Source organism: Mesorhizobium sp. B2-1-1, assembly GCF_006442975.2.
GTDB lineage: Bacteria > Pseudomonadota > Alphaproteobacteria > Rhizobiales > Rhizobiaceae > Mesorhizobium.
In genome coordinates this window covers 1-228,480 of sequence record NZ_CP083954.1, presented here as the reverse complement: position 1 = coordinate 228,480, position 228,480 = coordinate 1, and the positions used below count along the sequence as shown (strand labels likewise).

207 protein-coding genes, 1 tRNA gene, 1 other RNA gene and 1 pseudogene (1 of these 210 only partly in view) are annotated in these 228,480 nt (G+C 64.2%); 108 read left to right on the top strand and 102 right to left on the bottom strand.

Translation table 11 applies throughout. The annotated features are described in order from the left end of the window. A protein-coding gene (locus FJ972_RS01055) for a glycosyltransferase (RefSeq protein ID WP_140523562.1) crosses the window boundary here: on the top strand, positions 1-757 show its 3' portion. The gene continues 323 nt to the left of window position 1, outside the view; the window shows 757 of its 1,080 coding nt (coding positions 324-1,080); the start codon falls outside the window, past its left edge; its stop codon occupies positions 755-757. A 202-nt stretch (positions 758-959) separates the two neighbouring features. Here the strand turns inward: FJ972_RS01055 and FJ972_RS01050 are convergent, their stop codons facing one another. Further along, positions 960-1,982 carry a phosphoribosyltransferase family protein gene (locus FJ972_RS01050; RefSeq protein ID WP_140523565.1) on the bottom strand — a complete coding sequence of 341 codons (1,023 nt, stop codon included), beginning with the start codon at positions 1,980-1,982 and terminating at the stop codon, positions 960-962. Positions 1,983-2,031: 49 nt separating this feature from the next. Further along, positions 2,032-3,528, bottom strand: a complete 1,497-nt coding sequence (locus FJ972_RS01045; RefSeq protein WP_140523568.1) for a lipopolysaccharide biosynthesis protein — start codon at positions 3,526-3,528, stop codon at positions 2,032-2,034. Between the two features lie 189 nt (positions 3,529-3,717). Here FJ972_RS01045 and FJ972_RS01040 point away from each other — a divergent pair, with 189 nt between their 5' ends. The 6 genes from FJ972_RS01040 (at position 3,718) to FJ972_RS01015 (ending at position 11,393) form a co-directional block, all read left to right on the top strand. Next, the gene (locus tag FJ972_RS01040; protein WP_140523572.1) at positions 3,718-4,890 is read left to right on the top strand and encodes a glycosyltransferase; all 1,173 of its coding nucleotides are present in this window, start codon (positions 3,718-3,720) and stop codon (positions 4,888-4,890) included. Positions 4,891-4,905: 15 nt separating this feature from the next. Next, positions 4,906-5,895 (top strand): glycosyltransferase family 2 protein, encoded by a 990-nt coding sequence (locus tag FJ972_RS01035; protein ID WP_140523575.1) that lies wholly within the window; start codon positions 4,906-4,908, stop codon positions 5,893-5,895. Further along, positions 5,895-6,845 carry a glycosyltransferase gene (locus tag FJ972_RS01030; protein WP_140523578.1) on the top strand — a complete coding sequence of 317 codons (951 nt, stop codon included), beginning with the start codon at positions 5,895-5,897 and terminating at the stop codon, positions 6,843-6,845. Before FJ972_RS01035 ends, FJ972_RS01030 begins: the two co-directional genes overlap by 1 nt. Beyond that, a complete protein-coding gene (locus tag FJ972_RS01025; protein WP_140523580.1) occupies positions 6,835-7,803 on the top strand; it encodes a glycosyltransferase family 2 protein in 969 nt (322 codons plus the stop codon). The genes FJ972_RS01030 and FJ972_RS01025 overlap by 11 nt, the downstream gene beginning before the upstream one ends. Positions 7,804-7,877: 74 nt before the next feature. After that, a complete protein-coding gene (locus FJ972_RS01020) occupies positions 7,878-8,774 on the top strand; it encodes a UTP--glucose-1-phosphate uridylyltransferase (RefSeq protein ID WP_140512943.1) in 897 nt (298 codons plus the stop codon). Between the two features lie 237 nt (positions 8,775-9,011). After that, complete coding sequence (locus FJ972_RS01015) at positions 9,012-11,393, top strand: polysaccharide biosynthesis tyrosine autokinase (RefSeq protein ID WP_140497157.1); 2,382 nt, start codon at positions 9,012-9,014, stop codon at positions 11,391-11,393. Between the two features lie 92 nt (positions 11,394-11,485). Here the strand turns inward: FJ972_RS01015 and FJ972_RS01010 are convergent, their stop codons facing one another. The 5 genes from FJ972_RS01010 to FJ972_RS00990 all read right to left on the bottom strand — a co-directional run bounded on the left by FJ972_RS01010 (position 11,486) and on the right by FJ972_RS00990 (position 16,710). After that, positions 11,486-11,851: a hypothetical protein gene (locus tag FJ972_RS01010; protein ID WP_181167419.1), complete on the bottom strand. Its 366-nt coding sequence runs from the start codon at positions 11,849-11,851 to the stop codon at positions 11,486-11,488. Positions 11,852-12,197: 346 nt separating this feature from the next. Next, on the bottom strand, positions 12,198-12,518 hold the full coding sequence (locus FJ972_RS01005; RefSeq protein ID WP_140497155.1) for a putative quinol monooxygenase: 321 nt from the start codon (positions 12,516-12,518) through the stop codon (positions 12,198-12,200). A 135-nt stretch (positions 12,519-12,653) separates the two neighbouring features. Then, the gene (locus tag FJ972_RS01000; protein WP_140523583.1) at positions 12,654-13,733 is read right to left on the bottom strand and encodes an acyltransferase family protein; all 1,080 of its coding nucleotides are present in this window, start codon (positions 13,731-13,733) and stop codon (positions 12,654-12,656) included. A 137-nt stretch (positions 13,734-13,870) separates the two neighbouring features. Next, positions 13,871-15,778 carry a propionyl-CoA synthetase gene (locus FJ972_RS00995; RefSeq protein ID WP_140523585.1) on the bottom strand — a complete coding sequence of 636 codons (1,908 nt, stop codon included), beginning with the start codon at positions 15,776-15,778 and terminating at the stop codon, positions 13,871-13,873. 242 nt (positions 15,779-16,020) lie between these two features. Next, the gene (locus FJ972_RS00990) at positions 16,021-16,710 is read right to left on the bottom strand and encodes a PIG-L deacetylase family protein (RefSeq protein ID WP_140523588.1); all 690 of its coding nucleotides are present in this window, start codon (positions 16,708-16,710) and stop codon (positions 16,021-16,023) included. Between the two features lie 27 nt (positions 16,711-16,737). On the opposite strand from FJ972_RS00990, the gene FJ972_RS00985 reads away from it, so the two are divergent. From FJ972_RS00985 to nhaA, 5 genes are all read left to right on the top strand, one after another. Then, positions 16,738-17,628, top strand: a complete 891-nt coding sequence (locus FJ972_RS00985) for a DMT family transporter (RefSeq protein WP_140523591.1) — start codon at positions 16,738-16,740, stop codon at positions 17,626-17,628. A 47-nt stretch (positions 17,629-17,675) separates the two neighbouring features. Beyond that, positions 17,676-20,267: an ATP-dependent helicase HrpB gene (gene hrpB, locus FJ972_RS00980; protein ID WP_140523594.1), complete on the top strand. Its 2,592-nt coding sequence runs from the start codon at positions 17,676-17,678 to the stop codon at positions 20,265-20,267. A gap of 72 nt (positions 20,268-20,339) precedes the next feature. Beyond that, positions 20,340-21,671 carry an ActS/PrrB/RegB family redox-sensitive histidine kinase gene (locus FJ972_RS00975; protein ID WP_140497306.1) on the top strand — a complete coding sequence of 444 codons (1,332 nt, stop codon included), beginning with the start codon at positions 20,340-20,342 and terminating at the stop codon, positions 21,669-21,671. Positions 21,672-21,734: 63 nt separating this feature from the next. Then, the gene (locus FJ972_RS00970) at positions 21,735-22,298 is read left to right on the top strand and encodes an ActR/PrrA/RegA family redox response regulator transcription factor (RefSeq protein ID WP_140497143.1); all 564 of its coding nucleotides are present in this window, start codon (positions 21,735-21,737) and stop codon (positions 22,296-22,298) included. Positions 22,299-22,578: 280 nt separating this feature from the next. Continuing rightward, entirely contained in the window at positions 22,579-23,775 is a 1,197-nt protein-coding gene (nhaA, locus tag FJ972_RS00965) for a Na+/H+ antiporter NhaA (protein WP_140523596.1), read from the top strand. A 31-nt stretch (positions 23,776-23,806) separates the two neighbouring features. Here the strand turns inward: nhaA and FJ972_RS00960 are convergent, their stop codons facing one another. The 3 genes from FJ972_RS00960 to cueR form a co-directional block, all read right to left on the bottom strand. Continuing rightward, a complete protein-coding gene (locus FJ972_RS00960) occupies positions 23,807-24,307 on the bottom strand; it encodes an MmcB family DNA repair protein (RefSeq protein WP_140513550.1) in 501 nt (166 codons plus the stop codon). Between the two features lie 177 nt (positions 24,308-24,484). Further along, on the bottom strand, positions 24,485-24,904 hold the full coding sequence (locus FJ972_RS00955; RefSeq protein ID WP_140497139.1) for an OsmC family protein: 420 nt from the start codon (positions 24,902-24,904) through the stop codon (positions 24,485-24,487). A 50-nt stretch (positions 24,905-24,954) separates the two neighbouring features. Next, positions 24,955-25,374 (bottom strand): Cu(I)-responsive transcriptional regulator, encoded by a 420-nt coding sequence (cueR, locus tag FJ972_RS00950; protein WP_140497137.1) that lies wholly within the window; start codon positions 25,372-25,374, stop codon positions 24,955-24,957. 223 nt (positions 25,375-25,597) lie between these two features. Here cueR and FJ972_RS00945 point away from each other — a divergent pair, with 223 nt between their 5' ends. Further along, positions 25,598-26,215, top strand: a complete 618-nt coding sequence (locus tag FJ972_RS00945) for a L,D-transpeptidase (RefSeq protein ID WP_140497135.1) — start codon at positions 25,598-25,600, stop codon at positions 26,213-26,215. A gap of 146 nt (positions 26,216-26,361) precedes the next feature. Here FJ972_RS00945 and FJ972_RS00940 read toward each other — a convergent pair whose 3' ends face one another. The 5 genes from FJ972_RS00940 to FJ972_RS00920 form a co-directional block, all read right to left on the bottom strand. Further along, a complete protein-coding gene (locus tag FJ972_RS00940) occupies positions 26,362-26,931 on the bottom strand; it encodes a NifU family protein (protein WP_140497133.1) in 570 nt (189 codons plus the stop codon). Between the two features lie 274 nt (positions 26,932-27,205). Next, entirely contained in the window at positions 27,206-27,697 is a 492-nt protein-coding gene (locus FJ972_RS00935; RefSeq protein ID WP_140497131.1) for a universal stress protein, read from the bottom strand. A 103-nt stretch (positions 27,698-27,800) separates the two neighbouring features. Continuing rightward, entirely contained in the window at positions 27,801-28,868 is a 1,068-nt protein-coding gene (gene trpS, locus FJ972_RS00930; protein WP_140523599.1) for a tryptophan--tRNA ligase, read from the bottom strand. Positions 28,869-29,040: 172 nt separating this feature from the next. Next, positions 29,041-30,648, bottom strand: a complete 1,608-nt coding sequence (gene murJ, locus FJ972_RS00925) for a murein biosynthesis integral membrane protein MurJ (protein ID WP_140523602.1) — start codon at positions 30,646-30,648, stop codon at positions 29,041-29,043. 46 nt (positions 30,649-30,694) lie between these two features. Beyond that, positions 30,695-33,496: a [protein-PII] uridylyltransferase gene (locus tag FJ972_RS00920; RefSeq protein WP_140523604.1), complete on the bottom strand. Its 2,802-nt coding sequence runs from the start codon at positions 33,494-33,496 to the stop codon at positions 30,695-30,697. Between the two features lie 187 nt (positions 33,497-33,683). On the opposite strand from FJ972_RS00920, the gene FJ972_RS00915 reads away from it, so the two are divergent. The 3 genes from FJ972_RS00915 to FJ972_RS00905 all read left to right on the top strand — a co-directional run bounded on the left by FJ972_RS00915 (position 33,684) and on the right by FJ972_RS00905 (position 37,548). Beyond that, positions 33,684-36,188: a heavy metal translocating P-type ATPase gene (locus FJ972_RS00915; RefSeq protein WP_140523607.1), complete on the top strand. Its 2,505-nt coding sequence runs from the start codon at positions 33,684-33,686 to the stop codon at positions 36,186-36,188. 43 nt (positions 36,189-36,231) lie between these two features. Beyond that, positions 36,232-36,624: a DUF305 domain-containing protein gene (locus FJ972_RS00910; protein WP_140523609.1), complete on the top strand. Its 393-nt coding sequence runs from the start codon at positions 36,232-36,234 to the stop codon at positions 36,622-36,624. 78 nt (positions 36,625-36,702) lie between these two features. Then, positions 36,703-37,548: an aldo/keto reductase gene (locus tag FJ972_RS00905; RefSeq protein ID WP_140512968.1), complete on the top strand. Its 846-nt coding sequence runs from the start codon at positions 36,703-36,705 to the stop codon at positions 37,546-37,548. Between the two features lie 236 nt (positions 37,549-37,784). On the opposite strand, the gene mutS is transcribed toward FJ972_RS00905, so the two are convergent. Further along, complete coding sequence (mutS, locus tag FJ972_RS00900) at positions 37,785-40,547, bottom strand: DNA mismatch repair protein MutS (RefSeq protein ID WP_140523612.1); 2,763 nt, start codon at positions 40,545-40,547, stop codon at positions 37,785-37,787. Between the two features lie 217 nt (positions 40,548-40,764). On the opposite strand from mutS, the gene FJ972_RS00895 reads away from it, so the two are divergent. Beyond that, positions 40,765-43,044: an NADP-dependent malic enzyme gene (locus tag FJ972_RS00895; RefSeq protein ID WP_140497115.1), complete on the top strand. Its 2,280-nt coding sequence runs from the start codon at positions 40,765-40,767 to the stop codon at positions 43,042-43,044. Positions 43,045-43,086: 42 nt separating this feature from the next. On the opposite strand, the gene FJ972_RS00890 is transcribed toward FJ972_RS00895, so the two are convergent. Both FJ972_RS00890 and FJ972_RS00885 read right to left on the bottom strand, forming a co-directional pair. After that, positions 43,087-43,788 (bottom strand): antitoxin Xre/MbcA/ParS toxin-binding domain-containing protein, encoded by a 702-nt coding sequence (locus FJ972_RS00890; RefSeq protein ID WP_140523615.1) that lies wholly within the window; start codon positions 43,786-43,788, stop codon positions 43,087-43,089. 470 nt (positions 43,789-44,258) lie between these two features. Next, complete coding sequence (locus FJ972_RS00885) at positions 44,259-45,251, bottom strand: adenosine kinase (RefSeq protein WP_140523618.1); 993 nt, start codon at positions 45,249-45,251, stop codon at positions 44,259-44,261. Between the two features lie 217 nt (positions 45,252-45,468). Here FJ972_RS00885 and FJ972_RS00880 point away from each other — a divergent pair, with 217 nt between their 5' ends. Together FJ972_RS00880 and FJ972_RS00875 are read left to right on the top strand one after the other, a co-directional pair. Further along, positions 45,469-46,353, top strand: coding sequence for an EamA family transporter (locus FJ972_RS00880; protein ID WP_224618297.1), 885 nt, complete (start codon positions 45,469-45,471; stop codon positions 46,351-46,353). Positions 46,354-46,771: 418 nt separating this feature from the next. Continuing rightward, complete coding sequence (locus FJ972_RS00875) at positions 46,772-47,485, top strand: sulfate transporter family protein (protein ID WP_140523623.1); 714 nt, start codon at positions 46,772-46,774, stop codon at positions 47,483-47,485. Positions 47,486-47,495: 10 nt separating this feature from the next. Here FJ972_RS00875 and FJ972_RS00870 read toward each other — a convergent pair whose 3' ends face one another. The 5 genes from FJ972_RS00870 to FJ972_RS00850 form a co-directional block, all read right to left on the bottom strand. Beyond that, entirely contained in the window at positions 47,496-48,494 is a 999-nt protein-coding gene (locus FJ972_RS00870) for a proline racemase family protein (RefSeq protein WP_140523626.1), read from the bottom strand. 13 nt (positions 48,495-48,507) lie between these two features. Beyond that, positions 48,508-49,308 (bottom strand): isocitrate lyase/PEP mutase family protein, encoded by an 801-nt coding sequence (locus FJ972_RS00865; RefSeq protein WP_140523629.1) that lies wholly within the window; start codon positions 49,306-49,308, stop codon positions 48,508-48,510. A gap of 152 nt (positions 49,309-49,460) precedes the next feature. Beyond that, complete coding sequence (locus FJ972_RS00860; RefSeq protein ID WP_181165289.1) at positions 49,461-50,120, bottom strand: HAD family hydrolase; 660 nt, start codon at positions 50,118-50,120, stop codon at positions 49,461-49,463. After that, complete coding sequence (dut, locus tag FJ972_RS00855) at positions 50,120-50,605, bottom strand: dUTP diphosphatase (RefSeq protein ID WP_140523635.1); 486 nt, start codon at positions 50,603-50,605, stop codon at positions 50,120-50,122. The genes FJ972_RS00860 and dut overlap by 1 nt, the downstream gene beginning before the upstream one ends. Positions 50,606-50,702: 97 nt before the next feature. After that, complete coding sequence (locus FJ972_RS00850) at positions 50,703-51,173, bottom strand: Lrp/AsnC family transcriptional regulator (RefSeq protein WP_140523637.1); 471 nt, start codon at positions 51,171-51,173, stop codon at positions 50,703-50,705. Positions 51,174-51,289: 116 nt separating this feature from the next. Between FJ972_RS00850 and FJ972_RS00845 the strand changes: the two genes are divergently transcribed. Both FJ972_RS00845 and FJ972_RS00840 read left to right on the top strand, forming a co-directional pair. After that, positions 51,290-51,538 (top strand): DUF6356 family protein, encoded by a 249-nt coding sequence (locus tag FJ972_RS00845; protein ID WP_140523640.1) that lies wholly within the window; start codon positions 51,290-51,292, stop codon positions 51,536-51,538. A gap of 14 nt (positions 51,539-51,552) precedes the next feature. Then, a complete protein-coding gene (locus FJ972_RS00840) occupies positions 51,553-52,347 on the top strand; it encodes a class II glutamine amidotransferase (RefSeq protein ID WP_140523643.1) in 795 nt (264 codons plus the stop codon). Between the two features lie 42 nt (positions 52,348-52,389). Here FJ972_RS00840 and FJ972_RS00835 read toward each other — a convergent pair whose 3' ends face one another. Next, positions 52,390-53,457, bottom strand: coding sequence for an NAD(P)/FAD-dependent oxidoreductase (locus FJ972_RS00835; RefSeq protein ID WP_140523646.1), 1,068 nt, complete (start codon positions 53,455-53,457; stop codon positions 52,390-52,392). Positions 53,458-53,597: 140 nt separating this feature from the next. On the opposite strand from FJ972_RS00835, the gene FJ972_RS00830 reads away from it, so the two are divergent. Continuing rightward, positions 53,598-55,190 (top strand): peptide chain release factor 3, encoded by a 1,593-nt coding sequence (locus tag FJ972_RS00830; RefSeq protein ID WP_140497087.1) that lies wholly within the window; start codon positions 53,598-53,600, stop codon positions 55,188-55,190. Between the two features lie 176 nt (positions 55,191-55,366). On the opposite strand, the gene FJ972_RS00825 is transcribed toward FJ972_RS00830, so the two are convergent. Further along, a complete protein-coding gene (locus tag FJ972_RS00825) occupies positions 55,367-55,834 on the bottom strand; it encodes a VOC family protein (RefSeq protein WP_140497085.1) in 468 nt (155 codons plus the stop codon). Positions 55,835-56,104: 270 nt separating this feature from the next. Between FJ972_RS00825 and ilvD the strand changes: the two genes are divergently transcribed. The 3 genes from ilvD to FJ972_RS00810 all read left to right on the top strand — a co-directional run bounded on the left by ilvD (position 56,105) and on the right by FJ972_RS00810 (position 60,628). Then, positions 56,105-57,949: a dihydroxy-acid dehydratase gene (gene ilvD, locus FJ972_RS00820; protein WP_140523649.1), complete on the top strand. Its 1,845-nt coding sequence runs from the start codon at positions 56,105-56,107 to the stop codon at positions 57,947-57,949. Between the two features lie 272 nt (positions 57,950-58,221). Further along, entirely contained in the window at positions 58,222-59,502 is a 1,281-nt protein-coding gene (locus FJ972_RS00815) for an amidohydrolase family protein (protein WP_140523652.1), read from the top strand. Positions 59,503-59,704: 202 nt separating this feature from the next. Beyond that, complete coding sequence (locus tag FJ972_RS00810; protein ID WP_140523654.1) at positions 59,705-60,628, top strand: DMT family transporter; 924 nt, start codon at positions 59,705-59,707, stop codon at positions 60,626-60,628. Here the strand turns inward: FJ972_RS00810 and FJ972_RS00805 are convergent. Then, a complete protein-coding gene (locus FJ972_RS00805; RefSeq protein ID WP_140523657.1) occupies positions 60,625-61,527 on the bottom strand; it encodes a phosphotransferase family protein in 903 nt (300 codons plus the stop codon). The two genes, FJ972_RS00810 and FJ972_RS00805, sit on opposite strands and share 4 nt — an antisense overlap. Positions 61,528-61,632: 105 nt before the next feature. Between FJ972_RS00805 and FJ972_RS00800 the strand changes: the two genes are divergently transcribed. Further along, positions 61,633-62,265, top strand: a complete 633-nt coding sequence (locus tag FJ972_RS00800; protein WP_181165288.1) for a class I SAM-dependent DNA methyltransferase — start codon at positions 61,633-61,635, stop codon at positions 62,263-62,265. Here the strand turns inward: FJ972_RS00800 and FJ972_RS00795 are convergent, their stop codons facing one another. Then, a complete protein-coding gene (locus tag FJ972_RS00795; protein WP_140523660.1) occupies positions 62,266-64,719 on the bottom strand; it encodes a GcvT family protein in 2,454 nt (817 codons plus the stop codon). Between the two features lie 4 nt (positions 64,720-64,723). Next, the gene (locus FJ972_RS00790; protein WP_140497071.1) at positions 64,724-65,602 is read right to left on the bottom strand and encodes a phosphotransferase family protein; all 879 of its coding nucleotides are present in this window, start codon (positions 65,600-65,602) and stop codon (positions 64,724-64,726) included. A gap of 443 nt (positions 65,603-66,045) precedes the next feature. Between FJ972_RS00790 and FJ972_RS00785 the strand changes: the two genes are divergently transcribed. Further along, positions 66,046-66,816, top strand: coding sequence for a DeoR/GlpR family DNA-binding transcription regulator (locus tag FJ972_RS00785; protein WP_140497069.1), 771 nt, complete (start codon positions 66,046-66,048; stop codon positions 66,814-66,816). A 1-nt stretch (position 66,817) separates the two neighbouring features. On the opposite strand, the gene FJ972_RS00780 is transcribed toward FJ972_RS00785, so the two are convergent. Next, positions 66,818-67,717: an NAD(P)/FAD-dependent oxidoreductase gene (locus FJ972_RS00780; protein ID WP_140523662.1), complete on the bottom strand. Its 900-nt coding sequence runs from the start codon at positions 67,715-67,717 to the stop codon at positions 66,818-66,820. Further along, positions 67,707-68,156, bottom strand: coding sequence for an RrF2 family transcriptional regulator (locus FJ972_RS00775; RefSeq protein ID WP_140523665.1), 450 nt, complete (start codon positions 68,154-68,156; stop codon positions 67,707-67,709). The genes FJ972_RS00780 and FJ972_RS00775 overlap by 11 nt, the downstream gene beginning before the upstream one ends. A gap of 89 nt (positions 68,157-68,245) precedes the next feature. On the opposite strand from FJ972_RS00775, the gene FJ972_RS00770 reads away from it, so the two are divergent. The 6 genes from FJ972_RS00770 (at position 68,246) to FJ972_RS00745 (ending at position 75,249) form a co-directional block, all read left to right on the top strand. After that, positions 68,246-69,172: a LysR substrate-binding domain-containing protein gene (locus FJ972_RS00770; protein ID WP_140513010.1), complete on the top strand. Its 927-nt coding sequence runs from the start codon at positions 68,246-68,248 to the stop codon at positions 69,170-69,172. 125 nt (positions 69,173-69,297) lie between these two features. Next, a complete protein-coding gene (locus tag FJ972_RS00765; protein WP_140523667.1) occupies positions 69,298-70,452 on the top strand; it encodes an ABC transporter substrate-binding protein in 1,155 nt (384 codons plus the stop codon). A gap of 199 nt (positions 70,453-70,651) precedes the next feature. Next, positions 70,652-71,650: an ABC transporter ATP-binding protein gene (locus FJ972_RS00760; RefSeq protein ID WP_140523670.1), complete on the top strand. Its 999-nt coding sequence runs from the start codon at positions 70,652-70,654 to the stop codon at positions 71,648-71,650. A 223-nt stretch (positions 71,651-71,873) separates the two neighbouring features. Next, positions 71,874-72,839: an ABC transporter permease gene (locus FJ972_RS00755; protein ID WP_140513016.1), complete on the top strand. Its 966-nt coding sequence runs from the start codon at positions 71,874-71,876 to the stop codon at positions 72,837-72,839. Continuing rightward, positions 72,829-73,644, top strand: coding sequence for an ABC transporter permease (locus FJ972_RS00750; protein WP_140523673.1), 816 nt, complete (start codon positions 72,829-72,831; stop codon positions 73,642-73,644). Before FJ972_RS00755 ends, FJ972_RS00750 begins: the two co-directional genes overlap by 11 nt. Positions 73,645-73,821: 177 nt before the next feature. Continuing rightward, positions 73,822-75,249 (top strand): gamma-aminobutyraldehyde dehydrogenase, encoded by a 1,428-nt coding sequence (locus FJ972_RS00745; protein WP_140523675.1) that lies wholly within the window; start codon positions 73,822-73,824, stop codon positions 75,247-75,249. Between the two features lie 152 nt (positions 75,250-75,401). Here the strand turns inward: FJ972_RS00745 and FJ972_RS00740 are convergent, their stop codons facing one another. The 12 genes from FJ972_RS00740 to FJ972_RS00685 form a co-directional block, all read right to left on the bottom strand. After that, positions 75,402-76,811, bottom strand: a complete 1,410-nt coding sequence (locus FJ972_RS00740) for an FAD-binding oxidoreductase (RefSeq protein WP_140497052.1) — start codon at positions 76,809-76,811, stop codon at positions 75,402-75,404. 288 nt (positions 76,812-77,099) lie between these two features. Further along, positions 77,100-77,414, bottom strand: coding sequence for a hypothetical protein (locus FJ972_RS00735; RefSeq protein WP_140497050.1), 315 nt, complete (start codon positions 77,412-77,414; stop codon positions 77,100-77,102). Between the two features lie 33 nt (positions 77,415-77,447). Beyond that, positions 77,448-77,876 carry a nuclear transport factor 2 family protein gene (locus tag FJ972_RS00730; protein ID WP_224518980.1) on the bottom strand — a complete coding sequence of 143 codons (429 nt, stop codon included), beginning with the start codon at positions 77,874-77,876 and terminating at the stop codon, positions 77,448-77,450. Between the two features lie 18 nt (positions 77,877-77,894). Next, positions 77,895-78,374, bottom strand: coding sequence for a carboxymuconolactone decarboxylase family protein (locus FJ972_RS00725; RefSeq protein WP_140523678.1), 480 nt, complete (start codon positions 78,372-78,374; stop codon positions 77,895-77,897). A 107-nt stretch (positions 78,375-78,481) separates the two neighbouring features. Next, complete coding sequence (locus FJ972_RS00720; RefSeq protein WP_140523680.1) at positions 78,482-80,035, bottom strand: alpha/beta fold hydrolase; 1,554 nt, start codon at positions 80,033-80,035, stop codon at positions 78,482-78,484. Positions 80,036-80,164: 129 nt separating this feature from the next. Continuing rightward, positions 80,165-80,458 carry a formate dehydrogenase subunit delta gene (locus FJ972_RS00715; protein WP_140523683.1) on the bottom strand — a complete coding sequence of 98 codons (294 nt, stop codon included), beginning with the start codon at positions 80,456-80,458 and terminating at the stop codon, positions 80,165-80,167. Beyond that, complete coding sequence (fdhD, locus tag FJ972_RS00710; protein WP_263486036.1) at positions 80,448-81,248, bottom strand: formate dehydrogenase accessory sulfurtransferase FdhD; 801 nt, start codon at positions 81,246-81,248, stop codon at positions 80,448-80,450. Before fdhD ends, FJ972_RS00715 begins: the two co-directional genes overlap by 11 nt. A 158-nt stretch (positions 81,249-81,406) precedes the next feature. Next, positions 81,407-84,316 carry a formate dehydrogenase subunit alpha gene (gene fdhF / locus FJ972_RS00705; RefSeq protein WP_140523688.1) on the bottom strand — a complete coding sequence of 970 codons (2,910 nt, stop codon included), beginning with the start codon at positions 84,314-84,316 and terminating at the stop codon, positions 81,407-81,409. 10 nt (positions 84,317-84,326) lie between these two features. Next, entirely contained in the window at positions 84,327-85,883 is a 1,557-nt protein-coding gene (locus tag FJ972_RS00700) for a formate dehydrogenase beta subunit (protein ID WP_140523691.1), read from the bottom strand. Beyond that, complete coding sequence (locus FJ972_RS00695) at positions 85,880-86,359, bottom strand: formate dehydrogenase subunit gamma (RefSeq protein WP_140523707.1); 480 nt, start codon at positions 86,357-86,359, stop codon at positions 85,880-85,882. Before FJ972_RS00695 ends, FJ972_RS00700 begins: the two co-directional genes overlap by 4 nt. Positions 86,360-86,491: 132 nt before the next feature. Beyond that, positions 86,492-87,391 (bottom strand): LysR family transcriptional regulator, encoded by a 900-nt coding sequence (locus FJ972_RS00690; RefSeq protein WP_140523710.1) that lies wholly within the window; start codon positions 87,389-87,391, stop codon positions 86,492-86,494. Between the two features lie 92 nt (positions 87,392-87,483). Continuing rightward, positions 87,484-87,861: a VOC family protein gene (locus FJ972_RS00685; RefSeq protein WP_140513034.1), complete on the bottom strand. Its 378-nt coding sequence runs from the start codon at positions 87,859-87,861 to the stop codon at positions 87,484-87,486. A gap of 209 nt (positions 87,862-88,070) precedes the next feature. On the opposite strand from FJ972_RS00685, the gene FJ972_RS00680 reads away from it, so the two are divergent. From FJ972_RS00680 to FJ972_RS00670, 3 genes are all read left to right on the top strand, one after another. After that, positions 88,071-88,712: a DUF47 domain-containing protein gene (locus tag FJ972_RS00680; RefSeq protein WP_140497032.1), complete on the top strand. Its 642-nt coding sequence runs from the start codon at positions 88,071-88,073 to the stop codon at positions 88,710-88,712. Between the two features lie 3 nt (positions 88,713-88,715). After that, positions 88,716-89,720, top strand: a complete 1,005-nt coding sequence (locus tag FJ972_RS00675) for an inorganic phosphate transporter (RefSeq protein WP_140497030.1) — start codon at positions 88,716-88,718, stop codon at positions 89,718-89,720. 77 nt (positions 89,721-89,797) lie between these two features. Continuing rightward, the gene (locus tag FJ972_RS00670; protein ID WP_140497028.1) at positions 89,798-90,967 is read left to right on the top strand and encodes an Mrp/NBP35 family ATP-binding protein; all 1,170 of its coding nucleotides are present in this window, start codon (positions 89,798-89,800) and stop codon (positions 90,965-90,967) included. Positions 90,968-91,002: 35 nt separating this feature from the next. Here FJ972_RS00670 and FJ972_RS00665 read toward each other — a convergent pair whose 3' ends face one another. Next, entirely contained in the window at positions 91,003-91,455 is a 453-nt protein-coding gene (locus FJ972_RS00665) for an SRPBCC family protein (RefSeq protein WP_140497026.1), read from the bottom strand. A gap of 151 nt (positions 91,456-91,606) precedes the next feature. Between FJ972_RS00665 and FJ972_RS00660 the strand changes: the two genes are divergently transcribed. From FJ972_RS00660 to FJ972_RS00640, 5 genes are all read left to right on the top strand, one after another. Then, positions 91,607-93,412, top strand: a complete 1,806-nt coding sequence (locus tag FJ972_RS00660) for an IlvD/Edd family dehydratase (protein ID WP_140497024.1) — start codon at positions 91,607-91,609, stop codon at positions 93,410-93,412. Between the two features lie 242 nt (positions 93,413-93,654). Continuing rightward, positions 93,655-94,473, top strand: a complete 819-nt coding sequence (locus tag FJ972_RS00655; protein WP_140497022.1) for a chromate resistance protein ChrB domain-containing protein — start codon at positions 93,655-93,657, stop codon at positions 94,471-94,473. Continuing rightward, positions 94,470-95,861 (top strand): chromate efflux transporter, encoded by a 1,392-nt coding sequence (gene chrA, locus FJ972_RS00650; protein WP_140523712.1) that lies wholly within the window; start codon positions 94,470-94,472, stop codon positions 95,859-95,861. The genes FJ972_RS00655 and chrA overlap by 4 nt, the downstream gene beginning before the upstream one ends. A 19-nt stretch (positions 95,862-95,880) precedes the next feature. After that, complete coding sequence (locus FJ972_RS00645; protein ID WP_140523715.1) at positions 95,881-96,264, top strand: VOC family protein; 384 nt, start codon at positions 95,881-95,883, stop codon at positions 96,262-96,264. Positions 96,265-96,371: 107 nt separating this feature from the next. Further along, complete coding sequence (locus tag FJ972_RS00640; protein ID WP_140497299.1) at positions 96,372-96,770, top strand: hypothetical protein; 399 nt, start codon at positions 96,372-96,374, stop codon at positions 96,768-96,770. A 23-nt stretch (positions 96,771-96,793) separates the two neighbouring features. Here FJ972_RS00640 and FJ972_RS00635 read toward each other — a convergent pair whose 3' ends face one another. Both FJ972_RS00635 and FJ972_RS00630 read right to left on the bottom strand, forming a co-directional pair. Beyond that, positions 96,794-98,380 (bottom strand): trimethylamine methyltransferase family protein, encoded by a 1,587-nt coding sequence (locus tag FJ972_RS00635; RefSeq protein WP_140523717.1) that lies wholly within the window; start codon positions 98,378-98,380, stop codon positions 96,794-96,796. 193 nt (positions 98,381-98,573) lie between these two features. Then, a complete protein-coding gene (locus tag FJ972_RS00630; protein ID WP_140497014.1) occupies positions 98,574-100,067 on the bottom strand; it encodes a PLP-dependent aminotransferase family protein in 1,494 nt (497 codons plus the stop codon). Positions 100,068-100,327: 260 nt separating this feature from the next. Here FJ972_RS00630 and pgi point away from each other — a divergent pair, with 260 nt between their 5' ends. Both pgi and FJ972_RS00620 read left to right on the top strand, forming a co-directional pair. Beyond that, complete coding sequence (gene pgi / locus FJ972_RS00625) at positions 100,328-101,971, top strand: glucose-6-phosphate isomerase (RefSeq protein ID WP_140523720.1); 1,644 nt, start codon at positions 100,328-100,330, stop codon at positions 101,969-101,971. A 5-nt stretch (positions 101,972-101,976) separates the two neighbouring features. Further along, positions 101,977-102,699: an HAD family hydrolase gene (locus tag FJ972_RS00620; protein WP_140497010.1), complete on the top strand. Its 723-nt coding sequence runs from the start codon at positions 101,977-101,979 to the stop codon at positions 102,697-102,699. Here FJ972_RS00620 and FJ972_RS00615 read toward each other — a convergent pair. Both FJ972_RS00615 and FJ972_RS00610 read right to left on the bottom strand, forming a co-directional pair. Continuing rightward, positions 102,673-103,419: a class I SAM-dependent methyltransferase gene (locus tag FJ972_RS00615; protein WP_181171797.1), complete on the bottom strand. Its 747-nt coding sequence runs from the start codon at positions 103,417-103,419 to the stop codon at positions 102,673-102,675. The two genes, FJ972_RS00620 and FJ972_RS00615, sit on opposite strands and share 27 nt — an antisense overlap. An 8-nt stretch (positions 103,420-103,427) precedes the next feature. Next, positions 103,428-105,059 carry a long-chain-fatty-acid--CoA ligase gene (locus tag FJ972_RS00610; RefSeq protein WP_404928042.1) on the bottom strand — a complete coding sequence of 544 codons (1,632 nt, stop codon included), beginning with the start codon at positions 105,057-105,059 and terminating at the stop codon, positions 103,428-103,430. Between the two features lie 169 nt (positions 105,060-105,228). Here FJ972_RS00610 and FJ972_RS00605 point away from each other — a divergent pair, with 169 nt between their 5' ends. From FJ972_RS00605 to FJ972_RS00580, 6 genes are all read left to right on the top strand, one after another. Beyond that, positions 105,229-105,768 (top strand): hypothetical protein, encoded by a 540-nt coding sequence (locus tag FJ972_RS00605; protein ID WP_224684797.1) that lies wholly within the window; start codon positions 105,229-105,231, stop codon positions 105,766-105,768. 210 nt (positions 105,769-105,978) lie between these two features. Further along, complete coding sequence (locus tag FJ972_RS00600) at positions 105,979-107,571, top strand: ABC transporter substrate-binding protein (protein ID WP_140497006.1); 1,593 nt, start codon at positions 105,979-105,981, stop codon at positions 107,569-107,571. 48 nt (positions 107,572-107,619) lie between these two features. Beyond that, positions 107,620-108,627 carry an ABC transporter permease subunit gene (locus tag FJ972_RS00595; RefSeq protein WP_140523725.1) on the top strand — a complete coding sequence of 336 codons (1,008 nt, stop codon included), beginning with the start codon at positions 107,620-107,622 and terminating at the stop codon, positions 108,625-108,627. Positions 108,628-108,697: 70 nt separating this feature from the next. Next, positions 108,698-109,552, top strand: a complete 855-nt coding sequence (locus tag FJ972_RS00590; RefSeq protein ID WP_181171969.1) for an ABC transporter permease subunit — start codon at positions 108,698-108,700, stop codon at positions 109,550-109,552. Positions 109,553-109,554: 2 nt separating this feature from the next. Next, on the top strand, positions 109,555-110,412 hold the full coding sequence (locus FJ972_RS00585) for an ABC transporter ATP-binding protein (RefSeq protein WP_140497000.1): 858 nt from the start codon (positions 109,555-109,557) through the stop codon (positions 110,410-110,412). Continuing rightward, entirely contained in the window at positions 110,409-111,239 is an 831-nt protein-coding gene (locus tag FJ972_RS00580) for a dipeptide ABC transporter ATP-binding protein (RefSeq protein WP_140496998.1), read from the top strand. The genes FJ972_RS00585 and FJ972_RS00580 overlap by 4 nt, the downstream gene beginning before the upstream one ends. A gap of 234 nt (positions 111,240-111,473) precedes the next feature. Here FJ972_RS00580 and FJ972_RS00575 read toward each other — a convergent pair whose 3' ends face one another. The 4 genes from FJ972_RS00575 to FJ972_RS00560 all read right to left on the bottom strand — a co-directional run bounded on the left by FJ972_RS00575 (position 111,474) and on the right by FJ972_RS00560 (position 115,645). After that, positions 111,474-112,754 (bottom strand): cysteine desulfurase-like protein, encoded by a 1,281-nt coding sequence (locus tag FJ972_RS00575; protein ID WP_140523731.1) that lies wholly within the window; start codon positions 112,752-112,754, stop codon positions 111,474-111,476. A 47-nt stretch (positions 112,755-112,801) separates the two neighbouring features. Continuing rightward, entirely contained in the window at positions 112,802-113,476 is a 675-nt protein-coding gene (locus tag FJ972_RS00570) for an amino acid ABC transporter permease (RefSeq protein WP_140523734.1), read from the bottom strand. Between the two features lie 158 nt (positions 113,477-113,634). Next, positions 113,635-114,432 (bottom strand): ABC transporter substrate-binding protein, encoded by a 798-nt coding sequence (locus FJ972_RS00565; RefSeq protein WP_140496991.1) that lies wholly within the window; start codon positions 114,430-114,432, stop codon positions 113,635-113,637. A gap of 439 nt (positions 114,433-114,871) precedes the next feature. Next, positions 114,872-115,645, bottom strand: coding sequence for an HpcH/HpaI aldolase family protein (locus FJ972_RS00560; protein WP_140523736.1), 774 nt, complete (start codon positions 115,643-115,645; stop codon positions 114,872-114,874). 125 nt (positions 115,646-115,770) lie between these two features. Between FJ972_RS00560 and FJ972_RS00555 the strand changes: the two genes are divergently transcribed. Then, complete coding sequence (locus FJ972_RS00555) at positions 115,771-116,865, top strand: LLM class flavin-dependent oxidoreductase (RefSeq protein ID WP_140523739.1); 1,095 nt, start codon at positions 115,771-115,773, stop codon at positions 116,863-116,865. A gap of 91 nt (positions 116,866-116,956) precedes the next feature. On the opposite strand, the gene FJ972_RS00550 is transcribed toward FJ972_RS00555, so the two are convergent. From FJ972_RS00550 to FJ972_RS00490, 13 genes are all read right to left on the bottom strand, one after another. After that, positions 116,957-117,352, bottom strand: a complete 396-nt coding sequence (locus tag FJ972_RS00550; RefSeq protein ID WP_140523742.1) for a RidA family protein — start codon at positions 117,350-117,352, stop codon at positions 116,957-116,959. A 57-nt stretch (positions 117,353-117,409) separates the two neighbouring features. Next, positions 117,410-118,558, bottom strand: a complete 1,149-nt coding sequence (locus tag FJ972_RS00545) for an acyl-CoA dehydrogenase family protein (RefSeq protein ID WP_140523745.1) — start codon at positions 118,556-118,558, stop codon at positions 117,410-117,412. A gap of 231 nt (positions 118,559-118,789) precedes the next feature. Beyond that, positions 118,790-119,602 (bottom strand): enoyl-CoA hydratase family protein, encoded by an 813-nt coding sequence (locus tag FJ972_RS00540; RefSeq protein WP_140523748.1) that lies wholly within the window; start codon positions 119,600-119,602, stop codon positions 118,790-118,792. Beyond that, positions 119,599-120,069 carry a MarR family winged helix-turn-helix transcriptional regulator gene (locus FJ972_RS00535; RefSeq protein ID WP_140513060.1) on the bottom strand — a complete coding sequence of 157 codons (471 nt, stop codon included), beginning with the start codon at positions 120,067-120,069 and terminating at the stop codon, positions 119,599-119,601. The genes FJ972_RS00540 and FJ972_RS00535 overlap by 4 nt, the downstream gene beginning before the upstream one ends. Next, the gene (locus FJ972_RS00530) at positions 120,063-120,836 is read right to left on the bottom strand and encodes an SDR family NAD(P)-dependent oxidoreductase (RefSeq protein ID WP_140523750.1); all 774 of its coding nucleotides are present in this window, start codon (positions 120,834-120,836) and stop codon (positions 120,063-120,065) included. Before FJ972_RS00530 ends, FJ972_RS00535 begins: the two co-directional genes overlap by 7 nt. Beyond that, complete coding sequence (locus FJ972_RS00525; RefSeq protein ID WP_140523753.1) at positions 120,833-123,127, bottom strand: bifunctional salicylyl-CoA 5-hydroxylase/oxidoreductase; 2,295 nt, start codon at positions 123,125-123,127, stop codon at positions 120,833-120,835. The genes FJ972_RS00530 and FJ972_RS00525 overlap by 4 nt, the downstream gene beginning before the upstream one ends. A 141-nt stretch (positions 123,128-123,268) precedes the next feature. After that, a complete protein-coding gene (locus FJ972_RS00520) occupies positions 123,269-123,868 on the bottom strand; it encodes a VOC family protein (protein WP_140523755.1) in 600 nt (199 codons plus the stop codon). 80 nt (positions 123,869-123,948) lie between these two features. Continuing rightward, positions 123,949-124,785: an ATP-binding cassette domain-containing protein gene (locus tag FJ972_RS00515; protein WP_140523758.1), complete on the bottom strand. Its 837-nt coding sequence runs from the start codon at positions 124,783-124,785 to the stop codon at positions 123,949-123,951. After that, complete coding sequence (locus tag FJ972_RS00510; RefSeq protein WP_140496969.1) at positions 124,778-125,656, bottom strand: ABC transporter ATP-binding protein; 879 nt, start codon at positions 125,654-125,656, stop codon at positions 124,778-124,780. Before FJ972_RS00510 ends, FJ972_RS00515 begins: the two co-directional genes overlap by 8 nt. Next, complete coding sequence (locus FJ972_RS00505) at positions 125,653-126,501, bottom strand: ABC transporter permease (protein WP_140523761.1); 849 nt, start codon at positions 126,499-126,501, stop codon at positions 125,653-125,655. Before FJ972_RS00505 ends, FJ972_RS00510 begins: the two co-directional genes overlap by 4 nt. Next, a complete protein-coding gene (locus tag FJ972_RS00500) occupies positions 126,494-127,501 on the bottom strand; it encodes an ABC transporter permease (protein ID WP_140523763.1) in 1,008 nt (335 codons plus the stop codon). Before FJ972_RS00500 ends, FJ972_RS00505 begins: the two co-directional genes overlap by 8 nt. Positions 127,502-127,589: 88 nt before the next feature. Next, positions 127,590-129,119 carry an ABC transporter substrate-binding protein gene (locus FJ972_RS00495; protein WP_140523766.1) on the bottom strand — a complete coding sequence of 510 codons (1,530 nt, stop codon included), beginning with the start codon at positions 129,117-129,119 and terminating at the stop codon, positions 127,590-127,592. A 112-nt stretch (positions 129,120-129,231) separates the two neighbouring features. Next, positions 129,232-130,806: a phytoene desaturase family protein gene (locus tag FJ972_RS00490; RefSeq protein WP_140523768.1), complete on the bottom strand. Its 1,575-nt coding sequence runs from the start codon at positions 130,804-130,806 to the stop codon at positions 129,232-129,234. 118 nt (positions 130,807-130,924) lie between these two features. Between FJ972_RS00490 and FJ972_RS00485 the strand changes: the two genes are divergently transcribed. The 5 genes from FJ972_RS00485 (at position 130,925) to FJ972_RS00465 (ending at position 137,835) form a co-directional block, all read left to right on the top strand. After that, entirely contained in the window at positions 130,925-131,716 is a 792-nt protein-coding gene (locus tag FJ972_RS00485; RefSeq protein ID WP_140496959.1) for a cyclase family protein, read from the top strand. A 290-nt stretch (positions 131,717-132,006) separates the two neighbouring features. Then, the gene (locus tag FJ972_RS00480) at positions 132,007-133,578 is read left to right on the top strand and encodes a phytoene desaturase family protein (RefSeq protein ID WP_140523771.1); all 1,572 of its coding nucleotides are present in this window, start codon (positions 132,007-132,009) and stop codon (positions 133,576-133,578) included. Beyond that, positions 133,578-134,060 carry a MarR family winged helix-turn-helix transcriptional regulator gene (locus FJ972_RS00475; RefSeq protein WP_140496955.1) on the top strand — a complete coding sequence of 161 codons (483 nt, stop codon included), beginning with the start codon at positions 133,578-133,580 and terminating at the stop codon, positions 134,058-134,060. The genes FJ972_RS00480 and FJ972_RS00475 overlap by 1 nt, the downstream gene beginning before the upstream one ends. A 45-nt stretch (positions 134,061-134,105) precedes the next feature. After that, positions 134,106-136,259 carry an indolepyruvate ferredoxin oxidoreductase subunit alpha gene (locus FJ972_RS00470; protein ID WP_140523774.1) on the top strand — a complete coding sequence of 718 codons (2,154 nt, stop codon included), beginning with the start codon at positions 134,106-134,108 and terminating at the stop codon, positions 136,257-136,259. Then, entirely contained in the window at positions 136,252-137,835 is a 1,584-nt protein-coding gene (locus FJ972_RS00465; RefSeq protein WP_140523777.1) for an indolepyruvate oxidoreductase subunit beta family protein, read from the top strand. The genes FJ972_RS00470 and FJ972_RS00465 overlap by 8 nt, the downstream gene beginning before the upstream one ends. Before the next feature lie 15 nt (positions 137,836-137,850). On the opposite strand, the gene FJ972_RS00460 is transcribed toward FJ972_RS00465, so the two are convergent. The 8 genes and pseudogenes from FJ972_RS00460 to FJ972_RS00425 all read right to left on the bottom strand — a co-directional run bounded on the left by FJ972_RS00460 (position 137,851) and on the right by FJ972_RS00425 (position 143,043). Then, positions 137,851-139,590, bottom strand: coding sequence for a sulfatase-like hydrolase/transferase (locus FJ972_RS00460; RefSeq protein WP_226880467.1), 1,740 nt, complete (start codon positions 139,588-139,590; stop codon positions 137,851-137,853). Positions 139,591-139,685: 95 nt separating this feature from the next. After that, positions 139,686-139,919 (bottom strand): annotated as a pseudogene (locus FJ972_RS00455) (hypothetical protein); the annotation flags it as partial. 169 nt (positions 139,920-140,088) lie between these two features. Then, positions 140,089-140,385, bottom strand: a complete 297-nt coding sequence (locus tag FJ972_RS00450) for a GCG_CRPN prefix-to-repeats domain-containing protein (RefSeq protein ID WP_140496949.1) — start codon at positions 140,383-140,385, stop codon at positions 140,089-140,091. Between the two features lie 107 nt (positions 140,386-140,492). Then, positions 140,493-140,942 (bottom strand): periplasmic heavy metal sensor, encoded by a 450-nt coding sequence (locus FJ972_RS00445; protein WP_140523780.1) that lies wholly within the window; start codon positions 140,940-140,942, stop codon positions 140,493-140,495. Beyond that, on the bottom strand, positions 140,939-141,388 hold the full coding sequence (locus FJ972_RS00440; protein WP_140513086.1) for a hypothetical protein: 450 nt from the start codon (positions 141,386-141,388) through the stop codon (positions 140,939-140,941). The genes FJ972_RS00445 and FJ972_RS00440 overlap by 4 nt, the downstream gene beginning before the upstream one ends. Positions 141,389-141,519: 131 nt before the next feature. Continuing rightward, positions 141,520-142,062: an RNA polymerase sigma factor gene (locus FJ972_RS00435; protein WP_140524064.1), complete on the bottom strand. Its 543-nt coding sequence runs from the start codon at positions 142,060-142,062 to the stop codon at positions 141,520-141,522. A 44-nt stretch (positions 142,063-142,106) separates the two neighbouring features. Next, on the bottom strand, positions 142,107-142,550 hold the full coding sequence (locus tag FJ972_RS00430; protein WP_140523783.1) for an EF-hand domain-containing protein: 444 nt from the start codon (positions 142,548-142,550) through the stop codon (positions 142,107-142,109). A gap of 304 nt (positions 142,551-142,854) precedes the next feature. Further along, positions 142,855-143,043: a YodC family protein gene (locus FJ972_RS00425; protein ID WP_140496939.1), complete on the bottom strand. Its 189-nt coding sequence runs from the start codon at positions 143,041-143,043 to the stop codon at positions 142,855-142,857. Positions 143,044-143,586: 543 nt separating this feature from the next. Between FJ972_RS00425 and FJ972_RS00420 the strand changes: the two genes are divergently transcribed. The 3 genes from FJ972_RS00420 to FJ972_RS00405 all read left to right on the top strand — a co-directional run bounded on the left by FJ972_RS00420 (position 143,587) and on the right by FJ972_RS00405 (position 146,101). Further along, positions 143,587-144,408, top strand: coding sequence for a membrane-anchored protein (locus tag FJ972_RS00420; protein ID WP_224671420.1), 822 nt, complete (start codon positions 143,587-143,589; stop codon positions 144,406-144,408). Positions 144,409-144,797: 389 nt separating this feature from the next. Then, positions 144,798-145,406: a hypothetical protein gene (locus FJ972_RS00410; RefSeq protein ID WP_224684932.1), complete on the top strand. Its 609-nt coding sequence runs from the start codon at positions 144,798-144,800 to the stop codon at positions 145,404-145,406. A gap of 80 nt (positions 145,407-145,486) precedes the next feature. Continuing rightward, positions 145,487-146,101, top strand: a complete 615-nt coding sequence (locus FJ972_RS00405) for a hypothetical protein (RefSeq protein ID WP_224646608.1) — start codon at positions 145,487-145,489, stop codon at positions 146,099-146,101. Positions 146,102-146,128: 27 nt separating this feature from the next. Here the strand turns inward: FJ972_RS00405 and FJ972_RS00400 are convergent. Beyond that, positions 146,129-146,204, bottom strand: a tRNA-Thr gene (locus tag FJ972_RS00400). 363 nt (positions 146,205-146,567) lie between these two features. Between FJ972_RS00400 and FJ972_RS00395 the strand changes: the two genes are divergently transcribed. Next, positions 146,568-147,719 carry a hypothetical protein gene (locus FJ972_RS00395; protein ID WP_140496901.1) on the top strand — a complete coding sequence of 384 codons (1,152 nt, stop codon included), beginning with the start codon at positions 146,568-146,570 and terminating at the stop codon, positions 147,717-147,719. Between the two features lie 24 nt (positions 147,720-147,743). Here FJ972_RS00395 and FJ972_RS00390 read toward each other — a convergent pair whose 3' ends face one another. Together FJ972_RS00390 and FJ972_RS00385 are read right to left on the bottom strand one after the other, a co-directional pair. Next, a complete protein-coding gene (locus tag FJ972_RS00390) occupies positions 147,744-149,345 on the bottom strand; it encodes a cisplatin damage response ATP-dependent DNA ligase (protein WP_140523788.1) in 1,602 nt (533 codons plus the stop codon). A gap of 4 nt (positions 149,346-149,349) precedes the next feature. Continuing rightward, positions 149,350-150,360: a ligase-associated DNA damage response exonuclease gene (locus tag FJ972_RS00385; protein WP_140523790.1), complete on the bottom strand. Its 1,011-nt coding sequence runs from the start codon at positions 150,358-150,360 to the stop codon at positions 149,350-149,352. A 186-nt stretch (positions 150,361-150,546) separates the two neighbouring features. Here FJ972_RS00385 and FJ972_RS00380 point away from each other — a divergent pair, with 186 nt between their 5' ends. Beyond that, positions 150,547-150,906 carry a hypothetical protein gene (locus FJ972_RS00380; protein WP_140513098.1) on the top strand — a complete coding sequence of 120 codons (360 nt, stop codon included), beginning with the start codon at positions 150,547-150,549 and terminating at the stop codon, positions 150,904-150,906. A 43-nt stretch (positions 150,907-150,949) separates the two neighbouring features. On the opposite strand, the gene FJ972_RS00375 is transcribed toward FJ972_RS00380, so the two are convergent. The 7 genes from FJ972_RS00375 to FJ972_RS00345 form a co-directional block, all read right to left on the bottom strand. Then, complete coding sequence (locus FJ972_RS00375) at positions 150,950-151,891, bottom strand: 2-hydroxyacid dehydrogenase (protein ID WP_140496893.1); 942 nt, start codon at positions 151,889-151,891, stop codon at positions 150,950-150,952. A gap of 86 nt (positions 151,892-151,977) precedes the next feature. Next, entirely contained in the window at positions 151,978-153,609 is a 1,632-nt protein-coding gene (locus tag FJ972_RS00370; protein WP_140523796.1) for an ABC transporter ATP-binding protein, read from the bottom strand. Beyond that, positions 153,606-154,751: an ABC transporter permease gene (locus FJ972_RS00365; protein ID WP_140523799.1), complete on the bottom strand. Its 1,146-nt coding sequence runs from the start codon at positions 154,749-154,751 to the stop codon at positions 153,606-153,608. Before FJ972_RS00365 ends, FJ972_RS00370 begins: the two co-directional genes overlap by 4 nt. Beyond that, a complete protein-coding gene (locus tag FJ972_RS00360) occupies positions 154,751-155,845 on the bottom strand; it encodes a microcin C ABC transporter permease YejB (protein WP_140496886.1) in 1,095 nt (364 codons plus the stop codon). The genes FJ972_RS00365 and FJ972_RS00360 overlap by 1 nt, the downstream gene beginning before the upstream one ends. 168 nt (positions 155,846-156,013) lie before the next feature. Further along, positions 156,014-157,882, bottom strand: coding sequence for an extracellular solute-binding protein (locus tag FJ972_RS00355; RefSeq protein ID WP_140523801.1), 1,869 nt, complete (start codon positions 157,880-157,882; stop codon positions 156,014-156,016). Next, the gene (locus tag FJ972_RS00350) at positions 157,882-159,759 is read right to left on the bottom strand and encodes an extracellular solute-binding protein (RefSeq protein ID WP_140523803.1); all 1,878 of its coding nucleotides are present in this window, start codon (positions 159,757-159,759) and stop codon (positions 157,882-157,884) included. Before FJ972_RS00350 ends, FJ972_RS00355 begins: the two co-directional genes overlap by 1 nt. Before the next feature lie 165 nt (positions 159,760-159,924). After that, positions 159,925-160,626, bottom strand: a complete 702-nt coding sequence (locus tag FJ972_RS00345) for a c-type cytochrome (RefSeq protein WP_140496880.1) — start codon at positions 160,624-160,626, stop codon at positions 159,925-159,927. A gap of 192 nt (positions 160,627-160,818) precedes the next feature. Between FJ972_RS00345 and FJ972_RS00340 the strand changes: the two genes are divergently transcribed. Next, a complete protein-coding gene (locus FJ972_RS00340) occupies positions 160,819-161,547 on the top strand; it encodes a 3-deoxy-manno-octulosonate cytidylyltransferase (protein WP_140523806.1) in 729 nt (242 codons plus the stop codon). 35 nt (positions 161,548-161,582) lie between these two features. Beyond that, a complete protein-coding gene (locus tag FJ972_RS00335; RefSeq protein WP_140496876.1) occupies positions 161,583-162,446 on the top strand; it encodes a prephenate dehydratase in 864 nt (287 codons plus the stop codon). A gap of 1 nt (position 162,447) precedes the next feature. Here FJ972_RS00335 and FJ972_RS00330 read toward each other — a convergent pair whose 3' ends face one another. Genes FJ972_RS00330 through FJ972_RS00320 form a run of 3 tightly spaced genes read right to left on the bottom strand, consistent with a single transcriptional unit; the run spans position 162,448 to position 164,179 of the window. Beyond that, the gene (locus tag FJ972_RS00330) at positions 162,448-162,747 is read right to left on the bottom strand and encodes a Dabb family protein (RefSeq protein WP_140523808.1); all 300 of its coding nucleotides are present in this window, start codon (positions 162,745-162,747) and stop codon (positions 162,448-162,450) included. Positions 162,748-162,766: 19 nt separating this feature from the next. Next, positions 162,767-163,708, bottom strand: coding sequence for an NAD(+) diphosphatase (nudC, locus tag FJ972_RS00325; protein ID WP_140496871.1), 942 nt, complete (start codon positions 163,706-163,708; stop codon positions 162,767-162,769). Between the two features lie 51 nt (positions 163,709-163,759). Further along, positions 163,760-164,179 (bottom strand): HIT family protein, encoded by a 420-nt coding sequence (locus FJ972_RS00320; protein WP_140523811.1) that lies wholly within the window; start codon positions 164,177-164,179, stop codon positions 163,760-163,762. 145 nt (positions 164,180-164,324) lie between these two features. On the opposite strand from FJ972_RS00320, the gene ffs reads away from it, so the two are divergent. The 13 genes from ffs (at position 164,325) to FJ972_RS00255 (ending at position 176,508) form a co-directional block, all read left to right on the top strand. Next, positions 164,325-164,421, top strand: an RNA gene (gene ffs, locus FJ972_RS00315) — signal recognition particle sRNA small type. A 105-nt stretch (positions 164,422-164,526) separates the two neighbouring features. Further along, the gene (locus FJ972_RS00310) at positions 164,527-166,359 is read left to right on the top strand and encodes a DNA polymerase III subunit gamma/tau (RefSeq protein ID WP_140523814.1); all 1,833 of its coding nucleotides are present in this window, start codon (positions 164,527-164,529) and stop codon (positions 166,357-166,359) included. Positions 166,360-166,389: 30 nt separating this feature from the next. After that, complete coding sequence (locus tag FJ972_RS00305; RefSeq protein ID WP_140496865.1) at positions 166,390-166,713, top strand: YbaB/EbfC family nucleoid-associated protein; 324 nt, start codon at positions 166,390-166,392, stop codon at positions 166,711-166,713. 71 nt (positions 166,714-166,784) lie between these two features. Beyond that, positions 166,785-167,192: a hypothetical protein gene (locus FJ972_RS00300; protein ID WP_140496863.1), complete on the top strand. Its 408-nt coding sequence runs from the start codon at positions 166,785-166,787 to the stop codon at positions 167,190-167,192. 196 nt (positions 167,193-167,388) lie between these two features. After that, positions 167,389-168,348 carry a cell wall hydrolase gene (locus FJ972_RS00295; RefSeq protein ID WP_140523817.1) on the top strand — a complete coding sequence of 320 codons (960 nt, stop codon included), beginning with the start codon at positions 167,389-167,391 and terminating at the stop codon, positions 168,346-168,348. Between the two features lie 98 nt (positions 168,349-168,446). Further along, positions 168,447-169,052 carry a recombination mediator RecR gene (recR, locus tag FJ972_RS00290; protein ID WP_140513120.1) on the top strand — a complete coding sequence of 202 codons (606 nt, stop codon included), beginning with the start codon at positions 168,447-168,449 and terminating at the stop codon, positions 169,050-169,052. 197 nt (positions 169,053-169,249) lie between these two features. After that, positions 169,250-170,527, top strand: a complete 1,278-nt coding sequence (locus FJ972_RS00285; protein ID WP_140523820.1) for a lytic murein transglycosylase — start codon at positions 169,250-169,252, stop codon at positions 170,525-170,527. 252 nt (positions 170,528-170,779) lie between these two features. Continuing rightward, positions 170,780-172,423, top strand: coding sequence for an ABC transporter substrate-binding protein (locus FJ972_RS00280; protein ID WP_140496855.1), 1,644 nt, complete (start codon positions 170,780-170,782; stop codon positions 172,421-172,423). Between the two features lie 9 nt (positions 172,424-172,432). Continuing rightward, positions 172,433-173,500: an ABC transporter permease gene (locus tag FJ972_RS00275; RefSeq protein ID WP_140496853.1), complete on the top strand. Its 1,068-nt coding sequence runs from the start codon at positions 172,433-172,435 to the stop codon at positions 173,498-173,500. Positions 173,501-173,639: 139 nt separating this feature from the next. Further along, positions 173,640-174,566, top strand: coding sequence for a nickel transporter permease (gene nikC, locus FJ972_RS00270; RefSeq protein WP_140523823.1), 927 nt, complete (start codon positions 173,640-173,642; stop codon positions 174,564-174,566). Continuing rightward, entirely contained in the window at positions 174,563-175,408 is an 846-nt protein-coding gene (locus FJ972_RS00265; RefSeq protein ID WP_140523825.1) for an ABC transporter ATP-binding protein, read from the top strand. Before nikC ends, FJ972_RS00265 begins: the two co-directional genes overlap by 4 nt. After that, entirely contained in the window at positions 175,405-176,154 is a 750-nt protein-coding gene (locus FJ972_RS00260; RefSeq protein ID WP_140523828.1) for an ABC transporter ATP-binding protein, read from the top strand. Before FJ972_RS00265 ends, FJ972_RS00260 begins: the two co-directional genes overlap by 4 nt. 39 nt (positions 176,155-176,193) lie before the next feature. Beyond that, positions 176,194-176,508 (top strand): hypothetical protein, encoded by a 315-nt coding sequence (locus FJ972_RS00255; protein WP_140523831.1) that lies wholly within the window; start codon positions 176,194-176,196, stop codon positions 176,506-176,508. A 12-nt stretch (positions 176,509-176,520) separates the two neighbouring features. Here FJ972_RS00255 and FJ972_RS00250 read toward each other — a convergent pair whose 3' ends face one another. Genes FJ972_RS00250 through FJ972_RS00240 form a run of 3 tightly spaced genes read right to left on the bottom strand, consistent with a single transcriptional unit; the run spans position 176,521 to position 181,675 of the window. Further along, positions 176,521-179,619 carry an efflux RND transporter permease subunit gene (locus FJ972_RS00250; protein WP_140523834.1) on the bottom strand — a complete coding sequence of 1,033 codons (3,099 nt, stop codon included), beginning with the start codon at positions 179,617-179,619 and terminating at the stop codon, positions 176,521-176,523. Next, a complete protein-coding gene (locus FJ972_RS00245; RefSeq protein WP_140523837.1) occupies positions 179,616-180,695 on the bottom strand; it encodes an efflux RND transporter periplasmic adaptor subunit in 1,080 nt (359 codons plus the stop codon). The genes FJ972_RS00250 and FJ972_RS00245 overlap by 4 nt, the downstream gene beginning before the upstream one ends. Beyond that, positions 180,692-181,675, bottom strand: a complete 984-nt coding sequence (locus tag FJ972_RS00240; RefSeq protein WP_224655873.1) for an efflux RND transporter periplasmic adaptor subunit — start codon at positions 181,673-181,675, stop codon at positions 180,692-180,694. The genes FJ972_RS00245 and FJ972_RS00240 overlap by 4 nt, the downstream gene beginning before the upstream one ends. On the opposite strand from FJ972_RS00240, the gene FJ972_RS00235 reads away from it, so the two are divergent. Both FJ972_RS00235 and FJ972_RS00230 read left to right on the top strand, forming a co-directional pair. Continuing rightward, positions 181,674-181,892, top strand: coding sequence for a hypothetical protein (locus FJ972_RS00235; protein ID WP_224618226.1), 219 nt, complete (start codon positions 181,674-181,676; stop codon positions 181,890-181,892). The two genes, FJ972_RS00240 and FJ972_RS00235, sit on opposite strands and share 2 nt — an antisense overlap. Before the next feature lie 406 nt (positions 181,893-182,298). Beyond that, positions 182,299-183,576: a 4-aminobutyrate--2-oxoglutarate transaminase gene (locus tag FJ972_RS00230; RefSeq protein WP_140523842.1), complete on the top strand. Its 1,278-nt coding sequence runs from the start codon at positions 182,299-182,301 to the stop codon at positions 183,574-183,576. A 54-nt stretch (positions 183,577-183,630) separates the two neighbouring features. On the opposite strand, the gene FJ972_RS00225 is transcribed toward FJ972_RS00230, so the two are convergent. Genes FJ972_RS00225 through FJ972_RS00215 form a run of 3 tightly spaced genes read right to left on the bottom strand, consistent with a single transcriptional unit; the run spans position 183,631 to position 185,484 of the window. Continuing rightward, positions 183,631-183,951 (bottom strand): type II toxin-antitoxin system RelE/ParE family toxin, encoded by a 321-nt coding sequence (locus FJ972_RS00225; protein ID WP_181167355.1) that lies wholly within the window; start codon positions 183,949-183,951, stop codon positions 183,631-183,633. An 11-nt stretch (positions 183,952-183,962) separates the two neighbouring features. Further along, positions 183,963-184,193 carry a type II toxin-antitoxin system ParD family antitoxin gene (locus FJ972_RS00220; protein WP_140496834.1) on the bottom strand — a complete coding sequence of 77 codons (231 nt, stop codon included), beginning with the start codon at positions 184,191-184,193 and terminating at the stop codon, positions 183,963-183,965. Between the two features lie 37 nt (positions 184,194-184,230). Next, on the bottom strand, positions 184,231-185,484 hold the full coding sequence (locus FJ972_RS00215) for an NAD(P)/FAD-dependent oxidoreductase (RefSeq protein ID WP_140523845.1): 1,254 nt from the start codon (positions 185,482-185,484) through the stop codon (positions 184,231-184,233). 438 nt (positions 185,485-185,922) lie between these two features. On the opposite strand from FJ972_RS00215, the gene FJ972_RS00210 reads away from it, so the two are divergent. The 18 genes from FJ972_RS00210 (at position 185,923) to trmB (ending at position 203,174) form a co-directional block, all read left to right on the top strand. Further along, on the top strand, positions 185,923-187,212 hold the full coding sequence (locus FJ972_RS00210; RefSeq protein ID WP_140523847.1) for an imelysin family protein: 1,290 nt from the start codon (positions 185,923-185,925) through the stop codon (positions 187,210-187,212). 108 nt (positions 187,213-187,320) lie between these two features. Next, positions 187,321-187,632 (top strand): (2Fe-2S)-binding protein, encoded by a 312-nt coding sequence (locus FJ972_RS00205; RefSeq protein WP_140523850.1) that lies wholly within the window; start codon positions 187,321-187,323, stop codon positions 187,630-187,632. Continuing rightward, positions 187,598-188,083, top strand: a complete 486-nt coding sequence (bfr, locus tag FJ972_RS00200; protein WP_140496826.1) for a bacterioferritin — start codon at positions 187,598-187,600, stop codon at positions 188,081-188,083. The genes FJ972_RS00205 and bfr overlap by 35 nt, the downstream gene beginning before the upstream one ends. A 12-nt stretch (positions 188,084-188,095) precedes the next feature. Further along, the gene (locus tag FJ972_RS00195) at positions 188,096-189,694 is read left to right on the top strand and encodes a di-heme oxidoredictase family protein (protein ID WP_140523853.1); all 1,599 of its coding nucleotides are present in this window, start codon (positions 188,096-188,098) and stop codon (positions 189,692-189,694) included. After that, positions 189,694-190,773 carry an imelysin family protein gene (locus FJ972_RS00190; RefSeq protein WP_140523856.1) on the top strand — a complete coding sequence of 360 codons (1,080 nt, stop codon included), beginning with the start codon at positions 189,694-189,696 and terminating at the stop codon, positions 190,771-190,773. The genes FJ972_RS00195 and FJ972_RS00190 overlap by 1 nt, the downstream gene beginning before the upstream one ends. Before the next feature lie 2 nt (positions 190,774-190,775). Then, positions 190,776-191,882, top strand: coding sequence for a DUF1513 domain-containing protein (locus tag FJ972_RS00185; protein ID WP_140523858.1), 1,107 nt, complete (start codon positions 190,776-190,778; stop codon positions 191,880-191,882). A gap of 110 nt (positions 191,883-191,992) precedes the next feature. After that, complete coding sequence (gene tsaB / locus FJ972_RS00180) at positions 191,993-192,670, top strand: tRNA (adenosine(37)-N6)-threonylcarbamoyltransferase complex dimerization subunit type 1 TsaB (protein WP_140523861.1); 678 nt, start codon at positions 191,993-191,995, stop codon at positions 192,668-192,670. Beyond that, positions 192,670-193,164 carry a ribosomal protein S18-alanine N-acetyltransferase gene (rimI, locus tag FJ972_RS00175; protein WP_140496816.1) on the top strand — a complete coding sequence of 165 codons (495 nt, stop codon included), beginning with the start codon at positions 192,670-192,672 and terminating at the stop codon, positions 193,162-193,164. Before tsaB ends, rimI begins: the two co-directional genes overlap by 1 nt. A 21-nt stretch (positions 193,165-193,185) precedes the next feature. Further along, entirely contained in the window at positions 193,186-193,986 is an 801-nt protein-coding gene (locus FJ972_RS00170) for a lysophospholipid acyltransferase family protein (protein ID WP_140513156.1), read from the top strand. A gap of 62 nt (positions 193,987-194,048) precedes the next feature. Then, positions 194,049-195,458: a tRNA (N6-isopentenyl adenosine(37)-C2)-methylthiotransferase MiaB gene (gene miaB, locus FJ972_RS00165; protein WP_140496812.1), complete on the top strand. Its 1,410-nt coding sequence runs from the start codon at positions 194,049-194,051 to the stop codon at positions 195,456-195,458. A gap of 83 nt (positions 195,459-195,541) precedes the next feature. Beyond that, entirely contained in the window at positions 195,542-196,534 is a 993-nt protein-coding gene (locus FJ972_RS00160) for a PhoH family protein (RefSeq protein ID WP_226880643.1), read from the top strand. Between the two features lie 17 nt (positions 196,535-196,551). Continuing rightward, entirely contained in the window at positions 196,552-197,058 is a 507-nt protein-coding gene (ybeY, locus tag FJ972_RS00155) for an rRNA maturation RNase YbeY (protein WP_140496808.1), read from the top strand. A gap of 27 nt (positions 197,059-197,085) precedes the next feature. Beyond that, entirely contained in the window at positions 197,086-198,180 is a 1,095-nt protein-coding gene (locus FJ972_RS00150) for a hemolysin family protein (RefSeq protein WP_140513164.1), read from the top strand. Between the two features lie 10 nt (positions 198,181-198,190). Further along, positions 198,191-198,658 carry a VOC family protein gene (locus FJ972_RS00145; RefSeq protein ID WP_140523867.1) on the top strand — a complete coding sequence of 156 codons (468 nt, stop codon included), beginning with the start codon at positions 198,191-198,193 and terminating at the stop codon, positions 198,656-198,658. A gap of 200 nt (positions 198,659-198,858) precedes the next feature. Then, positions 198,859-200,451: an apolipoprotein N-acyltransferase gene (gene lnt, locus FJ972_RS00140; protein ID WP_140496802.1), complete on the top strand. Its 1,593-nt coding sequence runs from the start codon at positions 198,859-198,861 to the stop codon at positions 200,449-200,451. Positions 200,452-200,590: 139 nt separating this feature from the next. Continuing rightward, positions 200,591-201,010, top strand: coding sequence for a helix-turn-helix domain-containing protein (locus FJ972_RS00135; protein WP_140496800.1), 420 nt, complete (start codon positions 200,591-200,593; stop codon positions 201,008-201,010). Between the two features lie 169 nt (positions 201,011-201,179). After that, complete coding sequence (metK, locus tag FJ972_RS00130; protein ID WP_140496798.1) at positions 201,180-202,445, top strand: methionine adenosyltransferase; 1,266 nt, start codon at positions 201,180-201,182, stop codon at positions 202,443-202,445. Between the two features lie 27 nt (positions 202,446-202,472). Beyond that, positions 202,473-203,174: a tRNA (guanine(46)-N(7))-methyltransferase TrmB gene (gene trmB, locus FJ972_RS00125; RefSeq protein WP_140523870.1), complete on the top strand. Its 702-nt coding sequence runs from the start codon at positions 202,473-202,475 to the stop codon at positions 203,172-203,174. Between the two features lie 113 nt (positions 203,175-203,287). On the opposite strand, the gene FJ972_RS00120 is transcribed toward trmB, so the two are convergent. Further along, positions 203,288-203,452, bottom strand: a complete 165-nt coding sequence (locus tag FJ972_RS00120; protein WP_140496794.1) for a hypothetical protein — start codon at positions 203,450-203,452, stop codon at positions 203,288-203,290. Positions 203,453-203,746: 294 nt separating this feature from the next. Here FJ972_RS00120 and rimP point away from each other — a divergent pair, with 294 nt between their 5' ends. The 10 genes from rimP (at position 203,747) to FJ972_RS00070 (ending at position 216,037) form a co-directional block, all read left to right on the top strand. Next, positions 203,747-204,394, top strand: coding sequence for a ribosome maturation factor RimP (gene rimP, locus FJ972_RS00115; protein WP_140523872.1), 648 nt, complete (start codon positions 203,747-203,749; stop codon positions 204,392-204,394). A gap of 49 nt (positions 204,395-204,443) precedes the next feature. Next, complete coding sequence (gene nusA, locus FJ972_RS00110; protein ID WP_140496790.1) at positions 204,444-206,039, top strand: transcription termination factor NusA; 1,596 nt, start codon at positions 204,444-204,446, stop codon at positions 206,037-206,039. Positions 206,040-206,077: 38 nt separating this feature from the next. Further along, on the top strand, positions 206,078-206,728 hold the full coding sequence (locus FJ972_RS00105) for an RNA-binding protein (RefSeq protein WP_140497289.1): 651 nt from the start codon (positions 206,078-206,080) through the stop codon (positions 206,726-206,728). Then, positions 206,725-209,298, top strand: a complete 2,574-nt coding sequence (gene infB, locus FJ972_RS00100; protein WP_140523875.1) for a translation initiation factor IF-2 — start codon at positions 206,725-206,727, stop codon at positions 209,296-209,298. Before FJ972_RS00105 ends, infB begins: the two co-directional genes overlap by 4 nt. Before the next feature lie 114 nt (positions 209,299-209,412). Further along, positions 209,413-209,826: a 30S ribosome-binding factor RbfA gene (rbfA, locus tag FJ972_RS00095; RefSeq protein ID WP_140496786.1), complete on the top strand. Its 414-nt coding sequence runs from the start codon at positions 209,413-209,415 to the stop codon at positions 209,824-209,826. Beyond that, positions 209,826-210,797 carry a tRNA pseudouridine(55) synthase TruB gene (gene truB, locus FJ972_RS00090; RefSeq protein ID WP_140523878.1) on the top strand — a complete coding sequence of 324 codons (972 nt, stop codon included), beginning with the start codon at positions 209,826-209,828 and terminating at the stop codon, positions 210,795-210,797. Before rbfA ends, truB begins: the two co-directional genes overlap by 1 nt. Before the next feature lie 44 nt (positions 210,798-210,841). Further along, positions 210,842-211,936, top strand: coding sequence for a magnesium/cobalt transporter CorA (gene corA / locus FJ972_RS00085; RefSeq protein WP_140513174.1), 1,095 nt, complete (start codon positions 210,842-210,844; stop codon positions 211,934-211,936). Positions 211,937-212,075: 139 nt separating this feature from the next. Continuing rightward, entirely contained in the window at positions 212,076-212,387 is a 312-nt protein-coding gene (gene rpsO / locus FJ972_RS00080) for a 30S ribosomal protein S15 (protein ID WP_281405124.1), read from the top strand. A gap of 413 nt (positions 212,388-212,800) precedes the next feature. Further along, a complete protein-coding gene (pnp, locus tag FJ972_RS00075) occupies positions 212,801-214,948 on the top strand; it encodes a polyribonucleotide nucleotidyltransferase (RefSeq protein ID WP_140523880.1) in 2,148 nt (715 codons plus the stop codon). Positions 214,949-215,017: 69 nt separating this feature from the next. Further along, on the top strand, positions 215,018-216,037 hold the full coding sequence (locus tag FJ972_RS00070) for a class I SAM-dependent methyltransferase (RefSeq protein WP_140523882.1): 1,020 nt from the start codon (positions 215,018-215,020) through the stop codon (positions 216,035-216,037). 18 nt (positions 216,038-216,055) lie between these two features. Here FJ972_RS00070 and FJ972_RS00065 read toward each other — a convergent pair whose 3' ends face one another. The 4 genes from FJ972_RS00065 to fabA all read right to left on the bottom strand — a co-directional run bounded on the left by FJ972_RS00065 (position 216,056) and on the right by fabA (position 220,359). Continuing rightward, entirely contained in the window at positions 216,056-217,600 is a 1,545-nt protein-coding gene (locus tag FJ972_RS00065; protein WP_140523885.1) for a putative bifunctional diguanylate cyclase/phosphodiesterase, read from the bottom strand. A 126-nt stretch (positions 217,601-217,726) separates the two neighbouring features. Beyond that, on the bottom strand, positions 217,727-218,539 hold the full coding sequence (gene fabI / locus FJ972_RS00060) for an enoyl-ACP reductase FabI (RefSeq protein ID WP_140496772.1): 813 nt from the start codon (positions 218,537-218,539) through the stop codon (positions 217,727-217,729). A 31-nt stretch (positions 218,540-218,570) separates the two neighbouring features. After that, entirely contained in the window at positions 218,571-219,791 is a 1,221-nt protein-coding gene (gene fabB / locus FJ972_RS00055) for a beta-ketoacyl-ACP synthase I (protein WP_140496770.1), read from the bottom strand. 49 nt (positions 219,792-219,840) lie between these two features. Continuing rightward, positions 219,841-220,359, bottom strand: a complete 519-nt coding sequence (gene fabA, locus FJ972_RS00050) for a 3-hydroxyacyl-[acyl-carrier-protein] dehydratase FabA (protein WP_140496768.1) — start codon at positions 220,357-220,359, stop codon at positions 219,841-219,843. Positions 220,360-220,601: 242 nt separating this feature from the next. Between fabA and irrA the strand changes: the two genes are divergently transcribed. Both irrA and FJ972_RS00040 read left to right on the top strand, forming a co-directional pair. Then, complete coding sequence (gene irrA, locus FJ972_RS00045; RefSeq protein WP_181165297.1) at positions 220,602-221,033, top strand: iron response transcriptional regulator IrrA; 432 nt, start codon at positions 220,602-220,604, stop codon at positions 221,031-221,033. Between the two features lie 67 nt (positions 221,034-221,100). Then, positions 221,101-221,460, top strand: coding sequence for a DUF4260 domain-containing protein (locus tag FJ972_RS00040; protein WP_140496764.1), 360 nt, complete (start codon positions 221,101-221,103; stop codon positions 221,458-221,460). 44 nt (positions 221,461-221,504) lie between these two features. Here FJ972_RS00040 and FJ972_RS00035 read toward each other — a convergent pair whose 3' ends face one another. After that, positions 221,505-222,065 carry an SH3 domain-containing protein gene (locus tag FJ972_RS00035; RefSeq protein ID WP_140496762.1) on the bottom strand — a complete coding sequence of 187 codons (561 nt, stop codon included), beginning with the start codon at positions 222,063-222,065 and terminating at the stop codon, positions 221,505-221,507. Positions 222,066-222,213: 148 nt separating this feature from the next. Here FJ972_RS00035 and FJ972_RS00030 point away from each other — a divergent pair, with 148 nt between their 5' ends. Continuing rightward, positions 222,214-223,215 (top strand): 2-hydroxyacid dehydrogenase, encoded by a 1,002-nt coding sequence (locus FJ972_RS00030; protein WP_140496760.1) that lies wholly within the window; start codon positions 222,214-222,216, stop codon positions 223,213-223,215. A gap of 30 nt (positions 223,216-223,245) precedes the next feature. Here the strand turns inward: FJ972_RS00030 and FJ972_RS00025 are convergent, their stop codons facing one another. From FJ972_RS00025 to dnaA, 5 genes are all read right to left on the bottom strand, one after another. Next, a complete protein-coding gene (locus tag FJ972_RS00025; RefSeq protein WP_224680784.1) occupies positions 223,246-223,734 on the bottom strand; it encodes a GNAT family N-acetyltransferase in 489 nt (162 codons plus the stop codon). 2 nt (positions 223,735-223,736) lie between these two features. Beyond that, positions 223,737-224,495 carry a molybdopterin-synthase adenylyltransferase MoeB gene (locus FJ972_RS00020; protein ID WP_140523888.1) on the bottom strand — a complete coding sequence of 253 codons (759 nt, stop codon included), beginning with the start codon at positions 224,493-224,495 and terminating at the stop codon, positions 223,737-223,739. Between the two features lie 39 nt (positions 224,496-224,534). Further along, complete coding sequence (gene recF / locus FJ972_RS00015; RefSeq protein WP_140523890.1) at positions 224,535-225,677, bottom strand: DNA replication/repair protein RecF; 1,143 nt, start codon at positions 225,675-225,677, stop codon at positions 224,535-224,537. An 11-nt stretch (positions 225,678-225,688) separates the two neighbouring features. Beyond that, complete coding sequence (dnaN, locus tag FJ972_RS00010) at positions 225,689-226,807, bottom strand: DNA polymerase III subunit beta (RefSeq protein WP_140496751.1); 1,119 nt, start codon at positions 226,805-226,807, stop codon at positions 225,689-225,691. Positions 226,808-227,007: 200 nt separating this feature from the next. Further along, entirely contained in the window at positions 227,008-228,480 is a 1,473-nt protein-coding gene (dnaA, locus tag FJ972_RS00005; RefSeq protein WP_413466310.1) for a chromosomal replication initiator protein DnaA, read from the bottom strand.

The window sequence follows — 228,480 nt, the reverse complement described above, 5'->3', positions numbered from 1 at the left end:
GGCGCTGCAGGCCGAAGGCGTGCCGCTGGTCGTCTATCTCAGGAATGTCGAGTTCCATGAGCTGGGCGGCGATCTGCGCGAGCTGCATTCGGCGCTCTACATCGCCAATTCGCAATTCACTGCGCGCGCCTACAAACAGAAGTTCGGCATCGATGCGGCGGTGCTGCCGCCGACCATCAATGCCGCCCTCTACAGCACGCCGACCACGGGCCAGTTCGTCACCTTGATCAATCCGTACGAGGAGAAAGGCTTCGAGCTCGCCGTGCGCATCGCTGGCGCCTGCCCCGAGATTCCGTTCCTGTTCGTGGAGAGCTGGAAGCTCGCCGACGATCATCGCGCCCGCATCGAGCAGACCATCGCCCCGTTCTCCAACATCAGGCTGGAGAACCGCACCGGCGACATGAAGACCGTCTATGGCCGCACCAGGATCCTGCTGGCGCCCAGCAAATGGGAAGAGGCCTGGGGCCGTGTGGCCTCGGAAGCCCATTGCAGCGGCATTCCCGTCATTGGCTCGCGGCGCGGCGGCCTGCCCGAAGCGATCGGACCAGGCGGCGTGGTGCTCGATTACGAAGCTCCGCTCACCGACTGGGTCGCGGCTGTCAGGCTGCTGTGGAACGACCGCCAGGAATATGACCGGCTCTCGGCCACGGCGCGCAGCTTCTCCGAGCGTCCGGAGCTCGATCCTGATCGCCAGTTCCTCACGTTCTTTTCCATACTGGACAAGGCCACACAGCAGCGTTCGCGGCAGGCGGCGTAGCCAAGGCTTAGCCGGCACCGGCCCCGGCAGCCTTGTGATAGGAATTTTTTCTTGACAGGGTGAAGGCAGCTATGGTAGATTTTCTGTCATGGTGCTGAGTTGCGCCGGAAGCTGCCGCGGGTTTTTCGTTTGATGCTTCTCGACCACGCGCCGGCGAACACTCCGAACGAACCCGTTAATCTGGACTCGCAGCCTTGGCGGATCAGGCCAGGCGCTTGACCCGGCTTTTCAGCGTCTCGTAGCCGCGGGCGCCAAGCAGGGCGCGGGCAAGGGCCTTGGCGGCGCCCTTGCGGCCTTCCTGTGATTTGGCCTGTCGCAACCTGGCCGGCAGGTTGCGCGCCGCCTGGCTGAGCGCCGGGAGCGACAGCGCGTTGGGGAAGCTGACCATGTGCGTTTCGACGCACAGCACCGGTTTGCCCGACAGCTCGGTGATCCTCAGCGCCTGCTCGTGCTCGCTCTCGATGAACAGGATGGCATCGGATTTGCGGTAGAATTCGGCCTTGAAACTGCCATGCGCGCCAAGCCGCTGACGCTCCGCCTTGCTCGGCAGGTCGAGCATGATCAGATGATCGTACTTGATCTCGTGCTTGGCCAGCCATGCCTCGGTCAGCGCGCGGTATTTCTCCAGCCGGCTGGTCACCAGCCAGCCGATCTTGCGGGTCGCGGTGTGGAGCGGCCGCGCTTCGCTAAGGAATTTCTCGTAGGCCGGACCATCGTCGTTTTCCGCTTCGGTCGGATCGAGGCACAGCACCCCGTCTATGTCGACGCAGCATTGCGCCAGGAATTTGTGATGCATGAAGTTCCACTGGAACATGCGCGGATGCGGCACGACCTCGAAGACGACATCGGTCTCGGCATGCTGCGGCTCAAGCCCGAACACGGCGGCAAAGGTGTAGTCGGCCTCGATGCCGGCACCCTCTATGCGGGCGCGGGCGTCGCGCATGGCGTTGCCGCCGGAGACGCTGTCGTCGATCACCAGCACCTTGCGCATTTCCGCGACCTTGCGGTCGAGCACCGCACGGCGCTTGGTGATGCCCGATGTGTAGACGCGACCCTCGAGGAAGGAGTCCAGGTCGGTCATCGGTATGTTCGCCGCGAGGCTGACCAGCGTCGCTGCCAGCACCCCGCTTCTGGGGACGCCGACCACCAGGTCGATGTCGCGCGGCAACCGGTGAAGGTTGCTCACGATCGCGTCGTTCATGTCTGAGATCGATCGGTAATGCATGGATCAGGCCTGATGCTCGGGTGAACGGTAAGGGTCGAAAGCGCCGAAATTATTGCGCCTCGCGCGGTGCTGCCGCCGGCGGCCTTGCCGGCAGCATTTTCAAGGCCTCGCGCAAGGCTTCACGGCCGGCTGCGAAGGCCAGCGCGATGACGATGGTGATAAGATAGGCAAGGATCGCGCCGCTGGCCAAGGCAATGACATGCTGCTGCGGTAGCAGCGGCTTGACCAACCAGACCACCGCCAGCGCCACATGCGCGCCGAGCACGAACGGCGTCGCCGCGCGAAGCACGTGCCTTGCCCGCAGCGGCCCGCTCCTGCCGACATAGAGCCACAGGAAAGGCGTGCGCAGATATTCGCTGACGGCATAGGCGATCGCCACGCCGAGCGCGCCATAAGGCAGGCCCAGCACGAAAGCGAGCACCGACGTTACCGCCGTGATGATGCCCCAGCGCAGGAAGTCGCCGGAACGGCCTTGGCTGACGAACAGCCATCCGGCCGGATTGTTGAGCGGCTGCAGCAGCCCGGCGAAGCCCAGCGCCAGGAAAATGCCGGCGCTTGCGCGCCATTGCTCACCGAGCACGAAGGGGATGAGTATGTCGGACATGGCGGTGGCGAAAGCGACGCCGGGAAGCGCCACCAGCAGGATCAGCGGCATGACGCGAAGATAGGCGCTGCGGTAGCGGTCGGGCTCGTCCTTCAGCCTGGAAAGAGCCGGCACCATCACCTTCGACAGCGGGTTCGTGATCTGGCTCAGCGGGAACAGGAGCAGCTTGTAGGCACGGTCATAGAGGCCGAGCTGCGCCTCGCCCCAGTATTTTCCGATCAGCACGTTGTCGAGATTGCGGGCGAAGAAATTGGCGAAGTTGAAGCCGGTTATGCCGGCGCCGAAATTGATCAGCTCGCTGATCCCGGCGACCTTGCGCGGCAGGCTGGGCCGCCAGCGCGAACTGGCCCAGTAGCACAGCGTCGGCAGCACGGCTCCGGTCAAGGTGCCGGCGAAAAGTGCCCAGTAGGAGCGGTCGATGAAGGTCCAGGCGATCGACACGGCAAGACCAGCCACGGCGCCTGCGACATCGATGATGGCCAGGCGGCCGAACTGCATGCGGCGGGTCAGGAGCGCCAGATGCTGCGCACCGAGGCCGTAGGCCATGATCTGCAGGCCCAGCGCCGCCACCAGGCCAGCCACACGCGGTTCGCCGTAGAAGGCGGCGACCAGCGGTGCCGCGCCGGCAAGCACGCAGGCCAGGATGGCGCTGACGGCGACATTGATCCAGAACAGGTAGTTCACCTCGTCGTGCCGTATGCCCGATTTCTGGATGGTCGCCTGGGTGAGGCCGAAATCCTGGAACAGCGCGATGAAGGCCAGCACCGGCGCGCACATCGCCACGACGCCGAAATCCTGCGGCAACAGGAGACGCGACAGCACGATGACGGAAATGATCTGCGTGGCGACCCGCACGGACTGCGACAAGGCCGTCACGACCGCGCCGCGCCCGACGGATTTGCGCAGCGAGCCTTCTGGCGGATCGAATGGATTGGCTTCCAAATTCAGGATTCCTGATTCTTGTGCAGGTTCCGACCAGGAACCCTGCAACCGCCGCCGCGGCCAAATTACGGCATTTATTTTGCAGTGCAACAAAAAACGTGGATTTTGCTACGCTGCACCAAAAATGTTGCGATGCAGCAAGACCTGTACTAGGTTCGCCGTGGGTGGGCCAACAGCGGTCGAGTTTTCATGCTGAATGTCTTGTACCTTGTGCATGACGTTTCCGACCCGGCAGTGCGCCGGCGGATTACCATGCTCAGGGCAGGTGGCGCCCAGGTCACGCTCGCAGGCTTCCGTCGCACGGCAAATCCCATTGCCGACGTCGAGGGTTTGCGGCCGCTGGATCTCGGCGCGACGCGTGACGGGCGATTCGCCCAGCGTCTGACGGCAGTCGCCAAGGCGGCGGTTTCGATCGGCGCCAGGCTCCGCGGCATGCCGAGGCCCGATCTCATCATCGCGCGCAACCTGGAAATGCTGGCGCTCGCCCGCCGCGCCAACACGGCGTTCGGCGCCGCGGTGCCGATCGTCTATGAATGCCTCGACATCCATCGCCTGATGCTTCGCAGCGATGCGGTTGGCAGGGCGCTGCGTGCCACGGAACGTTACCTTGCCAGGGACGTAAGGCTGCTGGTGACCAGCTCGCCCGCGTTCACCGCCAATTATTTCGAACCGTTCGGCCAGGTGACGGCGCCGGTCGAACTGGTCGAAAACAAATATTTCGAGGCAGCGGCGATCCTGCCGGCCGAGCATGAGATGGCCGAGGCGCCTGTCGCGCCACCCTGGCGCATCGGCTGGTTCGGGGCATTGCGCTGCCGCCGCTCGCTCGAACTCCTGGCCGATTTCTCGCGCCGCGCCGATGGCCGGTTCGAGATCGTGCTGCGCGGCCGCCCGGCATTGACCGAATTCCCGGATTTCCACGCCTTCGTAGAGGCCGAGCCCTGGCTTTCGTTTCGCGGACCCTACCGCAACCCGGAGGACATGGCGGCGATCTACCGGGACGTGCATTTCTCCTGGGCGATCGATTTCTTCGAGGCGGGCCAGAATTCCGAATGGCTGCTGCCCAACCGACTCTATGAAGGCTGTCGTTTCGGCGCGGTGCCGATCTCGATGGCCAACACGGAAACCGGGCGGTTCCTCGGCCGCCAAGGCATCGGCATTCTGTTGCCCGAAGCCTCACCCGACGCGCTCGAAGCCGCCATCGGCAAGATGGAGGAGCGCCGCTTCAGCACGTTGAAGGAGCGCGTTCTGTCGCGCAACCCCAGGATATGGAGCTATGATCGCAGCGATTGCCAGGCGCTGGTCGACAAGCTTCGCAGCCTGGCCGCCATGCGCCAACCCTTCGCGGCCGAGGCTTTGGCCTAGGATGGAGATCGCCCGATGATGCAAGCGCTCCCCTCCAGCCTGATCGTGATTCCCTGCCTCAACGAGGCAGCCCATATCGGTGGGCTGCTCGACCAGCTCAGCCCCGCGGCGGCGAGGCTCGGTGCCAGGATCGTCGTTGCCGATGGCGGCAGCACCGATGATACCCCGGCCATTGTCGGCGAACGCGCGAAAGAGGATCCCCGCATCGTCCTGCTCCACAATGAAAAGCGCATCCAGAGCGCGGCGATCAATCTTGCCGTCGCCAGATTCGGCGATGGTGCCGAATATCTGATCCGCATCGATGCCCATGGCGGCTACCCCGCCGACTATTGCGACCGGCTGGTCGAGGAAGCGCTGGCCACGGGCGCCGATTCGGTCGTGGTCTCGATGCTGACCAGCGGCAGCGGCACCGTGCAGAAGGCGGCCGCGGCGGCACAGAATTCAAAGCTCGGCACCGGCGGTTCCAAGCACAGGCATCTGTCCGCCGGAGAATGGGTCGATCACGGCCATCACGCGCTGATGCGGATTTCTGCCTTCCAGGCCGTCGGCGGCTATGACGAGACGTTCAGCCATAATGAGGACGCCGAGCTCGACTACCGGCTGAGACAGGCCGGCTACAGGATCTGGATGAGCGGCAGGACGCAGATGGTCTACTATCCGCGCGCGTCGCTCAGCGGCCTCTATTTCCAGTATCTCGGCTACGGCCGCGGACGCGCCAAGAATGTCCTGAAGCACCGCATCATCCCGAAGGTCCGGCAGATGGTGCCGCTGCTGGTGTTCCCGGTGGTGGTGCTCGCGGCCTTTTCCTTCGTGCACTGGCTGGCGGCGGTGCCGCTTTTGATCTGGGCATCCGTATGCCTCGGCTATGGCCTGTGGACGGCGGTAAGCCAGCGCAATGCCGACATCGCGCTTGCCGGCGTCTCGGCGATGGTCATGCATTTCGGCTGGTCCGTCGGTTTCTGGCTGCAGCTTCTCGGCCTTGGCAAACAGCGCGGGGTCGCGTGATGGCGGTTCCAGGCAAGAACCGCAGCATCGATATCGGCGTGTGCACGTTCCGCCGGCCGGAATTGGCCCACACGCTGCGCTCGCTCGACGCCATGGACAGGCTGGCCGGTTTCGATGTCCGTGTCATCGTCGCCGACAATGACGACACGCCGAGCGCCAGGGATCTGGTGACGGCCCTGGCGCGCGAACTGACGCTGCCGATCAGCTATCACCACTGCCCGGCGCGCAACATCTCGATCGCCCGCAATGCCTGTCTTGACGCCAGCACGTCGGATTTCGTCGCCTTCATCGATGACGACGAGACGGCTTCGCCGCGTTGGCTTGCCGAGCTCGTCGCAACAGCCCAGGCAAGTCGCGCCGCCGCCGTGCTGGGCCCGGTCAAGGCGCGCTATGGGGCCGATGCGCCGGACTGGATGCGGCGTGGCGACTTCCATTCGACCTTGCCGGTCTGGGTGCGCGGCGAGATCCGCACCGGCTACACCTGCAACGTGCTGCTCGACATGGGGTCGGACAGCCTGCGCGGGCGCCGCTTCAGCCTGGCGCGTGGCCAGACCGGCGGCGAGGACACCGAATTCTTCGACCAGATGCACAAGACAGGCGGCACGATCGCGTTTTCTCCGGAGGCTTGGGTGGACGAGGTCGTGCCACGGACCAGGGCCGCGTTCGACTGGCTTGGCCGCCGCCGCTTCCGCGTCGGGCAGACGCATGGCCATCTCCTGGGGCGCAATGCCAGCGGCATTGGCCTGCTCAAACAGGTCGCCATTGCCTCGGCAAAGGCAGCCTATTGCTTCGCCGCGGCGTTTCCCTTCCTTGCCAGCCCCGTGCGGCGGAACCGCAGCGTGCTGCGCGGCATTATGCATGTCGGCGTCGTCAGCGGCCTTGTCGGCATCCGCGAGATTCGTCTCTACGGCCAGCCCTCGCCACAGGAAGGAGGCAAGCGTGCAGCCTGACGTCAGCTTCGTCCCGGACGTTTCCTTCGTCATTGCAGCCTACAACGCCGAGGCGACCCTCGACCGGGCGATCGCCAGCGCCATCGCGCAGAAGGGTGTCAGCGTCGAGGTCGTCGTCGTCGACGACAAGTCGCGCGACGCCACGCTCGACGTGGCAAGGGCCTATCCGCAGGACATCGTGCGCGTCGTGGCGCTCGCGCAGAACAGGGGCCCCGGCGGCGCCAGGAACGCCGGCCTCGAGGCTGCCCGCGGCCGCTGGGTCGCGGTCCTCGATTCCGACGATGCGGTCTATCCCGGCCGCATCGCCGCCATGATCGCGCGGGCCGAAAGGGCGGGCGCGCAAATCGCCGTCGACAACCTCCAGGTCGTCCGCGAGGACGGCGTGATCGAGGATGCGATGTTCCCGACGCGCTATCTGGAGGAATTGGGCGAGATCTCGCTGGCCAGCTATATCGCCGGCAACGTCGTCTTCGAATCGAAGTTCAATCTCGGCTATCTCAAGCCGATCTTCGAGCGCCGCTTCCTGGAAGAAAACGGACTTCGCTACGACGAGGACCTGATCATCGGCGAGGATTACATATTCCTGGCCAACGCCCTGGCCAAGGGCGGCAGGTGCGTGGTCGAGCCTGACATCGGCTATGCCTATCACATCCGCAGCGGCTCCATTTCGCGCGTGCTCGAGCCTCATCATGTCGAGGCGATGCGCAAGGCCGATGCGATTTTCGCTCAAAGCCATCAGATGGACGCGGCCGCGCAAGCGGCCTTCGCCCGGCGCAGCCGCAGCCTGCGCAAGGCAGCCTCGTTCCTGTCGATGGTCCAGCACATCAAGGCGCGGTCCCCGCTCAAGGCGATCCGGACGGCGCTCAGCGACCCGGCGGCGGTCAGGCATATGGGCATGCCGATCGCCGTGCGGTTGCGACGAGTAGCGGCACAATTTGCCGTAGGGGCGGGGAGGTGAAGATGCAGGCACATGGAGGGATTTTTCCTGGCCTGCGAATGGACTGAAGTCGATCTCCTCAGAAGGAATTTGCGATGAAGAAAATCAGGAAGGCCGTGATACCGGTGGCGGGGCTTGGAACGCGGTTCCTGCCGGCGACCAAGTCGATGCCGAAGGAAATGCTTCCCGTCGTCGACCGGCCCGTCGTGCAATACGCCGTCGATGAGGCCTTCGAGGCCGGCATCGAGCACATCGTGTTCGTGACCGGCCGTAACAAGGCGGTTATCGAGGATTATTTCGACCTGCATCCGGAATTGATCGGAACACTGGAGCAGAGCGGCAAGAAGGCGCAATTGCAGTCGCTGGAAAGCCTGCTGCCGGTGGCCGGCGCCACCAGCTTCATCCGCCAGCAATCCCCGCAAGGCCTTGGCCACGCCGTCTGGTGCGCGCGCGAGGTCATCGGCAACGAGCCCTTCGCCCTGCTTTTGCCTGATATGGTTTCGTTCGGCGGCCGCGGCTGCCTGGCCGAGGTCGCCGACCTCTATGCCGAGACCGGCGGCAACGTCATTGCGGTCGAGCGCTGTGACCCGACCGAGACCAACAAATACGGCATTGTCGGCCGCGGCGCCGACATTGGCGGCGGTTTCGAGGTGACGGCGATGGTCGAAAAGCCGGCGCCGGCCAATGCGCCGTCGAACTTCTACATCAACGGCCGCTATATCCTGCAGCCCGAGATCTTCGCCCTGCTCGGCAACCAGCAGCGCGGCGCGGGCAATGAGATCCAGTTGACCGACGCCATGGTCCGCCTGGCGCAGGAGCAGTCCTTCTTTGCCCAGCCTTTCAAGGGCCGCATGTTCGACTGCGGCTCGAAGGAGGGCTTTATCCAGGCCAACATCGCCTTCGCCTTGGCGCGCGACGACATGAAGGGTCCGGTTTTCGAGATGCTCCAGGAGTTCGTCCGGTCGCATGAACGACAGGAAGAAGCCGCATAATGCCCATGTTTCGGGAGCATTGTCGGACGGCTGACGGTGCGATGCGCGGAAGGCCCTGTGGCGTCCGGCATGGAACTTGCGTTGCTTTTTGGCAATGCTCCCGATCTTCGAAGTGCCTGGGAGCCAAGGCATGATCCCGGAAAGCGCAAGGCGGTTTTCGGAAAAGATCATGTTCAAACAGTGAGATAGAGCCCATCCCGATGATTGGGATGGACGGGCTCTGGAATTGGACCGAAGATGAACTATGCCAACTTTCCTCTCGACAAGAGGATGCCATTGCCGAATTCGGAAGCAGGAGACGGCGAAGACTTCATCGATGTCGAGCGGCTGCTTGGCATGGCAGCGCGGCAGGCCAAGGTGGTTGTCCTGGGCGCGGTCATTGGTCTTGTCCTGGGCCTGCTCTATCTGCAGACCACGCCGCCCAAATACCAGTCGGTCTCGAGTGTGCTGATCGATGAGGGGCTGAACAAGATCGTCGACGACATTTCGGCGGCGTCGACGACCATGCAGACCGATTCGGCCATCCTGAGCCAGATCGAAATCCTGACCTCGACGAGGCTTGCCGCCGTGGTCGTCGACAAGCTGAAGCTCGACCGCAACGACGCGTTCATGAACCCGCCCCAGTCGGCGCTCGCCCAGGGCATCGGCCTGATCCGCGGCCTGATCCAGTATGTTCGCCCCAGTCCTCCCATGCCGGGCGTCGGCGACGTCACCAAGCTCGACCCCGCCACCCGCGATGCGCTGATCGCGACCTCACGTCGCGACTACGCGATCCTCAAATTGCAGAACGAGGTGCAGGCGGAGCGCGTCGGGCGAAGCTATGTCATCGCGCTCGGCTACCAGGCGACGGACCCGGCACTGGCGACCGCGATCACCAAGGCCTATGCCGATGCCTATCTCGCCGACCAGCTCGACGCCTCCTTCGATGCCACCGAGCGCGCCGCGGTCTGGCTGCAGGGCCGGCTGACGGAACTGCGCGAAAGCTCGCAGGCGGCATCGCTCGCGGTCGAGAAATTCAGGGCCGAGCACGGCCTGTCCGCCAACAGCGACGGCCAGCTGATGAGCGCCAAGCAGCTTGCCGACCTCAACGCCCAGCTTATCGTGGCGCAGGCCGATACGGCCCGGGCCAGCGCCCGCTACCAGCAATACAAGTCCATCGTTGAAAGCGGTTCGGAGAACGCCTTCAAGGATGCCGCCATATCGAGCGACCAGCCGAGCAGCTCGGTCATCGCGGCGCTCAAGACGCGCTATCTCGCCGTCGCCAAGCGGCAGCAGGATGTCGAGGCCAATTTTGGGCCGCAGCATCCGCAGGCGGTGGCGCTCGCCAAGGAGAAGGCCGACATATCGGCGCAGATATTCGGCGAGCTGAAGCAGCTGACCGAAAGCTATCGCAACGAATATGAAGTGGCGCTGGCGCGCGAGACCGCGCTCAGGGCCAATGTCGCCGCGGCGCAAGGCAAGAGCGCCATCGACAACCAGTCGCAGGTCAAGCTGCGTGAACTCGACCAGAAGGCGACGGCGCTCTCCACGCTCTACCAGACATTCCTCGGCCGCTACGAGGAAGCCGCCCAGCAGCAATCCTTCCCGGTCGGCAAGATCCGCATCATCTCGGATGCATCGACGCCGCTCAGCGCCTCCAGCCCGCGCACGGTGGTTGTGCTGGCGCTCTCGCTTGTGCTGGGCACGTTGATGGGTGCCGGGCTCGGCGGCCTGAACGAATTCAACGAGCGTTTCTTCAGGACCGGCGAGGATGTCCGCGACCGCGTCGGCCTCAAATTCCTCGGTTATCTGCCTGTCATCGGCGGCAAGACCGCCAGGGAGGAAAAGCCGGCCGACCCGGATCTCAAAACCGCCAAATCGCCGGCCGCGGCCGAAAAGCGCGCGCGCATGCGCGTCAGCGTCGATGCTCCGGCGTCGATGTTCTCCGAGACGCTGCGCAGCGCAAAGATCGCCTTCGACGTCGTCATGGAAGGGCAAGGCAGCCGCGTCATCGGCGTCATCTCGGTCCTTCCCGGCGAAGGCAAGTCGACGGTCGCGGCCAATCTGGCCGGACTGCTCGCCGCCAACGGCGCCAGGACGCTGCTGATCGACGGCGACCTGCGCAATCCGGGCTTGAGCCGCAGCCTCGGCATGGAGGCCGAGCAGGGACTGATGGAAGCGGTGGTGAGCGGCCAGACCTGGCAGTCGGTCGGCAAGATCGACCGGCAGACGAAGCTGGCGATCATTCCGGCGGTGCTGCGCGGCAATTTCTCGCATACCAGCGAGCTTCTCTCCTCGGCCGGCATGCGGCGCTTCATCGACAACGCCAAGGAGACCTTCGAATACATCGTCGTCGATCTGCCGCCGCTGGGGCCGGTGGTCGACGCCAAGGCCTTCGCGCCGCTTGTCGACGGCTTCGTGCTGGTCACCGAATGGGGCCGCACGCCGCGCGCGATGGTGAGATCGATGCTCGAATCCGAACCCTATGTCGCCAACAAGATCGTCGGCGCGGTGCTGAACAAGGTCGATCTCAAGAAGCTCGCCAAATACGGCTCGTTCGGAGCGTCCGAAAAATTCTTCGGCCAGTACTCGAGCTATTATCTCGACAAGACCGAAGTGCGCAGCAAGACAACGGTCTGAGTTCAACCGTGGCGATTTCCGTGCCTGAGTGACGAGGCAGGTCATCGCCTATGTGGCTGCGGCGGGCTACAATGGGAGTCTAAACCCGGGCATCATCCGGCAGGCAATGTCAGCTTACGCGGCCAATAGCGGCTCGCCACCAAAAGACTGAGATGGACGACAACTATTCCGAGGATGCCTGCCAAAGCCTTCAGTGAGCCGTCCGAAAGGCGCGCATGCCGACCGGGTTCGAGGAGCTGCATCAGCTCCAGCACAGTGGCTACGACGACAACTATAGTGACAGTGCCAGCCAAGCGGTTTGGAAAGCCGAGCCCCATTGCCACGCCGAACAGAACGTAGGCGAGGGCGCGTTCGAAATCTGGGTCACCCAGGTGGGGCCGCATCTGGATTGGCGACAGCGTCGCGAAGACAATGACGGCGAGCAAAGCAAGGGCGGCAATGCGAGAGATGAGGGTCATTGCCGTTCGTAAAGCGAACAAGCCGGCGAAACAAGTACGGGCATCTTCAAGGGTCGAATTTATAACGAGGTAGCTTCCGTACTGCTTGGCGGATTCAAGCAGCCGCGCCCGATCCAAAGACCCATGCTAGCCCGTGACGCCCGGTTTCTTTGGCTGATTGGCGATGTCTATGAAATGACATCCGGAGCAATATTGTATTGCGCAGAATCGACGCGCTTTGAGGTTGGCGACATGGATTGGAAGCAGGTCGGCCCCAGAGCAGATCAGGCTATTTCGCTTGCGAGCGATTTCGACGGCAGGTCGATCGTCCGCTCTGGATGGACGGCGGTGTCGGTCCAAGCCCTGGTCAGTTTGAGTTCTGACCGGGTTTCGCAGACAGCGCGATCGGGTCGGTTTCGATAAGCCGAAGCGACCGCACCATGTTCGCCGTTTGCGTCTTGTACTTGAGAAAATGCGGTGTGGTCAGATGGGCTTCGTACGCCGTCTGATCGGCGTAGCATTCGATCACGCGCACCTTTTCAGGCGCACCTTTTTCCGACACGGCATGAAGGAAAAGCACGCCCGGCTCGATTCGCACGGAGGCCTCGATCTCTTCGGCAATCAGGGCCTTGTAGCTGTCGATCTGGTCAGGATCGATTTCCAGTTCGGCTATCCTGACGATCCGCATCGATTGGTCCCTAGCTTTGTACAGGGCCGCGACTCCCTATCCAGGCCTCGGAACCCTGCGGCTGGACAGTGCGCTCCTGTGAGGAAGGCACCGAGGTGCCCGTTGGTCAATCCTTATTGGTCAACAAGATCGCGACTACGCGGCCCTGAGCCGGTAGCGGAACACCGTGTGGTCGAGCAGCAGCCGGATGCGCGGTTCAGCTTCGGTCGCCACCAGCCAGCTTGCCGCGATCATGGTCGCGCCGACCGTTGCCATGGACAACAGATAAGGCAGCCCGGCGCGGATCATCGCGCCGAGCATCGCCGCGCCGATGACGTCGTGGATCAGATAGAGCGGGTAGGTCATCAAGCCGATCCGGCGCCAGCCGCTCCAGCTGAGGTCGAGCCGCAGTGACCACGCCATCAGGGCGATGGCGACCAGGAAGACAAGGATCGGCGGCGCATAGGGCATCGCGGCGCCGACCTTGGCGCTGTGGACATCGACCGAACTGGCGATTTGCAGCACGCCCCCGCCCAGGAACAGCAGGCAGAAGGCCAGGCGCGAGGCCGTCACCGCCTTGAACCGCATCAGCCAGATGAGCACGCCGACGGCGAAAAAAGAGCCATGGTGCACCAGGACGAGCTGCAGCCAGCGTGTCTCGGCGAGGTCGGACCAGCCGAGCGGATAATAGAGGCACCAGAACAGCGTGCTGACGAGGCCGATCACGACTGCCACCGTCTCCATCAGGTGGAAGCGGCCAAGCCGCAACAGGATCCAGACGACAGCGTAGAAGGCGATCTCGATGCCGAGCGTCCAGTAGACGCTGTCCACCCAAGGGCCGTAGGGCGCGAAAAGGCCGGTGCGAACGAGCCTGATCACGGCATCGGTTGGCCAGCTCAGACCGGTGAGCAGCAGCACCGCCGCGGTCACCGGCGCGCAGATCCAGACCGCCGGCGCCAGCCTTTTCACCCTTGCCTCGAAAAACCGCAGCGGCGTCGAATTCTCGGCGCTGAAGGCGATGACGAAACCGCTGATGACGAAGAATATCTGCACGCCGACCCAGCCGGAGCCGACCAAGGCCATTTCGGGATGGGGCGGGATGCCGCCGGTCGCGCGCGCCGAAACCCCGTCAGGGAATGCCCATACCCAGAAGCCATAGTGATAGAACATCACCATGACGGCGGCCAGGAAACGCAATATGTCGACGCCGCCGAATGTCGCCTTGTGCTGAGCCATGCCGTGCCTTTGGAATGGCCCCCCAAGCCAAACCCTAGAGTCTGTTGTTGCATTGCACAACAAAAGATTGGCCAGATGTGACAGTTGGCGCCGACCGCTCAACAAACGGAAGGATCGGGTCTGCTGCGCCCGATCATCTAGACCCCGATGCCGCGCTCCTTCAGCACGGCCGTGATCTCGTCGAGGATGACCGGGTCGTCGATCGTCGCCGGCATGGTCCAGTCTTCCTTGTCGGCGATCTTCTGCATGGTCCCGCGCAGGATCTTTCCCGACCGCGTTTTCGGCAGCCGCTTGATCGTCACCACCGTCCTGAAGGCGGCGACCGGGCCGATGCGCTCGCGCACCAGCCCCACCACTTCGCTCTCGATGAGGCCGATCTCGCGCGAGACACCAGCGTTGAGCACGACGAAGCCGAGCGGAACCTGGCCCTTCATCGAATCGGCGATGCCGACGACGGCGCATTCCGCGACGTCGGGATGCGTTGCCAGCACCTCTTCCATGGCGCCGGTCGACAGCCGGTGGCCGGCGACATTGATGATGTCGTCGGTGCGGGCCATCACGTAGAGGTAGCCGTCATCGTCGATCATGCCGGCATCGGCGGTCTTGTAGAAGCCGGGGAACTCGTCGAGATAGGCTTGGCGGAAACGGGCGTCGGCGTTCCACAGCGTCGGCAGGCAGCCCGCCGGCAGCGGCAGCTTGACCACGACATTGCCGAGCGTGCCGCGCGGCACCTCGTGGCCGGCATCGTCGAGCACGCGGATGTCGTAGCCGGGCATCGGCACGCCGGGTGAGCCGTATTTTACCGGCAGCAGGCCAAGGCCTGCGGGGTTGATGGTCATTGGCGAGCCGGTCTCGGTCTGCCACCAATGGTCGATGACCGGCACGTTCAGTTTTTGCTCCGCCCATTTGATGGTTTCGGGATCGGCGCGCTCGCCGGCGAGGAACAGCGTTCGGAATTTCGACAGGTCGTATCTGGCGACGAATTCGCCCCTGGGATCCTGCCCCTTGATGGCGCGGAACGCCGTCGGCGCGGTGAACAGGGCGACCACGCCATGCTGCGCGATCACCCGCCAGTAGGTGCCGGCATCGGGCGTGCCGACCGGCTTGCCTTCGAACAGGATGCTGGTGCAGCCATGCAGCAGCGGCCCGTAGACGATGTAGGAATGGCCGACCACCCAGCCGACGTCGGACGCCGCCCAGAACACTTCGCCGGGCTTGACGCCGAACTCGTTTTCCATCGTCCATTCGAGCGCCACCATGTGGCCGCCATTGTCGCGAACGATGCCCTTGGGCTGGCCGGTCGTGCCTGACGTGTAGATGATGTAGAGCGGGTCGGTGGCAAGCACCGGAACGCAGTCGACATTGGCGCCGGCCGACCGCTCGCGCGCGACCGCGTCCGCATAGTCGATGTCGTAATTGTCCCTGAGCTCGCAGCGCAATTGGTCGCGCTGCAGGATCAGGCAGGCGTCCGGCTTGTGGCGGGATATCTCGATCGCCTTGTCGAGCAGCGGCTTGTAGGCGACGACGCGGCCGGGCTCCAGGCCGCAGGAGGCCGAAATGATCACCTTCGGCCTGGCGTCGTCGATGCGGGTGGCGAGCTCATGCGAGGCAAAACCGCCGAAGACGACCGAATGCACGGCGCCGATGCGGGCGCAGGCAAGCATGGCGATGGCCGCTTCCGCCACCATCGGCATGTAGATGATGACGCGGTCGCCCTTGCCGACGCCGCGGTTCTTCAGCACCGAGGTCAGCGCCACCACTTCGCGTTTGAGCTCGGCATAGGTGAATGTCTTCACGGTGCCGGTGATGGCGCTGTCATGGATCAGCGCGATCTGGTCGGCACGCCCGCCGGCGACATGCCGGTCGAGGGCATTGTAGCAGGTGTTGCAGGTGGCGCCGGTAAACCAGCGGCCATAAACGCCGGCTTCCGCATCGAACACCTTGTCGTAAGGCGTGTACCAATCGATGGCGTTCGCCGCATCCGCCCAGAACTTTTCCGGGTCGCGTTTCCAGCCGTCATAGACCTCGTGATAGCGTGAAGCCATCCGTTTCCTCCCCGGGAAGATTTGCCGTCCTGGCAATAGCCTATGCTGTTTTTTCCGGCGATGTCTTCCCTCAATTCGTCTGATCCGGCCCGGTCCTGGCCGCAAAGGTGCGACATCGTGGCCCTCCGGGAAGAAAAGCACGGTCCGGCCCGGGCGTGCCCATGTGGCCGTGTGCACCGGTGCGTCAGCCGGTGGTCTCGTCGTCGGGCACGGTTACCGCGATGGAGCAGCCGTCTCCCGGCTCAGTCGACCCTTTTGGTGCTCACGATGACCGGTCGGATCGGCGGCGCCGGCGGCAGCAGGTCGCGAATGTCTGCAAAGGGAAACATCGGCTCGAAGCGGAAGGCTTCGGCCTGTGATCCCGGCGCGCCGTTGCACTGGCCGGCGCGAAAAAAATTCTGCGTGCGGGCGATGTCGACGAAGCGCTCCGGATCCTGCGACTGGTGCAGGCGGATCGCCTTGGCCTTGATCTCGGCCTGGGCTGATATCTCGACATAATGGGTCGGGGAGAATCCGGTGCCGCCCATCGTGTCGGCATGCAGCACCGGTACGGCGAACGACGCCGCGATGCGCACGGCGTCCGACAGCGCGCGGTGGTCGGCGTGATAGTCGTTGGACGCATGGGTAATCACCAGATCCGGTCCGGTTTCGCCAATCAGCGTCTTCAGCGCGCCGATCAGCGCGTTATCCGCCACCAGCCTGCCGTCGGGAAAGTCGAGGAAGCGCGGCGCCGCCCCGAGCAGCGCGGCCGCGGCCGTTGCCTCCTCGCGACGGACACGGGCGAGAACCGTGGGATCGCTCTTGCCGCCCCTGGCACCATCCGTGGCTATGGCAAAAGTCAGTTCTGCGCCTTGCGCCGCATAGGCCGCCATCGTACCGAACATGAATATCTCGATGTCGTCAGGATGCGCGCCGAGCGCCAGTATTTTCAACGCTTCTCTCCCCGGAAATGGAAAAACGTGACGAACGGAATCCTGCTCGCCCTGATCGCCTATGCAAGCTATTCGGGCAGCGATGCCGTAGTCAAAAGCCTGGGTGGGCAGTTCACGGTGTTCGAGATCGGTTTCTTCTCGATATTGTTTGCCGGCTGCTTTCTCTTCTTCACCCGGCCGGCGGACGAGCGTTGGCGTGATTTCTGGCGCACCAAACGGCCTTGGGCGGTGCAGGCGCGCGCCTGGGCCGGCATCGCCTCGGGCGTGCTTAGCGTCTATGCCTTCACCACCATTCCGCTGGCCGAAGTCTACGCGCTCGTCTTTCTGGCGCCGCTCTGCGTCACTATCCTCTCCACGGTCGTCCTTAAGGAAAAGGTGGGTCCATGGCGCTGGCTTGCGGTGGTCGCCGGCTTTGCCGGCGTCATGTTGGTGGTGCGACCGGGTTTTCGCGAACTCAATCTTGGGCACCTCGCCGCCTTTGGCGTGGCCTTTCTGGCAGCCGCCAGCGTCATCCTGATGCGCTCGCTGGCAAAGCAGGAAAAGCGCACGACCATGCTCGGCGTGCTGATCGGCTACGGCCTGTTGTTCAACGGCATCGGCATCGCCGCTACCTCGTTCACGCTTCCCGACGCAAGGCAGCTTGCATGGCTGACAATGGCCGGCGCCTTCACCGCATGCGGACAATTGCTGCAGCTGCTGGCCGTCAAATACGCGCCCGCCAACCGGATCGCGCCGACGCATTACTCGCAGATGGTCTGGGCGGTCATCCTCGGTGCGCTGTTCTTCCGGGAATATCCCGACTGGCTGTCGCTGGTCGGCCTCGCGGTCGTCGGTGGGTCCGGCCTGCTCACCATGGTGCGCGAGGAAGTGCGGCTGGGCACGGTGCGCTGGAACCCGTTTTCGCGCACCCGGCTTTGATCTCGCGCCGGTTGCATCGCGACCACGAGCGCTGATATGCGGGCGCGATGACGACAAAAGCCTTGCCGGAGCTTCCGGTATCCGCCGTGCTGCCGGCGCTGGGCCATGCACTCGGCTCCGGCAACGACGCCGTGCTTGTGGCGCCGCCCGGCGCCGGCAAGACGACGCTGGTGCCGCTGGCGCTGCTCGATGCGCCATGGCTGGGCACGGGCAAGATCGTGCTGCTGGAGCCGCGCCGGCTCGCTGCCCGCGCCGCCGCCCGCCGCATGGCCGAATTGCTTGATGAGGAGCCCGGCGCCACGGTCGGCTACGCCATGCGCATGGAGAACCGCACTTCGGCCCGGACAAGAATATTGGTCGTCACCGAAGGTGTGCTGGCGCGGATGATCCTTGACGATCCCGAACTGCCCGGAATCTCGGCCGTGATCTTCGACGAATTCCACGAGCGCTCGCTCGACGGCGATTTCGGACTCGCTTTGGCGCTCGACGTGCAAGGCGCGCTGCGGCCGGACCTGCGCGTCCTGGTGATGTCGGCGACGCTGGACGGCGCCCGTGTCGCGAAGCTGTTGTCCGGCGCGCCGGTGATCCAAAGCGAGGGCCGCGCCTTTCCCGTCGATATCTGCTACGACGAGCGCCCGGCGGGTGTGCCGATCGAAGATGCCATGGCCAAGGCGATCCGCGACGCTCTTGCCGACGAAAGCGGCAGCGTGCTTGCCTTCCTGCCCGGCCAGCGCGAGATCGAGCGCACCGCCGAGCGGCTTGCCGGCAAGGTCGGCGCCGACACCGATATCGTGCCGCTCTACGGCATGCTCGATGGCAAGGCGCAGGACGCGGCGATCAGGCCGGCGCCGGCGGGCCGCCGCAAGGTGGTGCTGGCTACGTCGATCGCCGAGACCTCCATCACCATCGACGGCGTGCGGGTCGTCATCGATTCCGGCCTGTCGCGGCTGCCGCGCTACGAGCCGGCCAGCGGCCTGACGCGGCTGGAGACGGTGCGCGCCAGCAAGGCCTCCGCCGACCAGCGCGCCGGCCGTGCCGGACGCACGCAGGCCGGCGTCGCCATCCGACTGTGGCGCGCCGAACAGACGGCGTCGCTTCCAGCCTTCACCCCGCCGGAAATCCTCGAGGCCGACCTTTCCGGCCTGCTGCTCGACTGCGCCGCCTTCGGTGTCGCCGATCCGACGAGCCTCGCCTTCCTCGATCCGCCGCCGACCCCGGCGCTCAACGAGGCAAGGGCGCTGCTGCGCGCGCTTGATGCCATCGACGAGGCGGGGCGGCTGACGGAAGCGGGCGCCGCGATGCGCAAGCTCGCTCTGCCGGTGCGGCTGGCGCATATGGTCGCCGAGGCGGCCCGCGGCGGCCATGCCGGCGAGGCGGCCATGCTCGCGGTGCTGCTGACCGAGCGCGGGTTGGGCGGTGACGGCGCCGATCTCGAACGCCGGCTGATGCGCTTTCGCCAGGAAAGATCGCCGCGCGCCACCGCCGCGCGGCAACTCGCCGAACGCCTGGCGAGGCAGGCCTCTTCACCCTCCCCCTTATGGGGGTCCGAAGGACGGGCGAGACCCGTGGCTCGCCCCGGAACGTCGATCCGCGAAGCGGAGCGGGGCGGGGGGCTTTGGCGCCGCACCCCCACCCCGGCGCTACGCGCCGACCCTCCCCACAAGGGGGAGGGTGGCAGCGCTGGTCCTCTCCTCATCCATGCCTGGCCCGACCGCGTCGCCAAGGCGCGCGGCGAGCGCGGGCGTTTCGTGCTGGCCAACGGCTCCGGTGCCATGCTCGATGCTGCCGATCCGCTTGCCGGCGAGGCGTTTCTGGTTGTCGCCGACCTGCAGGGCAAGGCGCAGAATGCGCGCATCACGGCGGCGGCGGCGATCAGCGAGGACGATATTCGTTCAGCACTGGCGGACAGGATCGAAACCCGCAGGCAAACGAGCTTCGATCGCGAGCGCCGCGCCGTGCGCGTGCGCGAAACCGTACGCCTCGGCGCTATCACGCTGGCCGAGCGCATGCTGCCTCCGCCAACCGGCAATGAGGCCGACCGCGCCATGCTTGACGCCTTGCGCGAACATGGACTTTCGCTGCTGAGCTGGAGCAAGGAGGCCGAGACGCTGCGCCAGCGCCTGTCCTGGCTGCATCGCGGCCTTGGGGCGCCGTGGCCCGATATGTCCGACACGGCACTTATCGATCGCCTCGACGACTGGCTGCTGCCGTTCCTGTCGGGTGCCGCATCCTTCTCGGCCATCGATCCGGGTGTCGTCCCGGCCGGGCTGACGGCGCTTGTGCCGCACGATTTGCAGCGCCGGATCGACGCGCTTGCGCCGACCCATTTCGACGTGCCGTCCGGCAGTCGCGTGCCGATCCGCTATGACGGCGAATGGCCCGTTTTGGCGGTTCGTGTCCAGGAACTGTTCGGCCTCGACCGGCACCCTGCAATCGCAGGCGGCACCGTGCCGCTGACGCTCGAACTGCTGTCGCCCGCGCACCGGCCGATCCAGACGACGCGCGACCTGCCCGGTTTCTGGCGCGGCTCCTGGGCCGATGTGCGCGCCGACATGCGCGGCCGCTACCCCAAACACGTATGGCCGGAAAATCCGCTGCTCGCCGCCGCCACCAGCCGCGCCAAGCCGCGCGGGACGTAGTTGCTTGGCGATTGGCGCAAACGCCATCGCTTCGTCATCCACCTAGCGCTCGCCGCTTCGCGGCTGTATTTCATGGCCATGATCAACGTATTGCGTTCTCCCGACTTCCAGCAGAGCCAGCGACTGCGCCTCAACACGCTGATCCGGCTGCGCTGGCTTGCCATTGTCGGCCAGAGCGTGACGGTGCTTTTCGTCGCCTACGGCCTGAAATTCCCACTGCCGGTCAGCCTGTGCTTTGCCCTGATCGCCTGTTCGGCCTGGATGAACCTGATCCTTGCCTTTCGGTTCCCGGCCGCGCACCGGCTCACGCCGTTCGCCGCCTTCGGCATCCTGATCTTTGATAGCCTCCAGCTTGCCGGCCTGCTCTACATGACCGGCGGCCTTACCAATCCGTTCTCGCTGCTGATGACGGTGCCCGTGGTCATTTCGGCGACGTCGCTGCCCTTGCGCCTGACCGCGGTGCTTGGGGGGCTGGTGATGACGACGGCGACCTTGCTGGTCTTTTTCCATTTGCCATTGCCCTGGCATGAAGGCGCGCCGCTGGCGATGCCCTTCATCTATGTTGCCGGCATGTGGATGGCGGTGCTGTCTTCGATCGCCTTCACCGCCATTTACGCCTTCCGCGTGGCCGCGGAAGCCCGCCTCCTGGCCAATGCGCTCGCCGCCACCGAACTGGTGCTCCAGCGCGAGCAGCATCTGTCGGCACTCGACGGGCTGGCCGCCGCCGCCGCGCATGAGCTGGGCACACCGCTCGCCACCATCACGCTTGTCGCCAAGGAGATGGAAAAGGCGCTCGGCAAGGACGCGAAATACGGGGAGGATGTGACGCTGCTGCGCTCCCAGAGCGAGCGGTGCCGCGAGATCCTCAAGCGCCTGACCAGCCTGTCGTCCGAGGGAGAGGCGCATTTGTCCCGCCTGCCGCTGACCTCGCTGGTCGAGGAGGTCACCGCGCCGCACCGCGACTTCGGCATTTCGATCAAGCTCAGGCCCGGCGAGCGCAGCGGCCCCGAGCCGGTCGGGCGCCGCAATCCCGGCGTCATCTACGGCCTTGGCAACCTGGTGGAGAACGCCGTCGATTTCGCCCGCGAGAGCGTCACCGTGCGCTGGAGCTGGGACGAGGCCACCGTCTCCTTCTCGATCATCGATGACGGTCCCGGCTTTCCGCCCGAGATCATCGACCGCATCGGCGAGCCCTATATGTCGACACGCCAGGGCACGGAGGCCGGCGGCGGGCTGGGGCTGGGCCTGTTCATCGCCAAGACATTGCTCGAGCGATCGGGCGCCACGCTCGACTTTCGCAATTCGAGCGGACTGGGCGAGGGCGCCATGGTGCGGATTTCATGGCCCAGAAATGTTTTCCTGAACCCGGAATCGGCGCCCGCGACGATGTTTGACACCGCGTAAATTGGACAATCGCGACGCAAAACTATATCTGCGTAAAATTAAGGCAGCAGGAATTTCAAGACGATGACAGGCGATGAAAACAGTGGCGCAATGGTTGAGGGCGAGGACACCTCGCTTCTGATCGTCGATGACGACAAACCGTTCCTGACCCGTCTGGCCCGCGCCATGGAAACCAGGGGGTTCGTGGTCGAAACGGCCGAGAGCGTCGAGGAGGCGGTCGGCAAGGCACGCGCCAATCCGCCCGCCTACGCGGTGGTCGATATGCGGCTTGGCGACGGCAACGGCCTCGACGTCGTGGCCGCCATCCGTGAGAAGCGCGAGGATTCCCGCGCGATTATCCTGACCGGCTATGGCAACATCGCCACCGCGGTGACGGCGGTGAAGCTCGGCGCCGTCGACTATCTATCGAAGCCGGCCGACGCCGACGACGTCTTTGCCGCGCTCACCCGCACGGCCGGCGAGCGCGCCGCACCCCCGGAAAATCCGATGTCGGCCGACCGCGTGCGCTGGGAGCACATCCAGCGTGTCTACGAAATGTGCGAGCGCAACGTCTCCGAGACCGCGCGCCGCCTCAACATGCATCGCCGCACCCTGCAGCGCATCCTGGCCAAGCGCGCGCCGCGCTAGGAGCGCGATGCGCTGAGCATTCCTTCGGACCGGTTTCTGCTTACGGGGAAGCATCCAATTGTCGAACTCGGCCCCGCCCCTCATTGCCCTGCCGGGCATTTCTCCCCGTATAGTGACGGGGAGAAAGAGGCTGGCCGCAACGCTGGCGCCCATTCCGCAACGCTGGCGATTGGCGAAACCGGCGATGACAGCGTCCCTCTCCCCGTCACTATACGGGGAGAGGATGCCGGCAGGCAGGTGAGGGGCGGCGCCAGCGTTTGGAAAGGCAACGGAGGGTGACATGCGGGACTTGAAACAGCGGCCGGTTTCCGTCTTGCGCGAATTTCTCGACAGCGAGGCGGCCGGCGGCATCATGCTGATGGTAGCGGCGGCATTGGCCTTGATCGTCGCCAACTCACCGCTCTCCGGAACCTATTTTGCCGTCCTCCACGCCTATCTCGGCCCGCTCAGCGTGTCGCATTGGGTCAATGACGGGCTGATGGCGGTATTCTTCCTGCTCGTCGGCCTGGAGATCAAGCGCGAGATGCTGGACGGCCAGCTCTCGACCTGGCCGCGCAGGGTGCTGCCCGGCATCGCGGCGGCCGGCGGCATGGTGGTGCCGGCGCTGGCCTACGTCGCCATCAACCGTGACAATGCGGGCGCGCTGTCCGGCTGGGCGATCCCGACCGCCACCGACATCGCCTTCGCGCTCGGCGTGCTGTCGCTGCTCGGCAGCCGCGTACCGGCCTCGCTCAAGATCTTCCTCACCGCCCTTGCCATCATCGACGATCTCGGCGCGGTCATCATCATCGCGATCTTCTACACCAGCGGTCTGTCGCTTGCCTATTTGGGCGCCGCCTTCGCGGTGATCGCCGCGCTTGTCGTGCTCAACCGCATGCGGGTGATGAGCCTCGTGCCTTACCTCGTGCTCGGTGCGATCCTGTGGGTGCTGGTGCTGAAGTCGGGCGTGCATGCCACGCTTGCCGGCGTGGCGCTGGCCCTGACCATTCCGCTCGAACGCACCGCCGGCATCGAACGCGATCTCGATCATTCGCCGCTGCACCGGCTCGAGCACGGCCTGCACGCAATAGTGCCCTTCGTCGTCATCCCCATCTTCGGCTTCGCCAATGCCGGCGTTTCGCTGGCGGGCCTCAGCGTCGGCGCGCTGTTCGAGCCGCTGACACTCGGCGTTGCCGCCGGCCTCGTCGTCGGCAAGCTGGTCGGCGTGTTCGGCTCCTCCGCGCTTGCCATCCGCTTCGGTCTCGCCGACCTGCCGGCCCATGCCGGCTGGCTGCACATGATCGGCATCTCGCTGCTGTGCGGCATCGGCTTCACCATGAGCCTGTTCATCGGCCTGCTCGCCTTCGCCAGCGACACGGCGCTGCAGGACGCGGTCAAGGTCGGCATTCTCTCCGGCTCGCTGGTCGCAGCGCTGCTCGGCGCGGCCGTCCTGCTGATGGCGCCGGCGGCGAGCGGGGCGGATGAAGGCGAGGAGTAGAGGTCCACAAGCGCAGGTTCTGCGAGGCAGCCTACTCGCTCTCCCCCTCCAGCGCCGGCACGGCCACTCCGGCGAGTTCCGCCGCCAAAAGCCGCGCGGCACCGGCCCGCGCGATGCGCAGCATCAGCGCCTTGCGCGTAGCCGCCGCCATGCGGTGCTCGGGCGCCTCGCGCAAAATCTCGGCGCCATAGCCGTCGGAGAGGATGAAGCCGCATTCTTCGGGAAAAATCTCCGCCGGCACGCCGGGATGGGTGGCGAAGAAGAAGCGATCCGAGTGCAGCCGGTAGTCGGGCCATTTGCGGTCGACGCGAAAATCCTCGACCGAGGACTTGATCTCGATGATCCAGATGTCGCCCTGGCGGGTCAGCGCGACGAGGTCGGCGCGGCGGCCGGTCGCCAGCGACAGTTCAGGCAGCACATGCGCGCCCATTTCGCGGAGCAGGCGCTGCACCCCGCGCCGCACCAGCATGGCGCGTTCGGACTGGCGACCATCGATGAGCGGGTTCAGGGGAATCGGTGAGATGATTGGCATGACGGGACCATGCCAGATTTTGTTCACGATTTGAACCCGTACCGCTCATTTGGTGGCCACCCAAATCAATGGGTGCTCGATAGCATGAGCAGGCACGGAGAACCGTATGGCCACCTTCACTTTCCGTGATGGGTGAACGTGGCGGGACGACCTACGGCGCGGGAGAAGTCCTGGCGTTTATGAGCGACCAGGCCCCGTCGTTTCGATCGTAACCGGCACGCCCTGGCGCAACGAGTTGCTGACCGTGGAAACCACGCTTGCACGGTCAATGATCCTTTGGGGATCGGACCCGTCCAAGGTCTCGCAGGAAACCGTCATCCTTGCCGCGGTCGCCAGCAGGGGCTTGCCGTCGAGATCAAGCCTCACCGAGACGGCGATCCTGCCGAGTTTCACGCCGATCTCGTCGGCGACATAGCGAAGGTCGTTGCAGAAGCAGCCGCCAATCGCCAGCGCCAGCAGCTGGCCGCCATTGAAGCCCAGGCCCATGCCGCCGGCCTTGCCCTCGGGCCGGTCGACGACGATCGTGTGGCCGCCGGCCCAGCCCATGGCGGCTTCGGTGCCTTCGACATTGTGCAGTTCGACAGTCATCGAGGCCATCGGCATCCTCCCTCCGTAGCCGAGAGGCGTCGGGCCTGGCCGGCACGGATCTATGCGACCGTGACGGCTTTATCGCCGAGCGGCGCGGTTCCCGCAATGTCATCGATGATCGGGCAGTCCGGCCGGTCGTCGCCATGGCAGGCCTGGACGAGCTTCTGCAGGGTCGATCGCATCGACTGCAGCTCGCGCACCTTCTCCTCGATCGCCCTGACATGGGCGGTGGCGATCTCGCGCACGTCGTGGCTGGCGCGGCTGCGGTCCTGGTAAAGCGCCATCAACTGGCGGCAATCGTCGATGGAAAAGCCCAGGTTGCGGGCACGGCGCAGGAAGGTCAGCCGATGGATGTCGTCGCCCGAATAGTCGCGATAGCCGTTGCCGGCACGCGCAGGCGCGATCAGGCCGATTTCCTCATAGTAGCGGATGGTCTTGGCTGGCAGACCGGAACGCTGGGCGGCGTCGCCGACATTCATGGTTGTTCCTCGATTCCTGCTGGCCCGAGAGTCATGGCCATTGAATTTCCTTCACAATCCGGTGAAGGCTGTTGCCGAAATGCCGCAGTTGCTGGCTTACCGGCAGGTGAGGTCTTGCATATAGGCATCGCGTACTTGGCAAGCAAAGCAAATGCCAGCATGAATGATGGCAAGAAAGCGGCCGACTCGTGCCGCGGATGTTTGGCGGGGCACGGATCACCTCATGCGCATGAAGTCGCTTGCAGTAATTGCCGCACTGGCGCTGTCCACCGCACTCGCCGGTTGCAGCACCATTGGCGGGCAGATATTCTCCAACGACTATGGCGCGGTGACCGACGCCGGCTACCAGCTGCCGCGCATCCCGATCGAAAAGGTGCCCGCGAAGTATCACCGGCAGGAGGTGAACTACGACACCAAGGAAAAGCCGGGCACCATCATCGTCGATACGCAGAACAAGTTCCTCTACTTCGTCGAGGGTGACGGCCGGGCAATTCGCTACGGCATCGGCGTCGGCCGCGAGGGCTTCGAGTGGCATGGCACCGCCCATGTCGCCATCAAGCGCGAATGGCCGACCTGGACGCCGCCGTCGCAGATGATCAAGCGCCAGCCGGAACTCGCCAAGTTCGCCGGCGGCATGGAGCCGGGCCTGAAGAACCCGCTCGGCGCGCGCGCTCTGTACCTGTTCAACAAGGGCGGTGACATGGGCTATCGCCTGCATGGCAGCCCGGAATGGAACTCGATCGGCAAGGCGATGTCGTCGGGCTGCATCCGGCTGATGAACCAGGACATCATCGACCTTTACGATCGCGCCGAGGTCGGCGCCAAGGTCATCGTTCTCTGACCGTGACCGCGAGGTTCATGGTCAAAACCGTTCGTACGCGGACCGTCTAGGCAACAACGGACGTCCCAACAAAAAACCGGGCAATTCGGCCCGGTTTTTTGTTGCTTGCATTTGAGAATCGTCGCCCCTTCGGCGAAGGCGAACGGTCAGGCGACCTGTTCGACCTGCTGGACCTCGGGAACGAAGTGGCGGAGCAGGTTCTGGATGCCGTGCTTCAGCGTTGCCGTCGATGACGGGCAGCCGGCGCAGGCGCCCTTCATGTGCAGGAACACGGTGCCGTTCTCGAAGCCGCGGAAGGTGATGTCGCCGCCATCCTGGGCCACTGCCGGGCGCACCCGCGTGTCGAGCAACTCCTTGATGGTGATGACGAGTTCCTCGTCGGCCTTGTCATAGAACTCGCCGGTCTGGCTGGTCTCCGCGGCCGGGCCGGCGTTGGCCATGACAGGCGCGCCGGACATGAAATGCTCCATGATGGCGCCCAGGATCGCCGGCTTGAGATGCTGCCAGTCGGGGCCGTCCTTGGTCACGGTGATGAAGTCGTAGCCGAAGAAGACGCCGGTGACGCCCGGTATTTCGAACAGCCGGCCGGCCAGCGGCGAGGCCGTCGCCGCGCTATCGGCATCACGGAAATCGGCGGTGCCTTCCAAAAGCACTTCCTTGCCGGGCAGGAATTTCAGCGTCGCCGGGTTTGGCGTCGATTCGGTCTGGATGAACATGGCCGTCTCCGTGCCCGTCTCGGGCAGATAGTTTGGAATAATTCTAAATAAGCCCTATCGGCTGGACATTCAAGCGAAACGCGTCGCCCGAATGGCTGGCTGGCGGAATGTTTTTGCGACTCCTGCCACTATGAAGTGTGTCGAGATTCGGGTCAGGCCGAGTCGAAAATGGTGGTTTCCGAGAACCGGAGCGGAGCGTACTTGAAGTACGTGAGCACCGGAAGCGCAGGAACCCGCCATTTGTAGGCCGGCATCACCCGAATATCGATACACTTCAGGCGAGGCTGTCGATCTCCTCGTCCGAAAGGTTTTGCGGCACCACGGTCACCGGGATAGGGAAGGCCGCGCCCTTGCCGGCCACGGCGCCGACCAGCGGCCCTGGCCCTTCCTTGCCGGCGCCGGCCGCCAGCACCAGGATGGCGATATCCTGGTCTTCCTCGATCAGCTTGTGGATCTCTTCGGTGGGCTTGCCCTCGCGCACCACCATCTCGGGTTCGATGCCGAGCTTCTGGCGCACCTTGTTGGCGTAGCTGTCGAGCGCGGTGCGTGCGGTGGCGGTCGCCTCCTCGCGCATGATCTTCTCGACGCCCAGCCAGTGCTGGAAATCGTCCGGTTCGATGACATAGAGCAGCACCAGCACGCCGCTGGTGCTCAGCGCCCGCTTCGAGGCGTAGGCGACGGCGCGCTCGCATTCGGGCGTATCGTCGATGATCGCCAGGAACTTCCGGCGATGTCCGGCTTCGCGGCTGAGGCGTTTGGAGACCATGTCTATTTACTCGATGTCATTTCGGCCGCAATCTGCCACTGCGGCTGACCGGCGGCAAGCCGCCGGTCTTTGGCCGGTATGGTGCGGGGCATAAGGATGCGGATCAGTCCTGCAGCAGCCCGATGATGTCGCGCACCGTCTTCATCGTCGCTTCGGCCAGCACGCCGGCGCGCTCGCCGCCGTCCCGCAGTACCGCGTCGACATAGGCGCGGTCATCGGAAATGCGGCGCATTTCGGCGGCGACGGGAGCCAGTTTTTCGACCGCCAGGTCGGCCAGTGCCGGCTTGAACACCGAAAACTGCTGGCCGCCGAACTCCTTCAGCACCGCCTCTTTCGATATGTCGGCAAGGCCCGCATAAATGCCGACCAGGTTTTCCGCTTCCGGCCGGGTGGCGAGGCCGTCCACTTCACTCGGCAAGGCTTCCGGATCGGTCTTGGCCTTGCGGATCTTCTTGGAGATGGCGTCGGCATCGTCGGTCAGATTGATGCGCGACAGATCAGACGGGTCCGACTTCGACATCTTCTTGGAGCCGTCGCGCAGCGACATGATGCGCGCCGCCGGCCCGCCGATGACCGGCTCGGTGATCGGGAAATAGCCGTTCACCGTCTCCTCGCCTACCCTCATCTCGACGCCGACGTCAAGACCGGCGATGCGGTCCGAGAAGTCGTTGTTGAATTTCTGGGCGATGTCGCGCGTCAGTTCCAGATGCTGCTTCTGGTCCTCGCCCACCGGCACATGGGTGGCGCGGTAGAGCAGGATGTCGGCTGCCATCAGCGAGGGATAGGCAAGCAGTCCCAGCGAGGCGTTCTCGCGGTCCTTGCCGGCCTTGTCCTTGAACTGCGTCATCTTGTTCATCCAGCCGATGCGCGCCACGCAGTTGAAAATCCAGGCGAGCTCGGCGTGCTGCATCACCCGCGACTGGTTGAACACGATGTGCTTCTTCGGATCGATGCCGGAGGCCAGGAATGCCGCCGTGATGGAGCGCGTCTGGTCCCTGAGATCGTCATAGACCAGCTGGGCCGTCAGCGAATGCAGGTCGACGACGCAGTAGATGCAATCGGACGTGTCCTGCAGAGCGACGAATTTCTTGATGGCGCCGAGATAGTTGCCAAGATGCAGATTGCCGGTCGGCTGGACGCCGGAGAAGACGAGTGGCTTGAAGGCGGACATGGTTTCCTCGTGGCTTGTGGAGGGCCGTATAAGCGTGATTCCGAAAAGTTGCAGACTTTTCGGAGCCAATCACGCGGCTGGAAACCGCGTGCGGCGAAAGTCTTGCGACGGCGCGCTTATGGACGAACATGACGCTGCGATCAAGACTGCTATTGCAGTCGGGCTGCCCGGCCTACTCGTCCAGCTCGGCGTTTACGGCTGGTGGTGTCGCCTTGCCTGAGCCGCGCTTCACATTGCGCCGGATCATGCCGAAATCGGCGCCGCCGCTGGCAAAGGCCGTGACGAAGTAGAGCAGCGCCCCGCCGGCCACCAGCCCCAGCAGCGTCGTCGCCTTGACGACCAGCGGCGAGCCGGAGCCGAGCCTGGCGCTCAGCCAGTGTTCGGCGAAATAGAGGGCGACGCCCATCACCGCCGCCGAGAGCACCAGACGCGGAATGCGCTTCAAAAGAGGCACGTCGCGGCCCCAATGGCCGCGCCGGATCAGCACCCCGAGCAGCATCAGCGCGTTGACCCAGCCGGCCACCGCCGAGGCCACGGCGATGCCGGGCGCGCCCATCCTCGGAAACAGCGTCAGCGCGGTGGCGACGTTCACCGCCACCGAGATGGCGGCGAAGATCATCGGCGTGCGTGTGTCCTCGCGGGCGAAATAGCCCGGGGTGAACGCCTTGATCAGCACGAAGGCCGGCAGGCCGAGCCCGAAGATCGCCAGGATCGCCGCCACGACAGGCGTCGAATGGTTGGTGGCGAACGCGCCGCGCTCATAGACCAGCCGCACGATCGGCTCAGACATGACCCAGAGCGCCACCGCAGCCGGCAAGGTCATGAACAAGGTGAATTCGACCGAGCGGTTTTGCAGATTGGCCGCCTCGATCAGATTGCCCGACTTCAGCGCCCGCGACAGTTCCGGCAACAGCACGATCGCAACGGCGACGCCGACCACGCCAAGTGGCAGCTGGTAGACGCGGTCGGCATAGGCGAGCGAGGAGACGGCGCTGTCCTGCGCCGAGGCGATGGCGGTGCCTATCAGCTGGTTGATCTGGGTGATGCCGCCGGTGATCGCCGCCGGCAGCGCCAGGATCAGGAGCCGCTTCACGTTCGGCGTCATCTTCGGCCGGCGGAAACCGATCGAGATGCCGGCGTTGCGAACCGCCACCCAGACGATGGCGAGCTGCACGAGGCCCGCCGCCAGAACGCCCCAGGACAGGCTGAAGCCGACGGCATGCGCATCCAGCCCATGATACCAGGCATAGCCAAGCACGCTGATCAGGATGATGTTGAGAAAGGCAGGCGCGATCGCCGCGGCGAAATAGCGGCGTAGCGAATTCAGCATGCCCGCCATCATGGCGGCCAGCGACATGCAGATGAGATAGGGGAACATGATCGTCGCCAGAGTGACGGTCGTCTCGAACTTGCCCGGCGTGTCGGCGAAACCCGGCGCCACCAGGTAGCGCACGATCAGCGGCATCGCCAGTTCCATGGCGATGGTCAGCGCCAGCAGCGCCGTGAACAGCACCCCGAACACTTCCTCTGAAAAGCGCTTGGCGCCGTCGGTGCCGTGCGTCTCGATCTCCTTGGCGAACAGCGGCACGAAGGCGGCGTTGAAGGCGCCTTCGGCGAACAGCCGGCGAAAGGTGTTGGGAAACTGGAAGGCGGCGTTGAAGGCGTCGGCCACCGGTCCGGTGCCCAGTGCTGCCGCCATCAGCATCTCGCGGCCGAAACCGAGCGCGCGGCTCATCAGCGTGCCGGAAGCGACCGTAGCGAATTTCTTGACGAGGCTCATGCGTTTGGAGACTGCCTGCGCGATTGGGACAAAGTGATGGTGGCGCTCACTCGGCGGCGGCCCTGGTCCTGCTGCCGCGTTCGGAGGCCGTGCCCTCGAGCGTCGCCGTCAGCCGGTTGCGGATGGTGGTGGTGCGTGACGGGCTGTCGATCTTCTGGCCGGTGAGATCGGTGACATAGAACGTATCGATCACCTTTTCGCCGAAGGTGGTGATGTGGGCCGACGCGATGTCGAGCGACAGGTCGGACAGCGTTCCGGTGATCTCCGACAACAGGCCCGGCCGGTCCAGCCCCTCGACCTCGATCACCGAAAATCGGTTCGACAGCGTGTTGCGGATTTCGGCGCGCGGCGCGATCCGGAAGACCTTGGCGCCGCGCTTGGGTTTGGTGCGCTTCTCGATCATCTCCGGGAGCCAGCTCTTGCCCGACAGCACGTCCTCGATCAGCCGCCCGACGCGCTCGGCACGCCGGCGCTCGTCCTCGTCGCGATCGAACTCCCTCGAGATCAGGATCGTGTCCAGCGCGCGGCCGTCCGAGGTGGTGAAGATCTGCGCGTCGACGATGTTGCCGCCGGCCGCCGCACAGGCGCCGGCGATCACCGACAGCAGGCGCGGATGGTCCTGCGCCAAAACGGTGATCTCGGTCACCGCCTCGAACTGGTGCGTCTTGACCATGGTGGCGAGCTTGTTGCCGGACGCATCCGCCTCGCGGATGAATTCGGCGTGGCGAAGCTGGTCCGGCAGGTCGACGGTCAACAGGTAATTCTCATAGTGCAGGCCGACATAGCGTTTGCGGATCTTGTCGGGCCAGCCGGCGAGTGCTTCGGCCAGGTACTCGCGCGCCGCCGCCGTGCGCTGGGCGCGCGACACTTCCGAGAAGCCGCCGGTGAGCAGCAGTTCGGTCTCGTAGTACAGCGTGCGCAGCAACTGGCCCTTCCAGCCGTTCCAGACGCCCGGTCCGACGCCCCTGATGTCGCAGACGGTGAGGATGAGAAGCAGCTTCAGCCGCTCGACGGACTGCACGATCGAGGCGAAGTCCTCGATCGTCTTGCGATCGTTGAGATCGCGCGTCTGCGCCGTCATCGACATGACCAGATGGTTCTCGACCAGCCAGGCCACCGTTTCGGTGTCGGCGGTCGAAAGTCCCATATGCGGGCAGATGCGCCGGGCGATCCGCGCGCCGGCTTCCGAATGGTCCTCCGGCCTGCCCTTGGCGATGTCGTGCAGCAGCACGGCGACGTAGAGCGCTTCGCGGCTCTTTCTCAGTCCCGGCATCAGCGAATGCGACAGCGGATGCACCTTCTCGCCGTCGCCGCGCTCGATCTCGGCCAGCACGCCGATGCAGCGGATCAGATGCTCGTCGACCGTGTAGTGGTGGTACATCGAGAACTGCATCATGGCGACGATCTTGCCGAAATCGGGGATCAGCCGGCCGAGCAGCCCCGCCTCGTTCATGCGGCGCAGATTGAGCTCGGCGTTGCGGTCCGAGGTCAGGATGTCGAGGAACAGCCGGTTGGCCTCCTCGTCGCGCCGGAGCGATTTGTTGACCAGGCCGAGCGAGCGGGTGAGCAGCTTCAGCGCGTCGGGGTGAAACTCCAGCCCGTGCTTGTCGGCGAACCAGAACAGCCTGAGCAGATTGACCGGATCGCGCTCGAACACCTGGTCGTCGGCGATGTTGATACGGTGGTTGTCGACGATGAAATCCGACGTGCCGGCAAGCTTGCGCTTGCGGCGCTGGAAGGTGAGGAAGATGCGGTTGAAGCCCGGCACATGCTTGGCCTGCTCCTCTTCGAGCGCGGCGCAGAAGATGCGGGTCAGGTCGCCGACATCCTTGGCGACGAGGAAATAGTGCTTCATGAAGCGCTCGACCGCCGACAGGCCGGGATGCGTGGTGTAGCCCAGCCGCTCCGCGATCTCGCGCTGGATGTCGAAATGCAGCCGCTCCTCGGCCTTGCCGGTGAGGAAATGCATGTGACAGCGCACGGCCCACAGGAAATCCTCGGCCTTCTGGAACTCGCGGTATTCGGCCTGCGTGAAGACGCCCTTCTCGACCAGCTCCTCGCCGGTGCGCACCCGGTAGAAATATTTGCCGATCCAGAACAGCGTCTGCAGGTCGCGCAGGCCGCCCTTGCCGTCCTTGACGTTGGGCTCGACCAGATAGCGGCTTTCGCCGGCCTTGGCATGGCGCTCGTCGCGTTCGGCGAGCTTGGCCTGCACATATTCCGGTCCGGTGGTGCGCACCACCTCATGGTCGAAGCGCAGCATCAGTTCGTCGTAGAGCTTCTGCTCACCCCACAGGAAGCGCGCTTCCAGGATCGAGGTGCGGATGGTGATGTCGGTGCGCGACAGCCGCAGGCATTCCTCGATGTTGCGGGTCGCGTGGCCGACCTTCAGCCCGAGGTCCCACAGCATGTAGAGCATGTATTCGACTGTCTGTTCGCCCCACGGCGTCTGCTTGTAGGGCAACAAGAACAGGAGGTCGATGTCGGATCCCGGCGCCAGCGTGCCGCGCCCATAGCCGCCGACCGCGACGACGGCCATGCGTTCGGCCACCGACCGGTTCTTTACCCGGTAGACATGGGTCGCGACAAAATCGTAGAGCGCCCGGATCAGCTCATCCATCAGATGCGACAGCCGCTCGGCGCAGGCATTGCCGCCGCCATCCTGCTTCAGCATGGCCTCGGCTGTTTTGCGGCCCGCGGCGAGCCGGCCCTTGAGAAGCTGGAGAACCCCGGCGCGGGCGGCCGATCCGGAGCCGTCCCCGGTCGTGGCCGCCGTCAGCGCGGTCATCTCGCGGCGCAAGGCGTCGCCGTCGATCAGTTCATCGAGCTTCAGGGAGATTTTCGCCATGGTACCGGTTGGCCTTGCCTTTTGGGCGGCGTCTATAGCGCGTTTCCGCGGCGCTGGGTATGGGGGCGGGTTGACGCGTTTCCATGGTGCGGGACACCCGCGACAATAAAATTCAAGCCAGTCCTTGACCTTCCAGTTACTGGAAGGACTACCTCCGGCTCGAAGCAGTTTGATAGAGGCATTCGAAATGACGCATTCAGATCACGATCATCACGCGCATGGTCGTTGCTGCGCGGCAAAAGGTGCGGCCGTGGATGCGGGCGCCGTCACACGCGATCCGGTCTGCGGCATGACCGTCGATCCAGCCGCCGGCAAGCCGGTATCGCAGCATGCTGGCCGTCTCTATCATTTCTGCAGCGAAAGCTGCCGTTCGAAATTCCGGGCCAAGCCGGAAACATACCTGACCGCCACCGACCCCGTCTGCGGCATGAGCGTGGACCGCGCCACGGCAAAGCATTTTCTGCGCCATGACGGCCAGGGCTTCTATTTCTGCTCCGCCGGCTGCAAGTCGAAATTCGAGGCGGCGCCGCAAACCTATCTCGGCGACCGGCAGGCGCCGGAAGCGATGCCGAAGGGCACGCAATACACTTGCCCGATGCATCCCGAGATCATCCGTGACAAGCCCGGCTCCTGCCCGATCTGCGGCATGGCTCTCGAGCCGATGGGCGTTCCGACCGGTGACGAGGGGCCAAATCCCGAACTGGTCGATTTCACCAGGCGGTTCTGGGTCAGTGCGGTGCTCTCGGTGCCCCTTCTCATCGTCGCCATGGCGCCGATGATCGGTCTGTCGTTCGAGAACCTGATCGAGGACCGGACAAAGGTCTGGATCGAGCTGGCGCTCGCAAGCCCGGTCGTGCTTTGGGCCGCATTTCCGTTCTTTCATCGCGGCTGGGACTCGATCCGCAACCGCAGCCCGAACATGTGGACGCTGATTTCGCTCGGCGTCGGTGCGGCCTATCTCTACAGCGTCGTCGCGACGCTGTTCCCGGACATTTTTCCGCATCAGTTCCGCGGCCATGGCGGGGCGGTGCCGGTCTATTTCGAGGCCGCAGCCGTCATCGTCGCGCTGGTCTTTCTCGGCCAGGTGCTGGAACTGCGCGCCCGCGAAAAGACCGGCTCGGCGATCCGCGCCCTGCTCGACCTTGCGCCCAAGACCGCCCGCCGCATAGGAGAGGACGGTTCCGAGAGCGATGTGCCGCTGGACAGCGTCAAGGCCGGCGAGCGCCTGCGCATCCGGCCCGGCGATGCCGTGCCGGTCGACGGTACCGTGCTCGAAGGCCGCTCTTCCATCGATGAATCGATGATCACGGGCGAACCGTTGCCGGTCGAGAAGGCCGAAGGGGATGCCCTCACCGGCGGCACGCTCAACAAGAATGGCTCGCTGATCATGCGCGCCGACCGCATCGGCGCCGAGACCACGCTCTCGCGCATCGTCGAGCTGGTCGCCAAGGCGCAGCGTTCGCGCGCCCCGATACAAGGCTTGGCCGACCGCGTTTCCTTCTACTTTGTCCCGGCTGTCGTTCTGGTCGCCATCGCCGCGTTCGCCGCCTGGGCGGTCTTCGGCCCAGAGCCCAGCCTGATCTTCGCGATCGTCTCGGCGGTCTCGGTGTTGATCATCGCCTGTCCCTGTGCACTCGGCCTCGCCACGCCGATGTCGATCATGACCGCTACCGGACGCGGGGCGCATGCCGGCGTGCTGATCAAGGAGGCCGCCGCGCTCGAACGCTTCGCTTCCGTCGATACGCTGATCGTCGACAAGACGGGGACACTGACCGAAGGCCGGCCGAAACTGACGGATGTCGTGGCCGCCGATGGGTTTTCGGAGGAGGAATTGCTGGGCCTCGCCGCGAGCCTGGAGAAGGGCTCGGAGCATCCCCTGGCCGAGGCTATTGTCGAAGGCGCCGCGACCCGCGGTGTAAGGGTCGCCGAAGCCAATGGCTTCGAGGCGGTCACCGGCAAGGGTGTTTCCGGTGCCGTTTCGGGCAGGAATGTCGCGCTCGGCAACGCCGCGATGATGCGTGATCTCGGTGTCGACGTGTCCACCGTTTCGGCCGTGGCCGAGGCGCTACAAGGCGATGGCAAGACGGCGATGTTCGTCGTCGTGGACAGGAAATTGGCCGGCATCGTCGCCGTCGCCGATCCGGTCAAGGCGACCACCGCCGAGGCGATCAAGGCCCTGCACGACAGCGGCTTGAGGATCATCATGGCGACCGGCGACAATGAGCGCACGGCAAACGCGATCGCCAGCAGTCTCGGCATCGACGAAGTCCGCGCCGGCCTGTTGCCGGAACAGAAGGGCGCGCTGGTCGAGGAATTGCGCGGCAAGGGCGCCGGCGTCGCCATGGCCGGCGACGGCGTCAACGACGCACCGGCCTTGGCCGCCGCCGATGTCGGTATCGCCATGGGCACCGGCGCCGATGTCGCCGTCGAAAGCGCCGGCATCACATTGGTCAAGGGCGACCTCAACGGCATCGTGCGTGCCCGCACACTGGCCCAGGCGACCATCCGCAATATCAGGCAGAACCTGTTCTTCGCCTTCCTCTACAATGTGCTTGGCGTGCCGGTTGCGGCCGGCGTGCTCTATCCGCTGACCGGCACGCTGTTGTCGCCGATGCTGGCGGCGGCGGCGATGAGCCTGTCCTCGGTTTCAGTGATCGCCAATGCGTTGCGGCTGAGGACATTGAAACTTTGAGCCGATCCCCCAAATACGAAACCCGATCAACAGGAGACCATCAATGACCTTGGCCAAAAAAATCGTGCTGCTGCTGATGGCGGCTGGAATGCTGGTTGCCGTCTTTCTCGAAAGCGTTCCCGCACAAAGCGAGGAGATGAAGCACGACATGGCCGGCATGGCGACGGGGGCGGAAGGCCCGTCGACCGCAGGCTACAAGGCGGCGATGAACAAGATGCACGCCGACATGATGGCCTCCAAATACACCGGCGATGCCGACGTCGATTTCGTCCGCGGCATGATCCCTCACCACCAGGGCGCCATCGACATGGCCAGGGTCGAACTCGCCAACGGCAAGGACCCCGAGATCCGCAAGCTGGCCGAGGCGGTCATCGCGGCGCAGGAAGCCGAGATCAAGCAGATGCAGGACTGGCTCGCCGCCCATCCGGTGAAGTAAGCTTTCGCGGCTCGGCGAGAACGCCTCTGAATTTCTCGTCCGGCCTGTGATGCGATCCCGTCTCAACTGGAGCCTGCCATGCCATCGAGCGTCAGAACCACCACGCTGCCCTGCGGCGAAGCCATCCCCGTTCTCGGCCAGGGCACCTGGAAAATGGGCGAGGATTCGCGCCGCCGCGCGGAGGAGGTGAATGCCCTCAAGCTTGGTCTCGATCTCGGCGTCAAGCTGATCGACACCGCCGAAATGTACGCCAGCGGCGGCGCCGAGGAGGTGGTGGCCGAAGCCATTGCCGGGCAGCGTGCCGAGGTCTTCCTGGTCTCGAAGGTGCTGCCGTCCAACGCCTCGCGCGCCGGCGTGCAGCGCGCCTGCGAAAACAGCCTGAAGCGCCTCGCCACCGACCGTATCGATCTTTATCTGCTGCATTGGCCGGGCAGCGTGCCCCTGGCCGAAACCGTCGAAGCTTTCGAGGCGCTGAAGAAAGCCGGCAAGATCCGCCACTGGGGCGTCAGCAATTTCGACACAGGGGAGATGGAAGAGCTGGTCGGCCTGCCCGACGGCGGCAACGTCCAGACCAACCAGGTGCTCTACAATCTGGTCCGGCGCGGCCTTGAGTTCGATCTGGCGCCCTGGAGCCGGAAACGCGGAATTCCTCTGATGGCCTATTCGCCGGTCGAGCAGGGCGCCTTGGCGCGCAACGCCAGTTTAGACGCGGTCGCAGCCCGCCATGGCGTGACACCGGCGCAAATCGCACTGGCCTGGGTGATGCACCAGGATGGCGTCATCGCCATTCCCAAGGCCAGCAGCCAGGACCATGTCCGCCAGAATGTCGCGACACTCGACATCGAGCTTACGCGCGAAGACCTCGCCGACCTCGACCGCGCCTTCCCGCCGCCGAGCCGCAAACGCGGGCTGGAGATGATCTGAGCGTTGTCGGTGAAGCTGCCAATCTCCCCCCTCGAGGGGGAGATGCCCGGCAGGGCAGAGGGGGGCGCTGTCCCGCCAACATATTAATTTTTACAACGACGGCTTCCGCGCTGGCATGCTCCGGCGGGCATCGTCAGGGGGCAAGTTAAGAGGCCCCCCTCTGTCCTGCCGGACATCTCCCCCTCAAGGGGGGAGATTGGCGGTTTCGGCGATACCGCCGTGCCAGCAGGTTCAATTTACGTCCCCGCCAACCCCTTCAACCGATAAAGCGCTTCCAGCGCTTCCCTCGGCGTCATCTCATCGGGATTGATGTCACTGAGTGCGAAGCCCAGCGCGTCGCTCTTGACCGGCTTCTGCGCTTCCCGCTTCACCGCCACTGAAAACAGCGGCAGGTCGTCGACCAGCCGGTTGGTCTTGCCCGAAACCTCGCCTTCCTCGAGCTGGTGCAGCACTTCCTTGGCACGGTCCACCACCGCCTCCGGCAGGCCGGCCAGCCGCGCCACCTGGACGCCGTAGGAGCGGTCGGCCGCGCCCTTGCCGACCTCGTGCAGGAAGACGACGTCGTTCTCCCATTCCTTGACCCGCATGGTGACGTTGTGGAGCCGCGCCAGCTTGCCGGCAAGCGAGGTCATTTCGTGGAAATGCGTGGCGAAGATCGCCCGGCAGCGGTTCTTCTCGTGCAGATATTCCACCGCGGCCCAGGCGATCGACAGGCCGTCGAACGTGGCGGTGCCGCGGCCGATCTCGTCGAGGATTACCAGCGCCCGTTGGCCGGCCTGGTTGAGGATCGCCGCCGTCTCGACCATCTCGACCATGAAGGTCGATCGGCCGCGCGCCAGATCGTCCGAGGCGCCGACGCGGGAAAAGAGGCGGTCGACGACGCCGATATGGGCCGATGTCGCCGGGACGAAAGAGCCGGTCTGGGCCAGGATGGCGATCAGCGCGTTCTGCCGCAGGAATGTTGATTTACCCCCCATATTGGGGCCGGTCAGCAGCCAGATCGCGCCGTTCTTGGCGCTGCCCTCCGGCGACAGGTCGCAGTCATTGGCCACGAACGGCCCTTCGCCGGAGCGCCGCAGCGCCTGTTCGACCACGGGATGGCGCCCACCCGAAATCTCGAAGGCAAGGCTGGCATCGACCAGCGGCCGGCACCAGGCCTCGCTTTCCGACAAAAGCGCGAGCGCCGCCGACACGTCCAGCACGGCGAGCGCATCGGCCCCGGCGCGGATCTTCTCCGCTTCGCCGACCGCTTCCGCCGTCAGCGCGTCGAAGGCCGCAAGCTCGATGCTCAGCGCCCGGTCGGCGGCATTGGCGATCTTTGTTTCCAGCTCCGCCAGCTCCGTCGTGGTGAAGCGCATGGCGTTGGCCATGGTCTGGCGGTGGATGAAGCGCGCCTTGGCGCCGTCGCTGCCGGTCATCACCGCGTGGTGGTTGGCGGTCACCTCGATGTAGTAGCCGAGCACATTGTTGTGCCGGATCTTCAGGGACCGAATGCCGGTCTCCTCGATCAGCGAACGCTCCAGCCCGGCGATCACTTTTCGCGACTCGTCGCGCAGCGCCCGCATCTCGTCGAGCTCGGCGTTGTAGCCGCCTCGGATGAAGCCGCCGTCGCGCTTCAGCAGCGGCAGTTCCTCGCCAAGTGCCTGCGTCAGATGCCCGGCAAGCGCGTGCGGCAGCGCCCGGATGGCGGCGAGCGCCGCCGCCAATTCCTGGGGCAGGGCGGTCGCGGCAAATATCCCCGCGATGGTGCCGGCCGCCTCGAAGCCGGCGCGCAGCGCGCCGAGGTCGCGCGGGCCGCCGCGGTTGAGCGCCAGCCGCGACAACGCGCGCGGCATGTCGGCGACGCTCTTCAGGCTCGCCCGCACCGCCTGGCAAAGCCGCGTCTCGGAACGGAAGAACGACACCGAATCCAGCCGCGCGGCAATTGCCGCCGGATCGGTCAGCGGTGCCATCAGCCGGTCGGCGAGCAGCCTGGCGCCGCCGCCGGTCACCGTGCGGTCGATCGCCTTGAACAATGAGCCTTCACGGCTGCCCGACAGCGTGCGCAGCAGTTCCAGGTTGCCGCGCGTCGCCGGGTCGATGAACAGGGTCGAGCCGGCCTCCTCGCGCTCGGGGCGCGACAGCGGCGGCCGCTCGGCCTTCTGCGTCTTTTCGACATAGGCGATGGCGCCCGAGATCGCCGACAGCTCGGCACGGGAAAACGCACCAAAGCTGTCCGGTGTCGCCACCTCGAAGAAGCGGGCGATGCGCGCGGCCGCCGAGGCCGAATCGAACAGGCTCGGCGGCTGCGGGTTGGCGACGCGGCCGAGCATGTCGAATACCGGTCGCAATTCGGGATCGTGGAACACCGGATCGGCGACGATCAGCTCGCGCGGATCGACGCGGAAGATGTCGGCGAGCAGCCGGTCTGCGGTGGTGTCTGTGACCCGGAAAGCGCCGGTCGAAATGTCGATCCAGGCTAGGGCAAAGCTCCCCTGGTTCCCGGTCGCGCCGCCGCGCTCCCCGCCTCTTGCATCGCTGCTGCCCTTCACCCGTCCCAGCGCCATCAGGAAGCTCGATTCCGACGGCGCCAGCAATTTGTCCTCGGTGATGGTGCCAGGCGTCACCAGCCGCACCACATCGCGGCGCACCACCGATTTGGAGCCGCGCTTCTTGGCTTCGGCCGGATCCTCGATCTGCTCGCAGACGGCGACGCGGAAACCCTGCGCGATCAGTTTCTGCAGATAGTCGTCCGCCGCATGCACTGGCACGCCGCACATCGGGATGTCGTGTCCCTGATGCTTGCCGCGCTTGGTCAGCACGATGCCGAGCGCCCGGCTCGCCTTCTCCGCATCCTCGAAGAACAGCTCGTAGAAATCGCCCATCCGATAGAACAGCAGCGAATCCGGGTTCGCCGCCTTGATCTCGATGAACTGCTCCATCATCGGCGTGACGCCGCCAGCGGCTGCCGGCGTGATCGCCTCGGGAGCGTCCGGTTCGTTTTGAATGTGCATGTTCATGCGCTCACGCTAGCAGATGTGGCGGCGGGGTTTAATGCCGGCCATTGGAAAAGCAGGGGAAGAACGGAGATCAACCACCATTGAACGCCATGCGTCCTTCCGACGCCAGTTCGGTAACGCTTGGCGGTTTACACGCGGCGGCGCGTAGTCTTAATTCGGAATCACACAAGGCACCCGCCTCAAGGAGGTGCCGCATGGCGAGGAAATCAAAAGCATCATGGCAAGGAAAACCGAAAACAGCGGTCCGTCCGTCAGCGCGCAGGAAGCGCTCGAATTCCACGCCATGGGGCGGCCCGGCAAGCTCGAGATCGTCGCCACCAAGCCGATGGCCACGCAGCGCGATTTGAGCCTCGCCTATTCGCCTGGCGTCGCCGTGCCGGTGCTGGCCATCGCGGAGGATCCCAGCCGCGCCTTCGACTACACGTCGCGCGGCAACATGGTCGCCGTCATCTCCAACGGCACCGCGATCCTGGGCTTGGGCAATCTCGGCGCGCTGGCCTCCAAGCCGGTCATGGAGGGAAAGGCGGTGCTGTTCAAGCGCTTCGCCGACGTCGATTCCATCGACCTCGAGGTCGACACCGAGGACGCCGACGAGTTCATCAACTGCGTGCGCTTCCTTGGGCCCTCCTTCGGCGGCATCAACCTGGAGGACATCAAGGCGCCGGAATGCTTCATCATCGAGCAGCGGTTGCGCGAGCTGATGGACATCCCGGTCTTCCACGACGACCAGCACGGCACCGCCATCATCTCGGCCGCCGGCCTGATCAACGCGCTGGAGATCACCGGCCGCGACATGAAGACCACCAGGATGGTCTGCAACGGCGCCGGTGCGGCCGGCATCGCCTGTATCGAGCTGATGAAGGCGATGGGCTTTGCGCCCGAAAACATCATCCTGTGCGACACCAAGGGCGTGGTCTTCCAGGGCCGCACCGAAGGCATGAACCAGTGGAAGTCGGCGCATGCGGTCAAGACCGACGCGCGGTCGCTGGCCGAGGCGCTGGACGGCGCCGACGTCTTCCTCGGCCTTTCCGCCAAGGGCGCGCTGACCACCGCCATGGTGCGTTCCATGGCCAAGAACCCGATCATCTTCGCCATGGCCAACCCCGATCCCGAGATCACGCCCGAGGAAGTGGCGGAGATCCGCACCGACGCCATCATGGCGACCGGGCGTTCGGATTATCCCAATCAGGTCAACAACGTGCTCGGCTTCCCCTATATTTTCCGCGGCGCGCTGGATGTGCGGGCCACCACCATCAATGACGACATGAAGATCGCCGCCGCGCGTGCGCTTGCCGACCTGGCACGCAAGGACGTGCCCGACGACGTCGCCGCAGCCTACCAGGGCAACCGGCCGAAATTCGGCCCCAACTACATCATCCCGGTGCCGTTCGATCCGCGCCTGATCTCGGCCATTCCGCTGGCCGTCGCCAGGGCGGCGATGGATTCTGGCGTCGCCCGCAAGCCGATCCTCGATCTCGACCGCTACGCGCAGGAGCTGTCGGCCCGCCGTGATCCGATCGCCTCGACCTTGCAGCGCATTTACGACCGTGTGCGCCGCCAGCCCAAGCGCATCGTCTTCGCCGAGGGCGAGGAGGAGCAAGTGATGCGCGCCGCCGTCTCCTATGTGAACCAGCGGCTCGGCACCGCCATCCTGCTCGGCCGCGACGACGTCATCAAGGAGAACGCCAGGCACGCCGGCATCGACCTCGACAAGCAGGGGCTGGAGATCATCAATGCTCGCCTGTCGCGCCGCAATTCGGTCTATACCGATTATCTCTACGAGCGCATGCAGCGCAAAGGCTTCCTGTTCCGCGACTGCCAGCGCCTGATCAACAACGACCGCAACCATTTCGCCGCCTGCATGGTGGCGCTGGGGGATGCCGACGGCATCGTCACCGGCGTCACCCGCAACTATTCCACCGCGCTCGACGATGTCAGGCGCGTCATCGACGCCAAGCCGGGCCATCGCGTCATCGGCGTGTCGATCGTTTTGGCACGTGGCCGCACCGTGATCGTCGCCGACACCGCCGTGCACGACATGCCGAACGCCGAGCAGATCGCCGATATCGCGGAGGAAGCGGCAGGCTTTGCCCGCCGCATGGGCTATGAGCCGAGGCTCGCCATGCTCGCCTATTCCACCTTCGGCCATCCCCACGGCGAGCGCTCCGAGCGCATCCAGGAAGCCGTGCGCATCCTCGACAAGCGCCGCGTCGATTTCGAGTATGACGGCGAGATGGCCGCCGACGTCGCGCTCAACGCCCGTGCCATGGCGCAATACCCGTTCATGAGGCTGACCGGCCCGGCCAATGTGCTGATCATGCCGGCCTTCCACTCCGCCTCGATCTCCACCAAGATGCTGCAGGAGCTCGGCGGCTCGACGGTCATCGGCCCGCTGCTGGTCGGGCTGAACAAGCCGGTGCAGATCGTCTCGCTGAACGCCAAGGACAGCGATATCGTCAACATGGCGGCGATCGCGGCCTACACGGCGGGGACCTGAGGAAGGTCCGCGCGTCGGATGCGAAAGCTGCGGCGGATCTGCTTAACCCGCGGAAAACACCCGGGCCGCCTCGACGACCTCCTTGACCTGATCTTGCCGCAGCAGGTCGATGGGAATGCGCCCGTCGAGCAGCGCCGAGGGGCGGGTCAGCCACAGCCATGCCAGCCTCGGATTGCCGATCAACGACAGCACGTCTCGAATGCCCGCCACCGGCCTGCCGTCCACGAACTGCGCCAGCGGGAAGACGTGCTTGCGGCCGCCCTTGCGCAAGGCGACCACTTCGCCCCGCCTTTGCCAGCGGTGCAGGGTCGAGCGGGCAATGCGCAGGTGTTCCTCCAGATAGGTCGAACCGGAGACCCGCCCGGCCCAGTCTTCGATCAGCATCGATTCGAGATCGTCGGACTGGGTGCGCGGAAGCGGGGAGGCGGGGCCGTCGAAACCCGCCGACGGATTTGTGGCGCCCGCGGAGCCGGCTTCGCTGCGGCGCGCGGCTTCCGCGGCCAGCGCACGCACGAATTTCGACGCCAGCCCCGGAAGGTCGGCATGAATGGCATCGATGGCGCGCTGATGCGTCGGCGATAGCAAGGTGACGGCTGACGCTATGCTGCCGGCGATCTTGCCGACCGAGACCATGGTGGGTTTGTTGATGGCCTCGTCATAGTGGGCGAGCGCCCGCTCGACCTTCTCCGCGACCATGTCCGCGAAGTCGTCTTGTTTAAGACCGGTTATGTGAAATCTGTTCATGCATCTGTCTTCTGGCCGCGAGCGCTCCTCCCCGACTGCGCCCGTTGCTGAATTTCTAATGTGGAAAGCGGAAATCGCGGCGGCAACAAATCCGGCCGCCCGACAGCTTGCTTTCTTGCATCTTGGCACCCCAACTGGTTGAGGCGCCCAAATGTCAGTCAAAGGGCGCCCAGATTGCGTGTAGGTGCGATGTGTGACAGCCGCGCGACGGTGAAGCTGCCGATCTCCCCCCTCGTGGGGGAGATGCCCGGCAGGGCAGAGGGGGGCGCGAAGGATCGCTAGGTTGCGGTGGTTCCCTTCCGCGTGCCCATACTCTTCGAACTGGCGCCCCGACATGACAGTACGCTCATGCCGTTCATTTCGGGCTTGGCGGCAGTGTAGAACCCTGGAGATGCCAGCGGGACAGCGCCCCCTCTGGCCTGCCGGCGATCTCCCCCACGAGGGGGGAGATCGGCAGCTTCACCGCCCCCCTACAGCAGCCCCGCCAGTTCGGCCTCGCGACGCAGATTCTGCCTTGGCCTCGGCCCGATCTGCTGGATCACCAGGCCGGCCGCCAGTGAGCCGAGATCGCCGCAGGTCTTGAGGTCGCGGCCTTGCGTGTAGCCATGCAGGAAACCGGCAGCGTAGAGATCGCCGGCGCCTGTCGTGTCGACCAGCTCCTTGATGGCGGTCGCCTGGATGACGACGGTCTCGTCGCCGCGCGCGATGACCGATCCTTTTTCCGAGCGCGTCACGGCGGCGACCTTGCAGTCCTTGCGGATCCGGGCCAGCGCCTCGTCGAAGGACGAGGTCTGGTAGAGCGACTTGATCTCGTGGCTGTTGGCGAAGACGATGTCCACGGTGCCCGAGCGCATCAGCTCGAGGAACTCGTCGCGGTAGCGGTCGACGCAGAACGAATCCGACAAGGTCATCGACACTTCGCGGCCCGCCGCGTGCGCCAGCTTGGCCGTCTGCCGGATCGCCTCCTTGGCGCGCGGCGGATCCCACAGATAGCCCTCGAAATAGGTAACCTTGGCGCCCGACGCCTTGTCGGCCTCGACATCCTCCGGCCCGAGCTCGACGCAGGCGCCGAGATAGGTGTTCATCGAGCGCTCGCCGTCGGGGGTGACGAAGATCATCGAGCGCGCCGTCGGCGGCTCGCCCTGAAGCGGCTTGGTGTCGAAGGCGACGCCCTGGGCATGGATGTCATGCGCATAGATCTCACCGAGCGCGTCGTTGGAGACCTTGCCGAAGAAGGCGGCGCGACCGCCGAAGGAGGCAACGCCGGCCGCCGTGTTGCCCGCGCTGCCGCCGGACGCCTCGATCGCCGGGCCCATGCGGCTGTAGAGCAGTTCGGCGCGGTGCGTGTCGATGAGGTTCATCGCGCCCTTGATGATGCCGTTGGTCTCCAGGAATTCCTCTTCGCACTGGGCGATGATGTCGACAATCGCGTTGCCGATGCAAAGCACGTCATAGTCCGGCATCAATGTCTCCGCCAAAATCCGCGCCGGCTTCTTGCCATGCCGGCCGGGCGCGGGTCTAGCGATTTGCAACCGGTTTGCCTAGGCCATGTTCATATCGCCTGACGCCTAGGCGCTACGACAATTCGGTCGTGGCCGAAGCATTTTACCGCGGCTTTGCCTAAAAAGGGCCGTTCGATCCCGGTCCGAAGGCGGCAAGCCCATGCCTGCAAGAAACGACATGAACACCGATCTGGCGCTGCTCGCCCTCCTGGCGGTGCTTTGGGGCGCCTCCTATACGTTCATCAAGATCGGCGTCGAGACGATCCCGCCGGTGACGTTCATCGCCGCCCGCACCTTGATCGCGGGCGCGATCCTGCTGGCCATCATCCGCTGGCGCGGGCTCGCCATGCCGGGCGATGCGGCGAGCTGGCGTCGTTTCGCCTTCCAGGCGTGCCTCAACAGCGTCATCCCGTTCACCCTGATCGCCGCCGCCGAGCGCTCGGTGGACGCCGGCCTCGCCACCATCCTCAACGCGACGTCGCCTATCTTCACCTTCCTGTTGACCGCGCTCATCACCCGCCACGAACGGGTGACGCTGCGCAAACTGATCGGCGTCGGCGCCGGCATTGCCGGCATCTGCCTCATCGTGGGCACACAGGCGCTGGGCGGTCTCGGCCATGAACTTTGGGCGCAGCTTGCCATCGTCCTTGCAACGGTCTGCTATGCGGGGGCGGCGATCTTCGGCCGAGGCTTCAAGGGCCTCGACCCGATGCTGCCCGCCGCCGGCTCGATGCTCTGCGGCGCCGTCATCCTGGTGCCGCTCAGCCTCGCCGTCGACCAGCCCTGGACCTTGGCGCCGTCCACGGCGTCGATCCTGGCCTTGCTCGGCCTGTCGGTGTTTTCGACCGCGCTGGCCTTCGTCATCTATTTCCGCCTGATCCACACGCTGGGCTCGGTCGGCACGACCTCGCAGGCCTATCTGCGCGTGCCGATCGGCGTCGGCATCGGCGCCGTTTTCCTTGGCGAAAGCCTGGGTTCGACGGCCTGGCTCGGCATGGCCTTCGTCGTCGCCGGCGTCGCGGCCATGACCATTCCCACCCGCAAGCCGGCGCTCGCACAATAGGCAGACAGGGCAATCGCCTCAGACCAAATGGCTCCGATTGTCGAGGTAGCGCCGCCCCTCATCCGCCTGCCGGCGTTCGTCACTCGAAAAGCCAAGCAGTTGGCTTTTCGTCCGCTTCGCGGACCGCTCCTCAACTCCCCGTACATGACGGGGAGAGGGGCGCTGTCATCACCGGGTTCGCCAAACCACCACATTGCAATGAAGGCGTCGGCGTTGCGGCCAGCTCATCTCTCCCCGTTCTACGGGGAGAGATGTCCGGAAGGACAGTGAGGGGCGGCGCCGGCGCTCGCAAGAGGGGTGATGCGGAGAGTTCGAAACCTGAAACGACCGCCTTGACCCACGGCAGGCAATAGAGCTTGTGACCGGCGAACCTGCTGCCTATCCTCCCAGGGGCAATCCGTCGAAGCGAGGAAGCACCGTGATCTCCAGCGCCGCCCGCGCCGCCGCCGGCCAGTTGTTCTCGCCCGAATTGCGCGCCGTCTTCCTCAAGACGTTAGGCCTGACTGTGCTTGCTCTGGTCGGCCTGTGGTTCGGGCTGACCAGCCTCGTCGAGTGGCTGGCGCTGCCATGGCTTCACGCGCTCTTTCCCGGCCTGCCGTCCTGGGCCGGTTGGCTGGGCGGCATCATCGCGGCCATCGCGCTTGCCTTCGGCTTGGCGCTGCTCGTCGCGCCGGTCACGGCGGTGATCGCCGGCCTGTTCCTCGACGATGTCGCCGAAGTGGTCGAGCGCACCGACTATCCTGGCGACCCGGTTGGGCGCGCCATGCCGGCATTGCGCTCGCTCATGCTCGCGATACGATTCTTCGGCGTCGTCATTCTCGGCAACGTCGTCGCCCTGCTGCTTCTTTTGGTGCCAGGCATCAACATCGCCGCCTTTTTCATCGTCAACGGCTACCTGCTCGGGCGCGAATTCTTCGAATTCGCCGCCATGCGTTTCCGTCCGGAAGAAGAGGCCAGGGCCTTGCGCCGGCACCATGCCGGGACGGTCTTTCTCGCCGGCCTGGTCATCGCGGCCTTCCTTGCCGTGCCGGTGCTCAACTTGGTGACGCCGCTCTTCGCCGCAGCCATGATGGTGCATCTGCACAAGGCGATCTCGGCCCGGCCCGATCGGCGGAGCAAGCCGTCCCGTTGATGCGCCAGTCCTACCGCAGCAGAAAGCCGCGCCCCAGTTCGTCGTCGGGCTCGACGATGAATTCCGCCCGGCCGCAATAGTAGGCGCGGCCGCCGACGCGGGCGATAACCGCTTCATGCGGTCCGGCTTTCGCCATCCGCGCCACCGCGCCGGAAAAGCGCGAGCCGGCGATGCTCTCGAAAGTGCGTGTCCGGCCTGTTGCGATCTCGCCTTTGGCATGCATCGCCGCCAGCCGGGCGGTGACGCCGGAGCCGGTCGGCGAGCGGTCGACCTGCGCCTCGGCGAAGACGCAGACGTTTTTCGTCGGCTCACCGGAAAACGCGTCCTTCCCATCGGTCAGGATCGAGCCGTAGAGAAAGGCGAGGTCGGCATGGTCGGGGTGCGACAGGGGAAATTCCTGCTTCAGTCTTTCGGTCAGCGTCGTCGCCGCATCGACGAAATCGCGCACCCGGTCGCGGCCGAATTCCAATCCGAACTGGTGGCAGTCGGCCAGCGCGTAGAAAGCGCCGCCATACGCGATATCGAAGTCGATCGCGCCGTAGCCGGGCAGTTCGATCCTGCGGTCGCCTGCGAACAAGAAAGCCGGCACGCTTTCGAACGACACAGCACCTGCCTTGCCGTCGCGCACCTCGACCGAGGCGATCACCATCCCGCAGGGCGCCTCGATGTTGACCATCGTCACCGGTTCCTGCTTGGCCACCAGCCCTTCGTCGACGGCGTAGCGGCCGAGCGCGACGATGGCGTGGCCGCACATGGTCGAATAGCCCTCATTGTGCATGAACAGCACGGCAAGGTCGGCGCCCGGCAAATCGGGCTCGACCAGCAGCGCGCCGTACATGTCGTAATGTCCGCGTGGCTCGAACATCAGGATTTTCCGGAGATGATCGAGATGGTCGCGCACATAGGCGCGCTTTTCCAGGATCGTGCCCTTCGGGATATCGGGATAACCCCCGGTGACGATCCTCAGCGGCTCGCCGCCGGTGTGCATGTCGACGACGGTCAGCGTCATGTGTCCGGCCCGCTTATCCCGATTTGCCAAACAGCGCCTGCAACTTGCCGAAGGGCATGGCGGCGCGGGCGAAGCCGAACGTGCCGTCCTGCTGGATCTCGCGCGCCGCCGTTTCCAGCATGCCATAGGCGAAGTTGGTGAGCCACGGCCCAAGCGAAACGCGCTTTGCCCCGGCCGCGGTCAGATCGGCAATGGTGAAGTCGGGCCTTGCCATGACGTTGACCGGCTTGCTCACCGCCGAGCAGACCGTGCGCACCATCTCGACGTCGCCGATGCCCGGCGCGTAGAGCACGTCGGCGCCCGCCTTCTCGAATGCCTGCAGCCGCTTGATCGTGTCGTCGAGGTCGGACTTGCCCCAGAGGAAGTTCTCCGCCCGCGCGGTGAAGACGAAATCGCGTTTCAGCGCGCGGGCCGCTTCCGCCGCCGCCGCGACGCGCTCCACCGCGTGCGAAAAATCATAGATCGGCTTGTTCGGGTCGCCGGTGTGGTCCTCGATCGAGCAGCCGGCAAGGCCGGCGGCTTCAGCCGCGAAGATGGTTTCGGCGGCCTGCTCGGCGCTGTCGCCCTTGCCGCGTTCGAGGTCGGCCGAAACCGGCAGCTCGGTTGCCGCCGTCACCTCGCGGCAATGATGGATCATCTGGTCGAAGGTCACCGCGCCGTCCGGCAGGCCGCGCGAGAAGGCGAAACCGGCGCTGGTCGTCGCCAGCGCCTTGAAACCGAAGGATCCAAGCAGCTTCGTCGTGCCGACGTCCCAAGGGTTGGGCATGACGAAGGTCGAGGCATGCAGGTCGCGAAAGATCTTGCCCTTGTCCATGGAAGTTCCCCCATCGTGTTGAGTGCGATGGCGCGGATTTTAGCTTGCCCGCCTTGCCCGGGCAAACGAATGCGGTTGGCTCAGAAGCGTTTCGCGTTCTCTGCTGACAATTCGTCCGGCGCGTCTTCGCAACCCCAGAAAAACGGTCCAGATCAGTGGATTGGCACCAGTCCGGCCAGTGTGCGCATGTCGTCGAACAGGATGCCGCCGGCTCGCATCAAGCCGTCACGGTCGCTGTAGGGATCGCCATGATAGGAAAATACCCGCATGCCGGCGGCGATGCCGGCCTGCGTGCCGGCGACGCTGTCCTCGATGACGATGCAGTCGGCAGGCGCAAAGCCCATCGTCTTGGCCGCATGCAGGAACAGGTCCGGAAACGGCTTGCCGCGCGCGACCATGGTCGAGGAAAACATCGCATGTTCGAACAGCGGCAGCAGGCCGGTCTGGCCAAGCGTGATGTGCATTTTCGACACCCTGGCCGAGGTGGCGACGCAATAGGCGATGCCGGCCGCGCGGACAGCCTCGACGAACTCCCGGACATAGGGAATCGCCTCGACCCCATGGGCGAACAGGTCCGGCAGCCCTGCATTCCAGCGCTCGACGAAGTCGGCGCCGAGCCTGACGCTGGTCTCTTCTTCGATCTGCTTCTGCACTGAGACCATGCTGCGGCCGGAGAAGTTCTTGCGGCAATGTTCAAAGCTGGTGGGATACCCGGCTTCGCTCAGCCATTCGGCGAGACGCCGGTTGGCCAGGTTCTCGGTATCGACCAGAATCCCGTCGCAGTCGAAGATGACAAGTTTCGGTATGTTCATCAGGCCGTGCCGGTCGAGCCGAACCCGCCCGAACCGCGCGCCGTGCCGCCGGCCAGGGCGCGCTCTTCGACGCCCGCCTGCGTCACCGCGGCGAACACGATCTGGGCAATGCGCATGCCGCGCGTCACCGCAAAATCCTCGTCGCCGAGATTGACCAGCAGCACCTTCACCTCGCCGCGATAGTCGCTGTCGATCGTGCCCGGCGTGTTGAGGACGGTCAGCCCGTGTTTGAAGGCAAGGCCGGAGCGCGGCCGCACCTGGCCTTCCATGCCTTCGGGGATTTCCAGGATCAGTCCGGTCGGCACCAGCGCACGTTTTCCCGGCAGGATCAGCAGCGGCCGATCGTCGGGCACCGCCGCGCGCAGGTCCATGCCGGCGGCGCCGGGGCTTTCATAGGCAGGGAGGGGGAGTCCTTCCGCATGCGGTAACCTTACGAAGCCGACGGTCGGACCGATGACGGAGGAATTTTGGATGGCTGCGCGCATAAAATCGATCCTATCGGCGCGATTGCCGATTCGGTCAATTCGCCCGCAATCCTATCAACGGCTTTCTTTCGGGCATCACTATGGCCGGAGCCAACCCTTAGCGCACTTCCATCGGCACCACCGTCGTCTCCTTGATCTCCTCCATCACGAAGGACGCCGAAACGTCCGACAGCGCCACCTTGGCGATCAGCCGCTGGTAGAGCCGGTCATACGCCTTCACGTCGGCGACGCGGGCGCGCAAGACATAGTCGAGGTCGCCGGACATGCGGTAGACTCCCGTGATCTCGGAAAACCCGGTCACCGCCGCCCGGAATTTCTGCAACCACTCGGGATCATGATTTGAGGTCCGGACCAGGATGAACACGGAGAGGCCGAGCCTGAGCTTCTCGGCATCGACCAACGCCACCCGGCCGGTGATGACGCCATCCTCCTCCAGCCGCTTGACGCGCCGCCAGCAGGCGTTGCGCGACAAGGCTACCCGTTCGGACAGCTGGTCGACCGACAACGTGCCGTCGCGTTGCAATTCGGCGAGCAATTTCCGATCGATTTCGTCGATTTCGATGGCCATGTGGGATGTTTGTCCCACGAACAAGCAAAATACAAGGACATTTTGAGACCGATGAACCGACGAACCGTGCCAGGATACCCCATATCAGGAACTTTAAGCGCTGAAGGGGAAGCAGCATGTCGGTCGCAAGGATTTTCACCTCCCATCCGGCCAAGGTTGGCGAAACCTATTTCGGTCACATGGCCTTTGCCGCCTGGTTTTCCTCGCGCCTGCTGACGGCCGCCGGGGCCGCCCTCGTTCACGCTTTCTTGCCATTTCTGTTCGAGACTACCGCCAGCCGAATCGTCCGCGAACTTTACGAGCGGACGCACAACAGAGGTTCGCACGCGGTCAAGGAGCCCAAGGCCCTTCCGGACCACGCCTAGGAACGGAAGAAGCGATGTGCCGGTGGGCGGCCTATCTCGGTGAAGCGGTCTTCCTCGAAGACATCCTCACGGCGCCCTGCCACTCGCTGATCGCCCAGAGCCATTGCGCCGAGGAAGCCAAGTCGCCGACCAATGGCGATGGTTTCGGCCTTGCCTGGTATGGCGACCGGCCCGAGCCCGGCCTCTACCGCGACATCCTGCCGGCCTGGTCCGATCCCAATCTGAAGAGCTTGTGCCGACAGATCAAATCCGGATTGTTTCTCGCCCATGTGCGCGCCTCGACCGGCGGCGCCACCAGCCGCATGAATTGCCATCCCTTCATCTCGGGCCCTTGGTCGTTCATGCACAACGGCCAGATCGGCGGCTTCGAGAAGATCCGCCGCGCGCTGGAAAATTCGCTGTCCGACGCCGTCTTCGACCAGCGCGAGGGCACCACCGATTCCGAGCTGTTTTTTCTCCTGATGATCGACGAAGGGTTGGCCGCCGATCCGAAAGGCGCCGTCGCCCGTGCCACCAGCCGCGTGCTGGAGGCTTCGCGGCGTGCCGGCATCGAGCCGGCGCTGAAGCTGACGGCCGCCTTTTCCGACGGGCAGGCGCTCCACGCGGTCCGCTACGCCACGGATGACCACGCGCCCACCCTCTATACCGCCGCCAAGGGCGGCGGCCGCTGCATCGTCTCCGAACCCTTCGACCGTGAAGGCGGCGACTGGCAGGCGATCCCGCCATCGAGCTTCGTCACCATGACCAGGGATGGCGTGAATATTCAGCCGTTTGCGCCGGCCCCGGCGAAGCTGGCGCTGGCCGGGTAGCCTCCTCGCGGCGCGAATTGCCGTAGAGAGCCGTCCACCAAGCTATTGAGCGAACCGACCCAATCCATAGGACGCCAGCAGCGGATCGCGCTCGCCGTCGAGGATTTCGCGCGCCGCGAACAAGCCGACCGCCGGCGCCAGCGTGATGCCGGAATGCGTGACCGCGATGTAGAGGCCGTCCATGCCCTCGGCGCGGCCGATGATCGGGAAGCCGTCGATCGGCGTCGGCCGGTAACCGACCGTATGGAAATCGAGTTCCAGGCCATCGCCGCCGCGCAGCATGGCTTGCACCGCCGCAAACAGCTCGCGCGCCGTCGCCGCCGCATCCATCCCCGGGTCGGCACCGCCAAAATCAGACCCGGCGATGATGCGGCCTTGCGCCGTCTGGCGCATGTGCAGCCGCTCGGCCAGCACCAGACCGTTGAGCAATTTTCTGTAAGGTCGCGAATGGACGATCAGGCCGGGCGGCATTTCGATCGGTAGCCTTATGCCGGCCGTCGCGGCAATCTCCGGCGAGCCGACGCCGGCCGCGATCACCACCTCGTCGGCTGCAAACAGCCCATGCGACGTGTCCACGCCCGTCGTCCTGCCGCCGGTTTGGACCAACGCCGTAACCGTGCTGGAGACGAAGCGCGCACCACGCCGTTCGGCGTCGGCCAGCAGCGCGTTCGTCGCTGCGACCGGCTCGGCGACACCCTCCTCGGCGACATGTAAGGCAAAGTCGGGAAGCCCGGCGAGATTGGGCTCGATGCCGACCGCGCCGGCGCGGTCGACCCGCCTGATGCCATAACCCCAGGACGAATGCTCCGCCGCATAGGCCTCCAATTTGTCCGCCGGCAAGTCCCAGCACAGCCCGCCGCACCGGGCGAGCGGAAGGCCGGGCAGGTCCTGCGCCAGCCGCGACCATTCCGCCATGGAGCGGATGCGCAGCCGGAAATACGGTTCCGGATTGCCCCAGCTGGCATTTATCCAGGCAAACGAGTTCGGCGTCGCCACGCCGCCGGCAGCGCTGTCGGCAATGACCGTCACCTGCGCGCCCGCCTTGGCCAGGTGCCAGGCGATCGAGGCGCCGATGATGCCGGCGCCGATGACGATCACTTTCTTGCTCATGCAGGATCTCCATCGAACAGGTCTTCTGATGCCATCGCGTCTTCCCTATCTCAAGAGCCGGCGGACCGATCCGGGCAAATCTGTTCGACAGGCCGGGAAAGCGCTGCTAGAAGCCCGCGCCACAGACAGGATTTCATAAATTGGCTGAAGACATCGAACAGGCGGTATCGCGCCGCCGTACTTTCGCGATCATCGCCCACCCGGACGCCGGCAAGACGACGCTCACCGAAAAGCTGCTGCTGTTCGGTGGCGCCATCCAGCTTGCCGGTGAGGTCAAGGCCAAGAAGGACCGCATCCAGACCCGGTCGGACTGGATGAAGATCGAGCGCGAACGCGGCATTTCGGTCGTCACCTCGGTGATGACGTTCGAGTATGAGGACAACGTCTTCAATCTGCTCGACACGCCCGGCCACGAGGATTTCGCCGACGACACCTACCGCACGCTGTCGGCGGTCGACTCGGCGGTCATGGTCATCGACGCCGCCAAGGGCATCGAGCCGCGCACGCTGAAGCTGTTCGAGGTCTGTCGGCTGCGCGACATCCCGATCATCACCTTCGTCAACAAGATGGACCGCGAGAGCCGCGATCCCTTCGAGATACTGGACGAAATCGAGCAGAAGCTGGCGCTCGATACCGCGCCCATCACCTGGCCGATCGGCCGCGGCAGGACGTTTTCGGGCACTTACCACCTGGCGCTGAACGCCGTGCGCAAGGGCGATGACGAGAAGGAACGCACTCCGGTCAACGGTCCCGATTCCAACCGCGTCGCCGGCCTGTTGCCGGAAAACGAGCGCGAGGCCTTCATCGAGGAGCTGGAACTCGCGCGCGAAGCCTGCCGTCCGCTCGACATCGACGCCTTTCGCGAGGGCCATCTGACGCCGGTCTATTTCGGCTCGGCGCTGCGCAATTACGGCGTGCGCGACCTGATCGAGGCGCTCGGCGCTTTCGGGCCGCCGCCGCGCGCGCAGGATGCCGACACCCGGATGGTGGAGGCGACCGAGGACAAGATGACCTCCTTCGTTTTCAAGATCCAGGCCAATATGGATCCCAACCACCGCGACCGCATCGCCTTCGTGCGCGTCTGCTCGGGCAAGCTCGAGCGCGGCATGAAGGCCAAGCTGGTGCGCACCGGCAAGCCGATGAGCCTGTCTGCGCCGCAATTCTTCTTCGCCCGCACCCGCGTCACCGCCGACGAGGCCTTTGCCGGCGACGTCGTCGGCATCCCCAACCACGGCACGCTGCGCATCGGCGACACGCTGACCGAGGGTGAGGAAATCCTGTTCCGCGGCGTGCCGAACTTCGCCCCGGAAATCCTGCGTCGTGTGCGCCTCGGTGATGCGATGAAGGCCAAGAAGCTGAAGGAGGCGCTGCACCAGATGGCGGAGGAGGGCGTCGTGCAGCTGTTTTCGCCCGAGGACGGCTCGCCGGCCATCGTCGGCGTCGTCGGTGCGCTGCAGCTCGACGTGCTGAAGGAGCGGCTGAACTTCGAATACACGCTGCCGGTCGAATTCGAGATGTCGCGTTTTTCGGTCTGCCGCTGGATATCGGCTGACGACAAGACGGAAGTGCAGCGCTTCATCGAAGCCCATCGCGGCGACATTGCCCGCGATCTCGACAACGACCCGGTGTTCCTCGCCCAGCACGCCTTCTCGCTGAACTACGAAGCCGAGCGCTGGAAGGCGATCCGCTTCGCCACGATCAAGGACTACCAGGTCCGCGACAAGGCGGCGTAGCGGCGCTGCCTTTTTCCTTCTCCCCTTGTTGTGGGAGAAGGTGTCGCTGAAGGCGACGGATGAGGGGCAGCGCCGGCCTCAAAAATCAATGGACAGCCCTGCCCTTCGCAGGCTCAGGGCGTTCGAAGCTCGGAAAGCCCAGCAATTGGCTTTCCGTCCGCTACGCGGACCACTTCTCACCCCTTCGCCGCCTCTTCGATCTTGGCGATGTCGATCTTGCCCATCTTCATCATCGCACTCATCACCCGGCCGGCCTTTTCCCGGTCCGGATCCTGGAGCAGGCGCGGCAGCTGTTCCGGCACGACTTGCCAGGAGACGCCGAACTTGTCCTTCAGCCAGCTGCACGGGCCGGGCTCGCCGCCCTCGGTGAGCCTCTCCCAGAAATAGTCGACCTCTTCCTGCGTCTTGCAGTCGATCGACTGCGACATCGCCTCGTTGAACTTGAATTGCGGTCCGCCGTTGAGCGCCTGGAACGGCACGCCGTCGAGCTCGAACGTGGTCAGCAGCACTTTGCCTTCATCGGCGTGGCCCTTGGGCCAACGCATGACGCTCAGCACCTTCGAATTCTTGAAGATGGAGACATAGTGGTTCATCGCCTCTTCGGCCTGTCCATCGAACCACAGGCAGGTGGTGATCTTTTGCATGTCGTGCTCCTCGGTTGCTTCTTGCTGCTACAATGGAACGGCCGTCTGAGAAAATGGTCCCACTCCCTTGCCGTTGATCCAAGGACGGGCGCCCGGTAGGCGATCCGACACGGGAGGCCATCTTTTTTCGCAAACTCTGAATTTTTCTGGAGAATCTGGCGCATTGCAAAAATGTGGCCAGACAATAATTGCCGGTCTATAACGCCTGCGATCCATATTCAGGGCCGCGACGCTCCGCATCGGGCGCAGCCAGCCAGCTAAGGAAAGTTCATGCCTGCCTATCGCTCCCGCACCACCACCCATGGCCGCAACATGGCCGGCGCCCGCGGCCTCTGGCGCGCCACCGGCATGAAGGACAGCGATTTCGGCAAGCCGATCATCGCCGTGGTCAACTCCTTTACCCAGTTCGTGCCGGGCCACGTCCACCTGAAGGATCTCGGCCAGCTGGTCGCGCGCGAGATCGAGAAGGCCGGCGGCGTCGCCAAGGAATTCAACACCATCGCCGTCGATGACGGCATCGCCATGGGCCATGACGGCATGCTCTATTCGCTGCCGTCGCGCGAGCTGATCGCCGATTCCGTCGAGTACATGGTCAACGCCCACTGCGCCGACGCCATGGTCTGTATCTCCAATTGCGACAAGATCACGCCCGGCATGCTGATGGCCTCGCTGCGCCTCAACATCCCGACCGTCTTCGTCTCCGGCGGGCCGATGGAAGCGGGCAAGGTGGTGCTCGCCGGAAAGGCGCAGGCGCTCGACTTGGTCGACGCCATGGTCGCCGCCGCCGACGACAAGATCTCCGACGAGGACGTCAAGGTCATCGAGCGCTCCGCCTGCCCGACCTGCGGTTCCTGCTCGGGCATGTTCACCGCCAATTCGATGAACTGCCTGACCGAAGCGCTCGGCCTGTCGCTGCCGGGCAACGGTTCGACACTAGCGACGCACGCCGACCGCAAGCGGCTGTTCGTCGAGGCCGGACACTTGATCGTCGATCTCGCCCAACGCTATTACGAGCAGGACGACGAGACGGCGCTGCCGCGCAGCATCGCTTCAAAGGGCGCGTTCGAGAACGCCATGACGCTCGACATCGCGATGGGTGGCTCGACCAACACCGTGCTGCACATCCTGGCCGCGGCGCATGAGGGTGAGGTCGACTTCACCATGGAGGATATCGACCGGCTGTCGCGCAGGGTGCCCGTGCTGTGCAAGGTGGCGCCGGCCAAGTCCGACGTGCACATGGAGGACGTCCACCGCGCCGGCGGCATCATGGCGATCCTCGGCCAGCTCGACCAAGCCGGACTGATCAACCGCGACCTGCCGACCGTGCACACATCAAGCCTCGGCGAGGCGCTCGATCATTGGGATATTTCGCGCACCTCAAGCCAGAACGTGCGAGATTTCTTCCTCGCCGCGCCCGGCGGCGTGCCGACGCAGGTCGCCTTCAGCCAGGATCGTCGCTGGGACGAGCTCGATCTGGACCGCGAGACGGGCGTTATCCGCTCGGCGAAGACGCCTTTTTCCAAAGACGGCGGCCTTGCCGTGCTCAAGGGCAACCTGGCGCTCGACGGCTGTATCGTGAAGACGGCCGGCGTCGACGAGTCGATCCTGAAATTCACCGGCCCGGCGCGGGTGTTCGAAAGCCAGGATGCCTCGGTCAAGGCGATTCTCTCGAATGAGATCAAGGCCGGCGACGTCGTCGTCATCCGCTATGAAGGACCGCGCGGCGGCCCCGGCATGCAGGAAATGCTCTATCCGACCAGCTATTTGAAATCGAAAAGCTTGGGCAAAGCTTGCGCGCTGATCACCGACGGGCGCTTCTCCGGCGGCACGTCGGGCCTGTCGATCGGCCATGTCTCGCCCGAAGCCGCCGAAGGCGGCACGATCGGGCTGGTGCGGGAAGGCGACACGATTGAGATCGACATCCCCAACCGCTCGATCCGCCTCGCCGTGAGCGATGAGGAGCTCGCCAGCCGCCGGGCGGCGATGGCGGCCAAGGGCGCCCTGGCCTGGAAGCCCGAAGAAAAACGCAAGCGCAAGGTGACGACCGCGTTGCGCGCCTACGCCGCCTTCGCCACCAGCGCCGACAAGGGTGCGGTGAGGCACGTTCCGGAGTAGCGCTCGAATCGGCCAGGTTCGTGCTGCCCCTCATTGTCCTGCCGGACATTTCTCCCCGTAAGTGACGGGGAGAAAGGGCTATAACCAAAGATTTCGCCAATTGTAGACGTTGCAAAAATGGCGGCGAGGTCGCAGCATCTCCCTTCTCCCCGTCTCTAGACGGGGAGAAGGTGCCGGCAGGCGGATGAGGGGCGGCGCCACGTGGCAAGATTTTTCGCCCGCCGCGATCACGGCGGCAGCCGACAGGTGCTGATTCTTCGGGGACGACACAGATGGATTTCGACCTTATCGTTCGCGGCGGCACATTGCCTGACGGCAGGGTTGCCGACATCGGCATCGTCGGCGAGACGATCGCGACGATCGAGCCGAAGCTCGATGGCAACGCCGGCACGACGATTGACGCGCGGGGCAATCTGGTCTCTGCGCCGTTCGTCGACCCGCACTTCCATATGGATGCGACGCTTTCCTACGGCATTCCGCGGATAAACGCCTCGGGCACGCTGCTTGAAGGCATTGCTCTGTGGAGCGAACTGAAGCCGCTTCTGACGCATGAAGCGGTGCGCCATCGCGCGCTCGCCTATTGCGACTGGGCGGTGTCGATGGGATTGCTCGCCATCCGCACCCATGTCGACGTTTGCGACGACAGGCTGCTGGCGGTCGAGGCGCTGCTCGATGTCAAGAAGACGGTGGCGCCCTATATCGACCTGCAATTGGTCGCCTTTCCGCAGGATGGGCTCTACCGCTCGCCCGGTGCACGGGAAAACACCATCCGCGCGCTGGATCTGGGTGTCGATATCGTCGGCGGCATTCCGCATTTCGAGCGCACCATGGCCGACGGCACCCGCTCGGTGACCGAGCTTTGCGAGATCGCGGCAAAACGCGGCCTGATGGTCGACCTGCATTGCGACGAGACCGACGACCCGCTGTCGCGTCACATCGAGCAACTGGCCTATGAGACGCAGCGTCTCGGCCTTCAGGGCAAGGTGGCCGGCTCGCATCTTACCTCGATGCATTCCATGGACAATTACTACGTCTCGAAACTCCTGCCGCTGATCGCCGAGGCGGGCGTCTCCGTCATCCCCAATCCTTTGATCAACATCATGCTGCAGGGGCGCCACGACACGTTTCCCAAGCGCCGCGGCATGACCCGGGTCAAGGAGATGCTGGCGCTGGGCATCCGCGTCGGCTGGGGCCAGGATTGCGTGCTCGATCCCTGGTATTCGCTGGGCACCGCCGACATGCTCGACGTCGCCTTCATGGGGCTTCACGTCGCCCAGATGTCGAGCCCGGCCGACATGGCGCGCTGTTTCGACATGGTCACCAACGTCAATGCCGCCATCATGGGGCTCGATCATCTGGGCCTCGCCGTCGGCAAGCGCGCCAGCCTGGTCGTTCTCGACGCCGGCAATCCGGTCGAGGCCATTCGCCTGCGCCCCGAACGCATTTGCGTCATCGCCAGGGGCAAGGTGGTGGCGGAACGAACCAGGCAGGACACCCGGCTTGCCGTCCCCGGCAGGCCGGCACTGGTGAACCGGCGGCACACATCGTCCTAGACCCAGCCGATTCCCGGCGCTGGCCTTGCCGATTCCCGGATTTCTCCTCGTCAAAACGGCCGCTTCCGTCTACGACGCGGCCTGGAGCAATTCCAGGAAAAGTGTGTACGGTTTTCCGTCCGGAATTGGGCGAGATAAAGAGATAGAGCGGTTCGCCGTTTTCGTAAAACGGTGAACCGCTCTAGACAGGCAATGGATCGGCATGACGCAACCCGTGGCGCAGAATTCCACAATCAGGAACGTGCTTCTGGCCGGCATTCTTTTGATGCTGGCCGGCGACTTCCTGTTTGCGCTCAACGACGCCATGGGCAAATGGCTGGTCGCCAGCTTTTCCGTCGGCCAGGTGGTGCTGATCAGGTCGATCGGCGCGTTTTTCGTGCTCGGTCCGATGATCGCCCACCAGGGCGCCGCCAAGCTGTTCCGCATGGAAAGGCCCGAATTGCAGGTCCTGCGCGTCATCATGACCACGCTCGATACCGGGCTCTTCTATGCCGCCGTCGTCTATCTGCCGCTTGCGGATGTGATGAGCTTCTATATGGCCGGGCCGATCTATGTGGCGGCACTCTCGCATCTCCTGCTTGGCGAGAAGGTCGGCTGGCGCCGCTGGATGGCGATCCTGCTCGGCTTCTGCGGCGTGCTGATCATGCTCAAGCCCTCCTCGGCGGCTTTCTCGCTGTCGTCGGGCTTCGCGCTGGCGGGCAGCATTGCCTTCGCTTTCGCCATCATCCTCAACCGGCGCTTGCGCGGCACCAGCGACACCAATCTGGTGACATGGCAGACCATCGGCACGCTGCTGGTCGGCGGCGCCCTGACCATCGGCGCCTGGCACACGCCGTCGGCGCTCGATTTCGGCGCCATGCTGCTGCTCGGCATCGTCTCCTGCGGTGCCCATCTGATGATCACGCGGGCGCTCAAGCTGGCCCCGGCCTCGACGCTGGCGCCGCTGCACTACACGCTGCTTCTATGGGCGGTGGTCTTCGGGCTGGCGTTCTTCGGCGACGTTCCCGGCCCGCGCATCCTCATCGGCTCGGTCATCGTCGTGCTGGCCGGCTTGTTCATCTTCCATCGCCAGAAGGTGGTCGACACGACGGTGCCGCCTGAAAACGTGCCGAAGGGCGTGAATTAGCCCTCGCGGATCACCGCCAGGTGCCGTGAAAATTCCGGCGTCTCCATCAGCGCCTTGCAGCGCGCGAAGCGGCCGTCGGCATAGGCCCGAAAATCGTCGACGGGATTGTCGTTGGCGAGCTGGATCAGTCCCCACAGTGTCCACAACAGGTCGCACATCCCCTTGTAGATGACGATGCGGCCGCGCTCCGCCGGTTTCGCCTCGCCGCCGAAATAGGCGCGCATCATCTCCTCGTCCTGCGCGGCATCGAACTTGCCTTCGACGGAGAGGTCGCCAAGATCCCAGAGCGGATCGTTCATTCCTGAATATTCCCAGTCGACGATCCACATCCTGTCACCCGCATCGATAAAATTCTCGCACAGCGGGTCGCAATGACAGGCGACGACGGGCAGCGGGTGGGCCGACAGCGCCGCGCGCACGCCACCGGCCTCGCGCACCACGTCGTGATAGCCGGCGGGCAGGGCGACCTCCTTGGTCGACAGCACCTTCAGATAGTCATCGATCATCGCGAACAGTTCGAAACGGAACGGAAACACCGCACCGGACGAATGCAGCTTGCGGAAGGCCTCTCCCGCACGCGCCGGGCTGCCCGGCCGAACCCTGAATTTTTCCGGCGACATGGTTACGGCGCCGGCGATGAAGCGCGTCACCATCACGCCGGTGCCCGGATCGACATGCAGCACCTCGGGGCTGACGCCTGCCTTAGCCGCTTCGCGCGCCGCCACCGCCTCATTGGCGCGGTTGATATATTCCTCGGTGCCTTTGCCTGGAATGCGCAGGCAGAAGTCCCCGGCCTTGAAAACCAGGTTGGTGAGGCCGCCAAGCCGCTCCAGCGTCCCGTTATAGCCGGCCAGCATGGGAATGGCGGCAAGTTTTGTCCGTGCCTCGTCCATTGTCATGCCCGCTCCCCCGCTGTTATTTGTCGCAGAGACGGTTCCACAAAATTCGTGCTTTGGCTATCATCCGTGCGAGACCAATTTAGGGGCATGGCGGACAGGACGAAAGTGACCGACAGCAAGCATAAGGGCGCGCTTGGCGCTGCCTACGCGGCCAAGCGCCCGGAAGACGTGGCGGCGCTCTATGACCGTTGGTCGCAGACCTACGACAGCGACATGTCGGCCGCCGGCTATCGTCATCCCACCATCTGCCTGGCCTTGCTGGCAAGGCATCTGCCGCGTGGCTCGGCCCCGCTGCTCGATGCCGGGGCCGGCACCGGGCTCATCGGCGAATGGCTGGACATTGCCGGCTATCCCGAGGTCGAGGCGCTCGACATCTCGCAAGGCATGCTGGATCAGGCAGAGCGCAAGGGCGTCTATTCGGCCCTGCATTGCCTTGCGCTTGGCGGGCCGCTGCCCTTTGCCGACAATGCCTATGCCGGGGTGATCTCGGCCGGCGTCTTTACCTCGGGCCATGTCGGTGCCGAAGGGCTGGACGAACTGATCCGCATCTGCCGGCCGGGCGGCGTGATCGTGCTGACGGTCAAGAACACGATCTGGGATCTAGGCTTTAACGCGCGAGTCGCTGAGCTGGAGGCTCAGGGGCTGGTCACCCGCATCGAGGAAACGCGCCCGTACGTCTCGATGCCGGGCGAGGCCGACACGGTGCCCAGCCGCTGCCTCGCCTTGCGTGTGAACTGATCAGGCTTTGATCCTGTTCCCGGCCGGATCATACATCGGCTCGAGATGGATCTTTGCCGGCGTGCGCTGCATCGCCACGACCAGCTCATAGCGGCCCGAGGCGAGAAAATCGTCGCTCACGCCGTCGGCATTGCGCACATAGCCGTAGCCGATGTTCTTCTCCACGGTGTAGCCATAGCCGCCGCTGCTGAGATAGCCGACCGGCTCGCCATTGCGCAGGATCGTCTCGCGCCCGACGAGCACGATGTCCTGATCGTCGACCGTGAAGCCGGCGAAACGCTTCTTCAATGGCCCGCCGGTGATTTTCTCCAAGGCGCGCCGCCCTACGAAATCCGTGTTCTTGCGAAGCTTCACCGCCCAGCCGAGGCCGGCTTCCAGCGGCGTGTCGTTGGGGGTGATATCGGAGCCCCAGGCGCGATAGCCCTTTTCCAGTCGCAGCGATTCCAGGGCCCGGTAGCCGACCGGGCGGATATCATGTTGCTTGCCTGCCGACATCAACGCGTCGAAGATCTCGCCGGTTGCGGAGATCGGCACGTGCAGCTCCCAGCCGAGTTCCCCGACATAGGTGACGCGCAACGCCCGCACGGTGTGGCCGGCAACGACAATCTCGCGGGCATGGCCGAATGGGAAACCGCTGTTGGAAATGTCGGCATCGGTCACGCCGGCCAGCACTTCGCGGGCGCGCGGTCCCATCAGCGACAGCGTGCCGAAATCCTCGGTGACGTCGGTGAGCGTGATGTCGAGCTCCTTTTCGACATGGTCGCTGATCCAGGACAGGTCATGGGTGCGGAAGCCCGTGCCGGTAACGATATAGAACCTGTCCTCGCCGAACCGCGACACGGTGAGATCGGCCTCTATGCCGCCGCGCGTGTTGAGAAGCTGCGTATAGGTCAGCCGGCCGGCCGGCTTGTTGACGTCATTGGCGCAAATCCAGTCCAGCGCCTTCGGCGCGTCGGGCCCGGTCAGTTCGTATTTGGCGAAGGACGACTGGTCGAAGATGCCGACCTTCTCGCGCACATGGCGGTGTTCGTCGCCGACGGCTGAAAACCAGTTCTGCCGGCCCATGGAATAGACGTCACGCGGCTCGACGCCTTCGGGGGCGAACCAGTTCGGCCGCTCCCAGCCGAGCTTCGAGCCGAACACGGCGCGATGCTGTTTCAGCCTGTTGTACAGCGGCGAAACGATGCGCGGCCTGCCGGAAAGATACTCCTCATGCGGAAAGCCGATCGTGTAGTGCTTGCCATAGGCTTCCAGCGTGCGCTCGCGGACCCAGTGCCGGTCGCGGTGCAGGCTGGAAAAGCGCCTGATGTCGACGACCCACAGATCGAACGGCGCCTCGCCATCGACCACCCATTGCGCCAGCACCCAGCCGGCGCCGCCGCCCGAAGCGATGCCGAAGGCGTTGAAGCCGGCGCCGACGAACATGTTGGCGCATTCGGGCGCCACGCCGAGGATGAAATTGCCGTCCGGCGTGAAACTCTCGGCCCCGTTGATCATCTGCTTGACGCCGACGGTTTCCAGCGCCGGCACGCGCGCGATCGCCTGGGTCATATGCTGTTCGAAATGATCATAGTCGTCGTCGAACAGCCGGAACTCCCAGTCATTGGGCACGTCGCCTCCGGGGAGATCTGTCGTCCAGGCCTGCGGGTTTGGCTCATAGCCGCCCATCACCAGCCCGCCGACCTCTTCCTTGAAATAGGTGCGCCGGTCCGGGTCGCGGATGGTCGGGACATCGGTCGCCAGCCCGTCGATCTTCTCGGTGACGATAAACTGGTGCTTCACCGGCTGCAGCGGCACGTTGATGCCGGCCATGGCGCCAACCTGCCGTGCCCATTGTCCTGCGCAGTTCACCACCTTGTCGCAGGCGATGTCGCCCATGTTGGTCTTCACCGCAATGATGCGGCCGCCTTTGATCTCGAAGCCGGTGACGCGCACTTCCTCGTAAAGCCTTGCGCCATGCATGCGCGCGCCCTTGGCCAGCGACTGGGTGACGTCGGATGGGCTCGCCTGACCGTCGGTCGGCAGCCAGGAAGCGCCGACGAGATCGCCGGTTTCCATCAGCGGCCACATGTTCTTGACCTCCGCCGGCGACAGCAATTGCATGTCCATGCCAAAGCTCTTGGCTGTCGTCGCCAGCCTCTCGTACTCGGTCCAGCGGTCGGCATTGGTGGCAAGGCGCAGGCACCCGCTCATCTTCCAGCCGGTGGCAAGGCCGGTCTCGGCCTCCAGCCCCTTGTAGAGGTTGACCGAATATTTGAGCACGCGGGTGATCGAGGCCGACGAGCGCAGCTGCCCGACCAGGCCGGCGGCGTGCCAGGTCGAGCCCGAGGTCAGCTTGCCCTGTTCGAGCAGCACCACATCTGCCTTGTGGTCGCGGGCCAGATGGTAGGCCGTCGAGCAGCCGATAATGCCGCCGCCGATGACGACGATCGCTGCCTGGGTTGGCAAGGTCATGAATTCAGGTCCCGTATTTTGTCCGGTAGTTTTCCAGCGCGGCATCGAGCCGCGTCAGGTTCTCTTCCGTGTAGGCGACGTAGTCGATGCCGGGCACGTCGAGGTAGAGTTCCGAAACCATGCTCCACATCGCCTCGCGCAGCAGCGAGGCGCATTGCATGGCCGCATGCGAGCGGCGGATCGCCTCGTCCGGCTCCTTCATGAAATAAGCGGTCAGGAAGGCGAAGGATTCCTCGTCGCTCATGCCGGCGTTCGAGGCGACGCCGGCAAGGTCGAACATCGCGGTATTGAAGCCGGCATATTCGAAGTCGATCAGCCATAGCCTGCTGCCGTCGTCGAGAATATTCGCCGGCAAAAGATCATTGTGGCCGAACACGATCGGCAGCAGTTTCTGGGCGCGTTCGAGCTCGTCGGCCAGCATCAGCAGACGCGGCAGGTCGCTCGCCTTGCGGCTGCCGGCGTCCTCCAGCGTGCGCGCATAGTCGCGGATGACGTGGAACACCCAGAACATGAAGCCGGCACCGGAGACGTGGTTGGGCATCTCACGGTGGAAGCCGCGCATCAGGGCGGCGACACGGCCGAGATTGGCGCGCACGTCCTCAGCCAGACAGGTCTTGGCGCCGAGATACTCCGTCACGAGAATGCCGGGTTCGGCATGGCGGACCGCCGGCGCGAAACCGGCGGCATGCGCGGCGCGTGCGGTCATCACCTCACGCTCGCGAAAGACGTGGTGGAAGGGATAGTCCCTGCCGAAACGCACGACATGCCTCCCGGCCGCGTCCTTAACCCGATAATTGGCATTGCTCAGCCCGCCGGGCAGCGGCTCGATCTCGACGCTGCCTGTCCAGCAAGGCAGGGCGCGGATGCGGTCCTCGGCCGTCATGAATTCGCCCTTCGTCCGGCAAGGCGCCGACGGGGCGGCACCACCGTGGCGACCCGCCGTTTGTCCGGACGCTCGTTCTGGCAAAGACCTCGCCGGCGCGGCATTCGGGATCGGTATCCCGCGCCGCACCGACGAGCCCCACGTGCCGGGCTCTTCGAGGCCGGCATCCGCCCCCGCGGATGAGAAAATTCTTCCAGTCGCCCTCGCGTCAGGCAGTTTCCAGACCTTGGGGCACACAAATTCGGATCAGGCTCCGCTATCGCTTTTCCGTGGCAGTGCGAGCCTGACACGGCATCAGTGTCACGCCGGGTAAGCCACGTTGTCAACGAGATTCTGTGGCTTTTTCTGCTTTCCTGCCCGTATTCTTTCGAGATTCCTTGTAATATGCGGCAGATTTGCCATAGAAGCGGTCACTGCATCATGGCGCGACTGGAAATGACCCGATGAGCCATTCCAAGCGGCACGGCGAAATCCTGCGGTTTCTGCAGGAGGAAGGCACCGTCACCATCGCCAGCCTGGCCGACCGGCTAGGCGTCTCGCTGGAAACCGTTCGCCGCGACGTCAAGCCCCTCACCAGCGACGGCTCGCTCCTGAAGATGCATGGCGCCGTCGGCCTGCCGTCGACGATCGGCGAAGCGCCGTTCGAACGGCGCATGCGCGAGAACGCCGAGGCCAAGCGCCTCATCGCCCGCATGGTCGCCGCCACCATCCGCGACGGCGAATCGATCATGCTCGACACGGGAACGACCACCTCGTTCCTGGCGCGTGAACTGCTCGGCCATCGGCGGCTGACGGTCGTCACCAACTCATCCGACATCGCCCGCACGCTGGCCACCGTCAACGGCAACAAGGTCTACATGGCCGGCGGTGAGCTGCGCAGCGATTCCGGCGCCGCCTTCGGCGCCTCGGCCATCGACTTCGTCAGCCGCTTCTCGGTCAGCCATGCGGTGATCTCGACGGGTGCCGTCGATGCGGTGACGGGTGTCATGGATTACGATCTCGACGAGGCCGAGTTCGCCCGCATGGTGCTGTCGCGCGGCCAGCGTTCGCTCGTCGTCACCGATCATTCCAAGTTCGGGCGCCAAGGCCTGGTCCAGGTCTGCGGCTTCGATGGCTTTTCCGAGCTCGCCACCGACCGGCCGCCGCCGCGCGACATCGCTGCTGGCCTGGCGCAGGCCGGCGCGCGGCTCAGCGTCGCGGGCGAGGCAGCCTGAGCTAACCGAATACCAGCGACTGGTGGGCGCATATGCCGGCGAAGGCGCCGCCCGATACGGCGAAGGCGATGTTGTGCATCGCGCGTGACGCGTCCCCGGCGGCGTAGACGCCGGGAACCGTCGTCTGCTGCCTGTCATCGATTGATATCACCGGGCCAAGGGGACCGTCCGTGAAGCCGCAACCGAGCTGTTCGGCCACCGGGCTCGCCATTGTATTGCGCGGCGCGGTGAATATCGCGCGAACCCCCGCCTTTCGGCCGCCGTCGAGGATCACCGTCAAGCCGCCCGCGCCATCCTCCCGCAGTTCGGCGACCGCAGCGGGTTCGAACCTCACATTCTTGCCTTCAAGGACAGACATCTGTTCGGCATCGGGCTCGATCAGGCGATTGCCGAACAGCGTGACGTCGCCCCAGTCGGCGATCAACTGCGCCTGATGCAGGGACATGGGCCCGGTCGCCAGCACGCCAAGCGGCCCGCCGGAAACCTCGTAGCCGTGGCAATAGGGGCAGTGCAGCACGGTCTTGCCCCACTGCTCGGCAAGCCCGGGAACTTCCGGCAGGATGTCGCGCACGCCGGTGGCCAGAACCAGCCGCGCGGCGCCAAAGGTCTCGCCGCCCTCTGTGCTGATTTCGAAGTCGCTGCTGCTATTGGCGACCGCCTTGTCCGCACGTCCCTTGACAAGGCGAGCCGTCGGATAGGCTAGCAACTGCCGTCTTGCCTCCTCCAGGATGGCGCCTGGCGTGCGCCCGTCTTGGCCGAGGAAGCCGTGCGAATGCGCGGCGAACCGATTTCGGGGCTGGCCGGCGTCGATCACCAGGACGTTGCGCCGGGCCCGGGCCGCCTGGATGGCGGCGGACAAGCCGGCAAAGCTGCCGCCGACGACGGCAAGATCATACTGCATGGCTGGAGACTCCGATGAGGTCGTAACGGCGGCGGAAGTCGGCGGTCAGGTCGGCCAGCGTGATACGGCTGAGCTTCTCCGCCAGCAGCTTCTCCGCCGCGATCCGAAAATCGTCGAGGACGGCGATGACGGCCTGCTCGACAAGGCAGCCGGGGCTCTCCGGCTCGGTGCCGAACTGCAGCAGCGTCTCGCCAAGCGCGGCGCTGATTTCGGCCAGCGAGATCTCGTCGGGCGGGCGCCCGAGCAGCCAGCCGCCGCCATGTCCGCGTGAAGAGGTGACGATGCCGGCATCCCGCAACCCCGCGATGGTGCGGCGCACCACGACCGGATTGGTATGGATGAAGGTGGCAAGCTGCTCCGAGGTCAGCGCCCGCTCGGGCTTCTCGGCCATGTGGACCAGAATGTGCAAGGTGGAAGACAGCCGGCTGTTGCGTTTCATGTAACTTATTTAGTTACAATTCTGGGGGCCGTCAAGTTGCCGATCCGTTTCCACTTCCCAGTGTCGTCCCCGCCGTGTTTAGTCGGGCCATGGCTTTCACCATCCGCCAGTTGCAGTTCTTCATCGCCGTCGCCGAGCAGGGCACGGTGTCGGGTGCCGCGCAGAACCTCTCCATTTCGCAATCCTCGGTCACCGAAGCGATCAAGGAGCTCGAAGGCGATCTCGGCGTCGAATTATTCGACCGCCATCCGCGCGGCCTCAACATCACCCACAAGGGCCACCAGTTCCTGCGTCATGCCACCAAGATCCTGGCCGATGTGTCCGATGCGCGCCGCGCCTTCCTCGGCGAGCAGGCGACAGCGGGCGGCCGGCTGCAGCTCGGCGTCACCTCGCTGGTCGCCGGCTATGTGCTGTCGGACCTGCTTTCCCGCTACCGTCGTGCCTATCCCGGCGTCGAGGTCTCGGCAATCGAGGACAATGGCGACTATCTCGAGCATCTGCTGATCGGCGGCAAGCTGGACATCGCCGTGATGGTCACGTCCAATCTGCGCGACCGAACCGCGCTGCAATCGGAAATCCTTGAAGTCTCGGCTTACCGCCTGTGGCTGCCGCTCGGGCATCCGCTCGCCGGCGCCGACATCATCGGCATCGGCGACATCGCTTCGGAGCCGCTGATCATGCTGACCGTCGACGAGATCGAGGAGAACACCGGCAAGTTGCTGACGGCAATCGGCGCCAAGCCGCATGTCGCCTTCCGCACCCGTTCGGTCGAAGCGGTGCGCAGCCTCGTCGCCACCGGCGCGGGCGTGGCGCTGCTGCCCGACCTCGTCTACCGGCCGTGGTCGCTGGAAGGCGACCGCATCGAGTCGCGCGACGTCTCCGGTGCCCTACCCGTCGTCCAGGTCGGGATGGTCTGGCGCCGCGGCTCCGGCCTGCCGCAGGCTGCGCGCGATTTCATCGGTCTGGCGCAGTCGCAGCGCATGGTTCGCCAGCGCCCCGACAAGAACGGCCGCTAATCTATCGGAAAAACCGATATCCCCCTTCTGATAAATGAATTTGCGAAACCGGGATTTTCACAGCAACTTCGCTTCAGGGAACAAAGCCGCCGCCGAAGCGCGGGCCTATCAATGGGAGATCGATGATGAATTCATTCCTGAAGTCATGCACTGCATTGACGGTCGCGCTGACCTTCTCCGGCCATGCCATCGCTCAGGTCACGGAACTCGGCAAGGGTGAAGGCGAGGTCGATATCGTCGCCTGGCCGGGCTATATCGAGCGTGGCGAAACCGACAAGGGCTATGACTGGGTCACCGCCTTCGAGAAGGAAAGCGGCTGCAAGGTCAACGTCAAGACCGCCAACACGTCGGACGAGATGGTCTCGCTGATGAACGAGGGCGGCTTCGACCTCGTCACCGCTTCGGGCGATGCATCGCTGCGCCTCGTTGCCGGCAAGCGCGTGCAGCCGATCAACACCGACCTCATCCCGAGTTGGAAGACGGTCGACGACCGCATCAAGGACGCCCCCTGGTTCACCGTCGACAAGGTTCATTATGGCGTCCCCTACCAGTGGGGGCCGAACGTCCTGATGTACAATACCGATGTCTTCAAGGAAGCGCCCAAGAGCTGGAACATCGTCTTCGAGGAGATGAAGCTGCCGGACGGCAAATCAAACAAGGGCCGCGTCCAGGCCTATGACGGCCCGATCCACATCGCCGATGCCGCCAACTACCTGATGTTCCACAAGCCGGAGCTCGGCATCAAGGACCCCTACGAGTTGAACGAGGACCAGTACAAGGCCGCGCTCGAGTTGCTGCGCGTCCAGCGCACGCTGGTCGGCCGCTACTGGCACGATGCCGCCATCCAGGTCGACGATTTCCAGAACGAAGGCGTGGTTGCCTCCGGCTCGTGGCCATACCAGGTCAACACGCTGATCGCGGCCAAGAAGCCCATCGCCTCGACCGTGCCGGAGGAAGGCGTCACCGGCTGGGCCGACACCACTATGATGGAGGCCGACGCGGCACATCCGAACTGCGCCTATATGTGGCTCGAACACTCGCTTTCGCCCAAGGTGCAGGGCGACGTCTCGGCCTGGTTCGGCTCGCTGCCGGTCGTCCCCGCCGCCTGCAAGGGCAACGAGCTCCTGACCGACGAAGGCTGCAAGACCAACGGCTACGAAAACTTCGACAAGATCAAGTTCTGGAAGACGCCGGTGACCAAATGCGCCACCCGGAACGACCAGTGCGTGCCCTATTACCGCTGGGTGTCGGACTATATCGGCGTCATCGGCGGGCGATGATTTTCTTCACCCTCCCCTTGTGGGGAGGGTCGACGCGCAGCGTCGGGGCGGGGCGTCGCGGCGGTCTGTGCCAGAGCACCCCCACCCGCGACTTCGCCGCGACCTCCCGCATCGAGAGGAGGTAAGTGGCGCGCGTTCGCCGTCCAGCCACGATTGCGGGCGACCGAAGAGAACCCAATCGGCAAGAGACTGACACCCCATGACCTCAGCCGTTTCCTTTCAAAAAGTCTCGCGCCATTTCGGCAGCGTGCGCGCCGTCGACACGGTCGACCTCGAAATCGTGCCTGGCGAGTTCTTCGCCATGCTCGGGCCGTCCGGTTCCGGCAAGACGACCTGCCTGCGCCTCATTGCCGGCTTCGAGCAGCCGACGGCGGGTTCGATTTCGATCTTCGGCGAGCGCGCCGAGGGTGTTCCGCCCTATCGCCGCAACGTCAACACCGTCTTCCAGGACTATGCGCTGTTCCCGCATCTCGATGTGCTCGACAATGTCGCCTATGGTTTGATGGTCAAGGGCGTCGGCAAGGCCGGGCGGCACAAGGCAGCGGAAGAGGCGCTGTCGCTGGTCAGGCTGCCCGGCTACGGCGCCCGCCGCCCTGGCCAGCTTTCCGGCGGTCAGCGCCAGCGCGTCGCGCTGGCCCGCGCACTGGTCAACCAGCCCAAGGTGCTGCTGCTCGACGAGCCGCTCGGCGCGCTCGACCTCAAATTGCGCGAGAACATGCAGGAAGAGCTGAAGTCGCTGCAAAAGGCGCTCGGCATAACGTTCGTCTTCGTCACCCACGATCAGGGCGAGGCGCTGTCGATGGCCGATCGCGTCGCCGTCTTCAACGACGGCAGGATCATGCAGATCGGCACGCCGGAAGATATCTACCAGCGGCCGAGCACTCGCTTCGTCGCCGATTTCGTCGGTTCCTCCAACGTGCTGCCGCCGGATTTCGTCCAGCGCTATTGCGGCCAGCGCCGCTGGGGCAGCCTGCGACCCGAATCGATCCGCGTCGGCCGCGCCGCGAAAGGCGACGGCGTGGCCGCGCGCCTCGTCTCAACTAACTATCTCGGGGCGACCACCAGGCTGGCGCTCGATGCCGACGGTCTGAAATTGCACGCCATCGTGCCTGCCGGCACGGCCTTGCCCAGGGAAGGCGAGGCGGTGGTGCTCACCTTCAACCGGGAGAGCCTGCATTTGATGGACGAGGCGGTGTGATGAAGGCTTGCGCGAAGCACCCCCCTCTGTCCTGCCGGACATCTCCCCCGCAAGGGGGGAGATTGGCTGCCCTTTCGGGTTTCGCCAATTTCCAACGTCGCAGAATTGGCGAGGCTGAGAAATTGCCAATCTCCCCCCGTGAGGGGGAGATGTCCGGCAGGACAGAGGGGGGCGACGCAGAACGCGGCCTCTCATATAATTCTCTTCAGCACACGGCGGCCCCATGACCATTGCCGCGCTCAACCCCAGCCCAGCCCCTGCCATCCTGCCCGGCAGCGGCGGCATACGCGGCGCGCTCTCCGACCTCTTCTGGCGCAGGCCGCAACTGCTCCTTCTGCTTATGCTGCTGCCGCCGGTCCTGTGGCTCGGCATCGTCTATATCGGCTCGTTGTTCGCTCTTTTGGCGCAGAGCTTTTTCTCGATCGACGAGTTCTCCGGGCTTATCAACCGTGAGTTCACGTTGAAGACCTATGGCGACCTGTTGCAGGCCGCCAATCTGGACATCATTCTGCGCACGGTGACGATGGCGGCCCTGGTGACGCTGGCCTCGGCTGTCGTCGCTTTCCCCATTGCCTATTACGCGGCGCGCTATGCGCGCGGCCGCTGGAAAGCGCTGTTCTATCTCGGCGTCATGCTGCCGCTGTGGTCGAGCTACCTGGTCAAGATCTACGCCTGGAAATTGATCCTGGCCAAGGAAGGCATTCTCACCTGGCTGCTCGCCAAGCTGAACCTGTTGGGGTTGCTCGATGCGTGGCTGTCGCTGCCGGTCGTCGGCGGCAACTCGCTGTCGGTGTCCTTCACCGGCACCTTCATCGTCTTCGTCTATGTCTGGCTGCCCTTCATGATCCTGCCGGTGCAGGCAGCCCTCGAGCGCGTGCCCGGCAATCTGGTCGAAGCCTCTTCCGACCTTGGCGCGTCGCCCGGCCAGACTTTTCGCAATGTGCTGTTCCCGCTGGCGCTGCCCGGCATCGTCGCCGGCTCGATCTTCACCTTTTCGCTGACATTGGGCGACTACATCATCCCGCAGATCATCGGCACGTCGCGCCTGTTCATCGGCCAGGCCGTCTATTCGCAGCAAGGCACGGCCGGCAACATCCCGCTCGCCGCCGCCTTCACGGTGGTGCCGATCGTCATCATGGGCTTCTATCTCTGGGGCGCCAAGCGCATGGGGGCCTTCGATGCGCTCTGACCGTGCCCAATCGGCTCCGCTTGGCCTGAAGATCGCTGCGGCCTGCGGCCTGCTGTTCCTGCATCTACCGATCCTGCTGATCTTCGTCTATGCCTTCACGACCGAAGAGAAGAGCTTCGTCTGGCCGCCGCCGGGGCTCACCACGCAGTGGTTCGCCGTCACCTGGAACCGGCCGGACGTGTGGCAAGCGCTGTCGCTCTCGGTGCGCGTCGCCGCCATCTCAACGGCCATCGCGCTGGTTCTCGGCACGCTGTGCGCCGCCGCGGTGTCACGGACGAAATTCTTCGGCCGTGAAACCATTTCGCTGCTGGTCATCCTGCCGATCGCGCTGCCCGGCATCATCACCGGCATTGCGCTGCGTTCGGCTTTCGCGCTGGCCGACATTCCGTTCTCGTTCTGGACGATCGTGCTCGGCCACGCCACCTTCTGCGTGGTTGTCGTCTACAACAATGCCGTTGCCCGCTTCCGCCGCACCTCGGGCTCGATGATCGAGGCCTCGATGGATCTCGGCGCGGATGGTTTCCAGACCTTCCGGCATATCGTGTTGCCCAACATCGCCACGGCGCTGCTTGCCGGCGGCATGCTGGCCTTCGCGCTGTCGTTCGACGAGGTCATCGTCACCACCTTCACCGCCGGCCAGCAGCAGACGCTGCCGATCTGGATGCTTGAAGAACTGATCCGCCCGCGCCAGCGCCCGGTCACCAATGTCGTGGCGATGGTGGTGGTGCTGGTGACGCTGCTGCCGATCCTCGCCGCCTACTACCTGACCCGCGACGGCGACCAGATCGCCGGCAGCGGGAAATGAAATAGTGAGCAGTGAGTAGTGAGTAGTGAGTAGTGAATAGTGAATGGGAGGATGGTGAATAGTAGTTTTGGATAGTGAATACGCGGCAGAAACCTACTCACTACTCACTACTCACTACTCACTATTCACTACTCACTATTCATCATTCACTACTCACTATTGCCAATGGAGAACCCAATGGACACCCAGATGTTGATCGGCTCGAAGTTCGAGAAAGGCACCGAGACCGAGGAGCCGGTCCTCAATCCGAAGACCGGGGCGACCATTCTCAATCTCCCCGAGGCGAGCCCGGCGCAGATCGAGGCGGCGGTGACGGCTGCCGGGAAGGCGTTCACGGCTTGGTCGCGTACCACGCCCGCGCAGCGCTCGGGCTATCTCCTTAAGATCGCCGACCGCATAGAGGCCGAAGCCAGGGAATTCGCGGCGCTCGAGGCGCTGAACTGCGGCAAGCCGATCAATGCCGTGCTCAATGATGAAATCCCGGCGATCGTCGACTGCTACCGTTTCTTCGCCGGCGCCGTCCGCTCCATGCCAGGCCAGGTAGCCGGCGAATACCTGCCGGGCCACACCTCGATGGTCCGGCGCGATCCGATCGGCATCGTCGCTTCCATCGCGCCGTGGAATTACCCGTTGATGATGATGGCCTGGAAGCTGGCGCCGGCGATCGGCGGCGGCAATACGGTCGTCTTCAAACCGTCGGAACAGACGCCGCTGACGGCGCTGAAACTGGCGAAGATCCTGGCCGAAATCCTGCCCGAAGGGGTCGTCAATGTCGTGCTCGGACGCGGCGACAGCGTCGGCAATACGCTGATCAACCATCCCAAGGTCAACATGATCTCGATCACCGGCGATGTCGCCACCGGCAAGAAGGTGCTGCAGGCGGCCGCCAAGTCGGTCAAGCGCACGCATCTGGAACTCGGCGGCAAGGCCCCGGTCATCGTCTTCGATGATGCCGACCTCGGCGCCGTGGTCAACGGCCTGCGCGCCTTCGGCTACTACAATGCCGGCCAGGACTGCACCGCCGCCTGCCGCATCTATGCCGGCAAGAAGGTCTACGACAAGCTCGTCGCCGATCTCTCCTCGGCCGTGTCGACCATCAAGTACAATCTGCCGGACGATGCCGAGAACGAGATCGGCCCGCTGATCTCGCGCCGCCAACGCGATCGTGTCTCGAGCTTCGTCGAGCGCGCCTCGGAATTGAAGCACATCGAGATCACCACCGGCGGCAAGCCGGGCGAGGGCACTGGCTTCTACTACCAGCCGACCGTCGTCGCCGGCGCCTTGCAGGAGGACGAGATCGTGCGCCGCGAAGTCTTCGGCCCGGTGGTCTCGGTCACCCGTTTCACGGAAGTCGACGAGGCGGTGAACTGGGCCAACGACAGCGATTATGGCTTGGCGTCATCGGTGTGGACCAGGGACGTCTCGCGCGCCATGGCGACGGCCGCTCGCCTGCAATATGGCTGCACCTGGATCAACACCCACTTCATGCTGACCAACGAGATGCCGCATGGTGGGCTGAAGCAGTCCGGCTACGGCAAGGACATGTCGCTCTACGCACTGGAGGATTATACCGCCGTGCGCCATGTGATGGTGGCGCACGGGTAATCTGTCTCCTTCCGGCAAAAGCCAGATAGCACATGGCTGTGACCGGCGCCGGCGACCCCGCTTGAGAGGGTCGTCAGCGCCATTCCACTTCGCGATTGCGCTGCATCTGACAGCCACGGCCGCCGAACGGCATCAGCGGCGAGACCCCGGCACTACGCGGCCGTCCGGCCCGGCATCGCCGATGTCGCAGGCTTGATGTTCAGGTTGACCCGGAAGACATTGGATGGGTCGTAGGTTCGCTTAACCTGGCTCAGCCGCTCGTAATTTCCGCCATAGCTCGCCTGCAAGCGCGCGTCTCCTTCATCGTCCATCATGAAGTTCACGTAGCCGCCCTCGCCATTATGGGGATGGACGCTCGCCCAGTAATTCCGTGCCCACGCGGTCAGGTCGGCGGCTTTGCCCGGATCGGGGTCGATGGCGGCGATGACCATCGACCAGCTTGCGTCACGCGCGTTCCAGGCGGTCTCGTCCTTGCCGACGCGGCGGACGGCGCCGTCAATCGGGTATAGATGCATGAGCGACAATTCGCTGGGCGCCTGGGCGGCCTGTGCGATATGGGTCGCGATCGCTTCGTCGGGAAGCGACTTGACGAAATCGCCCTTCCAGTACCATTGCAGGCCTTTCGGAAGGAGCGGGTCGAATAGCGACTGCATCGCCGGGAACGGCATTACGCCCATCCAGTTGAACATTGGCGGCGGCAAGGTGTCCAGCAGCGGCGCCATGGCCTTGCGCCCGTCCTCCTCCGTGCCGTTGTAGCACGAGATGATGGCACAGGCGCGCTTGCCCCAATGCTCGCGCGGGAAAGGATCGCTCGAAGGGACGGATTTGAGGCCGACGAAAGCGCCGAGGTCTTCCGGCGCTTCCGGCAGGTAGTCGCGATAGGTACGCATGACCGCCGACGCGTGCCTGGCGTCCCAGAACACCGGACCGCCGAAGATCATGTTCACCGGATGAGCCTGGAACAGGAAGCTGGTTACCACGCCAAAATTGCCGCCGCCGCCCCGGAGCGCCCAGAACAGGTCGGGATTCTCGCTTTTGCTGGCCTTCGCCATGCTGCCATCGGCCAGCACCAGATCGGCCTCGATCAGATTATCGATGGTGAGGCCGTATTTGCGCGTGAGATAGCCGGTTCCTCCACCGAGGGTAAGGCCGGCGACGCCCGTGGTCGAAACGATGCCGAACGGAACGGCGAGCGCGAAAGGATGGGTGGCGTGGTCCACGTCGCCCGAAGTGCAGCCGGGCGCGACCCTCACGGTGCGGGTTTTCGGGTCGACATGGACGCCTTTCATCATCGACAGGTCGATGACGAGACCGTTGTCGCAAATCCCCAATCCCGCGCCGTTGTGGCCGCCGCTGCGCACGGCGATGAGGAGGTCGTTTATGCGCGCGAACCTTACAGCGGTGATCACGTCGGCGACATCGACGCAGCGTGCAATCAGCGCCGGACTCTTGTCGATCATGCCGTTGTAAACCTTGCGGGCCTCCTCATAGCCGGCTTCGCCGCGCAGGATCAGCTCTCCGCGCAAGCCTTCACGCAGTTTTGCATAGGTTTCGTCGGTCATCGGTTTCCTCCCTGATCGCGCCCGCGCCATATGGTTTCGACGCGACGATTTATCTTGTTGCTTTGCTTGTGCCGTCCATCCGTCGGGTGCGCAGGATGGTGCAGGAGAGCACATTGCACCGATCCGGCTCCTCGCTGCTTCGCCCGAAAGGGCCAGTGGGGAAATGGCCCGGGAGAGCCATAGCGGGCAGGCGGAAGCCGTCATGGTAGCGAAAGCGCGTCGCGTCGAAAGGGACCGATGCGGCGCGCTTCAGATCGTTGTTCTATGGGCACCTTTGGGCGACATGCATTATTCGACGATGCGGAAAATCTGCCAGAGGCTGGTGCCCGACACGACGTAAGGCTCGATCTCCTTGCCCCATTTGGCATGCGCGTCGATCTTGCCGATCCTGGCGAAGAACTCTTCCAACTGGGCCAGGCTTTCGACCTGGTGGTGAGATTCGACCGTCGCCTCCCGCGCGCCGATCGAACCCGTCATGATCTGGAACTTCAGGTCGGCGACGCCGACCTGCGAACCGATCTCGGATTCCCATTTCCGCAAGAGGTCGAGCACGGTCTGCTTGTGTCCGAACCTGGCGTCGATCTGCCATCTGGCGCTGAACATGTTTTCCTCCTCCGAAGATGCGGCTGATGCCGCTTACTCGTCCCAGGCCTGCACGACGGTCTGCCGTGCAATCCGCCCGCCCTTGAGTTCCAGCATCGCCGCACAGAACACCTTGGTCCCGTCCGGGTAGGCGCAGGCTTGGGTGAAGGCGAGATTGTCGCCATCGGCAATGGTGGTATCGACCTTGTGGGTCATTGCCCGGCTGCAGATGTCGTCCCAGAATGTGCTGATCGCCGCTCGGCCGCGGATCTCGCGCGGCTTGCTCGGCGGATTATTGCGGTCGACGACCCGCAACACCGCATCGTCGGCGTAAAAGCTCGACAGCATCTGTCCATCGCGCCCTTCGATGGCTTTCTTGATTGCCGCGCCGTCAACGGTCTGTGTCTTGGTCAGCATTTCGTCCTCCATGGGCCCGTCTTCCCGATCGGGCGGTTGATGAGCAAAGTGCTGCCCGGCGGTCATCGCCGTGCAGCGATAGTGTCACTGCGACTTGGCCTTCACGGCCGCGAACACGTCGTCGGTCTGCTTCTTGAAGGCTGTGAGGTCGACCTGGCTGCCGTTGAGCATCGTCGACCAGTGGCGAACGATCGCCGCCATCGCCACCGCTTCCTTGATCTCCTCGTCGGTCGCGCCGTTGAGCTTGGCGGCCTCGGTGTGGAAGTAGACGCAGTACTGGCAAGGAATCTGCGAGGCGACGGCAAGCCCGATGAATTCCTTGGTCTTGCCGTCGAGTGCGGTCTTGGGGTTGAGCTGCATCGACTTTATCTCGGCCCAGGCACCGGCGACCGCCACGTCAGGCAAAGTCCTGAACATGTCCGGTACGGAGCCGAGCGTGGCCTCTATGTCCTTGTATGCTGCCGTCGCCGAGGCATCCTCGGCCCGCGCCGGAGCCAGGGCCAGCAAGGCGCCGACGCCGGCCGCGATGACGAGCAATCTGGTCTTGCGACTTGATTTCACCATTTCATCCTCCCTTCGCAGTACCGTCACGGCGATACCGCCTGGCCTGCATGGGAAGAATTGATAATCCCCGACGCCATCGGCCGCTTCGCCCGAAAGCGCCATGGCCTTTATGGCCCGTGCGGGCCAGGGTTCCGTGCCGAAAACGCGGCCGCCGCCGCCCGCGACGGCAGGTCGAGCTTGAGCAATATGTTGGCGACGTGACGCTTGACCGTATGCTCGCTGAGGTTGAGCTCGGCGGCGATCGCGGCATTGCTTTTGCCGTCGGCGATCAGGCTCACCACCTCGCTTTCGCGCGCCGTCAGCGCGGCCGGTTCGGCAGGCCTGGGCTTGGATCGGCAGGCGGGTTCCAGATGCTGCTCGGACGTCGCAAGAACAAACGCCAACGGCTCGTCCAACTCGTCGAGCGCAATGCGTCCGCCATCGATGAAGTGTAGGCCGGAGCCGGTCGCCAGGTCGGAAACCAGCCGCGACGCGAGGATCTCGCCGCGGCTGGCATGGGCCGCAAGTTGTATGGTCACGCGTGCAGTCAAGCCGACCGGCGGTCCGCGCATCTCGATCTCGCCGACATGCACGCCCTGTGCACTGGCCACACCGATCTCCTGCGCCGCTTCGCGCAATGCCGCCGCGCAGCGTATGGCGCGCGCCGGACCGTCGAAGCGCGAGATCATCAGCTCGCCATGCGTGCCTGCGACACGTCCGCCATGGCGCCCCACCAGCAATCGCCAGGTCTCCTGGAATCGCTGGCTGCGCTCGCTCCACATGCGGTCGCCGAGGCGCGCCGTATCGTAGATACGCGTCACCAGCAATGCGGCGAGCACGCGCTCGCTGTCGGCCACGGCCGGCTCGCCGGTCAGGAATTCCTCGATTAGGTCGGCGACCCGGTCGACGTCACCGGTCCATACCGGGTGGTCGCGCCCGGGGATTTCGACAAGCCGCGCGTTTGGGATCTTCCGGGCGAGAAAGCGGCTGGCATCGGGATCGACGCGCGCGTCGTTGCGGCGGTGGATCAGCAGCGTCGGCGCGCGGATCGCCGAGAGTATGCCGCGCACGTCTATGCCGGCATTCATGCGCGCCAGCGCCGCCGCCGCCGTTGGACTTGCCGACAGCCGCTCGAACCGCGACCACCAGGCGGCAAAGTGACTGTCTTCGACGCGGCCGGGCGCAAAATGCGGCAAGGTGGCGCCTGTGCCCCAGGCGGTTTCCGTCGTCGCGATGAATGCGTCCAGCCGTTCCGGCGGCATCACCCATCGGTGGAAATGGGCATAGCCGCCATAGAGCGCCAGGGCGCGCGTCCGCTCCGGATACGTGGCGGCGAACAGCATGGCCATCGGAGCGCCTTCCGAGGCGCCGAGCAGGGCCGCGCGGCCGCTGCCGGCCGCGTCCATCACCGCACGCACGTCGTCCATGCGCGTTTCGAGGCTGGGGAGATGGTTGGCATCGACGCGGTCGGACAGGCCGGTGCCGCGCTTGTCGAACAGGATCAGCCTTGAGAAGGCGGAAAGCCGTTTCAGCAGCCTGCTATAGCCTTCATCCTCCCAATGCAGGTCGAGATTGGAGATGAAGCCCGGCACGAAGACGAGATCGAACGCGCCTTGGCCGACCACCTGATAGGCGATCCGCACATCGCCGCTACGGGCGTATCGGGTCTCGATCGGCCTCACGAGTTGTTCCGCCCGGCCTGGCGATTTCGGATCGCTGACCATAGCAGAGCTGCGTCGCGTGCGGCAGCTTAAACTTTAGCGGAAGGAAATATAAGCGGACGCGAACCAATGGCTATTTTTGCGAGGCGGCTACGTCGCCTGGGGAAGCTTGAGCCCGAGCTTCAGATCAGCTTCGGCGGGCGTGACCGGCCGCTTGATCCTTGTCGAGGCAGCCACGACGAGTTCATCGAAGCCATCGCCGCCGCTGTCCAGCATCTCGAAGAACTGACGCCGCATCCTCGGTTCCCAGAATTTGTTGATATGCTCGGCCACGCCGGCCACGCCTTCTTCGCGCGGCCTGGAGTGGAAAAAGGCCGCGATCTGGTTGGCCATCCGCACCAGCTTCTCGCTGGTGCTCATAATGTGGTCTTCGTCATGCGACATGTTTGGCAACTCCGCGAACCACCCGGTCGGGATGGGTGAAAATGTCGAAATCGTCGCCGCGAACCAAGGCCACCAGCGTCATGCCGGCTTGTTCGGCGGTGCGGGCGGCGAGCGCGGTCGGCGCAGAGACGGCAATGATGAAGGGCGAGCCGATCGTCGCCGTCTTCTGCACCATCTCGACGGAGACGCGCGACGTCACCACTACCGCGCCGGTCGCGCCGTCGATGCCGGCCTTGGCCAATGCACCGGCCAGCTTGTCCAGTGCGTTGTGACGGCCGACATCCTCGCGCGCAATGACGGTGCCCTTGCCGGGGATATAGAAGCCGGCGGCGTGCACCGCGCCCGTCTCGCTGTGCAGCGGCTGCATCCTGGAGAGAAGTTTGACGGAACGGACGATGTCGCCGGCATCAAGCGTAAGTTTAGACGCACCAACCGAATCGACCGCGCGCATCGCTTCCTCGATGGATTCGATGCCGCAGAGCCCGCAGCCAACCGGTCCGGCGAGCCTGCGCCGCCGCGCCTCGAAGCGCGTGTTGGCCTGGTCCTTCAGTCGAATCTGGATGTCGATGCCGGCGCCTAGATCCTCGACCTCGATCGCCTCGATCTCTTCGGGTGAAGCGATGATGCCTTCGGTCAGCGAGAAACCGAGCGCGAAATCCTTCAAATCGGCCGGGCTCGCCATCATCACCGCGTGCGCCGTGCCGGCAAAGGAGAACGCCACCGGCGTTTCTTCCGGCACCATGCGGCGGGCCGCTGCCGTGCCGCTGGCGCGGCGAGCGAGACGGGACATTTCGGTGATGGCGGGGCGTTTGCGGGTCACGAGACGCACCCCTCAAGCCTTTCCTCATCCCGGTCGATCGGGGAAGGGGTATCGAGTGAAGCTCGACGCAATGGTGGTCGATCAACCATCAAGATTGAAGCTCTTATTGTCGAATGTCTCGTCCAAGTCTACTCCGCCGCTTCCAGCGGGGCGATGCGGCGGCTGTTGCGCGCTTGCTCGTCATAGTCGCGTTGCCATTCCGATGGTCCGTTGGAGGCACCGACCTGCACCGCCGTCACCTTATATTCCGGACAGTTGGTCGCCCAGTCCGAAAAGTCCGTGGTGATGACGTTGGCCTGCGTGTCGGGATGGTGGAAGGTCGTATAGACCACGCCCGGTGACACCCTGTCGGTGATCTGCGCGCGCAGCGTCGTCTCGCCGGAGCGGCTGGTCAGCCGCACCCAGTCGCCGTCGCGCAGGCCACGGTTCTCGGCGTCGTGCGGATGGATCTCCAGCCGGTCCTCGGAGTGCCACATGATATTGTCGGTGCGCCGCGTTTGCGCGCCGACATTGTACTGCGACAGGATCCGGCCGGTGGTCAAAAGCAGCGGGAAGCGCGGCCCGGTTCGCTCGTCCGTCGCCACATATTCGGTGCGGATGAACTTGCCCTTGCCGCGCACGAAGCCGTCGACATGCATGATGGGGGTGCCGAGTGGCGCCTTCTCATTGCAGGGCCACTGCACCGACCCGACGCGGTCGAGCAACTCGAACGAGACGCCGGCGAAGCTCGGCGTCGTCTTGGCGATCTCGTCCATGATCTCGGACGGATGCATATAGTTCCAGTCGAGCCCGATGGCGCGGGCAAGCTCCTGCGTCGCTTCCCAGTCGGCGTAGCGCGCCTTCGGCTCCAGCACCTTGCGCACCATGTTGATGCGGCGCTCGGCATTGGTGAAGGTGCCGTCCTTCTCGAGGAAGGTCGAGCCCGGCAGGAACACATGCGCGTAGTTCGCCGTCTCGTTGAGGAAGAGATCGTGCACGACCACGCATTCCATCGCGGCCAGGCCGGCGGCGACATGCTTGGTGTCGGGGTCGGACTGCAGGATGTCCTCGCCCTGGATGTAGATGCCCTTGAAGGAGCCGTCGACGGCTGCATCCAGCATGTTGGGGATGCGCAGCCCCGGTTCGTCGTCCAGCTTCACGCCCCACAGGCTTTCATAGATGTCGCGCACCGCGTCGCCCGAGACATGGCGATAGCCTGGCAGTTCGTGCGGGAAGGAGCCCATGTCGCACGAGCCCTGCACGTTGTTCTGGCCGCGCAGCGGGTTCACGCCGACGCCCGGGCGACCGATATTGCCGGTGGCCATGGCGAGATTGGCAATCGCCATCACCGTGGTCGAGCCCTGGCTGTGCTCGGTGACGCCGAGGCCGTAGTAGATCGCCCCGTTGCCGCCCTTGGCGTAGAGACGTGCCGCACCGCGGATCAGTTCGGGATCGACGCCGGACAGCTTGCCGACGGTTTCGGGGCTGTTCTCCGGCAGGGCGACGAAGGACGCCCAGTCCTGGAATTCCGTCCAGTCACAGCGCTCGCGGATGAAGGCCTCGTCGAACAGGCCTTCGGTGACGATGACATGTGCCAGCGCCGTCAGCACGGCGACATTGGTGCCGGGCTTCAGCGGCAGGTGGTAGTCGGCTTCGACATGCGCCGACTTGACCATCTCGGTGCGGCGCGGGTCGAGCACGATCAGCTTGGCGCCCTGGCGCAGCCGCTTCTTCAGCCGCGAGGCGAAAACCGGGTGTGCGGAAGCCGGATTGGCGCCGATGATGACGGCGACGTCGGTGAATTCGACGGAATCGAAATCCTGCGTGCCGGCCGAGGTGCCGTAGGTCTGGCCGAGCCCGTAGCCGGTCGGCGAATGGCAGACGCGCGCGCAGGTATCGACATTGTTGTTGCGGAAGCCTTGGCGCACCAGCTTCTGGACCAGATAGGTCTCCTCATTGGTGCAGCGCGACGAGGTGATGCCGCCGATCGCCGTGCGTCCATACTGGTACTGGATGCGGCGGAACTCCTTGGCCGTGTGGGCGATCGCCTCCTCCCAACTCACTTCGCGCCAGGGATCGCTCACCTTCTCGCGGATCATCGGCGACAGGATGCGGTCCTTGTGGGTGGCATAGCCATAGGCGAAGCGGCCCTTCACGCAGGAATGGCCGTGATTGGCCTTGCCCTCCTTGTAGGGCATCATGCGGATGACCTCGTCATCCTTCACTTCGGCCTTGAACGAGCAGCCGACGCCGCAATAGGCGCAGGTGGTGACGGCCGAGCGTTCCGGCAGGCCCTTGGCGAGCACTGTCTTCTCACGCAGCGCATCGGTCGGGCAGGCCTGCACGCAGGCGCCGCAGGACACGCATTCGGAAGCAATGAAATCCTCGTGCATGCCGGCGACCATGCGCGATTCGAAGCCGCGGCCCTCGATCGTCAGCGCGAAGGTGCCCTGCACCTCTTCGCAGGCCCGCACGCAACGCGAACAGACGATGCATTGCGCCGGATCATAGGTGAAATACGGGTTGGATTCGTCACGCGCGATGTAGTCGACGGCCAGCGAGCCGTGGCCGGGCGCGACGCCATCCTCCTTGACGTGATTGCGGCCTTCGACGCCGTAGCGATTCTCGGAAAGGCCGACCGACTTCGCCACCGCGTCGAACTCGCTGGCGCCGGTGCCGGCCTTCTCGTTCCAGCCCACCGGATGGTCGGAGACATAGAGCTCCATGACGCCGCGGCGAATGGCATCGAGCCGCTCCGACTGCGTGCGCACCACCATGCCTTCGCCGACGGGCGTCGTGCAGGACGCCGGCGTGCCGCCGCGGCCATCGATCTCGACCAGGCAGACGCGGCAGGAGCCGAAGGAGTCCAGCATGTCCGTGGCGCACAGCTTCGGGATCTCGACCCCGCTTTCCATCGCGGCGCGCATGATCGACGTGCCTTCCGGCACGCTGATGCTGCGGCCGTCGACGGTCAGCGTGATCCGCTTCTCAGCTTTCGATTGCGGAGTTCCGTAGTCGATCTCTTCGATGAGCGTCGGGAAGTCGGCCTTGATGTTCATCTGCCAGGTCCTATTCAGCAGCCACGCGCGCCGGCGCGGGCTTGAAATCCTCGGGGAAATGCGTGATCGAGCTCATCACCGGGTAGGGCGTGAAGCCGCCCAGCGCGCAGAGCGATCCGAACTTCATCGTGTTGCAGAGATCGGTGACCAGGGCGAGGTTCTTCTCCGGCTCGATGCCGGCGGCGAGCCTGTCGATGGTCTCCACCCCGCGCGTCGAGCCGATGCGGCAGGGCGTGCATTTGCCGCAGCTTTCGATGGCGCAGAACTCCATGGCGAAGCGCGCCTGTTTCAGCATGTCGGCGGTGTCGTCGAACACGGTGATGCCGGCATGGCCGATCAGTCCATCGCGCTTGGCGAATTCCTCGTAATCGAACGGCGTGTCGAACAAAGCGCGCGGAAAATACGCGCCGAGTGGACCGCCGACCTGCACCGCCTTCACCGGCCGGCCGGTGGCCGTGCCGCCGCCGATATCGTCGACGATTTCGCCCAGTGTCATGCCGAAAGCCGCCTCGAACAGGCCGCCACGCTTGACGTTGCCGGCGATCTGGATCGGGATCGTGCCGCGCGAGCGGCCCATGCCGAAATTCTTGTAGTAGGCGGCGCCCTTGTCCATGATGACAGGCACCGAAGCCAGCGAGATGACGTTGTTGATCACCGTCGGCTTGCCAAAAAGGCCCTGGATTGCCGGCAGCGGCGGCTTGGCGCGCACCACGCCGCGTTTGCCTTCCAGACTGTTCAGAAGCGAGGTCTCCTCGCCGCAGACATAGGCGCCGGCGCCGACGCGGATCTCCATGTCGAAGGCGTTGGGCGAACCGAGCACGTTGACGCCGAGCACCCCGGCCTTGCGGGCGACCTCGACGGCCTTGTTCATCACCGCCACCGCATGCGGATATTCCGAGCGGATGTAGACGAAGCCCTTGGTCGCGCCGGTGGCGATGCCGGCGATCGCCATGCCTTCGATCAGCACGAAGGGATCGCCCTCCATGATCATGCGGTCGGCGAAGGTGGCGCTGTCGCCCTCGTCGGCGTTGCAGACGATGTATTTGCGCTCGGATGTCGTATCGAGCACCGTCTTCCATTTGATGCCGGTCGGGAAGCCGGCGCCGCCGCGGCCGCGCAGGCCGGACTCCGTAACCTGGCTGACGATCTCGGCCGGCGCCATGGCCACCGCGTTCTGCAGGCCCTTCAGCCCGCCAAGCGACTTATAGGCGTCGAGTGACAGCGGGTCGTTGATGCCGCAGCGCGCGAAGGTCAGACGGGTCTGCTTGGCCAGGAACGGGATCTTGTCCGGCGCGCCCAGCCAGCGCTTGTGATGGCCGCCGGTGAGAAAGCCGCTGTCGAACAAGCTCTTGACGTCGGAAGGCTTCACCGGCCCGTAGGCGACGCGGCCGTTTGCTGTGGCGACCTCGACCATAGGCTCTAGGAAATAGGCGCCGCGCGATCCATTGCGGACGATCTTGGCCTCAACGCCGCGCTCGGCGAGTTCAGCACGAACAGCCTTGGCGACCCTTTCGGCACCGAGCGCCAGCGCGCCGGAATCGCCGGGAATGTAGATGCGCGGGATCATGAGCGCACCTCCGCGACGATCTCTTCGATCTTCTCGTTGTCGAGCCGCCCGATCACCTCGCCATCGAGCATCGCCGAGGGCGAGCAGGCGCACAGTCCCAAGCAATAAACCGGCTCCAGGGTCACCGAACCGTCTTTCGCCGTCTCGTGGAAATCAATGCCGAGCAATTGCTTGATCCTGGCGGCCACCGCATCGGAACCCATCGACTGGCAAGCTTCGGCCTGGCAGAGCTTGAGCACATGCCGGCCTGCCGGGCGGGCGCGGAAATCGTGATAGAAGGTGACGACGCCGTGCACCTCTGCTCTGGAAAGGTTCAGTCCGTCGGCAATGACCGGGAGTGCTGCCTGCGGCACATGGCCGAACTCTTCCTGAATGTTATGGAGGATCGGCAGCAGCGGACCTTCGAGATCTTTCAGCTCCTGGATGATCGCGGCCGTGCGCGATGCGATCTCGGTACTTGCAGGCTGCATCGTCACGCAGCGCCCTCCCTGGTCGGTGGCTTTATCGCTAAGTCTTTACAAAATCAGGAGAAACCCCTGAAATCAATAAAGCTGATCCGTCGCTCGATAGAAATTTTCTATCGAGTTCCAGCACCTGTATTCCCTAACCTAGCGGTGGGCGCGGAAATCGTCTGCAAGCGCCATCGCCTCGTCCAGCAGCGCCGAAACCAGCGGCGTATGCGGTTCGCGCAACGCGGCCACCAGCCCGACCGTGTGGCTGGCGTCCGGCTCGACGATCGGGATAGCCCTGATAGGTTCGGAAAAGCCGAACGTTTCCGTGAGGTTGAGCGGCATGATCGAGGACCATTTGCCGGTGCGGATATGCGAGAACAGCACGATCATCGAATTGGATTCCAGCGTCGGCCGGACCTCGACACCGGCCTCGGCCAGGTGCTGGTCGATGATGCGGCGGTTCTGCATGTCCGGGGTCAGCAGGCAGAGCGGCAGGTGGCTGATCTCGGCCCATGTCACCTTGTCGCGGTCGGAATAGGGGTTTCCGATGGCGGTGATCAGCTGATAGCGCTCATCGTAGAGTGGTACGCTGGTCACTCGTCCGAGCGGTTCGTTGTCGAGATAGGTGATGCCGGCGTCTATATCGAAATTGCCGAGCAGCGACAGCACTTCGATCGAGGTCCGGGACAGTACCGAGAAGGTGACGCCGGGGTGTTTTTCGCGGAATGGCGTCGTCAGCCGCGCCACCATGGCGAGCGCGGTGGGAATGGCGGCGATGCGGATACGTCCCGACAAGCCGTGCCGCGCCGCCCGCATCTCCTCGCGCATGGTTCTGGTATCGCCGACGATGCGGCGCGCCCACACCAGCACCTGCTTGCCCTCCGGGGTCAGGCCCTGGAAGCGCGAGCCGCGCAGGACCAGCATCACGCCCAGCTGACCCTCAAGTTGCTTGATGCCGGCCGACAAGGTGGGCTGGGTGACGCCGCACACTTCGGCAGCCCGCCCGAAATGCTCTTCCTTGGCCAGCGCGATGAAAAATTCCAGCTTGTCGATCATATCTGAAGCTAACCGCCGCCGCCGCACCGCGCCAGAGGGCTGCCGGCCACTGCGACGTCGATCGCCCCAAGCCGATGCTTGATCGCAGAAACCTATCGGTCGACGAGATTGAGGATGTTGCCGTCCGGATCCTTGAACCAGGCGACCTTCATGCCGTGACCGACATGGATGTCGCCTTCCAGTGTCAGGCCGGGCATCTCGTAGTGCTCGAACGCAACGCCTTTCGATTTCAGCCCGCTGACGACGGTGTCGATCTCATCGCCGACCGTCCACGTCACCGCCGTCGCCTTGTTGGTTCCGGCGAACTGAGAGCGATAGACATTGATCGTGGTGTCGCCGCTTTTGTACACGATCAGTTCGCCACCCTCGTCATGCACCTGTTTCAGGCCGAGCGTCCCCTCGTAGAAAGCCTTTGCCTTCGCCAGCTCTTTCACCGCGAGGTTGGCCGTCGCGTTGCTGTTTGCAAGCATGATCGTTTCTCCTTCGCTGCTTGTCGTCCCCGGCGTCTCCTTGGAAATAGGTCGCTCCGGTCGCTTGACGACCCCCGCTTTGCCGGCGGCCAGCCAATTGCGAGCGGTGCCTGCAATTGGCTGCATCCACATCTTTCAGCCGGCTTACTGTTCCCCATGGGCGCATGCGGCGCTATGTGGATGGAACTGGTGCGCCGGGAGGGACGAACATGCTGGGCTGGTTCCGCAAGCTGTTGCCGCGCGAAGATCGCTTCTTCGACCTGTTCGAGCGGCATTCCCGCACGGTGGTCGGCGGCGCGGAGGCCCTGCAGCAGCTCCTCCTAGGCAAGGACATCGAGCATTGGTGCGAAAAGATCGTCGATCTCGAGGACGAAGCCGACCATATCACCGCCGAAGTCCTGCTTGCCGTGCGGCGCTCATTCATCACGCCTTTCGACCGCGGCGATATCAAGGACCTGATCCAGTCGATGGATGACGCCATCGACATGATGCACAAGACCGTCAAGACGGTGCGGCTGTTCGAGAAGAGGGAATTCGATCCGCTGATGCAGGAAATGGGCGCCGTCATTGTCGATGCCGCCAGGCTCGTCGCGGAGGCGATCCCGCTGCTGGCCAAGGTCGGCGCCAACAGTGCGCGCCTGAACGAACTCGCCGAGGAAGTCATGCGTGCCGAAGGCCGAGCCGACGATCTGCATGAGCAGGGCCTGAAGGATCTCTTCAGGCGGCACGGCCGCAGCGATGCGATGGCCTATCTGATCGGCTCGGAGATCTATGGCCAATTGGAGAAGGTGGTCGACCGCTTCGAGGACGTCGCCAACGAGATCAGCGGCATCGTCATCGAGAACGTCTAGGCGATGGAAGTCGCGATCGCCTTTCCCCTGCTGGTCGGCCTTGTCGCCGTCGCGCTGTTCTTCGATTTCCTCAACGGCCTGCACGACGCCGCCAACTCGATCGCCACCATTGTCTCGACCCGGGTGCTGAGACCGCATTACGCGGTGTTCTGGGCGGCCTTCTTCAATTTCATCGCCTTCATGTTCTTTGGCCTCCATGTCGCCGAAACCGTGGGCAAGGGTATCATCGATGCAAGCATCGTCACCCCGGCGGTGATCTTCGCCGCCCTGGTCGGCGCCATCGTCTGGAACATCGTCACCTGGATCGCCGGCATCCCATCGAGCAGTTCGCATGCGTTGATCGGCGGATTGGTGGGGGCAGGCGTCGCAAAGGCCGGCACGGGTGCCATCGTCTGGGCGGGGCTCGGCAAGACGGTCGCCGCCATCGTCCTGTCGCCGGCGACGGGCTTTGTCCTGGCGCTTCTCCTGATCCTGGTGGTTTCCTGGCTGTTCGTGCGCCAGACGCCGTTTGCCGTCGACAGTACCTTCCGTGTCATGCAGTTCTTTTCCGCCTCCCTCTATTCGCTCGGTCATGGCGGCAACGATGCGCAAAAGACCATGGGCATCATCGCCGTGCTGCTCTATTCCCAAGGCATGCTCGGAACGGATTTCTACGTGCCGCTCTGGGTGGTCCTGACTTGCCAGTCGGCATTGGCGCTGGGCACGCTGTTCGGCGGTTGGCGCATCGTCCACACGATGGGCTCGAAGATCACCAGGCTCAACCCGATGCAGGGATTCTGCGCCGAGACCGGCGGCGCCATCACCCTCTTCGCCGCGACATGGCTCGGTGTTCCGGTTTCGACCACGCACACCATCACCGGCGCCATCATCGGCGTCGGCGCCGCCCGCCGTGTCTCGGCGGTGCGCTGGGGCATAGCCGGCAACATCGTCATCGCATGGGTCGTCACCTTGCCGGCGACGGCGGCGATTTCTGCACTGACCTATCTGGCGGTTCGCCTGGCAGGCTGATGTCGCGGCCTGGCGCTTGGAGCCGCCGGCGATCTGCACTATGTGAGCAGCAGCCGAACGCCAGGGAAGCAACAGCCATGTCCGTCACCAAGGAAACCGTCATCGAGCGCCTGAAAACGGTCAATGGCCCCGATTTCACCGGCAACATCGTCGACCTCGGCATGGTTTCCGAGATTTTCATCGCCGATTCGAAAGTGTTCTTCTCGATCACCGTTCCGGCCGCCAGGGCGCAGGAGATGGAGCCATTGCGCGCCGCGGCCGAGCGTGTCGTGAAAGCTATTCCTGGTGTCGCCGGCGCCGTCGTCGCCTTGACGGCGGAGAAGAAGGGCGGCGGCATGGAGGCGCCTGTCGCGGCGCGCCCGGCGCCACGTCCCGCCCCGCCCGTTGCCGCGCCGCGCCCGGCGCCCCATGCGCCTGCCTCGCACAGCCAGGGCAAGCGCGGCGTGCCCGGCATCGAGGCGATCATCGCGGTTGCGTCCGGCAAGGGCGGTGTCGGCAAGTCGACCACAGCCGTCAATCTGGCCCTCGGCCTCGCCGCCAACGGGCTGAAAGTGGGCGTGCTCGATGCCGACATCTATGGCCCGTCCATGCCAAGGCTGCTCAACATCCGCGGCCGGCCGCAGACCGTCGACGGCAAGATCCTGAAACCGATGCAGAATTACGGTCTCAAGGTGATGTCGATGGGCTTCCTCGTCGACGAGGAAACGCCGATGATCTGGCGCGGGCCGATGGTGATGTCGGCGCTGACGCAGATGCTGCGCGAAGTCGAATGGGGGCCGCTCGACGTGCTCGTCGTCGATATGCCCCCTGGCACCGGTGACGCCCAGCTCACCATGGCCCAGCAGGTGCCGTTGGCCGGCGCGGTCATCGTCTCGACGCCGCAGGATCTGGCCCTGATCGATGCTCGCAAGGGCCTCAACATGTTCAGGAAAGTCGACGTGCCGCTGCTCGGCATCGTCGAGAACATGAGCTATTTCCTCGCCCCCGACACCGGCAAGCGCTACGACATCTTCGGCCATGGCGGCGCACGCCGTGAGGCCGAGCGCCTCGGCGTCACCTTCCTTGGCGAGGTGCCGCTGGAGATGGGCATTCGCGAAAGCTCGGATGAAGGTGCGCCGGTGGTGGCATCGAAGCCCGACAGTGCCGAAGCGAAGATCTATCGCGATATCGCTTCGAAGGTCTGGGACAGGGTCAACGAAGAGCGCGGCGCGGCCGCGGACGCCGTGCCGAGCATCGTCTTCGAGTAATGTCGTCCAGGGGCGCTAACGCTGGATAGACCAGCCTAAGCAGCACCCACCTTCTCGCCGAAGCTCGAAAAGAACTGTCCCGCCAGTTTCTTCGAGGTCGATTCGATCAGCCGGCTGCCGAGCTGGGCAATCTTGCCGCCGACTTCGGCCTTGGCGGCGTATTTGAGCACCGTCGCGTCCGCCCCATCCTCGGTCAGCGTCACGTCGGCGCCGCCCTTGGCGAAGCCGGCGATGCCGCCCTTGCCTTCGCCCTGGATCGTGTAGGCATGCGGGGGATTGAGATTTCTCAGCGTCACCTCGCCGTTGAAGGTCGCCTTGATCGGGCCGATCTTCAGCACCACCGTCGCCGCCATCTCGGTCGGCGACTTCATTTCGAGGCTCTGGCAGCCGGGGATGCTTTCTCTCAGCACCGCCGGATCGTTCAGCGCTTCCCAAACTTTCTGGAGGGGTGCGGCGATGCGCTCCTCGCCCTCGATCACCAAAGCCATCAGAACCTCCCGGACGACCAATGTCGGATTGTTGGTAGCGTGCGGCCCGATTGATGTCTATCGCACCAAAGTCCGGATTCAGATCACGCGTGCCCCTTGCCTGCATCCGCGCGTTGTCATATCGATTTGTCATACAAATACGGAGACCATGATGGCTGGCGCCCCCACAGGAAAGAAAAAGTTTCGCTCGCAGGAGTGGTTCGACAACCCCGACAATCCGGGCATGACGGCACTTTATCTGGAGCGCTACCTGAATTACGGGCTGACGCGCGCCGAACTGATGTCGGGCAAGCCGCTGATCGGCATTGCCCAGACCGGTTCCGACCTGTCGCCTTGCAATCGCCACCACATCGAGCTCGCCAAACGCGTGCGCGAAGGCATCGTCTCGATGGGCGGCATTCCTTTCGAATTCCCGTGCCACCCGATCCAGGAGACCGGCAAGCGCCCGACCGCAGCTCTCGACCGCAACCTTGCCTATCTCAGCCTGGTAGAAGTGCTCTATGGCTATCCGCTTGACGGCGTCGTGCTCACCATCGGCTGCGACAAGACGACGCCGGCGCTGTTGATGGCGGCGGCGACCGTCAACATTCCGGCCATAGCGCTGTCGGTCGGTCCGATGCTTAACGGCTGGCACAAGGGCAAGCGCACCGGTTCGGGCACCATCGTCTGGGAATCGCGCCAGCGCCTGTCGGCCGGCGAGATCGGCTACGACGAGTTCATGGACATCGTCGCCTCCTCGGCGCCGTCCACCGGCTACTGCAACACCATGGGCACCGCCACCACCATGAACTCGCTGGCCGAGGCGCTCGGCATGCAGCTGCCGGGTTCGGCCGCGATTCCGGCTCCTTATCGCGAGCGCGGCCAGATCGCCTACGAGACGGGAAAACGCATCGTCGATATGGTGCACGAGGATTTGAAGCCCTCCGACATCATGACGCGCAAGGCGTTCGAGAACGCCATCGTCGTCAATTCGGCGATCGGCGGCTCCACCAACGCGCCGATCCATCTCAACGCCATCGCCCGCCATCTCGGCGTGCCGCTCGACAATGACGACTGGCAGAAGATCGGCCTCGACGTGCCGCTCATCGTCAATCTCCAGCCGACGGGCGAATATCTGGGCGAGGACTACCATCACGCGGGCGGCGTGCCGGCCGTGGTGGCGGAGCTCATGAAAGCCGGGCTGCTGCCGCATCCGGATGCTCTGACCGCCAACGGCAAGACAATGGGCGACAATTGCCGCGATGCCGTCAACGAGAACCGCGAGGTCATCCGCACTGTCGCCGAGCCGCTGAAGGCCAATGCCGGCTTCATCAATCTCAAGGGCAATCTGTTCGATTCGGCAATCATGAAGACCAGCGGCATCTCGCCCGAATTCCGCGAGCGCTATCTCTCCAACCCGAAGGACCCCGAGGCCTTCGAGGGCAATGCCATGGTCTTCGACGGTCCGGAGGATTACCACGCCCGCATCGACGACCCGGCGCAAGGGATCGACGAGCACACCATCCTGTTCATGCGCGGCGCCGGTCCGGTCGGCTATCCCGGCGGCGCCGAGGTCGTCAACATGCAGCCGCCGGCCTATCTCATCAAGAAGGGCATCCACGCGCTGGCCTGCATCGGCGACGGCCGCCAGTCCGGCACGTCAGGCTCGCCCTCCATCCTCAACGCCTCGCCGGAAGCCGCCATCGGCGGGGGGCTTGCGTTGCTCAAGACAGGCGACCGCGTTCGCATCGACCTGAAAAAGGGCACGGCCAACATTCTCGTCACCGATGACGAGATCACCCGCCGCCGCGCCGAGCTGCAGAACAATGGCGGCTACCATTATCCCGAGCACCAGACACCATGGCAGGAAATCCAGCGCGGTATGGTCGACCAGTTCTCGGGCGGCATGGTGCTGAAACCGGCGGTGAAATACCAGGACGTCGCTCATACGAAGGGCGTGCCCCGGGACAATCACTGATTATTCCCCGGACAATCATCGATCGTTTCAAGCGATAATTGACGGATAGCGATCGCCGATCGGCGGCCTGATCGGCCGCCGGTCGTCTTTCCGTTTCGCGGCCTGCCACAGGCCGGGGACATTGCGTCCTTGACAAGCCTGCCCAACAAATCCACCATCGCTGCAAGGGGTTCATCGCGACGACCCCGTGAGGCGTCAGCCCAACGTTCGCGTCCAGGCTTCTCTTTCAGGAGGTGGACGCCATGCCGTCAACAACCGCTGTCACCGTGCCGCAACTGATCCGTATGGTCGGTTTGCCGGGCGCGCCTGCAATCCTCGATATCCGTACCGAGGACGACTACAACGCCGATCCACGTTTGCTGCCGGCGTCGTACCGGCGCGATTTCAAAACCGTCCAGACTTGGGCAGCCGACTTCGCCGGTGGCCGCGTGGCGGTCGTCTGCCAGCAGGGAAAAAAGCTCTCGCAAGGCGTCGCCGCATGGTTGCGTCATGAAGGGATTGCCGCCGAATCGCTCGAAGGCGGCTTCGAAGCCTGGCGGGACGCCCACGGCCTTCTGGTCCGTGCCGACAGGATGCCGCCTCGTGACGACAAGGGCCGCACCGTCTGGGTGACGCGGGCCCGGCCCAAAGTCGATCGCATCGCCTGCCCCTGGCTGATCCGCCGTTTCGTCGATCCTCAAGCGGTCTTCCTGTTCGTCGACGCCGCGGAAGTGCCCGATGTCGCCGATCGTTTTCAGGCCGTGCCTTTCGACATCGACAATGCGTTCTGGAGCCATCGCGGCGAGCGCTGCACCTTCGACACGATGCTCGAGGAGTTCGGGCTCGAATCCGAAGCGCTCGACCGCCTCGCCGTGATCGTGCGCGCAGCCGACACGGCCAGCCTCGACCTGGTTCCGCAGGCGGCGGGATTTCTCGCCGCCTCGCTTGGCTTGTCGCGCATGTTTCGCGATGACCTGCAACAATTGGATGCCGGCATGCTGCTTTACGACGCGTTCTTCCGCTGGTGCCGCGACGCCACCGACGAGACGCACAATTGGCCGGCGGGAGCGAAGGCGTCATGAACTCCCTCCTTTCCGAGGAAAGTGCCGACCTCATCGAGGCGCCCGCGGTCCCGAGCTTCCGCGAGGCCACGAAACTCTGGGCGAAGATCGGGTTGCTCAGTTTCGGCGGACCGGCCGGGCAGATCGCGCTCATGCACAGGGAATTGGTCGAGGAAAAGCGCTGGATCGGCGAGCAGCGTTTCCTGCATGCGCTGAACTACTGCATGCTGCTGCCTGGCCCCGAGGCCCAGCAACTCGCCATCTACATCGGCTGGCTGCTGCACAAGACGGTCGGCGGTCTTGTTGCCGGCGTCCTCTTCGTCGTGCCCGGCGCGCTCGTCATGCTGACCTTGAGCATTCTCTATGCGCTCTATGGTGATGCGCCGCTGGTCGAGTCGCTGTTTTTCGGGGTGAAGGCGGCAGTGCTGGCGATCGTGGTCGAGGCCGTGATCCGCATCGGCCGGCGCGCCTTGAAGAACCGGGTGATGGCGGCGATCGCGCTTTGCGCCTTTGTCGGCATCTACGTGCTCAACGTCCCCTTTCCGCTCCTCGTCCTGTTTGCAGGACTGGTGGGGTGGGTCGGAAACGGCATCGCGCCGGCCCTGTTTTCTGGCGCCGCGCATGGCAAGGACGAAGCTCCCGACGCCACGGGCGCGGTCGATCTGATGTTCGAGCGCGGCGAACTGGCCCACACCAGGCCGACGCGATGGCACGCGCCGCGCACCATCGCGATCTGGCTGCCGATCTGGCTTGGACCGGTTGTGCTGATCTGGGCGTTCACATCGGCAAACAGCGTCTGGACGCAGATCGGCGGCTTCTTCAGCCTCATGGCGGTCGTCACTTTCGGCGGCGCCTATGCCGTTCTGGCCTATGTCGCGCAAGCGGCCGTCGGTTCTCTTGGCTGGCTTGCGCCAGGCGAAATGGTCGATGGCCTGGGCCTTGCCGAAACCACGCCAGGACCGCTCATCCTGGTCCTGCAGTTCGTCGGCTTCCTTGCAGGCTTGCGCCATTCCGGATCGCCATATCCGTTGTTTGCCGGATCGCTTGGAGCGCTGCTTACGCTGTGGGTTACCTTCACGCCGTGCTTCTTCTGGATATTCCTCGGCGCGCCCTACATCGAGGCGCTGCGCGGCAACAAGGCATTGTCGGCGGCATTGGGCGCGATCACCGCGGCGGTCGTCGGCGTCATCATGAATCTGGCCCTGTGGTTCGCCTTGCACGTCATCTTCCGCGACGTGCGCGCGACGGGGCTCGGAACGGAGATGCCGGTACTGTCCTCGATCGACTGGCGTGCCGCGCTGCTGTCCTGCGCTACCATGATCGCCATCCTCAAGCTGAAAATCGGCATGCTGCCGACGCTTGCCGGATCGGCTTTGGCGGGTGTCTTATTGCTTGCGGCGAGTGGGTAGCTTCGACACGGAGGAGACCATGGAAACGGTCAGTGTCCGCTATATCGTCAATGACGTCGACAAGGCGATCGCCTTCTACCGCGACCATCTCGGCTTCACGGTCGCCATGCACCCGGCGCCATCGTTCGCCATGCTTGCCAGGGGCAACCTGCGGCTTCTGCTCAATGCCGCTGGCGGTCCTGGTGGGGCGTCGCAGCCGATGCCCGACGGCAGCGTGCCCGAACCCGGCGGCTGGAACCGCATTCAGATCGAGGTGGAGGATCTCGAAGGCGTGGTTTACAAGCTGAAAACTGCCGGCCAGGCTTTCAGGAACGAAATCGTCAAGGGCATGGGCGGCAGCCAGATATTGCTGCGGGACCCATCCGGCAATCTGGTGGAACTGTTCGAACCGGGGCGCAGATAATGCGTCCCTGTCACGAATAGCCAGCTGACATGGGCAGAAACCACCTGCACGGCATTTGCATTCCGTTGCCAGGCCACTCAATTTGCTGGGAAACAGATTGGACCATGATGGCCAAACGACGCTCTTCCCTCGGTTTCCTCGGCATGTTCGGCCGTTCAAGCGACCTCAGGCAGCTCGATGCCGCATTGCGCGGAGCCGACTTGCATCCCGCCCTTGTGCCGGAGGGCGTAAAGCTCACCATCGTCAACCTGATGAAGGATCACTGGCCCGACGAGCCGCCGCCGCAGGCTTATGCGCAAGTGGCGTGTTTGTTCAGCTATTGTATCGCTGGGCCTGAGGCATTCGAGCGCTCTCATGGCGCGCAGCCGCGGCAGGACGTGGAGCGTCGGATAGAGGCCGCGGTCGATGCCGGAGACAGTTTCGACGCCCAGATCGTGCTGATGGCGCTACACGCCAAGCTGGTCAATACCGAGGTCGTCGAACATTATGGGCTGAGCGCGGATTAACCTATTTTCAAAGGGGGGCGTTCTCAGCCGCCCATGCCGTTGCGCGGCAGCTTGATCATGTCGCCGAAGCGGGCGCGCAGCCTGTCGTCGAGCGGCTTCGGCACATGGCGCGGGAAGCGTTCGGCGAGGATGCGCTTCTTCTCGACGATCGCCCGCTGCAATATGTCGGGTCGGCCCTTCTCGTTCCATTCCTTCGGCGAAAACCGGTCGCCGACGGCGGGGTAGAAATATTCGGTCTGCATCAGCTTCAGCGTCTGCTCGTTGCCGAGATAGTGGCCCGGGCCTTTCAGGCAGACATCAGCAATGGTGTCGATCGACAGCGCGTCGTCCGTCACCTCGATGCCGCGCACGCAGCGCAGGCAATGGCCCAGCATGTCGTTGTCGATGATCAGGCTTTCCAGGCAGAAGCCGAGCAGGGACGCATGCATGCCGGCCGATTCGTAGACCAGGTTGAGGCCGGAAAGGCCGGCCATCACATTGGTAATGCCTTTTTCATAGCCGGACTGGATGTCGGGCAGTTTCGAATCCGTCATGCCTGCGGCCGAACCGCCTGGCAGGTCGTAGAACTGCGCCATCTGCGCGCAGGCCGCGGTCAGCACCGCCTGTTCGGCCGAGCCGCCGGACATGGCGCCGGTGCGCAGATCCGACACGAACGGCCAGGTACCGAAGATCGCCGGATGGCCCGGCTTGATGGTGTTGACATAGACAAGGCCGGCCAGCACTTCGGCCACGGCTTGCACCACCGCACCCGCGATCGCCGCCGGAGCGGTGGCCCCGGCCTGTCCGGCCGAAAGCAGCAGGATCGGGATGCCGCCTTCGACGCAGGCCTCGAGCACGCCGCAGGCGTCCTCGGCGAATTTCATCGGCGGCACGACGAAACAGTTGGAGTTCGACACGAACGGCCGGGCCCGGAAATTCTCCTCGCCGCCGGCGATCGCGTAGAGCATTTCGAGCGCCGGTTGCACGTTCTCCCGCACCGTGAAGGACGTGCCGACATGCTTGGACGTGCCCATCACGCAGGCATAGAGCGTGTTGAAGTCCATTTCGAGCGGATCGGGAATATCGCGCGGCACCATGGGCCGCTGGAAGAAATGGATGTTATCGAGCCCGTCGACGATGCGCGCGGCATCATAGATGTCCTGCAGCAAGGATTCGCGATACTCGCGCTTCTCGACGTCGACAAGATGCACGGCAGCACCCGCCGTGCCGTAATGCACGCGCTTGCCCTGGATCACCATGTCGTGCTTCGGGTCCTGGCCGTGCAGCGTGAAATGCCGCGCCGCCCGCTTGATCGTGTCGAGCACCAGTGCGCGCGGGAAACGGATACGGCCGTCGTCGCCATGGCTGGCGCCGGCCTCGGTCAGCGCCTCGATGCAGGACGGGATTGCGTTGGCGAAGCCGACCGTCTCCAGCAGGGTCAGCACCGCTTCGTGGATGCGCTCGCAATCAGTGCCGCGCAGGGGGCCATAGCTCCCCCCCTCAAGGCCGGCGCGAACCGGCCTGATGTCGTCGGCGAGCGGCGCCGCCCGCATGGCGCGACGCGCTTCGCGTCCGCCGGAGCGGCGCGAACGCTGGTCGGCCGCTTCCTGCTTTTCGACAGCCACTGACATGGAAGCACTCCACCTTTTCTCGGAAGCAGGGCGGCGGTTGGTCCACCATCGGCTGCTTCGTCCCCTTTAGGCCTCGACTATGCCGCCGGCATTGGCACAGCCTATGAGCCAGCCGGTCCGGTTGCATATGCCAGTGCTAAAGAAGCAGGAGCCGCTGTTGCGCGGCTCCCGGGAGGTGGTCAGGCCCAGGTGATCAGGCGGCGGCCGGCCTGCGGCCCGCGGCGGTTGCAAGTTCGCGGATACCGGGCTCGATATGCTGCAGCGCGATCGAGGAGATGCCCAAGCGCATGAAACGCGAAGGCTTTTCGGTGCGGTCGAAGAAGCGGTCGCCCGGCTCGATGATGACGCTGCGCGAGGCGGCGGCCTCGGCCAGTCCGCGGGAATCGGTGCCGCGCGGTCCCTCCAGCCACAGCGACGTGCCGCCGGCCGAGTCGGTCGAACGCCACTCGGGCAGGAAAGCGGAAATCGCATGGACCAGGCGCTTGCGCCGCTCGTCGAAGGCGCTCGACAGCCGCCGCACCAGCGCTTCGTGGTGGCCGAGCGACAGGAACAGCGCGACCGCGCGCTGGTTGTTGGCCGGCGGATGGCGCAGCATGAAGCGGCGCAGCGCCCTGAGTTCGGCGATTAGTCCAGCCGAGGCCACGATGTAGCCAAGCCGCAGGCCCGGAGCCAGCGTCTTCGACATCGAGCCGACATAGATCACGCGGCCGGAGCGGTCGAGGCTCTTCAAGGCTTGCTGCGGCGCCTCGTCGAGAAGCTGGCTGTCATAGCCGTCCTCGATGATGATCTGGTTGTAGCGGTTGGCGCGCGCCAGAAGGTCCTGCCGGCGTTCCGCCGACAGCGGCACCATGGTCGGGCAATGATGGCTGGGCGTGACGAAGACAAAGCCGGAATCGTTGGGAATCGAAGAGGTTACGATGCCGGACTGGTCGACCGGCACCGGCTGGATGTCGGCGCCGGCGAGCCGGAAGATCGAGCGTGCGTCGGGGTAGCCCGGATCCTCCATCGCCACCTTCGAGCCCTTGGTCATCAAAAGCGTCGCCAGCATGTAGAGCGCGTTCTGGGCGCCCAGCGTGACGATGATCTCGTCGGGGTTGGCGAAGATGCCGCGCCTGGGCAGCAGCCGCGCCTGGATCTGCTCGATCAGCAGCGGATCGTCGCGATCGACCATGTCGGAGGCCCAGTTGCGGATCTCCAGCACGGCAAGCGCCATGCGGTTGCACTCGCGCCACTCGGCGGTCGGGAACAGCGCCGGATCGAACTGGCCATAGACGAAGGGGTAGGACGACTTGATCCAGTTCTCGTGCTTGGCCGGCGGCGGCATGTCGCTGGCCGCGATCTGCCGGCGTGCCTTCCAGTCGATCTCGTTGGCCTGGTCGGGCGCCTTCTGGTGCGGCTTGGCCGGCGTCGCCAAAACGTCGGGATTGACGAAATGGCCGCGCCGCTCGCGCGCCACCAGGAAGCCCTGGTCGACCAGTTGCTGGAAGGCCAGCACCACGGTTCCGCGCGCCACGCCGAGTTTTTCGGCCAATATCCGGCATGACGGAAGCGGCATCGAAGCGGCGATCTGGCGGTCGAGAATAGCGGCCACGATCGCCTGGCGGATCTGTGCCTGCAAAGTCTGGCCGGATTCGGCCGAAATCCGGAACAGGCCGGACCATATGGCCGTGTCGTTGCGCTGTGGCATGGGAAATGTTCCTCGATGGCCAGCTTTTTTCGTTTGGCTGGACCAGTCGAATGTAACGGTGGCACAAGGGGTTGCGCCAATCAATTTTTCTGATCTTTGGGATTTATGCCAGTGATCTTTCGGCCTTCGCATCCCGTGTAACGCAGTGCGTCATCGCCGCGTATTGACCGGACGGAATTCGGCTCAATAGTTTGGCGCGACGACACGCGCCGGAAACATCCGGTCTGCTAAGATAATTTAACAGTCCCAGGAGCCCGCCGGTGGATCAGTCAGCCTTCCAAAAACAGCTTGCCGCCTTGCGCGACCATCGCGCCGCGGCAGCCGGCGATATGCGCCAGGCCTTCGCCGCCGATCCGCAGCGGTTCAAGACGTTCTCCGCCAGCGACGGCGACCTGTTGCTCGACTGGTCGAAATGCGCCGTCGATGCGCGCACGATGGACCTGCTGGAGAATCTGGCTGACGCCGCCGATCTCGAAGGCCGCCGCGCCGCCATGTTCGCCGGCAAGAAGATCAACGTTACAGAGGGCCGCGCTGTTCTGCACACCGCCCTGCGCAACCTGACCGGCAAGGGCATCATGCTCGACGGGCAGGATGTGAAGGCGGAGGTCATTGCCGTATTGGACGCGATGGGCGCCTTCGCCGACGCGGTGCGTTCCGGCAAGGCGACGGGCGCCACCGGCAAGAAGATCACCGACATCGTCAATATCGGTATCGGCGGCTCCGATCTCGGCCCAGCCATGGCGACGTTGGCGCTGGCGCCCTATCATGACGGTCCGCGCGCGCACTATGTCTCCAACATCGACGGCGCCCATATCCACGACACGCTGAAGGACCTTTCCGCCGAGAGCACGCTTTTTATCGTCGCCTCCAAGACCTTCACCACGGTCGAAACGATGACCAATGCGCAGACGGCGCGCGACTGGGTCCAGAAGGCGCTCGGCAAGGAAGCGATCGGCAAGCACTTCGCCGCTGTCTCGACGGCACTCGACCTGGTGGCGAAGTTCGGCATCGAGCCGGACCGCGTCTTCGGCTTCTGGGATTGGGTCGGCGGCCGCTATTCTGTGTGGGGCGCCATCGGCCTTCCCGTGATGATCGCCATTGGTCCACGCGATTTCCGCGCCTTCCTCGATGGCGCGCACGAAATGGACGAACACTTCCGCACCGCGCCGCTGGCCAAAAACCTGCCGGTGCTGCTTGGCCTTGTCGGCTGGTGGCATCGCGTCGTTTGCAAATACCCGGCCCGCGCGGTCATCCCCTATGACCAGCGCCTGTCCAGGCTGCCGGCCTATCTCCAGCAGCTCGACATGGAATCGAACGGCAAGAGCGTCACCTTGGACGGCGGCCCCGTGGCGACGCCGACCGGGCCGCTGGTCTGGGGCGAGCCCGGCACCAATGGCCAGCACGCCTTCTTCCAGCTCCTGCACCAGGGAACCGATTTCATTCCGGTCGAATTCCTCGCCGCGGCGAACGGCCACGAGCCGGAGCTGAAGCACCATCACGACCTGCTGCTCGCCAACTGCCTGGCGCAGTCGGAAGCCTTCATGAGGGGCCGCACGTTGGAGGAAGCGCGCGCGCAGATGCTGTCCAAGGGCATGAAGCCGGCCGATGTCGATCGCATTGCCCCGCACCGCGTCTTCTCCGGCAACCGGCCCTCGGTGACCATTCTTTATCGCAAGCTCGACCCGCGCACGCTCGGCCGCCTGATCGCTCTCTACGAACACCGCGTCTTCGTCGAGGGAACGCTGTTCGACATCAACTCCTTCGACCAATGGGGCGTCGAGCTCGGCAAGGAACTGGCCACCGGCCTTCTGCCAGTCGTGGAAGGCAAGGAAAGTGCCGCAAAGCGGGATGCCTCGACCGCCGGCCTGGTGGAACACATCCACCATTTGCGTGGTTCGGAGTGACTGAGTTGGCAGACATCAAGGGAATATTGTTCGACAAGGACGGAACGCTTGTCGACTTCAATGCGACCTGGCTCGGGGTTGCCGACTTCATGGCCATGGACGCCTCCGAAGGCGACCGCTGGAAGGCCGACAGGCTGCTTGCGGCCGCGGGCTTCGATTTCGCCAACAGGCGCTTCAAGCCCGACTCCATCTTTGCCTCCGGCACCAATCTCGACGTCGTTGAATTGTGGTTTCCGCGCCTGTCCGACGAAGACCAGATGCTGGCCGTCGCCCGCTTCAACCAGATCACCTCGGTGCAGGGCTCGGCGATGGCGGTGGCTCTGCCGGGCATCGTCGAAACGCTCGGCACCTTGCACGCAAGGTCCTATCGGCTCGGCGTCGCCACCAACGATTCGACCAGCGGCGCGGAAAAAACGCTGGTGACGCTCGGTGTCGCGCAGCTGTTCGACGCCGCCTACGGCTATGACGCGGTGGCCAATCCCAAGCCGGCGCCGGATACGATCCAGGCCTTCTGCGATCTCACCGGCCTGAAGCCGACGCAGGTCGCCATGATCGGCGATAACCGCCACGATCTCGAAATGGCGCGTGCCGGCGGCTGCGGCCTGGCGGTCGGCGTGCTCTCGGGCACCGGCACGCGTGAATCTCTGGCCGGAATTGCCGACGTGATCCTGGATTCGGTTGTCGACCTGCCGGATTTCCTTTCAGCGCGGGTCAAGGAGACGATCTGATCTCGTCGCTAGCGGCGTCTCGGCTTCGAAGGAAAAGACGCCGCTCGGCCTGCTTGCGGCGCCCTTCGCGTCGCCGAAATCCGGCACCTGATATTCGGCGAGCAGCCTGAGCCGCGACAATGGTAGATCGGCGCGGCGCGGGTCGCCGATCAGGACCTCGACGCCATCGGCAAGGCAGCGGTCGAGGAAGGGGATCATGCGTTCGGCGACATCGGGTCCGTAGAACACGTCGCCGGCCAGCACAAGGTCGACCGCCGGTGGCGGACCGTTGGTAATGTCTTTGCAGATCACCGAGATCGTGACGCCGTTGTCTTTTGCATTGAGACCGAGCGCGGCGACGCCGTTTCGGTCGATCTCGGCGGCGATCACTTCGCGGGCCCCGGCCTTCGCGGCAGCGATGCCGACAATGCCGGAACCGGCACCAAGGTCGAGCACGCGGCGTCCCCCCACGGTCATCGGATGGTCGAGGACATAGCGCGCGAGCACGGTGCCGCCGGCCCATGCGTAGGCCCAGTAGGGCGGTTGTGGCTCCGGTGCATCTTCCGCATCGCCTTCGGGCTCGACGAGCCGTCTCAATCCGCTGCTGGGGTGCGCCGTGTAAAACCGGATTTCTGGAAGCGCAGGCGCAGGGACAAGGCGCATGTTGGCCTTGATGAACTCGGCCGGGTCGAGGCGCTGGCGCCGGTCCGGCGCATCGTCGCCGGCAAGATCGTGGTCCAAGCCGGCTCCTATTCGCGCAATGCGCGCCGCAGGATCTTTCCGACCGGCGTCTTCGGCAGTTCTGTCCTGAATTCGATGTATCTGGGCCGCTTGTAGCCGGTCAGGTTCTCACGGCAATAGGCGGTGATGGCCTCGGCGGTCAGCGCCTGGTCTTTCTTGACGATGAACAGTTTCGGCACTTCGCCCGAATGCTCGTCCGGCACGCCGATTGCCGCCACTTCGAGCACGCCGGGATGCAGCGCCACGACTTCCTCGAGCTCGGTCGGATAGACGTTGAAGCCGGAAACGAGGATCATGTCCTTCTTGCGGTCGACGATCTTGGTGTAGCCGCGCTCGTCCATGAAGCCCATGTCGCCCGACTTGAAGAAGCCGTCCTTGGTCATCACCTTGGCGGTCTCGTCAGGCCGGTTCCAGTAGCCCGCCATCACCTGCGGCCCCTTGATGCAGATTTCGCCGACCTCGCCGAGCGGCAAATTGTTGTCCTCCTCGTCGCGGATGGCGATCTCGGTAGACGGCAGCGGCAGGCCGATCGTGCCGGTGAATTCGCCGGAGCTGAACTTGTTGGCCGTTGCCACGGGCGACGTCTCCGACAGGCCGTAGCCTTCACTGACCGGGCAGCCCGTCAGCGCCTTCCAGCGCTCGGCGACGCCCTTCTGCACCGCCATGCCGCCGCCCAGCGTCAGGAGCAGCGGCTTGAAGTCGAGCTTGCGGAAATCCTCATTGTTGAGCAGCGCGTTGAACAGCGTGTTGAGGCCTGGAAAGATATGGATCGGATACTTGCCCATTTCCTTGACGAAGCCGGGGATGTCGCGCGGGTTGGGGATCAGTATGTTCTGTCCACCCATTTGCATGCCCATCAGCGCATTCACGGTCAGCGCGAAGATATGATAGAGCGGCAGTGCGCAGATGAGGTTGAGATGGGCGGGTTTTGGCTTGACCGTGTAAGCGTCCTGCAGCCACAGCGAATTCTGCGCGACATTGGCCAGCACGTTGCTGTGCAGCAGGATAGCACCCTTCGAGATTCCCGTGGTGCCGCCGGTATATTGCAGGAACGCGATATCGTCGGCCGCCACCTTGGCCGGCTTGAAACCCATGCCGCTGCCCACCTTCAGCGCCGCGTTGAACTTGACATGGCCGGGCAATGACCAGGCCGGCACCATCTTCTTGACGCGGCGCACCACCAGATTGACGATGCTTCCCTTGAGCCCGCCGAGCATGTCGCCCATGGCCGCGACGACGACGTGCTTGACCGACGTCCTGGCGATCACCGCTTGCAAGGTGCTGGCGAAGTTCTCCAGGATGATGATCGCTTGTGCCCCGGAATCCTTGAGCTGGTGTTCCAGCTCGCGCGGCGTGTAGAGAGGGTTGACGTTGACCACCGTGTAGCCGGCGCGCGCCACCGCCATCATCGCCACCGGATATTGCAGCACGTTCGGCATCATCAGGGCGACGCGTGCGCCTTTGGGCAACCCGGTCGATTGCAGGTAGGCGCCGAACGCCGCCGAAAGCCGTTCGAGTTCCGCATAGGTGATCGACTTGCCCATGCAGGTGAAGGCCGGCTGGCCGGCAAATTGCTTGCAGGCGGCAACGAGGAAATCGCCGATGGAGCTGTAGGGCAGGGCGCCGATCTCGGCCGGCATGTTCTTCGGGTAGCTTTCCAGCCAGGGCTTTTCCGGCAAGCCTGCGGCAAGGGCGGTGAGCGCTTTCGGCAATCGCTTGGCGGCCGCCGGTCTCGAGGCCGCCGGTGCCGGCTTGGCCACGGATGCGGCTTGTGCGGCCCCAGTCTTGCTAGTCCGGGTCGCCCCGGTCTTGCTCGCGCCAGTCTTCGTCGTCCCGGCCTTGGTCGAACTGGTCTTTGTCGTCCCGGTTTTAGCAGTTCCGGCCTTCGCCGACGTCTTTGCGGGGACGGCTTTGGCCGCCGGCTTCGCGGCCGGTTTGACAACAGCGTCCGCCTTGCCGGCGGAAGGTTTCCCTGCGACCTTTGCCTTTGTGCTCTTTGCGCCCTTTGCGTTCTTGGCGGAGGGCGTTGGCTGCTTGTCGGCGCCCGCGGCCGGCTTCAGGGTCGCCTTGGCCGTCTTCGGCGGAGCCGTCCTGTTCGATGCTTTTGCCAACCGTCCCTCCCTGTTTTGTTCGCCCCTGCCGCGCTCGCCTCCTGCTAAGAGAGGCGTCCCCCGCTGCCGACGGTGCCTTGTCTATGTATGGCCTCTATCGGCGGGCGTGCAAGCCTTGCCCCAGCGGCAAGCCGTCGAAAGATTTGCCGCCGAAAATCTTTCCCGCCACGGGCGCAGCGGCCCTGCATCGTCCGGCATCCCCGGTCATATGAAAGCGGGCGCGACGTTGATCTCGTAAGATTGGTGATCAATAAAAAAATGCGGTCGTTAATAATGTTGTGAATAGAAAAAAATACTGAATTTTTCCATTTTTTTGCGGAGAGGAGGATTTTTTTCCCGCTTACCATGGGGTAGGCAAACTGGGTGTTCCAAAGCCGGAGAAACGGTGCTTATATGCGCGCTTCGCGAGCCTGATAGAGGGGCTTGGAAAAACATCAGGGAGTGCTCAATGAGGAAGAAACTGACTTTTGCAGCCGCGTTGCTGGCTGCAAGCGTCCTGGGCGGCGTGGCCAACGCAAAAACCTTGGTCTACTGCGCCGAAGCTTCGCCGGAAGGCTTTGACCCGGCGCCCTACACCGCGGGACAGACGTTCGATGCGTCTTCGCGTACGGTCTTCAACCGCCTCGTCGAATTCGATCATGGCAAGACAACGGTCTCGCCGGGCCTGGCCGAAAGCTGGTCCATTTCCGACGATGGCAAGGAATACACGTTCAAGCTTCGCAAGGGCGTGAAGTTCGCCGCTACCGACTATTTCACCCCGACGCGCGACTTCAACGCCGACGACGTGGTGTTCTCGTTCCAGCGTCAGGTCGACAAGAACGGCCCCTGGTTCCAGTACATACCGGGCATTGCCTACCAGTATTACAATGACCAGTTCGGCGACAACATCACCAAGGTCGAGAAGGTCGACGACCTGACGGTGAAGTTCACCCTCAAGGAGCCGGCGATCACTTTGATCCCGACGCTGGGCATGGACTTCGCCTCAATCGTTTCCAAGGAATATGCCGACAAGCTGCAGGCGGACAAGACGCCTGAACTGTTCAACCAGAAGCCGATTGGCACCGGCCCGTTCATCTTCGTCGATTACCAGACCGACGCTGCCATCCGCTACAAGGCCAACCCCGACTATTGGGGCGGCAAGCAGAAGATCGACGACCTTGTCTTCGCCATCACCACCGATCCGGCGGTCCGTGCGCAGAAGCTGAAGGCCGGCGAGTGCAACATCATGTCCTACCCGGCGCCGGCCGACATCGCCGGCCTGCAGGCCGATCCGAACCTGAAGGTCGACGAGCAGGAAGGCCTCAATGTCGGTGCGCTGATGTACAACACCCAGCAGAAGCCGTTCGACGACGTGCGCGTGCGCAAGGCGCTCAACATGGCCATCAACAAGAAGGCCATTATCGACGCGGTCTTCCAGGGCGCCGGCCAGGTGGCCGTCAACCCGATCCCGCCGACCATGTGGTCCTACAACAAGGACGTGAAGGACGATCCGTACGATCCGGATGCGGCCAAGAAGATGCTCGAAGAGGCCGGCGTCAAGGACCTCAAGATGAATGTCTGGGCCATGCCTGTGTCGCGCCCCTACATGCCGAACGCGCGCCGCACCGCCGAGCTGATCCAGGCCGACTTCGCCAAGGTCGGCGTCACAGTCAACATCGTCAGCTACGATTGGGGTGAATACCTCAAGCGCGCTTCGGCGGTCGATCACGACGGCGCCGTCATCGTCGGCTGGACCGGTGACAATGGCGATCCGGACAACTTCCTCGGTGTGCTCCTGAGCTGCGCTTCCGTCGGTTCGAACAACCGCGCGGAATGGTGCAACAAGGACTTCGATGCGCTCATCAACAAGGCCAAGACGGTTTCCGACCAGGCCGAGCGCACCAAGCTCTATGAACAGGCGCAGGTCATCTTCAAGGAACAGGCACCGTGGGCGACGCTCGCACACTCCAAGGTGTTCATGCCGATGCAGAAGACCGTCTCCGGCTTTGCGATGGATCCGCTCGGCATCCATCGCTTCGACGGCGTCGATATCGCCGAATAAGGTTCGCGAAACGGGGCGGCGCCACAGCGCCGTCCCACCTCGCCCGCCATGCTGCGTTATATCCTCGGCAAGCTCGCCCTCATCGTCCCGACCTTCATCGGGATAACCATCCTCGCCTTCGGCTTCGTGCGCATCCTGCCCGGTGATCCGGTGCTGGTGCTCGCGGGCGAACGCGGCCTGTCGCCCGAACGTCACGCTGCGCTGATGCACCAGTTCGGCTTCGACCTGCCGATCTGGCGACAGTACCTGACCTATCTGGCCAATATCCTCTGCGGTGATTTCGGCACCTCGTTTTCCACCAAGACGCCGGTGCTCAAGGATTTCCTGGTGCGGTTCCCGGCGACGGTCGAACTTGCCATCTTCGCCATGATCTTCGCCATCGTCATCGGCGTCGCCTTCGGCATCTTCGCCGCGATCCGCCGCGGCTCCTGGTTCGACCAACTGACCATGGGAACGGCGCTGGCAGGCTATTCCATGCCGATCTTCTGGTGGGGGCTGCTGCTGATCATCGTGTTCTCCGGCATGCTGCACTGGACGCCGGTTTCCGGCCGCATCGACCTTCTCTATTTCTTCAAGCCGGTAACCGGCTTCATGACCATCGATTCCCTGATCTCCGGACAGAAGGGTGCATTCCGCTCGGCCCTGTCGCACCTCGTCCTGCCCACCATCGTGCTCGGCACCATTCCGCTTGCCGTCATCGCCAGGCAGACGCGGTCGGCCATGCTCGAGGTCCTCGGCGAGGACTATGTGCGCACCGCGCGCGCCAAGGGCCTGGCGCCTCGCCGCGTCATCGGGCTGCACGCTTTCCGCAATGCGCTGATCCCGGTCGTCACCACCATTGGCCTGCAGGTCGGCACGCTCCTGACCGGCGCCATCCTGACCGAGAGCATTTTTTCGTGGCCAGGCATCGGCAAATGGATGATCGACGCTATTTCCAAGCGCGACTATTTCACCGTGCAAGGCGGGTTGCTTTTGATCGCGCTCATCGTCATGTCGGTGAACCTCATCGTCGACGTGCTCTATGCCGTCATCAACCCGCGTATCCGGGCGAATTGACATGACCAACGAAGGCCCTGCCACAATCGAAGCCGCGACCGTCGTCAGGCCGCAGGACGGCCGGCTGCAGATGTTCGCCGAGTTCTGGCACTATTTCTCGATCAACAAGGGCGCGGTGATCGGCCTCTTCGTCTTCGCGCTGCTGATCCTGATCGCGGTCTTCGCGCCGCTGCTCGCCCCGCATTCGCCGGACGACCAGTTCCGCGACTTCTTCCTGACGCCGCCGGCCTGGCAGGCGGGCGGCAGCGCCCAGTTCCTGCTCGGTACCGACGCCGTCGGCCGCGACATTCTCTCGCGCCTGATCTACGGCTCGCGCTTCTCGCTCGCCATCGGCTTCGTCGTCGTCACCACGGCGCTGATCTCCGGCGTCATCCTCGGCCTGCTCGCCGGCTACTGCCGCGGCTGGGTGGATACGCTCATCATGCGCATCATGGACATCATCCTGGCCTTCCCGTCGCTGCTGCTGGCGCTGGTGCTGGTCGCCGTTCTCGGACCTGGGCTGGTCAACGCCATGATCGCCATTGCCTTCGTGCTGCAGCCGCACTTCGCCCGGCTCACCCGCGCCGCCGTGATGGCGGAGAAGAACCGCGAATATGTCATCTCGGCCAAGGTCGCGGGCGCCAGCCATTTCAGGCTGATGCTGGTCACCATCCTGCCCAACTGCATCGCGCCGCTGATCGTGCAGGCGACGCTGTCCTTCTCCAACGCCATCCTCGAGGCCGCGGCGCTGGGCTTCCTCGGCATGGGCGCGCAGCCGCCGACCCCGGAATGGGGCACGATGCTGGCCGAAGCACGCGAGTTCATCCTGCGCGCCTGGTGGGTGGTGACCTTCCCGGGCCTTGCCATCCTGATCACCGTCTTTGCCATCAACCTGATCGGCGACGGCCTGCGCGACGCGCTCGACCCCAAGCTGAAGAGGTCGTAAGCATGTCCCTGCTCGAGATCAAGAATCTCACCGTTTCCTTCGACACCGCCGCCGGTCCGTTCATGGCCGTGCAGGGCATCGACCTGTCGATCGAGCCGCGCGAAGTGCTGGCGATCGTCGGCGAATCCGGTTCCGGCAAATCGGTGGCGATGCTGGCGGTGATGGGGCTGCTGCCCAACACCGCGACCGTCAAGGCCGACCGCATGGCCTTCGACGGCGTCGATCTGCTGAAGCTCAGCCCGTCCGAGCGGCGCAAGATCGTCGGCAAGGATATCTCCATGATCTTCCAGGAGCCGATCGCCAGCCTCAACCCGTGCTTCACCGTCGGCTTCCAGATCGAGGAGGTGCTGCGCTTCCATATGGGCATGGACCGCGCCCAGCGCCGCGCGCGCGCCATCGAATTGATGAAGCTCGTCGGCATTGCCGATCCGGAAGAACGGCTGAGCTCGTTTCCGCACCAGATGTCGGGCGGCCAGTGCCAGCGCGTCATGATCGCCATCGCCATCGCCTGCAATCCGAAGCTCTTGATCGCGGACGAGCCGACCACCGCGCTCGATGTCACCATCCAGAAGCAGATCCTTGATCTCCTGGTTTCGCTGCAGGCCAAATACGGCATGGGCCTGATCATGATCACCCACAATATGGGCGTGGTGGCCGAGACAGCCGACCGCGTCATCGTTCAGTACAAGGGCCGCAAGATGGAAGAGGCCGACGTGCTGTCGCTGTTCGAGAGCCCGAAAAGCAACTACACGCGCGCGCTGCTGTCGGCGCTGCCGGAGAACGCGGTCGGCGACCGGCTGCCGACCGTTTCCGACATGCTGTTCGAGCCGGCGCCCTCGGCCGCGGGAGCCTCCGCATGAGCACCACCGTCCTCGAAGGCAAGAACATCGTTCGCGACTACCATATCGGCGGCGGCCTGTTCAGCGGGCCGCGCACGGTGCACGCGGTCAAGGGCGTCTCGTTCACCGTGGATAAGGGCAAGACGCTCGCCATCGTCGGCGAAAGCGGCTGCGGCAAGTCCACGCTGGCCCGCATCATCACGCTCATCGATCCGGCGACATCGGGCGAACTGTTCATCGACGGCAACAAGGTCGACATCGCCAGGGGCGGATTGACCAGGGAGATGCGCCGCAAGGTGCAGATCGTCTTCCAGAACCCCTACGGATCGCTCAACCCGCGCCAGAAGATCGGCGACGTGCTGGGCGAGCCGCTGCTGATCAACACCGACAAGACGGCCGCCGAGCGGCGCGACCTCGCCATGAAGATGCTGAAGAAGGTCGGCCTCGGTCACGAGCACTACAACCGCTATCCCCACATGTTCTCGGGCGGCCAGCGCCAGCGCATCGCCATCGCCCGTGCGCTGATGCTGAACCCGAGCCTTCTGGTGCTGGACGAGCCGGTCTCGGCGCTCGATCTTTCGGTGCAGGCACAGGTGCTCAACCTGCTCGCCGACCTGCAGGACGAATTCCAGCTGACCTATGTCTTCATCAGCCACGATCTCTCCGTGGTGCGCTACATCGCCGACGACGTGATGGTGATGTATTTCGGCGAGGCGGTCGAATACGGCTCGCGCGACGAGGTCTTTTCAGACCCCAAGCACAGCTACACCAGGACGCTGTTCGCCGCCACGCCGCGCGCCGATGTCGCCAGCATCAAGGCGAGGCTGGCGAAGAAGAAAGCGGCGTGACTCCAATTCGTCATCCTAGGGCGGAGCGCCGCAACGCGGTGCGGAGATCCTAGGATCCATGCCGTTATCTCAGCCGAAAAGCGCTGCGGAGCAGGTTGTGCACCGTGGTAACGCTCGCATATCACGGCATGAATCCTCGGGTCTGCGCCGCGTCGCTCCGCTCCTTGCTCCGCCCGTGGATGACGAAACGGAGGCAGTCACGCCTCCGGTTTCTCTCGCGAAAAGGGTCGAGCGCTACGACAGCTTCGCGATGACAGCCCGCAGCGCTTCACCGAAACGCCTGACTTCCTCGACCGTATTGTAGTGCACCAGCGAGGCGCGGATGGCGCCGCTGTCCATCGACAGGTTGAGGCGCTTCATCAGGCGCGGGGCGTACATGTGGCCGTCGCGAATGCCGATCTGCATCTCGGCCATTTCCTCGACGATCCGCTGCGGCGACAATTTGCCGATGTTGAAACAGAAGGTCGGCACGCGTTCGTTGATCCGGGCCTCCTCGGAAACGCCGTAGATTGTTGCCCCGCAGCTCTTCAGCACAGCCAGCATCTCGCGCGCCAGCACCAGCTCGTAGTCGCGGATGGCGCCCATGCCGGCGACGATGTTTTCGCGCCGCGAGCGGTTGTTGGACGGAGCAAGATTGCGGCCGATGAGCTCGAGATACTGCACGGCCGCATCCATGCCCGACACGTTCTCGTAAATGAAGGTGCCGGCCTCGACCTTGTAGGGCGGCTCGTCGGGGATGAAGTCCTCGCGGAAGGTCGGCAGTCGCTTCAGCGTTTCGAAGCGGCCCCACAGGAAACCCATATGCGGCGAGAAATTCTTGTAGCCGGAACAGACGAGATAGTCGCAATCCCATGCCTGGACGTCGATCAGCCCATGCGGCCCGTAATGCACGCAGTCGAGGAACACTTCGGCGCCGGCGGCGTGCGCGATCCCTGCCACCGAAGCGACGTCGACGATCGAGCCGATGGAATGCGCCGTCACCGTGCAGGCGACAAGCCGGGTACGATCGGAAACAAGCGGGCGCAGATCGTCGATATGCAGGTTGCCGTCCTCGCGCATGCGCCACCACTTGAACTTGGCGCCGGCGGATTCGAGTGCCAGCCATGTCGCGATGTTGGCGTCGTGGTCCATGTCGGTGACGACGATCTCGTCGCGCTCTCCAAGCATCTGGCCGATGCCGAGGCTGACCAGGCGGATGAAAGAGGTGGCGTTCATGCCGAAGCAGATCTCGGATGGGCTGTAGGCATTGATCAGCAGTGCCACGCTTGTCCGCGCATCGGCGACCGATTGGTCAACGGTGACGCTGCGCCCATAACGGCCGCCGCGCTGCACATTGTGCGAAACCAGATGGTTGGTCACCGCATCGAGCACGCTCTGCGGAATCTGCGCGCCGGCGGCGTTGTCCAGGAAGATGAAGTCGCCTGCCCGCTGCAAGGCCGGAAACATCGCCCGGATTCTTTCAACAGGGAACGCGCCGGAAGTGCCGGTCGCATTGGCGGCTTGATGCTTGTTCATGGTCGTCTCCTGCGAAGTGCTCGGTAGAGGGGAAATTGTAGGCGCGGTCAGCGCGTCTTCTCGGCCTTGAAACGGTCTTCAAGCAGGCTGACGAGGCGAACCATCGGCCACAGGAAGATGAGATAGACCAGGGCTGCGCCGATCAGCGGCGAGGGGTTGGCGTAGAGCGACTGCGCATTGGTCGCTTCCTTCAGGAGTTCCGGCAGCGCCACGGTGGAGGCGAGCGAGGTGTCCTTGAACATCGAGACGCAGTTGCTGGTCATCGGCGGGATGACGACGCGCACCGCCTGCGGCAGCACCACCTTGCGCAAGGTCAAAAGGAACGGCAGGCCGAGCGCCTGCGACGCCTCGAACTGGCCGCGCGGAATGCTTTCGATGCCGGAGCGGAACACTTCCGCCGAATAGGCCGACATGATGATGGCGAAGGCCGTTACGGCGGAAGCCCAGGACGACAGGCGGATGCCGAGGAAGGGCAGCGCATAATAGATCAGGATCAGCACGACCAGCACCGGCAGCGCGCGGAAGATATCGGTGTAGCCGACCGCCAGCCACCGGAGCGGCTTCGGCGCATAAAGCCGCAACAGGCTGATCACCAGGCCGATGGGGATGCCGATGCCGATGCTGAGCAGGCCGAGCAGCAGCGTGTTGAGAAAGCCGCGCAGCAGCGCCGGCAGACTGGACGCGATGACGTCGGCGTTGAAGAAGGTATCGAGCAGCGACATGGGAGGCTTTCCCGAACCGTTTGGCGTCCCTTGACGCCGGAGCAGAGGTCCGGAACAGCGAAAGCGGTTTTGCCGCGCCGCGCTGGTTCCGGGAGACTATGTATCAAACGGAACGTGCCGGCCTTTCGAGCCGGCACGTTCTCCTTGGCGGCCGCCGCTCAGGCCTTCGGCACCGGCATTTCCTTGGCGGTCGAGGAATCGGCGGGCGCGTCGCTGCCGAACCACTTCTTGTGGATCGCGGCCAGCGTGCCGTCCTTCTTCATTGCCGTCAGCGCGTCGTTGAGCTTGCCGAGCAGCGGGTGGTCCTTGGTCATCATCAGCCCGTACTGTTCGCCGGTCTTGATGCGTTCCTTGACGGTGAGATCCTTCATCTTGGTGAAGGAGTACTGCATGCCCGGAATGTCGCTGACAGCCGCGTCGATGCGCCCGGCGCTGAGGTCGAGCAAAAGGTTCTGCTGTGTGTCATAGCCCTTTACGTCGCTGAGGCCATCGGCCTCCTGATGCGCCTTGACCCAGGTCTCGCCGGTCGAGCCGGACAGCACGCCGACGATCTTGCCCTTGAGGTCGGCCTCGGCCTTGATCGGGCTGTCGGTCTTGGTGGCGATGCCCATGTCGGAATCATAGTAAGGCTGCGTGAACGACTGCGACTTCAGCCGCTCCGGCGTGATGGTGATCGACGAGATGGCGACATCGATGCGCTTCGAGGTGGTGGCGGCGAACAGCGCCTGGAAGCCGAGATCGGCGATGTCGGTGGTCATGCCGACGCGCTTTGCCGCTTCGTTGACGATGTCGACTTCAAAGCCCTCGAAAGTGCCGCTCTCGTTCTTGTACTCGAAGGGCGGGTTGGTCGGGTAGGCGCCGACATTGAGCACATCGGCGGCATAGGCGGTTGCCGGTCCGGCGGCGATGCCGATGGCGGCCGCGAGAAGGATGAGATTGCGACGGGTCAGGCTCATTGTTGGTCCCTCTGGGGTGTTCCCTCTGGTTGTTGATCGGGCGGGCTGATGCCCGCACGGTTTCTTGCCGCCCCACCTCCCAGCGGGGCGTCAATTCATGCTCGCTGCCATACGGTCGGGCGCTGTCCGGTCGCGGCAGACGCACATCGGCGGGAAGGCAAGGTTGGCGATGCTCTCGGTATGCGGATCGCGGATCTGGCGCGCGCACGCCATCGCACGCATGGCGCGTGCTGGAGGATGACTGGGGGCAGCATGAACGACAAGGACTGAAACCCTTTGATCCCACCCGATGCACCACGATGGATGTCCGGCAAGCCCGTCCGGAACGGCAGTCGCCATCGATCGAGGAATGCTTATCCAAACCGCGGCAGTTTTCAAGGCAAAAGTTTTAAGCTTAAAAAGTTGGCAGCGGCGGCGCCTGGCATACCTTTCGATAGCGCTAGCGGCCGCTCCTGCCCAGTTCGGCATCCGCGCGGGCTTTGCCGGCAGCAGCGCCAGCCCCCAGAAGCATCGTGTCGCTGGCCAGGATGAAGAAACTGGCGCCGAGTGCTGCCCATCGGGCGACATCTTGCGGCTTCGCGCAGAAGATCCCGGATGTCCTGCCATGCGCGATTGTCGCATCGATGATCCTGCGGATCGCTTGCGCGAGCTTGTCGGCGCCTTTGAGGCCGATCGCATCGATCGATACGGAGAGATCGCCGGGCCCGACGAAAATCACGTCGACGCCCTCGACGGCGGCGATTGCCTCGATATTGGCCGGCCCTTCCGATGTCTCGACCTGAACCGCCACGACGATGCTGTCATTGGCCTGAGCGAGATATTCGGAGATGCGGTAGCCATAGCCGGCGGCCCGTCCGGGCCCGACGCCGCGCTCGCCGGTCGGCGGATAACGCGAGGCCTTCACCGCCGCCTGCGCCTGGGCGGCGGTCGAGACGCGCGGGACGAGCACGCCTTGCGCGCCGCTGTCCAATGCCGCGGCGATCGCTTCCGGTGCATGGCCGGGCACGCGCACCATGGCCGGCACGCGATGGATGTCGGCCGCGCGCACCATCGCCTCGATCATGTCGCGCGAAATCTGGGCATGTTCCCAATCGATGCAGAGAAAATCGAGACCGGACTGCGCCATCACCTCAACCGCAACGGGATGCGGAATGGCGGCAAAGGAACCGACGAGGCTTTCCCTGCCGATGCATTTGTGGCGAAACCCGCTCATCGTTCCATCCCCTTGTTGTCGTGCCGGAATTCATATCCGCAAACAGCGGCGAGGCGAAGCTATTTCAGGCTTGAAATATTTTCGCGCGAGCCTAGCGTGTCGATCTCCCGCCGCGAGTTCCGGACATGATCAAAGCGCATCCCCTGCACGGCCCAAACAGACTGAAGCTCGGCGTCTTCTCGACCAATGCCGATGGCGGCCTTGCCATATCGGATGTGCCTGAACGCTGGACGGCAAGCTGGCAGGATAATCTGACGGCGGCGCAGATCGCCGACCGGGCGGGGCTGGAATTCCTGCTGCCGATCGCGCGCTGGCGCGGCTTTGGCGGCCGCAACAGGGTGCGCGAATGGTCGTTCGAGACCTTCACCTGGGCGGCGGCGCTCAGTGTGGCCACCGAGCAGATCGGGCTGTTCATGACCGTGCATGTGCCGCTCGTGCATCCGCTCTACGCCGCCAAGGCGCTGGCGACGGTCGATCATATCAGCCAGGGCCGTGCCGGCCTCAACATCGTCTGCGGCTGGAACCCGAAGGAATTCGGCATGTTCGGCACGCCGCTGGTCGAGAAGGGGTATGATCAGGCCGCCGAATGGATCGAAATTTTGGAAAGGCTTTATGCGTCGGCTGAACCTCTCGACTATGAGGGCACTTATTATCGTCTCAAGGAAGCCGTGAGCCGGCCGGCCAGCCTGCAAGTTCCGCGACCGGTGACGATGAACGCGGCTTTCGGCGGTCCGGGCCGCGATTTCGCTGCCGCCAGATGTGACTATCTGTTCACGACCTTTTCCGAGATGGCCGATGCCGGCAAACATGTCGCCGATATCAGTGAGCGGGCCGGCAAGGCTGGCCGCGAGGTCGGCGTCTACACCGTGGCGCATGTCGTCTGCCGGCCGACGATGGAGGAGGCGCAGGCCTATTACACACGCTATGCCGTCGATCTGGCCGACCGTGAGGCGGTCGATGCCCATATGGCCGGCAAAAAGGAATTCTCGCGGTCGCACGACCCGTATGCCTATGACCGCTATCGCCAGCGTTTCGCCGGCGGCGCCGGCACCTATCCCTTGGTCGGAACGCCCGAAACGATCGCCGCCGCTATGGCCGCCATTGCCGGGCATGGCTACCAGGGCATTGCGCTGTCCTTCGTCAACTACACGCAGGAACTCCCCTATTTCTGCGATCACGTGCTGCCGCTGCTGGAGCAGGCCGGCCTTCGCGGAGAATAGTCTGGCCCATGCCTTCCTGATTTCTCATCCTGGGGTCTGCGCCGTATCGCTACGCTCCTTGCTGCACCCAGGATGACGAAGCGACGGCCGATTATTCCGGAATAACCGCGGTGGCCTGGATCTCCACCTTGGCTCGGTCCTCGACCAGTGCCATCACCTGCATCGCGGCCATCGCCGGGAAATGCCGGCCGATCACCTTGCGATAGGCCTCGCCTATACCCCTGAGATTGGCCAGATATTCGCTCTTATCGGTGAAATACCACGTCATCGACGTGATGTGCCGCGGCTCAGCTCCGGCCTCCGCCAGCACCGCGACGATATTTTGAAGCGTCTGCCGCACCTGTCCGACGAAATCGTCGGTCTCGAACTGGCACTGCCCATTCCAGCCGACCTGTCCGCCGACGAAGACAAGCCGCCCGCGAGCCGCTACGCCATTGGCGTAACCGACTGGCTTGGCCCAGCCATCCGGCTGTAGGATCTCGTGCATTTCAACTCTCCGCAATATCCGCGTTCGAAAACAGTCCAGTCCGACGACGCGCCCTGTTCAGGCCGCCCCCATCACCTGTCGCGCGATCACCACCTTCTGCACGTCGGAAGCACCCTCATAGATGCGCAGCGCGCGGATCTCGCGATACAGGCTTTCGACGATGTGACCCTTGCGGACGCCGTCGCCGCCATGCAGTTGCACCGCTTTGTCGATCACCTCCTGCGCCTTGTCGGTGGCGAACAGTTTGGCCATCGCCGCCTCGCGCGTTACCCGCGCCGCGCCCATGTCCTTGGTCCAGGCGGCGCGGTAGACCAAAAGCGCCGCGGCATCGACGTCGAGCGCCATGTCGGCGATATGGCCCTGCACCATCTGCAGCTCGGCCATCGGCGCGCCGAACAGCTTGCGTTCGGCCACCCGCTTGATGCTTTCATCGAGTGCGCGGCGAGCAAAGCCGAGTGCCGCCGCGCCGACGGTCGAGCGGAACACGTCGAGCACCGACATGGCGATGCGAAAGCCGTCGCCCGGTTTGCCGATCAGCGCCGAGGCGGGCAGGCGGACCTGATCGAAAGACAGTCGTGCCAGCGGATGCGGCGCTATGACTTCCAGGCGCTCCGCGATGCCGAGGCCCTTGCTGTCCCCGGGCACGATGAAGGCTGATAGCCCCTTGGCGGCGGGTGCCTCGCCTGTGCGGGCAAAGACGACATAGAGATCGGCGATGCCGCCATTGGAGATCCAGGTCTTTTCGCCCGACAGGACATAGCCGTCACCATCGCGGGTCGCTGTCATCTCCATATTGGCGACATCCGATCCCGAGCGCGGTTCCGACAGCGCAAAGGCGGAAATGACCTTGCCGGCGCGCGTCTTCGAAAGCCATTGCTGTTGTTCCGGCGTGCCGAACAGGCTGAGCGCTCCGGTGCCGAGCCCTTGCATGGCGAAGGCGAAATCGGCGAGCCCGTCATGCCGCGCCAGCGTCTCACGCGTGATGCACAAGGTGCGCACGTCGAGCGGTCCCGGATTGTCGGTGTCGAGCGCCGTCGGCTTGAGCCAGCCGTCCCGGCCGAGTTTTTGCACCAGCTCGCGGCAGGCAGTGTCGACGTCATGGTGATCGACGGGCAGGTTCTTCGCGCACCATGCCTCGAGGTGCCCGGCCAGTTCGCGATGACGGTCTTCGAAGAAGGGCCAGTCGAGGAAGGAGCGGTCAGGCATTTCTGCCTCCGCTATTCTCCAGAGTCCGTGCTCTACGGCGCCCCCCTCTGTCCTGCCGGACATCTCCCCCTCTAAGGGGGAGATCGATCCTCATCTCGGCTTTCGCGAATCGCCTGCGCCGCAGGATGGCTGCCGCCGCCGAAGCTGCCAATCTCCCCCCTAGAGGGGGAGATGGCCGGCAGGCCAGAGGGGGGCGCTGTCCCGCCAACGTCTCCATCAACCCGCTCATCCTCAATTCCCCTCGAACACCGGCTTTTCCTTGGCAACGAACGCCTTGTACGCCCGCTCGAAATCGCGCGTCTGCATGCAGATCGCTTGCGCCTGAGCTTCCGCCTCGATCGCCTGGTCAAGGCCCATCGACCATTCCTGGTTCAACTGCGTCTTGGTAATGCCGTGGGCGAAGGTCGGGCCGGAGACGATGCTCGCCGCCATGTCGAGCGCGTCGGCCTCGAGCGATGCGGCATCGACCAACCTGTTGTAGAACCCCCAGCGCTCGCCTTCGGCAGCCGTCATGTTGCGGCCGGTGTAGAGCAGTTCGGCGGCGCGGCCGTGGCCGATGATGCGCGGCAGGATCGCGCAGGCTCCCATGTCGCAGCCGGCAAGACCGACGCGGGTGAACAGGAATGCCGTCTTGGCGTCCGGCGTGGCGATGCGGATGTCGGAGCTCATGGCGATGATGGCGCCGGCGCCGACCGCCACACCGTCGACCGCCGCGATGATCGGCTTGCCGCAGTTCAGCATCGCCTTGACGAAGTCGCCGGTCATGCGGGTGAAGGCCAGGAGCTGCTTCATGTCCATCTTGACCAGCGGGCCGATAATATCGTGGACATCGCCGCCGGAGCAGAAATTCCCGCCATTGGACAGGAACACCACGGCATCGACATCGTCGGCATAGACGAGGTCGCGGAATGTATCGCGCAGTTCCGCATAGCTGTCGAAGGTCAGCGGGTTCTTGCGCTTCGGCCGGTCGAGCCGGACCTTGGCGATCCGGCCTTCGACCTGCCAGAGGAAATGCTTCGGCTTGAAGCCGGCCATCTTGCTCATTCGCGTCCCTCCCAGTTGCTGCGGAACGAGGTCAGCATGCCGGTCAGCCGGCGCGCGTCGTCCTCGCTCACCTTGCCCAGCAATTCGCCGACCCAGCCCTCGTGAGCGGCAGCGATGACTGCGAAGGACTTCGAGCCCTCATCCGTCAGCCGCACCATCGAGGTGCGGCGGTCGCCATTGCGGCGGGCGCGCGCGACCAACCCCTCGGATACGAGCCGATCTACGATGCCCGTGACATTGCCGTTGGATACCAGCAGGAAGCGCGACAGATCGCTCATCAGCATGCCTTCGGGCGCTCGGTAGAGCGCGGCCATCACGTCGAAGCGCGGCAACGTCGTGTTGAATTCCTTCTTCAGCCGCTCGCGCAGTTCGGCCTCGATCGTGCGCGAGGCGCGCAGCAGCCTGATCCACAGCCGCAAGCGGTCCTTGCCGGGTCCCGACGGCGCGGGCAGGGGGCCGGCTACCATGTTTCGCCTCCTGAGATCGAAATTGCCTGTCCGGTGATCGACGCCGCCGCATCGCCGCACAGCCACAGCACGGCGGCGGCAATTTCCTGCGGCTGGATGAAGCGGCCTTGTGGATTGGTCGCGGCAAGGCTCGCCCGCGCCTGTTCAGTCGAACGGCCGGTTTTTTCAACGATCCGCTCGATGGACTCGTCCAACATGTCCGTCTCGACAAACCCCGGGCACACCGCATTGACGGTCACGCCGGATTTCGCCGTCTCGGCAGCCAGCGCCCGCATCAGGCCGACGACGCCATGCTTGGCCGCCACGTAAGGCGCGACATAGGCGTAGCCTTTCAGTCCGGCGGTAGACGCGATGAAGACGATGCGGCCCGCCTTGCGCGCGGCCATGCCGGCGAGCGCCGGCTTCACCGTCAGGAAAGCGCCGGTCAGGTTGACGTCCAGCGTCCGCTGCCAGTCGGCCAGCGTGGTCTTGTGCGCCGGCGTGCTGCCCGCCATGCCGGCATTGGCGACGACGATGTCGAACGGCCCGCGCGCGGCCTCCGCCGTCTCGTAAAGCGATGCCATCGCCGCCTCATTGGTGACATCGGCAGTGATGGCGAAAACGCCTTTGCTTTCGCCAGCCACCTTGGCCAGCTCCGCCTCGCGGCGGCCGCATATGGTGACGTCGATGCCGGCACCAGCCAGCGCCAGAGCGATCGCTCGGCCGACACCAGACCCGCCGCCGGTGACAAGGGCATGGCTGCCGGCGATCATCGCGGCGGCCGTCATACTTTCAGCCCCGCTGCGGCGTCGCGTTCGGCCAGTCGGTAGATCTGGTCGCGCCCCGGCAGATAAGGATCCGGCCATTTCACGCCACGGTCGCCGAGCGCCACCGCCGCATGCAGCGTCCAGTAGGGATCGGCAAGATGCGGCCGTGCCAGCGCCACCAGGTCGGCGCGGCCGGCCATCAGGATCGAATTGACATGGTCCGGCTCATAGATGTTGCCGACCGCCATCGTCGCCATGCCGACCTCGTTGCGGATGCGGTCGGAAAACGGCGTCTGGAACATGCGGCCATAGACCGGCTTTGCCAGCACCGAAGTTTGTCCTGCCGAGACGTCGCAAATGTCGACGCCGGCCTCATGCAACAGCCGCGCGATCTCGACGGCGTCGGCGGGTGTTACGCCTTCGATGCCGACCCAGTCATTGGCCGAAATGCGCATTGAGATCGGCTTCTGCGCCGGCCAGGCGGCGCGTACGGCGCGAAAGATTTCAAGGGGATATCGCATGCGGTTTTCCAGCGAACCGCCATACGCATCCGTGCGCCGGTTGGTGACCGGCGTGATGAAGGACGACAGGAGATAGCCGTGCGCGGCGTGGATCTCGAGCATGTCGAAGCCGCAGCGGTCGGCCATCTCAGCCGAAGCCACGAACTCGTCGCGCACTCTGTCCATGTCGGCGCGATCCATGGTCTTCGGCACCTGATTCTGCGGCGACCAAGCGACCGCCGATGCCGCCATGACTGGCCAGTTACCCGAGGCGAGCGGCACGTCCGTGCCTTCCCACCCAACCTGGGTCGAACCCTTGGCGCCGGAATGGCCGATCTGTGCGCAGATCTTCGCCTCGGTCTCGGTATGGACGAAATCGACCAGCCGTTTCCACGCCGCCTCATGTTCGGGCGCATAGAAGCCCGGGCAGCCGGGCGTGATCCGCCCTTCGGGGCTGACGCAGGTCATCTCGATATAGATGAGCCCGGCGCCGCCCTTGGCACGCTCGGCATAGTGCGTGAAATGCCAGTCCGTCGGGCAGCCGTCGACGGCCTTGTACTGCGCCATCGGCGAGACGACCACGCGGTTGCTGAGCCGCATGTCGCGCAGCTTGAAGGGCGCGAACATCGGCGCGCGGCGCAGCCTGTTGGCGCCGGCGCCCGCCTGGCGCTGGAACCATTCCTCCGCGCTTTCAAGCCACTCCGCGTCGCGCAGCCGCAGGTTTTCGTGGCTGATGCGCTGCGAGCGGGTCAGCAGCGAATAGTTGAACTGCACCGGATCGAGGCCAAGATAGCGCTCGACCTCCTCGAACCATTCGAGCGAATTGCGCGCCGCCGACTGCAGCTTCAGCACCTCGGTGCGGCGCGCATCCTCATATTTACGGAATGCGGCCTTTAGGTCCGGTTCGGTTTCGACATACTCGGCCAGCGCGACAGCGCTTTCCAGCGCCAGCTTGGTGCCGGAGCCGATCGAGAAATGCGCCGATGCCGCCGCGTCGCCCATCAGCGCCAGGTTCTCGAACGACCAGCGCTCGCACAGCACGCGCGGGAAATTGATCCAGGCCGAACCCCTGATGTGGTTGGCATTGGTCATCAGCTTGTGGCCGCCAAGATGCTTTTCGAAGATGCGCTCGCAGACGGCGATGGATTCCTGCTGCGTCATGGCGCCGAAGCCGAAGGCGGCCCAGGTCTGTTCGCTGCACTCGACGATGAAGGTCGCGGTGTCGCTGTCGAACTGGTAGGCGTGCGCCCACACCCAGCCATGCTCGGTCTTTTCGAAGATGAAGGTGAAAGCGTCGTCGAATTTCTGATGGGTGCCGAGCCACACGAACTTGCATTTGCGCGTGTCGATGTCGGGCTTGAAGATGTCGACGAAGCTGTTGCGCGCCCTGGAGTTCAGTCCGTCTGCGGCGACGACCAGGTCATGCGTCTCCATATAGGGCTTGGGATCGGCGATGTCGGTCTCGAACATCAGCTTGACGCCGAGCTCGCGTGCGCGCCGTTGTAACAGGATCAAGAGCCGCTTGCGGCCGATGCCGCAGAAGCCGTGGCCTGAGGATACAGTGCGCACGCCGTCATGGACCACGGCGATGTCGTCCCAATACGCAAAATGCTTCTTGATCCAGACGGCGCTGACCGGATCGTTCCTGGCCAGATTCTCAAGCGTTTCGGCTGACAGAACGACGCCCCAGCCGAACGTGTCGTCGGCGCGATTACGCTCGAAAACCGTCACATCGTGCGCGGCGTCCCTCAGCTTCATCGAAATGGCGAAGTAAAGGCCGGCTGGTCCGCCGCCGAGAACCGCAACCTTCATCTGTGCGATCTCCTCTTCGCTTGCTTGATTTCAGTATCGCGCCGGGGCCAAGGTATTTCAAGCTTAAAGTTTTATGCCGAAACGATTATGCGAAATAGCGGACCGCGCGCTCGCGCATCGCCGCACGCGCGGCCCGTGGGGTCACTTTTCCGGGTTCTTCGGGCTCCACAGCACCGTCTCGGCACCCTTCTCGTAAGCCATGCCGTCGGGATAGCTGATCGCTTCCAGCTGCAAGCCCCAAGGCGCCTGGAAGTAAAGGATGGTCTGGCCGGCGGCGGGTCCTTCCTTGACCGGCAGCGGCCCCAACCTGGTCTTTACGCCCTTGGCCTCGAGATAGGCTTTCGCCGCCGCGACGTCGTCGACATAGAAGGCGATGTGAAAACCGCCAATGTCGCTGTTCTTCGGTGTCAGGTCCTTCTGGTCCGGCGCGGTGTATTTGAACAGCTCTATGTTCGACCCCGTGCCGCAGCGAACCATGGTGACCTGCTCGATGACAGCCTTCGGATCGACGCCGAGAAGATCCTGCATGAAGGTGCCCTTGTCGTCGGCGAACGGGCCGAACGACATTGCCTTCTTGCAGCCGACCACGTCGGTGAAGAAATCGACCGCCTGCTTCATGTCGGGAACCGTGATGCCGGTGTGGTCGTGCCCGCGCATGCCGGGGATCGAGCTTGCTGCCGCCACACCGGTGCTGCCGAGGATGGCGGCAGCGAGTGCTGCATTTCGAATTGTTGTCTTCATGTCAGTTTCTCCTCCATTTGGCGGGGCTTTGTCATTGGCCGGTCGCACATCCGAGCCCGCTTTTCGGCGTGCGTATGCATTCATGTCGGAGCCTTGGCAGCGGAAGGAATATCCAGCCAGCCGTCGTCGATTTCGGGCAGTGGGATGGCCGCGATCAGGTCGCGCGTGTAGGTCTGTCGGGGATTTTCGAAGAGAGCGTCCGTCGCGCTCGCTTCGACGATCCTGCCTTCGCGCATGACGATGACCTGCCGGCACAGCCGCCGGATGACCGACAGATCGTGGCTGATCAAGGCGACCGTCAGCCCCATCTCCTCCGCCAGTTTCTCCAGAAGGGTGAGGATCTGCGCCTGCGTCGAGACGTCGAGGCCGGAGACGATCTCGTCGGCCAGCACGAATTTCGGCGCCAGCGCCAGCGCGCGCGCTATGCCGACGCGCTGGCGCTGGCCGCCCGACAGTTCGTGGCGGTAGCGGCCGGCGAAGCTCTGCGGCAGGCCGACGCGCTGCAAGGCCTCGGCCACGCGGTCCCTGAGATTGTCGCCAAGCCCGTTCTGCTTCAGCGGCGCGGCAATGATGCTGGCAATGGTGCGGCGCGGGTTGAGCGACGACATAGGATCCTGGAAGATCATCTGCAGATCGCGGCGCAGCGGCCGCAACTCCGCCTCTGGCAGATGTGTGATGTCTATGCCGTCGAAGCTGATGCTGCCGGCGCTGGGCTCCAGCAGTCGTACCAGGGCACGGCCGAGCGTCGACTTGCCGGATCCGGACTCGCCGACGATGCCGGTCACCGATCCCTTGGGCAGGTCGAAGTCCAGGCCTTTTAGGATTTCCGCCAGCGGCGCGCGGCCGATCAGCGGCTTGCGGGTCATGTCGGGCAGCGCGACTTTCAGACCGCGCACGGAAAACAGCGGCTCAGCCATGCGGTCGCCTCCACGCCTGGTCCGCGGCCGCAATCTCCGTGGCAAGCCCGGCCAGCACTGCCTCGTCGACCGGCTTTAGCGAGGCGAGGGGATCGGTGTAGCGCGGCGTTGCCGCCATCAGTGCCCGTGTGTAGGGGTGCTGCGGTGCCGCGAAGAGGGCAGCTGTTTCGGCCTCTTCCACGACCTTGCCGGCATAGAGCACCGAGACCTTCTGGCTGATCTTGGCGACGACGCCGAGGTCGTGGGTGACGAACAGGATCGCCGTGCCGTGCTCGCGCTGCAACGCAGCGATGAGCCGCAGGATCTGCTTCTGCACGGTGACGTCGAGCGCCGTGGTCGGCTCGTCGGCGACGATCAGCCGGGGCTCGGCGGCGAAGGCTGCGGCGATCAGCACGCGCTGGCGCATGCCGCCGGAAAGCTCGTGCGGGTAGCTTTTCAGTACCCGGTCGGGGTCACGGATCTGCACCTCGTCCAGCAATTGCCGGATGCGGGTTTCGGCCCTCTCGCCGCTCCAGCCGAGGATGCGCACCAGCCGGTCGGTCGTTTGCGGGCCGATGCGGCGCGACGGGTTGAGCGCGGTCAGCGGATCCTGCGGGATCAGTGCGGTGCGCGCGCCGATCAGCGTGCGCCGTGCCTTCGGGTTGAGCTTGCCGAGGTCTTCGCCCTCGAGCCGCATATCGCCCTCGACGATGCGCACGCTCGACGGCAAGACGCCAAGTACCGCCTTGCCGATCATCGTCTTGCCGGCGCCGCTTTCACCGACCAGTGCTCGCACTTCGCCGGGCTGCACGGCAAGCGACACCGAGCGCAGCACGCGCTGGCCGTTCGGCAGCACGGCGCTCAACTCCTTGATATCAAGACAGGCGCTCATCGCAGCACCGGATCGAAACGTGTCTTCAGCGCCTCGCCGAACTGGCTGAACGACAGCACGGTCAGGATCAGCGTGATCAGCGGGAATACCAGCACCCACCAGGCCTGGTGGATCGACAGCCGGCCCTCGGCGATGATGCCGCCCCAGGTCGGGTCGTCGGTCGAGATCGACAGGTTGACGAAGGACAGGATCGCCTCGACGATGACGGCGATGCCCATTTCCAGCGACAGCAGCGCCACGATCGATGGCACCACATTGGGCAGCACTTCGCGCAGCATGATGCCGATGCGGCCATAGCCGGCGATGCGGGCGTTCTCGACATAGTCCATGCGCGACTGGCCCATCGCCTCGGCGCGGATGACCCGGCAGAAACGCGTCCAGTCGATGATCGCGATCGCCAGGATGACAGAGCTCAAACCCGTGCCGAGCACGGCAACCAAAAGGATGGCGAACAGCACCGGCGGGAATGCCATCCAGACATCGACGATGCGCGAGATGATGCGGTCGGCCCAGCCGCCGAAATAGCCAGCGATCAAGCCCAGGGTCGAGCCGACAAGGCAGGCGGCGCTGGCGGCGGCGAACGCAACGATGAAGGCGATGCGCCCGCCGAAGATCAGGCGTGACAAGAGATCCCGGCCGAGGCTGTCGGTGCCCAGCCAATAGCCGGGCTCCGCGCCATCGAGCCAGAACGGCGGCAAACGTTCGAGCATAAGATCCTGCGCGAGCGGGTCCCGCGGCGCGACCAGCGGCGCCAGGATCGCCGCCAGCAGCACCAGCAGCAGCCAGCCGCCGGCCAGCCAAAGCCTGGCGCTTGAGCCGTGTCTCGAGATGCGCCTCTCATCCATGGCGCAGCCTCGGATTGAGCAGCGCATACATCATGTCCACGGCGAGATTGATCAGCACGAACAACAGCGCGAAGACCAGCACGATGCCCTGGATCAGCGGCAGGTCGCGGTTGATGACGGCGTCGATCGCCATGTTGCCGAGGCCCTCATAGGAAAACAGCCGCTCGACGATGACCGTGCCGCCGATCAGGAAGGTGAACTGCACGCCGACCAGCGTCAGCGTGGGCAGGGCGGCATTCTTCAGCGCCTCGCGTAGGATGACCTGCGTTTCCGAAAAACCCTTCACCCGCGCCAGCACGACATAGTCGAGGTCGAGCACTTCCTTCAGCGACTGTTTCAACAGCTGCGAGATGATCGCCCCCAGCGGCAATGCCAATGCCACCGCCGGCATCAGCATGTGCTTCAGGAGATCCCATGTGAGATCGAGGCGCAGCCGAAGCAAGCTTTCGAACAGATAGAACTGGCTGACGAAGGGCAGGTCTAGCTGCGGCGAGACCCGCCCGGAAATGTCGAAGATCGGCACCAGCACGCCGAACAGCAGGATCAGCACCAGGCCCCAGAGGAAATCGGGAATGGAAAGTGCTGCCCCGCTGGCGATGTCGATGCCGGCTTCCACCGCCGTGCCTCGTTCGCGGGCGCCGAGGATGGCCGTCGTCCCCCCGATCGCCACCGCCATGACAAGCGCGACGATGGCAAGCTCCAGCGTTGCCGGCAGCCGGTTGAAGACAAGCCCGAGCACGTCTTGCCGAAGCGAGATCGAGGTGCCGAAATCGCCTTTGACGACGCCGGACAGCCAGATGAAGAACTGCTCGATGATCGTCTTGTCGAGGCCGTAGAGCGCCCGCAGCCGGGCGATATCGGCATCGGATGCGCCGGGCGGCAGCATCATGGCTATCGGATCGCCGGGAGCGATGCGGATCACGACAAAGACGACGACGGCCACGCCGAACAGCGTGATCAGCATCGTCAAAAGACGGATCAGGAACCGTTGCAGGAGCATGTAAATCTTTGCTGGAGCCCGGAGGCTCGTATGCCGAAAGAAGATGCGCGCCGACGCTATGGACGGCGCGCGGCAAGCCCGGCCGATATCAGGCCGGGGTCATCAGGGCCGGCAACAGCGCGCCGGACACATGCTGCACGACGTTGACGCCCTTGGCATGCACGATCGGCTGCGCATACTGCATCAGCGGCAGCACATAGGCTTGCTCGGCGATGTATTTGTCCACCGCCTTCCAGCCGGCGATGCGCTTGGCCTCGTCCTTCTCACCCCACAGCGGGTTGATCATGTCGATCAGATCCTGGCTGTCCCACACCGAGTGCGGGCTCGGTCCATACATGGCAAAGCCGGTCGAGGTGGTCGGGTCGCCGATGGCGTTGCCCCAGTTGTAGAAGGCCGCCGGCGCCAGCTTGTCGGCGGCGCGCAATTCGTAATGCTTGGCGATCTCGTAGACTTCAATGGTGGCCTCGATGCCGACCTTGCGCCACATGCCGACGATCGCCTGGATCATCTCGTAGTCCTTGGGCTTGAAGCCCTTGGTCGTCTGGATGGTGAACTTGACCGGCTTCTCCGGCGAATAGCCGGAAGCGGCCAGCAATTGCTTGGCCTTTTCCGGATTGTGCTCGACCTTGATCGACGCGTCGTAGGCCGCGTATTCCGGCGTTTCCAGCGTGGCGAGCGGCTGGCCGTAGCCGCGCAGCAGCCGCTTGACCAGAAGCTCCTTGTCGACCGCCATGACGGCTGCCTGGCGCACGTTCTTGTCCAGCATCGCCTCGACGTCGTTGAAGAAGATCATGCCAATGTCGGAAACATTCTTGATCGAGCCGGCAAGGCCGTCCTTGGCGATCAGGCGGTCATACTCCTCATAGGGAATCTCGAGCGTCACCTGCGAGGAGCCGGACTCGATTTCGGCGACACGGCTCGCCGCGTCTGTGACGAATTTGATCGTCACGTTCTCGAATGCCGGCTTGCCGCCCCAGTACTTCGGATTGGCCTTCAGCCGCAGGAAGGCGTTGCGTTCGAACTTCTCGACCATGTACGGGCCGGTGCCGATCGGAGCCTTTTCGAAACCTTCGGCGCCCACCTTCTCGTAATAGGCCTTCGGCATGATGTAGCCCGTGAGGAACGACATCCACTTGAAGTAGACCGGGTCGAACTGCACGACATCGCCCGTGATCTTGTTGCCCTCGATCTTGAAGTTGTTGACGTTCTTCCACACGAACTGGATCGGGTTGCCGGTCTTTTCATCGCCGGCCCGCTGCAACGACCAGACCACGTCCTCGGGCGTGAACGGCGAGCCGTCATGCCAGGTTACGCCCTCGCGCACCGTCATCATGATCTTGGTGCGGTCGTCATTCCAGCCCCACTCGGTGAGCAGCCCCGGCGCGAAGGACAGGTCCGGCTTCTGCGGGATGAACTGATCGAACACCGACTGGTAGAGGCCCTGGATGGTCGGGTTGACCGCCGAAGGTCCGGTGGTCGGATCCCAGGACGGCAGGTTGACATTGTAGGCGATGGTCAGTTCGCCGGCCGCCGCCCCGGCGATCCTCGGCAGGCCGATGGCCGTCGCCCCGAGTGCGGCGGCACCGTATCCGAGCAATTCGCGTCTGTTGATTGTCATGGTCGTTCCCCTTGTTGGTTTTTCTGTTTTCCGTGCACGGCTTCGTTGTTTGATCAGTGGGTTCCCTGGGCAACCGTACCTTGCCTTGCTCCACCCCAATGCGTTTCGGCTGCTACCTCCCGCCAAGCTGTTGCGCCAGCATGAAGCCCGAGGCGGCACCCGTGCCGGCGCCCGGCCATGTGGCGGCACCGGTGAGATGCAGATTGGCCACAGGCGTGTTCCAACCGGCGTAGCCGCGTGCCGGGCGAAACAGGAAATTCTGTGCCAGGTGGTGGCTACCACAAACCTGGTCGCCGCCGACGAGGTTCGGGTTCTCGCGCTCGAGGTCGATGGGCGAGAACACGGCCTGGCCAAGGATCTTGGCTCGCAGGCCGGGCGCGTAGGTTTCGACGATGTCGAGCACGCGCTCGGCATAGCGATCCTTGACCTGATCCCAATGCGCGGGCGTGATCTTGCCGGCGGCGTCGCCAAGGATTTCTGCCGGCAGCATGCGCACCTGCACCCACAGCACATGCTTGCCTTGAGGCGCGCGCGACGGATCGACCGCGGTTGGTTGGCCGAGGACCAGCACCGGCTCGTCCGGCAGCACGCCCGCCATCGCCTGCTGATAGGTGCGCGACATGGCGTCGAGCGACGGTGACAGATGCACATAGGCGAACTGCCGCAACTCGGCGCCGGCGCGCCAGTCCGGCAGATCGTCTAGCGCCAGATGGATCATCATGGTGCCCGGCGCGTGCCGGAATTTTTGCATCGCCGTGTCGAAGCCGGCGTCGCCGGAACCGTTGGGCAAAAGCGTGCCGGCCAACGCCTTGGGTGCAACGCCGGCAATGACCGCCCTGGTGGCCGTGTGCGTCTCACCGGACTTGAGCCGCACACCCGTCGCCTTGCCGGCCGAAACCGTGATTTCGGCCACCTCGGCGTTGGTGAAGATCTTGCCGCCGGCGCCCGTGACCATCCCCGATAAGGCACGAATGATGGTGTGGGCGCCGCCCTTGCCCAGCACCATGCCGAAACTCTGGTTGGCCATGGATTCCAGATAAGGGAACACGGCACCGCCTGCGATGTCGGGCGCAAAGTCGAGATGCATGCCCCAGGTGGCGAGCGTCGCCCGCACATGGGGCGACTCGAAAGTCTCCTCCAGCCACGCGCGGGGCGAGGAAAGCAGCAGGCGCCCGGTGTCGAGCGCGCCGGCGAGGCCCTTCTTGCGCCAAAGGTTCCACGCCGTGCCGGCAAGGGCGCGGGCGCTCATCGGTGATCCCAAGAGGCGAAACAGATGCTCTGCTTCCGCCGGGAAGGCGGCGACCAGCTTGCGCCACGTGGCGGCATCGGCGGCGGAGAAGGCAGCCATGCGCGCGGCCGTCTTTTCCAGATCGTTGCTGACGCCGAACCAGCGTCCGTCCGGGAAGGCGCTGGCGAAACAGTCGGAAACCGGCGCGAATTCCAGCCCGTGGGCTTTCAATTCATTTGCATATTTCTGGTGGAAGGCCGAGCCGGCGAACAGGCTCAGATTCATCGCGCCGAAATCGTGTCGGAAACCCGGCAGCGTGAATTCGCGGGTCTGGACGGCGCCGCCGATATTTGCACTGCGCTCAAAAACCCCGGTTTTCCAGCCTTTGAGCGCCAGATGCGCGGCGCAAGCCAGACTGTTGTGGCCCGCCCCGACAAAGATGGCGTCGAACTCGCTCACGCCCCGCACCCATTTCCTTTATGCTTAAAGATAATTGCAGATGCATATGTTTTCGTCTAGTAGGATATTAAGGGCCGAGACGAGCCTTCAGCACATCAGACAAGAGGGAACAGAGACCATGGATACGCAACAACTCCTCGGCGAAGTCGCCGGCCAGCTTCTTTCAGGCGCCATCAAGGTGGTCGACCTGTCGGCGCCGCTCGGTCCTGACACGCCGCTGATCAAGCTGCCGCCGGAACTTGCCGTCGACACGCCGAAGGTCGAGATCCATAACATCTCCCGTTACGACAAGAATGGTCCCTGGTGGGCCTGGAACTGGCTGAAGCTCGGCGAACACTCGGGCACGCATTTCGACGCGCCGCAGCACTGGATCAGCGGCAAGGATTATCCGGATGGCGCCACCGACACCATTCCGGCGCAGAACTTTATTGGTCCGGTCAATGTCATCGACTGCTCCAAGGAAGCCGCCGCAGACCATGATTTCCTGCTCACCGTCGATCACATCAAGGCGTGGGAAGCCAAGCATGGCGCCATCAACGCCGGCGAATGGGTGGTGATGCGCACCGACTGGTACAAGCGCAACGGCTCGGAAGCCGAATTCCTCAACGCCAACGAGACCGGCCCACACACGCCCGGCCCGACGGCGGAAGCAATCCAGTTCCTGATCAGCAAGGACATCAAGGGCTGGGGCTCGGAGACGATCGGCACCGATGCCGGCAAGGCCGGCGGCATGGAGCCGCCATTCCCGGCCCACACGCTGATGCACAAGGCCAACCGCTATGGTCTGGCCAGCCTGTGCAACCTCGACCAGTTGCCGCCGAAGGGCGCCATCCTGATCGCCGCGCCGCTCAAGATCGAGCACGGCACCGGCAGCCCGATCCGCGCCCTGGCGCTGGTGCCGGGCAAATAGGGCGAAGTGGATCTTCGGGAGAAGATCATGCGCGCGGGCGATGCGATAGGGAGGCAGGTTGGCGGCACTCGCGCCCTACGGCGCCCCCCTCTGTCCTGCCGGACATCTCCCCCTCAAGGGGGGAGATTGGCAGCTTCGGCGCCCCTCTCATTCCTGCAACGTGGGAGATTGGCGAAAGCGGTGATGACAGCCAATCTCCCCCCAAAAGGGGGAGATGTCCGGCAGGACAGAGGGGAGCGCCGTAGAGGACTGACCTCCCAAGCCTATCCGCTGCCCACGGGGAACCGCCAATGAACGCCCCCGACCACATCATCGTCGGCAGCGGCATCAACGCGCTGGTCTGCGCGGCGATGCTGGGCGGCAAGGGCGCAAAGGTACTCGTGCTGGAGCGCAACGACCGCATTGGCGGCTGCATGCGCACCGAGGAAATCACCGCGCCCGGTTTCATCCATGATGTGATGGCGACGACATTCGTGCTGTTCATTACCTCGCCGGCTTACGCGGCGCTGGGCAAGGACTTGGCCCGGCATGGCCTGGAGTTCTGTCACGCGGCCACCCCGACGGGGGTGCTGCGGCCCGACGGCAGCCATGCCGTGCTCAGCACCGACCGCGCCGCCAACATCGCCGCCTTCAATGCGATCGCCGCAGGCGACGGCGACCGGCACGCCGAGGATGTCGGCGGCATCGAGCGCAATGCCGGGCTGCTGTTCGGCCTGCTCGGCGGCAGCCTTTGGTCTTATCCGACAATGAAGCTGCTCGCCGGTGATGCCTGGCGGCGGAGCCCGCGCGGGCTGGCCGCCTTTCTCGGCGATGCGCTGGTGCCGGCGCGCGCATGGCTGGAAAGCACCTATCGGTCCGAAACCATACGCGCGCTGTGGGCACCGTGGGTGCTGCATGCCGGACTTGGGCCGGAAGATGCTTTCTCCGGCCAGATCGCCAAGGTCATCGCCTTCGCGCTGGAGGCTGCGGGCGCGCCGATCGTCAAGGGCGGGGCGAAGAACCTGCTGTCGGCGTTCGAGGCGCTTGTCAAAGAGCGCGGCGGGGTCATCTCCACCGAGGCCGACGTTGCCTCGATCATCCTGACCGAAGGTCGCGCCACCGGAGTGCGATTGGCCTCGGGCGAGACCGTCAATGCGAAGAAGAGCGTCATCTGCTCGGTCACGCCGACGCAGCTTTACGGTCGGCTGCTCGGCAGCGACAGCCCCAGGAATGACATCGAGGCGACGCAAAAATACCGCTACGGCAAAGGCAATTTCCAGATCCACTATGCCCTCGACAAGCCGCCTTCATGGCGGGGCCAGGGGTTGGACAAGGTGGCGCTGCTGCATCTGACGCCTGGGTTGGACGGTGTGTCGAAGGCCTGCAACGAGGCGACGCGCGGCATGCTGCCCGAAGTGCCGACCATCTGCGTCGGCCAGCCGCACGCGCTCGATCCCTCGCGCTGCCCGCAAGGCAAGGCGATCCTGTGGCTGCAACTGCCCGAGGCTCCCCGTCACATCAAGGGTGATGCCGCCGGCAAGCTGCAGGCGCCGGCGGACGGGCAATGGACCGACGCGCTGCGCGAGGCCTATGCCGATCGCGCCGAAGCGATCCTTGCCAGTCATATCGATGGCTTCAAGGACAGCGTCATCGCGCGCCGCGCCTATTCGCCTGCCGATCTCCAAGCGATGAACATCAATCTGGTCGGCGGCGACCCCTATGGCGGGTCCTCGACCGTCGACCAGTCCTTCCTGTGGCGACCGTTCAAGACCAGCCGCAATCACCAGACCGGCATCAAGAACCTCTACCATATCGGCGCCTCGACCCATCCGGGCGCGGGCCTCGGCGGCGGCTCCGGCTTTCTCCTGGCGGGGAGACTATGATGGAGCAGAAAATCGCGGAAAAGCGCCAGCGCATATCGACCTTGGGTCAGATCGGCCTGCAGCAATTCGCGCCCTATCTGATGAACCGCATCATGGGCCGCTACAACGCCACCTTGCGCGACGATTTCCGCAAGCAGGGCCTGACCATTTCGCAGGTGCGGGCGCTCGCGGTGCTGTCGGTCACCGACGGCGTCACCGTCAACGACCTCTCGGTCTACACGGTGATCGAGCAGTCCACCTTGAGCCGCACGCTCGACACGCTTGAGGGGCAGGGGCTTGTGCGGCGCGAGCAGGGGGTTAGCGACAGTCGCATCCGCCATGTGTTCCTGACCGACGAAGGCCGCACCGAGTTCACCCGCGCCTGGCCGGCCATGCATGACGCTTTCGAGGCCATGTTCGACGATGTCGACGACGCCGAATACGCAGCGCTGATCGCCACGCTGCAAAAGATGCTGAAGAACATTCGCAAGCACGACATCTAGACGTACGCGCCGCCGCTGCCGGGCGGCAACGGAAGGAGGCCAAAAATGGCCGAACGGTCTTTTGCCAAGGAAGTCGAAAAGCTGAGGCTCGGCGCGGGCGAGGAATTTGCCGGCGAAGGCATCCTCGCCATCACCAAGGCGCTGCTGCAATGCGGCGTCGGCTATGTCGGCGGCTACCAGGGTGCGCCGATCAGCCATCTCATGGACGTGCTGGCCGACGCACAGGACATTCTGGGCGAACTCGGCGTGCATTTCGAGGCGAGCGCCTCGGAAGCCACCGCCACCGCCATGCTGGCGGCCTCGGTGCATTATCCGATCCGCGGCGCGGCGACCTTCAAGTCGACGGTCGGCACCAACGTCGCCTCCGACGCGCTCGCCAACCTCGCCTCCGGCGGCGTCACCGGCGGTGCGTTGATCATCGTCGGCGAGGACTATGGCGAGGGCTCCTCGATCATGCAGGAGCGCAGCCATGCCTTCGCCATGAAGAGCCAGGTCTGGCTGCTCGACCCGCGCCCGAACCTGCCCTCGATCGTCAAGGCCGTGGAAGACGGCTTCGAGTTGTCCGAGGCCTCCAACACGCCTGTCATGCTGCAGGTGCGCATCCGCTGCTGCCATGTCCACGGTCATTTCACCGCCAAAGACAACAAGCGGCCGCCGATGACGGTGGCCGATGCGCTGGAGGCGCCCCGCCGCGACACCGGCCGCATCGTGCTGCCGCCCGCTTCCTTCCTGCACGAGAAGGAGAAGGTCGCGAAGCGCTGGCCGGCGGCGGTGGATTTCATCAAGAGCCGCAAGATCAACGAGATCTTCGGTTCCGATCACGGCTCCGTCGGCATCGTCATGCAGGGCGGCATGTACAATTCCGTCATCCGCGCTTTGCAGCGGCTCGGCCTTGCCGACACCTATGGCGAGACCGACGTGCCGCTCTACGTGCTCAATGCCGTGTATCCGTTGATCGACGACGAGTTTCTGTCCTTCTGCGAAGGCAAGCAGGCGGTGCTGGTCGTCGAGGAAGGCCAGCCCAACTACATCGAACAGGCCTTTGCCGCCATGCTGCACAAGGCCGGGCGTGGCACCCGCCTGGTCGGCAAGGAGCACCTGCCGATGGCCGGCGAATATACCGGCCAGGTCATGCTCGACGGCATCGGCGCCTTCCTGCGCACCGAGGCGCCGCATCTTCTGCCCGGCGAAGTGCGGGCTCCCAACAAGGTCGGCGACGGCGTCGACACGGCGGACCTGATCAATGTCGTTCCAGGTCGACCGCCCGGTTTCTGCATCGGCTGCCCGGAGCGGCCGATCTTTGCCGCGACAAAACTGGTCGAACAGGAACTCGGCAAGCACCACATCGCGTCCGACATCGGCTGCCACCTGTTCTCGATCATGCCGCCCTTCGAACTCGGCGCCACCACAATGGGCTACGGGCTCGGCCCGGCCTCGGCCTCGGCCTTCAATTCGCCCGACGCCAAGCGCCGCTCGATCTCCTTCGTCGGCGATGGCGGCTTCTGGCACAATGGCCTGACCTCCTCGATCGGCAATGCGGTGTTCAACAAGAACGACGGCGTCATCGTCATTGTCGACAATTTCTACTCGGCCGCGACGGGAGGGCAGGACATTCTGTCGTCACGCGCCGGCAACAAGACCAAGTCGACCAAGCATCCCATCACCGAGGCCGTGAAAGGCATGGGCGTCAAGTGGCTGCGCCATGTCGACCGCACCTATGACGTCGGCAAGATGCAGGACACGCTGCGCGAGGCGCTGACCACGGACGAGAAAGGCCCGAAAGTCATCGTCGCCTCGTCGGAATGCATGCTCAACCGCCAGCGCCGCGAAAAGCCCCTGGTCGACAAGGCGATCAAGGGTGGGACGCGCGTCGTCAAGCCGAAGTTCGGTGTCGACGAGGATATCTGCACCGGCGACCACGCCTGCATGCGGCTGTCCGGCTGCCCGTCGCTGTCGGTGAAGTCGCTCGACGATCCGCTGCGCGACGATCCTGTCGCGAGCATCGATCAGAACTGCGTCGGCTGCGGCAATTGCGGCGAAGTCGCCGATGCGGCGGTGCTGTGCCCGTCCTTCTATCGCGCCGATGTCGTGCACAATCCGAGCCGCTGGGACCGCTTCCTCGAGAGCGCCCGGCGCGCGGTCATCGGGCTTTTGCAGCGTCGCCGCGAAGGCCGCCGTCTGGTGTTCGCCGATGCTTGATCACAACGCCTCACTGCGCCCGAAGGCAGGCGCCGCCGACGACGAACGCGTTATCAAGCTTGCGGTGCTCGCCGTCGGCGGCCAGGGCGGCGGCGTGCTTGCCGACTGGATCACCGACGTCGCGGAGCGCAACGGTTACGTCGCGCAATCGACCTCGGTGGCCGGCGTCGCCCAGCGCACCGGCGCCACCATCTACTATGTCGAGATGGCCCGTGACACCGGCCGCCTGCCGGTCTTCGCGCTGTCGCCCTCGCAAGGCGACGTCGACATTTTGATCGCTGCCGAACTGATGGAAGCCGGCCGCGCCATCATCCGCGGCTTTGTCACTCCCGACCGCACGACGTTGATCACCTCGTCGCACCGCATCGCTGCCGTGTCGGAAAAGATCGAGCCCGGCGACGGCAGGGCGTCGTCGTCGAAGGTGCACGCGACGGCTGAAGCCGCATCGAAGCGCTTCATCGCTTTCGACATGGAAAAGATCGCCGCCGACAGCGGCTCGATGATCTCGGCCAGTCTGCTTGGCGCGCTGGCGGGCTCCGGCGCCCTGCCGTTCACGCGCGAAAGCTACCAGGAGGCGATCGGCGCCGGTGGCCGCGGCGTCAAGGCCAGCCTCGCTGCCTTCGGCGCCGCCTATGATCGCGCGCGCGGCACGGCATCATCGGCTGCGCCAAAACCGGCGGAAGCTGCTGTCGTCGGCTCCGCCCTGGCTGCTGGACAGGTGAGTGGCCCGCAAGACCTCCTGCGAGGCTGGCAGGCCCTGGCCGCCCGCGTCGACGTAATGCCCGTGTCGGTGCGCGACATGGCGCTGCGCGGTCTGCGAAAGGTCGTGGACTATCAGGACATTGCCTATGGACGCGAATATCTCGACCGCCTGGACAAAGCCGTCGTGCTGGACGGGCCTGATCGAGCCTATGCCCTCTCGATCGCCGCGGCCAAGCATCTGGCGAACGCCCTATGCTACGATGACATGATCCGCGTCGCCGACCTGAAGACGCGCTCGACCCGCGACAGGCGCGTGCGCAAGGAGGTCGGCGTCAGGGATGGCTCGGTCCTGCAGGTGACCGAGTATTTCCATCCGCGCATCGAGGAGTTCTGCGGCACGCTGCCGGCGGGGCTGGGCAGCTACATCGAGAACCGGCCGAAGCTCGCCGCCTTCCTTGACCGTCGCATCAATCGCGGCCGACGCATCCGTACCGATAGTTTTGCCGGCTTCACCGCTCTGTGGTTCATCGGCGGCCTGCGCCGCTGGCGCCGCCGCCTGCTGCGCCACAAGGTGGAAGCCGCACATCTGGAGAGCTGGTACGCGCTGGCGCTGGGCCATGCGCGTGAGGACTATGCATTGGCCGTCGAGATACTGAACTGCCGCCGGCTGATCAAGGGCTACAGCGACACCCATGTCCGTGCCCAGTCGAAGTTCGACCGCGTGCTGTCGGCGCTCGACCTGCTCAAGGGGCGCGCCGACGCCGCTGACTGGATCAGGCGGCTGCGCGAGGCGGCGCTGAAGGACGAGAAGGGCGACATGCTCGACGGCGCCCTCAAGACGGTGGCGACGCTGGGGGCCGGGCCGACACACTGAGGCCGCGTCGCGCCGTCACCGTGTTTCGACTTGTGAATGAAGCGGCGCAGCTTGCGGGAAAAGATGCAGCAGTCCTGAATCGGCGCGGCGGCGCAGATGTGCATCCACCTCGGCCCGGTCAGCACAGCCATGGAACCTGCCGCCGCAATGGTCACGCAACCGCACCAGATCGGACATGACGGGTGACATCGGCAGGCCGGCGGCATCGAGCAGGCTTGCGCTGAGAAAGGCAATATCGAGCGACGTCATATCGGGCATCGGGTGACGCAGTGGATGATGGAACGTCGTGAGGGTGTAGAAGGTGCGATAGGCGAGCGAGTCAAGCTTGGCCAGCGCGTCACTGCCTGCGGTCGCATCGACAAACGGTTTGGTCGCCGAGGACTGGTGGTCGCCGAATTCGAGCACCACGGCGCCGCGCGTGCCGGCCTCCGCTTCCCGTTGCTTGAGAAAATCCTGAAGGTCGCCGCGCGCGATCGCCATGCGGCGCAGATATTCGCCGACCTGGAAATCGTCCGCGAAAGGCTCGCCTTCCATCTTCAATCCCGGCTCCATCCGCCCCTCATAGGGCGAGTGCGGAAACATGGTCTGGATTTCGAGGAACAGTGGCCGGCCGTCTTCCCGGCGGTGCCTGGCGATGAATGCCTCCGCCGCGTGGTAATAGAAACTGTCGCGCAGATGGTAGAAGGGCGCGGCGATATCCTTGATGTCGAGGACGTTCTCGAACCCGATCGACTTCAAGAAAGGCCCCTCGTTGACGAAGGTAAAGTCCATCGGCGTCATGGCGGCCGTTCGATAGCCGCAGCGCGCCAGCAACTCCGGCAACGCGCCGGCGACCTTATCCTGTAGCGTGATCGTCAGATAGGGACTTCGCCAGCCGAAATCGGTGGCCGAAACCCCGGTCATCAAGGACAAATTGCTGATCCAGGTGCCGCCGCCGAACGTCTCGACCTGCATCGGGCGGGGCTCGCCGGCGGCAGGTGCAAATCGCTGCAGGAATCCCGGGCCACTGGCGATCTGCGGAAAATAGCTTGGATCGGACTGGCTTTCGCTCAACACGAAGAAAATATCGGGAAGCGCTGCCCGGTCGCCGCAGTCGACCGTGTCGGCGAAGGGTGGCTGTGGCGCGACGGCCTGCAGCCGCTGCTCGAACGCCGGCTCGACGACCAGGTTGCGCAGATCCACCAGTGAGATGAAGAAGGCCGACATGTGCCGGCCCTGCATATAGTAGAAGTACCGGTCCTTCGAAGCCTCGGCGGGAAAGGTCAGCGGCACCAGCGTGACGAGGACGGCCAGAAGCAGGGCGCGCGCCGATGCGGGCCAGCCAAGCTTCCGGTCGGCGCGAAAGATCAAGATCGCTGCGGCGATGCCAAGCACCAACACCGCGGCGACAGGCAGGATGAGGTGGAGATAGGAGCCGAGCAGGAAGCGATACACTCCCGGATCCGTGGACACGAAGATCGTGTCGTAGAAGTGCAGCGAGAACCCCTTCATCCGGAATTTGACCGCCGAGATCAGCGTCACCAGGGCAACGGCCATCCAGGCGAGATAGACGGAAAAGGCAAGGCGCCCCGATGTCAGGAACACCGCTCCCGCGAGCGCCGCCACCAATGTCAGCGAGAACGGCACCGACAGCCATTCATGCTCGGCCCGGCCGGCGCCAAAAACGCCCGCAAGACTGATCAGCACCAGCGCCAGCGGATGGCAGAAGGCCCGCAAAGACCCTTGAAGTCGAGATATGGCTTTCCCCACGAACATGTCTGTGCGTTCCTTTGGGGGGAGCTTTGTGTCATTTGCAGCTTTCGAACAATTCCATAGTAAATTTAACCTTAATCGCCGTGTGCAACGGCAATTCAGACGACCAGATCGCGCATCGGCTTCATCGCCGCGGACTCCGGGAACACCTTGTCGCCGAGCACCGCCGCCGAAAGCCCGAACTGGTCGGCGAGCAGGCCTTTCAGCACCGCCCTGACATCGCTGGTCGGCGCCAGGTCGCGCTGCTCGTAGAGCTGGGCCGGCTTCAGGCCCGGCCAGTCGGCTATGACGCGGCCGCCCTTGATCGCGCCGCCGGCGAGCAGCACCACCGACCAGGGCGGCGTCCGGCGGCATGGAGCCTTTGGCCGGGATAGCCACGTCAGCTCCTTGTTCAGGCCCAGCGCGGCGCATGAACCCGTTTTCGGCGCGATGCGCTCAGGTCGGATCGGTTGCTGCGGTCGAGGGGGCCAGGCCGGTGAAGCGGCTGGCCCCCGCGCACCCTTACCAGTGACGCCAGCGGTGCCAGACCCGATGTGGGTGCCAGACAGGATGGGGGTGCCAGACGTGGAAGACCGGGCCGGGCCGGTAATAACGCGGATACACAACCCCCCGATTGGGCACGCAGCGCCCCCAGTGGTTGGGATGCCAGCCGGGGCCGCAACCCCATGCCACATGCTCGATCAGCGCCGGGGCGCTTGGCTGGGCCAGCATCGGCGTGGCGGATGCCGCCGCAACGGTCGCGGCCGTTCCGGTCAAGGCAAGCGCGGCGGCGGCCGCGTATTGTGTCAGACGGTTCATGACGATACTCCAAATGGTCTCGAAGTTGAAAACCTGTTCGCACCAAGCTGTCCGGCAGGTGTGCCCTTCTTGCCTTAAACGGCGGCTTCGGCGCATTCCGTCGGTGCTTATGGCGATTTTTTTGGCGCCGGCGGCAACCCGGCGCGTCTTGTCAGCCCCTCAGCCAGAACGCCGCGATCCTCTGCCGAACTTGCCGCGGCGAACTCGACGATGCGCTGCTCCAGCCGCATGCGCATGGTGACGTCGGCGTTGCGGGCCCGCTCGAGCGCGGCTGTCAGGGCTGCCGTGTCGAGGGTGGGCTGCCGCAGCAGGTCGGCGGCCTCGCGCCTGGCCTGCTGGCCGTCGAGGATGACTTGGCGGGATTCGCGCCGGACCTCACGCAACGCCTTGCGGAATATCCTGCGTTCCTGGTCCGGAAGCCGGCCTCCGACCGCTTCCAGCGAATAGCCCTGGCCCGCCTTGCCACTTCTCAGCCAGACTGCGCCGCCGGCAAGGGCGCCGGCCAGGAAGACGTTCAGCGCCACGGACGCGATGAGGAGCTTGCGGCCCGTGTTCATAGGTTTTCCTCGATCGTGTCGTCGGGACCGGCATCGCCGAACGCCGTCGTATTGGCGTCCAGCACATACTGATCGGGCTGAACCTCAGGCGTGGCGACGATCACCAAAGCCGATCCGGCAACCGCGCCGGCCAGGCCGATGCCGGCAAGTCCGAGCCCCAGCCACCACAAGCGCTGGCGCCAGCGTTGGGCAAGATGACCGTCGGCAGCCCTCACTATGCCGCCGTGCAGCGCTTTGCCGGGCGCTTCGACGCGATAGCTGTCGAGCAGGGCGTCGAGCTTGCCGGCATCCCTCAGAATGGCCGCGCCCGCGTCGCTTGCGGCAAGGATGCTGCCCGCCGCGCGTTCGGCCTGTGGCCATCGCCGCAAGTCGCCGCCATAGGCTGACGCCAGCGCGGCAAAGCGTTCGGCATCCATCGTCGGTGCGTCCCTGGATCGGTCAGACATCGGTCTTTCCCTTGCCTGTTGGCCCCTTGCCCGCTGGCATCGCGTGCCCGCACGGCGCTGCGATCATCGGAGCCGGCTGCCAGGCGGTGTCGGCAAGGCGCGAACGCTGCGCTTTCATGGCGGCGCGGTTCTCATTCATGGACACCGTCCCTGGCCAGGATCGCCTGCAGCGCCCTGCGCCCGCGCGAAAGTAGGCTCTCCAGGGCATCGACGCTGATCTCCAGGGTCGTGGCCGCCTCGATGTTCGACATGTCCTGATAGTAGACCAGGATGATGGCTTCGCGCTGCCGCGGCGCGATGGCTCGCAAGGCCTGTTCGACGCGCCACGTGTCTTCCCGCGGCTGGGTATCCGGAAGCGGCGCCGGGTCTACCACCTCCGGCAGATCGTCTGTCACCCATTCGCGGCGGCGGCGCAGCCGGTCGTAGCAAAGGTTCAGCGTCACCCGGTGGATCCAGGTGTCGAAGCGGGCATTGCCGCGCCGCCAGCCCGAGGCATGCCGCCAGATTCGGACGAAGGTCTCCTGCGCGACATCCTCGGCTTCCGCCGCGTCGCCCAGCATGCGCACGGCAAGCGCCAGGATACGCGGCAGTTTGCGCGCGACGAGCGTTTGCACGGCCGCCGGATCGCCGGCGCCGATACGGCGAACCAGCTCCTCGTCCGGATCCGCGCTCATCGGCTGGCGCACCCCTGATGCTCATCGCGTGCCATTACCCCCGTTCATTGCTCCGTCTTGGGAGCGGTTTTGTGGCCCGGCATTTCGTCGACGCTCAGAACGCCGTCGCCATTCTTGTCCAACCTGGCGAAGCGCTCGGCGAAGAAGGCATCGAGTTCGGCGCGGTCGATGAAGCCGTCATGGTTCGAGTCGGCGCGCGCGAAGGACTGTGTCGGGTCGCCCTTGGTGCCGCGCTTTGCCTGGAGGGCCTCCCATTCCCGCAGGCTGATCTTGCCGTCGCCATCCGTGTCGGCGGCCATGATCGCCTTCTCACGCCGCTTCTGGAATTTGGCCAGCGTGATGTCGGGCCTGGTCTTTGACGCGGCTGGCGCGGCAGCGGGAGGCGGTGCAGAAGGGGACGTCGCGGCCGGAGGCTGTGTCGCCGTCTGGGCGAACGCCGTGGCGGTCAGCAGGCTCAAGGCAGCGGCAAGGATCGAACGGCGTATCATGCTGGCGTCTCCGGTTAGCGCGCTGCCATGGCATTGTGCCGTGGCGACGCTTCTCCCGTTAAACGCAGCGGCGGTAGAAATCCGTCGGTGACTTTTGTGCCGGCAGGCGCATGCCGCAACAACGCGCCCGATCGGGCGCTGCTTGCGCCATGTTCGAACCCTTCAGCCGAAGGGCAGGAACTAGAGCAATTCCAAGAAAAGTGTGTACGGTTTCCCCTGGAAAAGCGCGTAGCGCTTCCCTATGGAATTGCGTAAAAACAAAGAGATAGAGCGTTTCGCCGCTTCCGCGAAGCGGTGAACCGCTCTATGTCGATTGGTCCGCCACCACCAGCTGGTCCGGCTTGAAGCCGGCATGCTGCGGGGTCCATACATCGCCCTCGCGGTTGAACCAATGGCACATATATGTGCCGGAGGCGGCACCGTCGCTTATCGTCATCTTCGGGCCTCCGGACTTCAGCTTGACGACGTCTCCGGTCTTGAAACTGTTGGGCATTTTGACCTCCCATGCTGACGCCGGGAGTTTCACATCAAACCTCGGTCTCGACAATGGCGGATGCATTCGGCCAGCATCGCGATCCACAGTGCCAGGCGGCGTTTTGAGGTCGGGTCTCGGTCGCAGTTGCAGATTCGGTCGCAGTTGCAGCAATGTGTCTTGCCGTTTGTTGTCGAAATTGGATGTTGAAATTCCTGTTCGGCTGGTGGAGATTGATCCTCTGCTGAGTATTGAGCGCGGCTATCGCTTCGGCGATGCTGCCGATCTGGCACCATGAGTTTCGGACGGAGTTCTATCGAACCGTGATCAGAAGCAACAAACAACAGCAACCCGCATGCAGTCTCGTGCCGAATACAGTAGAGTTGCGACATTGAGTGAGAGAGGCTTGAAGCGCTTGGGGAAAAGCGAAGGGTTCCCATCAGAGCGCCAGAGGAAATGATTCGTCACGTTATGGTTGCTGCCTGCCCCAACGATCAAGCCGCTGATCAACGCCGGCTGGCAGGGGGGAGTACATGCCCGGGAAAGCATTGAGAGGAGGCCGGTTTGGCGAAGGCCAAGGGGATCGCTCTGGAGATTGCAGAGCATAGCGCAGCGAATCCCGATGCACAGAAGCCGCTGCGCAAGCGCTTGTTCGATCACCCGCTTCTCGTGGTTAAGCGGAAACTGTTATATCGCCTGCTGCACCCCCAGGCGCCACGGCACCCTGTGCCGCTTACAAAGCCGGTCCTCGTCGTGGGCTCCGCGCCGGTCTCGAACCCGCCGGTGGGTTTTCAGCGCGATGCTTTCACACTCTTTACCGTGAATGGCTCGCAGACCGTGACTGCCCGCTGGGGGATGGGTACTCCTGACGCGACATTTCTTTACGTCAACCAACTTGACGCGACCAAGCCCAACGCTGTGGCCGTGCGCGCCGTCTTGACCGGCCAGGAGACCGATCTGCTCTGGATTGTGCGTGCACACCGCACGATGGAGGAATTGCGCTGCAACATCGCGGCCTTCAACTACCGCTGTCGCGACCTGCGCACGATGACCCGTCACCAGCGCATGGCGCTCTACGAAGCAGTGATGGGTGTGCCCAATTTCGAGATGCATCTGGAGGAGAAGTTCTCGACCGGGATCACGGCGGTCCTTTACGCCTTGCATAACGGCGCGCCGGCCGTGATCATCACGGGTATTGACCCAGGTTCGCACGGCCATGTGTACAACAAACTGAACATCGACCGGATGCACGTCGGTTCCGACCGTGCCACCCTGCTGGCGCTGTTGGCGCTCGGTTTCCCCCTTTATACGAGCGATCCGCACGTGGCGGACTCGCTCGGTCTGCCACTCTGGACGGGCCAGGCCAGGAGATGTGAGGTCCAATAACAACGGTCGATGTGGCTTGCTGGTGAGCTGTCTCAAATGTGAGTGCGACGACCCGCTCGACAGGTCCGTCGTCAAGAGGCGCGATGCCGGTTGCTTGGCTCTTGTCGCGCAAAAACACCATCGACACCTTCAGAGATGAAACGCTCGTGGCAACCCGGACACACGGCATTGCGAATGTGCTTCTGGTCTTCCGCGTGCAGTGCTGCCATGCTAGATTCGTCTAAATTCACATCAGATTACAGAACTGCCACATGATACCAATCTACATTGGCTATGATCCGCGCGAATCCCGAGTTCTAGACGTGGCGCGATGGAGCGCCTATCGGCGGACAAGCACCCCGTTGCAGATACAGCCGCTCGTGCTCAAGGACCTTGTAGCCCAAGGAATCATGACGCGACCGATGGAAGTACGTGACGGTAAGCTCTGGTGCCCGATTTCCGAGGCGCCGATGGCGACCGAGTTTGCCATATCGCGCTTTGCCGTTCCGTTCATGGGGCAAAGCGGCTGGGCCATGTTCTGCGATTGCGACGTCCTGTTTCTGAAGGATCCGGTCAAACTGCTCGATCTGCTCGATCCTTCCTACGCGATCATGGCGGTCAAGCACCAGCAACGCGAATCCGAAGCGGTCAAGATGGACGGACAAACGCAGACGTTCTATCGCCGCAAGAACTGGTCGTCGGTCGTTTTATGGAATCTGGATCATCCCGCCAACAAGCGGCTGACCAAGGAGATGCTCAATACGTGGCCCGGACGTGACCTCCACGCCTTCAAATGGCTTGAGGACCATGAGATCGGCGAATTGCCCCTGGCGTGGAACTACCTCGTCGGGGCTTCGGCTTCCGAACTCGATCCCGCCGATGTCTCGCTGGCGCATTATACGCTCGGCGGCCCTTGGTTTGCGGGTTGGTCCGGCACCACGCAATGGGACGAATTGTGGAGCCGGGAAGAGAGCATCCTGCGCGCGTTTGAGGAACAGGCGGTTCAGATTCCCGGATGAAAACTCCGCTTTCGGATCTCTTGCCAGCCTTCTCAAAGCCAATTCTTCGCCTGCCCAGGGCCACGGGTCCCGCCTTGGTGATGGGCTCGGCGCCGAATTTTCGCCTCCCGCAGGGACATGATGCCGATTGGGCACTTGTGACCGTCAATGCTTCCCAGCTTTTGGCGGAAACCGTCGGCCTCCCCGTTCCCGATATTGCCGTGATCCGCCGCGGCATTTTTGTCGACGCCAGCGAACAGGATTTCTACAAGCGTGATTTGTTGAGAGGACGGCAGGCAAAGCACCTGATCATCCCGGTTTGGCCTGATGTCGAGGACAAGCTGAAAGCCGGTTGTCGCACCTTCGACTATCATTATGAGACCTTGCAGGCGCTTACCAAATGGCAGCTTGCCAACGTCGTCTGGCAGCTTAGCGGCAAATATCATATGTTCCGCGGCTGGCACCGGAAGATCTCCACTGGAGCCTTCGCGATCATACTGGCGCGTTTCGCCGGCTTTGCCCCTGTCGTCGTCAGCGGGTTTTCCCTGTCCCAGGCCGGGCACGGATACGACACCCGAAACGCCTTTCGATATCACGCCAACGAAGATGCGGCCCTGCTTCGGCGGGTGGTGAGAAGAGGCGAACCGATCTACGCGGAGGACAAAGACTTCGCTGCCGAAAGTGGATTACCCTTGTGGCAGGGGCAGATGCCATGATGGCAACGGCAGCAGTGGCTGGGGAAGTGGTGCCGCTTGCGTGACTCGAACACGCGACCCCATCATTACGAATGATGTGCTCTACCAACTGAGCTAAAGCGGCCCGGGAAGCGTTAGGCCTCCAAGATGGGCTGGGTGATAGACTCAACCGACGGCGAATTCAAGATGGGCGATCGCGAATTCAGGATGCGGCCCGGCAATTCGTGTTGCGCGTCGTTCCGCCCCGACGCATCGCCGACAAAGCCGGCTGCCACGCCCTTACCGATCGGCCGGGACATTGCGCCTGGCCCCGTGCCTCCCTGCCGGCAAAGATCAATGAAGCATGTTGATTTCGTTGCCGGAATACCGCCAAGATGGACTTTGGACACTCCAACGAGGCAGAATGCGGACGCTCGCCCGTTGATTGATTGGTCGGCTGCGGCTAACGATCATGGCGAGGTTTGGGCAACGCACAGAGGGATCTCGCTTGGACGCAATCGAAAAAGCGATCCGGAACGCCCTCGAAAGAGGCAATGCCGAGGACCGCGCATACCGCGAAAAGGTCTATCGCTCGGCTTTCGCCGCGCTCGACCGCGCGCTCCAGGCCAATCCCGGCGTGACGGTGGAAGTCGCCATCAAGCGCCGCAAGGCGATACAGGCCAAGATCACCGAAATCGAATCCGAATTCCTGCCGGCGGTGCCGGATGTCGCTCCCCAGGCTGAGTCCGATGCACCGGCGGTCGAGCTTCCGGCGAGCCCGGCTGCACCCGCCGCAACCGGCGAGAGCGCGGCGCCGCCCGCAGTTTCCGTCGACGAGCCTGCACAGCCGGCTGCCGATGCCCCGCGCTCGCGCGTCTTGCCGGTCGTTCCAGACATCATGCCCGACGCGACCCTTTCCGGCGTGCCGTCCATCGACATGTCGGCTCCCGCTTCGTCCGAAGCCACGGCTGAAGTGGCGCCCGATCGCGACGAGAGGCGCATCAGGGGCCGGCGCCTGCCGCTGACCGCCATCTTCCTCACCGTGACGCTGCTCGCCGCGGTCGGCATCGGCCTGTTTTTCGCCATGCAGACCGGCGTCTTCAAGACCCAGGCTCAGCTCGACACCGCGCCGCCCGAAGCGCCGCCGACCGTCGAGGACGACGATTTCACGCCGGCGGATGGCGAGACCGGGCCGGAAAAGCCCGGCGCTGCCGATCAGGCGCGCAACTGGATCAACGTGTTTTCGCCCACCGACCCGGCGCATGTCAGCGCTCCGTCGGACGCCAAGGCGGAAACGATGAAGGACGATTCCGGGCCATTCCTGCGCATCCAGTCCGGCGCTTCCGGTTCGGCGATCAGCTTCGATGTCGGGCAAGGCGTGCTGGAGAAGCTCGCCGGCAAGCACGCCGTGTTCGATATCGTCGCCCGCGCCGAGGACGGCAAGGACACGCAGATCTCGGTCGACTGCAATTTCGGCGAGCTTGGTGATTGCGGCCGCAAACGCTATGCGGTCGGCCAGCAGCGCAACGAATATCTCTTCGACGTGAAATTCCCCGACAAGCGGCCCGGCTCGGCCGGAACGATCGCCATCAACTCCGATTTCGACAAGCAGGGCAAGGCGGTCAACATTTACGAGATCCGCGTCTCCGTCGAGCCTTGAGCGCCGGCACCGGAGAGGGTGCGATCAACGATCGAGCAGCGCCTGCAGCGTCTCGATGTGGTCGGCCTCGTTGGCGGGCTTGTCCCAGCGCAGCCGCGAGATGCGGGGAAAGCGCATGGCAACGCCGGATTTGTGACGCGTCGAACGGTTGAGCCCTTCGAAGGCGACTTCCAGCACCAGCCCGTTGTCACGGTCGGCGCGCACCGAGCGCACAGGCCCGAAACGCTCGATCGTGTTGTCGCGGACATATTTGTCGATCTGCCTCAATTCCTCGTCGGTGAAGCCGAAATAGGCCTTGCCGACCGGCACCAGTTCCTCCTCGCCTTCCGCTCCGGACCAGACGCCGAACGTGTAATCGGAGTAGAAGCTCGAGCGCTTGCCGTGGCCGCGCTGGGCGTACATGAGCACGGCGTCCACCGTGTGCGGGTCACGTTTCCATTTGAACCAGGGCCCCTTCGGCCGGCCGGCGACATAGGGCGAATCCCAGCGCTTCAGCATCACGCCTTCGATGATCGGGTGCGGCGGCGCCCGGCGCAGTTCCTCCAGCGCCTGCCAGTCCGAGAACGCGACGAATGGCGAAAGATCGAAGCGGCTCGGGTCGAGCGTTTTCACGAAGTTTTCGAGGCGGACGCGCCGCTCCCGGAAGGGCAATCCCCGCAAATCCTCCGCGCCGACCTGCAAAAGGTCGTAGCAACGCATGAAAGCCGGATATTGCTGCTGCATCTTCAGTGACACCGTCTTGCGGTTCAACCGCTGCTGGAGATCCGAGAATGTCCCTGTCGCTTCCCGGGGATCGCCGACCAGCAATTCCCCGTCGAGCGTGGCCGAGAAAACCATCGCCTCGGCGAGGTCGGGAAAGGCGCCGGAGACATCGTCGCCGGTGCGCGAATAGAGCCGGCGGATGCCGCCTTCCGACACCGCCTGGACGCGGATGCCGTCCCATTTCCACTCGGCCACGTAATCGGCGGGGTCGAGCCTGTCGAGATCGCCGTCGCCGACCGGGTTGGACAGCATCACCGGCCGGAACAGTGCCCGCGCGGCCCTCTCGGGCTTTGCGGCCTTGCCTTCCAGCCATGCGAACAAGGCTGTGTACGGCGGCGACAGCCCGTGCCAGAGTTCCTCGATCTCGGCGACGTCGACCTTGCCGAAATCCGCCAGTGCCTGCTTGGCCAGCCGCGCCGACACCCCGATGCGCAACCCGCCGGTGACCAGCTTGATGATGGCGAAGCGGGCCGAGATGCCGGCACTGTCGAGCAGGTTTGACAGCACTTTCGGGCCGTCGGAGCGGCTCGCCGCCTGCAGCTTCGCGACCACCTCACCGAGCGTCGGCTCACGGTTCGGTATGGTTCCGGGCGTCTGCGGCCAGACCAGCGACACGGTCTCGGCGAGATCGCCGACATAGTCGTAGGAATAGCCGAACAGCACCGGATCCATGCGTTCGGTCACCAGGGTGCGCAGCATCGCCGGCTTGATCGCGGCGATGTTGAGGTCGCCGGTGATGGCAGCCAGCGCCAGCCCGCGATCGGGATCCTCGACGCTGCGGAAATAATCGGTCAGCAGCGTCAGCTTGCCGTTGCGCGACGGCGTCAGCACAAGGCGGTCGAGCAGTTCGGCGAAGCGATTCATGCCATCAATCGCCCTCGTCCTCATACCCCACCAGATGCAGTGGCCGCGCCGCGATGCCTTCGAGTTCGCACCAGCGCACCAGCGCCTCCTCGCGGCCGTGTGTCACCCAGATTTCCTCTGCGCCGGTCTCCTTGATCGTGGCGGTCAGTTCGTCCCAGTCGGCATGATCCGAAATGATCAGCGGCAGCTCGACGCCGCCCTGCTTGGCGCGCTGGCGGATGCGCATCCAGCCCGAGGCGAAGCAGGAGATCGGATCGGGAAAGCGCCTCGCCCAGCGATCGGCGAAGGCGGCCGGCGGACCGACGACGATGGCGCCGGTGAAATCATCCTTGCTGGCGCTCTCCACTGTCGCCGGCTCCAGCGTGCCGAGATCGATGCCCTGGCTCTGGTAATAGTCGCTGAGCTTGGCCAGCGCGCCGTGGATATAGATCGGCCTGTCGTAGCCGGCGTCGCGCAACAGACGCATCACCCGTTGCGCCTTGCCCAGCGCGTAGGCTCCGATGAGATGCGAGCGTTCGGGGAACTGCGCCGCCGATTTCAGGAGCCGCGCGATCTCCTCCTCGTCCGGCGGGTGGCGAAACACCGGCAGGCCGAAGGTTGCCTCGGTGATGAACACATCGCACGCGATTGGCTCGAACGGCAGGCATGTCGCGTCCTGCTGCCGCTTGTAGTCGCCGGAGGCGACGATGCGCATGCCCTGATGCACGACCGCGATCTGCGCCGAGCCCAGCACATGGCCGGCCGGATGAAAGCTGATGTCGACGCCGTTGAGGGCAATTCGCTCGCCCAGTCCTGCCGTCTGTGTCGTGCCTGCAAAACCCTCGCCATAGCGAAGCTCCATGATGTCCAGCGTCTGCTGCGTCGCCAGCACCGACCCGTGGCCGGAGCGTGCGTGGTCGGAATGGCCGTGCGTGATCAGCGCCCGGTTGACCGGCCGCACCGGGTCGATGAAGAAGTCGCCCGGCGGGCAGTAAAGGCCCTCGGGCCGGGGATGGAGCAGGTCGCTGGCGCGCATTGTTCCAAGATAGTGGCTAATTCGGGCGCGGGAAGCCTGTTGCAAGAGACTGCTGACTCGGCCTACAGCCAAGCGCCGGGCAGCAGTCAGGCGACGCGGTCTGAGGCCTGTGGGTGCCTCTGCTGCGAAAAAGCCCCAATCGCATGCCGGATTATGTCGGGGCAGTGTCGTACGGAGGGATTTTCCATGCGCTGGAACATGATGGCCTTGGCCTCTTGCCTCGTTATGGCGGGCTGTGTCGGCAACTCCATGTCCGAGCGCCAGGACGAAAACGTCCAGTCTTCACTGCAATATGACAGCGTGCCTTGCGGCCAGTTGCTGGCGCAACGCAACGCCCTGGCTCGGCAATACAATCTGTCCCAGCAGGCCAAGCCGACATTCTCCAACCCCGCGATGGGCTTCGGCCCGTTCATTCCGGATATCCGCTCCAAGACCAAGCGCGATGCCGACAAGGCAAGCGGCGAGATCGACGCCATGAACCGGTCTATCGAGCGCCGCGATTGCGGCAAGCCGGACAAGCAGAAGAAGTTCGCTCTGCCCGGCTGACGCAGGTCGCCTAAGGCGATCCCGATGACCACATGCCAGCGGCCTAATATCCCGCTTTGCGGTCCACCAGGTTCTCCAGCTTTTCGCCCCGCTCGAAGGCGTCCATCTGGCGCAGCATGATCGGCGCCAGGTGGACGGGATCGGACGTGGCCGCGGCATGCGGCGTCACGAACACTTTCGGATGGGCCCATAGCGGGCTGGTCTTCGGCAGCGGTTCGACCTCGAACACGTCGAGGCTCGCTTCCTTCAGCGTGCCGTCGTCCAGCGCGCGCACGATGTCGGCATCCTTCTGCAGGCGGCCGCGACCGGCATTGATCAGCACCGAGCCGCCAAGACCGTTGCGCTTGCGCAATTCCTTCAGCACGCCGTAATTGATGATACCCTTGGTATCCGGCGTCAGCGGCAGCAGCACGACCAGTATGTCTGTGGCATTGAGGAACGGGATAAGCCCGGCCTCGCCGCAATAGGTCGCGACACCTTCCATCGGCCGGTCCGTGCGCGACCAGCCATTGACCGCGAAGCCGAGCGACAGCAGCGCCGACGCCGCCGCGCGGCCGAGACTGCCGAGCCCCATGATGCCGACAGAGATATCTTCAGCGGTGCGCTGCGCCGGCTCGCGCCATATCTTCTTCGGCTGCTGCGACCGGTACAGCAGGCCCTGGCGGTGATGATCGAGCACCCGCCAGACGACATATTCGGTCATGTGCTGGGCCAGGTTGCCGGCGACGACCTTGACGATCGGCACGTCCGGCAGGCTGGGATCGGAGAAGATGTGGTCGACACCGGCGCCGATCGAGAAGATGGCGCGCAGATTGGGCAGCGACCCCAACAGGTTCGGCCGCTGTTTCCACACCACCGCATAGGTGATCGAAGGATCGCTGGCGCCGTCCGGCTCGAGCACCACCTCGCGCTCTGCGGACAGCAGTTCGCGCCAGCGCTGCGGGTGAAAGCCGGTGACGGCAAGCAGGATTTTGCCTTTTTCCATTTATGGATTTTGTCCTGTTGTTCGGTTTGGAGCAATTGCGGGAAAGGCGCAAGGCGGCTTTCCGTCCGGAATTGCGAAGGAAGGAGTCACTCGCTGACGACCCCCGTCGGGGCGGTTTCTATCTTGAAGGCGGCCGAGATCAGCGCCCGAGTATAGTCGGTTTGCGGCTTTTCAAAAATCTGTTCGGAAGGACCGGCTTCGACGATCTGGCCATTGCGCATGACGATGACATCGTTGGCCAGGGCCCGGATGACCTTGAGGTCGTGGCTGATGAAGAGATAGGCGAGGTCATGCTTGGCCTGCAGGCTGCGCAGGAGGTCGACGACCTGCGCCTGCACGCTCATGTCGAGCGCCGAGGTCGGCTCGTCCAGCATGACGAAACGCGGGTTGAGCACCATGGCGCGAGCAATGGCGACGCGCTGGCGCTGGCCGCCGGAGAATTCGTGCGGATAGCGGTTGCGCGTCGCCGGGTCGAGCCCGACTTCCTTCAGCACGTCGACCACCTTGTCGTCGCGCTCGTCGAGCGACAGCTTCGGCTCGTGGATCTTCAAGCCTTCTTCGATGATCTCGGCGATGGACATGCGGGGGCTCAGCGAGCCGAAAGGATCCTGGAAGACGATCTGCAATTCGCGCCTGAGCGGGCGCATGGCGTTGAACGAGAGCTGGTTGATGTCGCGCCCGTTGAACTGGATGGTTCCGCTTGACGAGATCATCCGCGCCAGCGCCAGGCCGAGCGTGGTCTTGCCCGACCCGGACTCTCCGACCACGCCCAGCGTCTGGCCGGCCCGCACGGTGACGTCGATGCCGTCGACCGCCTTCACATGGTCGACGGTGCGCCGGAAGAAGCCCTGCTTGACCGGAAACCAGACTTTGATGTCCTTGCCGGTCATCACGGGTGCCGCGGCGCTGTTGGCCGCGGGTGGCTTGCCCTTGGGCTCGGCCGCCAGAAGATGGCGCGTATAGGCGTGCTGCGGATTGGCGAAGATGTCCTTGGTAGGCCCCATCTCGACGATCTTGCCCTTGGTCATCACGCACACCCGGTCGGCGATCTTGCGCACGATGCCGAGATCATGGGTGATGAACAGCATCGACATGCCCTTGCGGCTTTTCAAGCCGGCCAGCAGCTCGAGGATCTGCGCCTGCACGGTGACGTCGAGCGCCGTCGTCGGCTCGTCGGCGATCAGGAGTTCCGGCTCGTTGGCCAGCGCCATGGCGATCATGACGCGCTGGCGCTGACCGCCGGACAGCTGGTGCGGATAGGCGTCGAGGCGCTTCTGCGGCTCGCGGATGCCGACCTCGTTGAGCAGGGCCAGCGTGCGCGCCTTGGCCGCGCGGTCCGCCATGCCCTGGTGCAGCTTCAGGATCTCGACGATCTGCTGCTCGATCGTGTGCAGCGGATTGAGCGAGGTCATCGGCTCCTGGAAGATCATGGTGATCTTATTGCCGCGCACCTGCCGCAGCTGCTTCTCGTTCATGGCGAGCAGGTCGGCGCCCTGGAACAGGATCCTGCCCGAGGGGTGGCTGGCGCTGGGATAGGGCAAGAGCTTCAGCACCGACAGCGCCGAGACCGATTTGCCGGAGCCGGATTCGCCGACCAGCGCCACCGTCTCGCCCTTGGCGATGTCGAAGGAGATGTGATCGACGGCCAGCGACTGCTGTCCGCCTTGCGCAAAGGCGACGCTGAGGTCCCGGACCGAGAGCAGGGGGGGCTCGCTCATCGGAACGTCTTGCGCGGATCGAAGGCGTCGCGTGTCGCTTCGCCGACGAAGACCAGCAGCGACAGCATCAGCGAGATGACGACGAAGCCGGAAATGCCGAGCCACGGCGCGTTGAGATTGCGCTGCGCCTGCTTGAGCAATTCCCCAAGCGAGGCCGAGCCCGGCGGCAGGCCGAAACCGAGATAGTCTAGCGAGGTCAGCGTCGAGATCGAGCCTGAGAGCAGGAACGGCAGGAAGGTCAGTGTCGCCACCATGGCGTTGGGCAACAGGTGCCGGAACATGATGGTGCGGTTGCGCACGCCGAGCGCGCGCGCCGCGTTGACGTACTCGAAATTGCGCGCGCGCAGGAATTCGGCCCGCACCACGCCGACCAACGCCACCCAGGAAAACAGCAGCATCAGCCCGAGCAGGATGAAGAAGCCCGGCGGCAGTATGGCGGCGACGATAAGCAGGAGATAGAGCACGGGGATAGCCGACCATATCTCGATGAAGCGCTGGAACAGCAGGTCCGTCCAGCCGCCGAAATAGCCCTGTAGGGCGCCGGCCGCGACGCCGATCAGAGCCGAGCCGGCGGTCAGGATCAGTCCGAACAGCACCGAGATACGGAAACCGTAGATGACCCGCGCCAGCACGTCGCGCGCCTGGTCGTCGGTGCCCAGCCAGTTCCAGTTACCGACGCTGCAGGCCGGATCAGCAGGCCCTTGCGGGTACTGGTTGCAGCGCGTCTTGGCGTCATACTGCCAGGACGGCTTGGCCGGGGCTGCTTCGGGAATGGCGTTGTTGACGGTCTGGTATGAATAGCGGATCGGCGGCCAGATCATCCAGCCATTGGCGTTGATCTCGTCCTGGATCACCGGGTCGCGATAGTCGGTGACGGCATAGAAGCCGCCGAACTTCTCTTCGGGATAGGCGACCAGCACCGGAAACAGGATCTCGCCCTTGTAGGAGGCGATGATCGGCTTGTCGTTGGCGATGAATTCGGCGAACAGCGACAGCACGAACAGGACAAGGAAGATCCACAGCGACCAGTAGCCGCGCCGGTTGGCCTTGAAGTTCTGCAGGCGGCGCTTGTTGAGCGGCGACAGAAACGGCCGCGGCATCCGCTCCGGCACGACCCCGGCGGTAACACTTGCCTCCGACATCAAACGTCTCTCCGCTCGAAATCGATGCGCGGATCGACCCAGGTGTAGATGAGGTCGGACAGCAATCCGACGAACAGGCCGAGAAGCGAGAAGATGTAGAGGTTGGCGAACACCACGGGATAGTCGCGTTCGACCACCGACCGGAAGCCGAGCAGGCCGAGCCCATCGAGCGAGAAGATGTTTTCGATCAGCAGCGAACCGGTGAAGAAGGCCGAGATGAAGGCGCCGGGAAAACCGGCGATGACGATCAGCATGGCGTTGCGGAAGACATGGCCATAGAGCACCTGCCGTTCCGAGAGGCCCTTGGCGCGGGCGGTCACCACATACTGCTTGCGGATTTCCTCCAGGAAGGAATTCTTGGTCAGCAGCGTCGTCGTGGCGAAGGCCGACAGCACCAGCGCCGTCAGCGGCAAGGTCATGTGCCAGAGATAGTCCCCGATCTTGGCCGGCCATGACAACTGGTCCCAATTGTCCGAGACGATGCCGCGCAGCGGGAACCAGTCCCAGAACGAACCACCGGCAAACAGCACCATCAGCATGATGCCGAACAGGAAACCCGGAATGGCATAGCCGACGATGACGACGCCGCTGGTCCAGATGTCGAAGGGGCTGCCGTCCTTCACCGCCTTGCGGATGCCGAGCGGGATCGAGATCAGGTAGGACAGGAGCGTGATCCACAGCCCGATCGAGATCGACACCGGCATTTTTTCCAGGATCAGGTTGAGCACCGAAATGTCGCGGAAATAACTGTCGCCGAAATCGAACCGGATATAATTCCACAGCATCAGGCCGAAGCGCTCGAGCGGCGGCTTGTCGAAGCCGAACTGCTTCTCCAGCTTCTTGATGAATTCCGGATCGAGCCCCTGCGCGCCGCGATATTTTGAACCGACGTCGCCGGCGGCATCGAAATTACCACCGCCCGCATCGCCGCCGCCACCGCCCAGACGATCGCTGCCGCCCTGGTTCGTCAGCTTGGCGATGACCTGCTCGACCGGGCCGCCGGGGGCAAACTGAATGACGGCGAACGAGATCGCCATGATGCCGAACAGGGTCGGAATCATCAAAAGGATGCGGCGCAGGATATAGGCGCCCATCAGATGGTGCCCTCCCGACGCATGTGATTGGCGAAACCGTCGATGAACGCGCCTCTTTCCCCGTCACTATACGGGCAGAGGATGCCGGTCCACCCTCCGCAGCTGCGGCGCAGCTGCTGCGGAGGACGGGCAGGCAGGTGAGGGGCGGTGCTTACGCCCGCAAGAAATTCAGCCTTTGCCAATTTTTGCCGCCTTGCCCTTGTCGAACCACCACAGCGTCTCGACCGGAAAGCCGAAATCAGGCTTTTGCTCGACGAAGCCGAACATGTCCCAATAGGCGACGCGGTGATTCGCCAGATAGTATGTTGGAATCCAGTCCAGCCGCGCGCGCAAGACCCGATCGAGCGCTCTGAGCGCGGTGACGAGTTCGGACCGGCTTCGCGCCTTGCCGGCTGCCACGATCAACGCGTCGATGGCCTTGCTTTCTGTTCCGGGGTAGTTGCGCTGCCCCGGGATTTTCGCCATTCGAGAATCATAGAGCATCTCCAGGCTGTCATCAGTCGGCGTCGCCCCGATCGACCAATGCAGCACGGTAAGATCGAAGTCGAAATCGCTCTGCCGCTGTTCATATTGCGCCGAATCGACCTGCCGGATCGAAGCGTCGATCCCGATCGCCTTCATATTCTCGGACCATGGGGTGTAGATGCGAACGATGCCGTCATCCTCCGTCAGCATTTCCACCCGCAGCCGCTCGCCCTTGTCGTTGACGACGAAATTGCCCGCCCGCTTCCAGCCGGCTTGCGCGAGCAATCTCGAAGCCTCGCCCAGCAGCTTGCGATCATGGCCTGACCCGTCGGACAGAGGCTGCGTCACGGCTTCGCCAAAAACCTCCGGTGGCAACTCGGCCCGGAATGGCTCCAGCAGGACCAGTTCCTCAGGCGAGGGCAAGCCTTCGGCCTTGTAATCCGACCGTTCGAAGTTCGATTGAGAGCGCTCGTAAGAGCCATAAAACAACGCCCGCTTCATCCATTCGAAATCGAAACACCGGGCGATCGCCCGTCGCACCCGCTCATCGCGGAATTGCGCACGACGCTGGTTCAGTGCGACGCCCTGCATGTCTGGCGTCTTCTCGCCGGGAAATTCCCGTTTGACGACCTTGCCGTCCTTGAGCGCCGGAAAATCGTAGCCGGTCGCCCAGACCCGCGCGGTAAACTCCTCGCGAAAATGCGTGTCACCCTTCTTGAAGGCTTCGAACGCCGCCTGCCGGTCGAGATAGAAGTCGATGCGGATACGGTCGAAATTATACTGGCCGCGATTCACCGGGAGGTCGCGGCCCCAATAGTCGGGCACGCGCTCATATTCGACTGTCTGTCCCGCGGCCACTCGCCCCATTTTGTATGGTCCCGAGCCGAGCGGCGGCGTCATCGTCGAGGCATTGAAATCATTGACCGCATAAAAGGCCTTGGACACGATCGGCATCGCCACGATCCTGAGGATGTTTTGCGCGGACTGTTCGCCGTTGAAGGTAAGGTTGAGGGTGAGTGGATCCTCGGCGACCGCGTCGGTCATATACCGCAACGCCTGGGAAAGGTTCGGATGCCCTTGCTCTTTGTAAAGCTTCAACGCGAAGACGACGTCTTCGGCGGTTAGCGGCGAGCCGTCGTGGAAACGCGCTTGCGGTCGCAGCGCGAAGCGGAAGCCGTTGCGGTCTTGCGACAAGGTGACGGACTCGGCAAGCAGGCCGTAGACCGCATCCGGCTCGTCGAGCGCGCTTGCCATCAAGGAATCGAAACAGAGTTCGGTGCGCGGCGGCGCATCTCCTTTCAATACCAGGGAATTCAACGTGTTGAAGGTCAGGAAGCTTTGGTTGAGCGTGGCGTTCGGCGGCGCGAAATTCATCTGGCCGCCCTTGGGTGCATCCGGATTGACGTAGTCGAAATGCGTGAAATCCGGTTTGTATTTGAGGTCGCCGTAGGCGGACAGGCCGTGCAGTTTGGTGCCGGTCGCAATATTGGCAAAGGCTTTTCCGGGCAACAGGGCGGCGACAGCGGCGGCACTGCCCAGGCCCAGGAAATCGCGACGGGGCAGCACCGCCATCAATTGTTGCCCTTGTATTTGGCCGCCAGCGCCTTTTCCTTCTCCGGATCGATCCACCAGGAATTCTGGTCGGCGCCGATATAGCTCGGCTGTTTGGCGGGAATGCCGAATTTGTTCCAGTAAGCCAGCCAGACCACGGCTCGATAGTACTGCGGCACGACGTAGTAGTTCCACAGCAGCACGCGGTCGAGCGCATGGGTGGCGGCAACCAGATCGTCGCGGTCGGTGGCGAAGATGATGCGGTCGACCAGGGCATCGACGACCGGGTTCTTGATGCCGGCGTAGTTGCGCGACCCCGGTCGGTCGGCTGCCCTGGAACTCCAGAAGTCGCGCTGCTCATTGCCAGGCGATTCCGACTGGCCGAGTTGCCCGATAATGACATCGTAGTCGAAATTGTTGACGCGGTTGACGTACTGGGTCTGGTCGATGATGCGCAACGTGGCGTCGACGCCGATCTTGCGCAGATTGGCGATATAGGGGCTGGAGATGACCTGGTCGGTGTCGTTCCAGCCGAGTATCTCGAACTTGAACGGCTCGCCGGTCTTGGCATTGACCATCTTGCCGCCCTTGATCACCCATCCAGCCTTGGCGAAGAGGTCGACTGCCTGCTTCAGGTATTTCCGCTCGGCCTGCGGCGAATCGTAGACCGGCAGCTTGAATTCCTGGGTGAACAGCTCGGGCGGCAGCTTGTCGCGATACTGTTCCAGAATTTCCAGCTCCTTGCCTTGCGGCAAGCCGCTGGAGGCCAGTTCAGTTCCCTGGAAATAGCTGCTGGTGCGGGTGTTGAACCCGTAGAACAGCGTACGGTTCATCGTCTCGAAGTCGAAAGGATAGGTCAGCGCGGCCCGCACCAGGCGGTCCTGGAACAGCGGGCGCCTCTGGTTGAGCATAAAAGCCTGCATCGGCTCTGGCGAGGTGGTCTTGAATTCCTGCTTGATGACATCGCCGGCCTTGACCGCCGGGAAATCATAGAATGTCTTCCAGCGCTTCGAACTGTTTTCCGGTTTGATGTCGTCAAGTCCGCCCTTGGTGAAGGCCTGCCAGGCGGCATTGTCATCAAGGATGTAGGTGAAACGCTGCCTGTCGAAATTCTCGCGGCCGACCTTCACCGGCAGCTTGGCACCCCAATAGTCCGGCACGCGCTGCCAGACGATTTCCGAGCCAGGCTTGAAGCTTGCGATCTTGTAGGCGGCGGAGCCGAGCGGCGGCTCCAGCGTCGGCCTGGTGACGTTGCGCTTCTTGCCGTTGGCATCCGTGCCTTCCCACCAGTGTTTCGGCAGCACGGCGAGGTCACCCAGGATTTTAGGCAGCTCGCGGTTGCCCTTCTGGCTGAAATGAAACTCGACTTCGCGATCCGAGACGGCCACGGCATCCGTGACGTTCTCGAAATAGCGGCTGTACATCGGGCTGTTGGCCTTCAGCACCTGGAATGACCAGATCACGTCGTCGACGGTGATAGGCTGGCCGTCATGCCACTTCGCGCGGGGGTCGAGCCGGTAAGTCGCCGAGGAAAAGTCGGCCGGGTATTTGTAGGCGTCGGCGATCAGCGGATGACTGACACTGCCTTCGTCGGTCGCCTGCTCCATCAGCGTGTCGTAGAGCAGGCCGCCGCCGAACCCGACCAGGCCGGCGGCCGGTGAACCCTGCACGATATAGGGATTGAAGCTGTCGAACGTGCCCAGTACCACCGAATTCAGCGTGCCGCCTTTGGGCGCGTTGGGATTGACGTAGTCATAGTGCTGGAAATTGTCGCCATATTTGGATTCGCCGATCAGCGATGAGGTGGTGCGCCATTCATCGGCCAGGGCCGCCTGCAACCCCGCGGCCAGCAGGGCCGCCGCCAGCAACGATTTGAGAAGCACTCGGCCAAGCGTCATCCACTGTCCTCTTCGCGATGCGTGCCATCATCCAGAAAGGCAATCTAGATGATTTGCCGCGCGTGAAAACCGCCATGCGCGGCTTTGTCGCCGCATATGCGGTTTTCCTAACGAAAAAGCCGGGCTGAACCCGGCTTTTTCAAGGTCGTCAAGACGAGATCCGGTTTATTGAGCAGGCGCCGGTGCCGGGGCGGCCGGAGCTGGTGCGGCGGGAGCCGCAGGCGCCGCTGGCTTGGCAGGAGCTGCGCCTTCGGCCGGCTTGGCCGGTGCGGCCCCTTCGGCGGGCTTGGCGGGGGCGGATGCATCGGCGGCAGCGCCCGGGGCGGGCAGCGGCTTGGGATTGTCCGACAGCGTGCGCAGATAGGCGATGACGTTGGCGCGGTCTTCTTCCTTCGGCAGGCCGGCAAAGCCCATCGCCGTGCCTTTCACGAATTTTTTCGGCGAGGTGATGAAGTGGTTGATGTTGTCGTAGGTCCACTTCTCTGTGCCGCCCTTGGAAAACTCCTTCATGCCGGCCGAATAGGCGAAGCCCTCATGCTCGGCGACCGGGCGGTCGATGAGATCCCACAAATCCGGGCCGACCTTGTTGGGGCCGCCCTTCTCGCCGGAGTGGCAGGCCTGGCATTTCTTGAAGATGGCAGCGCCCTGTTCGGCACTTGCGTTGGCCAGAAGATCCGCGATCGGCTTTTCGGCGGCTGCCGGAGCGGCGGGGCCGCCCTCGGCGGGCTCGGCGGCCTCGATGGCGAAGCCGGGCTTTTCCGGAGCGGGCGAGGCAAACAGCGCGTCCGACACGATGCCGACCGAGAACACCACGAAAACGGTTCCGAGCAATCCGGCGAGCAGCTTGTTGACTTCGTTGGAATCCATACGCCCCTTGCTCCCTTTATCCGGCGGACCGATCCGTCCACTCCGTCCGTCGGTATCGAGACCTGCCCTCCAGAGCCGGTCAAATCGCGCGGAAACTAGGTCTTTTGCTCCGGCGTTGCAACACCTATAAGGGCGCTTCCAGTGAGACCTTTTGCCACTTTCCCCTCCTCGTTTCGAACGCCCGCCAAACCGATGTCCACCTTGATCCTGATCCCCGCCCGCATGGCCTCGACCCGGCTCCCGGGCAAGCCGCTGGCCGACATTGCCGGCGCCCCGATGATCGTCCATGTCGCGCGCCGCGCCGCCGAGGCCGGGCTTGGCCGTGTGGTGGTGGCGACCGACACGCAAGGCGTGGCCGAAGCGGTGCGCGCGCATGGTTTCGAGGCGGTGATGACGCGCTCGGACCACGAATCGGGTTCGGACCGGATATTCGAGGCCCTGACGGTGCTGGATCCGGCAAACAAGGTCGAAACCATCGTCAATGTGCAGGGTGACCTGCCGACCATCGATCCCGCGATCATCGTGGCCTCGCTCAGGCCGTTCGAGGACAGGGCGGTGGACATCGCCACGCTCGGCGTCGAGATCGAGCGCGACGAGGAAAAGACCAATCCCAACGTGGTCAAGATCGTTGGCTCGCCATTGTCGGCCACCAGGCTGAGGGCGCTTTATTTCACCCGCGCCACCGCGCCCTGGGGCGAGGGCGCTCTCTATCATCACATCGGCCTCTATGCCTATCGCCGCTCGGCGCTCGAGCGCTTCGTGGCGCTCAAGCCGTCGCCGCTTGAACGCCGCGAGCGGCTGGAGCAGTTGCGGGCGCTGGAAGCCGGCATGCGCATCGACGCCGAGATCGTGCGGTCGCTGCCGCTCGGCGTCGACACGCCGCAAGACCTGGAACGGGCCAGAACGATCCTTTCAAACTGAGCGCCGAACCGACACCCCTTCAACGAGAATTGGCCATGCCTGAAAAGACCAACAGAATATCCTTCCAGGGCGAGCCCGGCGCCAATTCCGACACCGCCTGCCGTAACGTCTATCCCTCGATGCAGCCGCTGCCGTGCCCGACCTTCGAGGACGCGTTCAATGCGGTCGAGACCGGCAAGGCCGATCTCGCCATGATCCCGATCGAGAACACCATCGCCGGGCGCGTCGCCGACATTCACCATCTGCTGCCGGAATCGAGGCTGCACATCGTCGGCGAATATTTCCTGCCCATCCATTTCCAGCTGATGGTGCTGCCAGGTGTGAGGCGTGACGAGATCAAAACCGTGCACAGCCACATCCATGCGCTCGGCCAGTGCCGCAAATACGTCCGCAAAAATGGCTGGAAGGCGGTTGTCGCCGGCGACACGGCGGGCGCGGCCAAGATGGTCTCCGAGGTCAAGGACCGCACCATGGCCGCCCTGTCCCCGGCATTGGCCGCAACGCTCTACGGCCTAGACATCATCGAGGAGAATGTCGAGGACACCGATTCCAACGTCACGCGCTTCGTCGTCCTGACCAAGAACAAGCAGTGGGCCGAACGCCCGTCGCCTGACGCCAAGATGATGACGACGTTCATCTTCCGCGTCCGCAACGTGCCGGCCGCCCTCTACAAGGCGATGGGCGGTTTCGCCACCAACGGCATCAACATGACCAAGCTCGAGAGCTACCAGCTCGGCGCCTTCACGGCGACACTGTTCTACGCCGACATCGAGGGCCACCCCGACGATCCGCTGGTCAAGCTGGCGCTGGACGAGCTTCGCTTCTTCTCGCGCGAAGTGCGGATCCTCGGCGTCTATCCGGCAAGTGAGTCACGCGAGCAGTGGAAGGTAGCGGATTGAGCTACCAGCCAAGGGGCACATAGTCGATCTCCATGAAGGTCTCGACTTCAGGAATCCAGCGGTCGCGCACAAAGGCGACGTGGTCGGGATGGTCGTTGTACCTGGTATAGGCGGCCTGGTCGGCGAATTCCATGGAGAAGCCGAACTGGTAGTCGTTCTTGGGGCTGACCTGGCGCAATTGTTCGAAATGGGTGACGCCCCTGATCGCCGAGAGGAATTTTTTGGCGTCGACCAGGAACCTTTTTTCCTCCAGCGAGTGCGGCGGATGCTTCAGCGTGAACACGACGGTATGGCGGATCATTTCCCTCTCCTGATTTCCATTATTCGCTGTCGACCCAGGCGCGGATCAGGTGATGCGCGATGGCTCCCTTCGGCGGCGTGATCAGATTGCCCGGATGCTCCCTGGCCAGCATCAGGCGCACCTCGTCGCGCAAGAACCAGCGGCAGTCTTCCAGCTCGTTGAGGTCGGCCTGGATGTCTTCATTGAGCGGCTCGCCGAAGCAGCCGATCATCAGCGAATAGGGGAATGGCCAGGGCTGGCTGGCGTGGTAGACGACGCGGCCGAGCCGGATGCCGGCCTCCTCCAGCGTCTCGCGGCGCACCGCCGCCTCGATCGTCTCGCCCGGCTCGATGAAGCCGGCAAGGGCGGAGTACATGCCCGGCGCGAAATGCCGGCCGCGCCCGAGCAGGCATTTCTCGCGCGTCGCCGTCAGCATGATCGCCACCGGATCCGTGCGCGGAAAATGCTCGGTGCCGCAATTCGGGCAATGGCGCTTGTAGCCGCCGGCCCGCATTTGTGACTCGGTCCCGCATTTGCTGCAGAAACGATGGCTGGCGTGCCAGGCGAGCAGTGCGGCGCCCTGCGCCATCGCTCCGGCGGCCGCTTCGTCGATCAGGCCTTGCATGTAGACCGAGCGGTAGTCGATGGCCTTGACTGTTTCGGGAAGCTGTTCCGGCTCGAGACCGGCGGTCACCGCCAGCACCGGGCCCTGGTCGGAGAATCCAAGCAGCACACCGCTGCCGGGCAAGGTCTGGAAGGGCAGGCTTTCGGCGACGCCGAACCAGGGATCGAAGCTGCCGTCACGAACCTTCAGGTAGAGCCGGCCGCCCTGCATCAAAAGCAGCCTGGTTCCGGGATCGGCGAGCGCTTTGTCGACCGAATCGTCGGCGCGGTTCTCGGATTGTCGGTCGATACTGTTGCCGGCGAAGCCGACGAATTGGCTCGGCTCGCGCAAGGGCGCGTCAAACAGGCTAAAGCTCATGCGGACTCTGGGCGTTCGGGATGGACATGTTCGGGATGGACACGGGAAGGCTTATAGCGCCGCCCTTATCGTTTCGGCAAACCGGCGCAGCTCGGAGCGCTGATAGGGCTCGCGCAGGCCGTGTCCCCACACCGGGCCGGGCCAGCCGGGATCGCCTTCCGAACGGGCGATGACGTGGATGTGCAGCTGGCGCACCATGTTGCCGAGCGCGCCGGTGTTGATCTTGGTGCAGCCGGTCACCTTCTTCAGCGCCTGCGCCACCATATTGGTCTCGAAGGTCAGCATTGTCTGGTCGAGCGGCGTCATGTCGTGGATTTCCTCCACGCCCGGCCGCTGCGGCACCAGAAGCAGCCATGGCCAGCGGCGGTCGTTCATCACGCGCAGTTCACACAGCCCAAGCCACATCAACTGCTCGCTGTCCGCCTCCAGCCGGGCATCCAGCGTGAATCCGGCCTTCAGGCCCGGCAGCATCGGCGTTTCCCTTGCTTTTGGTGTTTTCCTCAGAGTCATGAACGCTAGAGCGGCTGCATCGAGGCTGCAAGCGAATCTCGTGGCTGGTGCAGCTGATTTGCCTGCGCCCTTGCATTTCGTCGCCGAATTGCCGATATGGACGGCGGGAGGTTGGTGGTGGACGATCCACTCGCCAACCGGGTCAGGTCCGGAAGGAAGCAGCCCTAACGAGCCCGGAACGGGTCATTGTTCCAGCCTCCCACCTCATCGGCCCTTCTCGCGACGTTGACGACGCATTGCAGCGCGGGCGAAACTATGCGCAGGAATCGGCCGCCCTTTGGCGCGGCCATTTGGAGTTTTGCGGGCGAATGAGCGAAGCCGGAAATTCGGGACCAAAAAGCCTGGAGATAGGCAAGGCTGGCGCCTATCGCGTGCTGGCGCGCAAGTACCGTCCGGCGAATTTCTCCGAACTGGTCGGCCAGGAGCCGATGGTGCGCACGCTCACCAACGCTTTCGCCACCGGCCGCATCGCCCAGGCCTGGATGTTGACCGGCGTGCGCGGCGTCGGCAAGACCACGACGGCGCGCATTCTCGCGCGGGCCCTGAATTATAAAACGGCAACAATCGACCAGCCTTCCGTCGACCTTGCCGTGCTCGGCGAGCACTGCCAGGCGATCATGGAAGGCCGCCATGTCGACGTCATCGAGATGGATGCCGCCTCGCACACCGGCATCGATGATATCAGGGACATCATCGAACGGGTGCGCTACGCGCCGGTCTCGGCCCGCTACAAGGTCTACATCATCGACGAAGTGCACATGCTGTCGACGCAGGCCTTCAACGGCCTGTTGAAGACGCTGGAAGAGCCGCCGCCGCACGTCAAGTTCATCTTCGCCACCACCGAAATCCGCAAGGTGCCGATCACCGTGCTGTCGCGCTGCCAGCGCTTTGACCTGAGGCGCATCGATGCGGCTGTGGTGAAGGCTGATCTCGCCCGGATAGCGGGCCTGGAAGGCATCGAGGCGGAAGACGACGCGCTGGCGATGATCGCGCGCGCGGCCGAGGGGTCGATGCGCGATGCTCAATCGATTTTCGACCAGGCCATCGCGCATGGCGGTGGTGCGGTCAGCGCCGAAGCCGTGCGCGCGATGCTGGGTCTCGCCGATCGCGCCCGCGTCGTCGATTTGTTCGAACATGTCATGAAGGGTGACGTTGCCGCGGCACTGGCGGAATTGCGCGCGCAATACGACACCGGCGCCGATCCGGCCGCCGTGCTGACCGACCTTGCCGAATTCAACCATCTCGTCACCCGGCTGCGTTTCGTGCCGGCCGCCGCCGACGACGCGGCGCTGTCGCAGGACGAGCGCGAGCGCGGCGCAGATTTCGCGCGGACGCTCTCGATCAAGGTGCTGTCGCGGACGTGGCAGATGCTGCTCAAGGGCATCCCGGAGGTGCAGTTCTCCAACCGGCCGGTAAGTGCAGCCGAGATGGTGCTGATCCGGCTGGCACACGCGGCCGACCTGCCTACGCTGGACGAGGCATTGAGGTCGCTGGAGAACGGCCTGCCGGCGCCGGGCGCCGCGCCGCGTTCGAACGGCGCGCCGGCGAGCCCCGGTAATGGCGGCGCTCCTGGTGGCAACGGCGCCAGCGCAGTGGCGCAGGCGCGCATGCCCGGCGGGTCGGGCGGCGCGCAGACCATGCGGCTGGTCGAAGCCGCGCCCGCTCCGGCCGCCTTCATTGCGCCTGTGCAGCCGGCGCCGGAGGCGCAGCCAATATCGCTGAAATCGCTGGCCGATATTGTCGCCCTTGCCGACGCGCAGCGCGACATCGCCTTCAAGGTGCTGGTCAAGCGCTGCATCCGCCTCGTGCGCATCGAGCCCGGCCGCATCGACGTCAGCCTGACCGACGATGCGCCCAAAATGCTGCTCAACGATTTGACGACCAAGCTGCGCGCCTGGACCGGTCGCAACTGGCTGGTGTCGCTGTCGAAGGAAGAGGGCGGCCAGACGCTGGCCGAAATGGAATCGACCAGGCGCGAGAACGCTTTGCTCGATGCCAAGAGCGATCCGACGGTCGCCGCCATCCTGGCGCGGTTTCCCGGTGCCAGGATCATCGACGTGCGCATTCCCGACGCGCCGGAAGCCGACGCGGTCGAAGCCGAAGTGCCGGTCGAGCCGCCGGCGGACGACGACGAACTCTGACGAAACCACGACTTTGCAAAGGATCGGACCATGAAAGATCTTCTCGGCCTCATGGGCAAGGCGAAGGAAATGCAAGCCAAGTTCCAGGCTATGCAGGACGAGATCGCCACGGTCGAAGCCGTCGGCCAGGCCGGCGGCGGCCTGGTCATTGTCACGTTGACCGGCAAGTTCGAGATGAAGTCGCTGAAGATCGACCCGTCTCTGTTCAAGGAGGATGAGGTCGAGATCCTCGAAGACCTGCTTCTGGCCGCTCACAATGACGCCAAGGCCAAGGTCGAGCAGATCATGCAGGAAAAGACCAAGGCGCTGACCGCCGGCCTGCCGATTCCGCCGGGAATGAAACTGCCGTTCTAGATGCATGTCGCCCAAGAGTGTGCGAGGGTTTCGGGGATAACGACATGCATAAAGCCAAAGACTAGTTGGCCATGGCCGAAGAGCCGTCCGAAAGGCTGATCGAGCAGCGTATCCGCAACAGGATCTACGAGATCCTGGAAATCCTGGCCGATTCTGATGCCGGCGTCGATCTCGTCGGCATCAAGGGCTATTTCAACCTGTTCGAGGATTTCGTGCATCGCCCCTCGATCGAAGCCGGTACTTCGGCGCTCTCGAAGGAAGAACGCGCCATCGTGCTGGAGATCGCGGATTTCCTGGAGGCTGCCGGAGAGGCCAACCCCGATTTCACCAGGTCCGAGTTCATCGACAGCGACTGGCCGGGAAAGATCGCGCCGGTCGCCCGCAATGCGCGAGCATTGTTCCTGAAGCGCGGGCTGTTCTCGGAGAAATTCGAAGAAATTGAGCCAGGACGGCCGGCAGCGATTTCAGCCGGGCGATAATGCATGTCGTCCAAAAGCGGTCTCGGCCTGGACAAGGGCGTGCATAAAACAAAGGCTTGAAGCCCGGATCTTGCCACGTAACTGTGCCAGTTTGGCAACAGCATCTCACTAATAACGTTTTAGCCATCATTTTGCCCGAAAGTGTCTCATTCTTGCCGCAGCCTGGGGGCGGGCATCGAAGTGAGAGGGTTACCTGTTGATTGCCACGCGATGGAAGACGCCGCTGTTGCTCGGCGTCGTCACGTCTCCCCTGTTCCTGGCCGCTTGCAGCCAGACCGCGTCACACGGCATGTCCAGCCTGACCGACGCCATCACGCCGAGTTTCCTGAGCTCCCGCGGCTACCACACGCCGAAGGACAGGGAATGCCTGGAAAGGGCGATGTTCTTCGAATCCAACCGGTCGAGCCGCGATGGCATGATCGCCGTCGGCACTGTCGTGATGAACCGGCTGCGCTCCGGCAAGCATGGCGACACCATCTGCGCGGTGGTGGGCGAGCGCGGCCAGTTCGCGCCCGGCGTCATGACCAGGCCGATGAATTCGCGTGCCATGCCCGATGTCGAGGAAGCCGCCGACGCCGTGCTCAAGGGCGAGCGCAAGGCCAAGCTCAAGAACACGATGTATTTCCACACCGCGGGCCTGCGCTTCCCCTACAAGAACATGCATTACACCATGGTCGCCGGCGGCAATGCGTTCTACGAGAAGCGCGGCCGCAACTGGCAGCCGCTGCCGGACGAGCCGACGGTCGCGGTCGCCTCGGCCGAGCAGCCAGCAGCCCTGCCCGGAGTTGCCGCGACTCGTGTTGCTTCCGCCGAGCCGGCGGCCAAGACATCCGATCGCACCGCTGCGGCCTACGTGACTGCCGCGGCGGAGCCGATGCGCTCCGGCAAGGCGGCCCAGCAGACCTACGTGACGGCATCGGCTGCGCCGGCCGCAAAGTCTGCGCGCGTCCAGGAAAAGCCGACGATGGTGGCGATGCAGGAGCCGATGGAGGAACCGGACGCCGCTCGTTTTGGCGGGACCTTGAACACGAAGGTCATTTCCTCGGTGCAGGGCGCGCCGCAGGAAGCGGCGATGGGATTCCAGTCGACGCCTGAGAACACCGATGCCATCGGCGCGATGATCGTCAGCCAGAGCCGTCCGCTCGAAACCAACTGAGGCGGGCCGCACTTGACGGCCTGCCGGTGCTGGTTGGAGACGCGGTCCGGACGCAAAACCGCTTCGCACTTTTCGCGGAATTGCTCTAGATCAGGGCAATGTCCAAGCGAATCGCGGGTCCCGAGATCGAACGCCTGATCCAGCTCCTGGCCAAAGTGCCGGGGCTCGGTCCCCGCTCGGCCAGGCGCGCCGCGCTGCATTTGATCAAGAAGAAGGAACAACTGCTGTCGCCGCTCGCCGCCGCCATGGGCGAGGCGGCCGACAAGGTGCGCATCTGCTCGACCTGCGGCAATGTCGACACGTCGGACCCCTGCATGATCTGCACCGATCCACGCCGTGACGCCGGCACGCTGATCGTCGTCGAGGACGTCTCTGATCTGTGGGCGCTGGAGCGGGCGGCGGCGATGAACGTGCGCTACCATGTGCTGGGCGGCACGCTGTCGCCGCTCGACGGTATCGGCCCCGATCAGCTCAACATCCGCTCATTGGTCGACCGCGTCGCCGGCGGCGAGGTCAAGGAGATCATCCTGGCCGTCAATGCCACGGTGGAGGGCCAGACCACAGCCCATTACCTGACCGATCAATTGTCCGGTTTCGAGGTGAAGATAACGCGGCTGGCGCATGGCGTGCCGGTCGGTGGCGAACTCGACTATCTCGACGAAGGCACCCTGGCGGCAGCGCTGCGCTCCAGGACGGCGTTTTGACGCGATTGCGGGGAAGGATGCTTGTCACGATGATCCCGCATCCTCAAAAGTTGGCGTTCCGTGGCGCCCCCCTCTGTCCTGCCGGACATCTCCCCCTCAAGGGGGGAGATCGACTGTTGTCTCTGCCTTCGCCAAACACCGCCGTTGAAAAGGAAATGGCGGCTGCGAAATTGCCAATCTCCCCCCTTGTGGGGGAGATGGCCGGCAGGCCAGAGGGGGGCGCCAAGGAACGCGGCCTCCGCAAGTTCTGCTTTGCGTTTTTCCTGGCGATACTGGCTGCACTGTTCCTCTCCATCCCCGCCTCGGCCGCCAAGATCGACGACCAGTTCCGCGCCTGGCTGTGGAACGATTTGTGGCCTGACGCCAAGGCCAAGCGCATTTCCAAGCAGACCTTCGATGCCGCTTTCGACGGCGTCAAACCCAATCTCAAGCTGCCCGATCTTGTCATGCCCGGCGAGAAGCCGAAGACGCCGCAGAAGCAGCATCAGGCCGAGTTCGGCTCGCCCGGCGCCTATTTCGCCGAGAAGACCATCCGCGCGGTCACATCGGGCGGGCGGACGCGCGAGGCGGCCAACGCCAGGACACTCGCCGCGATCGAAAAGCGCTATGGCGTGCCGGGCGAGGTCCTTTTGGCGATCTGGGGCCGCGAAACAGGGTTCGGCGCGGCGAAGATGCCTTACGACGCCTTCGAGGTGCTGGGCACCAAGGCGTTCATGTCGACGAGGAAGGACTTCTTCCGCACCGAGCTGCTGGCGGCGCTCGAGATCGTCCAGCGCGGATTGGCCCCGGTGGATGCGATGAAATCGTCCTGGGCCGGCGCGCTCGGCCAGCCGCAGTTCATGCCGACATCGTTTCTCAAGCATGCGGTGGATTTCGATGGCGACGGGCGCGTCGACATCTGGAGCTCGACGCCTGACGTGCTCGCCTCCATCGCCAACTATCTCGTCCATTATGGCTGGGTGAGGGGACGTGGCTGGGGATTCGAAGTGACCGTTCCCGAGAGCGTCTCCTGTTCGCTCGAAGGCCCCGACCAGGGCAAGACAATCTCGCAATGGGCCGCAATGGGCATCAAGCGTGTCGGCGGCAAGGCATTCCCGGCGAGCGAGCTGAAGGCCGAGGGCTTCCTGCTGATGCCGGCCGGCCGCAGCGGCCCAGCCTTCATCGCCACGCCCAATTTCTACGTGCTGAAGCAATACAACACCAGCGACCTCTATGCCCTCTTCATCGGCCATGGCGCCGACCGCATCGCCCATGGCGATGCGAATTTTTCCGGCAGCTGGGGTGCGGTCGGTGACCTCCACCGCTCCGACATCGCCGCCCTGCAGCGGGCGCTGGAGGCCAAGGGCTACGATGTCGGCAGTGCCGACGGACTGCCCGGCTTCAAGACCCGCCGCTCGATCGGCGCCTGGCAGGAAAAGAACGGCAAACCCGCCACCTGCTTCCCCGATGCCGGCCTGGTCGCTGCTCTGAAGTAACTCCCACGTCAGGGTTTTTTCTCGAATGCGGCCTCTGTTGGCCTTCGCATGCTCCGGCTCGCCCGCCTGCCACTATGATCCAGTGAGCCGACGCATAAATGCTCGTTGCCCGCCGCGAGGCCGCCGGATATGCTGTTGACCAACTGGACAAAAACCACGACGGTAAGTGGTCAAAGGGGGCCCTTGTCGGCCTGGAAAAACACCGCAACCCTGAGCCGGGAACTCAGGTCAACAAAACAGGGAACAATCACCATGATGATGGAAAAGCTTGCTCTACGATCCCGCATTCTGCTTGCGGGTGCCGCAATGTCGGCGCTGCTTCTGGCGGGAGCGCCGGCTGGCGCGGTCACGCCAGCCGACACGCTGGTCGAAGGCTTCGCCATCGATGACATCATCTCCATGGATCCGGGCGAGGCATTCGAGCTGTCGACCGCCGAGGTCACCGGCAACACCTATGACCTGCTCGTCCGGCTCGACCTCAGCGACACCTCCAAGGTCAAGGGCGACCTCGCCGAAAGCTGGACCGTCTCGGACGATGGCCTGACCTACACGTTCAAGCTCAAGCCCGGCCTGAAATTCGCCTCGGGCAACCCGATCACCGCGGCCGACGTCGCCTATTCGTTCGAACGCGCCGTCAAGCTGGACAAGAGCCCGGCCTTCATCATCGACCAGTTCGGGATCAGCGGCGACAATGTCGCCGAAAAAGCCAAGGCGGTCGACGACACCACCTTCCAGTTCATCGTCGACAAGGCCTATGCGCCGAGCTTCGTGTTGAACTGCCTGTCGGCCACCGTCGCCTCGGTCGTCGACGCCAAGCTGGTCAAGGAACATGTCGCGGCGGTCACGCCGAGCGCCGACTACAAATGGGACAATGATTTCGGCAATGCCTGGCTGAAGACCGGCTATGCCGGCTCGGGCGTCTACAAGCTGCGTGAGTGGCGCGCCAACGAGGCCGTCGTGCTCGAACGGAACGACAATTACTACGGCGAAAAGGCAAAGCTTGCCCGCGTCATCTACCGCAACATGAAGGAAAGCTCAGCACAGCGCCTGGCGCTTGAGGCCGGCGACATCGACGTCGCCCGCAATCTCGAGCCGAACGACCTCGACGCCATTGCCAAGAACGCCGACCTCACCACAACCAGTGCGCCGAAGGGAACTGTCTACTACATCAGCCTCAACCAGAAGAACCAGAACCTCGCCAAGCCCGAAGTCCGTCAGGCCTTCAAATATCTGGTCGACTATGACGCGCTGAGCTCGACCATCCTCAAGGGCATCGGTGAAATCCACCAGACTTTCCTGCCCAAGGGCGTGCTCGGAGAACTGGACAAGAACCCGTTCAAGCTCGACGTCGCCAAGGCCAAGGAACTGCTGGCCAAGGCAGGCCTGCCCGACGGCTTCAGCGTGACCATGGATGTGCGCACCGGCCAGCCGACAACCGGCATGGCGGAATCGATCCAGCAGACGCTCGGTCAGGCCGGCATCAAGCTTGAGATCATTCCCGGCGACGGCAAGCAGACGTTGACCAAGTACCGCGCCCGCAACCACGACATCTATATCGGTCAGTGGGGCCAGGACTATTTCGATCCGAACTCCAATGCCCAGACCTTTGCCTCGAACCCGGACAATTCGGATGAGGGCAAGTCCAAGACGCTGGCCTGGCGCAACGCCTGGGATATTCCGGACCTGACCAAGCAAACCGAAGCCGCTTTGCTGGAGAAGGATTCGGGCAAGCGCGCGGACATGTACAAGGATCTGCAGCAGAAGATCCTCGACACCAGTCCCTTCGTCATCATCCATCAGCAGCTGGAAGTCGCCGGGTTGCGCAAGAACCTCAAGGGTTTCGCGCTCGGCCCGAGCTTCGACACCAATTTCGTTGGGCCGGTTTCCAAGGAATAGCGCCGGCGGATGAGCGTAGCTGAAAATCAGGCGGCGGCAGGGCGCGGCAGCGCCCGTGCCGTCGCCATTTTCTCATCGATCGGCCGCTTCCTGGTGATCGCGATCACGACCTATCTCGGTCTGCTCGCGGTGACCTTTTTCATTGGCCGCGTCATCCCCATCGACCCGGTGTTGGCCGTGCTCGGCGACCGGGCGCCGGCCAATGTCGTGGAACGCACGCGCCGCGAGATGGGCCTCGACCTGCCGCTGGTCGAGCAGTTCTATATTTATGTCAAAAATGCCCTCAATGGTGATTTCGGCACCTCGGTGCTGACCACCAATCCGGTCATGACCGACATCCGCCGCGCCCTTCCGGCAACGACGGAACTGGCGACGTTGGGGACACTGATCGGCGCGCTGTTCGGCGTGCCGCTGGGTGTGCTGGCTGCCGTCAGGCGCGGCAGCCTCATCGACCAGGTCGTCCGCGTCATCGGCCTGATCGGCTATTCCGTGCCGATCTTCTGGCTTGGCCTGCTCGGGCTCGTCCTGTTCTACGCCAAGCTGCAATGGGTGGCTTTCCCGGCGCGGCTCGACGTCGTCTACGAATACACCTTCACGCCGATCACTGGCTTCTACCTTCTCGATTCGGCGATGCAGGGGCAGTGGGATGTCTTCTGGGACGCGTTCCGCCACATCATCCTGCCGGCCTCGCTGCTCGGCTATTTCTCGCTCGCCTATATCAGCCGCATGACGCGCTCCTTCATGCTCAACGAACTCACCCAGGAATACATCGTTGCCGCGCGCGCCAAGGGCCTATCGGAAACCCGCATCATCTGGGCTCATGCATTGCGCAATGCCGCCGTGCCGATGGTGACCGTGATCGCGCTCTCCTATGCCGGGCTGCTGGAAGGTTCGGTGTTGACCGAGACGGTCTTCTCCTGGCCTGGCATCGGCCTCTACATCACCAATTCGCTGCAGAATGCCGACATGAACGCGGTGCTCGGCGGCACCATCGTCATCGGCTCGGTGTTCATAGCCATCAATCTTCTGTCCGACCTGCTTTACCGCGTGCTCGACCCGAGGACCAAGGTAAGATGAGCAGAGGAATCCCACTTTCAGGCTCGGCTGCGGCCCACCCGGGCCCTTCGGGCCACCTTTCCTCTCCCCCGTCGAACGGGGCAGAGTTGGTCTGCGAAGCAGACCGGAGTGGGGGTCGACAGCGCCAAGAGGCATCGTCATGACCGCCTCCGACGCCGCCCCCCTCTCCCGCCGCGACTGGCTGCTCAGCGAGCGGCCGGCCTCGCGCATGCAGGCGAGGCTCGGCCGCGCCTATGTCGCGTGGCGGCGTTTCTCCGCCAATCGGCTGGCCTTTCTCGGCCTGCTCATCATCATCACGCTGCTGGTCATTGCCGCCCTTGCCGGGGTGCTGGCGCCTTATTCGCCGACTTTCGGCGATCTGAAGAATGCGCGCCTGCTGGCGCCAAGCGCCGAGCACTGGTTCGGCACCGACGATCTCGGCCGCGATATCCTCTCGCGCATTCTCTACGGCTCGCGCTGGACGCTCTATGTCGTTATCCTGGTCGCCATCATCGCCGCCCCCATCGGCCTCGTGGTCGGCACCGTCGCCGGCTATGCCGGCGGCTGGACCGATGCCATACTGATGCGCATCACCGACATCTTCCTCGCTTTCCCCAAGCTGATCCTGGCGCTGGCCTTTGTCGCGGCCCTCGGCCCCGGCATCGAGAACGCGGTGCTCGCCATCGCCATCACCTCCTGGCCGCCCTATGCCCGCATCGCGCGTGCCGAAACGCTGACCGTGCGCAATTCCGATTACATCAAGGCGGTGGAACTGATGGGGGCCTCGCCCTTCCGCATCGTGCTGCGCCACATCATGCCGCTCTGCATCTCCTCGCTGATCATCCGCGTGACGCTCGACATGGCCGGCATCATCCTCACCGCCGCCGGCCTCGGCTTCCTCGGGCTCGGCGCGCAGCCGCCGCTGCCCGAATGGGGCACGATGATCGCTTCGGGCCGCCGTTTCGTGCTCGACCAATGGTGGGTGGCCGGCGCGCCTGGCTTCGCCATCCTGATCGTCAGCCTCGGCTTCAACCTGCTTGGCGACGGCCTGCGCGACGCGCTCGACCCCCGGAGCGGCGACCAATGAACGCTGACAGCAAGACGCTGCTCGAAGTCGACGATCTGCGCGTCACCTTCCCGACGCGCACCGGGCTGATCGAGGCCGTGCGCGGCGTCTCTTTCTCGCTCGGCCGCGAAAGGCTGGGCATTGTCGGCGAGAGCGGCTCGGGCAAGTCGCAGACCGGCCGTGCCATCATGGGGCTGACGCCGCCACAGGCGCGGATATCAGCCAATAAATTGGCCTTCGACGGCATCGACCTGCTCGGCGTCTCGGCGCGCGAGCGCCGCGCGCTGCGGGGCAATCGCATCGCCATGATCCTGCAGGATCCGAAATATTCGCTCGACCCGGTGATGAGCATCGGCCGCCAGATCGTCGAGACGCTGCGCACGCATGAGAAGGTCTCCAAGGCCGAGGCGCGGGAGCGCGCGCTGGCCATGCTGGAAGCCGTGCAGATCCGCGACCCCCGGCGTGTCTTCGACCTGCATCCGCACGAGGTCTCCGGCGGCATGGGCCAGCGCGCCATGATCGCCATGATGCTGATCGCCGGGCCGGAAATGATGATCGCAGACGAGCCGACCTCGGCGCTCGACGTCACCGTGCAACTCGACGTGCTCGGCATTCTCGACCGGCTGGTCGGCGAGCGCGGCATGGGGCTGATCTTCATCTCGCACGATCTGCGCCTGGTCTCGTCCTTTTGCGACCGCGTCATCGTCATGTATGCCGGCAAGGTGGTGGAGCAGCTCAAGGCCTCCGAACTCGGTCGCGCCCAGCATCCCTACACGCGCGGCCTGCTCAACTGCATGCCCAAGATCGGCGCCGATCGTCACCCGTTGCCGGTGCTCGACCGTAAGCCGGAGTGGGCGGCATGACATCAGCAATCGCCGTCGACGGGCTGGAGGTCATCTTCGACCGCTTTCGCGCACTGAAGGGTGTCAGCCTGGACGTGCAGCCGGGCGAATCCTTCGGCCTGGTCGGTGAATCCGGCTCCGGCAAATCGACGCTGCTCAGGGCGATCGCCGGCCTTGCGCCGGTCGCTTCGGGCAGCATCGTGGTCAACGGCAAGAAGCTCGGCGCGCGCCGCGACAAGGCCTTTTACCGCGAAGTGCAGATGGTGTTCCAGGATCCGTACGGTTCGCTGCACCCGCGCCAGACCATCGACCGCCTGCTGCAGGAGCCGCTCGCCATCCATGGTTTTGGCGACGGGGAAAAGCGCATCCAGCGGGCGCTCGACGAGGTCGGTCTCGGCAACGGCTTCCGCTTCCGCTACTCGCATCAATTGTCGGGCGGCCAGCGCCAGCGCGTGGCGATCGCGCGCGCGCTCATCCTCGAACCGTCGGTCCTGCTGCTCGACGAGCCGACCTCGGCGCTCGATGCCTCCGTGCAGGCCGAGGTGCTCAACCTGCTCGAGGAGGTCCGCCGGCGGCGCAAGCTCACCTTCCTGATGGTCAGCCACGACCTCGCCATCATCACCCATATGTGCGAGCGCCTGATGGTGATGCAAAGCGGCGAGGCGGTGGAGAATTTGACGGCGGATGACCTGGTCGAACGCCGCGTGACGAAGGATTACACGCGCAATCTCTTGCGGGCCAGCGACGGGTTTGTGAGAGCTATTTGAATTCGCTTGTCTTGCGAACCGATCGTCTTAGGGGACGTCATGAAGGAATGGCAGTTTGCAGATCCTCCTAACGTCGGGGTGTTTTTGGACAGGGGCATAGTAACCCGGGGCGACTGGATCGCATATGTCTCGCATGACGATGACGACGGCAGTTGGCAATTCCACAACAGCGAAACCGGACCTGTTGAAGAAGGCGACATAATGATCGTGAGCCTGCAAAGCGTTTTGCAGCGGGATGAAAGCATCCAAATCTTGGCCGACTTGCCGGAAGGCTGGCATGCCTGGCGCAGCTCAAAATCGTCACCTTGGCAGCGGGCAAAATCGCGTCCCACACCCACCAACGACAACGAATGACTCGGCAATGTCTCAGGTCTGAGCTTGCACCGGTTCGCCGGTCTCCAGAGCGGGCGGCTCATCCCGACGCTTCGGCTCCTTGATCCTGAACCACGTCACATAAAGCGCCGGCAGGAACAGCAGCGTGATCGCAGTACCCGCGATGATGCCACCCATCATCGCGTAGGCCATAGGTCCCCAGAACACTTCGCGCGCAATCGGGATCAGCGCCAGGCTGGCGGCGGCGGCCGTCAGGGCGATCGGCCGCATGCGGTGTTCCGTCGCTTCGATGACGGCGGCCCAGCGGTCCTTGCCCTCTGCGACAAGGTCCTCGATCTGCACGATCAGGATGACCGAGTTGCGGATCAGGATGCCGATCAGCGCCAGGACGCCGAGAATGGCGACGAAGCCGAGCGGCGCGCCGCTCGGCACCAGGGCCGCCACCACGCCGATCAGCCCGAGCGGCGCCACCGCAACGACCAGGAACAGGCGCTGGAAGCTCTGCAGCTGGACCATCAGGATGGTTGCCATCACAAACAGCATCAGCGGCACGACGGCCGCGATCGGCCCCTGGCTCTTGGCGCTTTCCTCAACGGAGCCGGCGGTCTCGATCGAATAGCCCGGCGGCAGCTTGGCGATGAAGGCATCGACCGAAGGCTTCAATTCGTTGACCACCGTTGCCGGTAGAACGTCGCCGACCAGGCCGGCCCGCACCGTGATGGTCGGGATGCGGTCGCGTCGCCACACCGTCGGCTGTTCGAGCTCGTAGCGGAAGTTGGCCACCGCCGCGAGCGGGATGGCCTCGCCGGTGCTGGTCGGCAGTTGCATGTTCTGCAACGTCTCGATCGAACCGCGTTCGGCCTCGCGCGAGCGCGCCACCACATTGATCAGATAGGTGGCATCGCGCACTTGCGTGATGGTGGCGCCGCCGACGGTGCTGTTGAGCGCGCTGGCGATGTCGGAGGAGGTGATGCCGAGCTGCCGCGCCTTGTCCTGCAGCACGTCGACCCTGAGCACGCGCTGCGGCTCGTTCCAGTCGAAGGTCGGCGCGGCGAGCTTGGGATTGGCCGAGATGACGCCGGCGAATTGCTGCGCCAGCGCGCGCACCGTCTGGATGTCGGGCCCGCCGACGCGGTACTGCACGGGGCGGCCGACAGGCGGCCCGAGTTCGAGCAGCTTGACGAAGGCGTCGGTGCCGACGAATTCCTCGCGCAGCAGCTTTTCCAGCGCCGGCTTCACCCGGTTGCGAGCCTCGATGCTTTTGGTGACGATCACCGTCTGGCCGAAATAGGGATTGGCCGGTTGCACGTCATAGGCGAGCACGAAGCGCACCGCGCCCTGGCCGATATAGGACGAGAAATGGTCGATGTCGGGATTGCCGACCAGCGCCCGCTGCTCGAACCGCTCCATCTGCTCGCGCGTGTCGGCGATCGAGGAATTCTGCGGCAGATTCCAGTCGACGATCAGCTCCGGCCGGTCCGATGGCGGGAAGAACTGCTGCTGCACCAGGCCGAAGCCGGCGATCGAGGCGGCAAACAACAGCACCGTGGCGATGATGGTCAGCCAGTGATGGCGCACCGAGCCGACAAGGGCACGCCGGAACAGCGAGGTGAAGCGGCCCGGCTGGTCGTGATGCTTCGTCTTCATCGCCGCCGGCAGGATGGTGACGCCGAGCAGCGGCGCGAACAGCACCGCCACGATCCACGACACCAGCAGCGACACGGCGATGACGACGAACAGGGTGAAGGTGTATTCGCCGGCGGCGCTGTTGTTGAGGCCGATCGGAATGAAGCCCGCGACGGTCACCAGCGTGCCGGTTAGCATCGGGAAGGCGGTCGATGTGTAGACATAGGTCGCCGCCTTGCGCAGGCTATCACCAACCTCCAGCCGCGCCACCATCATCTCGACCGCGATCATCGCGTCGTCGACCAGAAGCCCGAGCGCGATGATCAGCGCACCGAGCGAGATGCGCTGCAGCGAGATGCCGAGATAGGACATGACCGTGAAGGTGATGGCCAGCACCAGCGGGATCGACAGCGCCACGACGAAGCCGGCGCGCATGCCGAGACTGATGAAGGACACGGCCAGCACGATGGCCACCGCCTCGAACAAGGCGCGCGTAAAGCCCGAGACCGCTTCCTCGACGATGACCGGCTGGTCGGCGACCAGATGCACGCCGACGCCGACCGGCAGGTCTGCCAGCACCTTGTTCATCGCCTCATGCAGCGCCTCGCCGAATTTGAGCAGATTGGCGTTGGGCTTCATGCCGATGGCAAGCCCGATCGCGTCCTGGCCGTTGAAGCGGAACAGTGCCGTTGGCGGATCGGCATAGCCGCGCGTGATCGTCGCCACGTCGCTCAGCCGGAAGAAGCGGTCGTTGACGCGAAGATTGATCGCGCGAAGGCTGTCTTCGGAGGTGAACTGGCCGCCGACCCGCACGCTGATGCGTTCCGGGCCGGACTGGATGACGCCGGACGGCGTGATCGCGTTCTGCGCTTGCAGGCTTGCCACGATCGCCTGTTGGTTGAGGCCGAGGGCCGCGATCTGGCGGGTCGAGAATTCGAGGTAGATCGCCTCGTCCTGGGCACCGACCAGGTCCACCTTGCCGGCATTCGGCACGGTCAGGATTTTTGTCCTGACATCCTCGACATAGTCGCGCAGCTGGCGCGGCGTCAGCCCGTCCGACGTGAAGGCATAGATGTTGCCGTAGACGTCGCCGAAACGGTCGTTGAAGAACGGCCCCTGGACGCCTTGCGGGAACTGCGCCTTGATATCGTTGACCATGTTGCGCACCTGAATCCAGTTCGGCACGACATCGCGCGCCTTGGTAGTGTCCTTCAGGTTGACGAAGATGACGGTCTGGCCGGCTGTGGTGACGGATTTGGTGTAGTCGAGGCTGTCGAGTTCCTCGAGCTTCTTCTCGATGCGGTCGGTCACCTGCTGCACCGTCTCCTTGACCGAAGCGCCGGGCCAATTGGCCTGGATGATCATGGTCTTGATGGTGAAGGCGGGGTCTTCCTCGCGGCCGAGGTTGAGGTAGGAGAAGATGCCGGCCGCAACGAAGACCAGCATGAAATACCAGACCATCGAGCGGTGGTTGAGCGCCCAGTCGGAGAGGTTGAAGCCCTTCATGAGGCCCCTCCCGCGGGCAGTTTGACCTTCTGGCCTTCGGTCAGGCTGTGGACGCCGGCGGTGACGACGCGCATTCCCGCTTCCAGTCCCTGAGCCACCGTGAAGGTTCCGCCGTTCCTGGAGGCAACCTTGATCTCGCGCGTGCTCACGCTCGATGTCTGCGCATCGACGATCCACACCCTGTCGGAGCCGTTCCTCTGGAAGAGCGCCGACAGCGGCAGTTCGATCGTCGGCTCCACCGTGGTCATGCGCGTTGCGGTCACGGTCGAGCCGAGCCGGAAGGCCTGCGGCGGATCGGTAAGCGTCAGCCGCACGCGCCGCGTGCGCGTCGAGCCCTCGGCCTGCGGCGCGATCTCGCGCAGCTTGGCCTCGGTCCGGATCGTCGGCAGCGATTGCAGGATGACCTGGAACGGCGTGCCGGCCGTGAGATCGCCGGTCAACTGGTCTGGAATATCGACCACCGCTTCGCGCGGGTCCGAGCGCGCCACGGTGACGACCGTCTGGCCGGGGGAGACCGTCTGGCCGACCTCGGCGCCGACAGCCGTGACGACGCCGTCGAAATCCGAGAACAGCCTGGCATAGCCGAGCTGCTCCTGCGATTTGGCCAGCGAGGCCTTGGCCCGCTCGACACTGGCCTCGGCCGCCTTCCTCGCCTGCTGCGCGGCATCGAACACGGCTTGCGTGGTGTTGGCGGTGGCAAGCAATTGGCGCTGGCGCTCCTCGCTGGCGGCGGCGTTGGCAAACTGTGCCTCGGCATTGGAGAGCTCGGCCTTGGCCGCCTGGACGGACAGCTCCAAGGCGGTCGGGTCCAGTGCCGCGATCGTCGTGCCCTTGCTGACGATGTCGCCGACATTGACGTCGCGGGACACGACCCGGCCGAGCAGGCGAAAGGCGAGATCGGCGCTGACCTGCGGCTCGACCGATCCGGCGAAGCCGAAGACCTGCGTGGTGCGCGGCTCGACCACCACCGACAGCACCGGCCGGATGATCTCCGGCGGCTTCTCCTCCGATTTCGAGCAGGCGGCGAGCGCGCCAAGCGCTATCACGCCAAGCAGGAGGCGCGGCAGCCGGCTCATTGGCCCGCTCCCGATATCTCGATTTTCTGACCCGCACTGAGCAGCTGTCCGCCCGCGGTGACGACGCTTTGGCCCTCCTCCAATCCCCTGGCGATGACGACGGTGCCGGAATTGAAAGCCAGCACCTCGACCGGTGCCATCGTCACCGTACCGGTCGAGGGATCGACGATCCAGACCGCCGGCTTGCCGGCGCTGGACGTCAATGCCTGCCAGGGCAGCAGGATCGCCTTGGCCGGTTTGGCGCCGACCGAGCCGATGACGGCCGCGCCCAGCGGCATGCCGGCGGGCGTATCGGCAATGCCGACCTTGACCCGGATCGAGCCCGACGCCGGATCGACCGCCGGGGAGATTTCGCGCACCTTGCCCGTTGCCCTGATCTGCGGGTCGGACAGAAGCGTAATCGTCACCGCCGGCGAGGTCGGCGTCCTGGCGACCAACGTCTCCTGGACGTTGAACACCGCGTCGCGGTCGCCGTCCTCGGCGACGGTGAAGACGGTCTGCGCAGCCTGCACCACCTGGCCGGTTTCGACTTGGCGGGCGGTGATGACGCCCGCGGCGCCAGCCTTGAGTTCGGTGAAGGACAGGTTCTGCTTGGCATTGGCGAGCGCGCTCTGCGCCGCGTCGAGGCTGCCTTGCGCCACCTTCAATGCCTGATCGGCGGCGTCATAGTCGCGCCTGGTGGTGTAACCCTGGGCAAGCAGCGTCTTTTGCCGCTCGAAGGCGGCGGCGGACTGGGTCAACTGCGCTTGCGCCGCGTCGAGATCGGCCTGCGCCGAGCGCAAATCGGATTCCTGCTCCTGCGGGTCGATGCGGGCAAGCACCGCGCCCTTGTCGACATGCTGGCCGACATCGGCAAGCCGTTCGGCGACGCGGCCGCCGACCCGGAACGACAGATTATTCAGCGTACGCGCCGCGATCACCCCGGTCAGCGCGGTTCTCGGCGCATAGTCGGCCATCGCCACGGTCTCGGTGCGCACCATGATCGGCAGCTTTTTCTCGGCCGCTTCCTGTTTCTGGCAGCCGGCCAAAAGCAGGACGGCCGTGCAAGTGAAAAGCGCTACGCCGATGGAAAAAGTCGAAAAATTGGAAGGTTTGACCGATGGCGGCGAGACGGACGATGTCGCGTTCCTGCTCATGGGCTCCCTCAGCCGCAGGCCGCTCGCCGATCGCGATGCCTCGCGGATCCCGGCACGATAGTCGATCTCCCGAAAAAGGAAACCGGACTCGTACCCGTGTCAGGCATCCGACTCGGGTTTGCAAAGGCCTGACGACGGCCAGTCCCGGCCGGGCAGCTTTTCGTGATAGGAATTTTTTCCTTGACGAGGTGAAGGCAACTATGATAGATATTTGGATATGGTGCTGAGTTGCGCCAGGGACCCGCCGCACAGGCGGGTTTTTCCGTTCAATGATCCTCAACAGCGCGCCGCGAAGGCTCCGAACCCGTTAACGCAGTCCGTTGGCCTGGTTACGGATATCGCCGGCTGGTCAGGCGCGCTACCTCAGGCCCAATCGCCTGCCGGCGGTGCCGACTTGAGGAAAGCATGAAATAAGCCCAGAAGACATCTGATCAAGCAGAACGGGCGCCGGCCCTATGAGGGACATCATGAAGAACTCAGCCATTTCCGAACGCAAGAGCCAGTCGATCTCGCGCGGTGTCGGTATGACCACGCAGATTTACGCCGACCGGGCCGAGAACTCGGAGATCTGGGATGTCGAGGGCCGCCGCTACATCGATTTCTCCTCCGGCATCGCCGTCGTCAACACCGGCCATCGCCACCCCAAGGTCATCGAGGCGGTCAAGGCGCAGCTCGACCGCTTCACCCACACCTGCCACCAGGTGGTGCCCTATGAGAGCTATGTACGGCTGGCCGAGCGGCTGAACGGCATGCTTCCGGGCAAGTTCGAGAAGAAGACGATCTTCGTCACCACCGGCGCGGAGGCGGTCGAGAACGTCATCAAGATCGCCCGCAATGCCACCGGCCGCCAGGCCGTCATCGCCTTTGCCGGCGGCTTCCATGGCCGCACCTTCATGGGCATGGCGCTGACCGGCAAGGTCGTGCCCTACAAGGTCGGCTTCGGCGCCATGCCGGCCGACGTTTTCCACGCTCCTTTCCCGGTGCCGCTGCACGGCGTGTCGGTGGCCGATTCGCTTGCAGCGCTCGATCGCCTGTTCAAGGCCGACGTCGATCCGGCCAGGGTCGCGGCCATCATCGTCGAGCCGGTGCAGGGCGAGGGCGGCTTCTACGAAGCGCCGCGCGATTTCATGACCGCGCTGCGCAAGATCTGCGATCAGCACGGCATCCTGCTCATTGCCGACGAGGTGCAGACCGGCTTTGCCCGCACCGGCAAGATGTTTGCCATGGAGCATCATGAGGTGACCGCCGACATCACCACCATGGCCAAGGGCCTGGCCGGCGGCTTTCCGCTGGCGGCGGTCACCGGCCGCGCCGAGATCATGGATGCGCCTGGCCCCGGCGGGCTGGGCGGAACTTATGGCGGCAGCCCGATCGGCGTTGCCGCCGCGCACGCGGTGCTTGACGTGATCGAGGAAGAGAAGCTGTGCGACCGCGCCAACTCGCTCGGCGCCAGGCTGAAGCAGCGTCTGGGCTCGATCCGCGACGACGTCCCCGAAATCGTCGACATCCGTGGCCCCGGTTTCATGAACGCGGTCGAGTTCAACGACGTCAGGAAGGGCTTGCCATCGGCGGAGATGGCCAATGCGGTCAGGCTGAAGGCGCTCGACAAGGGGCTGATCCTGCTCACCTGCGGCGTTCACGGCAACGTCATCCGCTTCCTGGCGCCGCTCACCATCCAGGACGGCATCATGAACGAGGCGCTCGACATTCTGGAAAGCTCGATCCGCGAGGTTCGCGCTGCCTGAAAGGGCGGCGCCCATTTCTCCTGACGGCTTACACCGGACCCGGTGAACGTGCCGTCAGGAGCTCGGATTCTGTAACCAGGCTGGAATGTCCATCTTGGCGTGCAGCACCCGCCAAACATCGATATGGTCGGTCTGTTCAAGATAAAAAATCAGGTATGGATAGCGCCTGACTTGCACGCTACGCAGACCAGGCAATCCAATTTCGTAGCCATATCTCAGAGAGCCCGATGCCGGATGGCTGGCTAGCAGTTTGTAGGCGTTTTGAAGCTCCTCGATGTAGCCCAATGCCGCGCGCGAACCAGCTTCTCGCGTATAGTAATCGACAGCATCCTCGACATCCCGCAGGGCTAGTTTTCGAGGAATGATCGCCTTTATGGGCACTTACTCTATTGGCCCTGCGCCCGTTTCCGCAGCGCGGCGAAATAGTCGTCGTCAACCGGAGCGCCCGGGGCGGACGATGCGCCCTCAAGGAGCAAGCCGCGCAGAAGCTGACGATCCTGATCGCGGCGGATCAATTCACGCACATACTCGCTGCTCGTGCCATAGCCGCGATCGGTCACTTGCTGATCGACAAAATGCTTCAAGCTTTCCGGCAGGGAGATGTTCATGGTGCTCATTCAGGCATTTTATAGCCTATGGCAAAAATTGGCAATCTTAGGCACTGGCCTCGGCTGACTCTTTGTTCTGGAACGCGGCCAGCGCCGCTTTCAGTCCGTCCGGCCCCGCAGCCACCGTCTGCGGCGCCGGCGAGAAGCCGGCGCTCAGCATCTTGCGGCCGAGCATGTGGTCGCCGGGGCGGTTGACCGATTCGATGCCGAGCAGCCTGTCTGCGGCATAGTGGTAGATCGAGAACTTGTTGTCGGCGAGATCGCCCAGCACGACATGGCTGTCGCCGCCGGATGTCAGGCCGACCATCTGCAGCTTCATGTCGCCGATGTCGGACCAGAACCAGGGCACGGCCGAATAGGCGTCGGCATGGCCCGTTATGGTGCGCGCGGCAAGCCGCGCCTGGTCGGTGGCGTTCTGTACCGATTCCAGCCGCACGTCGCCGCCGGTGAACCAATGCCGATAGGAGGCGGCGTCGCCGATGGCGAGGATTTCCGGCACCGAGCTACGCATCTGGTTGTCGACGCGAATGCCGTTGGCGATGGTGAGGCCGGCTTCCGCGGCCAGTTCGACATTGGGCACGGCGCCGATGCCGACGACGACCATGCGCGCCGGCAGCCTTTCGCCTGACGAGGTGATCGCGGCCGTGACATGGCCGTTTTCGCCTTCGAGCCTTGCGATCGTGGTGCCGGTGAGAATGTGCACGCCGGTCGCTTCCAGCCGTTGGCGGACATGGCCCGCCACGATCGGCGCCACGGCGCGGCCAAGCAGCCGGTCGACCGCTTCCACGACCGTTACGGTGCGGCCGGCCGCGCGCAGCGTCGCCGCGATCTCCAGCCCGATGAAGCCGCCGCCGAGGATGACGACGTCTTCGCTCCGTGCGCTCAAGTCCCGGATCAGCCGCGCATCGGAAAGCGAGCGCAGCGACACTACACCGGACAGATCCGCGCCCGGCAGCGGCAGCAGGCGCGGGCGCGAGCCGGTGGCGAGGATCAGATGATCGAAGGCAAGTTCGCCGCCGCCTGATATCTCCAAACGGCGACGTCCGGCATCGATGCGGTCGATCCGAACGCCCGGCCGGTAGTCGACGGCGCTGCCGGTGTAAAATGCCTCGCCACGCAAGGGTTGCGGCTTGGCCTCGGCATCCTTGATGAAGGTCTTCGACAGCGGCGGCTTGTGATAGGGCAGCTCGTTCTCGTCGCCGACGAGGATCACCGGCCCGTCATAGCCGTCCTCGCGCAGGCTTGCCGCCGCCTGCACGCCCGCATGTCCCGCACCGACAATGACCACGCCGTTCTTCATCGCATTCCGTTCCCGAACTTGATTTTAGGATGTCTCGCCACGTGGCAATTGTCTGGCGCCGCCGCAAGGGGGCATTTGCGGGTCGCACCCGGAACGGCGGCTGTCAATCGGACAGTTCGGCGATGAAGTCGGCACACGGGGCAGGCGGCTAAAGTTGACTATCGCAGTTTAGAATAATTCTAAACTGTTGTTTCGATTGAGTTTTCCTGTCGATTTTCGTTGACTTCCATCTGTCCTGAAGCTTTATGGGGCCTCGCGCATCGGCGCATCCCTTTGATGTCTGGGCCTTGAACCCTTTCGATTGGAGGCATTTTGGTGTCTTTCTTCTTCGACCCGCGCGACAGCGCGGCATGCCCCGCGAATGACGGCCTGCACATGGCCTGGCGCCGGTTGTCGCGCGCGCCGTTCACAAAATTCCCGAAAAACTGGAGAGTGATAATGACGGCACGACATGGCAGCAGGCTTGCGGCGATCGGTGCCACGGCCCTGCTGACGGCGGCGGTGTTCGTGCTGCCGGCCAAGGCCGAGAGCGATCCCAAGGCGGTCATCAAGACCTATGCCGACATCGCGCTTGCCAAATACGAGGATTCGCTGACCACCGCGCAGGCGCTCGACAAGGCGGTCGATACCTTGTTGGCCAAGCCTTCGGCCGAGACGTTCAATGCCGCCCGCGAGGCCTGGAAGGCATCGCGCGTTCCTTACCAGCAGACCGAGGTCTACCGCTTCGGCAACAAGATCGTCGACGACTGGGAAGGCAAGGTGAATTCCTGGCCGCTGGACGAAGGCCTGATCGATTATGTCGCCAAGAGCTACGGCACAGAATCCGACGCGAATTCGCTCTACACGGCCAATGTGATCGCCAACAAGGAGATCGAGATCAACGGCAAGAAGGTGGACGCCTCGAAGCTTTCGCCGGAATTCCTCTCCGGCACGCTGCAGGAGGCCGGCGGCGTGGAGGCCAATGTCGCCACCGGCTACCATGCCATCGAGTTCCTGCTCTGGGGCCAGGATCTGCACGGCACCGGACCGGGCGCCGGCGAGCGCCCCTACACCGACTATGATCTCAAGAACTGCACCGGCGGCAATTGCGACCGCCGCGCGGAATATCTGAAGTCAGCCAGCACCCTTTTGGTGTCCGACCTCCAGGAGATGGTCGGCGACTGGAAGGAAGGCGGCGCTGCGCGCAAGAATCTGGCGGACGGCGAGCCGAACGCCGCCATTTCGGCCATCTTTACCGGCATGGGCTCGCTCTCCTACGGCGAACTCGCCGGCGAGCGCATGAAACTCGGCCTGCTGCTGCACGATCCGGAAGAGGAGCATGACTGCTTCTCCGACAACACCTACAATTCCCATCTCTATGACGCCGTCGGCATCCGCGCCGCCTATCACGCCAGCTACACCAGGCTGGACGGCACCGTTATTTCAGGGCCGTCGGTGGCGGACATGGTCAAGGCGGCTGATCCGGCCATCGACAAGGAACTGTCTGACAAGCTCGATGTCACCGTCGCCAAGATGGAGGCGATCAAGGCCCGCGCCGAAGGCGGCGAGGCTTACGACCAGCAGATCGCCGAAGGCAACACCGAGGGCAACGCCACGGTGCAGGCGGCAATCGACGCACTGGTCGACCAGACCAAATCGGTCGAACGCGCCGTCGGCGCGCTGAAGCTCAACGCCATAGCCTTTGAGGGTTCAGACAGCCTTGATGCGCCGGACAAGGTGTTCCAGTAAGCGTCGAAGCCTGGAAGCCCGGGCCGAAGTCACAAAGGGCTTCGGCGCGGGGAAGATAGAGTCAAGCCACACGGCGCGGAAGGCGCCGTCAGCCATCCGAGCAAGTTTATGCTGATCTGCCATTGCAACATCATCACCGAGAAGGAGATTGAGCAGACGATCGTCGGGCTGCTGGACCAGGATCCCTGGCAGCTCATCGTGCCGGCAAAAGTCTATCACGCCATGCACAAGCGCGGTCGCTGTTGCGGCTGCTTCCCAAATGTGGTCGAAACGATCATTCGGGTCACCGAGAACTACCACGCCCGCTCGCAGGCGAGCGGCGTGGACATCGTTTCACATCTGGATCGCGTCAGAGGCCTGCGCGTCCAATACGGGAGCAGAACCCATGAAAGGCGAACCACAGATCATCGAGCGGCTTAACGAGGCTCTGTTCCTGGAGCTTGGTGCCGTCAATCAGTATTGGGTCCATTTCCGTCTGCTGGAGGACTGGGGATACGCCAAGCTCGCCAAGAAGGAACGCGCCGAATCGATCGAGGAGATGCACCATGCCGACAAGCTCGTGGCCCGGATCATCTTCCTGGAAGGGCACCCCAATCTGCAGTCCGTGGCGCCGCTGCGTATCGGACAGAACGTGAAGGAAGTGCTCGAATCCGACCTTGCCGGCGAGTATGACGCTCGCACCGCCTACAAGCGCTCGCGCGAGGTCTGCAACGAAGCCGGCGACTATGTCAGCATGAAACTGTTCGAGGAACTCTTGGCCGACGAGGAGGGGCACATCGACTTCCTCGAGACGCAGCTCGATCTGCTTGCCTCGATCGGCGAGGAAAAATACGGCCAGCTCAATGCCGCATCGGCGGACGAGGCGGAGTAAGGGCATGCGGGAATGCGGCGCACCCTAGCATTGCTGCGCCGCTGGCGGCGGGCCGAAGGCCTGTCGTCAAACAGAAAACCGGGAAGCGTCGTGCTTTCCGGTTCGGCCGCCATCATTCTTTTGACCTTCGCCACGGGCGGGTCCGGCTCGCAGCAGCCCGCCAATTTCGCCGCCACGCGCACCGACCTCAGCCCGAAGGATCAGGCGCGCGTCACAGCCGTTACCAGGCCGACCAAGGACTTCTCGAAACCCGAGCAGTTCGAATTGATGCAAGGCGGCGCCGGCACATCCAGGAAGGACGTCAACCGCGATTCCTTCTCGCAATCGTCGGCCAACATCACCTTCGAGGAAGAAGGCACCTTCAAGCTGGGCAACGCCCTGTTCCGCAAGAATTGGGTGTCGTCGCCGTCCTCGACGCAGGCCTCCGACGGGCTCGGACCGCTGTTCAACGAACGCGCCTGCCAGAACTGTCATCTGAAGGACGGCCGCGGCCGCCCGCCGCAAGGCGCGGCTGGCACCACGTCGATGTTCCTGCGGCTGGCGCGCGAGGCGAGCACCGAGGAGGAGAAGGCTCGGCTTGCCGACCACAGGCTGCTTAACATCCCCGATCCGGTCTACGGTTCGCAGCTGCAGGACCTGGCCGTCCCCGGCCTGCGCGGCGAGGGCCGGATGCGCGTCGACTACAGCGAGGAAAAGGTCGGGCTCGGCGACGGCGCCGTGGTTTCGCTGCGCAAGCCCGCTTACGCGGTCGATGATCTGGCCTACGGCCTGCTCGATCCGCGCACCACGCTGTCGCCGCGCCTGACGCCGCCGATGATCGGGCTCGGCCTGATCGAGCAGATCGCGCCCGCTGATATAATCGCCCATGCCGATCCGAACGACCGGGACGGCGACGGCATTTCCGGCAGGCCGAACATCGTGCGCGACGGCATGAGCGGCGCGCTCACCCTTGGTCGTTTCGGCTGGAAGGCGCAGACCGCGTCAATCCGCCAGCAGGCCGCGGATGCCTTTGCCGGCGACATCGGCATCTCGACGCCGGAGGAGCCCAAACACTGGGGCGACTGCACCGCCGCCGAGAAGGATTGCCTTGCCATGCCGGACGGCGTGCAGGAGCGGCTCGGTCCGGCCGAGGCGCCGGCGCCGGTCATGGACCTCGTCACCTTCTATTCGCAGAACCTGGCCGTGCCGGCGCGCCGCGACCTCGGCGCCCCGGATGTGCTCGCCGGAAAGAAACTCTTCTACGAGATCGGCTGCGTTTCCTGCCACGCGCCGAAATTCGTAACCCGCCGCGACGCGCCCAACAAGGCGCAGGCCTTCCAGCTTATCTGGCCCTATTCCGACTTCCTGCTGCACGACATGGGCCCCGGCCTTGCCGACGGCCAGGCGGTGGGCGAGGCGACGGGCAACGAATGGCGCACGCCGCCGCTATGGGGCATAGGCCTCACCGAAACGGTCAACGGCAACAATTTTTATCTGCACGATGGCCGCGCCCGCAGCCTGGTCGAGGCGATTCTTTGGCATGGCGGCGAGGGCCAGAAATCGCGCGACCGCTTCGCCGCCGCCGGCGCCGCCGACCGCGAGGCATTGCTCAAATTCCTGGAGTCCCTGTGATGTTGAAGCGTCCCGCGCTGGTAATCCTTCTTCCTCTGGCCCTGCTGGGCGTCAGCCCCGCATCGGCGGCGGTGAAGGCCACCGACGTCATCCAGCGGGCAATCGACGGCTTTGTCCGGCCGGCCTATGCCAGTCTGCACGACCGCGCGGCGGGCTTGAACAAGGCGATGCACGCGCTTTGCGAAAAACCCTCAAAGGGCGATCTCGATGCGGCACGCGCCGAATTCTCGCGCACGGTGGATGCCTGGTCGTCGGCCGAGATCATCGGGTTCGGCCCGATCAAGGAAAACAACCGGCTGGAGCGAATGCTGTTTTGGCCGGATCGCAAAAGCATCGGCCTGAAACAGGTGCAGGCCGCGTTGGCCGCCCAAGACCCGAGCGCCACCGATCCGGCACAGCTTTCCGGCAAGAGCGTCGCCATGCAGGGGCTCGGCGCCTTGGAATTCGTGCTCTACGGTGACGGCGCCGATGCGCTTGCCGGCAAGAACGATCCCTATCGCTGCGCCTATGGTGCGGCGGTTGCCGACAACATCGAAACCATGGCCGGCGATGTCGCCGACGCCTGGAACAGGCCGGACGGCTTTGCGGCGCTCTGGGCCAATCCGGGGCCGCAGAATCCGCTCTATCGCGACGGCACAGAAGCGGCGACGGAACTGGTCGGCATCTTCATCAACGAGCTGGACATGGTTCGCGACGTGCGCCTGAAAGGCTTCCTGGGCGGCAAGCCGGAGGCGGACAAGCCGAAACAGGCGATCTACTGGCGTTCGCAAAACACCACCAATTCGCTGGCTGGAAACCTTGCCGGCATCGACGGGCTGTTCGAGGCCTCGAAGCTCGGCGATGCGCTGCCGCCCGATGCGCGCTGGATGGCGGAATCGATCCACATCCAGCTGCTCAACGGCGTCGCCGCCGCGAAGTCGGTGCAGGGGCCGATCGACAAGGCGCTCGCCGACCCGGCGCTGCGCGAAAAGCTCGAGCATTTCGCGCTGATCACCTCCAGCCTGTCGACCCTGTTCGGCACAAGGCTGACCGCCGAATTCGGCCTGACCGCCGGGTTTTCCTCGCTGGATGGGGACTGAGCGTGAAAACCTCCCTCATTGACCGTCGCGATTTCCTGAGAGCCGCGGGCATCGGTTTTGCCGCCGCGATGGCGCCGCCGGCCTGGGCAAATACGCTTGCCGCCGATGCCGTCTTCGCCACCGCCTTCGTCAAGCGCGACGGCAGCTATGGCGCCGCAATCCTGTCCGAGGCCGGCAAGCTCCTGCACGCGATCGACTTGCCCGACCGCGGCCACGACGTCACCTTCGATTCCATATCGAAGCGCTCAGTGGTGTTCGCCCGCCAGCCCGGCACCTTCGCCGTGGTCTTCGATCACGCCGGCCGCGATGAACCGCTGACCATCGCCAGCATCACCGGCCGGCATTTCTTCGGCCATGGCGTGTTCTCCCCGGACGGCGCCTTGCTTTATGCCACCGAGAACGATTTCGACAACGCGGCCGGCGTCGTCGGCGTCTACGACGCGCGGGCGAAATTCAAGCGCCTTGGTGAATTCCCGACCTATGGCATGGGACCCCACGAGCTTCTGCTCCTGGGCGACGGCAGGACGATCGCCGTTGCCAATGGCGGCATCGAGACTCATCCCGATTATGGCCGCGCCGAGCTCAACATCGCCACCATGAAGCCATCCTATGTACTCATCGACCGTGTCACCGGCGATCTGGTCGAGAAGCACGAATTGCCGGCGGCGCTGCACCAGTTGTCGATCCGCCACATGGACACCGACCAGACCGGCACCGTCTGGTTCGGCTGCCAGTACCGGGGACCCGGCACCGACCGTCCGCTGCTGGTCGGCCGCGCGGCGCGTGGCAAGGATTTGCAGCTCCTCGACATGCCGCGGGATGTCCTGTCCGGCTTCCGCAACTATATCGGTTCCGTCGCCGCCAATCCGGTTGCCGGCACCATTGCCGTCTCTTCGCCGGAAGGCAATTCGCTTGTGGTGATCGATGCGGCGAGCGGGCGGCTCGTCTCGTCAAGCGCACTGGTCGAGGTCTGCGGCGTGGCGCCCGACGGGACGGGTTTCATGGCTACCACCGGAGCCGGCGAAATCGTCGAGGGCAATGGCGCGACACGGTCCGAACCGGACTATGTCTGGGACAACCACATGCTGCGCATAGCGCCTGCCGCATAGACACCGTTCCCGCTGTGCCGGAACGAAGCCGCTTAACAAATTATGCGCTATCCCCTTGCGGTGGCGCGCTGTGGCAGGCACAGGGAATTGTTTTTCGAACCGGTCGTTTCATGAAAGTGCTCGCCATCGACTGTGCCGCCAACCTCTGCGCCGCCTGCGTCTATGATGCCGGGGCGAGGCAGGAACTCGGCCGCGCGGTGCTCGATCTCGGCAAGGGCCATGCCGAGCATCTGATGGGCGTCATCGCCGAGGCGCTGAAGGCCGGTGCAACCGCCTATGCCGGCCTTGGCGCCATCGCCGTCTCCGTCGGCCCCGGTTCCTTCACCGGCCTGCGCGTCGGGGTTTCCACTGCGCGTGGCCTGGCGCTGGCGCTCAAGCTGCCTGCAATCGGCGTGACGACGCTCGAGGCGCTGGCGGCCGAGGCGGCAGGGGCATTTCCCGGCCGTGCCGTGCTGGCCGCGCTCGATGCCGGCCGCGAGGAGATCCATGCCGCTCTCTATGATGAAATGTCGGTTTTGACTTACGGTCCGGCCGTGGTCACGCTGGCGGATGCCGTGGCCATGGCGAGCGAGCGGTCTTCGGTGCTCGCCGGAACCGCCGCGACGCGGATCGCGGCATCCGCCGGACGCTCCTTCGACATCGGACCCGAGACGGCGACCGCGGACATTCTCACCTACGCCCGCCTGGCGGTCACCAAGGGCGAGGGCGAGAGGCCGAAACCTCTTTATCTGCGCGGCGCCGACGCCAAGCCGCAGGCTGGGTTCATACTTTCCAGGCAAGGGAAATAATGCGCATACCTTTTCTCCAGCCGCGCCGCCGCGATTACGCGCTCGAACCGCTCAGGACCACCGACAGTCCGGCGGTCTCGCTCCTGCACCGCGAGGACTTCGTCCGCCCATGGACCGATGGCGAGTTCGCGGCCTTGCTCGAACAGGACACCGTGTTCGGCTATGCCGCGCGCGAAACCGGGCAGGGCGCCAAGCCGCCGGTCGGCTTCGTGCTGGCCCGGCTGGCGGCCGGCGAGGGCGAGATCCTGACCGTCGCGGTGGCGCGGTCGCATCGCCGCCAGGGGCTGGGCTGGCAGTTGATGGACGCGGTGCTGCGCGAACTGCACGCGCAACGCGCCGAAGCGCTCTTCCTCGAGGTCGACGAGACCAATGTCGCCGCGATCGCCCTCTACAGGCGTCTCGGATTCCGCGAGGTCGGCAAGCGCCCCAACTATTACAGGTCGCCCGAGCATGGACCGACCGGCGCGCTTGTCATGCGCCGCGATCTTCGCTAGCCAGGGTTTCGGGGTGGAGCGATGATCGGAAAAATCAGGATTTTCCTGGCGATAGGGCTGGTCGTCGCCGGTTCGCTGATCCTGGTGCCTTTGCAGGTCCTGTCGATGAAGACCGGCTGGTGGCCGGAAACCTTCATCCTCAAGATCTGGCACAGGCTGATCGTCAGGGCGCTCGGCATGCGCATCCATGTAAACGGCACGATGTCCGACCGCCGCCCCTTGTTGATTGCCTCAAATCACATCTCCTGGACCGACATCATGGTGCTGGGCTCGTTTGCCGATGTGAAGTTCATCGCCAGGGCCGACATGGAAGGCTGGCCGCTGATCGGCATGCTGTCGAAGCTCCAGCGCACCGTCTTCATCGAGCGTGAGCGCAAGCGCTCGTCCGGCGACCAGGCGAGCGAGATCGCCAACCGCATGGCCAAGGGCGATGCCATGGTGCTGTTTGCCGAAGGCTCGACGGGCGACGGCAACATCGTCCTGCCTTTCAAGAGCACGCTGTTCGGTGCCGCCTCGATGGCGATTTCGGAGGGCGCGGCGGAGCAGGTCTTCATCCAGCCGGTAGCGATCGCCTATACCCGGCTGCATGGCGTGCCGCTCGGCCGCCGGCACCGGCCGATCGCGGCGTGGATCGGCGACGAGGATCTGATGCCGCATCTCAAAGTGCTGATGGCGGAAGGCGCGCTCGATGTCGAGGTGCATTTCGGCGAACCGATTGCCTTCGCCAAGGGGTCGAACCGGAAGGAAACGGCGAAGCTGATGGAAAGCCGCGTGCGCGAAATGATGCAGGCGGCACTGGCCGCGCCGCGCCCGAGCCGCTGAACCGAAGGCCCCCAGGCAGAATCGTCTGTTTTTTGTCGCGGAAAGGCGTTAGAAGCCGCCGGATGGACTTGAACACGGTTGAAAGCGACGACATCGGCACTGCGGCTGGACAGCAGGCAGTGATTTCCGCGGCAGCGAAAAAGGTCTTCGTCAAGACTTATGGCTGCCAGATGAACGTCTATGATTCGCAGCGCATGACAGATGCGCTGGCCGCCGACGGCTACACGGCGACGCAGACCATCGGCGAAGCCGACCTGGTGCTGCTAAACACCTGCCACATCAGGGAAAAAGCGGCTGAAAAGGTCTATTCCGAGCTCGGCCGCATTCGCGAAATGAAGGCCGAACGCGCCGCCGCCGGCCGCGAATTGCTGATCGGCGTCGCCGGTTGCGTGGCGCAGGCCGAAGGGGCCGAGATCATCCGCCGCTCGCCCGCCGTCGACCTGGTCATCGGCCCGCAGACCTATCACCGGCTGCCGGACGTACTGGCCAGGGTGCGCGGCGGCGAGAAGATCGTCGAAACCGACTACGCCATCGAGGACAAGTTCGAACACTTGCCGCAGCCGAAGCGCGCCGAGGTGATCAAGCGCGGCGTCACCGCCTTTCTCACCGTCCAGGAGGGCTGCGACAAGTTCTGTACCTTCTGCGTCGTGCCCTACACCAGGGGGTCCGAAGTGTCGCGGCCGGTGGCACAGATCGTCGCCGAAGCCGAGCGCCTGGCGGAAGCCGGGGTGCGCGAGGTGACGCTGCTTGGCCAGAACGTCAATGCCTGGCATGGGCAGGGCGAAAACGGCGAGGAATGGGGCCTTGGCCGCCTTCTGTTCAGGCTGGCCGAAATTCCCGGGCTGGCGCGCCTGCGCTACACCACGAGCCATCCACGCGACATGGACGACGAGCTGATAGCGGCCCATCGCGACCTGCCGGCACTGATGCCGTATCTGCATCTGCCGGTGCAATCCGGGTCCGACCGCATCCTGAAGGCGATGAACCGCAGGCACACGGCGGATGATTATCTGGCGCTGCTCGACCGCATCCGCGCCGTGCGGCCCGATATCGCGCTGTCGGGCGATTTCATCGTCGGTTTCCCCGGCGAGACCGAGGCGGATTTCGAGGCGACGATGGAGCTGGTGCGCCAGGTGAACTACGCCTCGGCCTTCTCGTTCAAATATTCGCCGCGCCCCGGCACGCCGGGCGCCGAGATGGCCGGCCATGTGCCGGAAGCGGTCAAGGACGAGCGTTTGCAGCGGCTCCAGGCGCTGCTTTTGAAGCAGCAGCAGGATTTCGGCTTGAGTCTCGTCGGCCGCACCATAGATACGCTGATTGAGAAGCCAGGTCGCCAGGCCGGCCAGAAGGTCGGACGCTCACCTTGGCTTCAGCCCGTTATTGTTGATGAAAAGGCCGGCGAAATCGGTGACATTATCCAGGTGCGAATCACGAAGACGGGTTACAATAGCCTGTTCGCCGAATTGGTCTGATGACCTCGGCAGATGAGGAGAGACGGTTGAGCGCAGCGGAGCTGAAGAACCTGCCCCCGGTACCGGCATCTGGGGCTTCTGACATGGCGCACATCGTACTGACTTTCGACAACAACAAGCTTGCCAGCGCCCTCTACGGCCAGTTCGACGAGAACCTCGCCCGGCTCGAGCAGAAACTGGGCGTCGACATCCGCTCGCGCGGCAACCAGCTGACCATCAAGGGATCGGCTTCCGCCGCCGAGCAGGCCCGCCGGGCGCTCGACAATCTCTACGGCATTCTCCAGAAGGGGGTGGATATCGGCCAGTCCGATGTCGACGGCGCCGTGCGCATGGCGGTCGCCGCCGATGACCAGCTCACGCTGCCGACGCTGGAGCGCAAGGGAAAGGTTTCGGCCGCCCAGATATCGACGCGCAAGAAGACGATCTACGCCCGTTCGCTCACGCAGGACGCCTATATGCGGGCGCTGGAGCGCTCGGAACTGGTGTTCGGCATCGGCCCGGCCGGCACCGGCAAGACCTACCTGGCGGTGGCGCATGCGGCGATGCTGCTCGAACGAGGCATGGTCGAGCGCATCGTGCTGTCGCGGCCTGCCGTCGAGGCCGGCGAGCGGCTGGGCTTCCTGCCGGGCGACATGAAGGAGAAGGTCGATCCCTACCTGCGGCCGCTCTACGACGCGCTCTATGACATGATGCCGGCCGACAAGGTCGAACGCGCCATCGCCGCCGAGGTGATCGAGATCGCACCGCTCGCCTTCATGCGCGGCCGCACGCTGGCACACGCCGCCGTCATCCTCGACGAGGCGCAGAACACCACGCCGATGCAGATGAAGATGTTCCTCACTCGTCTGGGTGAAAATTCGCGCATGATCGTCACCGGCGACCCGACGCAGATCGACCTACCGCAGAACACCAAGTCCGGCCTTGTCGAGGCGCTCCGGATCCTCGATGGTGTGACCGGCATGGTGACGGTCCGCTTCAATGAAGGCGACGTCGTCAGGCATCCGCTGGTCGCCGAGATCGTCAAGGCCTACGACCGTGACGGCAAGCTCGCCCGCGGTCTGGGGACCGAAAGCTGATTTGATCGAGCGACCTCATGGTTGAGCCCGAAACGCCGAACGGGCCGGCTCCGCCGCTGCCCGTCGACATTGATCTGACGGTCGAGGCTGGGCATTGGCCGGACGAAGCCGAGCTTGTCCGGCTGGTCGCCGCCGCCGCCGCCGCTGCATTCGCCGAGACGGGTGCGGCTGGCCGTTCCGAACTCAGCGTCGTTTTTTCCGACGATGCCCATGTCCAGGCGCTCAACGCCGGCTGGCGCGGCAAGGACAAGCCGACCAACGTCTTGTCTTTTCCGGCATTTCCTTTCCCCAAGGGCGGTCCCCTGCCGCCGATGCTCGGCGATATCGTGCTGGCCGCGGAGACGGTGGCGCGCGAGGCGGCACTGGAAGACAAGCCGCTGGAGAACCATATTTCCCATCTCGTCATCCACGGCCTGCTGCATCTCATGGGCCATGATCACGAGACCGATGCCGAGGCCGAGGAGATGGAGGCCGTCGAGCGCGCCGCGCTCGCCAGACTTGCCATTCCCGATCCCTACGCGTAACTACTTCTAACCAATTGACGGACGAAGATGAACGACAAACCTGAAACTGCCGTCCGCCCCGACGCCGGCAGTGCGACCAAGGCTTCCGACACGTCGGAAGAGGGATCAAGTCCGAGTACCGTTACCCCTGGTGTTGCCAACACCGGCAGCGTCGCCGGTGAGCCGTCGCCTGCCGGGCCTTCCCTGTTCAACCGCGTTCTGGGCCTGTTCAGGCAACGCAACGGAACCAGCCTGCGCGAGGAGATCGCCGGCGCGCTCGCCGAGACGACGAGCGATGTCGAATCCTTTTCGCCGGGCGAACGCGCCATGCTCAACAACATCCTGCGGCTGCGCGAGGTGCGCGTCGAGGACGTCATGGTGCCGCGCGCCGACATCGAGGCGGTCGAGATCACGACCACGCTTGGCGATCTGCTTGGCATGTTCGAGCAGTCCGGCCATTCCCGCATGCCGGTCTATGCCGAGACGCTCGACGACCCGCGCGGCATGGTCCATATCCGCGACGTGCTGGCCCATATCACCAAGATTGCGCGCGTCAGGAAAGGCCGGGCGACCAGGAAGACACCCGCCGCCACGGTTCTCGACCTCACCCAGGTCGATCTCTCGCGCACCATAGGCGAACTGAACCTGATCCGGCCGGTGCTGTTCGTGCCGCCGTCCATGCTGGCCTCCGATCTGATGGGCCGCATGCAGACGACCCGCACGCAGATGGCGCTGGTCATCGACGAGTATGGCGGCACCGACGGGCTCGTCTCGCTCGAGGATATCGTCGAGATGGTGGTCGGCGACATCGAGGACGAGCACGACGACGACGAGCCGATGATCACCCAGACCGGTGAAGGCGTGTTCGTCGTCGACGGCAAGGCCGAGATCGACGAGGTCGCCAAGATGATCGGCGGGGATTTCGCCGCCGGCGAACATGGCGAGTATGTCGACACCATCGGCGGCATGATCTTCAACACGCTTGGCCGGGTGCCGGCGCGCGGCGAGGTGGTGCAGGCCATCCCTGGCTTCGAGTTCCATGTGCTCGACGCCGATCCGCGCCGCGTCAAGCGCGTGCGCATCGTGCAGAACCAGAAGGGCGAACGTCGCCGCCGCGCCGCGGCGCGCACCGAGCAGGCTTAAGCGCCTGCGGATGACCGAAGACCCCTTCAAGCACGCCGCCTTGGGATCCGGCGTGTTCTACAGGGATCCGCAGGCCGCGCTGGATTGGCTGGAGGCAGCTTTCGGCTTCGAGCGCAGCATGGTGGTCAGCGATGCCGACGGCAAGCTCGTCCATTCCGAGATGCGGTTCGGCGACTGCTACATCATTGTCGATTCCGAATGGAGCGACTACGTCGCCAGCCCGGCCTCGGTCTCGGGCAAGAACACGCAGTCGGTCTATGTCAGGCTGAAAGACGGCATTGATGCACATTGTGAGCAGGCGCGGACGGCGGGTGCCGGTATAATCCAGGAGCCGGCGGACCAGTTCTACGGCGAGCGCCAGTATCGGGCGCGCGATCCCGAGGGCCATGTCTGGACCTTCACCCAGACCATCCGCTCCGTTCCGCTGGAAGAGGCCGAACGGCTCGGCGACGTGCGCATAGAAGGGTGGCACCGCTGATCCATGTCGCCCTAAATAACTTCGGTTTTGGGAGGAGGACATGCACAAAAACAAAGACCTAAGGCGCGTCGTCTGATCAGTTCAAACGCGATGCGCTCCAGCAGTGGTGAGTGGGTTTCACGGCAGACCACCCGAAGTTTGGAGCGCAGGCCGCGGCCTGATAAATCTGCTGCCGTGATTCGCACGACTCGGAACAATGCATGAACCGCCTGGCCGGCCGGATAATTCTGTTTTGGGGTTGGCGGCGTGCGCTCGTGGCGTTCCTCGCGGGCGCCCTGGCGGTGCTCGGCCAGGCGCCGTACGATTTCTTTGCCGCTTGTTTCATTTCGTTTCCGCTGCTGGTCTGGCTGCTCGACGGGGCGACCGGTGAGGCCTCGGGCAGCCTGTTTGCGCGGCTGCGGCCGGCCTTTGCCGTCGGCTGGTGGTTCGGCTTCGGCTATTTCCTCGCCGGCCTGTGGTGGATCGGATCGGCGCTGCTTGTAGAGGCCGACAGTTTCGCCTGGGCGCTGCCCTTCGCGGTGGTCGGCATCCCCTTTGCATTGGCCTTCTTCTACGGCTTTGCGGCCATGGTCGCCCGGCTCCTGTGGAGCAACGACATCGGCCGCATCGCGGCCCTGGCCGCCGCCTTCGGGCTGGCCGAGTGGCTGCGCGGCTTCCTGTTCACCGGCTTTCCCTGGAACGCGATCGGCTACGCGGCGATGCCGGTGCCCCTGCTGATGCAGAGCGTCTCGGTCACCGGGATGGTCGGCATGAACGTGCTCGCCGTGTTCGTCTTCTCGCTGCCGGCGCTGCTGGCGGCGCGCACGCATCTTCGTCTTGGCGTCGCGCTGCTTGTCGTGCTCGTGGCCGCTCATGCCGGCTTCGGCTATCTCAGGCTCAACGCTCCGGCCGCGCCTGAGGCCCGCACGATCGATGTGCGCATCGTCCAGCCGGCCGTCGACCTTTCGGAAAAGTGGGACGCCTCGGTGCGCGACCGTATCTTCGCCACCTTGATAGGCCTGTCGGCCAAGGCGCCGGACCCCGGCCATGAAAAGCCGCAACTGATCCTGTGGCCCGAAACCTCGGTCCCGTTCCTCCTCACCGAGCGGCCGGACGCTTTGACCGCACTGGGCGACATGCTGGACGCCGGCCAGATGCTGATCGCCGGCGTCGTGCGCGAGGAAGGCGGTGCGGCGGCCGGTGCCGGCAGCCGCTACTACAACTCCGTGGTGGCGATCAACGACAAGGGCGAAATCGCTGACGCCGTCGACAAGGTCCATCTGGTGCCGTTCGGCGAATACCTGCCTTTCGCCGACCTGCTCGATCGTTTCGGCATCGAACAACTGGTCGCTGGCCCGGTGACCTTCACGGCAGGCAATGAGCGGCATGCGATCACGCTGCCGGATGGCGTCCGCGCCTTGCCCTTCATCTGTTACGAAGTGATCTTTCCCGAACTGGTGGCGGTTGACGCAACGTCAGCGCAGCTTATTGTCAACGTTACCAACGATGCGTGGTTCGGCGATACGCCGGGTCCCTATCAGCATTTCAGGCAGGCTCAGATTCGCGCGGTGGAGAACGGGTTGCCCTTGTTGCGTGCGGCCAACAACGGCATCTCGGCGGTTGTCGACCCACGGGGGCGCATCGTCGATGCGCTGGCGATCGACGCGCGCGGGGCCATCGACGTCCGTGTGCCAATCTCGCGGCAAGCGGTCGTGTCCGCCGGCCAGCTGCGCATTAACGGAATGCTGATCATGTTGCTGTTTGCCCTGGCTGCCGTCCTGTTCAATGTAAGGCAAAGGCTACGGGTGAATTGACAGTCGACACATTAGAAACTCATACTGTAACGCCTGAAAATTTCTCGAAGCCGGTGGATCGTTCTGTTGGGGCAGTCGCCTCCGGCTTTGTTTGGGTAGGAAAAAAATCACAAAGCCGAAAAAATTCGGCGAGGAAAAAATGACAGAAGATAACAAGAAGAAACCGAATCCGATCGACATCCATGTTGGAAGTCGCATCCGGCTTCGCCGCAATATGTTGGGAATGAGCCAGGAAAAACTAGGCGAGAACCTCGGCATCACATTTCAGCAGATACAGAAATATGAAAAGGGCACCAACCGGGTCGGCGCAAGCCGCCTGCAGGCGATAGCATCCATACTCGGCGTGCCTGTCGCCTTCTTTTTCGAGGATGCGCCGGGCCAGGAGAGCCCGGCCGGCCGCGGTTTCGCGGAGGATGCTTCGATGGCTTTCGCCGTGGAATTCTGCGGCAGCCCGGAGGGCCTTCAACTCAACCGGGCCTTCGTTAAGATCGCCGACGTCAAGGTGCGTCGCAGGATCATAGACCTGGTGAAGTCGCTGGCGTCCGAAGATTCCGACTGATCCGCAACAGGACTCGACCGGCGGCATTTCGGCCGCTGGTGGTACAAAATATCGACATCGACATTCATGCCAGAAGGGCGGCACCGCTTGACGAGCGGCGCTTCGCCCCGCTAACACGTGGCGCGCCAAATCGGCAGCCTGCCGATCGTTTTTTCAAGAGGGGACACCCGTGACGCGGCAGAACTACTTCTTTACCTCGGAATCCGTTGCCGAGGGCCATCCCGACAAAGTTTGTGACCGGATATCCGACGAGATCGTCGACCTGGTCTACCGTGAGGCCAAGAAGACGGGCATGGATCCGTGGAAAGTCCGCGTCGCCTGCGAGACGCTGGCGACCACCAACCGCGTCGTCATCGCCGGCGAGGTGCGCGTTCCCGAGACGCTGCTGAAGAAGGACAAGGAAGGCAACATCCTGAGGGATGCCGCCGGCCATCCGGTCGTCAACCCGGCGAAGTTCAAGTCGGTCGCCCGCAAGGCGATCCGCGAGATCGGCTATGAGCAGGCCGGCTTCCACTGGAAAAAGGCCAAGATCGACGTTCTGTTGCATGGCCAGTCGCCCGACATCGGCCAAGGCGTCGACAATGCCTCCGACCGCCAGGGCGAGGAGGGTGCCGGCGACCAGGGCATCATGTTTGGCTATGCCTGCCGCGAGACGCCGGACCTGATGCCGGCGCCGATCTACTACAGCCACAAGATCCTCGAACTTCTGGCCGCCGCCCGCCACCAGAACAACGGCGATGCAGGCAAGCTCGGGCCGGACGCCAAGAGCCAGGTCACCGTCCGCTATATCGACGGCAAGGCCGCCGAAGCGACGCAGATCGTGCTGTCGACCCAGCACCTCGATGCGAGCTGGGATTCCAAGAAGGTGCGCAAGGTCGTCGAGCCCTATATCCGCGAGGCATTGGGTGACCTCAAGATCGCCGACGATTGCATGTGGTACATCAATCCGACCGGCAAGTTCGTTATCGGCGGGCCTGATGGCGACGCCGGGCTGACCGGCCGCAAGATCATCGTCGACACCTATGGCGGCGCCGCACCCCATGGCGGCGGCGCTTTCTCGGGCAAGGACACCACCAAGGTCGACCGTTCGGCCGCTTATGCGGCGCGCTACCTGGCCAAGAACGTTGTGGCGGCGAAACTTGCCGACCGCTGCACCATCCAGCTTTCCTACGCCATCGGCGTCGCCCAGCCCTTGTCGGTCTATGTCGACCTGCACGGCACCGGTAAGGTCGACGAGGCAAGGCTCGAGGAGGCGCTGCGCACTGTGATGGACCTGTCGCCGTCCGGCATCCGCCGCCACCTCGACCTTAACAAGCCGATCTACGCCAAGACCTCGTCCTACGGTCATTTCGGTCGCAAGGCCGGCCGCGACGGATCTTTTTCCTGGGAAAAGACCGATCTCGCCAAGGCGCTCAAGGATGCTGTCGCTGCCTGAGGGCGGCGACAGGACCTTGATCAGCCGATGAGTTCCGGGGACAGGCCAAGCCGCGCGACAGAAGCCTTCTTCGGCCGTCGGCGCGGAAAGCCGGTTCGCCCGCAGCAGGCGGCGGCGCTGGAAAGCGGCCTCGACACCTATCGGATCGATCTGACGACCGAGGCGCCGTCGGATCTGCGGGCTCTGTTCGAAGCCGATGTTTCCGCCGTTCGCCTCGAAATCGGCTTTGGCGGCGGCGAGCATCTCCTGCATCGCGCGACCGAAGCGCCGATGACCGGCTTTATCGGTGTCGAGCCCTTCGTCAACGGCATGGCCAAGATGATGATGGCGGTGCGGGAAAAGCCGCTGGCCAACCTCAGGGTCTACGACGACGACGCCACGCGGCTGCTCGACTGGCTGCCGCAGGCCTCGCTCGATGGCATCGACCTGCTCTATCCCGATCCGTGGCCGAAGAAGAAGCACTGGAAGCGCCGTTTCGTCAGCCCGGTCAATCTCGAGCGTTTCGCACGCGTTGTGAAGCGTGGCGGCGAATTCCGTTTCGCTTCCGACATCGACACCTATGTGAACTGGACACTGCTGCATTGCCGCGCGCATGGCGGTTTCGCCTGGCAGGCTTCAGAGGCCGTCGACTGGCATCGCCCCTACGATGGCTGGCCAGGCACCCGCTACGAGGCGAAAGCCGTCCGCGAGGGCAGGCGGCCGGCCTATCTTACCTTCATCAGGACCTAGGCATCAGGTCCCAGGCATCGGGATTTGGGCATCAGGATCTGGGCCCTTCGTGAGGGAGAGATCTTCAATTGTTGCGGGGACACAGAAATCGAATGTCGCCCGTTGGCCGGAGTTCAGAAACGGCCGATCTTGTCGAAAGCCGTCGGATCCATGCCGAGGCTGCGCAGATCCTGGGCGCGCGGCTTGCGGCCGGCTTCCACCGCCCGCGACGCGGCTACGGCGCTGCCGAATGTGGTGAAGAGATCGCCTATGGCGGAAAAAACCTTGCGGCTGTTCATTGTCATGTCCTTTCGCGTGCGGTGACGCGCTATCGCTGTCGTTTTGTGCAATGCAACATAGATAGGAGCGCGGCTTGAGGACCAACAAGGGCCGTTGCCGCATGGATGGCATGCACCTGGCGCAACCCCAATGCGCCAGGACATTCGCGCAGTTGGGACGGCGGGCTTGAAACACCGGGGCGGATCGTTTATATCAGCCTCAAATTCTTGGTCGGTATGACGAAGAGTGGGTCCACCCGGTCCCGCTCTTTTTTATTACCTGCCGACGGCTAGAGAATGATCGACAGGAATCGAATGACGTCAACGGCAAGCGAGAGCGACGATCGCATCATCCGCGAAAGCGGCATCGATGCGCGCATCGCGCTGATCGTCCAGCCGGTGCTGCGCGGCATCGGCTTTCGCCTTGTACGCGTGCATCTGTCCGGCCAGAACGGGCTGACGCTGCAGATCATGGCTGAGCGCGAGGACGGCACCATGACGGTCGAGGATTGCGAAGAGGTGAGCCGTGCGGTGTCGCCGGCGCTCGACGTCGACGATCCCATCGAGAAGGCGTATCATCTCGAAGTCTCATCGCCCGGCATTGACCGGCCGCTGGTGCGCAAATCGGATTTCTCGACCTGGACCGGTCATCTGGTGAAGATGGAAACATCGGTCGTTGTCGCGGATCGCAAGCGCTTCAAGGGCAAGATCGCCGAAGCCGGTGAGAACGATGTGCTGATCGAGCGCGACAAGGCGGCCTACGGTGAGGAGCCGACAGTGCGCGTGCCCTACGACGCCATTGCCGAAGCCCGGCTGATCCTGACCGACGACCTCATCCGTGATGCGTTGTCGAAGGACAATAGGGCGCGCAAGGAAGCCAAGAAACGCCGCGGCGAACCGGACGACGACGTACCGGAGGGTACGGAACCGGGCGCTACGGAAGAACACGAACACGAAAGTTGATTGAGCTGCCAGGCCCCAGGGGCCGGCAAACAGGCTCGGGAGAAAAAACATGGTTGTAAGCGCCAACAGACTTGAACTGCTGCAGATCGCCGACGCGGTCGCGCGTGAAAAGTCGATCGACAAGTCGATCGTCATCGCCGCCATGGCTGATGCGATCCAGAAGGCGGCACGCTCGCGTTATGGCCAGGAGACCAACATCCGCGCCGACATCAACCCCAACACCGGTGAGATGAAGCTGCAGCGGCTGATGGAAGTGGTCGAGAAGGTCGACGACTATGCCACGCAGATCGCCATTTCCTCGGCGCGCGAGCGCAATCCCGACGCCCAGCTCGGCGACTTCATCGCCGAACAGCTGCCGCCGATGGATTTCGGCCGCATCGCCGCCCAGTCGGCCAAGCAGGTCATCGTGCAGAAGGTGCGCGAGGCCGAGCGCGACCGCCAGTATGACGAATACAAGGACCGCATCGGCGAGATCGTCAACGGAACCGTCAAGCGCGTCGAATACGGCAATGTCATCGTCGATCTCGGCCGTGGCGAAGCGATCATCCGCCGCGACGAGCTGATCCCGCGCGAAAACTACAAATATGGCGATCGCGTCCGCGCCTATGTCTACGACGTGCGCCGTGAGCAGCGCGGCCCGCAGATCTTCCTGTCGCGCACCCATCCGCAGTTCATGGCCAAGCTCTTCACCATGGAAGTGCCGGAGATCTATGACGGCATTATCGAGATCAAGTCGGTCGCCCGCGATCCCGGTTCGCGCGCCAAGATCGCCGTCATCTCGCGCGACAGCTCGATCGATCCGGTCGGCGCCTGCGTCGGCATGCGCGGCAGCCGCGTCCAGGCGGTCGTCGCCGAATTGCAGGGCGAGAAGATCGACATCATTCCGTGGTCGCCCTCGGCCGCATCCTTCATAGTCAATGCGTTGCAGCCGGCGGAAGTCGCCAAGGTCGTGCTCGACGAAGACGCCGAGCGCATCGAAGTGGTGGTGCCGGACGACCAGCTGTCGCTGGCCATCGGCCGCCGCGGCCAGAATGTGCGCCTCGCTTCGCAGCTCACCGGCTGGGATATCGACATCCTGACCGAGGCCGAGGAATCCGAGCGCCGCCAGAAGGAATTCGTCGAGCGCTCGGCGCTGTTCATGGAAGCTCTCGACGTCGACGAGATGGTCGGCCAGGTGCTCGCCTCCGAAGGCTTCACCAGCGTCGAGGAAGTCGCCTATGTCGATGCCGGCGAAATCGCCTCGATCGACGGCTTCGATGAGGATACCGCCTCGGAGATCCAGACCCGGGCCCGCGAATATCTGGAGAAGATCGAAGCCGAGCACGACGAAAAGCGCAAGGCGCTGGGCGTCAAGGACGAGCTGCGCGAAATCCCCGGCATCACCACCGCCATGATGGTGACGCTCGGCGAGGACGGCGTGAAGACGATCGAGGATTTCGCCGGCTATGCCGCCGACGACCTCACCGGCTGGAAGGAACGCAAGGACGGCGAGACCAAGGTGTATCCGGGCGTGCTGGCCGATCATGGCGTTTCGCGCGCCGATGCCGAGCAGATGGTGCTCGCGGCCCGTCTCAAGGCCGGCTGGATTTCCGAAGACGAGCTTGCAGCCGAAGAAGCGCCGGCTGACGAAGCCGTTGGTGCGTGAGGTGAAACCGCATCGCACAGAAACCGCCCTTGGACGAGATGAACGATCGCACCTGCATCGTCACCCGCAAGCAGGCCGAACCGGATGAACTGATCCGGTTCGTCGTCGGCCCGGATTCGGCCGTCGTTCCGGATCTCAAGAGAAATCTGCCCGGCCGTGGTTGCTGGGTGAGCGCCGACCGCCTACATATCGACAAGGCGGCGGCCAAGAACCTTTTTAGCCGCGCCTTTAAGGCACAGGTGGTCGTGCCGCCCGATCTCGGCGGCATGGTCGATGGGCTGCTTTCCAGATCCGCCCTTGGCATGCTGGGTCTCGCTCGCAAGGCAGGGGCGATCGCGCTGGGCGCCACCAAGGTGGAGAGCGCGGTGCGCGGCGGATTGGCGCTTTTCGTGCTCCACGCGACCGAAGCCTCAGACGATGGCGTGCGCAAGATCAGCCAGGCGCGGCGGGCGACCGTCCATATTGGCGGCCCCTCCATCCTTGCCTACAAACTTTTCTCCGAGGCCGAGTTGAGCTTGGCATTGGGGGGTACAAATGTGATACATGCTGCCGTCCTCGCGGGAGACGCGGGTAAGGCGGTCCAGAAGCGCATGGTTGCGCTCGACCGATATCGGGGCGGTACCCCGGACGATCTGGCAATGCTTGCGGCCGTTGCTGACGAAGATGAGGCCGCAGAGGATATGGAATGAGCGATACGAAATCGGGCGACGACAAGACGTTGAGTGTTACGCCGAAGAAGACCTTGACGCTGAAGCGCCCCGGCATGGAACAGGGCACCGTGCGCCAGAACTTCTCGCACGGCCGCACCAAGTCGGTCGTGGTCGAGACCAAGAAGCGCAAATTCTCGCTGCCCGGCGACAAGCCGGAGCCGGTGGTGGCGGCACCCGTGTTCACCCCGAAGCCGGTGGTCGCGGCGGCTCCCGTCGTGCAGGAGGCACCCAAGGCGCCGCCTCCACCTCCGCCGGCACCGGTCGAGCGTAGCGGCATGGTGTTGAACGAACTGTCGCGCAGCGAAATGGAAGCGCGCCGCAGGGCGCTCGAAGGCTCCAAGGCGCGCGAGGTCGAGGACCGGCAACGCGCCGTTGAGGAAGCCAAGCGCCGCGCCGAGGATGAGGAGCGCCGCAAGCGCGAGCGCGAGGAATCCGCACGCCGCCAGGCCGAGGAAGAAGCGCGGTTGCAGGCCGAGGCCGAATCCCGCCGCCGCGCCGAGGAAGAGGCGCGTCGCCGCGCGCCGCAGGCCGCCGAACTGGCGACCGCCGACGAGGAAGAAGAGGTCAAGCCGAAGCGGACTGGCGCCGGTGCGCCGGTGCGCCGCCTGGTGACGCCCGAAGTGGCGCGTCCGGCCAAGCCGACCAAGGGCGAGGAAGACCGCCGTCGCGGCAAGCTGACGCTGAACTCCGCGCTTTCCGACGAGGATGCGCGGGCCCGTTCGCTGTCGTCGATGCGCCGCCGCCAGGAAAAGTTCAAGCGCGCGATGCACAATGAGCCGCGCGAGAAGGTTATGCGCGAAGTGATCCTGCCCGAAACCATCACCATCCAGGAACTGGCGCAGCGCATGTCCGAGCGCGCCGTCGATGTGGTCAAGTTCTTCATGAAGCAGGGCCAGATCCTGAAGCCGGGCGACGTCATCGACGCCGACACGGCGGAACTGGTCGCCACCGAATTCGGCCACACGGTCCGCCGCGTCGCCGAGTCCGATATCGAGGAAGGCCTGTTCAACATCGCCGACCGTCCGGAAGACCTGGTGTCGCGGCCGCCTGTCGTGACCATCATGGGCCATGTCGACCACGGCAAGACCTCGCTGCTCGACGCGATCCGCAACGCCAATGTCGTCTCCGGCGAGGCCGGCGGCATCACCCAGCATATCGGCGCCTATCAGGTCGAGAAGAACGGCCAGAAGATCACCTTCATCGACACGCCCGGCCACGCCGCCTTCACGGCCATGCGCGCCCGCGGCGCCCAGGCCACCGACATTGCCATCCTGGTGGTGGCGGCCGACGACAGCGTGATGCCGCAGACGATCGAATCGATCAGCCATGCCAAGGCGGCCGGCGTTCCGATCATCGTGGCGATCAACAAGATCGACAAGCATGACGCCGATCCGCAGAAAGTGCGCTCCGAGCTGTTGCGCCACGAAGTGTTCGTGGAATCGATGGGCGGCGAGGTGCTGGACGTCGAAGTGTCGGCGACCAAGGGCACCAATCTCGACAAGCTGCTCGAAGCGATCCTGCTGCAGGCCGAAATCCTCGACCTCAAGGCCAATCCGGACCGCACCGCCGAGGGCGTCGTCATCGAGGCGCAGCTCGACAAGGGCCGTGGCCCCGTCGCCACCGTGCTGGTGCAGACCGGCACGCTGATGCCGGGCGACATCCTTGTCGCCGGCAATGAATGGGGCCGGGTGCGCGCGCTGGTCGACGATCGTGGCGAACACGTCAAGGAAGCGCCGCCGGCGATGCCGGTCGAGGTGCTCGGCCTCCAGGGCACGCCGCAGGCCGGCGACCGCTTCGCCGTGGTCAACAACGAGGCCCGCGCCCGCGAGATCACCGAGTACCGCCAGCGTCTGGCCCGCGAGAAGGCGGTTGCCCGTCATGCCGGCCAGCGCGGTTCGCTCGAACAGATGATGTCGCAGCTGCAGACGAGCGGACTGAAGGAGTTCCCGCTGGTCATCAAGGGTGACGTGCAGGGTTCGATCGAGGCGATCAACGCAGCGCTCGACAAGCTTGGCACCGACGAGGTGCGTGCGCGCATCGTCCATGCCGGCGCCGGCGCCATCACCGAAAGCGACGTGTCACTGGCGGAGACGTCGGGTGCGGCGATCATCGGCTTCAACGTCCGCGCCAATGTGCAGGCACGCGCCGCTGCCGCGGCCGCTGGCATCGAGATCCGCTACTACTCGATCATCTACAACCTCGTGGATGACGTGAAGGCGGCTCTGTCGGGTATGCTCTCGCCGGAGCGTCGCGAGACCTTCATCGGCAATGCGCAGATACTCGAGATATTCGACATCACCAAGGTCGGCAAGATCGCCGGCTGCCGTGTCACCGAAGGCAAGGTCGAGCGTGGCGCGGGCGTGCGCCTGATCCGCGACAACGTCGTCATCCACGAAGGCACGCTGAAGACGCTGAAGCGCTTCAAGGACGAGGTTTCGGAAGTCCCGGGCGGCCAGGAATGCGGCATGGCCTTCCAGAACTACGAGGACATGCGCGTCGGCGACATCATCGAGTGCTTCCGCGTCGAGATGGTAACCCGCACGCTCTGAGTTCGTGTGACGTCCGTCATGCCAGGCGGTGGCCGAGAGGCCGCCGCCTGGCAAACATTTGAGACATGAGGCACGGTCCTATCCCGCGCCCCACGCTTTCAGGATCGAGAAAAAATGCCCCGTTCGACCACATCAGGCCCATCCCAGCGCATGCTGCGCGTCGGCGAGCAGGTGCGCCATGCGCTGTCCGAAACCTTGCAGCGCGGCGAGATCATCGATCCGCTGGTCGAGAATGCCGTGGTTTCGGTGTCGGAAGTGCGCATGTCGCCCGACCTCAAGATCGCAACCGCCTTCATCTCGCCGCTCGGCGCCACGGACGCCGGCGCGGTGGTCGAGGCGCTCAACAAGCATGCCAAGTTCATCCGCGGCCGTGTCTCCGGCGCGCTGCGGCAGATGAAGTACATGCCCGAGTTTCGCTTCCGGCTCGACACCTCCTTCGACAATTTCGCCAGGATCAACGATCTCCTGAAATCGCCGGAAGTGGCGCGCGATCTGGATGCGGACGACGACGATAAGGACAGCGAATAATGGCGCGCCGCGGCAAGAAGAAGGGCCGGCCGGTCTCGGGCTGGGTGGTGCTGGACAAGCCGGTCGGCATGGGCTCGACCGAGGCCGTCTCCAAGATCAAGTGGCTGTTCCAGGCGGAGAAGGCCGGCCACGCCGGCACGCTCGATCCGCTCGCTTCCGGTATGCTGCCGATCGCGCTCGGCGAAGCCACCAAGACCGTGCCCTACGTCCAGGACGGCGCCAAGATCTACCGCTTCACCGTGGCCTGGGGGCAGGAGCGCTCGACCGACGACCTCGAAGGTCCGGTGACGAGGGACTCCGACCGGCGCCCCGTGGAGGCCGAAGTGCAGGCGCTGCTGCCGAAATACACCGGCGTCATCATGCAGACGCCGCCGCAATTCTCGGCCATCAAGATCGCGGGCGAACGCGCCTATGATCTCGCCCGCGACGGCGAGACGGTCGACATTCCCGCGCGCGAGATCGAAATCGGCCGCCTCGACATCGTCGAGCACGGGGCCGATCACACGGTTTTCGAGGTCGAATGCGGCAAGGGTACCTATGTGCGCTCGCTGGCCCGCGACATGGGCCGCGATCTCGGCTGCTTCGGCCATATTTCTGAACTGCGCCGGATCGAGGTCGAGCCGTTCACCGCCGAGGATTTCGTCACCGTCGCCGAACTGGAGGCGGCGCGCTTCGGCGAGCAGGGTCATGGCACGCAGCAACCGTCCCCCGATTCGATAGAAGCGCCGATCGATTTTGCCGCGATCGACGCGCTGCTTGTCGACACCTCGGCGGCACTCGACTGCCTGCCGCAGATAGCCATCAGCGACGATGCGGCGACGAAGATCCGCCTCGGCAATCCCGTCATCATCCGCGGCCGCGACGCGCCGGTGGAGGCCGAGGAAGCCTGCGCGACCGCGCGCGGCAAGCTGGTGGCCATCGGCGCCATCGAGCAGGGCATGTTCAAGCCCAAACGGGTCTTTGCCGGGTGAGGGCCCTCGTCTAATCTCTATGCGATATCTATCCGAGGGGCCGCATGGCAAAGGTTGAGGCGATCAAGACGCGGGCGCCGCTCAGGGCCAGGCGGCCGCCGGTCGGTGCATCGCCCGGAACGCTGATCGCCGATCCCGCGGCGCGACGCTCGGAACTGCGGCTCACCCTGATCTCGCCGCAAAAGTCCAAAACGATCGACAATGCCAGCATCGACGACGTCAATGCCAATTGCGAAAAGTGGCCGGTCATCTGGCTGGACTGCACCGGCCTGGCCAATATCGAGCTGATCAAGGAGATCGGCCGCATCTTCAGCCTGCATCCGCTGGCGCTGGAGGACGTCGTCAACACGGGCCAGCGGCCGAAGGTGGATTTCTACGAAGACCATGCTTTCGTGGTCGTGCGGATGATCGACGACGTCGCCTCGCACCGCTACGAGCAGATCGCCGTTTTCCTTGGCAAGAATTTCGTCGTCACCTTCCAGGAGCGCGAAGGCGATCCGTTCGATCCGGTGCGCAAGCGCATCGAAAGCTCGGCGCCGAACCGGCTGCGCGCCCGTGGCGCCGACTATCTCGCCTATGCGCTGATCGACGCCATCGTCGATAGCTACTTTCCGCCGATCGAGGCGGCCGGCGAACTCGTCGACAGCATCGAGGACCAGATGCTGCACGCACCGCACAAGCATCAGATGCAGCAGCTTCATGGATTGCGGCACGACGCCAATGTGCTGAAGGGGGTGCTGTGGCCGGTGCGCGATGCGCTAGCGACGCTGATCCGCAACGACGTGTCCTATGTGAAGGCCGAAACCAAGGTCTTCCTGAACGATACGCTCGACCACGCGCTGCGGCTGATCGAGCTGGTCGAGAACCAGCGCGACATGCTGACCGGCCTGATCGAGATGCATCTGTCGCTGAGCCAGGCACGCACCAACGACGTCATTTCCTATCTGACGATCGTCTCGGTCATCTTCATGCCGCTCACGTTTCTGGTCGGCGTCTGGGGCATGAATTTCGATCCGGAGACGTCGCCTTGGAACATGCCTGAGCTGAAGGCCTATTACGGCTATCCCTTGTCGCTGCTGTTCATGGCCGTGGTCGCGGTTGGGCTGATTGCCTTCTTCAAATGGAAAAAATGGCTTTGACAGGGATAACTTGCCGTTTTGGCGTGAAAAGCCGGCTTCGTGAATTGGGCTGGTGTTTTCTTGGGAATTGCACTATATGCGCCGCAGCTTAGCGCTATGACGCTCTGCTTGCACCGGCCCCTGCTGGACGACATCCCGGCTGAGGGCGACCCGTTTCCTCGAACAGATAAGGAAAAACACGATGTCGATTACTGCCGAGCGCAAACAGGAATTGATGACTGAATTCGCAACCGCCAAGGGCGACACCGGGTCTCCGGAAGTTCAGGTAGCCATCCTTTCCGAGCGCATCAAGAACCTGACCGACCATTTCAAGGACCACAAGAAGGATAACCATTCCCGCCGTGGTCTGCTCGCTCTCGTCTCCCAGCGCCGAAGCCTGCTTGATTATCTCAAGCGCAAGGACGACACGCGCTACCAGACGCTGATCGAGAAGCTCGGCCTGCGCCGTTGACGAATTGACCGGCGGGCCTCACAAGGGCCCGCCGGTCGCGCATTTGAGCACCGGACCAATCCGATCTCGAATGCAGGTACTGGAGCGCCGCGCACCCATCCGGATGCCGGACGGACGCTCCAACAAGTTGAGTTTGCGCGTGACGCATTCCACAAGCCGCTGCTTGTGGGGTCATGCGCAGGGCCAGTCGGATCGATTGGCCAAATCCGGTTTCGAGCGTGCAGAGGGCCCCCTCGAAGCCACCCCATGGACGGTCATGGGGCAGGATTGCAGGACGCTCGCGCGGCCATCCGGCCGACATGGATCGAGCTTCCCGTTGTCTTGCCCGTGGCTGCCCGAGAAAGGAAGCCAGGGGAAAGGGCACCCGCGCACGCTGAAACGGCGCGGCCCTTTCCTCATATGAAGGACAAGACATGTTCAATCACCACAAAGTGGAAATCGAATGGGGCGGTCGCCCGCTCATCCTCGAAACCGGCAAGATCGCGCGCCAGGCTGACGGCGCCGTGCTCGCCACCTACGGCGAGACCAAGGTTCTCGCCACGGTCGTTTCGATGAAGGAGCCCAAGCCGGGCCTCGACTTCTTTCCGCTGACCGTCAACTACCAGGAAAAGACCTACGCCGCCGGCAAGATCCCGGGCGGCTATTTCAAGCGTGAAGGTCGTCCGAGCGAAAAGGAAACGCTGGTTTCGCGCCTCATCGACCGCCCGATCCGCCCACTCTTTGCCGACGGCTACAAGAACGACACGCAGATCGTCGTCACCGTCGTCCAGCATGATCTCGAGAACGATCCGGACATCCTGTCGATCGTCGCCACTTCGGCGGCCCTGACCCTGTCGGGCGTGCCCTTCATGGGCCCGATCGGCGGCGCCCGCGTCGGCTACATCAACGGCGAATACGTGCTCAACCCGCATGTCGACGAGATGCAGGAATCCAAGCTCGACCTCATCGTCGCCGGCACCGCCGACGCCGTGCTGATGGTCGAGTCCGAAGCCAAGGAGCTCGGCGAAGACCTGATGCTCGGCGCGGTCATGTTCGGCCATCGCGGTTTCCAGCCGGTGATCGACGCGATCATCAAGCTGGCCGAAGTCGCCGCCAAGGACCCGCGCGACTTCACCGCGCCGGACTATTCCGCTCTCGAAGCCGAGATGCTGAAGATCGTCGGCGACGAGCTTCGCGACGCGTACAAGATCACCGACAAGCAGAAGCGCTATGCCGCCGTGGACGCCGTCAAGGCCAAGGTCAAGGCGGCCTTCGCTCCGGCCGAAGGCGAAGAGCCGAAATATTCCTCCGAGCAGATCGGCAGCGTGTTCAAGGAGCTCCAGGCCAAGGTCGTGCGCTGGAACATTCTCGACACTGGTTCGCGCATTGACGGCCGTGACCTGAAGACCGTGCGCAAGATCGTATCCGAGGTCGGCGTCCTGCCGCGCACCCACGGTTCGGCGCTGTTCACCCGCGGCGAGACCCAGGCGCTGGTCGTCGCCACGCTGGGCACCGGCGAGGACGAGCAGTATGTCGATTCGCTGACCGGCATGTACAAGGAGAAGTTCCTCCTCCACTACAACTTCCCTCCCTATTCCGTCGGCGAGACCGGCCGCATGGGCTCGCCCGGCCGCCGCGAGATCGGCCATGGCAAGCTCGCCTGGCGCGCCATCCGCCCGATGCTGCCGACATCAGACCAGTTCCCCTACACGCTGCGCGTGGTCTCGGAGATCACCGAGTCTAACGGCTCGTCGTCGATGGCAACCGTCTGCGGCACCTCGCTGGCGCTGATGGACGCCGGCGTGCCGCTGGCCAAGCCGGTCGCCGGTATCGCCATGGGCCTGATCAAGGAAGGTGAGCGCTTCGCCGTGCTCTCCGACATCCTGGGCGACGAGGATCACCTCGGCGACATGGATTTCAAGGTCGCCGGCACCGCCAACGGCATCACCTCCTTGCAGATGGACATCAAGATCGAGGGCATCACCGAGGAGATCATGAAGATCGCTCTCGACCAGGCCAAGGACGGTCGCCAGCATATTCTCGGCGAAATGGGCCACGCGCTGTCCGGCGCGCGCGCCGAGCTCGGCGAGTTCGCACCGCGCATCGAGGTCATGCACATCCCGACCGACAAGATCCGCGACGTGATCGGTTCCGGTGGCAAGGTCATCCGCGAGATCGTCGAGAAGACCGGCGCCAAGATCAACATCGAGGATGACGGCACGGTCAAGATCGCTTCGGCGAACGCCAAGGAGATCGAGGCGGCGAAGAAGTGGATCCACACCATCGTCGCCGAGCCGGAAGTCGGCGAAATCTACGAAGGCACGGTCGTCAAGACCGCCGACTTCGGCGCTTTCGTCAACTTCTTCGGCCCGCGTGACGGCCTCGTCCACATCTCGCAGCTTGCCAACGACCGGGTCGCCAAGACTTCGGACGTCGTCAAGGAAGGCGACAAGGTTTGGGTCAAGCTGATGGGCTTCGATGAGCGCGGCAAGGTCCGCCTGTCGATGAAGGTCGTCGACCAGACCACCGGCAAGGAAATCGTTCACGACAAGAAGGCTGAGAGCGAAGAAAACGCCGCCTGAACGGCCTGACCGAAAAATCGAAGCGGGCGCGGCTCATGTCGCGCCCGCTTTCGTTTATGGAGCAAAGGCATGTCTGCCGAACCGCTGAAGACACTTTTCCATCCATTCGAGGCCGAGGCGGTCGCTTTGCCAGGCAAGGGCGAACGGGTGCTTTTTCTAGGGGCCGAATCCGGCTTGCGGACACCGCAGGACTTCGACGCCGAGCTGCACGTGGTGCAAGGCTTTCGGCCGCATTTTCGCGCGCTGCAAGCCGCGGGCTTCACTGTCACCCCGCAAACGCAAGGCGATGGCTTTGACGCCGCGCTGGTGCTCGCGGGCCGCCATCGCGGCCAGAACGAGCTGCGCATCGCGGATGCGCTGGAGCGCGTCACCGAGGGCGGATTGATCGTCATTGCCGGCGGCAAGGATGATGGCATCGCCAGCCTGCGCAAGCGCATGGACGAGCTTGTGCCGCTCGAAGGCCATCTGCCCAAATATCACGGCATCGCCTTCTGGCTTCGCCGGCCGGCCGGGACGGAGACGGCAGCAGCGCTGCGTGCCGCCAATCCCGCCGGGCTGGTCGACGGCCGCTTCAGCACGGCGCCCGGCATGTTTTCCTTCGATCGTGTCGATGCCGGTTCGAAGTTGCTGGCGGACCATCTTCCGGCCGACCTGCGCGGCCATGTCGCCGATTTCTGCGCCGGCTGGGGCTATCTGGCGGCGGAGATGGAAGCGCGTTCGCCCGGCATCTCGGCACTTGATCTCTATGAGGCGGATTTCGCTTCTCTCGAAGCCGCCAAAGCCAATCTTGCCACGGCCAGCCAGTCGGTTGCGAAAGGTTTCTTCTGGACGGACCTGCAGGGGGAGCCGGTCGAGCGTCGCTACGACGCGGTCATCATGAACCCGCCTTTTCACCGCAGCCGCGCGGCCGAACCGGAGATCGGCGCCGGCCTGATCCGGGCAGCGGCAAAGGCGCTGAAGCCGGGAGCACGGCTGTACATGGTGGCGAACCGCCAGCTGCCCTACGAGCCGGTACTGGCCGCCGCCTTCTCCAGCCATGCCGAGCTCGCCCGTGACGGCATGTTCAAGGTTCTTTCCGCGCGTCGCTGACACGCAACGGCGTGACACTCAGTGCAGATTGGCGACGCGCCTCGAATCCTCGATGACATGTCCCTCGCCGGCCATGACCGCAAGCGGCGCCGGCCGGCCGAACAGATAACCTTGCACCACCTCGCAACCGGCTGCCCTGAGCAGTGTCGCCTGGTCCTCTGTCTCGACACCCTCGGCAATGATACTGACGCCGAGTGCTCGCGAGAGGCCGACAATGGTCGATACGACGGCGCCGGAGCTCGAATCCGTATCGATGCGGCTGACGAAGGAGCGGTCGATCTTCAGCTTGCCGAAGGAAAAATCGATCAGGTAGCTGAGATTGGAATAGCCGGTGCCGAAATCGTCGACGGCAACCGAGATGCCCATATCGGCAAGCTCTTTCAGGATGGCGGCGGCGCGGTCGCGGTCCTGCATCATGGCCGTCTCGGTGACTTCCAGCTCCAGCCGCGACGGCTTGATGCCGGTGGTCCGCATCGTGTCGCGCACGAGGCCGATGAAGTCCTTGGTCATGAACTGGACCGGCGAGATGTTGACGGCGACGAAGCAGTCGTCGGGTAAATGGCGGGCGTCGCTGCATGCCTTGCGCAGAACCCATTCGCCGATCGGATTGATCATGCCGGTTTCCTCGGCGATCTGGATGAACTCCAGAGGTGGGATCATGCCGCGTTCTGGATGGTTCCAGCGGATCAGCGCTTCATAGCCGACGATGCGGCCGCTCGGCAGGTCCAGCTGCGGCTGATAGTGAAGGTCGAAATCACCGCGCTCGAATGCGATGTGCAGCTCGGATTCGACCCATTGGCGATGATCGGCGACCCGCCCCATCTCGGTATCGAAGACCGACCAGTTGCCGACTCCCCTGGCGCGCGCATTTTGCAGCGCCAGGTTGGAGCGGCGCAGGATGAGGACCGGGTCGACGCCGTCCTTGGGCATCGCCACGATGCCCACCGACAGGCTCACCGATTGCTGGTGGCTGCTGAGCTCATAGGGCTCCATCATCTCGTCGATGAGCCTCTCCACCATAGCTTCCATCGTTCCCTGAATCTGATGATCGGGAAGCAGCACCGCGAACTCGCCGGCGCCGATGCGCCCGATCTGCACGCGCTCGGTTACGCAGGCCTGCAGCCGCTTGGTGAAGGCGCGGATCAGTTCGTCGCCCTGGCTGTAGCCGATCGCGTCGTTGATCTGCTTGAACCGGTCGATGTCGATGTCGATGAGGAACATCGGGGCCCCGGTGCGGCTCGTCGCGCAGGCTGCCTCGGCGATCTTGCCGACCATCGCCGGACGCGCCAGCAATCCGGTCAGCTTGTCGAACTGGGTTTCGTTGAAGACGAAATCAGCCGATTCATCGACGCCGGCGAAGAAAGACATCGCGGCTCCCGCCGCCGCCAATGCGCAAAGGGCAGCCATGATCGCCACCATCACGTCCGCCGGCATGCCGGCAAAGCCGTCGCCAAGCGCGTGCTTCAGCCCCCAGATGCCGAGAATGAAACTGCCAATGCCCGAACTGGCTATGGTGATCAGCCGGAACACCGGTGTGCGGTTCGGGTTGCTGACGGCAGGCATTGAAAGTCCCCAAATTGCGGGACTCTATAGCCGATAGGCCCTTAAAATGAGTTTCCGCGAATGCATCCAATTTTATTGGAAGGGAATTATTTCTTCGCAGGAGAAAAGACTATTTCGCGTAATGGCCTATTCGCTCGCGCGATCCGTCTGCTTCAGCTCCTCGAGCGTCGGCATGGAAACGATATGATAGCCGGAATCGACATAGTGGATTTCGCCGGTGACGCCGGAAGCGAGGTCGGACAGGAGATAGAGTGCCGAGCCGCCGACCTCGTCGATGGTCACGGTGCGGCGCAGCGGAGAATTGCGCTGCTGGTAAGAGAACATGTGGCGCGCATCGGAAATCCCGGCGCCGGCAAGCGTTCGCACCGGTCCGGCCGATATGCCGTTCACCCTGATGCCGCGCGGGCCGTAATCGTTGGCGAGATAGCGCACGCTGGCCTCGAGGCCGGCCTTGGCGACGCCCATGACGTTATAGTTCGGCATGACGCGCACCGAACCGGCATAGGTCAGGGTGATCATCGATCCGCCATCCTGCATCAGGGCCGCGGCGTGGCGCGCGACCTCGGTGAAGGAATAGCAGGAGATGACCATGGTGCGGATGAAATTGTCGCGGCTGGTGTCGGCGTAGAGGCCCTTGAGCTCATTCTTGTCCGAAAAGCCGATGGCATGGACCACGAAGTCGAGCCCGCCCCAGGCCTTGCCCAAGGTCTCGAAGGTGGCGCGGACCGAGGCGCTGTCCTCGACATCGCAGGGAACCACCAGCGCCGCGCCGAGCTTGTCGGCAAGCGGCTTGACCCGGCGGCCGAAGGCGTCACCCTGGTAGGTGAAGGCAAGTTCGGCCCCATGTTCGGACAGTTTCCGGGCTATGCCCCAGGCGATCGAATGATCGTTGGCGACGCCCATGACAAGCCCGCGCTTGCCCTTCATCAATCCGTCCATGATCGCCAATCCTCGTGGAAAAAACGTGGCCTTATGCGGAATAGCGCTGGAAAACCAGCGTTGCGTTGGTGCCACCAAAGCCGAAGGAATTGGACAAAACGGTGTCGATCCTGGCGTTGTCGATGCGCTTTCGCACCACCGGCATACCCTCGAATTCGGGGTCGAGAGTCTCGATATGGGCGCTTTCGCCGATGAAACCGCCTTGCATCATCAGGATCGAATAGATGGATTCCTGCACGCCGGCCGCGCCCAGCGAATGGCCCGTCAGCGATTTGGTCGAGGTGATGAAGGGCATCTTCTCGCCGAACACCTCGCGGATCGCGCCCATTTCGCGGGAATCCCCCACCGGCGTCGAGGTGCCATGGGTGTTGATGTAGTCGACCGGGGTGGTGACGGTCGCCAGCGCCTGCCGCATGCAGCGGACCGCGCCTTCGCCCGAGGGCGCAACCATGTCGAAGCCGTCCGAGGTGGCGCCGTAGCCGACGATCTCTGCATAGATCTTGGCGCCGCGCGCCTTGGCATGCTCCAGTTCCTCGAGCACCAGCACGCCGGCGCCGCCGGCGATGACGAAGCCGTCGCGATCGACGTCATAGGCGCGGGAAGCGGCAGATGCCCTGTCATTGTACTTCGACGACATGGCGCCCATGGCGTCGAACAGGTCCGACATCGTCCAGTCGAGATCTTCGTGGCCGCCGGCGAACACCATGTCCTGCTTGCCCCACTGGATCAGTTCGTAGCCATTGCCGATGCAATGCGCCGAGGTCGAACAGGCCGACGAGATCGAATAGTTGACGCCGTGGATCTTGAACCAGGTGGCCAGCGTCGCCGACGCGGTCGACGACATCGCCTTCGGCACCGCGAACGGGCCGATGCGCTTGGGGCTGCCATTCTTGAGCGTGGTTTCGGCCGCCTCGACGATGGTGCGGGTGGAAGGCCCGCCCGAGCCCATGACGATGCCGGTGCGCTCATTGGTGATGTCGCTCTCGCCAAGGCCGGCATCGGCGATCGCCTGGTCCATGGCGACATGGTTCCAGGCCGCTCCCTGGCTCAGGAAGCGCATTGCGCGGCGATCGATCATGGCGCTGGGATCGAGCGTCGGCGCGCCCCAGACCTGGCAGCGGAAGCCGTGCTCGGCGAAGGAGTCGGAGAAGCTGATGCCGGATTTGGCGTCATGCAGCGAGGCTTGCACCTCGTTAGCATTGTTGCCGATCGACGACACGATGCCGAGGCCTGTGACTACGACACGTCTCATTCGCAACTCCTTCCAGGAATGCTGGCCACGAAGTCGGCCAGGGCGACGGTCAAGCGACCGCCGACTGCTTGGACAGACCGACTTTCAGGTCCGTTGCCGCGTATATGGGTTCGCCGTCCGCCTTTAGCCAACCATCGGCGATGCCCAGCACCAGCCGGCCACGCATCACACGTTTGAATTCCACGCCATACTCGACCTTTTTAACCGAGGGCGTGACCATTCCCTTGAACTTGACCTCGCCGGTCGACAGCGCCATGCCTTTGCCGGGTTCGCCCAGCCAGCCGAGATAGAAACCCGTCAGCTGCCACAGGGCATCGAGGCCCAGGCATCCAGGCATGATGGGATTGCCGATGAAATGGCAGGCAAAGAACCACAGGTCCGGCTTGATGTCGAATTCGGCGCGGATGAAGCCCTTGTCGAAAGCCCCGCCTGTTTCGCTGATCTCGGTGATGCGGTCAAACATCAGCATCGGCGGGTAAGGCAACTGGGCATTGCCCGGTCCGAACAGCTCGCCGCGGGCGCAGGCCAGCAATTCTTCGTAGTCGTAGCTGGATTTCGAACCCGCCATCAATCTCGTTCCCATATGTCCCGGGCGCTGGCGCGCCCTTGTCGTTGGTGTCCTAACACAATCTGTTTCAGGCCGGAAACCGGCGTTTGCGCTTAACCCGCCAGTCTTGCCGGGTCAATGCGCGCTATTGATCGCATCCGGACGACAGAATATATGTCGAAAGGGGTCCGGTTTCGGCAGACATCCATTTTTTTGCCATTCTGGACGTGTCTTGAGGCGGAACTGTGAGCTTGGACGACCAGATGGACCGGGGCTGCCGGAAGGAAAATGTCGCTGTGGACAAGCGGGTTCGTGAAGCCGGCCTGAGGCCGACACGGCAGCGCATTGCGCTTGCCGACCTGCTTTTCGCCAAGGGCGACCGCCATCTGTCGGCCGAGGAACTGCACGAGGAGGCCGTCGCCGCCGGCGTGCCGGTGTCGCTGGCCACCGTCTACAACGCCCTTCACCAATTCACCCAGGCGGGACTCCTGCGCATTCTGGCTGTCGAGGGCGCCAAAACCTATTTCGACACCAACACCTCCGATCATCACCATTTCTATATCGAAGGCGAAAACCGGATTTTCGACATCGCCAATGGTCCGGTCACCGTCACCAACCTACCGGAACCACCCGAGGGGATGGAGATCGCCAATGTCGACATCGTGGTGAGACTGCGCCCCAAACGCGCCGAATGACCGACGGTCAGGCACGTATGCACGGCCGGGCACGTATGCACGGCCAGGCACGTATGAACGGCCGGGAATGAAACCCCTCGATCTGGCTGTCCGGCTGGAATGGGCCGCTGTCGCGGTGTCCGCTATCGTCTTTTATGCACTCGCCGGTGCGTCCTGGCGGTTGTTCGCCTTGTTGATCCTGGCGCCTGATCTGTCCATGTTCGGCTATCTCGCCGGGCCGCGCGTCGGCGCCGCCTGCTACAATGCCTTCCACATCTTGGTCCCACCGGTGTTTTTGGTGCTTGCCGGCAGCCTGTTCGGCAATGCAGCCGCTCTAGCGGTTGCATTGATCTGGATCGCCCACATCGCTATCGATCGCGCGCTGGGTTACGGCTTGAAGCTGTCGAGCAGCTTTCAGGATACCCATCTCGGCCGCATCGGCCGCTAAACGGTCCGGCCTGCGGTTCAAACGAGTCGCGGCAAGGCCAAAAATCAGTCCTTGACCCGTTCGCCGGGATAGGCGCCCCAGACGACGGATTGGGCGAGCCAGCCGGTGTGGCCATCGAGCGTCATTTCGCACCACTGGCCGTCGCAGGATTTGATCGTGCCCATGACACCCGGCTCGACGATCGCCACCACGCTGGCGTCCTTTTCGGGGCTCCTGAGGAGATTGATCTGGGCGCCCTTGCCGCGCTGCCACGGCGCCACGATCGCCGTGCGCCGGCCCGAAAGCAGCGACTGGTTGATCCAACCTTCCGAACCGTCGGCGTCGCGCACGCGGCGCCATGTGTCGAATTCCTGGATGATCTCCATCGGCAGGCCTGCCTTCAGATACATCCAGTCGACCGAGTAGTTGGCGCCCGGCCCGACACGCGAATTGACGCGGCCGGATTTCAGGCTGACGAATCGTGGCAGCGGCAGGCCGCTCGGCCCGAGCGTGACGACGCTCTGGGCGGGGGCTGCTGCACCTTGCGCGCACAGTTGGGGTGAATAGAGCAGAGCGCCGAGAAATGCTGCGCTGAGGGTCAGGCGAAGCGACGCGAAACCAGACACTTTCGTTCCTTTCGGCGCTGGCCTGCCGGCCCCGGCGCCCCTTTTTCTTTGTCTTCGGCGGCACCGCTTGGTACATGGGTAAATCGGCTACCGCGACCGGCTTCCAGTTTCGCCGGTCTTGGTTAAAGAGGTCTCAACGAGGGAAACAATGGCAGGCAAAAAGAAGCCTCTCGTGGTCATCACGCGAAAACTGCCCGACCCTGTCGAGACCCGCATGCGCGAGCTGTTCGACGCAAGGCTGAACGTCGAGGACAGGCCGATGACGCAACCGGAACTGGTCGCGGCGGTCAAGGAGGCCGACGTGCTGGTGCCGACGGTGACCGACCGCATCGACGCGGCATTGATCGCCCAGGCCGGCGAAAACCTCAAGCTGATCGCCAATTTCGGCAATGGCGTCGACAAGATCGACGTGGCGGCCGCGGCCAAGAAAGGCATCACCGTAACCAACACGCCCAACGTGCTGACCGAGGATACGGCCGACATGACGATGGCGCTGATGCTGGCGGTGCCGCGCCGGCTGGCGGAGGGCGCCAATGTACTCACCGGCGACAAGAAATGGGCCGGCTGGTCGCCGACATGGATGCTTGGCCGGCGCATCTGGGGCAAACGGCTCGGCATTGTCGGGATGGGGCGTATCGGCACCGCCGTTGCCAGGCGTGCCAAGGCTTTCGGCCTCTCCATCCACTATCACAACCGCCATCGCGTGCTGCAGGCGGTCGAGGACGGGCTGGAGGCGACCTATTGGGAAAGCCTCGATCAGATGCTGGCCCGCATGGACATCATCTCGGTCAACTGCCCCTCGACGCCGGCGACCTTCCATCTGCTTTCGGCGCGGCGGCTGGCGCTGCTCCAGCCCACCGCCTATATCGTCAACACCGCGCGCGGTGACATCATCGACGAGGAGGCGCTGGTCAAGCTGATTCAGGATGGCAGGATCGCTGGCGCCGGACTCGACGTCTACGAGCACGAGCCCGCATTGAACGGAAAACTGCTCAAGCTCGCGACCAAGGGCAAGGTCGTGCTTTTGCCGCATATGGGGTCGGCGACGCTCGAGGGCCGCATCGACATGGGCGAGAAGGTGATCATCAACATCCGCGCCTTCGTCGACGGCCACCGCCCGCCGGATCGCGTGCTGCCGCTCAGGACCTGAGCGGCTTCGCAACATAATGTAAGTGGAAGCTTACGAAACAGTCTTGCGCATGGTGACCGAAGTCGGTCGCGCATAACCTTCATGCGCCGTTCTCACGGTCTCGCGAAAACCGAGCCGGGCAAAGGCTGCCTGGTTCCCAGCCAGCTCGATTCGCGTCTGCAGCTCGATTGCGGCCTTGCCGCGGCTGCGGGCAAAATCCTGGACGGCTTGCATCAACAACCTGCCGATGCCCTGGCCCTGACAGTCCGGCGTGACGGCGAGCTTGCCGACATAGAGGTGGTCGGTTCGTTCCAGGGCGAAGATGCAGCCGACGATCCTGTTGCCGCTGAGCGCCAGCATGCCGGTCTCGCGGCGGGCTTTGTCGCGCAAGGTTTCCGCGGTGAGCAGGTGCGCCGAGGACGGCGGGTCGATGATGCCGTCCATGAAGGCGAATGCGCGCAGGATCAGGGCGAGCACTTCGTTCCAGCGGTCGAAATCGGCCGGAATCCGGGTGATGGCGATATCGGCAGTGCGCGTCAACGTCAGTTTCGTCTCTTGTAGCGGATGGTCTCGAAACGCGCGGCCAGCGCGTCATAGAGCAGCAGTCGTCCGATCAGCGGCTCGCCAATGCCGGTGATCAGCTTGATGGCTTCCATCGCCTGCAACGTGCCAATCACCCCAGTCAGCACGCCAAGCACCCCGGCCTCGGCACAGGACGGCACCAGACCCGGCGGTGGGGCCTCCGGGAAGAGGTCGCGGTAGCCGGGGTTGGAGGTGCCGTCCCTATCGGCTTGGAACGGCATCAGCACGGTCACGGAGCCATCGAAACGGCCCACGGCGGCGTGCACCAGCGGCTTTCCCTCCGCCGCGCAGGCATCGGCCACGACATAGCGCGTCTCGAAATTGTCGGACCCGTCGACGACCACGTTGTAACGGGCGACGAGGGCTTGGGCATTGTCCGCGGTCAGGCGCAATGTGTGGATTTCGACAGCGGTGTTGGGATTGATGCGGGCGATTGCCGCCTTGGCGCTGTGGGTTTTCAGCATGCCGACAGTGTCCGTGCCGTGAATCACCTGCCGCTGCAGGTTGGAGAGCGAAACCGTGTCGTCGTCGATCACGCCGAGCGTGCCGACGCCGGCTGCGGCAAGATATTCAAGCACTGGTGCGCCCAATCCGCCGGCGCCGATGACCAGCACCTGCGCGCGCTTCAGGCGCTGCTGGCCGGCGCCGCCAATTTCGGGCAGCACGATGTGGCGGGCATAGCGTTCGAGTTCTTCGTCGGTGAGGGCGGTGGCGATCATGGCTCGACCATATAGCGGGAGAAAAACCTTGTCAGGTGCTCACACAGCCATCGGCGCGACCGTGCCGTGATCCACGATCAGGAACTGCGCCCGGCCCGCCAGGCTGGAAAACAGCGCAGCATCGGTTCCCGTCATGAAAGCCTGGCAGTTCAATTCCTCCAGGATCGAGAACAGCGCCGCACGCCGGCCACCATCGAGATGTGCCGCGATCTCGTCGAGCAGCAGGATTGGCGTCAAGCCGGACATCTCGCCGGTCAATCTGGCATGCGACAGGACAATGCCGACAAGCAAGGCTTTCTGTTCGCCGGTCGAACACAGCGCCGCCGGCATCGCCTTGGGTCGGTGCCGGACCACGAGATCGGAGCGGTGCGGGCCCTCGAGCGTGCGCCCGGCGGCGCGGTCGCGGTCGCGGCCCCCGGCGAGCGTGCGGCGGAACCGCTCCTCGACGTCGACAGCCGGCATGGTGGCGATCTCGGCTTCCAGATCGCCCGACAGGCCGATATCGGCCTGCGGAAACGGGCCGCTGTCGGGCAGCCTGTCGATCATGGCGGCCAGAAGGCGCACCATTTCGGCGCGCGCCGCGGCGATCGCCACGCCCGTCTCGGCCATCTGCATCTCGATCGCCTCGAACCAGCTCAAATCCCGCGAACCTTCCGTCAGCAACCGGTTCCGGCCGCGCATCGCCTTTTCATAGTCGAGGGCGCGCTGTCCGTGGCCTGGATCGATCGCCAGCACCAGCCGGTCGAGAAAGCGCCGGCGGTCCGCGGCCGGTCCGGTGAACAGAGCATCCATGGCCGGCGTCAGCCACACGACGCGCAGCCATTCCAGCATGTCCTCGGCGGATCGCGCCGTGGCGCCGTTGATGCGCACCCGTCTGCCGCCCTCGCCAAGACTGTCGCCACCCGAAATGCCCGTCCCTATCTCGACTTGGCCGTCAGGTCCGTCGAGCCGTGCGTGCAGCGCAAAGCCGCCGTCACCGCCCTCACGCGCGACGTCCGCGTAAGGCGCGCGGCGCAGGCCGCGGCCCGGCGTCAACAGGGAAATCGCTTCCAGCAGATTGGTTTTGCCAGCGCCATTGTCACCGGAAAACACCACCGCGCCCGGCTCAAGCTCGACCGACAGCGCCGCATAGTTGCGGAAATTGGTAAGTGTAAGCTTACTTATATGGGTTTGTGCCGGCAACCGCTACTGCTCTACACCCGCATCGGCATCAGCACATAAAGCGCGGTTTCATCGGCCATGTCGTGGATCAGCGTTGGCGAACCGGCGTCGGCCAACATGAACCGGGCCTCTGAACCGGTCAATTGTGCGGCAACGTCGAGCAGGTACTTGGCGTTGAAGCCGATCTCGATCGGGTCGGCTGAATAGTCGGCGGCCAACTCCTCGGTGGCGCTGCCCGAATCCGGATTGTTGACCGCAAGCGTCACCTGGCCCTCACTGATCGAAAGCTTCACCGCGCGCCCGCGTTCGGAGGAGATGGTCGAGACGCGGTCGACGGCGGCCGCGAAGCTCTGGCGGTCGATGATCAGCTTCTTGTCGTTGCCGGTGGGAATGACCCGCTGATAATCGGGGAAGGTGCCGTCGATCAGCTTGGAAGTCAGGATGACGCTGCCGATGGTGAAGCGGATCTTGGTGTCCGACAGTTCGGTGGTGACCGCCACGTCGGGATCATCGACCAGCTTCTGCAATTCGCTGACCGTCTTGCGCGGTATGATGATGCCTGGCATGCCTTCGGAACCCGCCGGCGCGTCGATCTCGGCGCGCGCCAGGCGATGGCCGTCGGTCGCCACCGAGCGCAGCTTCAGCTTGCCGCCGACCTCATGTGTGTGAAGATAGATGCCGTTGAGATAATAGCGCGTCTCCTCGGTGGAGATGGCGAACTGGGTCTTCTCGATCAGCCCCTTGAGCGCGACCGAGTCGAGCCGGAAGATATGCGAGAAGGATCCGGCCGAAAGCTCGGGGAAGTCCGATTGCGGCAGGCATTGCAGTCGGAAGCTCGAGCGGCCGGAGGTCACCGTCATGGCGTTGCCGTCCTCGTCCGTCTTCAGCATCACCTCGGCACCGTCGGAAAGCTTGCGCACGATGTCGTAGAGCAGATGCGCCGGAACCGTTGTCGCGCCACCCCGCTCGACCTTGGCCGGCGTCGCTTCCGTCACCTCCAGGTCGAGGTCGGTGGCCTTCATTTCCAGGCTGGCGCCTTCGGCGCTGAGCAGCACGTTGGACAGGATCGGTATGGTGTTGCGCCGTTCGACCACGCGGTGGACGTGGTTGAGCGACTTCAGGAGATTTGACCGTTCCAGGATAACACGCATGACGAACCAGGCTCGCTTGAATGAATGAGCGGGTCTCCGGCTGGCGGCGTCCCGCGAAAGGTCTGAACAGGCTTCAGAATCTGCGTAAACTGACAGGAAAAAACCAGCAAACGCAAGCCCGCGCGACCGGTTCGGGCCGGCTACGCGGGCTTTCTGGGGATAAAGGCGGCGAAGCACGCCGCCAGGCGTTTTCGAACGGCTCAGGCCTGGTCGTTGATCAACCGTCTCAACAGTTCCAGTTCCTGCGCCAGCGTGTTGTCGCCGCCGGAAAGATCCTCGATCTTGCGCACTGCGTGCAGCACCGTTGTGTGGTCGCGGCCGCCGAAGCGCCGCCCGATCTCGGGCAGCGAGCGCGGCGTCATCACCTTGGACAGATACATGGCGACCTGCCTCGGCTTGACGATGGTGCGCGTGCGCCTGTTGGACAGCAACTCGGTCTTCGACACATTGTAGTGCCGCGCGACGATGCGCTGAATATCCTCGATACGGACCCGCTTCGGCTCGCCGGTGCGGTAGATATGGCCGAGGATCTCGTCGATGCGATCGATGGTGATCTGCGGCTCGAACGACTGGCGGAACAGGAGTTGATTGAAGGCGCCTTCCAGTTCGCGGCCGCTGCCGGTCACCGTGCGGGCGACGTGATTGAGGATCTCGTCGGAGATGTCGAGGGAAGCGTCGTCGTGCCTGGCGGTGGCGAGGCGCAGCTTGAGCATGCCCAGGCGCATGGCGAAATCGGGGGCCGACATTTCGAGCGCGACGCCGCCATTGAGGCGCGAGCGGACCCGCGGTTCGAGGGATTCCAGTTCCGACGGGGGCCGGTCGGCGGCGACGACGACCTGCTTGGCGCTGTCGAGCAGCATGTTGATCAGATGGCAGAATTCGTGCTGGATCGACTTGCCCTGCAGGAATTGCATGTCGTCGATGATGAGCAGGTCGATATCGCGAAGCTGTTCCTTGAGCGTCAAGGCATTGTTGTCGCGGATCGCGGTGGCGAAGCGCCACATGAAATATTCCGCCGTCAGGTAGACGACGCGCGATTTCGGGTTCTGCTTCAGCGATTCCGCGGCGATAGCCTGCAACAAATGGGTCTTGCCGAGGCCGACCGTCGCATGAAGGAAGAGCGGGTTGAAGCGCACCGCGCTCGACTGCGATTCCGCCACGGCCTTGGCCGCGGCGAAGGCCACCCGGTTCGACGGCCCTTCGATGAAAGAGGCGAACGTGTAACGCGGATCGAGCGGCGATCCCAGCACATTGTGGCGGAACTCGCTCTCGGCCGGCATGCCCGGGCGCGGCGCCGGAGCCCGCTCCAGCCTGCCGGGGCTTACGGTGCCGGCGGCCAGCGCCGTCTGCGTTTGTCGCGTCATCTTGCGCGCCGGCGCCAATTCCGGTTCGGCATGGCTGCGTCCCTGTCGGGTGGCTGTGCGCACGATGATCTCGATCTTGAGGATCTCCGGATCCTCGTGCTTCCAAAGCTCGCAGATAAGGTCGAGATAATGGCCGTTGATCCACGAGCGCAGGAAGGCAGTGGGCACCGAAATGCGAACGATGCCCTTTGAAGCCTCCGCGACCTTCATGCGCCCGAACCAGCTCGAATAGACTTCGGTTCCCAAGCGCGCCTTCAACTGGGCCTTGACCCGGTCGAACTTCTGTTCCGCGTCGCTGGAAGCCGCCAT

Bases quoted from the DNA above. Each gene is read 5' to 3' on its own strand.
- FJ972_RS00040 (WP_140496764.1), top strand. From the start codon at position 221,101: ATGAAACCCCTCGATCTGGCTGTCCGGCTGGAATGGGCCGCTGTCGCG.
- FJ972_RS00580 (WP_140496998.1), top strand. From the start codon at position 110,409: ATGAGCACCACCGTCCTCGAAGGCAAGAACATCGTTCGCGACTACCAT.
- FJ972_RS00610 (WP_404928042.1), bottom strand. From the start codon at position 105,059: ATGCCGGCCGAGATCGGCGCCCTGCCCTACAGCTCCATCGGCGATTTC.
- corA (WP_140513174.1), top strand. From the start codon at position 210,842: ATGGCAAAGGTTGAGGCGATCAAGACGCGGGCGCCGCTCAGGGCCAGG.
- FJ972_RS00825 (WP_140497085.1), bottom strand. From the start codon at position 55,834: ATGCAAAAGATCACCACCTGCCTGTGGTTCGATGGACAGGCCGAAGAG.
- FJ972_RS00960 (WP_140513550.1), bottom strand. From the start codon at position 24,307: ATGCCAATCATCTCACCGATTCCCCTGAACCCGCTCATCGATGGTCGC.
- FJ972_RS00380 (WP_140513098.1), top strand. From the start codon at position 150,547: ATGCGCTGGAACATGATGGCCTTGGCCTCTTGCCTCGTTATGGCGGGC.
- FJ972_RS00790 (WP_140497071.1), bottom strand. From the start codon at position 65,602: ATGACGGCCGAGGACCGCATCCGCGCCCTGCCTTGCTGGACAGGCAGC.
- nikC (WP_140523823.1), top strand. From the start codon at position 173,640: ATGACCGCCTCCGACGCCGCCCCCCTCTCCCGCCGCGACTGGCTGCTC.
- lnt (WP_140496802.1), top strand. From the start codon at position 198,859: ATGAACCGCCTGGCCGGCCGGATAATTCTGTTTTGGGGTTGGCGGCGT.
- FJ972_RS00245 (WP_140523837.1), bottom strand. From the start codon at position 180,695: ATGAGCCGGCTGCCGCGCCTCCTGCTTGGCGTGATAGCGCTTGGCGCG.
- FJ972_RS00760 (WP_140523670.1), top strand. From the start codon at position 70,652: ATGACCTCAGCCGTTTCCTTTCAAAAAGTCTCGCGCCATTTCGGCAGC.
- rimI (WP_140496816.1), top strand. From the start codon at position 192,670: ATGCGCATACCTTTTCTCCAGCCGCGCCGCCGCGATTACGCGCTCGAA.
- FJ972_RS00585 (WP_140497000.1), top strand. From the start codon at position 109,555: ATGTCCCTGCTCGAGATCAAGAATCTCACCGTTTCCTTCGACACCGCC.
- trpS (WP_140523599.1), bottom strand. From the start codon at position 28,868: ATGTCCGCCTTCAAGCCACTCGTCTTCTCCGGCGTCCAGCCGACCGGC.
- FJ972_RS00515 (WP_140523758.1), bottom strand. From the start codon at position 124,785: ATGGCTGAGCCGCTGTTTTCCGTGCGCGGTCTGAAAGTCGCGCTGCCC.
- FJ972_RS00480 (WP_140523771.1), top strand. From the start codon at position 132,007: ATGAACGCCCCCGACCACATCATCGTCGGCAGCGGCATCAACGCGCTG.
- FJ972_RS00775 (WP_140523665.1), bottom strand. From the start codon at position 68,156: ATGAAACGCAACAGCCGGCTGTCTTCCACCTTGCACATTCTGGTCCAC.
- FJ972_RS00440 (WP_140513086.1), bottom strand. From the start codon at position 141,388: ATGTCTGACCGATCCAGGGACGCACCGACGATGGATGCCGAACGCTTT.
- murJ (WP_140523602.1), bottom strand. From the start codon at position 30,648: ATGAGCCTCGTCAAGAAATTCGCTACGGTCGCTTCCGGCACGCTGATG.
- FJ972_RS01010 (WP_181167419.1), bottom strand. From the start codon at position 11,851: ATGACCCTCATCTCTCGCATTGCCGCCCTTGCTTTGCTCGCCGTCATT.
- FJ972_RS00425 (WP_140496939.1), bottom strand. From the start codon at position 143,043: ATGCCCAACAGTTTCAAGACCGGAGACGTCGTCAAGCTGAAGTCCGGA.
- FJ972_RS00765 (WP_140523667.1), top strand. From the start codon at position 69,298: ATGAATTCATTCCTGAAGTCATGCACTGCATTGACGGTCGCGCTGACC.
- FJ972_RS00880 (WP_224618297.1), top strand. From the start codon at position 45,469: ATGAACACCGATCTGGCGCTGCTCGCCCTCCTGGCGGTGCTTTGGGGC.
- FJ972_RS00030 (WP_140496760.1), top strand. From the start codon at position 222,214: ATGGCAGGCAAAAAGAAGCCTCTCGTGGTCATCACGCGAAAACTGCCC.
- FJ972_RS00595 (WP_140523725.1), top strand. From the start codon at position 107,620: ATGCTGCGTTATATCCTCGGCAAGCTCGCCCTCATCGTCCCGACCTTC.
- FJ972_RS00150 (WP_140513164.1), top strand. From the start codon at position 197,086: ATGAACGACAAACCTGAAACTGCCGTCCGCCCCGACGCCGGCAGTGCG.
- FJ972_RS00845 (WP_140523640.1), top strand. From the start codon at position 51,290: ATGTCGGTCGCAAGGATTTTCACCTCCCATCCGGCCAAGGTTGGCGAA.
- ilvD (WP_140523649.1), top strand. From the start codon at position 56,105: ATGCCTGCCTATCGCTCCCGCACCACCACCCATGGCCGCAACATGGCC.
- FJ972_RS00740 (WP_140497052.1), bottom strand. From the start codon at position 76,811: ATGACCGACGAAACCTATGCAAAACTGCGTGAAGGCTTGCGCGGAGAG.
- FJ972_RS00525 (WP_140523753.1), bottom strand. From the start codon at position 123,127: ATGAAGGTTGCGGTTCTCGGCGGCGGACCAGCCGGCCTTTACTTCGCC.
- FJ972_RS00505 (WP_140523761.1), bottom strand. From the start codon at position 126,501: ATGGATGAGAGGCGCATCTCGAGACACGGCTCAAGCGCCAGGCTTTGG.
- rbfA (WP_140496786.1), top strand. From the start codon at position 209,413: ATGCCCCGTTCGACCACATCAGGCCCATCCCAGCGCATGCTGCGCGTC.
- FJ972_RS00465 (WP_140523777.1), top strand. From the start codon at position 136,252: ATGCTTGATCACAACGCCTCACTGCGCCCGAAGGCAGGCGCCGCCGAC.
- hrpB (WP_140523594.1), top strand. From the start codon at position 17,676: ATGACGACAAAAGCCTTGCCGGAGCTTCCGGTATCCGCCGTGCTGCCG.
- FJ972_RS00945 (WP_140497135.1), top strand. From the start codon at position 25,598: ATGCGCATGAAGTCGCTTGCAGTAATTGCCGCACTGGCGCTGTCCACC.
- ybeY (WP_140496808.1), top strand. From the start codon at position 196,552: ATGGTTGAGCCCGAAACGCCGAACGGGCCGGCTCCGCCGCTGCCCGTC.
- FJ972_RS00020 (WP_140523888.1), bottom strand. From the start codon at position 224,495: ATGATCGCCACCGCCCTCACCGACGAAGAACTCGAACGCTATGCCCGC.
- FJ972_RS00600 (WP_140497006.1), top strand. From the start codon at position 105,979: ATGAGGAAGAAACTGACTTTTGCAGCCGCGTTGCTGGCTGCAAGCGTC.
- bfr (WP_140496826.1), top strand. From the start codon at position 187,598: ATGAAAGGCGAACCACAGATCATCGAGCGGCTTAACGAGGCTCTGTTC.
- FJ972_RS00530 (WP_140523750.1), bottom strand. From the start codon at position 120,836: ATGACGGCCGCCGCGATGATCGCCGGCAGCCATGCCCTTGTCACCGGC.
- FJ972_RS00310 (WP_140523814.1), top strand. From the start codon at position 164,527: ATGAGCGAAGCCGGAAATTCGGGACCAAAAAGCCTGGAGATAGGCAAG.
- FJ972_RS00810 (WP_140523654.1), top strand. From the start codon at position 59,705: ATGACGCAACCCGTGGCGCAGAATTCCACAATCAGGAACGTGCTTCTG.
- FJ972_RS00355 (WP_140523801.1), bottom strand. From the start codon at position 157,882: ATGGCGGTGCTGCCCCGTCGCGATTTCCTGGGCCTGGGCAGTGCCGCC.
- FJ972_RS00205 (WP_140523850.1), top strand. From the start codon at position 187,321: ATGCTGATCTGCCATTGCAACATCATCACCGAGAAGGAGATTGAGCAG.
- FJ972_RS00645 (WP_140523715.1), top strand. From the start codon at position 95,881: ATGGAAACGGTCAGTGTCCGCTATATCGTCAATGACGTCGACAAGGCG.
- FJ972_RS00220 (WP_140496834.1), bottom strand. From the start codon at position 184,193: ATGAGCACCATGAACATCTCCCTGCCGGAAAGCTTGAAGCATTTTGTC.
- FJ972_RS00545 (WP_140523745.1), bottom strand. From the start codon at position 118,558: ATGCCTGACCGCTCCTTCCTCGACTGGCCCTTCTTCGAAGACCGTCAT.
- FJ972_RS00385 (WP_140523790.1), bottom strand. From the start codon at position 150,360: ATGCGCGCCAGCGACCTGCTCCATCCCCGGCCCGAGGGCCTTTACTGC.
- FJ972_RS00570 (WP_140523734.1), bottom strand. From the start codon at position 113,476: ATGTCGCTGCTCGATACCTTCTTCAACGCCGACGTCATCGCGTCCAGT.
- cueR (WP_140497137.1), bottom strand. From the start codon at position 25,374: ATGAATGTCGGCGACGCCGCCCAGCGTTCCGGTCTGCCAGCCAAGACC.
- FJ972_RS00915 (WP_140523607.1), top strand. From the start codon at position 33,684: ATGACGCATTCAGATCACGATCATCACGCGCATGGTCGTTGCTGCGCG.
- FJ972_RS00560 (WP_140523736.1), bottom strand. From the start codon at position 115,645: ATGAGCGGGTTTCGCCACAAATGCATCGGCAGGGAAAGCCTCGTCGGT.
- FJ972_RS00575 (WP_140523731.1), bottom strand. From the start codon at position 112,754: ATGAACAAGCATCAAGCCGCCAATGCGACCGGCACTTCCGGCGCGTTC.
- FJ972_RS00170 (WP_140513156.1), top strand. From the start codon at position 193,186: ATGATCGGAAAAATCAGGATTTTCCTGGCGATAGGGCTGGTCGTCGCC.
- FJ972_RS00435 (WP_140524064.1), bottom strand. From the start codon at position 142,062: ATGAGCGCGGATCCGGACGAGGAGCTGGTTCGCCGTATCGGCGCCGGC.
- FJ972_RS00660 (WP_140497024.1), top strand. From the start codon at position 91,607: ATGGCTGGCGCCCCCACAGGAAAGAAAAAGTTTCGCTCGCAGGAGTGG.
- FJ972_RS00910 (WP_140523609.1), top strand. From the start codon at position 36,232: ATGACCTTGGCCAAAAAAATCGTGCTGCTGCTGATGGCGGCTGGAATG.
- fdhD (WP_263486036.1), bottom strand. From the start codon at position 81,248: ATGTCCCGTCTCGCTCGCCGCGCCAGCGGCACGGCAGCGGCCCGCCGC.
- FJ972_RS00805 (WP_140523657.1), bottom strand. From the start codon at position 61,527: ATGACAATGGACGAGGCACGGACAAAACTTGCCGCCATTCCCATGCTG.
- FJ972_RS01020 (WP_140512943.1), top strand. From the start codon at position 7,878: ATGAAGAAAATCAGGAAGGCCGTGATACCGGTGGCGGGGCTTGGAACG.
- FJ972_RS00630 (WP_140497014.1), bottom strand. From the start codon at position 100,067: ATGCCACAGCGCAACGACACGGCCATATGGTCCGGCCTGTTCCGGATT.
- FJ972_RS01000 (WP_140523583.1), bottom strand. From the start codon at position 13,733: ATGGCTCAGCACAAGGCGACATTCGGCGGCGTCGACATATTGCGTTTC.
- FJ972_RS00445 (WP_140523780.1), bottom strand. From the start codon at position 140,942: ATGAACACGGGCCGCAAGCTCCTCATCGCGTCCGTGGCGCTGAACGTC.
- rimP (WP_140523872.1), top strand. From the start codon at position 203,747: ATGACGTCAACGGCAAGCGAGAGCGACGATCGCATCATCCGCGAAAGC.
- FJ972_RS00135 (WP_140496800.1), top strand. From the start codon at position 200,591: ATGACAGAAGATAACAAGAAGAAACCGAATCCGATCGACATCCATGTT.
- FJ972_RS00940 (WP_140497133.1), bottom strand. From the start codon at position 26,931: ATGTTCATCCAGACCGAATCGACGCCAAACCCGGCGACGCTGAAATTC.
- fabA (WP_140496768.1), bottom strand. From the start codon at position 220,359: ATGGCGGGTTCGAAATCCAGCTACGACTACGAAGAATTGCTGGCCTGC.
- FJ972_RS00375 (WP_140496893.1), bottom strand. From the start codon at position 151,891: ATGGAAAAAGGCAAAATCCTGCTTGCCGTCACCGGCTTTCACCCGCAG.
- FJ972_RS00235 (WP_224618226.1), top strand. From the start codon at position 181,674: ATGATCGGCAGCTTTTTCTCGGCCGCTTCCTGTTTCTGGCAGCCGGCC.
- FJ972_RS00495 (WP_140523766.1), bottom strand. From the start codon at position 129,119: ATGACAATCAACAGACGCGAATTGCTCGGATACGGTGCCGCCGCACTC.
- FJ972_RS00715 (WP_140523683.1), bottom strand. From the start codon at position 80,458: ATGTCGCATGACGAAGACCACATTATGAGCACCAGCGAGAAGCTGGTG.
- miaB (WP_140496812.1), top strand. From the start codon at position 194,049: ATGGACTTGAACACGGTTGAAAGCGACGACATCGGCACTGCGGCTGGA.
- FJ972_RS00780 (WP_140523662.1), bottom strand. From the start codon at position 67,717: ATGCAGTATGATCTTGCCGTCGTCGGCGGCAGCTTTGCCGGCTTGTCC.
- FJ972_RS00145 (WP_140523867.1), top strand. From the start codon at position 198,191: ATGACCGAAGACCCCTTCAAGCACGCCGCCTTGGGATCCGGCGTGTTC.
- FJ972_RS00635 (WP_140523717.1), bottom strand. From the start codon at position 98,380: ATGTCAGTGGCTGTCGAAAAGCAGGAAGCGGCCGACCAGCGTTCGCGC.
- FJ972_RS00745 (WP_140523675.1), top strand. From the start codon at position 73,822: ATGGACACCCAGATGTTGATCGGCTCGAAGTTCGAGAAAGGCACCGAG.
- FJ972_RS00840 (WP_140523643.1), top strand. From the start codon at position 51,553: ATGTGCCGGTGGGCGGCCTATCTCGGTGAAGCGGTCTTCCTCGAAGAC.
- FJ972_RS00540 (WP_140523748.1), bottom strand. From the start codon at position 119,602: ATGAGCAAGATGGCCGGCTTCAAGCCGAAGCATTTCCTCTGGCAGGTC.
- FJ972_RS01040 (WP_140523572.1), top strand. From the start codon at position 3,718: ATGCTGAATGTCTTGTACCTTGTGCATGACGTTTCCGACCCGGCAGTG.
- fabB (WP_140496770.1), bottom strand. From the start codon at position 219,791: ATGAGACGTGTCGTAGTCACAGGCCTCGGCATCGTGTCGTCGATCGGC.
- nusA (WP_140496790.1), top strand. From the start codon at position 204,444: ATGGTTGTAAGCGCCAACAGACTTGAACTGCTGCAGATCGCCGACGCG.
- dut (WP_140523635.1), bottom strand. From the start codon at position 50,605: ATGCGCGCAGCCATCCAAAATTCCTCCGTCATCGGTCCGACCGTCGGC.
- mutS (WP_140523612.1), bottom strand. From the start codon at position 40,547: ATGAACATGCACATTCAAAACGAACCGGACGCTCCCGAGGCGATCACG.
- FJ972_RS00995 (WP_140523585.1), bottom strand. From the start codon at position 15,778: ATGGCTTCACGCTATCACGAGGTCTATGACGGCTGGAAACGCGACCCG.
- FJ972_RS01035 (WP_140523575.1), top strand. From the start codon at position 4,906: ATGATGCAAGCGCTCCCCTCCAGCCTGATCGTGATTCCCTGCCTCAAC.
- FJ972_RS00680 (WP_140497032.1), top strand. From the start codon at position 88,071: ATGCTGGGCTGGTTCCGCAAGCTGTTGCCGCGCGAAGATCGCTTCTTC.
- FJ972_RS00590 (WP_181171969.1), top strand. From the start codon at position 108,698: ATGTTCGCCGAGTTCTGGCACTATTTCTCGATCAACAAGGGCGCGGTG.
- FJ972_RS00865 (WP_140523629.1), bottom strand. From the start codon at position 49,308: ATGGACAAGGGCAAGATCTTTCGCGACCTGCATGCCTCGACCTTCGTC.
- FJ972_RS00335 (WP_140496876.1), top strand. From the start codon at position 161,583: ATGCCTGAAAAGACCAACAGAATATCCTTCCAGGGCGAGCCCGGCGCC.
- FJ972_RS00070 (WP_140523882.1), top strand. From the start codon at position 215,018: ATGTCTGCCGAACCGCTGAAGACACTTTTCCATCCATTCGAGGCCGAG.
- FJ972_RS00785 (WP_140497069.1), top strand. From the start codon at position 66,046: ATGAGCCATTCCAAGCGGCACGGCGAAATCCTGCGGTTTCTGCAGGAG.
- FJ972_RS00405 (WP_224646608.1), top strand. From the start codon at position 145,487: ATGGGCTCGGCGCCGAATTTTCGCCTCCCGCAGGGACATGATGCCGAT.
- fdhF (WP_140523688.1), bottom strand. From the start codon at position 84,316: ATGAACATCAAGGCCGACTTCCCGACGCTCATCGAAGAGATCGACTAC.
- FJ972_RS00755 (WP_140513016.1), top strand. From the start codon at position 71,874: ATGACCATTGCCGCGCTCAACCCCAGCCCAGCCCCTGCCATCCTGCCC.
- FJ972_RS00935 (WP_140497131.1), bottom strand. From the start codon at position 27,697: ATGGTCTCCAAACGCCTCAGCCGCGAAGCCGGACATCGCCGGAAGTTC.
- FJ972_RS00230 (WP_140523842.1), top strand. From the start codon at position 182,299: ATGAAGAACTCAGCCATTTCCGAACGCAAGAGCCAGTCGATCTCGCGC.
- FJ972_RS00340 (WP_140523806.1), top strand. From the start codon at position 160,819: ATGTCCACCTTGATCCTGATCCCCGCCCGCATGGCCTCGACCCGGCTC.
- FJ972_RS00370 (WP_140523796.1), bottom strand. From the start codon at position 153,609: ATGAGCGAGCCCCCCCTGCTCTCGGTCCGGGACCTCAGCGTCGCCTTT.
- FJ972_RS00250 (WP_140523834.1), bottom strand. From the start codon at position 179,619: ATGAAGGGCTTCAACCTCTCCGACTGGGCGCTCAACCACCGCTCGATG.
- FJ972_RS00320 (WP_140523811.1), bottom strand. From the start codon at position 164,179: ATGCTGCCGGGCCTGAAGGCCGGATTCACGCTGGATGCCCGGCTGGAG.
- FJ972_RS00345 (WP_140496880.1), bottom strand. From the start codon at position 160,626: ATGGATTCCAACGAAGTCAACAAGCTGCTCGCCGGATTGCTCGGAACC.
- nudC (WP_140496871.1), bottom strand. From the start codon at position 163,708: ATGAGCTTTAGCCTGTTTGACGCGCCCTTGCGCGAGCCGAGCCAATTC.
- truB (WP_140523878.1), top strand. From the start codon at position 209,826: ATGGCGCGCCGCGGCAAGAAGAAGGGCCGGCCGGTCTCGGGCTGGGTG.
- FJ972_RS00305 (WP_140496865.1), top strand. From the start codon at position 166,390: ATGAAAGATCTTCTCGGCCTCATGGGCAAGGCGAAGGAAATGCAAGCC.
- FJ972_RS00360 (WP_140496886.1), bottom strand. From the start codon at position 155,845: ATGGGCGCCTATATCCTGCGCCGCATCCTTTTGATGATTCCGACCCTG.
- FJ972_RS00215 (WP_140523845.1), bottom strand. From the start codon at position 185,484: ATGAAGAACGGCGTGGTCATTGTCGGTGCGGGACATGCGGGCGTGCAG.
- FJ972_RS00450 (WP_140496949.1), bottom strand. From the start codon at position 140,385: ATGAACCGTCTGACACAATACGCGGCCGCCGCCGCGCTTGCCTTGACC.
- FJ972_RS00850 (WP_140523637.1), bottom strand. From the start codon at position 51,173: ATGGCCATCGAAATCGACGAAATCGATCGGAAATTGCTCGCCGAATTG.
- FJ972_RS00770 (WP_140513010.1), top strand. From the start codon at position 68,246: ATGGCTTTCACCATCCGCCAGTTGCAGTTCTTCATCGCCGTCGCCGAG.
- FJ972_RS00655 (WP_140497022.1), top strand. From the start codon at position 93,655: ATGCCGTCAACAACCGCTGTCACCGTGCCGCAACTGATCCGTATGGTC.
- FJ972_RS00520 (WP_140523755.1), bottom strand. From the start codon at position 123,868: ATGAAGACAACAATTCGAAATGCAGCACTCGCTGCCGCCATCCTCGGC.
- FJ972_RS00795 (WP_140523660.1), bottom strand. From the start codon at position 64,719: ATGACCTTGCCAACCCAGGCAGCGATCGTCGTCATCGGCGGCGGCATT.
- tsaB (WP_140523861.1), top strand. From the start codon at position 191,993: ATGAAAGTGCTCGCCATCGACTGTGCCGCCAACCTCTGCGCCGCCTGC.
- irrA (WP_181165297.1), top strand. From the start codon at position 220,602: ATGGACCGGGGCTGCCGGAAGGAAAATGTCGCTGTGGACAAGCGGGTT.
- FJ972_RS00120 (WP_140496794.1), bottom strand. From the start codon at position 203,452: ATGAACAGCCGCAAGGTTTTTTCCGCCATAGGCGATCTCTTCACCACA.
- FJ972_RS00640 (WP_140497299.1), top strand. From the start codon at position 96,372: ATGGCCAAACGACGCTCTTCCCTCGGTTTCCTCGGCATGTTCGGCCGT.
- FJ972_RS00550 (WP_140523742.1), bottom strand. From the start codon at position 117,352: ATGCACGAGATCCTACAGCCGGATGGCTGGGCCAAGCCAGTCGGTTAC.
- FJ972_RS00265 (WP_140523825.1), top strand. From the start codon at position 174,563: ATGAACGCTGACAGCAAGACGCTGCTCGAAGTCGACGATCTGCGCGTC.
- FJ972_RS00970 (WP_140497143.1), top strand. From the start codon at position 21,735: ATGACAGGCGATGAAAACAGTGGCGCAATGGTTGAGGGCGAGGACACC.
- nhaA (WP_140523596.1), top strand. From the start codon at position 22,579: ATGCGGGACTTGAAACAGCGGCCGGTTTCCGTCTTGCGCGAATTTCTC.
- FJ972_RS01015 (WP_140497157.1), top strand. From the start codon at position 9,012: ATGAACTATGCCAACTTTCCTCTCGACAAGAGGATGCCATTGCCGAAT.
- FJ972_RS00750 (WP_140523673.1), top strand. From the start codon at position 72,829: ATGCGCTCTGACCGTGCCCAATCGGCTCCGCTTGGCCTGAAGATCGCT.
- FJ972_RS01050 (WP_140523565.1), bottom strand. From the start codon at position 1,982: ATGCATTACCGATCGATCTCAGACATGAACGACGCGATCGTGAGCAAC.
- fabI (WP_140496772.1), bottom strand. From the start codon at position 218,539: ATGGACGGATTGATGAAGGGCAAGCGCGGGCTTGTCATGGGCGTCGCC.
- infB (WP_140523875.1), top strand. From the start codon at position 206,725: ATGAGCGATACGAAATCGGGCGACGACAAGACGTTGAGTGTTACGCCG.
- FJ972_RS00835 (WP_140523646.1), bottom strand. From the start codon at position 53,457: ATGAGCAAGAAAGTGATCGTCATCGGCGCCGGCATCATCGGCGCCTCG.
- FJ972_RS00975 (WP_140497306.1), top strand. From the start codon at position 20,340: ATGGCCATGATCAACGTATTGCGTTCTCCCGACTTCCAGCAGAGCCAG.
- trmB (WP_140523870.1), top strand. From the start codon at position 202,473: ATGAGTTCCGGGGACAGGCCAAGCCGCGCGACAGAAGCCTTCTTCGGC.
- FJ972_RS00280 (WP_140496855.1), top strand. From the start codon at position 170,780: ATGATGATGGAAAAGCTTGCTCTACGATCCCGCATTCTGCTTGCGGGT.
- FJ972_RS00920 (WP_140523604.1), bottom strand. From the start codon at position 33,496: ATGGCGAAAATCTCCCTGAAGCTCGATGAACTGATCGACGGCGACGCC.
- FJ972_RS00690 (WP_140523710.1), bottom strand. From the start codon at position 87,391: ATGATCGACAAGCTGGAATTTTTCATCGCGCTGGCCAAGGAAGAGCAT.
- chrA (WP_140523712.1), top strand. From the start codon at position 94,470: ATGAACTCCCTCCTTTCCGAGGAAAGTGCCGACCTCATCGAGGCGCCC.
- FJ972_RS00890 (WP_140523615.1), bottom strand. From the start codon at position 43,788: ATGAACAGATTTCACATAACCGGTCTTAAACAAGACGACTTCGCGGAC.
- FJ972_RS00565 (WP_140496991.1), bottom strand. From the start codon at position 114,432: ATGAGCCTGACCCGTCGCAATCTCATCCTTCTCGCGGCCGCCATCGGC.
- FJ972_RS00065 (WP_140523885.1), bottom strand. From the start codon at position 217,600: ATGCCTGCCGTCAGCAACCCGAACCGCACACCGGTGTTCCGGCTGATC.
- FJ972_RS00350 (WP_140523803.1), bottom strand. From the start codon at position 159,759: ATGACGCTTGGCCGAGTGCTTCTCAAATCGTTGCTGGCGGCGGCCCTG.
- FJ972_RS00275 (WP_140496853.1), top strand. From the start codon at position 172,433: ATGAGCGTAGCTGAAAATCAGGCGGCGGCAGGGCGCGGCAGCGCCCGT.
- FJ972_RS00240 (WP_224655873.1), bottom strand. From the start codon at position 181,675: ATGGTGCGCACCGAGACCGTGGCGATGGCCGACTATGCGCCGAGAACC.
- FJ972_RS00160 (WP_226880643.1), top strand. From the start codon at position 195,542: ATGGCGCACATCGTACTGACTTTCGACAACAACAAGCTTGCCAGCGCC.
- FJ972_RS00885 (WP_140523618.1), bottom strand. From the start codon at position 45,251: ATGCCGGACTATGACGTGCTTTGCATCGGCAACGCGATTGTCGACATC.
- FJ972_RS00300 (WP_140496863.1), top strand. From the start codon at position 166,785: ATGGCCGAAGAGCCGTCCGAAAGGCTGATCGAGCAGCGTATCCGCAAC.
- FJ972_RS01030 (WP_140523578.1), top strand. From the start codon at position 5,895: ATGGCGGTTCCAGGCAAGAACCGCAGCATCGATATCGGCGTGTGCACG.
- FJ972_RS00905 (WP_140512968.1), top strand. From the start codon at position 36,703: ATGCCATCGAGCGTCAGAACCACCACGCTGCCCTGCGGCGAAGCCATC.
- FJ972_RS00725 (WP_140523678.1), bottom strand. From the start codon at position 78,374: ATGGTGAAATCAAGTCGCAAGACCAGATTGCTCGTCATCGCGGCCGGC.
- dnaN (WP_140496751.1), bottom strand. From the start codon at position 226,807: ATGCGTGTTATCCTGGAACGGTCAAATCTCCTGAAGTCGCTCAACCAC.
- FJ972_RS00195 (WP_140523853.1), top strand. From the start codon at position 188,096: ATGCGGCGCACCCTAGCATTGCTGCGCCGCTGGCGGCGGGCCGAAGGC.
- FJ972_RS00700 (WP_140523691.1), bottom strand. From the start codon at position 85,883: ATGATCCCGCGCATCTACATTCCCGGCGATTCCGGCGCGCTGGCGCTC.
- FJ972_RS00870 (WP_140523626.1), bottom strand. From the start codon at position 48,494: ATGACGCTGACCGTCGTCGACATGCACACCGGCGGCGAGCCGCTGAGG.
- FJ972_RS00105 (WP_140497289.1), top strand. From the start codon at position 206,078: ATGAACGATCGCACCTGCATCGTCACCCGCAAGCAGGCCGAACCGGAT.
- FJ972_RS00955 (WP_140497139.1), bottom strand. From the start codon at position 24,904: ATGGCCTCGATGACTGTCGAACTGCACAATGTCGAAGGCACCGAAGCC.
- FJ972_RS00535 (WP_140513060.1), bottom strand. From the start codon at position 120,069: ATGGTAGCCGGCCCCCTGCCCGCGCCGTCGGGACCCGGCAAGGACCGC.
- FJ972_RS00430 (WP_140523783.1), bottom strand. From the start codon at position 142,550: ATGATACGCCGTTCGATCCTTGCCGCTGCCTTGAGCCTGCTGACCGCC.
- recR (WP_140513120.1), top strand. From the start codon at position 168,447: ATGTCCAAGCGAATCGCGGGTCCCGAGATCGAACGCCTGATCCAGCTC.
- FJ972_RS00675 (WP_140497030.1), top strand. From the start codon at position 88,716: ATGGAAGTCGCGATCGCCTTTCCCCTGCTGGTCGGCCTTGTCGCCGTC.
- FJ972_RS00510 (WP_140496969.1), bottom strand. From the start codon at position 125,656: ATGAGCGCCTGTCTTGATATCAAGGAGTTGAGCGCCGTGCTGCCGAAC.
- FJ972_RS00685 (WP_140513034.1), bottom strand. From the start codon at position 87,861: ATGCTTGCAAACAGCAACGCGACGGCCAACCTCGCGGTGAAAGAGCTG.
- FJ972_RS00860 (WP_181165289.1), bottom strand. From the start codon at position 50,120: ATGAACATACCGAAACTTGTCATCTTCGACTGCGACGGGATTCTGGTC.
- FJ972_RS00815 (WP_140523652.1), top strand. From the start codon at position 58,222: ATGGATTTCGACCTTATCGTTCGCGGCGGCACATTGCCTGACGGCAGG.
- FJ972_RS00285 (WP_140523820.1), top strand. From the start codon at position 169,250: ATGGCCGGCAGGCCAGAGGGGGGCGCCAAGGAACGCGGCCTCCGCAAG.
- FJ972_RS01005 (WP_140497155.1), bottom strand. From the start codon at position 12,518: ATGCGGATCGTCAGGATAGCCGAACTGGAAATCGATCCTGACCAGATC.
- pnp (WP_140523880.1), top strand. From the start codon at position 212,801: ATGTTCAATCACCACAAAGTGGAAATCGAATGGGGCGGTCGCCCGCTC.
- FJ972_RS00895 (WP_140497115.1), top strand. From the start codon at position 40,765: ATGGCAAGGAAAACCGAAAACAGCGGTCCGTCCGTCAGCGCGCAGGAA.
- FJ972_RS00475 (WP_140496955.1), top strand. From the start codon at position 133,578: ATGGAGCAGAAAATCGCGGAAAAGCGCCAGCGCATATCGACCTTGGGT.
- FJ972_RS00665 (WP_140497026.1), bottom strand. From the start codon at position 91,455: ATGGCTTTGGTGATCGAGGGCGAGGAGCGCATCGCCGCACCCCTCCAG.
- FJ972_RS00485 (WP_140496959.1), top strand. From the start codon at position 130,925: ATGGATACGCAACAACTCCTCGGCGAAGTCGCCGGCCAGCTTCTTTCA.
- FJ972_RS00190 (WP_140523856.1), top strand. From the start codon at position 189,694: ATGTTGAAGCGTCCCGCGCTGGTAATCCTTCTTCCTCTGGCCCTGCTG.
- FJ972_RS00330 (WP_140523808.1), bottom strand. From the start codon at position 162,747: ATGATCCGCCATACCGTCGTGTTCACGCTGAAGCATCCGCCGCACTCG.
- FJ972_RS00210 (WP_140523847.1), top strand. From the start codon at position 185,923: ATGACGGCACGACATGGCAGCAGGCTTGCGGCGATCGGTGCCACGGCC.
- FJ972_RS00500 (WP_140523763.1), bottom strand. From the start codon at position 127,501: ATGCTCCTGCAACGGTTCCTGATCCGTCTTTTGACGATGCTGATCACG.
- FJ972_RS00735 (WP_140497050.1), bottom strand. From the start codon at position 77,414: ATGTTCAGCGCCAGATGGCAGATCGACGCCAGGTTCGGACACAAGCAG.
- FJ972_RS00255 (WP_140523831.1), top strand. From the start codon at position 176,194: ATGAAGGAATGGCAGTTTGCAGATCCTCCTAACGTCGGGGTGTTTTTG.
- FJ972_RS00730 (WP_224518980.1), bottom strand. From the start codon at position 77,876: ATGACCGCCGGGCAGCACTTTGCTCATCAACCGCCCGATCGGGAAGAC.
- FJ972_RS00670 (WP_140497028.1), top strand. From the start codon at position 89,798: ATGTCCGTCACCAAGGAAACCGTCATCGAGCGCCTGAAAACGGTCAAT.
- FJ972_RS00390 (WP_140523788.1), bottom strand. From the start codon at position 149,345: ATGAATCGCTTCGCCGAACTGCTCGACCGCCTTGTGCTGACGCCGTCG.
- dnaA (WP_413466310.1), bottom strand. From the start codon at position 228,480: ATGGCGGCTTCCAGCGACGCGGAACAGAAGTTCGACCGGGTCAAGGCC.
- FJ972_RS00410 (WP_224684932.1), top strand. From the start codon at position 144,798: ATGACGCGACCGATGGAAGTACGTGACGGTAAGCTCTGGTGCCCGATT.
- FJ972_RS00260 (WP_140523828.1), top strand. From the start codon at position 175,405: ATGACATCAGCAATCGCCGTCGACGGGCTGGAGGTCATCTTCGACCGC.
- FJ972_RS00555 (WP_140523739.1), top strand. From the start codon at position 115,771: ATGATCAAAGCGCATCCCCTGCACGGCCCAAACAGACTGAAGCTCGGC.
- FJ972_RS00365 (WP_140523799.1), bottom strand. From the start codon at position 154,751: ATGTCGGAGGCAAGTGTTACCGCCGGGGTCGTGCCGGAGCGGATGCCG.
- FJ972_RS00460 (WP_226880467.1), bottom strand. From the start codon at position 139,590: ATGTTCGTGGGGAAAGCCATATCTCGACTTCAAGGGTCTTTGCGGGCC.
- FJ972_RS00470 (WP_140523774.1), top strand. From the start codon at position 134,106: ATGGCCGAACGGTCTTTTGCCAAGGAAGTCGAAAAGCTGAGGCTCGGC.